Raw genomic sequence first — 162,622 nt, 5'->3', positions numbered from 1 at the left:
GCCCGCTACCGGCGCAGCGTGTCGCGCCATCTCGCGCGTGTGCAGGGCGCACGCCCAAACGCCGCGGTGCTCGCCACGCGCCAGGAGACTTCCCCATGACGAAATCCCATCTGGCCCTGCGGGGCCTGCTTGTGCTGCTGGCGGGTCTGCCGCTGGCATCGCGTGCCGGCGATCCGCTGATCGTGGTCGAAGATCGCGGTGGCACGTCGGCGCTGCCGTACTACGAGGCCCTCAACCTCCAGCCGCGCGCCGATGTCCCGGCCCGGCCGCCCATTCCGACGCCACAGGTTCCCGCCACACCCGCGGACGAGGCAGCGATGCTGCCGGTGCGCAGCACCAAACTCACGCCTGGCACCGTCGCTCGGCGCGTGATCGANGCNCCNGGCCTGCGGCCNTTCGTGGTCATCGGCGACGACGACGCCTCCCGGGCCTGGTTGCAGCGCCGCGGCGTTGCTTTGCGCGAACGCGGCGCGGTCGGCCTAGTGGTCAATGTCGAGACCGCGCAGGGCCTGGCAGGGCTGCGTGCCCTGGTGCCGGGCGTGCCGCTCGCGCCCGTAGCCGGAGACGACCTGGCCGATCGCCTAGGCCTGCGGCATTACCCGGCGCTGATCACGGCCACCGGCATCGAGCAATGAAGCCATGTCGGGGAAACAGCCGGTCGAGGTTCTGCTACGCCCAGCGGTGGAGCTATACACCGTCGCAGCGTGTGCAGGCGCCGCGTTTCTGTCCCTGGTGGCCCCGTGGTCGCTCGCGCTGAGTCCGGCCATGGGCGTCGGCAGCGCCCTGGCGTTCGGCGCCTACGGCGCGATCCGCTACCGCGACGCTCGCGTCATCCTGCGTTATAGGCGCAACATCCGCCGCCTGCCGCGTTACGTGATGACGAGCAAGGATGTGCCCGTCAGCCAGCAGCGGCTTTTCATCGGGCGCGGATTCCTGTGGGAGCAGAAGCACACCCATAGGCTCATGCAGACATACCGGCCGGAGTTTCGCCGCTACGCGGAGCCGACACCGGCCTATCGCCTGGCGCGTCGGCTGGAGGAACGGCTGGAGTTTGCGCCGTTCCCGCTGTCCCGGCTCTCCGCTCTCACGGGCTGGGACGTTCCGTTCAACCCTGTGCGCCCGCTGCCACCTGTAGGTGGCCTGCCGCGGCTGCATGGCATCGAACCCGACGAGGTGGACGTCAGCCTGCCGCTGGGTGAGCGCGTCGGACATTCGCTGGTGCTGGGCACGACGCGCGTGGGCAAGACGCGGCTGGCCGAGCTGTTTGTGACTCAGGACATCCGTCGCAAGAACGCTGCCGGCGAGCACGAGGTCGTGATCGTTATCGATCCCAAGGGCGACGCGGATCTCCTGAAGCGGATGTACGTCGAAGCCCAGCGCGCAGGCCGTGAAGGCGAGTTCTACATCTTCCACCTCGGTTGGCCGGAAATCAGCGCCCGCTACAACGCGGTAGGACGCTTCGGTCGCATCTCGGAAGTCGCCACCCGTATCGCAGGGCAACTCTCCGGTGAAGGCAACAGCGCGGCCTTCCGGGAGTTCGCGTGGCGCTTCGTCAACATCATTGCCCGCGCTTTGGTGGAACTGGGGCAGCGCCCGGACTACATGCTGATCCAGCGGCACGTCATCAACATCGACGCACTGTTTATCGAGTACGCCCAGCACTACTTCGCCAAGACCGAGCCCAAGGCCTGGGAGGTGATCGTCCAGATCGAGGCCAAGCTCAACGAGAAGAACATCCCGCGCAACATGATCGGGCGCGAGAAGCGCGTGGTCGCGCTGGAGCAGTACCTTTCCCAGGCGCGCAACTACGACCCGGTGCTCGACGGCTTGCGCTCGGCAGTTCGGTACGACAAGACCTACTTCGACAAGATCGTCGCATCGTTGCTGCCGCTGCTGGAAAAGCTCACCAGCGGCAAGATCGCCCAGCTCCTGGCCCCGAATTACTCCGACCTGACCGACCCGCGCCCGATCTTCGATTGGATGCAAGTCATCAGGAAGCGCGCCATCGTCTATGTGGGACTGGACGCGCTGTCCGACGCCGAGGTTGCCGCAGCGGTCGGCAACTCCATGTTCTCCGACCTGGTTTCGGTCGCGGGCCATATCTACAAGCACGGGATCGACGATGGCCTGCCGGGCGCATCCGCTGGCACGCGCGTGCCGATCAATGTCCATGCGGACGAATTCAATGAACTCATGGGTGACGAATTCGTGCCCCTGATCAACAAGGGCGGCGGTGCCGGGCTACAGGTCACGGCGTACACACAGACCCTCTCGGATATCGAGGCCCGCATCGGCAACCGCGCGAAAGCTGGCCAGGTGATCGGCAACTTCAACAACCTGTTCATGCTGCGCGTGCGCGAGACGGCCACCGCCGAACTGCTGACGCGGCAGTTGCCGAAGGTCGAGGTCTATACCACCACCATCGTCTCCGGGGCGACCGATAGCTCGGACATCCGTGGCGCGACGGATTTCACGTCGAACACCCAGGACCGCATCAGCATGTCCAGCGTGCCGATGATCGAGCCATCGCACGTAGTCGGCCTGCCAAAAGGCCAGTGCTTCGCGCTGCTGCAAGGCGGCCAGCTTTGGAAGGTTCGCATGCCGCTGCCGACACCAGACCCGGATGAAGTGATGCCGGCGGATCTGCAGCAACTGGCCGGATACATGCGCCAGAGCTACAGCGAGGCCACGCAGTGGTGGGATTTCACCAGCTCCCCTGCCTTGCAGGATGCGGCCTTGCCCGATGACCTGCTGGACGATGCTGCTCCAGCCGAGCCTGCTGCGGTGGCCACCGACACCGACCACAGTACCGACGAGGCCGCGCCATGAAGGACGCCGCCTCGACCGCGCAGCGGGAGCAGAACCAGCGCCAGGGTCTGATCGTCGGCACCATCACCTTGCCATTTCGCCTGCTCGGGGTATTGATTGGCTCGCTGCTGTTCTCGATCGTGGTGGAGTGCGTCGGCATGCACCTGTTCTGGAAGGATCAGGGCTGGCGCCATTCCCAGCAGATGTTGCAGTACGAGCTTGGGCACCTGTCCAGCCACTTCACGCGCAGCGTGGTCGTGCAGGAGCCAGGGCGCACGGCGCACGAGTTGGTGGATACAGGCTACGAATGGGTGTTCGTTCGCTCGGGGCTGCTGGCGCGCATGAGCCAGACCGCCGAGCGCGTCCGCGCGCCCAGCCACGAGCAGGCGCGCAACTTCCGCTACTACATCAGCCAAGTCTATGTCTGGGCCGAGAGCTACCTCATCGCCGCAGCCTTCACGACGCTGACCTTCCTAGTGCGCCTGCTGGTCCTGGTGCTCACGCTGCCACTGATCTTCACGGCCGCCTTCGTCGGTCTGATTGACGGTCTGGTGCGACGCGACGTGCGCAGGTTCGGCGCGGGCCGCGAATCCGGGTTCATCTACCACCGTGCAAAAGCCAGCCTCATGCCGCTGGCCGTGCTGCCGTGGATCACGTACCTGGCGCTGCCGATCTCGGTGCATCCATTGCTGATCCTGTTGCCGAGCGCCGCCTTGCTGGGACTGGCCGTGAGCCTGACTGCGGGCAGCTTCAAGAAGTACCTCTAGCAGATCAATCCGGTCATCTGCAGGTTCCTATTGTTTGCGGCCTGAAACAGCCCCGATCTCCACGATCTAGCCATTGCTGATCACACAGGAATGGCGCGATGTTGGCTCCGATCTGGCTGCGCGCCGCGCATCGCGGCGTGCCCACTTTTCTCGTGACGGCCCTTGTACTGGGTCAGTCCTCGATGGCGTTGGCCGAGTCCCCGGCGCAGCGTCAGGAGTTGGTCGCAGCGCTGCGCCAGCTCGACGCGCTGGAGCGCACCGTCGCCGACAGCGCTACGCATGCCCCCATCCAGCCGGGCGAGCGCTACCACTTCGATTACCCGAGGCTGCTGGCTGACCTGGCGCGCGTGCGCGCCGGCATCCAGGCCCATCTCACACCGTCGCGCGCCCAGCCGCGCGNCGCCTCCGAACTGATCGGCGACTACCGCACGGAGCGGGTCGTCCCGCCATCACCGCCGACGACCACGGAGGGCAAGCCATGAACGGCGCCCAGGTCTCGGCATTTCAAGCCAACAGCGGCATCGCGCCTTCAGCGATGGCGACCGTCCTGGTCGGCGTCGTGTTCGCGGTCCTGCTCGTCTGGGGCGTCTGGGCCATGCGAACGGCCTACGTGGGGTGGTCCGAAAGCCGCCTCAACCAGCGCCAGTTCCTCGGCGTCTGCATCCGATTCGTCGCGATGTACCTCGTCCTGACTTTCTTCCTCCTCTCCTGACCTGAAAGGCATGACCATGCAAAACTGCATCCTCACTTCCCGTCTTGCCCAGCGCGCCACCGTGGCCCTGGGCACCGCAGCGCTGCCCGCCCTGTCGTTCGCGCAGGGTCTGCCGCAGTTGGAGAACCCGACCCGCGGCACAGGCAACGGCATCATGGAAACGATCCGCAACTACGGCTACGACATCATCATGCTCGTGGCTCTGCTGGTGGTGGCGTCCATGTTCATCGGCGTGTGCTACCACGCCTACGGGACCTACGCGGAAATCCACACAGGCCGCAAGACGTGGGGCCAGTTCGGCCTCACGGTCGCCATCGGCGCCGTCTTGCTCGTGATCGGCATCTGGCTGCTCACCGAAGCCACCGGCATCCTGTAAGCGAGGCCGGTATGTCCGAGCAGCAGCACGTCCGTGCGGACGGGACGGTCACGTTCCTTCCGCACCGGCTCAATCGACATCCCGTTGTGGTGCGCGGTCTCACCGCCGACGAGTTGTGGATCTGCTGCGGCCTGTCCGGCGCCGCCGGTCTGCTGGTCGGCGCACCGCTGTCGTGGGTGTTCCGCACGATCGCGCTAGCACCCACGTTCGTCGTCCTGGGCGTGGCCTTCGGCGTGTTCATCGGCGGCGGCATTCTTCGCCGCCTCAAGCGCGGGCGTCCCGACACCTGGCTGTATCGGCAACTGCAATGGCGCATTGCCACACGCCATCCGCTGATGGCGGGCTGGGTAGGCGGCCATGTGCTGATCTCGCGCTCCGGCTTCTGGACCACCCGAAGGAGCGCACGATGAGCCGCTTCAAGAACGAGATCACCCACCTGCAGGCGCACATCAAGACGCTTCGCCTGGGTGCTGGCGCCCTGATCATCGTCGCCCTGGTCATGGGTGGCGGCTGGTGGAGCGCTCCCCGCGATCTGACCATCCACGTTCCGCCTGACCTGCGCTCCGGCAGTACCAGGAAGTGGTGGGAAGTGCCGCCCGAATCGGTCTATGCGTTCACGTTCTACGTGTTCCAGACGCTCAACCGCTGGCCGACGAATGGCGAAGAGGACTACGCGCGCAACCTCCACACGCTCTCGCCGTACCTCACCCCATCCTGCCAGGCCTTCCTGCGCGCGGACTACGACTACCGCCGCAGCACGGGCGAGTTGCGCCAGCGCGTGCGCGGCATCTACGAAATCCCCGGCCGCGGCTACGGCGACGACCCCACGGCCCGCGTGCGCGTGGTTTCCGACCGCGACTGGGTAGTGACGCTGGACATCACCGCCGACGAGTACTACGGCGCCGAGCAAGTCAAGCGCGCTCTGGTGCGCTATCCCGTGAAGGTCACGCGGGTGGACGTCGATCCTGCCCGCAACCCGTTCGGCCTGGCGCTCGACTGCTATGAGGGCGCGCCCCAGCGCATCAGCACGCCGGAGCCGACGCGCCCGGCGTCTGGTGGCCTGTCTCCGCAAGCGCCCCAAGGAGAAACCCCATGAAGCATCCTGTACTCACGCTGCTGGGGCTGTTGGCCGTGGCCGCGGCTCCTGCTGTCCAGGCGGTGGAGATCCTGCGCTGGGAACGTATGCCGTTGGCGGTGCCGCTGAAGGTCGGCCAGGAGCGTATCGTGTTCATCGACCGCAACGTCCGCGTGGGCGTACCCTCGGGCGTCGGCGAGCGCCTACGGGTGCAGAGCGCGGGCGGCGCGGTGTACCTGCGCGCCAGCGAGCCGATCGAGCCCACGCGGCTGCAATTGCAGGACGCCGACACGGGCGCGCTGATCCTGCTGGACATTGCGGCGGAGCCAGCCAAGGACGGCGAAGCCGAGCTGGAACCAGTGCGCATCGTCGAGGGCAACAGCACCCCGGCGCGCTATGGCGATCAGCCCGGCGATGACAACGAAGCTCCGGCGCGCGCCCAGGACCAGGCAGGTGCGCGGGCGGCGCGACGCGAGACCCCGGTGCCGGTTGTCCTGACGCGCTTCGCCGCGCAGAACCTCTACGCTCCGCTGCGCACTGTGGAGCCGTTGCCCGGCGTCATGCGGGTGAACCTGCGTCGTGACCTCGACCTCGGCACGCTGATGCCGACGCTGCCCGTGCGCGCGGTCGCGCTCGCGTCGTGGCGTCTGGAAGACCAGTGGGTCACTGCCGTGCGACTGACCAACAACAGCAGCGGCTGGATCACTCTCGATCCGCGCATCCTGCAAGGCGATTTCCTCACCGCCACCTTCCAACACGAGGCACTTGGCCCGCGTGGCACGCCCGAGGACACGACCGTCCTGTACCTGGTGACGCGCGGGCGCGGCCTGGCGCAATCGCTGCTACCGGCGATCAACCGCTTCGACCCGGCCGTGCATCTCCCGCAACCGGAAGACCGCAAGGAGGCCCGCCATGCGCAGTAATGGACTCCTGAAGTGGCTGATGGTCCCGGTTGCCTTGCTGGTGCTGTTCGTTGCCATCCGGCTGTTCTCGGGTGGCAGCAGTTCGGCGCCACCGGCCGCGGATGCCGGTGCCAAGCTCACGCCAGCGGAAATGAAGGCGTTGGGCATCGAGGGCGATACCCCGCGCGACACCGTGGCGACGCTCGTTGCCCAAGTGAAGCAGTTGCGCACCGAGCTTCAGACCGCGCTCTCGGACAACAAATCCCAGCGCGAAGAAAACCAGCGACTGCGCCAGCGCGAGAACTCCATTGATCAGCGCATCAATTCGGCCCTCGACTCCGAGCGTACCAACCTGCGTCGCGACCAAGAGCAGGCAGCCAGCGCGCGCCAGCAGACCGAAGGGTTGCTTGCCGACCTGCAGCGGCGTCTGGACAGTATCGGCGGACGTGGCGGCGGCCATGCCGACCTGCCGGTGGGTCTGGGGCTGCGCGACGGCGACGAGGCCGGCATGGAAGGCGGCGTGCGATGGGTCGAACCCGACGATGCGAGGAAGGCCGAGGGGCGGAACAGCAGTCGTGGCACGGGTAGCGGCATGAGCTTCCCGACGAGCTTCGGCCCCGCGCAGAGCACGTTGGAAACCACGGCGGAAACCGTGGCGAACGCGGGCGCACGCGCAGCAGGCGTCAAGAGCGCCAAGGCGGTCTATACCGTACCGACCAATTCGACGCTGATGGGGTCGGTGGCGATGACGGCGCTGATCGGCCGCGTGCCGATCGACGGAACCGTTAACGATCCATACCCCTTCAAGGTGTTGGTCGGACCGGACAACCTGACCGCCAATGGCATCGACATTCCCGACGTGGCCGGTGCCGTGTTCAGCGGCACCGCATCGGGAGATTGGACGCTCTCGTGCGTGCGCGGCCAGGTGCGCAGCATCACCTTCGTCTTCCACGACGGCACGATCCGCACCATCCCCGAAGACCGCGACGGCAACCAGCAGAACAACCAGCAGCGAGACGGCCTGGGCTGGATCAGCGACCCATACGGCATTCCCTGCGTCAGCGGGGAGCGGCGCAGCAACGCCCAGCAGTACCTCGGCTCGCAAGCCCTGATTACCGCCGCCGGTGCCGGCGTCGCTTCGCTGATCGACAGCGACAGCGGCCAGATGTCCTACGTCGGCGCCGACGGCTCCATCGGGAGCGTCGGCATCTCGGGCAATGAAGCCGTGGGCCGCATCCTGGCCGGTGGCGTGCGCGACATGGCCGACTGGGTGAACAAGCTATACGGCCAGGCCTTCGCCGCCGTCTATGTCCAGCCCGGCGCGAAGGTCGCCGTCCACCTCGAAAAGCCGCTTGCCATCGACTTCGATCCCGAAGGCCGCAAGGTCGATCACCGCGCAGGAGAAAGCCATGCTCTCGAACTTGAATAAGGGCCTGGCGCTGGCCCTCGCCGTCGCGGTGCTCGGCGGCTGTGCCACCAGCAAGGAAAAGCTGCTCCCGCACGGCGACAGCACGATGATGGACATCTGGCAGCAGAACGCCGGCGACGGCAGCGGTGGCGCCGGCCAGGTGGCGCGCAGGCAATTGCTCGATGCACGCCAGAGCCTGCGCCGGCCGCTGACCGAGGCCGACGTGGAGGCCGCGCCCGCCGAACAGATGCGCTACACGCGCACGGCGCGAAACGAGGTCTATCGCCAGTTCCACCGCCTCCCGAACCCCGATCTTGTCATGTATGTGTACCCGCACCTGGCGGGTACCGACCCCGTGCCTGTTCCGGGCTACACGACAGTCTTCCCCCTGTACCAGCGCGTGCAGTACGCCATGCCGGGCGAGCGCGTGGAGGACTACTGATGCGCTGGAAACTCCCTTGGCCGAAGCTGGCTGCATCCGATGGTGGCAATGACGAGCAGCCGGACGGCTGGCAGCGCCACGTCGAGGCGTTGCGCCAAGCCGGCATCGCCGAACCCGGAGCGACGATCCAGGGCCGCAAGCCGGCGACCGTGGCGGACGAGCAGGCGCTGTACGACGTCGCGCAGTCGTTCGCGGAGCTGCTGCCGTGGGTGGAGTTCCTGCCGCCGTCGAAGTCCATGCTGCTGGAGGACGGGCAATCGGTCGCAGCCTTCTACGAGCTGGTCCCGCTGGGCACCGAAGGTCGGGAGCCTGGCTGGCTCGCGCATGCCCGCGATGCGCTCGAAAACGCGCTCCAGGATTCGTTCGATGAGCTGGACGAGAACCCCTGGGTGCTCCAGCTCTACGCCCAGGACGAACCCAGCTTCGACCAGTACATGCAGACCCTGCGCAACTACGTGCAGCCGCGCGCTCGCGGCACAGCCTTCACCGAGTTCTATCTTCGCTTCTTCGGCCACCACCTGCGCGCGGTGGCCAAGCCCGGCGGCCTGTTCGAGGACACGGTGGTCACGCGGTTGCGCTGGCGCGGCCAGACGCGGCGCGTGCGCATGGTGGTCTATCGCCGGGCCACCGGCCAGGCGAACCGCCGTGGCCAGACACCCGAGCAAATGCTGAACATCGTCTGCGATCGCCTTTGCGGCGGCCTGGCGAACGCCGGCATCCAGGCCCGGCGCATGGTCGCGGCCGATGTTCACGACTGGTTGCTGCGGTGGTTCAACCCACGCCCAACGATGCTCGGGCCAAGCGCTGAGAATCGAGAGCGCTTCTATGCGCTGGCCCGCTATCCCGACGAGGTGGAGGAAGGCGAGATCGAGCTGGCGAGTGGTCGGGATTTCAGCCAACGGCTGTTCTTCGGTCAGCCTCGCTCCGATGCCGGGCACGGTACCTGGTACTTCGACGGCATGCCGCACCGTGTGCTGGTCACCGACCGACTACGCATGCCGCCCGGTACGGGACACCTGACTGGCGAAACCCGCAAGGGCGATGCGATCAACACGCTTTTCGATCAGATGCCCGAAGACACCACGATGTGTCTGACCATGGTGGCGACGCCCCAGGACATCCTCGAATCGCACCTGAATCACCTGGCGAAGAAGGCTGTCGGCGAAACACTGGCATCGGAGCAGACGCTCAAGGATGTGCAGGAGGCGCGCTCGCTCATCGGCAGCGCGCACAAGCTCTACCGCGGCACGCTGGCCTTCTATCTGCGCGGGCGCGACGAAGCCGAGCTTGACAGGCGCGGCCTGGACCTCGCCAACGTGATGCTCAACGCGGGGTTGCAGCCCGTGCGCGAGGACGATGAAGTTGCGCCGCTCAACAGCTACCTGCGCTGGCTACCGTGCTGCTACAACCCTGCGCAGGATCGGCGGAACTGGTTCACCCAACTGATGTTCGCCCAGCATGTGGCGAATCTCTCGCCGGCGTGGGGACGCAGCCAGGGTACGGGCCATCCGGGCAACACGTTCTTCAACCGCGGTGGCGGGCCGATCACGTTTGATCCGCTGAACCGCTTGGACAGGCAGATGAACGCCCATCTGTTCCTATTCGGCCCCACCGGCTCGGGCAAGAGCGCAACGCTCAACAACCTCTTGAATCAGGTCACGGCCATCTACCGGCCGCGGCTGTTCATCGTGGAAGCCGGCAACAGCTTCGGCTTGTTCAGCGACTTCGCCAAGCGCCTGGGTCTGACCGTAAACCGGGTCAAGCTGGCTCCTGGCTCAGGCATCAGCCTGGCGCCGTTCGCCGACGCTCGCCGGCTGATCGAAACGCCCAGCAACGTGCAGACGCTTGATGCCGATGCACTGGATGAAGAATTGCCAGCCGATTCCTCGGTCATGGAGGAGGACGAGCAGCGCGACGTGCTGGGTGAACTGGAGATCACGGCACGGCTGATGATCACAGGCGGCGAGGACAAGGAAGAAGCCCGGATGACGCGGGCCGATCGCTCGCTGATCCGCCAGTGCATCCTCGATGCCGCCGAACACTGCGTGGCCGAGAAACGCACGGTGCTCACGCGCGACGTGCGCAACGCGCTGCGCACGCGCGGCCAGGACCCGACGCTGCCCGAGATGCGGCGCGTGCGGCTGCTGGAGATGGCGGACGCGATGGACATGTTCTGCCAAGGCACGGACGGCGAGATGTTCGATCGCGATGGCACGCCGTGGCCCGAGGCCGACATCACGCTGGTGGATCTCGCGACCTATGCCCGGGAGGGCTACAACGCGCAGCTCTCCATCGCCTACATCAGCCTGATCAGCACGGTGAACAACATCGCCGAGCGCGACCAGTACCTGGGCCGTCCGATCATCAATGTGACCGACGAAGGCCACATCATCACGAAGAACCCGCTGCTCGCGCCCTACGTTGTAAAAATTACAAAAATGTGGCGCAAGCTAGGGGCCTGGTTCTGGCTGGCTACACAAAATATCGACGATCTGCCGCGTGCCGCGGAGCCCATGCTCAACATGATTGAGTGGTGGATCTGCCTGTCGATGCCGCCCGATGAGGTCGAGAAGATTGCACGCTTCCGCGAACTCTCGCCCGCGCAGAAAGCGCTGATGCTCTCGGCGCGCAAAGAAGCGGGCAAGTTCACCGAGGGCGTCATCCTTTCCAAGAGCATGGAAGTGCTGTTCCGTGCCGTGCCGCCCAGCCTGTACTTGGCGTTGGCGCAGACCGAACCCGAAGAGAAGGCCGAGCGCTACCAGCTCATGCAGCACTACGGCTGCACCGAACTGGAAGCGGCCTTCAAGGTGGCCGAGAAGATCGACCAGGCGCGCGGCATCGAGTCGCCGGCCTTGGAACTGTCGTAAGACGGAGAACGCCATGGAACAGAAACGTCCTTCCATTCCGATGCAGGTCCAGGCGTTCCGCCGCCGCAACGGGCGGCCCCGCTGGCCCTGGGCATTGGTTGCTGTGCTGGTCGCGCTGCTGCTGATCTGGCTTGTGCCGAGGTCGCCCGGCGAATCCCCGCCGCAGCCGCCCACGCCGGTCAGCATGGCACCGGTGGCCGGGCCGCCCTGGCTAATGGGCAACCCCAAAGGCCGTTTCACGCTGACGCTCTATGCCGACCTGGAGTGCCCGTTCTGCCGGGAATATTTTCCGCAGCTCAAACGGTGGGTGGGCACCAACGCCGACGTGGCGCTGCAATGGCACCACCAGCCGCTAGCCGCGCACGAGCCGGCCGCGTCGGCCGAGGCACGTCTGGCCGAATGCGCAGCCGAAGCTGGCGGGCATGCCGCGTTCTGGCAGGCGGTCGAATGGGTCTATGCCCACACGCGCAGCGACGGCCTGGGCTTGCCGGATGGCTTGCGCTACCCCGAATCGACGCCAGCCATCGAGCAGTGCATGTCAAGCGAAAGGTCCAGTGCCGCTATCCGCGCCCAGGCCGCGGAAGCCACCAAGAGCGGCGTTACCGCCACACCGTCACTGCGTCTGCTTGATCGCGAGACGGGCCAGGCCATCCTGCTGCAGGGACCAATCGAGGGCGACGCCTTGTTGTCTGCCATGGACATGCTGACGGCTGACGGTCCGACCGGCACACCCACATCCGAAATGCCTGCCGACGTCGTCGGCGACATGCCCAGGTAGCCCCGGTCTTCAAGGCTACGGCGCAGTCCGCTGCGCTGACCGCAACCCGTTCGCCTCGCATCCTGGTCGCGAACGATCGCCGCTGCCGCGGTGATGGATGCACCTTGTTCGTTCCCTAGGAGGGCTGGCCCTCCTAGGGCGCGCGCCCTCCGATCTCACCGTCTGGAGGTTCGCCATGTCTTTTGTCGTCAACGACTCCTGCCCGGAGTCGCTTTCCGTCACCGCTGCCCAACACGAGGACTGGATCATCCAGCAAGCCATCGTGCTGCTGGAGAGGCGGGTTTTCAAAGCTGGACCGTGCCTCAGCCGACCGGCCGCTGTGCGGGACTATCTGCGCGTGAAACTGGTCGCTGAACCCAACGAGATATTCGCCGCTGTGTTCCTGGACAGCATGCACCAGGTGCTGGCCTACGAGCCATTGTTCAGGGGCACGATCAACTCGACTTCTGTTTATCCACGTGTCGTCGTACAGCGTGTGCTGGAGTTGAACGCCGCCGCGGTGGTCTTCGCGCACCAGCACCCCTCGGGCATCTCCGAGCCGTCGAGCGCGGATCGTGTGCTGACCCAGCAACTGCAGGCCGCGCTGGCGCTCATCGATGTACGGGTACTGGATCACATCATCGTAGGCCAAGGTTCCCCGTTCTCCTTTGCGGAGTCAGGCCTGCTGTAACGGTCGCATTGCTTCATTGATCCCCGCGGAGGCTTCGGCCTCCGTTTTTTTATGGCGCGGGACAAGCAGGTATGCGGGCAGCCCGCGATGCGCATTGTTTGTTGGGGTGGCATCGGGTTCGCGTTTGACTATGGCCCTGATCAACTTTCGGGGCACGCGACATGCCGGCATCCTTTTCCACGTTCGCGTCGGGCTGGCGAACCCTTGGTCTCGTCGTGGCGCTGCCGGCGTCCCTGGCCGTGTTCAGCCCCGTCGCCTTCGCAGCCGACGTACTGGTCGTCACCGACAGCCACCACCCGGTCAAGACCATGGGCGGCGAGCGGCTGATCGAGCTGGACGAAGCCCGCCGGATTGAAGCGGAGCTTTCTGCGGAACTGCCCGCCGCCCCCGAACAGGCGGCGGCCACCGTCAAGCGTCGGCTGAGCCAAGGCGGCGCCGACCTACAGCGCCGCATCGCTTCCGCATACCAGGGCGTCACCGACGCATGGAGCCTGGGCATCACCAGCATCCCGGCTGTCGTGGTGGATCAGCGCTACGTGGTCTATGGCGAGCCGGATGTGGCCCGCGCTGTCGCGCGCATCGAGCAGCGTCGGAGGACCCAGCCATGACGCGACCATTCGACCTGATGCGCCGCATGCGGGCCGGCGTGGCTTCCTTGCTGCTGCTCAGCGCCACGGGTAGCTACGCCTTGAACACCACCGCCATCGTTGCCTCGGTGGCCTCGCCCGATTGCTTGGAGTACCGGGTGGTAGGTATCTGCTACTGGCTCTACTGCACCTGGGGAGGATGCACGGTGCGCACCTCTGTCAAGGTGCGCCACTACATCCCCGATGCGGTCGTCTCCAGCTACAGCAACACGGGCGAGAACCCGTGGGTCGAAGTCCGGGCGATGAGTACGGCCAATCCGTCCGCCCAAGCGGGGGGCGATGGAACGACGAACGAGGATCACGAAAACAATCTTGCGAAATTCAAGAACGCCGACGTGATCGGCCATCCCGGCGTCGAGGTGTTCAACCAGTTTGTTTCGTCCTCGGGCTACTTCTGCGAGGGCGCAGGAACGGCATTCATGCCGTATCTGCTCAGCACCTTGGACACGCTTGCCTGGCGCTACAACGTGCCCGAGATGGCCTACCCGGAGGCATTGATTCCCGGCATGCGCGAGGTCGGCGCACGCACCACGATGAACCTTTGGGGCAACGTGTATCCCCGCGGCGGCTTCCTGCACCAGACCGACGACCACAAATCGGGGGCCGTGGTGGCCCAGCGTGCGGGAGATATCGTCACTCGCCGGGGGCAGTTGCACGTGTACCAGCCGCTGCTTGCCAACGCCCGCGATGGCTACTGGCCCGCCGGCGCGCTGATGGAGGGTGATGCCTCGACTGGCAAGTGGCAGGAACTCACGCCCGTCCTGTCCTCGTCTTGCACGGTTTTCCCACGCACCGGCTTCCTGACCCAGGCCCAGCAAGGCGACTACGCCTGGGCACTGTGGCGGCCGTATGCCTGCTGCGAACGCCGTGGACAGGTGTTCCTTGGAAGCGTTGATTTCCTTTGAGGTGCCGCGATGAAGCGTTTCGACTCTATGCAGTTCTCCCCTCCGGCTCGTGGCAAGAGGATCTGTTTGGCGCTCACCGGCGCGTTGGTTCTGGCAAGCGGCGTGGCCTGGGGCCAACTGGGCTACCAGACCAGCGGCAACGTCATCGGCGATGACGTCATGTACTCCATCGGCGGCGGCAGCGCCGTTTCGATGGGTCGCGCAGCCGGCATGCGCTCGCTCGGCGTGGGTGTCGGCTGGAACAGCAATCTGATCTGCGGTGACATGAGCATCCAGACCACGTTGAAAAATCAGCTCAACGGCGTGACCAATGGCTTTCAGCAGATCATGTCCTCGGTGATCCAGAGTGCTACGAGTGCTGTGGCCTCCCTGCCGGCGTTGATCATCCAACGGGCTGATCCGGGCCTCTACAACCTGCTCACCAACGGCGTTCTGCAAGCGCGGCTGGATTTCGACCGCTCGAAGCTGACGTGCCGCGCCATGGCCGAAAAGATGGCCGAAACGGCCGGCGGCCAGCTCGGCTGGAGCCAGATGGCAGAGGGGTTGGCACTGCGCGATGCTGTTTCGAGCACGGATGCCGTCTCGGCCGTCGAGCAAGCCGAGACGCGCCGTGGCAACGACGGCGTGCCTTGGGTCGGGGGAAGCAATGCCGGCGGCTCCGGTCAGCCCGCGATCAAGGTGGTCGGCGACGTCACCCGCGCGGGCTACAACCTGGTCAATGGCCGCGGTGTGACCGACACATCGGCAATCGCACCGGCAAGTTGCGCGAGCCTGTCGTGCCAGACCTGGACCACGCCGCAAGCGGCCGTCGAGTGGGCGACGCGGGTGCTCGGCGAGAAGGAGCAGCGCACCTGCGACGCCTGCACCAAGACGGAGACGGTGCCCGGCGTCGGGCTGACGCCGCTGATCCAGGANGAGTACGANGCCAAGCTGCAGGCGCTCCAGGACCTGGTCTCCAAGGCGAAGAACACGACGCCCGAAAACCTGCGCGAGGCCGGCAGCGCGTCGCTGCCCATCACACGCGGAGTGATCGAGGCACTGCGCGACGAGCCGGACCAGCACCTGCTGTCGCAGCGCCTGGCGTCCGAGGTTGCGCTGGCGTCGGTGCTGGAGAAAGCGCTACTGCTGCAACGCACGCTGCTGACCGGCAAGAAAGAGCCCAACGTGGCGGCCAACCAGCTCGCCGTGGAAGCTGTGAACCACGAGAGCGACACGCTCGATCGCGAGATCCGCAACCTCAAGACCGAGCTGGAGCTGCGCCGGGAGCTGGCAAACAATTCGCCCATGGCGATCATCCAGCGCCACGGCACGCGCGCGGCGGGCTCGCGTGGGATCTACGAAGGCGATCCGGTGCCTGACCGCCTCGATCAGTTGCAGAAGGGCAATCCGGGAGGCCGGCCATGAGCCCGATGCGTGCGGCCTGGCTGCGCCCGCGCTGGCTGTTCAGCCGGCGCGCAGCAAAGGCGCTGCTGTGGACGGTGGTACTCGCGGCCGTCGCCGTGTGCGCCAACATCGTTGGCATCTACCTCGTCGGAAGCGTCGCAGGCTGGGAGCGTTGGCTGGCGGCAGCAGCGGGCTACTTCCTGGTCTGGCGGCTGTGCCTGTACGGCGCGACGGCCTACGGCTGGGTCTGGATGCGTCGCCGACTGCTGGCGCGCGAGGACGACGCGCAAGCGCGGCGCCGCCTGGTGCGCAGCGAGATCGCCGGCGTCGTTGCCATCGTGGCGCTTGAAGCCAGCCTGTTGATGCAGGGCTGAGGGGAGATCCGAGCCATGACGCTTTTCGCGACCGACTACCTGGAGTACTACCTGACCCTGGTTTCCTGGATCGTCAACAACGGCATCTGGGCGGTACTGGTATCCAGCGGGGTATTCGCACTGCCCTTCGTGGCGATCATCGTGCAGGAATGGCTCAAGGCCCGTGGGGAGGGTGCAGACGAAGGCAATAAGGGCGTGCTCTCGGCCGCACGCATTGAGAACCGGGTGTTCGTCGCCATCGTGGTCGTGATGTTCGCCGGCATCCCCTTCATCGACGTGGACCTCAACACCATTCAGTACGACAGCTCGCGCTCGGCTCAATGCCAGGTCAGCGTGCCGCAGCCCACGGATACCGGCTGGTCCCAGTCCTTCAGCACCATCAACAACCAGAGTGCCAAGGTGCCGGTCTGGTGGGCATTCATGCACGCGCTCTCGCGCGCCGTCACCAGTGCCTCGGTGGCAGCGATCCCGTGCGGAACAGACCTGCGACAGATGCGCATGGAGATCGACGCTACCCGCATCAACGACCCGGTGCTGGCTCAGGAAGTGGCCGATTTCACACACGACTGCTACGGGCCAGCACGCGCTAAATTGTTCATGGCGCGACCGGAGCTGGACGAAGCTCAAATGAACGACGTGACATGGATCGGTTCGAGGTTTTTCACGGACACCGGCGGCTACTACGACAGCTACCGCTCCAGCACGGCGCGCGAGTCATGGCCCTATGACGACACTCGCGACGCAGGGCTTGCGCAGGTGGCCAGTGGCGGCGGCTACCCGACTTGCAGGCAGTGGTGGGCCGATGGCAGCAACGGCCTGCGAGCACGGCTGCTGAGCCAGGTGGACCCCAGCCTGTTGAATCGCTTGGCGGGCTGGGCCGGGTTCCTCAGCCGTACCGAGGTGGACGATTCGGTGGTCCGTACCATCGCGTCACCGCGACAGCAGAAGCTCAACCAGGGTTCGGTCTATACCGACTACGGCGGCCAGATCGACAAGACCCTGCCGAACATCGTGACGCGGGCCACGGGGGACGTAGGAATGGCGGTCGGGGCACTTGCCGCATTCCCTGCCATGGACGTGGTGCGCCAGGCGCTGCCCATGGTGCTTGCCTTGCTCAAGATGGCGCTGGTCATCTGCATCCCGCTCGTGCTGGTCGTCGGCACCTATGACCTGAAGACGGTCGTCACCGTCAGCGTCGTGCAGTTCGCGCTGTTCTTCACCGATTTCTGGTTCCAACTCGCTCGCTGGATCGACAGCACCATCCTCGATGCGCTCTATGGGTGGGGCTTCGGCTGGAACCGGCCGCACACTAACTTCGATCCGCTGGTGGGGTTGAACAATGCCTTTGGCGACCTGCTCCTGATGTTCGTCATGGGCACGATGTTCCTGGTCTTGCCGGGTTTTTGGCTTGCGAGCCTTACTTGGGTTGGGATTCGGGCTGGACACGTCATCCAAGGGCTTTCGGATGGCAGCAAGAGTGCCGGCCAAGCAGGCGGTAAGGGCGCTGGGGCCCTTACCGGAGGTAAGCTGAAGTAGCGCGGCGCCGGTCAGTCGTCGGTGTACAACTCGTGCGACGTATCGTTGTACAGGTTGGGATCGTAGCCCGGCGTCTTGCGCAGTTCGGTGAGGTCGGTGAAAGGCCACTCGTCTTCATCCGAGGTATTGGCAGCAGCAGCCCATCCCGCCACCACGACTCCCAACAACACGAGTGCGAACCAGAAGGCGACGTAGAGCAGCGCGCCCAGCACAGCCAGCTTGACCGCCCACAGCAGCACTGTGGCACCAACCGAAGGCACCCCTTTGACCATCAACCAATTCGATACCCGCCGTTCGCCACGCGCATAGGCACGCCATACACGGCCAAATGCGCGGCCGATACGTTCTGCGGTGCTGGTACGAGTTGTGGTGTTCATGGTCGTCTCCTGCTACTGAGGGATGTCTATTCCAGGGTGCTCCACTTCATTCCGTTTCAGGCTTCAATGTGTTTTCTCGCTGCTTCAGGACGCTTCGTCATCCGGTTCCACCGGGCCCGGGTCGGGTTCCACGCCGATGCGGTAGGTGGCAACGAAACGCGGCCAATCCACATGGTCAACCAGATCGATGTCCTCGATGACGCTGACCTTCGCTCCCGCACGCTCGAACAGGGCGATGCTCTTGGCGGGATAGTTGTTGCGCGACGGATAGAGCACTCCGTCGAACAGAGGTTGGCCGTCGTCGCCGACCATCGCATGCACCTGAGCGGACACCTGCTGCGTGTGCGTGTAGTCGCGGCTGGCCAACTGCTCCAGGTTCAGGCCAAAGTAGCCCGCCATGACGCTCGGTGCCGTGAGATCGGCCAGAAGCACGTCGGCCACCACCCCTACAGCGCGCACCATCCTGCCCTGGACTTCTTTCAATGCGATCGAGCGCTTCGCGTCATCAAGCCACTGATGCTTGTGAAACACCGACTCCATCAACGCCGTGGGCAGGTCGCGCCCCAGGTAGAGCACGCCGTAGGCTCGGGCCGGGTCGTCGTAGCGATTGGTGCTGCTGCGACCATAGTACAGCGGGCTGCCCCGATAGACGACGCGGCTCACATGCTGGAGCAGTTCACCGGCATCGATCAGAAAAGAAGGCAGCTCGTGGTTCATGGCAGTCTCGCTTCAATGCACCTGAACGCCCAGCACGTTAAACACGGCCTCGGCCACGGCGTCGATCGTGCCATGCGTCACCGCATCCACCGGCGAGCGACCGCCCAAGCCTTCGAGCGGTTCGGACAGTGCGCGGTAGATCGTCCAGTGATCGATACCCTCGACCTCCTGAAGCACGGTTTGGGTCAACTGCTGCTTTACCGGGTCGAGCTGCCAGTCGGGCAGCTTCTGACCGCGCGGCCCCACGTTCAGCGCCAGCAGCCGACGCGCGAGGATGTCCTTGTAGATCTGCTGGCGCGACTTGTCCGCCAGCTTGGCGAACTCCGCGGGCGGCAGGTTGTGCGGCTGGTTGAAGGTTTCCAGTAGCACCGCACGGCCTCGCTGGACGTCGGTTTCATTCGGTGCCCAGCGCGTGTCGGCGCGCAGCGCGGCCGCCTTGCGTGCAAGGGCCTGCCCAACGGTCTCCCCCTGCAAGTTGGCGGGCAGTGTTACCGCTTCCACGCGCTCGTGGACGAACGCCTGCAACTCGGCCGCGAAAGCCGTGGCATCCCGGATTTCGACGGTATCCGCGAAGCGGCGTACATCTTCCACCGTGACGCGCGGCAGACGGTCGGCAATGAATTCAATGGCAGTGGGCATGGTCATCTCCCAAGTAGGTTTGAGACAGGTTTCACTCTAGTCGCCTTTGTCGCGTTTGTCAACTTTGACGCCTAGAAAGCAACCTACCCGGCGGAAGCAGCGCCTTCGCAGCATAGACCGAGGCCAGCGCCTGGTCGCCGTCCAATGCATTCGAGCGGGTTCCACATTGACGGTGGAGCCGCGATCCAGGCCCCGCTATACCGAAACGGTTAAAGGCCAAAGGGTCGAAATGGCAAGGGAATGGGGTGCAAGGGGAAAGGCCCTACCTCGAAAAGGCCAAAAGGCCTCCCGGTCGGCCCGTCATTAGGACACCTCACATGCTCTCCCTGTTCCAGCGAAAACGGCCCCCGGTCGCTGCCGCACCGACGCCATCACCCGTCACCGACCTCCCGAAAGGGCTGCTGCGTCCTGAGTCGGCCGCATCGCTGCTGGCCACCCCACGCCGGCAGAAGCTGCTGGAGCACATCTGGCAGCGCACGTCGCTCTCACACCGGCAATTCGTCACCCTGTACCGCACGCCCCTGGAACGCTACGCCGAACTGGTCCAAGCCTTTCCGGCCTCCGAAGCGCATCACCATGCCTATCCGGGCGGCATGCTCGACCACGGCCTGGAGATCGTGGCCTACAGCCTGAAACTGCGGCAGTCCCATCTGCTGCCCATCGGTGCCAGTCCCGAAGACCAGGCGGCGCAGTCCGAAGCCTGGACCGCCGCCGTCGCCTATGCTGCGCTGCTCCACGATATTGGCAAGATCGCCGTCGATCTACACGTCGAACTGGCCGACGGCAGTACTTGGCATCCGTGGCATGGCCCGCTGCACCAGGCGTACCGATTTCGCTACCGTGACGACCGCGAATACCGCCTGCACAGCGCCGCAACAGGCTTGCTCTATCGCCAACTGCTCGACCGCCACGTCCTGGACTGGCTCAGCGACTATCCGGCTCTCTGGGCACCGCTGCTCTATGTGCTGGCCGGTCAGTACGAACATGCCGGTGTACTGGGGGAACTCGTCGTGCAAGCAGACCGGGCGTCGGTGGCCCAGGAGCTGGGCGGCGATCCGGCGCGCGCCATGGCCGCGCCTAAGCACGCACTGCAACGCAAGCTGCTGGACGGGTTGCGCTACCTGCTCAAGGAACAGTTGAAGCTGAACCAGCCGGAAGCCTCCGATGGCTGGCTCACCGAGGATGGTTTGTGGCTGGTGAGCAAGACGGTCTCGGACAAACTGCGCGCACACCTCCTGTCTCAGGGGATCGATGGCATTCCTGCGAACAACACCGCCGTGTTCAACGTGCTGCAGGACCACGGCATGCTCCAGCCCACCTCGGACGGCAAAGCGGTCTGGCGCGCGACCGTCACCAGCACGACCGGCTGGTCCCATTCGTTCACCCTGTTGCGTCTCGCTCCCGCGCTGATCTGGGAGTCTGGCGAGCGACCAGCACCTTTCGCAGGCACGGTAGAGATCGACGCGACGCCCGCAGAAAACGACGCCAGCATGTCGGCTCCCGTGCCAACCGTCTCGGTGAACCCAGCGCAGGGAGGTCAAGAGCCTCCAATTTGGGAGGACGACAGCACCACCATCGTTTCACCGCCCGCGGCCCAGCCCGTGCCCGACGTCATGGAGGACTTGCTCGCGATGGTGGGCTTAGGTGAGTCGGCCGGCGTTGGACAGGATGCCGAAGAGTTCCTCCACCCTCCCGCGCCAGCAACAGCCGCGACGTCCATTCCATCACCTGTACCCGCGCCTACGCCTGGGTCATCGGCAACGAAGCCATCCACGGAACAGTTCATGGTTTGGCTGAAGCAGGGAATCACCTCACGACGGCTCATCATCAACGACGCGAAGGCGCTCGTGCATACGGTGAATGACACGGCCTACCTGGTCAGCCCGGGTGTGTTCCAACGCTATGCGCAGGAGCATCCCGAAGTGGCCGCGCTCGCCAAGCAGGAGAATCAACAGGATTGGCAGTGGGTGCAGAAGCGCTTCGAGAAGCTGCAGCTACATCGCAAGCACCCCAATGGCCTGAACATTTGGACCTGTGAAGTCACGGGCCCGAGGAAGTCCCGCCGACTGCATGGCTACCTCCTTGAAGATGGGTCCTTGGCATTCCCCGAAATACCGCCCAACAATCCCTATCTTGCTCTGACTCAGGAAGGATGACGCGATTCGGGCATTGATCGCCACCGTCGTTTGGCGACGATCAATACCCCGCGAAAGCTGGCAACATTTGGCGAACTGAGCTACTCGGCCCGCGCCAACTCCTGCGCAAGGAACGGAGCGGTTCGGCTGCCAGACGTTCGGGCCACCTGCTGAGGGGAGCCCGCCACCACGATGCTGCCGCCGGCAGCGCCTGCACCAGGCCCCACGTCGATCACCCAATCGGCCTGAGCCACCGCGCGCATATCGTGCTCGATCATCACCACGGTGTTGCCGGCATCGACCAGGCGCTGCAACTGCACCAGCAGCCGGTCGGCATCGGACGCATGCAGCCCGGTGGTTGGCTCGTCGAGCACGTACAGGCTTCGGCCGCGCTGGCTGCGCTGAAGCTCGGTCGCCAGCTTGATGCGCTGCGCCTCGCCACCGGAAAGTTCCGTGGCCGGTTGCCCCAGGCGCAGATAGCCCAATCCGATATCGCGCAGCAATTGCAGGGGCCGGGCCACGGCGTCTTCACCCGCAAAGAATTCGCTGGCTTCGTCCACGGTCATCTGCAGCACCTCGGCGATGTTGCGCCCGTTCCATTGCACCTTCAGCGTGGCCTCGTTGTAGCGTGCGCCATGGCACGTCGGACACGGGGCGTACACGCTGGGCATGAACAGCAACTCCACACTGACGAAGCCCTCGCCCTCGCAGGTCTCGCAACGCCCCTTAGCCACGTTGAACGAGAAGCGCCCGGCGTCATAGCGGCGGCGTCGCGCATCGGGCGTGGCGGCGAACAGCTTGCGCACGTGGTCGAACAGGCCGGTGTAGGTGGCCAGGTTGGACCGGGGCGTGCGCCCGATCGGCTTCTGGTCCACCTGCACCAGGCGCTGTATGGCGTCCACGTCGCCCGCCAGATGACCGCCAGTCGCTTCGATCACTGCCGGCCCTTCGCTGGTGGCGCTTTCGGCCGCGTCGTCCTCGGGCTCGTGGCCCAGGTGCAGTAGCACCAGCTCCGGCAGCGCCTGCGCGACGAGGCTGGACTTGCCCGAGCCGGAGATGCCGGTGACGGCCGTCAGCACGCCCAGCGGAATGCGTGCGTCCACGCCATGCAGGTTGTGACGATGGATGCCCTGCAGCTCCAGCCAGCCGGTCGCTTCGCGTGCCCGGCTTCCCGGCGCGGCGATTTCGTCGAACAGATAGCGGGCGGTGCGCGATTCGGCAATCTTGCGCAGGCCGTCCGGCTCGCCGCTGTAGAGCACGCGGCCGCCACGCTCCCCGGCATCCGGCCCCACATCCACCAGCCATTGCGCGCGGCGCATCAGGTCCAGGTCGTGCTCGACCACGAACACCGAGTTGCCCGCGTCACGCAGCCGGTCGAGCGCGTCGTACAGCGCCTGGCTGTCGGAGGGGTGCAACCCCGCCGAGGGCTCGTCGAGCACGTACACAACACCGAACAGCAGGGAACTCAATTGCGTGGCCAGCCGCAGGCGCTGCAACTCGCCGGCCGAAAGCGTCGGCGTGGCCCGGTCCAGCGTCAGGTAACCCAGGCCCAGCCCACGCAGTTGACGCAGGCGCGCCATCACACCGCCGGCCAGGCGCTGCGCGGCGAGGCGCTTTTCTTCCGACAGCGCGGAGGTGCGGCGCACGTCGGGCGATACCGCATGGACGGCACGGCCGGAGGCCGCGCGTTCGGCACGGTCGCGTCGGGTCGCTTCCTTGTCCGTAGCCGCCCCCGCTGCATGGGCGCGGAAATCGCCCTGGGCAATGGGTTCGAGCAAGGCCGCCAACTGGTCCAGCGGCATCTGCATGAACGCGCCGATGTCCACGCCGGCGAAGGTGACCGACAGCGCCTCGGGCTTGAGCCGCTTGCCGTGGCAGGTGGGGCACGGCTTGCCCTCCATGAACCGGGACACGCGCTTTCTCATCAGTGCGCTTTGGGTATTGGCAAAGGTGTGCAGCACATACCGCCGGGCGCCGGTGAAGGTGCCCATGTAGCTCGGCTCCATCTTGCGCTTGAGCGCCGTGCGGGTCTCGGCGGGCGTGAAGCCGGCGTACACCGGCACTGTCGGTGTTTCCTCGGTGAACAGAATCCAGTCGCGGTCCTTCTTCGGCAGGTCCTTCCACGGTCGGTCAACGTCGTAGCCCATGCTGACCAGGATGTCGCGCAGGTTCTGGCCTTGCCAGGCGGGGGGCCAGGAGGCGATCGCCCGCTCGCGGATGCTCAGGGAGGGATCGGGCACCATGATGGCCTCGGTCACCTCGTACACATGGCCCAGGCCGTGGCAGGTCGGGCACGCTCCCTGCGGCGTGTTGGGCGAAAAATCCTCGGCGTACAGCATCGGCTGGTTGGCTGGGTAGGCGCCGGCGCGCGAATACATCATCCGCACCAGGCTGGACAGGGTGGTCACACTGCCCACGGAGGAACGCGCGTTGCTGGAGCCCCGCTGCTGTTGCAACGCCACCGCCGGCGGCAGGCCGTCGATCGCATCGACGTCCGGCACGCCGGCCTGGTCGATCAGGCGCCGCGCATAGGGGGCCACCGACTCGAAGTAGCGCCGCTGCGCCTCGGCGTAGATGGTGCCGAAGGCCAGCGAGGACTTGCCGGAGCCGGAAACGCCGGAGAACACCACCAGCGCGTTACGCGGGATGGAAACGTCCACCTCTTTGAGGTTGTTCTCGCGCGCGCCGCGCACTTCCACCATGCCGCTGGCCGCAGCGGTACAAGAGGATTCACCGAAAGAATTGTTTGGCATGTTCTTATCCTGTAGTTCGTCCCGCTCAGGACGGGACTTCCTGAGTTCGGGGGCCGCGGCGACTGGCTTCGAGCGCCGCGGTGACAGTGCGGGCGTCGTAGCTGCCGCGCAGACGACGACCCTCGACGAAGAACGTCGGCGTGGCGTGCGCACCGCTGGCGACGGCACTGGCGAGGTCGCGCTCGACACGCTCGATCACCGCGGTGCTGTCGAGATCCGCGATGAACCGTTCGACGTCGAGCCCAAGCTCGGCGGCGTAGCCGATCAGATGCTCGCGCTCCAGCGCATGCTGACGGGTGAACACGAAGTCCAGCCACGGCCAGAACATCCCCTGGTTCGCCGCTGCCTCGGACGCCCGCGCGGCAATCGGCCCGTGCGGGTGGTGCGGCAGATGGCGCACCACATACCGCAGGTCGTCCCCGAAGTGGGCGCGCAGATCGTCCCACGAACCGGTGGCGTGCGCACAGTACGCGCACTCGAAGTCCACGTACTCGACGAGTGTGAGCTGGGCGTCCTCCGGCCCGCGGATGTGATCGATCTCCGGATCGACCGGTGGCTCAAGCACCATCGGCAGGTCAGCGGTCTTCTCACCCCACCGCTGGGCGGCGACCTTGAAGATCAGCCACCCGAGCAACGTGGCGAACACCATCGACACGAGCACGCCGACCGTCGCCTGGCGGCCCAAGTCGGAGGTCGTGCCGAACGCGAGCCCGATGATCAGCAGCGACACGGTGAACCCGATCCCGGACAGTGCCGCACCACCGAACACGCTGCCCACCCCGACGCCCTCGGGCAGCCGGCCCAGGCCGAGACGGACGGCGATGAGAGTGATGAGCCCGATGCCCAGGAGCTTGCCGAGCACGAGCCCTGCGATGACGCCCCACGTGACTGGCGAGCCGAAGGCCTCGGCGAGCAGCCCGCCACGCACGTCCACTCCGGCGTTCGCCAAGGCGAACACCGGCACGATCAGCAGCGCCGTCGGCAGCCGCAGGAACTCGTGCAATCGCTCGTTCACCGAGATACCCCGGGACAGCCCGCAGTCCACCGCGCGGGCCGATGCGGCACTCGGAGACTGCCAGAAGTCGCGGAACAGTTGTTTTGCCGCGACGACCTTGTGACGTTGCGTCGCGTAGGCGGGGATCAGCAGCCCCGCGGCCATCCCGGCGAGAGAGGCATGGATGCCGGAGTACACGGTTGCGAGCCACAGCACGATCACGATCAGCACATACGGCATTGCCCGCCACTGGCGGGTGCGCCCTAGCCGCCACAACGCAACGAGACTGGCGAGGGCGATCAACAACGGGACGATCCGAATCTCATCGCTATAGACGATGCCGATGATGGACACGGCGAGGAAGTCATCGACCACGGTCAGGGTGAGCAGGAACACGCGCAACTGACCGGATAGCCGCGGGCCGACGATCGCCAGGGTGCCCAGCATGAATGCCGTATCGGTGCCGACCACCGCCCCCCACCCGTGCAGGCCCTCACTTCCGGCCAGCCCCACGATCAGGACATACACCAGCGCGGGAAGCACGACACCCGCGACCCCCGCGATCAGAGCGAGACGGGCACGGCTGCGATCCCGGAGCGATCCGTGGGCGAACTCCTGACGCACCTCCAGGCCGATCAGGAAGAAGAAGACCACCATCAGGCCGTCGTTGACCCAGTGATGCAGGTCCATGTGCAGGCCCAGCGGCCCGAAGTCAAACCCGACGTCCAGGTGCCACAACTCGAAATAGGCATCGGATAGCGGCGAGTTCGCCCACGCCAGCGCCACGACCGTGACGATCACCAGCAGCACCGCAGCACCAGACTCCGTGCGCAGATAGCGGGCAACGCGTCCCCGGCTGATCTTCGCCGAGGATGCACCGAAAGAAGTGGCTGACATGTTCTTATCCTGTTCCTGTAGTTCGTGAAGTCGCGATGAGCCGGTTTCGGAGACGACCAGTCAGGCGTCCGCCTCTGGCAGCGTCCCATCATCCAGCGAGCGCAGCCAAGTAAGCCTTTCTCCCAGCCTGCGCTCAACACCTCTGTCCGTTGGCTGATACCAGCCCGGCCGCGCCACGCCCTCGGGAAAGTAGCTTTGCCCAGCGGCATAGCCGTTGGGCTCGTCATGGGCGTAGCGGTAGCCTTCGTGATACCCCATCTGCTGCATCAGCTTCGTCGGCGCATTGCGAAGATGGAGAGGCACAGGCAGGGAGCCGTTGTTCTTGACGAAGGCCTTCGCCTTGTTCCAGGCGGCATAGGCAGCGTTCGACTTGGGGGCGGCAGCAAGGTAGGTCGCCGCGTGGGCAATCGGTATTTCGCCTTCGGGGGAACCCAGCCTCTCATAAGCCAGCGCGGCATTGAGCGCCAGTTGCAGCGCCTGCGGGTCGGCATTGCCGATGTCTTCGCTGGCCACCACGATCATGCGGCGCGTCACCTGGCTGACGTCGCCGCTGCCGTCGAGGATGCGGGCCAGCCAGTACAGGGCCGCGTCGGGGTCGGAGCCCCGCAGCGACTTGTGGAAGGCGGAGAGCTGCCAGTAGAACTCGTCGCCGCCCTTGTCGAACCTGCGCAGTGATGGGCTGGTGGACAGTTTGGCAAACTCGCCATCGACCACGGCCTTGCCCGCGCCCGACGCAGCATTCGTCACCTGCTCAAGCAGATTGAGGAAGCGCCTGCCATCGCCATCGGCAAAGCCCTTGAGCAGATCCAGCGCGTCCGCGTCCAACGTGACGCCCTGGAGATGCGGCAGTGCGCGTTCGTAGAGCTGGTTCAGTTCGTCGCCGGACAGCGGTTCGAGGGTATAGACCTGCGCGCGCGAGAGCAGCGCGGAATTGACCGCCAGCCCCGGATGCTCGGTCGTCCCCCCCACCAGGGTCAGGAGCCCCGACTCGACATGGGGCAGTAGGGCATCCTGCTGCGCCTTGTTGAAGCGATGGATCTCATCGACGAAAAGCACCGTCGATCGACCATGGTTGTCCAGTTCTGCCTGGGCCTCGTCGATGGCTTGCCGGATGTCCTTCACCCCGGCAAGCACGGCCGAGATGGCGATGAATCGGCTGTCGGTCGCACTGGCGGCCAGGCGCCCCAGGGTGGTCTTGCCCACGCCTGGCGGCCCCCAGAGGATGAACGAGTGCAACTTGCCCGCCTCGAACGCGAGACGAAGCGGCTTGCCGGGGCCGAGCAAGTGCCGTTGCCCGACGAATTCATCCAGCGTCTTGGGCCGCAGGAGTTCGGCCAAGGGAGGCTTGGGCTTTGTCGTGAATAGATCGGTCAAGTTCCTCTCCCTGGCATTTCTGATAGTTGACGTTCCGATAACGTTGGCACCTCAATCCAGGGAGCCGGATTTGTCCAACGCCGCGGGCTCTTTGTCGCTAATCGCATGCATGATGATGCGAGAGCCGCGGTAGCCGATGCTGTGGTTCCATACCCAGCTCAAAGCGACGCTGAGACGATTTCGCGTACCGATCAGAAAGTAGATGTGCGCCAGCTTCCAGATCCACCACGCAAAGGCACCACGCAGCTTCACCCGCCCCATGTCAATCACCGCCAGGCTGCGGCCGATGGTGGCCAGGTTCCCCTGATGCCGGTATTTGAAAGGTCCGTCAGCGGGCTTGCCCTTCAAACGCCGTCCAATGAGGTTGGCGACGTACTTCCCTTGCTGTTTGGCGGCCGGGGCGATGCCCGGCACGGGCTTCCCATCGGCCATGGTGCACGAGGCTGTATCGCCGATGGCGAAGACCTCCGGCCGACCGGCCACCGTCAGGTCAGGGCCAACGACCACCCGACCCGCACGATCAGACGCAGCGCCCAGCCAGCGAGCCGCGGGAGACGCCTGGACTCCGGCGGCCCAGACGATGGTCTTGGCCGAAAGGGGCTTGCCACCGTACACCACGCCATCGGCCGAGCATTCGGTGACCGGCGTACCCAGCACGACCTCGACGCCGAGCTTTTCGAGCGCCTGGCGCGTATAGGCCGAAAGATCCTCTGGAAAGACGGACAACAGACGCGGGCCAGCCTCGATCAGTACAACCCGCGACGTGCTCGGGTCGATCGAGCGAAAGTCACGCGCCAGCGTGTCTCGTGCAAGCTCGGCGATGGTTCCGGCCAATTCAACCCCGGTGGGACCACCACCGATGATGACGAACGTCTGCAGCGCGGCACGCTGCTGAGGATCGCTCGTGCGCTCAGCCTCCTCGAAAGCCGCGAGGATTCGGCCCCGAATGGTCGTGGCATCTTCCAGCGTCTTCAACCCCGGCGCGAAAGCCCCCCATTCGTCGTGTCCGAAGTAGGCATGGGTAGCGCCTGTCGCGAGCACGAGCGTGTCGTAGGTTTGCCGCAATCCATTGTTGAGAATGACCTGACGCGCGTCCTGGTCGATACCTTCCACTTCCGCCATCAAGGTGTTCACTTCCGGGCGATTTCGGAAGAGATAGCGAATAGGCCAGGCGATCTCGGATGTCGAAAGTGACGCCCCTGCAACCTGGTAAAGCAAGGGTTGGAACAGGTGATGATTGCGCCGATCGATGATCGTCACATCGACCTCGGCACCAGCAAGCTGGTTGGCAACCTCGATCCCGCCGAAGCCCGCTCCGATAATGACGACGTGATGTCGGTTTTTGGAGGTCTTTGTCATGACCTGATCTCCTCTCTCTCAGCGTTTCAGCGCCGATGCGTGGTGTGCCATATGCTCGCCAATGAAACTGGCAATGAAGTAGTAGCTGTGGTCGTAGCCTGGGCGCAGATTCAACGTGAGCGGGTGCCCCGTCTCGTCGCAGGCCTTGCGCAGCAGGTCGGGCTGAAGCTGGCTCTCCAGGAACTCGTCGCCCAAGCCCTGGTCCACCAGCAACGGCAAACGCTCCTGCACGGTGCGAATCAGCTCCACGGTGTCGTACTGTTTCCACACCTCCCGATCGCTGCCCAGGTACGCCTCGAAGGCCTTGTGCCCCCAGGGAACCTGGGTGGGGGCGACGATGGGCGAGAAGGCCGAGACGCTTCGATAACGGCCCGGGTTGCGCAGGGCGATGACCAGAGCACCGTGTCCTCCCATGGAATGGCCGCTGATGCTCCGCTCCGCTGTCACGGGAAAGTGGGCCTCGATCAGCGCCGGCAGTTCCTGCACGACGTAGTCGTACATCCGATGATTCGCAGCCCAGGGTTCCTGTGTGGCATTGACGTAGAACCCCGCGCCCTGTCCGAGGTCATAGGCAGGATCGTCGGCAACGCCTTCGCCGCGAGCGCTGCTATCGGGCGCGACGACGGCAATGCCATGTTCGGCCGCGTAGCGCTGGACGGCGGACTTGGTGATGAAGTTCTGCTCGGTGCAGGTCAGGCCCGAAAGCCAGTACAGCACCGGCACTTTGCCGTGCTGCGCCTGCGGAGGCAGATAGACGCCGACCTTCATCGTGCAACCGAGCGTCGTCGATTCATGCTGATAAACGTCCTGCCAACCATCAAAGCTGGCGTGATGTTCGATGCGTTCCATGTAGTTCTCCTATGTTCAAAGGAACGGCGCAGCTCTCGCGCGCCAAGACGGCAGCTCGTCAGGAAGATTTCTCTTCCGCCACCGTGTCGCCGTGGGCATGCCTGATCCTGCGCACGATCCACCAGATCGTCAGCATCACCGCAGGCACCAGAACCGCCATCACCGGCGCCACGCTGTCGTGAACCATCGGAATGCCCTTGAGCAAGTAGCCGAGAAGACTCACGACGTAATAAGAAATTGCCGCGACCGACAGGCCTTCGACGGTCTGCTGAAGGCGCAATTGCATCTTGGCCCGGTTGTTCATCGACGCCAGCAGATCGCGGTTCTGGCGTTCAAGCTCAACGTCGATCCAGGAACGCAGCAACGCGATGGCCCGGGTCAGCTTGTCTGAGAGCTTGGCCTGGCGCTCCTTTACGGATTGGCATGTCCGCATGGCTGGAGCGATGCGGCGCTGCAGGAAATCCGCCCAGGTGCAGTACCCGGATACGGCCTCTTCCGAAAGCGCTGCCAGCCTTTCCTCGACGATCTCGTAGTAGGCACGGCTGGCACCGAAGCGATAGAGATTCGCCGCAACTCCAGCTTCCAGCTCGGCAGCCAGGCCGGTCAATTCGGACAGCAGCACGTCGCTGTCGCGCCGTTCCACCAAGCTCGTACACATCTCGTCGGTGATCGCCGCAAGGCGCGACTCCATGCGTCGCAGCTCCGACGTCATCGATCGTGTCAACGGCAGGGACAGCAACGCCAAGGTACGGTAGGTCTCGATCTCCAGCAGACGTTGAGCCAGCGCACCCGCCCGCGCCGGGGTCAAATCGCGGGCCAGGACGAGGATCTGCGTCAGGCCATCCTCATCCTGTCGGAAGTCGGTCAGAATGGCGGCAGAGCCGTTCTCCACCAGCGAGTAGCACAGGCTGGCAGGATCGAAGCGATCGGCCTCCTTCTCCGTTTCCGGCGTCCACGGAAGAAGTCTCAAACGGATGCCGGATACGACCGGGCCGGGAGGCACAAATCCATGCCTGAACGGGTTTTCGCCGCACGGCTCTCCCGTCTCGGAATCCAGCGAAGCGCACCAGAGATACGTCGAGAACTCGGTGTGCTTTTCACAGTGCAGGTCTCCTTCGTCCCATGTCACGCCGTGAAGCGGCGTAGCATGGTCGGGTTCGGCAACGCCGAAGCGATGAGACAACTCGCTCATCGCCATCTGATCCTTGGCCTGGTCGCCTTCGGTCATGAAAGCGAGCTGCAATATGCCGCGCGGGGCCTGAATCAACAGATGCGGGCGCGCATGCACTTCACCCACGGCGGCAGCACGATCGGTGTAGGCCGGCATGCCGTACACGGTGGCGGTCGGGGTGGGTTGTACGGTCGTCGTATTTATGTTGGCCGGCTCTTTCATAACGACCTCATTTCTTCTTGGTTGAAAAACACGCTTCAAAGCAAATGCCCGCAGCCATGCGTTTCGCACATGGCTGCGGGCCGATCTTCATGAGCAGACACCGCTCTACACGGTCCGTCTAATAGGCTCGCCGTGTAGAGGCTTGTGCTGGCCCTTTCAGAACGCCCTCAGCTTCCTAGCTTTCAGACGAAGGTGTACGAGCAGACCTTGTTGCCCGCCGGATCACGCAGGTAGGCCGCATAGGCACCCGGCAGGTGGCCACGCGGGCCAGGCTGGCCCTCGTCGGTGCCGCCTGCGGCAAGGCCGGCGGCGTGGAAGGCATCCACTTCGGCGGGAGTGGCGGCCGCAAAGCCGACCGTCACGCCGTTGCTCGAAGGCGCTTCACCATTGCCCGGACGGGCGATGATGAAAGCCGGCTTTTCGCGACCGAAAAGCACCCATCCGTTGCCGAAAGGACCGAGGTTCTTGATGCCGAGAGCACCCAGGGCGGCGTCGTAGAACGCGGCCGACTTCTGGACGTCGGCGGCGCCGATGAAGACGTGCGAGAAGATGCCGTCGCCGGAAATGACAGGAGTGGACATGGTTAGTTTCCTTGATGGTTGGTGTTGAATGGATAGTGGGTGATCAGTAGTGGATCACCGTGCGAATCGACTTGCCTTCATGCATCAGGTCGAAGGCGTGGTTGATCTCGTCGAGACCCATGGTGTGGGTGACGAACGGGGCGAGATCGATCTCGCCTTTCATTGCGTCTTCCACCATGCCCGGAAGTTGGGTACGCCCCTTGACCCCGCCGAAAGCAGAGCCCTTCCAAGTCCGGCCGGTGACCAACTGGAACGGACGGGTCGAGATTTCCTTGCCGGCACCGGCGACACCGATGACGATCGACTGGCCCCAGCCACGATGGGCAGCTTCCAGAGCCGAACGCATCACGTTGACGTTGCCGATGCACTCGAAGGTGTGATCGACACCCCAGCCGGTCATCTCGATGAGAACCTCGTGAATCGGCTTGTCGAAGTCCTTCGGATTGAGGCATTCGGTCGCGCCGAAGGTACGAGCCAGCTCGAACTTCGCCGGATTGGTATCGATGGCGATGATGCGGCCCGCTTTGGCCTGGCGTGCACCCTGAATCGCGGCGAGACCGATGCCGCCGAGGCCGAAGATGGCCACCGAGTCGCCCGGCTGCACTTTGGCCGTGTTGTGCACGGCGCCGATGCCGGTGGTCACGCCGCAGCCCAGCAGGCAGACGTGCTCGGGATTGGCGTCCGGGTTGATCTTGGCCAGCGAGACTTCGGCGACGACCGTGTATTCGCTGAAGGTCGAGCAGCCCATGTAGTGGTAAAGCGGCTGACCGTTGTACGAGAAGCGAGTCGTACCATCGGGCATCAGCCCCTTACCCTGGGTTGCACGAACCGCGACACACAGGTTGGTCTTGCCGGACTTGCAGAACAGGCACTCGCCGCACTCGGCGGTATAGAGGGGAATGACGTGATCGCCAGGCTTCACGCTGGTCACACCTTCACCCACCTCCACGACGATACCCGCACCTTCATGACCCAGCACGACCGGGAAGAGACCTTCGGGGTCGTCGCCCGACAGGGTGAAGGCGTCGGTATGGCAAACGCCGGTGTTCGTGATCTTGATGAGCACCTCGCCCTTGCGCGGCGGCTCGACGTCGATCTCGACGATTTCCAGCGGCTTTCCTGGCCCGAAGGCAACTGCTGCACGTGATTTCATGATGTCGCTTCCTTTACTAGCTAACTAAATTTGCCCTCACCGAGGGCACCCTGGTGCCTCTACCGCAGATAGGAGCGGACGATAGAGATGGTCTCGTCAATGGACTTGTTCTGCGAATCGCTCCTGATTTCGCTACTGGGAAACTCTTCCCGCAGATAGCTCTCCAGAACCGTTGCCATCAATCCGTTGACTGCCCCACGAACGGCCGCAAGCTGCTGAAGAATTGCAGGACATTCCGCACCTGCATCAAGCGCTTGCTCAAGAGTCGCTACCTGACCTTTGATGCGCCTGATGCGCGTCAGTGCTTGCTTCTTTTCTTCCGGGCTGTGTGGCATCGAACACCTCTCTACTTGGGTACACCGCCGCATTATACAATACTCCCCCATAGTATATGCGGCCGAACTTCGCCACAAAATCTGTGCTCTTCGAGCACGCTTACAGGCTAGTACAGATTTGTTCCCAAGAAGCGCAAAACATTCAAATTAATGAATATTTCTTGCATGTATCGACAGCATCGGGGCAAGTTCAAAACTGGTCAAACTGGAAAAATCTATGCGCAGATAGACGTGGCCTATCTAAGCCGACTCATCGAACTGAAGCTAACAAGATGAGACCGGCTAGGCGACCTGACGACCCGAATACCGAGCCTTCCGCAGTGCAGGCAACATCTGGCCGTCCCAGTCACGATCGACCGCAACCTGGGCCTGTTCCTGGTTTCGTTCGAGTGCTTCAACGTCAAGATCACCGATCGCCCATGTCTGCGTGCCGCAAGTCGTCGCGAGAATGCCATCATCCGGGAATCCACGATCCATTGGTGCATAGATCGTGGCCTCGCCAGTGTTCGTGTCCAACGCCGGACTCCAGTCAGCAGCTCCGGTCGTCACGGCCTGCGCGATGAACATTCGGTTCTCCAGCGCCCGCGCCATGCAGCCCACACGGACCCGGGTTGCACCTGCTTGGGTGTCGGTACAGCTCGGGACCAGCAGCAGGCGCACTCCCGCCTCTCTCTGGGCTCGCACGGGCAATGGAAACTCACTGTCATAGCAAACAGCGATGCCGGCACGCACACCGTTCAGGTCGAACACCTTGAGTTCGTCGCCACCTTCGATGACGCCGGTGTCCTTCTCGAACCCCGTCAACTGCAGTTTGTCCTGGTAGTCGCGTGTACCGTCAGGCGCAAACCACCAAGCTCGGTTGCGGTAGCGGTCCAAACCAACCTGGGTCAAAAACGTACCGGCCTGAATGGTCATGCACAACTCGCGCGACAGGTCGGCATACAGTGCCAGCCAAGCAGGCTGCAAGGCCTGCAGCGCGGCCAGAGAGGCGTTGAAATCACGGCGGATGCTAGGCTTGAACGTTGCAGCCAGTTCGAGGGATAGATACTCGGGCAACACGGCCAGTTCCGCTCCGCCACGGCGCGCCTCCTCCAGAACCAGTCGCTGCCGCGCAGCAAATGCCTCGAAGTCCGTCGGCTTACCCACTGCATATTTCGCAACTGCTACTTTCACTTCGCGTTCTCCAGAGAGTGCAGCCACATCGTGAGCGTCTGCTCGGTTTCGGTCGGCTCACCCACCTCCTTCCAGGGCAGCGTAACCTTCATGTCCGACTGTCGCACGTAGCCACGACGGGTCCAGAAGGCATCATTACTGCGGTAGTTGGAAGGACGCCGGGGATCGTCGTCTGCTCGATCCACCGACGCGAACGATGTCCACTGCATGCCGCCCAACGAACGGGCATGCGCTTCGCGTTCGTCAAAGAAGCGATGGCCCAGGCCAAGGCCCCGAAAGGCTGGGAGCAGGACTGATTCGCCGCAGTAAAACACTGCCTCCATCGGGATTCCTCGATCGGCGAACGGTACCTGGAAGGCCGGCTCCGTATCGCCGAGCGGCAACCCCGTGGACGCACCCACAACCACGTCATCAGCGAGCACGAGCACCAACAGGCTGTCTGCCGAACGGGCGTACATGGAAAGGTAGTGCTTCTCGTATTCGATGTCGCCCTCGTACAGGTATGGAAAGCTGCGGAAGACCTTCGCCCGCAGATGTGCCACGGTGTCGAACCATTCGGCAATGTCCGGCCCACGACGAACCAGCACCTGCACGTCGCTGGTCATTTCAGGCGTCCCCTCCGACCTGTGCGATCCAGTCGCCGAGGTTGTAGTAGTTGGTGACACGAGCGATCTTGCCATCGCGGATCTCGAAGAACGCGCCACCCGGCAGCACGTAGCGCTGGCCCTGGGCGTCCGGCAGCCCGTCGTCCGTCACCTTGTATTCGCCATGCACCACGTACTCCGCGCCTGCGCGCAGGCCGTCGGCGCTGACCATCACCACGATCCCGCGGAGTTGCTCGCCATAGCAGCGGTCCATGCGCTGCAGGAAGGCGCGGAAGGCTTCGCGACCGACCTCACGAGCGCCCTGGTTCAAATCGTGCGCGACGTCATCGGTCAACATTGACAGCATGGCCTCGCGGTCACCGCGGTTGAAGGCGTCGTAGTAGGCAGTGATGAGAGTCGCAGCGTTCATTCGCGTTCCTTGTTGGGTTGTTCGGAGCGGAGCATTCCGGGGTGCTGTCAGTCTGGGCAACCGCGCCTCCCTTGTATATGGAATTGTTGCGATTTTATAATTCCACCATCTGGAACAATTAACGAGCGGCGAAACCGACCATGAGGCGTGCGTCATGAACAAGGAAATGGAACTACTGCGCATCTTTCGGGTGGCGGCCGAAAGCAGCAGTTTTCGCGATGCAGCCGTCCGGCTGGGGACTTCTCCGCAAGGTGTCACCCGTGCCATCCAGCAACTGGAGCAACACTACGGCGAGGTGTTGTTTCATCGAAGCACGCGCCAGGTGCGCATCACCGCCTTCGGCGAAGGGCTGTTAGACCAGGTGCGCCCGGCATTGGAGCGGTTCGAGGATCTGTGGCGAACGCCTGGCTCCGACCAGCAGGCATCCCTGTCCGGTACGGTTCGCATCACCGCACCGCACAGCTTGGGCACCAGAGCGGTGCTGCCGGCACTGGAGCGCGTGGCCGCGCGTCATCCCGACATCACGCTGGATGTGCGCCTGTCCGATCGCATCAGCAATACGGTTGACGAAGGGATTGACGTCGGAATCAGGGTCGGATTCATGCGTGATAGCCGCTTCGTCGCACGCAAGGCAGCCGACATGAAACTTCCGATCGTTGCCGCTCCGCGCCTGATCAAGAAAGTGGGCGTACCTGAAAACATCGATGCGCTAAGCAGCCTGCCAGCTACCGTGGCCTTGGATATCAATACCGGCCGTCCCTGGCCTTGGCACTTCAAGGCGGGACGCCAGTGGACACCTGCCGCACCCACTCTCGTCGCCGACAATGCCGACATGGAAATGGGAGCGGCGCTGGCCGGGATCGCGTTCGCGCAACTGGCGGACTACATGGCCGCCCCCTACATTGCCAGCGGGAAGCTCGTGCGAGTGTTGGAGAGCGAAGAACCTCCGGCATGGGGGTTGTACGTCTATCGGCCTCAGCGTGGCCCCATTCCGGGAAGGGTTCGAGCGGTATTTGATGAAATGCTGGTCGCCGTTGGATCGTTGCCAGCTTTGCGCTGACACGTCGCAAGACACTGAAAGGCACACGCCCTGGAAAGCGGGGCACTGAGCCTTGGCGGCTCGCCCCTCCGGTTGAATGATGAGCCGACCGTCTGCCCGCTTGCGCCAGGTGCAGATCGGTCGGCCATGCAACCCTATGCCGGCAAACGATTAGATGTAAATGAATTGCCGGTACAAACCATCCAACTGACGACGAATATCTTCGACGCGCTGCTCGTCACCGGTATCGGTAAATTCGAGTAGCTGCTGTTCCTTGGCAGTGATCTGATCGCAAAGGTCGGACAAATTCTCGCAGAAAGCCTCGGAGTGAACGGTGGGCTCCTCCGTATTCGTCTCTTCTCCTGCTAGTTTTCGCACAGACGAGGCCGGAGAAATCCCATTTTCCTCGTTAAAGGCAATTTGAAGCTGCCTGCGCCTATTGGTTTCATCGATCGCCTGTTTCATCGCCGGAGTCACCGCGTCGGCGTACAAGATCGCCTTGCCGTTTTCATTCCGAGCGACTCGACCTATCATCTGAATGAGAGCATGGGCCGAACGCAAGAATCCTGCACGGTCTGCATCGAGAATAGCAACCAATGATGCCTCTGGAATATCCAGCCCTTCGCGCAAAAGACTAATCCCAATCAAAACATCGAACTCTCCTGCGCGCAGGCCATTGATGATCTCAACACGATCCTCCGCTTTTATGTCCGAATGCATGTAGCGCGCTCGAATCCCGTTGTCCGTCAAGAAATCCGTTAGCTCTTCTGCACTGACCTTCGTCAGCGTAGTCACGAGCACGCGATTTTTCTTCTTCACGCACTTCGATATTTCGGCAAGCAGGTCATCTATGTATCCGTCCGCTTTCCGCACCTCAACCTTGGGATCAAGCAGTCCCGTTGGTCTGATAACTTGTTCGACAACCCTGTCTTTCGACACCCTCAGCTCGTAGTCTCCCGGAGTAGCGGAAACAAAGATGGTCTGAGGCTTGACCTTCTCAAATTCACCAAAGTTCAACGGGCGATTGTTCTTAGACGAAGGCAAGCGGAACCCGTAATCTATCAACGTCTCCTTGCGCGCCTGATCCCCCCGGTACATTGCGGATATCTGTGGCACCATGACGTGGGATTCATCGACGAACAGAAGCCCATCTTTCGGCAGGTAATCCAGCAATGTGATCGGAGGCGAGGCCGGGTCCCGTTCGCTGAAGTAGCAGGAATAATTTTCCATGCCCGAACAATAGCCTACCTCGCGCATCATCTCCACGTCATGCGTGATCCGCTCGTACAGCCTGTTTGCCTCGACCAAGCGATTATTCCTGTTCAGCTCGGCAACCCGCTCTTCCATATCAGCGAGTATCTTCTTGGACGCGGAATCTATTTTATTCGTGGGCGGTGCAAAAAGCGTCTTTGGCGAAACCAAGTAATGGTCAATTGCCCCAAGCGTTTTACCTGTAACAGGGTCTAGCCATTGAACAGACGCAACAGAGTCATCCAGCAGTTCCACCCGAACTGCCCTATGCTCGGAATCAGCAGGAAAGATATCGATCACATCACCTTGAGCGCGAAACGTTGCACGTTTGAGAGTGCGCTCAGTGCGATCATATTGCAGCAGAGCCAAACGACGAATCAGCTCTCTCTGGTTTAGTTTGACCCCAGGGGACAGAGCGATCTGCAACGCTCGGTACGCCTCCGGGTCACCCAGGCCGTAGATTGAAGACACCGAAGCGACGACGATCACATCGCGGCGCTCAATCAAGGATTTGGTCGTGGACAGGCGTAGGCGCTCAAGGTGATCGTTGATGGCCGAGTCCTTTGGAATGAAACGATCGGTGCCCGGCATATAAATCTCGGGCTGAAAATAATCGTAGTAGGAAACGAAGTACTCGACAGCATTCTCAGGAAAGAAGTGCTTCATTTCACCATAAAGCTGCGCGGTCAATGTCTTGTTAGGAGCCAAGATCAACGTGGGCCGCTTCAGACGATGAATCACATTGGCCATCGTAAAGGTCTTACCAGAGCCGGTGATACCCTTCAGCGTCTGGTGTGTCGCACCTTCTTCTATGTCCGATAGCAGGCGCGCTATCGCCTCTGGCTGGTCCCCCGCCGGCGTATAGCTGGAGTGCAGAATGAACGTACCGGTTGACATTAGATATCTCCTAATTGAGCTACTTCAATTTGTCCTGATGTATCGGCTATTTCGGAAGACCTATAGCAGTACCAAACTGGGGTGTAAATGACGGCGATCCTGCCACGCCCCACCTGGGCGTAGGCGTCGCCAACATGATAGCCCAACACACGGGCGGGCTTCCCAGTGCATATCCGCCGAGCGCCACGACGTCAGCCAGCGGCCCGTCTGCCAATGCACCTGGAGCTACTCGCCTCGTTCAGCGCCGACATCGAGTCGTGGCGGGCGAGATTGCTCTGTACGCCCCATGTGTGGCGGCGGCTCCCGCCGATGCGCGCCTTTGCCTCTCTCAGCCATCAAGACGAGACGCCGGAGGCGTGGAGCTACGTCACCTGCTAAAGATGCACGATCTCAACATTCGGCCATTTGCCTGCAAGGTACTCGGCCACTAGCCTCCGATGGCAGTGATGGGGCTTGTCTTCGCTGCAAAGCAGGCAACTGTTATCAATCTTTTCTTTATCGATTGACTCAATCTTTCGGGACGACATTAAATCCAGAAACTTCCTCGCGTAGATATCCCAATCTCCCCCTTTTATTTTATATGCCTCGAACATGTCCTTGGTTGGAGCAAGTGCTGGCAGGTGCTCATATTCCATCCCACACAACGCCTCGGAAAAATACCGAAGATCCTCGCGCTTTGCGAAGCCGGCCAATTGCGAAACATTATTCAGACGAACATCGACTAGGCGTTTGGCACCAGAATCACCTAATTTGGTGAAGAAGGATCGCGCGGAGGTCTTAGTGAATCCAATCGTGAATATCTTCATCTGCCTTACTCCACTCGTTCCTTCATCCATAAATGGCTGTTATTGATCTGCCGCCAGGTACGCCCGTCAATCGCAGCCAAGGAAACGCCGGGGGCATGGCGTACTAGCTACTCCACAACGGCCACGGCAGGCTCCATTCTCTGGCCGCTTCAACGACTCGCGGCCACGACCCGAGCAGCTCAAGAGCTTAGCACCGCCTTTTGCGGTTGCGTGCTTCACCACTCCCGCTTCTTCCCTTCCAGAACGCGCCAACTGCTAAGCTACATGAGGACGACTCGCCCTACAGCGCGAAGCACCTGTGTTCGCGCTATTGGCTGTCCCGTGCGTTGTGGTGCTGGCCGCCGATGACGAGCCGAGCCTACTGAATGGGCACTGCGCACAACAGCCTTTCATGCGTGCCACCTGCGTGATCAAGGTTGAACGCAGATCGAAGCGTGCACAGGTTTTTTCATAAAAGTATAAAATTCAATCAACTCTATCAGAAGAAAATCTATGATCGTAAGAAACTTTGAATACTTGCTTGCTTTGCACCGTGAAGGCCATTTTGGCAACGCGGCAAAAAGCTGCAATGTTTCTCAGCCGACACTCTCCGCGGGCATCAAGCAATTGGAGGAAGACATGGGTGTCGAGATCGTGCGTCATGGCCGACGCTACGACGGGCTCACTTCTGAAGGAATGCGCGTACTGTCTTGGGCTCAGCAGATGTATGACGACTGCAAAGGACTGGAGCGAGAAATCTCCGCACTACGGCGGGGTATAGAGGGGAAATTCCGGCTAGGGATACTCCCAGGAACTGCCGGCGTAGCACCCACATTAAGCATCGCCCTTGCCGAAAAAACACCTTTACTTCAACAATCAATTCTGGTCTCCGGCGCTTCTTCCCTGCTGCAGGCGATTCGAGAAAACAATCTGGATATCGCACTCATGCATTTGGAGGATATTCCAGGGGAAGACTTCGATACTCACCTTCTGTACCGTGAACGCATTTTCCTTTTTCACGCCGCTAGAACACAGCAACCCCGAAGCACAACGTGGGACCATGTTCTTAATAGACAACTGTGCCTGCTGAACTCGGCAGTACCTGAATCCATTCAAGATAGACTGACGCAATGTACCGCACAGACTATTCGCACTGATTCAATTGACGTGCTATCGGCACACGTGGCGACAGGAAAATATTCGGCAGTTCTTCCGCAATCTCTCGCCGGCCAACTCGCACACATTCCGAATCTCCACGCAATCGGTATCAGTGGACCAATGTCACACTCAAATGTCGGATTCGTTGCTGGGAAAAATGCGTTCGAGGCACCGTCATCGCACGCATTGCTCGAAATGGTGCACACCCCAGAACTGGCCGCCGCTCTTCAATCCGTTATATCGATCCATCGTCGGTTCCAGCCCAAAGCAGACTCATCCCAAAGCCCCTTGAAATAGCGAGTCTCGAAGAGCAACGCTGTATTGCTTCAACCAGGCAAAGATGGCAGGCACGCCGTGTGCGCCGCTAACAGGCGCCACGTGCTGAGCAACCCATCGAAGGCCACCAGGTCTAGGGGCAACACGGGCGACAGGAGTACCTGCTGCATGCGGCCTCCTCATGTCTCGCTGGGTCAAGCTGACTATTCCTAGATCAAGCTAGGAGGCGCGATGTAGTGATGATCGTTGTCCTCTCCCAGCTAGGAGACGAGCACGGCTCGACGAGCCCGTGTAGATAGATCGTGTCTATCTGCACATAGATTATTCCAGTTTGACCACTTCTGAGCTTGATCCGATGCTGTCAAGACCGCAGAAGGAGACGCGGCCAACGGCTAGGCAGTACCACGATCGTTCTTCTTGACAGCGGTAAGTCTCGTTTCCCACTTCGATTTAGAAGATGGAAACATTAACGCACAGAGGTGACGAAATGACTCCGACCGGTAACCGAATCGTGACTTTCGAGAAGCCCTTGGAAATGAAGGTCAACACCTTCAAATTTCCAGAGCTGATAACCCCTCAAGGGAAAAGTGCACCCCACGGCGCTATCCTCAAAATAGTTACCACAAATATCTGTGGCAGCGACCTTCACATTTATCGCGGTTCGTTTGCTGTTCCCAAGGGAATGACCATGGGCCATGAAATGACCGGCGAAGTGATCGAAGTGGGATCAGACGTCGAAGTCGTGAAGAAGGGCGACATCGTTTCCGTCCCCTTCAATGTGGGTTGTGGGCGTTGCTACAACTGCAAGCATATGCGCTCCGATGTATGCGAGAACACCAACCCCGAAATCGACTGCGGAGCCTACGGGTTCAACCTCGGTGGCTGGACGGGGGGCCAAGGTGATTATCTCTTCGTACCGTATGCGGATTTCAATCTCCTGCGCTTTCCTGACAAGGATGCCGCCATGGAAAAGATCCGCGACCTGACCCTTCTCTCTGACGTACTACCCACAGCTTTCCATGGGTTCGCTGGCCCTGATTGGCCAGCCGCACCGGCCTACGTCGTCGGCGAAAACATCCTGATCTTCGGTGCCGGGCCGGTCGGCAGAGCGGGTGCCGCCTGCGCCAGACTTCTGGGTGCAGGCGCCATCATCGTTGCCGATTACATTCAAGAGCGGCTGGACCTTCTCAAGCCACACGGCGTGGAAACCATCAACCTTTCCGACGGCGTGCCGATCGAGGAACATCTCGAACGCATTACCGGGCACAGGGAGGTGGATCGCGTCATCGACTATGTTGGTGTGGACTGCCGCGGGTTTGGCGCGGAGGCTGACAAGATCGTGGAGAGCGCTGTTACCAACGCAATGCTCAAATATGTCCGCTTCGGCGGAATGACCAGCACGGTCGGTGTGTACTGCGCAAACCCGATCTCGAAAGACCCGAAAGCCAAGAAAGGCCATATGGATCTGGAATGGTCCAACGCCTGGATCAAGTCGCCGCGAATGTCGGCTGGTCAATCCCCGACGGCCAATTACAACCACGCGTTAATGCGGGCGATACTGAACGATCGCATGCCTTACCTTTCGCCGATGATGAACACTAAGTTCATCAAGCTCGAAGACGCGCCCGCCGCGTACAAAGAGTTCGACGCGGGTTCTGCATACAAGTACGTCATCGACCCGCATGGTTCAGTGCGGCAGTAAGTATCCGGCGCGGGCTACGCATCAGGATGTCTCACACTTTCTGGTGAGAGACATTCTGGCTCCTCTAGTCTCCGGCCAGCAACTGAAGCCGGCGAATATTTTCGCCGGCATTTGTCTGCTGCCCCAAGGCGTTGTGATTTTGACGGGGTGCTTGCCTTGGCTCGGGCCAGGAGCAGAACCTCAGCAATCCGCAGGTGATGATCAACCGCAGGCGTGTTCGAGCGCCTGGTTCGCAATCGGTCAAGGGTCGGACGGAGAAGATGCGCGGCATCCATTGATGTGCGTGGCTGAACATAGCCTTCGCCTGATCCTGACCACCCCACGGACTTGATCAGTCTCGCCTGGTGTTGTGCCGGCCTCGGGCCATCGCACGATCAGCCCAGCCCTGGCTCATTTAGCCAGAAGTTTCCAAAGACGTGGCCGAACTCGCCGCCGCCGAAATGGCAGTCACTTCTATAGGGAGATAGCACAGTGTTGGATAAGTCGGAACGGGAGGGTGGCCTATGGAGCTGCGCCATCTTCGCTGCTTCGTAGTTCTTGCTGAGGAGCTACATTTCACGCGGGCGGCTGAGCGCTTGCATATCGAACAACCACCGCTATCACGAGCCATCAAGGAACTTGAGGACGAGTTGGGCGTAGTGCTCTTCGACCGAAACCGACGAGGAACAGTTCTGACGGCGGCGGGTGCGGTCTTCTTGCAAGATGTACGCCGTCTATTCACTGTGCTGGAACAGGCTCGTGAAAATGCCAAGGCTGTGGCATCGGGCTTGCGCGGTAGCCTGCGCATCGCAGTATCAGATGGAGCTATCGATCCACGACTGTCGGCATTTCTGGCTCGTTGTCGCGCCGAGGAGCCGGAGATCGAAATACGCTTGTCAGAAGTGCCTCTGGCAGAGCAAGTGCGCGGTTTGCGCTCGGGCGACTTCATGATCGGGTTCGCGCACACGGCCGATGTCGGCGACGGTATCGCTGCCGAGGCAATCTGGCACGACCCGCTGGTGATTGCTGTGCCAGCTCGGCACTCATTGCTCACCTACAAGGAGGTGCCACTTCAAGAACTCCAAGGCCATCCACTTGTCCTGTGCGACCCGCAGGTATGCGAGGGTTATTGCCGCGAACTCAAGCGGCTGCTCAACACGTTGGAGCACAAGCTGAATGTTGTCGAGGAAGTATCCTCACTGGACATGATGCTCACCTTGGTCGGCGCCGGCTACGGCATCGGCTTCATGACGGCGACCAAGATTCCCATCTCTCAACGGCCGGATGTGGTGATCCGCCCCTTGGCGATGGATTCTGCCGTGATCACGACCTACCTGCTTCGGCCCGACGGCAGCAATTTATCGGCTTCGGTAGAGCGATTTGTCGTTCGCCTACGCGACTCATCGGACGGTTGACGGAGCCTGGCAAGCCAGACACTCAGGGATCGGTGTCGGCACGCAGATTGCGTTCGGTCGCCGTCATCAGGTCAGCCGCGCTTATTCCGAGTGCCGTAGAAATTTTCAGTATGAGCGGAAGCGTGGGCACGTGCTCACCACGCTCGATCTTACCCATGTGAGAACGCGAAATGCTTGCCCGAGATGCGAACTCGTCTTGCGCGACTCCTTGAGCGACGCGCGCAGCGCGCACGGCCTGTCCGAAGGCTAACGCCGACTCGGATTCATACGTCGATGTGCCAGAAGGACGGCCTGGCTGAATTGTTGATTTCTGCATTAGCAGAAGCGTCAAACAATCTGCCACAATTAACCACGTTAAAGATAACGACGTTAAACTTCACTCTTTACTGCGACGCTGGTTTGCCTTTCTGGACAGATCGCTTATTGGGGGCCCTCATGCATGACGCCACCAGCCAGTTTTCCCATTTCAGGCTTGCTATCGCACCTGGAGTGCCATCCTCTTGCCTCATAACGCTTCTTGCCCTTCAGCGCGCAGAGGAGCCTGAAGTCACCATCGCGTTCTTTGAGACCTCGGGCGACGACCTGATGACGGGCCTTGAGGAAGGCCGCTACGACGCCGGAATCTCGCTTCGGAACGCTGGTGCTCCAGCCGTGAAAAGCCAGCCGCTCTGGGTCGAGAACGTGGCCGTTGCAATGCCGCTGGGGTCCCCCTTACTTGCCCAGGCGAAGATCACGCTTGCCGAGCTTCTGGACTATCCGGTGTTTCGCTGGCCGGCGGAGGCATGCCTACTGCTCGATCAGCGACTGTCTTCCCTTCCGTTGAGCCAACAGAGCGTGCAGCATGTGACTTCGTTCGAGATGATGGCGCTTTGGGTCACCGCTGGCTACGGTGTGGGGCTCTCGGCGCAATCGCGCATGGAGCGTGCCCATGCGTGGGGGATCACTATGCGACCGCTTTCAGACGGCCCCTACGAGATCGTGACATACCTGCAGCGGCCCCACGGACGAGCCAATGCTGTTTCTGAGCGGTTCGAGCACAGGGCAATGCTGGTTGCCAGGGATAGGGCGGCTTGCTCGAATATCCCATAGCCCGCTCTCGCCGAGGCTGCGTTCGGGTAATTACCGCGGCACGCACCTGTTAGCGCGCCAGTGATAGCGCTTCCATCTTTGGCAATATGATGAATTAACATGGTCTTTGGAGGCACGAATGGTTGGAAGTGGTTGGGACCGAGTACCAATTGACTCGCAAAGCATCGATGCGCCGCTGTCGCGCGCGGCGGTGTTTCTCACGTTGACGGTCGCCGAGGGCCACGAGGCCCTTCAGGCGGTCGCCGGCATCTTGGACGGGCTGGACGACCTGATCAAAACGGTGGGCTTCCGCGATCTCAACGGCCGGCTGTCGTGCATCACTGCGCTGGGATCGGCGCTATGGGACCGTTTCCAGACCGGGAAGCGCCCGAAGGAACTACGGCCCTTCGTGCCCATCGAGGGTGCCAAGCACACCGCGCCTGCCACGCCCGGCGACCTGTTCTTTCACATCCGTGCCGAACGTGAGGATCTCTGTTTTGAATTCGAGCGCCTGCTGCTGGACCAACTGGGCAGCAGCGTGACGGTGGCCGACGAGGTGGTCGGTTTTCGCTACTTCGACTCCCGCGACCTGCTTGGCTTTGTCGATGGCACGGCCAACCCGACCGGGCACGACATCGGCGCCTCGACGCTGGTCGGCAGTGAAGATCAGGCGTTCGCCGGCGGTAGCTACTTGGTGGTGCAGAAGTATCTGCACCAAATGCAGCCGTGGGCTCGGCTCGCCAAGGACGAGCAAGAGCGGATCATCGGCCGGGAGATCGTCAGCAATGTCGAATTGCCCGACGCGACGAGCGGCCAGAAATCGCACAAGACCCTCGCCACAATCGTGGACGACGACGGCACCGAGCACGACATCCTGCGCGACAACATGCCCTTCGGCCGCCCCGGCCAGGGCGAATATGGCACCTACTTCATCGGCTACTCCAGGCATCTGTGGGTGACGCAGAAGATGCTGGAGCGCATGTTCCTCGGCGATCCGCCAGGCATGCACGACCGCCTGCTCGATTTCTCGACGGCGCACACCGGCGCCGTGTTCTTCGCTCCCGCACCGCGCACGCTGAGCGAACTCGTGGAGGCGGTGCAAGCGTAATGCAGGGGCCACAAGGCCCCTGCAAGGTTTGAGAGCCCTATGCTCCGTCTAGAACTACTGCGCTATCCACCAGCCGACGAACGCTTTGCCGCACATCCTCGGGGATGGGGTAAGGGGCAATGGCCTCGGGCATATCCGCATGGTGCTGGTAGTCGCCCATGATGACCCGGATGATCGCCGGCACGTTGGTCGGCGTGACCGCATCAATGGCCGCGCGGTCCCCCAGGTCAGGGTGCGGCTGGGTCAGCATGCGGTACAGATCCCACGAATCCGCGTGCAGGCACTGGTTCATGAGCACCTGGGCCAGCTTGTGCTTGAGCGGCACCAGTTGCCAATCGGGAACACGCTGCCCCCGATTACCCAAACTGATGGACAGCAACTTGCCCGCTTTCAGTTCGCGGTTGATCTGGTCCTTGGACTTTCCAGCCAGCTTGCCGAACAGCGGGACCGGCAAGCTGCTTGGAGACTCGTAGATGGTCAGCATTTCCTCGCGCTCGCGCTGGATCGCGGACACTTCCGGCTCTGGGGCATGCGTCGGAGGCGGCGGCACCTGAGACAGCCGCTGGAACGTGATCCCGCCGCTGCTCGGGGTTACGACAATAGGCGTGGCCACGACGGGCGGGACGCCGGGAGGAGTGGGCTCGGCCATCGTGAGGGTCGCATCCATCGTTTCCTCCACTTCTGCCATTGCCGGCACCCCGTCGATACGGATGGTCAGGTGCGCGCTCGCGGCTTCCACTTCGCCCTGTTCGAGCAGGTCGAGCCGATCGGCCCAGTCCTGCATCATCCGACGGCGCGGCTCAACGTACTTGGCGTGGTTGTAGGACGAACTCACCTTATTGGGGTCGGAATGGGAAAGCTGCGCGTCCACCCAAATCTTCGGGTAGCCAATCTCGTTGAGCGCCGTCGAGATGGTGCCGCGGATGCCGTGGCCGGTCAGGCGCCCCTCATAGCCCATGAGCTGCACGGCCTTGTTGAGGGTGTTCTCGCTGATGCGCTTCTTGAGTTCGCTGCGGTGTGACAGCAGGTACCTCTGCGCCGGCCGCATCACCCCCAGAAGATAGCGCACGATCTCGATGGCCTGCAGGGATAGCGGCACGATATAGGGGGGCACATCCTGCGGCCGCTTCCCTGCCTTGCGCATTTCATCCTGGAGCTGCTTGACGATCTGCGGCGGGATGATCCACAAGCCCCTGTCGAGGTCGAACTGTTCGGGTTCGGCCAACCGCAGTTCGCCGGTGCGCACCCCGGTCAGGAACAGCAGCCGGACGCCAAGCTGGGTCTGCCAGCCACGGGGGTTGTAGAGCCGGAGCTTCTGGAGGAACTCGGGCATCTCGGGCAGGTGCAAGTAGGGGTTGTGGGCTACCGGGGGCTTGGGTTCGGCTACCACGTCCAGGTCTGCGGCCGGGTTGACCTCCAGCCCCTCGGCGATGACCAGGGCATAACGGAACATCTGGTTGAACCAGGTGCGGACCTTTTCCGCAGTAGTGAACGCCTTGCGCTTCTCGATCGCCGCCAGGACGCCCAGAAGCTGAGGGCGGCGAATGTCATAGATCGACATCTTCCCCAGAGTGGGCAGCACGTCTTTGTTAAAGATGCGCAGGATCTGGGAAAGCGTGCTCTGACGGCCTTCCTTGAGTTCCTTACGGCGATGCTCGACCCAAGCATCGAAGACGGTCTTGAAGGTGTATTCGCCCGCCAGCTTGGCCGCGTGCCGTTTCTGGTCGCGCTCGACCTGGGGATCGATCCCCCTGGCAAGCAGGGCCTGGGCCTTGTCTCGCTCGGTCCGGGCTTCACGCAGGCTGAGGGCAGGATAGCCGCCCAGGCACAGGCGCTTTTGCTTGCCCAGCCAGTAGTAGCGGAATTGCCATGACTTGCCGCCTGCGGCTGAGACCATCAGGCCCAGGCAGTCGTTGTCGGAGAGGGTGTAGCGTTTTCCGGTGGTCTTCGCCTGCCGGACGGTCAGATCAGAGAGCGCCATTTCGAGACTCCTAAGTAATGACTTAGGCCCTATGCTCGTCATGGTTCCCGCTCAGCCCCAGCAACTATCCGGTAGCCGCCCCACCCGTATTCTTGTGCCTTATTTGGTCACTCAAAAACGGTAGCTGTGGGTGGATTTCCGTGGCACTCGCTGGAATGAAAAAAGGAGCCGAAGCTCCTTTTTTCAATGACCTACAGACCCCAGTAGAAGTCTGTGGATCAAAATTTGGAGCGGGAAACGAGTCTCGAACTCGCGACCTCAACCTTGGCAAGGTTGCGCTCTACCAACTGAGCTACTCCCGCATTTTGGTAACACCGGCGTCCGGCACCAAAGAAAAAAATTATAGCAGGAATTTTTGAGGTTGTGCAAGCTGGGCCCCCATTGCACGGGACGGGTGCATAATTCCCCCGTTTCAGATCTGACTTCATTGCTCCATGCCATACCTAGGACTTGGCCTTCATGTGGCCATCGCACTGTTTTTCGCCGTCCATGCGGTGCGTAGCCAGCAAAACACCTATTGGTTGTTCATCCTGTTTTCATTCCCCGGTCTGGGCAGCATCGTGTACTTTTTCGCGATCTATCTGCCGGAAATCCGTCATTCGCGCGGTTTTCGCACGACAGCAAAGGTGGCGTCGCGCTTGATCGATCCCAATCAGGCCATCCGCAAGGCGCGAGAGGACCTGGAGCATGCGCCGACGATCCAGCATCGCATGCGGCTGGCGGAACTGCTGCTCGAGGCAGGGCAGGCTGCCGAGGCATACAAGCAGTATCAGCAGGCCGCCAATGGCCCGTTTTCGGATGATCCCGATCTGCTGAAGGGCTTGGCACGTGCGCAATATGCCATCGGCGACGCTGCGGGCGCCAATCTGTCATTGGAAAAGCTTTTTGTCGCGCAGCCGTCCGCGAAAGAGCAGTCGGGACCCACCTTGCTCTATGCCCGGGCATTGGCGCAAACCGGTTCGGCGCAGGCGCGCCAGGCATTTGAGCAGGCCGTTACCTATGGAACGGATGCTGCGGCTCGTTGCCTGTATGCGGACTGGCTGGTCCAGCAAAATAACGAGGCGGACCGCAAACAGGCGCAAGCGCTGTACAACGATGTTTTGCAAGACGCAAAGCACGGTCCGCGATACGCTCGCCAACATAATCGCGATTGGATAGAGCGCGCCAAAACCGGTTTGGCCGAGCTGACGCAGCGATAGCGGCGGAACTAAGCTCAGCAGACTGTCATGTGTCCCATGGAATAATCAGACAAACGCCCGGCCGCCTCGCTCCAGGAAAATAAGTTTTCTCCCGGAGATTTGGCGCGGCCGTGCTGCGTGGTTTTCTATAGGAACAACATGAGTTCAGGTGATTTTCAGCTGCTTGCGACGGCGCTCGCCAGTGTTTTGATTCTGGTGGCATTGATCGTTTCGCGCATCAAGATGCATCCGTTGCTGGCGCTGCTGGTAGTGTCCATCGGGGTCGGCCTCGTGACCGGTATGCCGATTGATCACCTGGTCAAATCCATCACCAATGGCGCGGGTAAAACCTTGGGCGCGGTAGGCCTGGTGGTCGCTCTGGGCGCCATGCTGGGCAAGGTCCTGGCCGATACGGGCGTGACCGAAAGTATTTCGAATTTCATCCTGAACCGCACGTCGGTGCGGGGCCTGCCTTGGGCGATGGCGCTGGTGGCTTTCATCATTGGCATCCCGATGTTTTTCGAAGTCGGCCTGGTAGTGCTGCTGCCGCTGATTTTCAGTGTGGCGCGCAAGATCGAGGAAACGTCGACGCGACGCGGTTCGGCCTATGTGTACGTCGGCGTGCCTGTCATCGCAGCGTTGGCATCGATGCACGGCATGGTGCCTCCCCATCCTGGCCCGCTGACGGCGATCGCTACGCTCAATACCAGCGTGGGCGCGACGTTGATCTACGGTTTTATCGCCGCTATTCCGGCGATCGTGCTGTCGGGGCCGCTATATGCCGCGTTCATCGCGCCTCGGTTGACGGTGCGTCCGGACGAGTCGTTGATTGCGCAGTTTTCGCCGCAAACCGATACCGCTGCGAATGCCTCGTCTCGCCCGGGTCTGGGCTTGGGGCTGCTGGCCGCGCTATTGCCAGCCCTATTGATGTTGTGCCATGCCTTAGGTGAATTGCTGTTTCCCAAAACATCGGCCATCGCGCAGGTGACGGCGTTCTTGGGTAATCCGGTGATCGCGATGTTGATTGGCTTGTTGTTTGCCACCATTGCTCTGGTCTACGCTCGGCGTGGCGACGCGGAGCATCTGCAGAAATCATTGACTGCGAGCTTGAAGCCTATCGCCGGAGTGTTGTTGATCATCGCCGGCGGCGGGGCTTTCCAGCAAGTGCTGACCGATGCGAAAGTCGGGGATGCGATTGTGCATCTGACGCATCAGTTCGCACTGTCGCCGCTGATTCTGGGCTGGATCATTTCCATGCTGTTGTCCGTGTCCACGGGGTCTGCGACGGTTGGGATTGTCGGGGCGGCAGGGTTGTTGGCGCCACTGGCTGGCGCCGATCCTGCGTTGAATCTGCCGTTGCTGGCCTTGTCGATCGGCTGCGGTTCGTTGTTTTTCAACTATGCCAATCATGCTGGGTTCTGGCTGGTCAAAGAATCCTTTGGCATGACCATGGGCGAGGCGACCAAGACCATTTCGGTGGTGCAGTCGATTGTGGCGGTAGTGGGCCTGATCATGGTGTTGCTATTGAATCTATTGCCGCCGTTGGTGTGACGCGATCCGATGAGAGCCGAACTTCAGGATCGCTTCATCACCAGATAAATCCCCGCTGCGGCGAGCGCCATGCCAGGAATCGCCAGCGCCGGCAGCGTTTCCCGCAAGACCGCGAATGCAATGATCGCGGTCATCGGCGGTACGAGGAAAAACAGCGCGGACACGCGCGATGCCTCACCGCGCCGGATCATGGCCAGCAGCAGCGAGATCGCCAGCAGCGAGTTGCACACGACCAGATAGGCCAGCGATCCAAACAGACCGGCCGTCCACTGCACCTGCATGGGCTCCAGCCAGAATGCCAATGGAGCCGTGACGGCCAGGCCCACGCTGTACTGCACGGTGTTGGCCGTCAGCACATTGGCTTGTGTGCCAAATCGCTTTTCCCATAGCGTGCCACCCGCCAGCGTGAGCAATGCCAACAGCGCGAATCCCAATCCCAGTGTCGATGTCAGCGCGATGGACGATTTAGAGAGGATCACCACAATTGCGCCGGTGACGCCCAGGATCAGACCAATCCATCGGCGCAGCCCCACGCTTTCTTTGGCGACCCACGGGGCGAGCAGTCCGATCAGAATAGGCTGTTGCGAGGTGATCAGCGCAATCGTTCCGGCGGACGTGCCGAGCTTCAGACTGAGATACGTAAACGCAAAATAACCGGCCTGGATCAATAGGCCGGTGCCGATCAGGCTGACCCATTCGTTGGCCGTCAATCGAAAGCTCGGCCGGCGCCAACAACACGCGAGGATGAGCAATCCCACCACGCACACATAACGCAATGCCAGAAACGTCAGCGGGTCGGCATACTGCAATCCCGCCTTCAGGAAAACGAATCCGCTGGACCAGAGCAAGAGAAAAAGCGCGGGCGAGGCGATTACCCAATAGGACGTCGATGGTGTTGCGGTTTTATTTCCGGTCTGTGGCACCGTCTTGTCCCAATGTGAGTGGCTGTGTTCTCCTGCAATGAGATTAACAATCTTGCGGGGGAAAGGCCACTCACGCAGGATTGAATGCGGTAAGCAATGCCTCTTGATCTGCGGCCAATTGCTCCGGCGCGCGAAACGCCGTTCCTTGCAGCGACAGGAACTGCACGCTTTTTAACCCCACGCATCCCAGCGCTGCGGATAGATATGGCGTCAGAAAGTCCGGTTGCTTGGCGTTGTCGCCTGTGAAAATTCCACCGGATGCGATGGCGATATACACAGGGCGGTCCGGCAGCAAACCGATTTTTTCGCCGGTGGCCGATGGTGCAAAACTGCGGCCGATGCGCACGATCTGGTCTATCCAGGCTTTGAGCGCAGACGGCACCGTGAAGTTATTCATCGGCGTGCCGATGACCAGGGCATCCGCGTCTTCGATTTCCAGAATCAACTGTTCCGACAGACGGGTTGCGCCATTGGCTATGCCTATCGCCAATGCTTCGCGCGAGGCCAGTGCGGTCGCGTAATCGGGCTCGGCGTGCGGGATCGGATCGTGTCCGAGATCGCGGCGGGTGACGCGTGCATCGGAATGAGCAGCGAGCAACCGCGCCACAATCGCTGCGGACAGTCGGCGGCTGTGTGATGCGGCTCTCGGGCTGCAATCGATATGCAGAATGTTCATTGGCGCATTCCGATGGCCAGCCGATTGAATGCGCTCATCAAGGCAATCGCAAAGCATAGATCCGAGATTTCGGCATCGCTGAAGTGCGCCTTGAGCGGTTCGAAATCTGCATCGGGCGCGTGCGTCTGATCCACATGCGTGAGCGATTCCGTCCATGTCAATGCAGCGCGTTCACGCTCCGTGAACCGTTCGCTCACGCGCCATCCCGCAACGCTGTCGAGCTTGGCCGTATCGATGCCGTCGCCGCGCAGCGATTTGCTATGCATCTCCAGGCAGAATGCGCAGCCGTTGATCTGCGACATGCGCAGCCAGACCAATTCGATCAGTGATTTGCCCAGGCTGCTTTTTTCCAGGGCTTTTTTGGTGGCCATGAATCCTTGATAGGCTTCGGGGGAAAGCGTCCAATAAGGCAGGCGTAGTGTGCTCATTCATTGCTCCGATGGGTGAGAGTCAAAAAAAGGCCGTGATGACCAGAATTTACAGCTGCTGGCAGAAATGCAGCGCTTTGGCCAACAAGCCTTGGCGGAAATAAAAGCGTTGTCCCAGCGCATTCGCGAGGCCGGTATCCAGCACAAAATGCGCGCAGCCCTGTTGCCGCGCCTCGTCGCGCAGGCTATCGATCAGCGTCGCGCCCACGCGATGCCGGCGCGCGTTCTCCGTGGTGATCAGATCATCGACATAAAGAAAGCGTCCGTATATCAAGTTTTCCTGTAGACGATAGCCTGCCAGCCCTTGAATCTGCTCGCCACGCCAGGCCGCCAGCAGGCGGTAACCCTGCCCGGCTTGCCGGCGTATCTGGGCGGCAAAGGCATGGGCGTCGGTCAGATGCGGGCGTAACTCCCGCATGACTTCAAAACCGGCTTGATAATCGTGATCGCTCTCGAGATGACGCAAATGAATGTCGGACATGGGATTTCCTTGTGGTGCAGGCTCTAATTTAGGAAAATCTTGGCCTATGAGATAGGTGCAAGATTTGAATAAATTAATAGGACATGATTCATGGACATGCATGATCTGCGCCTGAGCCGGACGGACGGCTTGCCGATTTATTTGCAGCTATATCGGCGATACCGGGAGGCGATCGAGTCAGGCAAGCTGCTGCCTGGCGATCGGGTCCCGTCGGTACGCAGCCTGGCCAGCGAGTTGAACCTGGCGCGTGGAACCATCGAAACGGCGTATCAAATGCTGGTCGCCGAGGGTTATTTCGTGGCGCGAGGCGCAGCCGGTACGGTGGTGTCGCCGCGATTGGGGACACTATCGGAGCCTGTTCACATCAAGGTGTCCAGCTCTGGCATGCAGGCGTCGGCACGTCCCCCGGAGATGCTAGGGGACGATGTGCCCTTCAGGCTGGGGTTGCCTGCATTGGATGCCTTTCCACGTAAAACCTGGGCGCGCCTCGCAGGGCGCAGTCTGCGCACGCTGGAAACGGCGGCGATGATTACACCGGATCCGGCTGGATACGAGCCTCTGCGGCGCGCCATTGCGACTTACTTGGGTATTTCCCGCGGTATCGCTTGCTCGCACGAGCAGGTGTTTGTGACCGTCGGCTATCGTGGCGCGTTGGAACTGGTGTATCGCGCCCTGCTGCAAGCCGGAGATCTCGGGTGGCACGAGGAGCCGGGTTATCTCTTTGCACGGCAGTGTCTACAGCAGCTCGGTTTGCGTTTGATGCCCGTCACAGTCGATGGCGAGGGGCTGAACGTAGAGACCGGAAAACGGCGCGCGGATCAGGCGCGTTTTGTGGTGGTGACACCGACTCATCAGAGCCCCATGGGGATGGCGTTGTCGCTACCCCGTCGGCTGCAACTGCTGGAATGGGCCAGTCAGCGCCGAGCATGGATCATCGAAGACGACTACGACAGTGAGTTTCGCTATCACGGCCGTCCATTGCCGGCATTGAAAAGCCTGGATCGCGAGGGCAGGGTGCTCTATACCGGGACCTTTAGCAAAGTGCTGTTTCCCGGGTTGCGATTGGCCTATCTGGTCGTGCCGGTTGCGCAAGTGCAGAGGTTCCGGGACATCGTGGAGCACATGCCGGGCGCAGGCTCCATCCTGCCGCAGGCTATGGTCGCCGATTTCATCGAGCAGGGGCATTTTGCGCGGCATCTGCGCAGGATGCGCTCGCTTTATGCCGAAAGACGCGCCTATGTGGTCGATGCGCTGCAACGTACGCTGGGCGATCGGCTATATGTCGAGCCGCAGGCCGGAGGCATTCAAGTGATGGCGCATTTACAGGGGGCGTTTGACGACAAGCACATCGCAGCGCAGGCGCAGGCCAATGGACTGGCTGCCCAGGCATTGAGTCAATGGTGCATGCGTAAATCGCCGCTATCGGGATTGATCATGGGGTTTGCCAATTTCGCTACGCCCGAGGCAGCCCAGGCCGCAGTTCGACAATTGGCGGAACTGGTGGTCGAGCGATAGGGTTCACACGGCATCTCCGATTTCACGGCGAATCAGCTCTGCGATGGTGCGTTGGCGAGCGGCAGGCATTCGATCGAGAATGCACGAGACGCTGAGTGCCAATCGCGGGTACCCGGAACGATCGCGCAACGCGACGCCGACGCCGAGCACGCCCGATACGGCTGCATTACCGACAGTTGCCCATCCTCTATCGCGTGTAGCCTCGACCAACAATCTCATGTGCGCCACGGTCATGTTTCCGTACGAGCGCAACGCCTCACGGTTCTGCTGGATGACGGCTTCCGCCTCGTCTGGGGGTAAAGCCGCCAGCAACGCCAGCCCTGCCGCGCCGACCCCCAAAGGCTGACGGTGGCCGATGGTCACCGCCAACACCTGCACGGGGTAGCTGCCGATTTCCCGATGCAGGCACAACGAGTCGGAACCCACACGGCAGATCAGAAAAGACGAGTCGCCCGTGTGATCGCTGATGCGCCGCATGGCAGGGGCGAGCCGTGCTACGGACAGTGTCTGCTCGTCGCCCAATTGCGGCCAGAGCGATGCTGCGCGGTACAGGCCCGTTTGCGGATCGCGAACGGCATAGCCTTCTTCGACGAGGACGGAGATGTAGCGGTACACGCTGGTGCGCTGCATGGACAGCGCCCGGGCAATGCCGTTGATGTCCAGCCCCTCCGGGGCGCGCCGCAGTGCCGCCAGAATATGCAGCCCTCGTCTCAGGGTGCTGGCGCCATGGCTACTGTTTTGCGAGTCTTTGTTCATTATTCAAACACTGCATCTTTGCGAGATATCCCGGTGAGCAGATCATAGATCGCACAGGACAAACACATATTGTCCAAATAATAAACAACCCATTGGAGACTGCAATGCATTCTGTTATGAGACGTTTTGCCGGGTGCCTGGCACTCGCCCTCGCGGGCATCGGCTTTGCGACTGCCGCTCAAGCGGCGGACAACTATCCCTCGCGTCCTATCACGCTGGTCGTCGGCTACGCGGCCGGCGGCGCCACCGACATCGTGGCGCGCCTGATGGCGAAGTCTTTGTCGGATTCGCTGGGCCAAGCGGTGGTTGTCGAGAATCGTCCCGGGGCGAACAGCAACATTGGCGCCGAGGTGGTATCCCGTGCCAAGCCCGACGGCTACACCCTGTACGTCGGTTCGATCGCGAACACGATCAACCGGACGCTGTACGAAAAGCTGAACTACGATTTCAAGAAAGACTTCGCACCTGTGGCATTGCTGGCCACTATTCCGAACATCCTGGTGGTGCATCCGAGCTTGCCCATCAAGTCGGTGCAGGAATACATCGATTACGCCAAAAGCCATCCCGGCAAGTTGACCTGCGCTTCGTCGGGCAGCGGTTCGTCTATCCATCTGTCGTGCGAGCTCTTCAAAATGGCGACCGGCACGGATATTTTGCACGTGCCTTATCGAGGCAGCGGACCGGCGGTAGCCGATCTGTTGGGCGGGCAGGTGAATTCGATGTTCGACAACCTGCCGTCCTCGTTACCGCAAGTCCAGGCCGGCAAGCTGCGCGTCCTGGGGGTGACGTCGCTTGAGCGCGTGCCCTTTGTGCCCGACGTGCCGACCTTGGCGGAATCCGGGTTGTCTGGATTCTCTGTGCAGTCGTGGTTTGCGGTGGTGGCGCCTGCAGGCACACCTGCCGCCGTCGTCGAGAAACTGAATGCCGCGATCAACAAAGGCCTGTCGAGTAACGAGATGCGCAGTGCTTATGAACACGGCGGATTCGTGTTGCCTGCGCCACCCAATACGCCGGAGACCTTGCAGGCATTCATCGATAGCGAGATCGCGAAATGGGGCAAGGTTGTGACCTCGGCCGGCCTCAAAGTGCAATAACCAACTCAGGAGCTGTTTGTGTACCCGATTGATTTTTTTCTGCGGGCCGCCGCTCGCTTTCGTGATCGCATCGCATTGGATACGCCGCAAGGCGCCTGGACCTACGAGCGGCTGCGCCGCGAATCGCTGGCGCTGGCCACGGCGTTGCAAACGCTGGATCCCACACCGCAAAGCCGAGTCGCTATCTGCGCCGGCAATACGGCGCAGCATGTGGTGGCATTGCTTGCTGTGATCGCTTCGGGAAAAATCTGGGTACCGTTGAACTATCGCAGCACCAAGCAGGAGATCGTTCGCATTCTGGATGCGACTGCCCCCAGTATCGTGATAACCGACGGCACGGGCGACGCGTTGGTGGACGCGGGGCGGACTGAGCATATCCGTCTGGATGCGCAGGCCGGTGAACACGCGCTCGCCAGCCTGCTGCAGACCTACGAGGGCCGAGAACCGGTGCGGTGTGAGCCTGGCACCGACGCTACTCAAGCGATTAAATTCACGGGCGGTACGACGGGACTGCCCAAAGGTGTGATGCAACCCTATCGTGCCTGGACGGCGGTGATCGTCAATCAGATCCATGCATGGAAATTGACCAGCGATGATCGCTACGTCGTCGCTGCGCCGGTGACACATGGCACCTCGACGTATCTGTTGCCGGTGTTGGCACAAGGCGGCACGCATGTCTTTCTGGATGAGTCCTCGCCTGCCACGATTACGGCAGCGTTTCGCGAGCGTGGTGGAACCTTGTCGTTCATGCCGCCCACGCTGATCTACATGATCATGGCGCAACCTGGTGTGTCGCGCGCGGATTTTCCGAAGTTGCGTAATCTGATCTACGGCGGGGCACCGATGCCCGTCGAGAAATTTGAACAGGTCCGTGAGTTCTTCGGTCCAGTGATTGGCTCTACCTATGGCCAGACCGAGTCGCCGCAGATCGTGACGGTCATCACGCCGGAGGATTTTACGGATTCGGTCAATACGGGATCTGTGGGCTGCGCGACGTGGTTTTCAGAGTTTGCCATCATGAATGCCGAGGGCCGGATTCAACCAGCGGGTCAGCCGGGCGAGGTTGTCGTGCGTGGCGATCTCGTGATGACGGGGTATTGGCGATTGCCGGAAAAAACGGCAGAGACACTTGTCGATGGTTGGCTGCATACGGGCGACGTGGGAGTCGTCGACGAGCGTGGCTATTTATATATCAAAGACCGCTTGCGCGACGTGATCATCACGGGCGGCTTCAACGTGTATCCCATCGATGTCGAGAACGCGTTGGCGCAACATCCCGCGGTCTATGAATGCTCGGTGTTTGGCATTCCAGATGATAAGTGGGGCGAGGCCGTGCAGGCTGCTGTGCAGTTTCATCCCGGCCTCTCGGTTGATTCACAAGAACTGATGGCATTCGTCCGCGATCGGCTCGGCCCGGTGCACACGCCCAAACGCATTCATGTGATCGATAGCCTGCCACGTTCACCGGTCGGCAAGGTCCTCAAAAACATTGTTCGAGATTCCGTGCTCAAGGAGGCAGTATGAACCGTCCCGTTACCCATCTATGCGCCCATCACCTCGAGGGCATGTCGTACCGTGATGCCGATCTGGTCGAGGATTTGATTGGCAAGAAGACATTCTCCGAAGTGATGTTTTCACAAATCATGGGCCGCGATGCGCGGCCGGTGGACTTGCGCATTGTCGATGCCGTGTTGATCACGTTGATGGAACATGGGCTAACGCCCAGTGCGATCGCAACACGCGTGGTGTACATGAGCGCACCGGAAAATCTGCAAGGCGCCGTGGCTGCAGGCTTGATGGCGGTCGGCAGCAGTTTTGTCGGCACCATGGAAAACTGTTCTGTGCTGCTCGATCGGATTCTCAAGGCTGACGATGCCGAGGCCCTGGCGCGCGAGATCGTGCAGGCGCATCGAGATACTAAAAAACCCTTGCCGGGATTCGGCCACCACCTGCACAAGCCTGATGATCCGCGTGCTCTCAAGCTGCTGGCCTTGGCAAAGGCTGAGCCGGATTTGCAAGGGAAATGGGTTGCTGCATTGGAACTGCTCGCTCGCACCGTCGACGAGATCTACGGTCGGCATATCACCATCAACGCGACGGGGGCCGTGGCCGCATTGTTGGGTGAGCTGGGTATTCCCACCCAGCTGATGCGTGGTTTTGCGGTGATCTCGCGGGCAGCGGGTCTGGTATCGCATATCGCCGAAGAACAGCAGGACCCCGCCGGGCGTTTTATCTGGGAAACGATAGACCGTGAGATCCCGTATGTAGGAGCGGGCAAATCGGCGCATCATCAAACGGAGCGTTGAGCATGAATGTCATCGGCGCCATGCCGGACTCGCGGAGCGCAGCATGACCACAGATCTCGATTATCTGCAGGCGGTGCTGCCTGCCGCGAGCGCAAGACTGGCCGGTAAAGTCGCACTGGTATCGGGAGGCGGCTCCAGCGGGCCTGGGTGGAGTATAGGCAAGGCGTGTTGCGTCACCTTGGCTCGCCATGGGGCCACGGTGTGTGTACTGGATGCCAATCTCGATGCGGCCCGGGATGCATTATCTGCCCTACAGGCATTGGGCGCGCAAGGGTTGGCTTTGCAGGCCGATGTCGCCGACGCTGCTGCGATGGAGCAAGCCGTACAGGCAGTCATGTCTGCCTATGGCCGGATCGATATCCTGCAGGCGAACGCTGGCATAGGCAAAGTCGGCGGCCCCGAAGACATCGATATGACCGATTGGGAGCGCATCCAGAAAGTCAACGTCGACAGTCTGCTGATTGCCAGTCGTCTGGTGCTGCCCATTATGTCCGCGCAGGGCGGTGGCGCACTCATCACCGTGTCATCGGTGGCTGGCCTGCGCTACCTGGGCTATCCGCATCTCGCCTACAACGTCACCAAAGCCGCGATCATTCATTTTGCCCGCATGATCGCTCAGCAATACGCCGGCCAAGGCATACGTGCCAACACGGTCGTACCCGGTTTGATCGATACGCCGCGCGTGCGCAACACTGTGGCAAAAATGTTCTCGGCCGATGATTTCGAGCAAGCCAAAGCCGCGCGGGATCGTCAGGTGCCGATGGGACGGATGGGCACGCCCTGGGAAATCGCCAACGCCGTGGCGTTCCTGGCTTCGGATGAAGCCAGCTACATCACGGGGACGGAACTGGTGGTTGATGGCGGATTGATCGGAAAATATGTGTGATGCTGCTTGTGGTGCGAGTGGTTCCAGGACCGGTTTTTCGCTGCGAGTCATTTCGCAGTCCGAGTTAAACTCGGCCACCTCAGAATCCTAGAACGACTGCACGGAGAGACAAGCTCATGCGCAAACTTTTACGGGCCACCCTCATGGCGGTTTTGCCGCTGGCGGTTGTGGCGAATACCGCTCACGCGGCCGCTGATTGGCCGTCCAAGCCCCTGACGTTGATTGTGCCGTTCGGCCCGGGGTCGAGCCCGGACACCATGGCGCGGGTGATTGCCGAGCAGGTCAGCGAGACCCTGGGCCAGCCGATTGTGGTGCAAAACAAGCCGGGCGCCAGCGGTAACCTGGGCACGGCTGCCATCGCCAAGGCGAAACCGGATGGCTATACCTTCGGTGTTTCCATCACGGGGCCGCTGGTCAACAATACCGTGCTGTACAGCGACCTGCCGTATGACCCGAAAAAGGACATTGATCCGCTGACGCTGGGCGTGCATCAACACAATATCCTGGTGGTGCCTGCCAACTCGCCCATCAAGTCGTTCGATGACTTGTTGAAGGCCATGAAGTCCCAGGCAAAACCCTATAACTTCCCGTCGACCGGGGCAGGCACCGTCTCGCATCTGTCGGTTGAGCTGCTGCTCGAGCGTACGGGCGGCAAGGCCGTGCATGTGCCTTATGCGTCGTCGCCGGCGGCGGTGACCTCATTGCTATCGGGCGATACCGATTTTGCGGCATTGCCGCCCATTGCAGTGATGGCCATGATCAAAGATGGCCGTCTGCGGGCATTGGCTGCCGTTTCCAAAAAGCGTTTGAGTTTCTTGCCTGATACGCCGACGATCGAGGAACTCGGTGTCCCGGGCATCGAAGGGTCTGGCTGGATAGGTTTCGTGGCGCCTGCGGGCGTTCCCGCCGATATCGAGAAAAAGCTGGAGGATGCCTTGATGGGCGCCATCAAGACGCCCTCGGTGCAACAGCGCCTGGCCTCCCAGTACATGGAGCCCGCAGCGGATGGTCCTGACGCGTTCCGTCAATACATGGATGACGAGTTCAAGCGCTGGGAACCCTTGATCAAGCGCCTGAACCTGACCGTCAACTGATTGCGCGCATAAACGTTTCCATCTTGGTGGCCGTTTCGGCGATTTCACTATCGGGATCCGAGCCGGCCACGGTGCCCGCACCCGCGTACAGACGCAGGTTGCGGTCGCCGGTTTGCAGGGCGCAGCGCAGGGTCAGCGCCCACTCTCCGTCGCCGTTGGCGCGCTGCCAGCCCACCAGCCCTGCAAAATAGCCTCGTTCGAAGGGCTCCAGGTCACGGATATGGCCAAAAGCCACATCGGTAGGATGCCCGCAGATTGCCGGTGTGGGATGCAGTGCGCACGACAGGTCCAGCGCCGTGACTTCGGGGTCGCGCAATGTACCGGTGATGTAGGTCGACAGGTGCCACAAGGCGTCGGTGCCGATGACAGAAGGGCCGTCGGGTACGTCCAGTTCATCGCAATACGTGCGCAGAATGCGGACGATATCGTTCACGACATAGCTGTGCTCGCGCAGATCTTTTTCTGAGATTGCCAAGCGTTCCTTGCGGGCGCGATCTGTGTCCGGGTCGGAGTGGCGGCCGATAGAGCCAGCCAGCGGATTCACATGAATGCGATTGCCTTCGCGCCGGACCAGCAATTCAGGACTGGCGCCGACCATGGTGCCGCTGGGTGTGCCCGTCGGCGTGTTGTCCTGATGTGAGTCCCGGTCGCTCAATCCCCATGCGGGGATGGCAAAGGTATAGCCATGTGCGTTGCGCGCCAGCAGATCGGGTAAGAGGCGCTCATAGTCCACCGGCCGATCCAGCGTGACGTCCATCGCGCGCGACAACACGATTTTCTTGACATCGCCTTGGGCAAACAGCTTCAGGGCCTTGCGGACCATATCGCCATAGGCCTCGGGTGCGGGCACGGGTTGACGGTCGACAACCTTGGGGCGGTTAGAGACAGTCGCCGCAGTGCCAGTCTGTTGGGCGGCCGCATAGGCGTGATGAGGGGCCTCGCGCTCAGGCACTGCCGCTTGTTGATATTGCGCGGGAATCGTCAGGCTGGCGGGATTGGCGGCGTTAAACGGCACCAATCCAAACATGATCGGATCGTTGATGTGCTGCTGTTCGGCCTGTGCAAACAGTGCCTTGACGGCCGCGGACGTGGCGGGCTGATAGGCGGTCAGCGTATCGGATCCTTGGCGCGCTCTGAATTGGGTCGTCGGGGATGCGAAAAAAATATCGCCGATGCTAAAGCTGTCGAGCAGCCATTTTGAGGCTGGTTCCTTGTGCATTACTGTGTCTCACTTCCAAAAAATGCCTGCGTGCTGCAATCGCGGCTCGGCGCCCGAGGATGGGGGGCTTTGATGCGGCCCAGTGGCAAAAAACCCAGGCCGTGACGGTATCAGAAAAATGACGGTAGGGAGAGCCCCCACGCCGCTCAATCATTCCTGACAGTCTTATATAAGACCTGGCATAATACGGCACTGGCGTCCCCTCTCTTGTGTGATTTACCCAGAAGACAACTGCCGTATCCGGCGCCGTTCTTCTTTTCGACTTTATGTCTGCCCCGTCTCCCTCTAGCCGCTCTGCGCTATTTCATCAGCCCTCCGGTTTCCTGTCGTTTCTACTCGCTCGCGTATTGGCCATGGTTGCTACGCAAGTACAGGCAGTGGTGGTGGCTTGGCAGGTTTACGATTTAACGCGCGAACCTATGGCGTTGGCCTATGTGGGGTTGGCCCAGTTCCTGCCCATGCTGTTCTTGTTGCTGCCAGCAGGAGACCTCATTGATCGATTGCCGCGCAAACACATTCTGGGAGTGAGCTGGGGGGTAGGCGCAGTGTGCAGCGCCTTGCTGTGGTGGCTGTCGGATCATGGACACGAGGACGTCTCGAATATTTATGCAGTGCTGGTGTTGTTCGGCGCTTCGCGCGCGTTCTCCGGGCCGGCCATGCAAAGCTTGCTGCCCCAATTAGTCACGCGCGAACAATTGCCCCAGGCGATCGCCACGAACACCATGGTGATGCGCAGTGCAGCGATCGGTGCTCCCATGCTGGGTGGTTTGTTGTACGGCGCGGGCGGTAGCCACGCGACGTATCCCATCTGCATGGTGGCGTTTGCTGCGGGGGCATTGCTACTGCAAAAAGTGCGTGTTTTGTATTCGACGGCCGACCAGGGTAGGGCCGCTACGTCGCAGGCGGGCAGCACCAATATCTGGCAGCGTTTTGGTATCGGCATCCGCTTTATTTTCCGCCGTCCCATGATTCTGGGGACGATTTCCCTGGATCTGTTTGCCGTTCTGCTGGGTGGGGTGGTGGCGCTGTTGCCTATTTATGCTCACGAAGTTCTGCAGGTGGGGCCGCAGGGGCTGGGCCTGTTACGCAGTTCTGCTGCAGTCGGCGAGGTGGCTGCGGGTATTTGCCTCAGCATGTTCCCCTTTAACGCCAAGGTAGGCCAACGCATGTTGATCGCGGTGGCAGTGTTCGGCATTGCCAATCTGGTGTTCGCGTTATCGCACTGGATGTGGCTGTCGTGCCTGGCGTTGGCTGTCGCGGGCGCGGCCGATATGGTGAGTGTGTATGTGCGGGGTGCGCTACTTCAGTTTGCGACGCCCGATGCAATGCGGGGCCGGGTCAACGCAGTCAATATGCTGTTTATCGGTTCGTCCAATGAGTTGGGCGAGTTTCGCGCCGGCGCCAGCGCGGCCTGGATAGGCGCTGTGCCGGCGGCGATAGCGGGCGGTCTTTGTACCTTGGGCGTAGTGGGGCTGTGGAGTTATCTATTCCCGCCGTTGCGCACCGTCAATCGATTTGAGGATGCGCAAAACCGGGATTGATCCCGGCCCGGTGGATTGTCAGCGGCTGCGCTGCCGCAGATGCTGCGGCCCTAGCTCCGACGGGCTCAGCACACCCAGCAGGGCCATGTTGCGCGCCATTTCCGTAGCGAGAATGCCGATGGCATGTGTGACGCCTGCCTGCCCGGCCACGGCGCCCGCGTAATTGAATGGCCGGCCGACAAACACGAATTTTGCGCCCAGGGCCAGTGCCATGAGGACATCGCTGCCTCGACGAAAGCCGCCATCTATCATGACGGGATAATCGGGACCTAATGCACGCACTACATCGGGCAGCGCACGTAACGGAGCGATCGCACCATCGAGCTGCCTGCCGCCATGGTTCGAGACAATGATGCCGTCGGCGCCATATTGCCGTGCCATTTGTGCGTCTTCCGGGGAAAGAATGCCTTTGATGACCAGGCGGCCTTTCCAACGGTCACGTATCTGTTGGACGTGGGTCCAGTTCAGATGATCGCGGGCGCCAAATTCGCGCATGACGTTCGACGCGATGATGGGGGCGCCGCGTGTGGCGTGGGAGTTTTCGAAATGCGGCACGCCATGGCGCAGAATGGTCTTGAATGCGGTCCCCAACAGCCAACGCGGATGGGTGATGCCATCCCAGGCCAGACGCAGGCTCGGGCGCAACGGTGTAGAAAAGCGTGCGCGGATGTTGTTCTCGCGATTGCCCGAAACCGGCACGTCGGCGGTGACGACGAGCGTTTTGAATCCCGCGGCCGCGACACGGTCCACCAAGGCGTCGATACGCTCGGGCTCGCCGGGGACGTAGGCTTGAAACCACGCTTTTGGATTGGCGGCGGCGATGTCTTCGAGGCGGATGAGTGAGGATCCGCTCATGATGGCGGGAATCTGCGCTGCCGCGGCGGCCTGGGTCTGGATCAGGTCGCCCCGGTAGGCCGACAACGCGCTCACGCCCATGGGTGCGATGCCGATGGGCGCGGCCCAGCGTTCGCCGAATAGCGTCGTAGCCAGCGAGCGGCGCGAGGTGCTGATGAATACCCGGGTGACCCAATCGTAGTCCGCGAAGGCATCTTCGCTGCCGCGCAGCGCACGATCGGTCTCGCAGCCGCCGCTGACGTACGCAAAAATAGGCGAGGGCAGATGGCGCCGGGCAGCGTCCTCGAAATCCGCCAGAGACAGCACGCGTTGCAAGCGTTTAGGCACCTGCCATCCGCCTGTGGCGGATTTGCTGGGCGAGGTGTGGCTGGCGATGGGATAGTCCTGTAGGCGGAGTTCGTCTTGCATGAAAATTCCGGAATGAGCGAGTAAGGTCGTATGCTAGAGCGAAATAATCAAGTAATGGGCGATAATTCGTCGTTCCATAAGTAAGAAATTCTTGACAATGGCGCACCTGCCTCGGAAAAGGCTGCCGCCGCGCATTATGGGTAGCCTGGGGCTCGGATAACTATGAAACTGCAATACTTGGCCACGCTGTCCGCCGTCGTTGCGCACGGTAATCTCACCGCCGCTGCAGAACAGGTCAACCTGACGCGCAGCGCCGTCAGTCTGCAGATGAAGCAGTTGGAGGCCTATTTCGGGCAGTTGCTGTTCGACAGGTCCGGGCGTCATGTGCAGCCTACGGCGTTTGCTCGCGAGGTGGTGCGTACAGTGGACCGGGCCATGGCCGAGATCGAGGCGTTGCGCAGTCATGCAGCCCGTGCGCCGGGTGGCCTGGTTCGGCTGGGCATTACAGATTCTGCCCAAACCACGCTTTTGCCATTGGCGTTCGCTGATCTGTTGCGCAACGCGCCGCAGGTGGAGCTGCAAATCGAACGCGGTTCGACGCCGATTTTGCTGGACGAACTAAAAGCCGGCAGGATCGATGTGGCAGTGCTGATCCGGCCGCCTACCGGCGGATCGAGCCGGCTGTTGTGGACGGAATTGCTGAATGACGAACTGGTGCTCGTGGTGCCCAAGGGGTTGAGGGCTGCACCGCCTGCTCAGATTTTGCGTGAGCAACCCTGGCTCCGATTTGACCGCCGTATGGTCGCGGGCCGCATGGCCGGGCAGTTCGTGGAAAAGCTCGTGCCGCAGCGCCAGCCTTTAATCGATCTGCCGTCGATAGACGCGATAGTTGCCATGGTTGGCGCCGGTGTCGGCGTGTCGGTGCTGCCGCGATTACGCGTCGAGCATCTGCATGCGCACGCCGTGCGTGAAGTGAGCCTGGGGCCGAATGCGCCGGTGCGCAAGCTCGCGATGGTGCGTCGCAAAGCCGAGTCGGATCATCGGCTGCTGGATATTGTGGAGTCGTCTTTTGTGGCGGCGGCGCGGCAGTTAAAGGCGTAATAATTTTCCATCCGGCGTTGCCGTCATGGCGCGAGTATTTCACGGCCAAGATGCCGTCGAGAGCAAATCGAATGCATGATAGATAGATGTCAATCGGCCCTTTTTTGAGGGATCAATGTAATTTGTATATACGTGTTGATACGTAATGCTGTTGTGTATATACTCGTTAATACGTCACAGGAGGTTGGACATCATGGCAAAGGTCGCAAAACTTACGATTCAGCAGTGGGGGAACAGTTTGGCCGTTCGAATTCCCGCGGCGGTCGCGCGTTCGGCGCATTTCGAGGCGGGCCTTGAGGTCGAGGTGGCAACGGATGAGGTCGGTGTTACGGTGAAGCCAGTCGGGCCGCGCAAACTCACCTTGGCGGAAAAGCTTGAGAAGTTCGACCCAGCTAAACACGGTGGCGAAGCGATGGCGATTGGCCCTGTCGGTGCAGAGGTGCTTTGATGGTAAAGGTCACCTGGGTGCCAGATCGTGGCGACATTATCTGGATCGACTGCAATCCTCAGGTGGGTCGAGAGATGAAGAACATGCATCCCATGCTGGTGCTTTCGCCTATGGCATTTAATGAGAGGACAAGCATCGTGATTGGTTTGCCTATGACCACGGCCGAGTACAACGATAGCAACCCTTTTGCGATCAAGTTCAAAGGTCCAAAGGGTGTCACGAGTTATGTTTTGGCGCATCAACCCAAATCATTCGATTGGCGTGCGAGGGGCGCCAAGCCTCATCCATGGAAGCACGCGCCCAAGGATGTATTCCTGGCCGCGTGCGAACAATTAAACCAGATCATTTCGATTGGTGATTAAGGGATGCGTACGGACAGAGGGCGATCGTCTATTGCGATAGGCGCAACGACCTAATTCCGCCATTGTTGATAAGCCAAACGCGTCACGGTGGAGACCGAATCCAGTACCTTCTGATGATTCACCTGATGCCGCAGCATCAGCCGTGCATCTGCGACATTGCGCGATTTGCAGAACCAATGGCAGCTGTGTTGAAACAGATACAGCTCTGCCGAGAGGTGATACGCGCGGGTTTTGGGATCCCAGTCATCGTTGTTGTCCACGACATGACGTAAACCCGCCGCATGAATATGCAGCAGTTCGCGAAAATCTCGTGTCATGCTGGGCAGAAAGCGCTCGATATATGGGACACAGAACGACAGCATGCATACGGGAGTGTCCTGGGGGCTTTCCTGTTGCATGGCTTTGGCCAGTGACAGTACCTGCGCGGCCACGGAACGCTCGGTGGGGGCAAAGGTCTCCAGCACCTGAAGCTGGCGGGCCTCGGTGTCTGCTTTGATGGCGCGAACATACCCTTGCGTGAGCGTTTCCATGTGGCGCTCGAGCTGCAGGTTCGCTAAATGCCGTCCGAGCAAAATGATGTGCGTACGCTGATAACGCACGCGCAACACCTGCCATACTACGATCACTAACAACAACGATAATGCAATGTCCATTGCCTGTGGTCCTTCAATGTCCTACCGATACGCCGGCGGACAAGACAAAGGGCCTAAACCGAAGTCTGGCCCTCTTTCAAATTGGGTGAGAGACGAGATCTGCATTAGAACATTAAGTCGTTGTTTCCTGAATGGATACCCTGGGTGAAAAAGGCGTATGCTTTCGGCGACCTATGCGCCGCAGAGCTCTACGCCATGCCGGAAAAACCCATCAAAACCTCGCAGCGGGTGTTCGAAATACTTGAGGCCTTCGAGACCGAGCAGCGTCCTATGGCGCTAAAGGATTTCACGCAGGGTTTCGGCTATCCGCCCTCCAGCGCCTCGGCGCTGCTCAAAAGCCTCGTGACGCTGGGCTACCTGGACTACGACCGTTTCTCGCGCACCTATATGCCGACCATGCGTATGGCGTCGCTGGGTAACTGGGTGCAACGCGCGCTGTTTGGCCAGAATGAAGAGGTGCTGCGCCTGATGCAGCGATTGTCCGAGGCCTACGGGGAAACTGTCACGCTGTCCGCACAAAGTGATTTGTATGTTCAGTATGTCTACCTGATCCCATCGCGTCTGCCGATCTGGTATGCGGTGCCCATCGGCACGATCAGGCCGATCACGCGTTCGGGCAGTGGCTGGGCCATGCTGGGTGCGCGTACCGATGAAGAGATCGTCGAGCTCGTGCGGCGAGTCAATTTTCACGAGCCGGATCGAGCCAGCAAGACGTCATTGGCCGAGCTGATGCTGCACGTCGAAAAGGGGCGCCGTGACGGCTACGTATTCAACAAGCACACGCTGGAGCAGGGGGCAGGGGGGATTTGCATGGTGTTGCCCGAGCGCCGCTTTGGCCGGCTGTTCGCGTTGGCAGTTTCCGGTCCTGTGCAACGGTTGGAAGAAAAGGAAGCAGAGGTCGTTGCGGCGATGCATGCTGGCATCACTCAATTGGAAGCCGCGAAGCCTACGCAGGCGGGGTGAGTCAGCTTCGATCGCTTGAGAAACGGACGCTTATTGGGGCACAGGGGCACGACGTCAGGATTTTCACATATATGTAAATGCAGTCGGAATGCGGCTTTCCGGCCTGTTTTCCGGGGCTCGATGATAGAGTACTTGCAAGCTTTTCAAAGCGTATCGCAGTGTGCTTTTGTCCCCAGTCAGCAGGAGGGTCATCATGCGTATCGAGCGTCTGCATCCAGACTTCGGCGCCGAAATTCACGGTGTGGGTTTGATCGAGGCAATATCCGACGCGGCGGTTTTTGCCCAAGTGTCTGCCGCGTTCGAAGAGTATTCCGTATTGGTCTGGCGAGACCAGCCTATCACCGATGATGTGCAGGCTGCATTCTCGCGCGGGTTCGGCCCCTTGGAATTGGTCAAGGTCGGATCGGCCGGGCATGGCACGTTCTATTCGCGGATGAACAATATCGGTCAGGACGGAAAGATCGTGCCGCCTAGCGACAAGGCGCTGATCATCGCGCGTGCCAACCAACTCTGGCATACCGACAGCTCATTCAAGCAGGTGCCGGCCGTGGCATCCGTACTGTCGGCGCGCGTCATTCCCGAGCAGGGCGGTGAAACCGAGTTCACCTCGACTCGCGCTGCCTGGGAACGGTTGAGTCCGGCCGAGCAGGCCGCGCTGCGCGATGCCGTGGTGATCCATAGCTACGCCACATCGCGCAACAAAATCGATCGGGCCATGATGACGCCCGAAGAGCATGCCGCCTTGCCGGCTGTGCGTCGCCGTATGACTTGGCGTAATCCGGTCAATGGCCGCCGTTCACTGTACCTGGCATCGCATGCGGGCGCCGTCGAGGGGATGGGTGACCAGGACGGCGCCGATATGCTGGCCCATCTGATCGAGCGTGCCACAGAGCCTGCCTATACCTACGTGCATAGCTGGCGGCCGGGTGATGTCGTCATGTGGGATAACCGCGCCACCATGCATCGTGGCAGGCCCTGGGGGCCCGATCAATTGCGATCCATCGTGCGTACGACTATTTCGGCGACTGAACCATCCGGTCTGGATGACGTGCTGCCTGAGCGGTGGGAACAACGCGCAGCGGCCTGATGCCGCACGCCGCGGAGCCGGAAAGGCCCGCATAAAAAATACAAAGAGGAGACACTATGAAAATCAGGTCCTTGATGGCTACCTGTCTATTTGGGATGGTGGCCGCGACCCCGTTGGCGGCCATGGCCGACGACGCGGCAGACTATCCCAATCGCGCTGTGCGCATCATCGTGCCATATCCCGCTGGCGGTTCCACCGATATCCTGACCCGCTTGCTGGCGCAGGGCCTGACTCAGCGTTGGGGCCAGCCCGTGGTGGTAGAAAACCGCGGCGGTGCATCGGGCATCATTGGCAACGAGGCCGCGGCCCGTTCCGAGCCCGATGGCTACACGCTGTTGATGAATGGCAGCGGTCCGCATGTCGTGAACATCAGCCTGTTCGACAAGCTGCCATATCATCCCGTCAAGGACTTTGTGCCTATTGTGCTCGGCATGACGATTCCTTTGTTGATGGTGGCGCCGGCCGATGCCCCCTACAGCGACGTCAAGTCCTTTATCGCCTGGGCCAAGAAAAACCCGGACAAGGCCAACTACTGTTCGATTGGTCCGGGCTCGCCATCGCATTTGGCTGGTGAGTTGTTCAAGTCCATGTCGGGCCTGACTCATCTCACGCACATCCCATACAAAGGCAGCGGTCCCGCGATTATCGACACCATCGGAGGCACCTGCAACATGATGTTCGATGCCGCGTTGTCGTCAGGGCCGCAAGTCAAGAATGGCAAGATGAAACTGCTGGCGATCGGTACCGCGCAACGAGATCCATCTTGGCCGGATACACCCACCGTGGCCGAAAGCGGTCTGCCTGGCTTCAGCGCATACACCTGGAGCGGCCTGATCGCGCCCGCCGGCGTTCCGCCAGCGATTGTCAAAAAAATCCAGGACGATGCCAACGTCGTGCTGCGCAGCCCCGAGGTCAAGGACGCGCTGCAGAAACAAGGTGCCCAGGCCGGTGGCGGGACATCTGAAGAACTAGGGAAATTCGTCGACAGCGAAATCGCCAAGTGGGCCAAGGTGATCAAGGACAGCAACATCACCGTGAACTGAGTCCGGTCCATGCAACCCTGGAGGTTCGCTCTGCTCGATGGAGAGCGAACCGCTAGCAGGCCTCTTGAGATCGAGGGCCGTTCAAAGACCGATCTGTCATTGCAAATGAGTTGGGAATGAAACTAGCGATCGTTGGGTGTGGTGTGGTCGGCTCATCATGGGCATTGGTGTTTGCCCGCGCCGGGCATGAGGTCACGATTTATGATCGTTCGCCTGAGGCGGCTGAGGCAGCAGTGGCTTTCGTGGCGGCTGCGGATGCGTCGTACGCGGCGCGATGCCGGATAGCAGTCGATTTGGCGGATGCATTGGCCGGCGCCGACTATGTCCAGGAAAGTGCGCCAGAGAGACTGCCGATCAAGCAAGCGCTCTACCGGGAAATGGATGCGTTGTTGGGCGCGAACACGATTGTTGGCAGTTCGACATCGGGCTTTCCTGCCTCGAGTTTTACGACAGGGTTGGCCAATGCAGAACGATATTTGGTGGCACACCCGATCAATCCGCCTCACCTGATCCCGTTGGTAGAGCTCGTTCCTGCGCCTGCCACCGCATCAGCGACGGTGACTTTCGTCCATGATTTGATGTGCAAACTTGGCCAGAGCCCGATTCAACTGACGCGGGAAATCAACGGCTTTGTGGTCAACCGTTTGCAAAGCGCGGTGCTCGGTGAGGCCTTTCGTCTGGTGGAGGACGGTATCTGCACACCTGGCGAGGTAGATGCCGCAATGGCCGACGGACTAGGCTTGCGCTGGTGTTTCATGGGGCCGTTTGCGACCATCGATTTGAATGCGGCAAATGGCGTCGCGCAGTATTGTGAAAATCTCGGTCCGATGTACTACGGATTGGCCAAAGAGCAGGCCGACCCGCGCGAGTGGGGCCCTGCACTGATTGCCGGCATCGAAGCCCGCATGCGTGAGACCGTGCCTGCGCAAGCTTTACCGGAACGCCGCCGTTGGCGTGATCGTTTTCTGAGCCGCATCGTTGAGGCAAAGCGTGCCATTGGCAAGGAACTTGGGCGCGGTTGAGCGATAAATACATCTGCGAATGCAGGTGGAGCGATCACTGCCGTGATTCAATAATATGAATCGAGACAACGGTAGTGAGACGAAATGAGTCATGAACGAGTAGCGGCAGGCGTTCCGGCTGGCGACGTCACTATTCCGAGCAAGGTTTTGGACCTTGCCGGAACGGATTCGGTCGAGGTTGTATGGCGTAATGAATTAGGCGGCCTGACGTTTCGTTGTCACGGCGAACAGGGAGCACGCTACATCAAGTGGCAGCCTTCGGTTGGCTTGAGTCCGGCCGAGCGGGCGGATGTAAACCTCGTCATGGAGTCAGAGAAGCTACGCTGGGCGGGCCAATTCGTTGCGGTTCCCCGTGTTGTTGATTGTGGCGAGGTTGATGGCGCCGCCTGGCTGGTCACTGAGGCCATTGACGCGATACCAGCCGTCGACCCGCGGTGGCGCGATAAAGCGGAAGTCGCGGTGCGCGCCATTGCGACAGGCTTACGGCGATTCCATGATGCGTTGCCAGTGCACAGTTGCCCATATCGCAGCACATGGTTTGGGTCAACCGAGCGGGTGCCGGAGCCTGAGCGTTTGGTGGTTTGCCATGGCGATCCGTGTGTGCCGAATGCACTGCTGAATAGCGAAGGCGGATTTTCCGCTCACGTTGACCTTTCCAGGCTGGGCGTTGCAGATCGTTGGGCTGACTTGGCTATTGCTACCTATAGCATCAGTTGGGAGGTTAATTTTGGACGCAGCTACGACGAGCTTTTCTTCTCGACCTATGGCATTGAACCAGATATGACGCGGATTCAGTTTTACCGGGAGCTCTGGGACAGAGGCTGAGCGATGTGGTCAAACGAACCGCATCGGCTGCCGTGCGATGGCAGCATGCGTTGCGCATGCTGTGGAGGTGTTACAGCGCCAGTGCAGCGAATATTCAGCAGCAAAGAAAAAGCCCAAACCGAAGTTTGGGCTTTTTGAGAATCTGGAGCGGGAGACGAGTCATGCACTAGAGCGCTAAGTCTCTGTTTCCCAATCACTTTCTCCACTGTGGTGATCAGCGAAGAACTCAATTATAGCCTTGTTTTTCGCCCTCGGCAACAAAGTTCATCCAACCACTTCCACCAGCGTCCAAGGATGATCCATCCACCCGTCGTTACGCCTGATGCGTCCAGCTGCTGAGCGGGTTCGCTATCGAACTCCAACTTGCGACGATCATGACTTGCGCTCGCTCCGCAGGCAGCGCGGGGTGGTGTCGCGTGGACTGCCTGGCACCTGGACGGCTGTAGGACACAACCGCCGGCATCGGAACACCGCAAGTACTCATCTTTACATCGCTGCGGCTAACTTCGCCGGAGCGCAACGCGGCGCCAGTGTAGTGGCAGCCAGCCTCAACGAAGGCGTGCAGCAATCCGGTTCATCTGCTCGATCTCCGCGCGCTGGCCATCGGAAATCGCTTGGCATAGGTTGACGAGTTCCGGATCTGAGAGCTGCGCCTCGCGGCACATGAGGATCGCTCCCGAATGGTGCGGGACCATAGACGCGATGAACTGTCGATCGCCGATTCCGGTTTGAGCACGGGTAGCGGCAAAAGAACCGAGTGTGAGAACGGCAAACAAGCCGTACAGCACGAGATTGAGCCGCCGGTTTGGAAACATGCCGGGCATTGTCGCTAGCATGAAGATGCCCATTGGCGCCCACATAGTGACCGCCATGTAGAGCATGTTGAGATTGTTTCTGAAGTCCCTGGCGCCGTCGATCATGCTGAACATTACGAAGTACATGACGACGAGGCCCAACACCATGTTCACCCAGAACTTGGCGTATGGTCGGCCGTGCTTACCCATCTGACCGGATGTGTGATGTTGATGTTCATGGGAATGTTCAGCCATCTCCGTCTCCTATGTGCTGGGGCAACCTGGCAGGGTCACTGGTACTGCGGCAGATACTTTGTCGATATATCAGCATGTGGAGCGATGCATCACTAACCGCTGATTTCCAGTCACCAACTGGACGTAGGGGCGTCGAACGCTTCAACTCGCTGGTCTTGAACCGTCTGGATATCAGACTATACCAAATCGGTCTTGATGGGCTTTGCGCCACCTATGACGCTGGTACCGTGAGCGCCAATATCGAGCTTGCGTCCTCATCGCTCGATGGGCCGGCAACTGATCGATTCTTGCATATCAAGCAAGACAAGGCCACCTGCGGCGGACGCCAATGGCCTCCTCCGCCTTCGCTTAGGGCATCGCCTCAAGCGTCCGTCGCAGGCCATAACGACACAACAGCCCTTGGGCAAGAAAGGAGCCGGTGATGTAGCGCACCCGAAAGGAGACGAAGACATGCACAAGGACATTTCAACATCAAAGGTGTTCTATCGTCCCATCGAGGCGGCCATCCGATGGGCTGGGTTGCTGCGGTATCTCCCGATGATCCTGGCCACGATCGCGTCACCGCGTGTCCTGCCTCGGTCGCTGAACTGCCCTCGATGGAATGAGTGCCGGCTGCACTCGGAACGTATCTATGACGGCATCCTCAACGGAGAGCTGCCCTACGGCAAGAACGGGATCACGCTCAATGATCCGAAGCTGCTCAATTCTCTGGATCTGACTGTTCGCCATGTCGATCTAAAACGCTGGATGCGCACCCACTATCCCGAGCACCGGCCAGGATTTCTGTTCAGCCGTGGCGAACGCATGGCGCATCCTTTCATCACCATGGAAACAGGACAGGCGATCCTCGTGGAGCGGCTGGCCCTTCAGGCCGCGCTTGAACAAGCCCGACGTGAGATGCGAGAACTGCAGGAGCAGCACGACACGCTACTCAAGCAATCCTCGGTGCTGTTGGCATCCAAGCAATGCGAGATCAGCGAACGGGCGGAAACGACCTATCTCAACATCATTGGAGGGATGTTGACGCTGATGCTGAGCCAGTCGCCTTCAGGCGTGCCCTATTCCAGCTTCAAAACGCAGGAGGCCCTTGTCTCTGCATTGGTCGCCCACTACGGCGGCACCATGGGCATCACTGAGCGCACCTTAAACGGAAAGTTCGCCAACGCTAAGAGGTACGTTCGTAGCGCAAGCGCATGAGGTTATCCAGCTTGTATGTGCAATCGCGGAGATTGCATTTGCAATGTCTTTCCGCAGCCAGGTCTATTGAATAGAGGTCACGCCAACAAACGCCACCGAGCGTTCAGGAGTGACCGCCATGTCGCAGACCCCTGTACTCCCGCCGAACGAGCGCCGCATCCTGCGGCTCGATGAAGTCGAAGCGAAGTCCGGCTTCAAACGCGCCCACATCTACAACCTGATGAAGAAGCGCCAGTTCCCTCAGGCGCTGCGCCTGGGCGTGCGCGCTGTCGGCTGGGATTCGATCGAAATCGACCAGTGGATCGCCGAGCGCCTCAACCACCGGACCTGACCCGCTCTCCCGCGGACTTCCCATTCCCAGCCGGAGAGCGCCATGCAGGTCGTGTCCATCATTTCAACGAAGGGCGGCGTCGGCAAGACCACGACGGCCGCCAACCTGGGCGGGCTCGCCGCGGACGCGGGCCTGCGCGTGCTGCTGCTCGATCTCGACGTGCAGCCCACCTTGTCCTCCTACTACGAACTGACCCAGCGCGCGCCGGGCGGCATCTATGAGCTGTTGGCCTTCAACGAGCGCGACCTTGGCCAGCTCGTGTCCCGCACGATCATCGCGGGCCTGGACCTGGTGCTGTCCAACGACCACCGGGGCGAGCTGAACACGTTGTTGCTGCATGCGCCGGATGGCCGCCTGCGGTTGCGGCATCTGCTGCCAGCACTTGCTCCCCTCTACGACCTGGTGCTGATCGACACCCAGGGCGCGCGTTCCGTGCTGCTGGAGATGGCGGTGCTCGCCTCCGATCTCGCGCTGTCGCCCGTCACGCCGGAGATCCTCGCGGCACGCGAGCTGCGGCGCGGCACCATGCAGTTGCTCGAAGACATTGCGCCGTACCGGCACCTGGGTATCGAACCGCCGCCGCTGCACTTGCTCATCAACCGCGTCCACCCGGTGTCCGCCAACGCACGGCTGATCCAGCAGGCCCTGCGCGACCTGTTCCAGGACAGCGCCGGCATCCGCGTGCTCGCCACCGACGTGCCGGCCATAGAAGCGTATCCACGCGCCGCAACGCGCGGCCTGCCAGTGCATCGGGTCGAGCACCGCCAGCCGCCCGGCAGAGTCGCCCCTGCCGCGCTCGACACGATGCGCGCGCTCGCCAGCGAGTTGTTCCCGCAATGGCAGGACCGACTGGCTCAAGTATCCGGCCGCCCGCAGCGACCTCTTGATCCTGGGAGGCCCCATGGCGAACGCACATGAGCTGGCCCGCGGCCACAAGCGGCTGCGCGCCCTGATCGAGTTCGCGGTCGGCGAGGGCTGGCACGTCAAGCGCACGCCGGGCGGGCACCTCAAGTTCACCAAGGCCGGCTGCGCGGCGATCTACACGAGTTCGACAGCGAGTGACCACCGGGCCGAATTGAACGCCCGTGCGCAGATCCGCCGCGCCGAGCGAGAGGCCCGCATGGCGCCGGCCGGCGGTCGTGGGGACTGCGAGGCGTGCGGCCATGGCTGACATGACCTCGCAGGACATGGCAGGCAAGCTGCTCGCGGCCGGCTTCGAGCGCAGCGGCCCAGCGGCTACGGCCTTGAGCGACCCGATCGCGGACACGCCCATGGTCGTGACGCTTGACCAGTTGCGGCCCTACGACCATGACCCGCGCATGAAGCGCAACCCGGCTTACGAGGAAATCAAGGCGTCCATCCGCGAGCGCGGCCTGGACGCGGCGCCGGCTATCACGCGCCGGCCCGGCGGGGACCACTACATCATCCGCAACGGCGGCAACACGCGGCTGGCGATCCTGCGCGAACTCTGGTCGGAGACCAAGGAAGAACGCTTCTTCCGCATATCGTGTCTGTTCCGACCATGGCCGGAGCGCGGTGAAATCGTCGCGCTGACCGGGCATCTTGCCGAGAACGAACTGCGCGGTGGCCTCACGTTCATCGAGCGCGCGCTCGGCGTCGAGAAAGCACGGGAGTTCTACGAGCAGGAGAGCGGCGCCGCCCTGAGCCAGTCGGAACTGGCCCGCCGCCTGGCGGCCGATGGCTTCCCCGTCCAGCGGTCGCACATCACCCGCATGGCCGACGCGGTGCGCTACCTGCTGCCCGCCATTCCCACCGTGCTTTATGGCGGCCTTGGGCGCCACCAGGTCGAGCGGCTGTCGGTCATGCGCACGGCCTGCAAACGCACCTGGGAGCACTACGCCAAGGACCGCTCGCTGCCGCTGGACTTCGACAGCTTTTTTCAGGAGGTGCTGGCGCAGTTCGACACGCAGGGCGACGAGTTCGCGCCGCAGCGCGTGCAAGACGAGCTGATCGGCCAGATGTCCGAGCTGCTGGGCATCTGCTACGACGTGCTGGCGCTGGACCTGACCGAATCGGAAAGCCGCCACCGGGCGCTGGTCAGTGACCCGACGCCACCTGCGGCGCAGCCGGCGTTGCCTTCGCCCACCGCCGGCACGCCGACTCCGCCGGGCGCAGCATCGTCCATCGCCACGCCTGCAGCGGCGGCCGGTCCTCCACCCGCCAGCCCTCCGGCGTCCGAGCCCACCTTGCGCCACGACGACACGGCGGCTAGCGAAGCGGCCACGGGAAGCCCGGCGGCTGCACCGAGCGATCTGCTTCGTGAGCACATCGTCTCGCCGGCACCGACGACCGAACGGCTGCAGTCGATCCAGCGCATGGTCGCCGACCAGTTGGGCGATGCGCTGCCGCCCGACTTCTCGGCGAGCGTGTTGCAGTCCATCCCGGTGCAAGCCGGCGGACTCTATCCGATCTCCGATGTCTGGTACATCGACGCGGGCCTGGACACGCCCGATCGGCTGCGCATCCACATCGCGCAGTTCGCGCGCGAGATCGCCGGGGAGGCAGGCCTGGACGAGTACATCGAGGATCGCGCCGATGGCATCGGGTTTGCGTGCCGCGCCCGCGGCCAAGCCCCGTCGCCGCTCGGCCGCGCGGTGCTGACGCTCCTCACTTCCCTGACGGGTCAGCCCGTCGCCGAAGCGGGCCTGGACGGCGCGCAGCTCGCCGCCGACCTGCCGACCCTGTTGCACGGCCAGAGCCAAGGCCATGGCAGCGGCGCAAGGCGCTTGAGCGACACGGCGTTGGTCAAGCTCTTTCGGCTGCTCCGCTTGGCCCGGCGTCTGCTGGACCTGGAAGCCGGCACCACGGCGCCCGGGACGTGAGCGAGGGAGGTCGCATGTCCACATCGCATCCGCTCAACCAGGCCGTGATCGCCCAGGCGCTGTATGACCTTCGCAACGGCCAACTGCGCCGCTGCAAGGCCATGGGCTTCGGCGAGGCCGAGCTGGATGCGCTCAAGCACCCCGCGCTGATCAGCGTGCTGGCCAACGCCAGCGTCTCGTGGTGCTCGGTCACGGTCAACCGCGAAGTGCTGCAGCGCCTGCTCAACCAGGCACAGGACGTGGAGAAGGAAATCGCCACGGTCGATCGCATGCTGCGGCTGGGGGCCAGCACGGAGATGGTCAGCCGCTTCTATGGCCTGACCCATCAGGAAGTCGCCCTGCGGCGGGAGATCCTCGGCCTGCCCAAGCGCAAGGGGCGCCACCCCGTCCTGGACGAGACCCAGGACACCGAACTGTGGCGGCAATGGAAAGCCGTGACCAGCAGCAGGAACGTCGATCTGGAGGACGAGACCTCGATTCTCGATGCGGCCATGGACCTGGCCGAGGGCATGTCACTGCCGCTCTCGGTGGTCTGGGCCGCGATCAGGAACTGGGTCGATCAGGGATTGGGCTAGGCCATGGCCGTGGACGACACCGCCCCACGAGCCCCGCGTCAAGGCCCCATCGCACTCGCCGACCTGTTCGACGCTGCGCTGAAGGACCTCACGCCCAAGCCACATCCCAGCGCGCCAGCGCCCATGGCAGTGCCCACGCCTGCCGCGTCCGGCGACGCCTTCCTGTTCAGTGGCAATCGGCANGAGANCGTGCCGCGGCGGCTGTTCCTCGACCGCCGCCTGACACCGCTGGAGCGCAACGCCTGGCAGGTGTTCCGGCTGATGCTCAACGACGACGGCGTCACGGCGTTCCCGACCTATGAGCAGTTGCGCCCCTGGCTGGCGTCCATGCCCTGCGCGGGACAAGCCTCCCACGAGACCGTCGCGCGGGCGCTGACGCTGCTGCGCCTGACGCGCTGGCTGAGCCTCGTGCGACGACGGCGCGACCCCAAGACCGGCCGCATCCTCGGAAACCTCTACGTCCTGCATGACGAACCCCTGACACCGTTCGAGGCCATGCAGCTCGACGCCGACTACCTGGCCCTGGTCAGCCAGTCGCTGGGGCATTCGGCCAAGGCCGTTCAGGTGGTGGGACTCAACACCCTCCAGGAGATCGCGGACGACCCGATGTTGTCCGGACGCACCTTGCCGTCGCGGCTGCAAGTGCTCGCCGAGCGCCTGGCCGACCAGGGCATCACCGCCACCGAAAGTTATCCACAGGAGGATGCGATCCACGATTCCGAAGAAGGGCCCGCGAGCCTTCTTCGGAATGGCGAACGCCCCTCTTCGGAATCCGAAGCAGGGCCGAAACCCGCGCCAGACGGCGCTCTTCGGAATCCGAAGCAGGACCGTACAGTACGTAGTAGTCGTATTAATGAAGTACGTACTACCGCGCAGGCGCGTGCGCTGGGCGACCTGCAATGGCCCAAGCGCTTCGCGGAACTGAAAGCGGAACAGCAGGCCGGAGCCAGGATGGCGTTGCAGCAGGTGGACGCTGCCCTGGGGCAGGCCGTGCTGGACGAATGGGCCGCACGGTGCGGCAAGCATGGCATCCGCAACCCCGCCGGATATCTGTTCGGCATCATCCAGCGCGCCATGCGCGGCGAGTTCAATGCGTGGGCCAAGCAGACCGGCCCAGCACCGCCAACACCATCGGCGGCGCGAGCGCCACCATCCGAGCCGCCGCGCAACGTCGTGCCGCCCGAGGTGGCCCGGCAGCACATCGAGCGCCTGCGCGACCTGCTGCGCAAGACCTGAGCACAGGGCTCGTCAAAGCCGTGAAGTAGATCTCCATGGCGGTTGGCAGAAACGGTCCCCTGGGGACGGCTGTGCGGTGAAGCGCCGGGTGACGGCGCGACCTGCTGCGCGAAACCTGGGCAAAGCGCCTGGCAAGGCCATGAAGCAAACCTCCATGGCGCTCAGCGGAACGGTCCCCTGGGGACGGCCGTGCTGCGAAGGATGGTGTCGAACGACAGCGCGACGTGCGGTGCAGCACGCAACCCGTCGACGACCGAGGCCCGGAGCGCCAACGTGAATGCCCATCTGCGGAGCGGTCCCCAGGGGACCGTTGCGCGCTGCGCCGCCAGCGCGCACAGAACCGGGGGCCGGCTCATTTCGGTTTGTTGACTGACTGCCTTCCGCCGCATGCGGATGCTGGCGGCTCCCTGTCCACCAGCGAGCGATCACCATGGCAACCAGCAACGAACCATTGCAACTCAACCTCGGCTCCCTGCGCAGCGCAATGTCGCTGACGCTGCACACCCACCACGCCTCGCGCATCTGGCATGGCCGCGCCGCCGCCGAGGGGCGACCGGGCATCGTCGGCCTGAACGGCTACATCGCCGTCATGAACAAAATGAAGCGCGGCTCGGAGCAGGACGACCCGTACAGCGACTGGTGGATGCTGCGCATCGAGGACAAGCTCGACCAGACCAAGACCACGCTGCAGACGCTGCGCGAACAGGTGGACCAGGCCCTGGCCGGCGTGCCCGCCGCGTTGACCCTGGGCGAGAACCTCAACGTGCAGCCCGTCAAGCTGCCGCTGTTCGTCAATGCGCAGTTGGGCTTTGCCGCTGTCTATCTCCTGGCCGACTACGACGACATCGCGCGCAAGCTGATCCTCGCCCACCACACCGCGCTGATCGACCGCAGCACCTTAGAGCGCTGGCTCAACGAGGGCGCGCACGCGCTGCGCAGCCTGTTCTCGCTGGCCCAGCAGTATCGCTATTCGGGCTGCACCCGCGACGATTTCGCGGCGAAGAATGCCGCAGCGCGGGCCGCGCTGGAGAAGTTCGGCGAGTTGCCGCAGGACGTGCTCGAAGGCACGCGCCGCTCGAAGTTTGCGCCACCCATCGTGCGCCGTGGTCTGCAACAGCGCGGTGAGAGTCCTGCCGCAGCCGCTACCAGCGTCGATGGTGATGCGGCCGCTGCTGCCGACCCATCCGAAAACGCAGCCACTGCCGGCGAGGACGAATCCGCATGAGCGATCTGAACCAGCCGACCCGCTACTTCCGGGGCCTGCAACAGGGAGCCTTCATGCGCCTGGAACACGCGGCCTCTCTAAAAGGCCTTTTAAAGCCTTTTAAAGGTAAAGGGGACTTGGAGGCCTGGGCCAGCCAGTGCTTCGCCATGCGCGACGAGTTGATCGGCTTGGCGCAGCGACAAGTGCTGCAACAGGCCAGTGGGCATCCCTTCCACCTGCTGCCCGTGGAACTGGCCCAGCAGACCACTGGCGCGGGAACGACGTTCCTGCGCTGGCGCAGGCACGACCGCTCGGCCATGGGCGTGGCCCTGTGGCAGGAGCTGATGGCGAGCACCAGCACGCCGGTCAACCTGCTGGCCGACCTGCACGCGATCGAGCTGCAGCGCATCACGCTGAACATGCAGATCAGCCTGTTGCACACCCTGGGCAGGCAGGCACAGGAGTGCGCCAGCAAGGCCGCCGAGGCGGAAGACGCCTACCTGCGCCGGCTCACGTCCTTTCCCGCCGCAATGCGCGATCGGTGATTGCGCCGGGCATCCCAGCACGCGCCCGGCGCCGACCAGGTGCGGGTATTTCAACCACCAAGGAGATTGCAACATGAGCACGCATTTTTCGGGCGAAGGCAACATCGGCTCGCCCCCCGAGTACCGGGAGTTCCCCAACGGCAACGACGAACCGCGGCGCTTGTTGCGGCTGAACGTGTATTTCGACAACCCCGTTCCCACCAAGGGCGGCGACTATGAGGATCGCGGCGGCTTCTGGGCGCCGGTGGAAATCTGGCACCGCGACGCCGCGCACTGGAAGGACCTCTACCAGAAGGGCATGCGCGTGCTGGTCGTCGGCCGCATGGAGCGCGAACCCTGGACCGACAACGAGGATCAGCCACGTGAGACTTGGCAGATCAACGCGCGCAGCGTCGGCATCCTGCCGTTCCGCATCGAGTCCGTCGTCCTGAGCCCCAAATCGCAGGAGACCGCACAGGACGCGCAGCCCAAGCCCCAGGCCGCCCAGGAACCGGCTGCGCCGAAGGAGCCCAAGCGCAGGAAGTGATCCGACGGGGGGGCGGCCGCAGTACGTTGCCGCCCCCCATGTCCTCGCGAGCTATCCCCAGGGGACAGCGCCACCAGCGTCCACCGGCTTCCACGCGCTCCCGAACATCGCGGCTCCCGACTCGCACATCGCCGGCCGCACGCCATCCCCGCCTCAGCCATCCCATCTCGTGAAAGCGGTCGCTGCCGCATGCAGCTTGTTTGCTGCTGCCCCAACAGGCGCTCGGCATCCTCGATCCCAGCAACTCCATGAACAACGGGAAGCGGATGGACGGACATGCGGCTGTTTCTGTGCGAGAAGCCCTCCCAGGGCAAAGACATCGGCCGGATTCTCGGCGCCACGCAGCGCGGTGAAGGCTGCCTCAACGGCTCCAGCGTCACGGTCACCTGGTGCATCGGCCATCTCGTCGAAGCGGCAGCACCCGAGGTGTATGACGCGGCGCTCAAGCGTTGGTCGCTGGAGCAGTTGCCCATCATTCCCCAGCAGTGGCGGGTCGAGGTCAAGCCGAAGACCGCCACGCAATTCAAGGTCGTCAAAGCGCTTCTGGCGAAGGCGACCCAGCTTGTCATCGCCACCGACGCTGACCGCGAAGGCGAACTGATCGCCCGCGAGATCATCGACCTGTGCGGCTACCGCGGTCCCATCGAACGCCTGTGGCTGTCGGCGCTCAACGATGCGTCCATCCGCACCGCGCTCGCCAAGCTGCGGCCCTCGGCCGAGACGCTGCCGATGTATTACTCGGCGCTGGCGCGCTCGCGCGCCGACTGGCTTGTGGGTATGAACCTCAGCCGGCTGTTCACCGTGCTCGGGCGGCAGGCCGGCTACGAAGGCGTGCTGTCGGTGGGGCGTGTACAGACCCCGACGCTCAAACTCGTGGTGGACCGCGACCGAGAGATCGCGGCCTTCGTGTCCGTGCCGTACTGGGCCATCGACGTGTCCCTGTCCGCAGGCGGTCAGACGTTCACCGCGCAGTGGGTGGCACACGATGCCAGCACCGACGACGCCGGCCGCTGCCTGCAGCAGCCCGTCGCACAGCAGGCCGCGCAGCAGATCCGCGCCGCGGGCAGTGCCCAGGTGGTGTCGGTCGAGACCGAGCGCGTGCGCGAGGGCCCGCCGCTGCTGTTCGACCTGGGCACCCTGCAGGAGGTGTGCTCCAAGCAGCTTGGGCTGGACGTGCAGGAGACGCTGGAGATCGCTCAGGCCCTGTACGAGACGCACAAGGCCACGACGTACCCGCGCTCGGATTCCGGCTACCTGCCCGAAAGCATGTTCGCCGAGGTGCCTACGGTCCTCGGCAGCCTGCTCAACACCGATCCCTCGCTGCGCCCGATCATGGAGCAGCTCGACCGCTCCGTGCGTTCGCGCGCCTGGAACGATACGAAGGTGTCCGCGCACCACGGCATCATCCCGACGCTCGAACCTGCGAACCTGTCCGCCATGAGCGAGAAGGAACAGGCGGTGTACCGGCTGATCCGGGCGCATTACCTGGCCCAGTTCCTCCCTCATCACGAGTTCGACCGTACCGTGGCCGAGCTTTTCTGCGGCCAGCAGAAGCTGGTGGCCACGGGCAAGCAAGTCGTCGCCAAGGGCTGGCGCCTGCTGCTGGCCGAACCGCAAGCGGACGAGGACGGCGATGGTGCCGCGCGCAGCCAGGTGCTGCCTGCGCTGCGTGACGGGATGGCATGCCAGATCGCCGGGGCCGACATCAAGGCCCTCAAGACGATGCCGCCTAAGCCCTATACCCAGGGCGAACTGGTCAAGGCGATGAAGGGCGTTGCGCGTTTCGTGACCGACCCGCGCCTGAAGCAGAAGCTCAAGGACACGACGGGCATCGGCACCGAGGCGACGCGGGCCAACATCATCAGCGGGCTGATCGCCCGCGGCTACATCGTGAAGAAGGGACGCTCCATCCGCGCATCGGATGCGGCGCTCACGCTGATAGACGCCGTGCCCGCGGCGATTGCCGACCCCGGCACCACCGCCGTCTGGGAACAGGCGCTGGACATGATCGAGGCCGGACAACTCACCCTGGATGTGTTCATCGGCAAGCAGGCTGCATGGATTTCGCAGTTGATCGCGCAGTACGGCAGCACGTCCCTGTCCATCAAGGTTCCCCAAGGACCGGCTTGTCCGCAGTGCGGCGCACCCACGCGCCAGCGCACCGGCAAGAGCGGCCCGTTCTGGTCGTGCAGTCGCTACCCCGCCTGCAAAGGCACGCTGCCGGTGGCAACCGGCACGTCCAGGCGTGGTGCCTCGCGTCCACGCCGTACCAGTGGCGGTGGCTGCAAAGGCGCCTGACCGCCCCCGTTCCCCGTGAGCCATGCCCGCCATCGGCGGCGTGGCCCGTGTCCCGCATGCCCTGCGGGACGCCCCAGCGCGCAACGCCTTCTTGCTCCGTGTGCGCGTCCCGTCCGGCCGTCCCCGGCCGCGGGACCTGAAGGTGGCTTCTCCGCGAACCGCACCCCGCGCGTTCTCCTCGTCTGCATTCCTTCCGCCGCTGCGAAGGGTCCCCCGATGGCTTGCCTGTGCGAGCCATCCGGAGACCCTTCGCGGTCAGCGGTATTCGGTGCCGGTGCCCGCCGGCGCAAAAACGGGCTCCCTTTGTGCGCGGATGTGCGCCAGACGATGCCGGCCCCAGCCACGACATGGGCCGGGTGTGATTGCTTGATGAGCAGACGGTTCTAGCGACGACCGGGCCTGCCAATCAGCCCACGGGTGGTTCTTCTTTCCTCCCGAGCCGAAGGCCCCTGGGGCCTTCGGCGCCTTTCTCCTGCCTTTCAACGCCCCGGCCAGGGCGATGGCCCTGCGCCATACGAACAGGAGACCGACATGCACCCGAATCTTTGCGCACCGCCGCGCAACACGCCGCTGCTCTACGGCAGCGTCTGCAGCGGCATCGAGGCCGTGAGCCTCGCCTGGCAACCGCTCGACCTCGAAGCCGCGTGGTTCGCCGAGATCGAGCCGTTCCCGAGCGCCGTGCTCGCCCACCGTTACCCCCGCGTGCCTAACCTGGGCGACATGACCGCGATCGCCCGCCAGGTCCGCGCCGGCACCGTGCCAGCGCCCGACATCCTGGTCGGCGGCACGCCGTGCCAGTCGTTCAGCGTGGCCGGCGCGCGCCAGGGGCTGAACGACCCACGTGGTGCCTTGACCCTTGCCTATGTGGAGCTTGCAAATGCCATCGACCAAACCCGCCACCAAGACCGCCGCCCGGCGGCAACGCTCGTCTGGGAAAACGTCCCCGGCGTCCTCAGCGACCGCAGCAACGCCTTCGGGCACTTCCTGGGAGCACTGGCTGGAGAAAGCCGTGCGCTCGAACCGCCAGGGCAAAAATGGGCGCACGCAGGTTGTGTGTCTGGACCCCGGCGCCGCATCGCCTGGCGCGTGCTCGATGCTCAATATTTCAGCGTCGCCCAACGGCGCCGTCGCGTGTTTCTTGTGGCAAGTGGTGGAGGTGGCGTCGATCCCGCCGAGGTACTTTTTGAGCGCGACGGCGTGCGCGGGGATTCTTCGCCGGGCTTCGTGCCGTGGCAAGACGCTGCCGGCGCTGCTGGATCGGGCGCTGCGGCAGCAGGCGGGTACTCGGGATATGCAGGACTGAAGCAGCCCTACGGCAAGGCCACGGTGACGTTCGGATTCGGCGGGGGCAACACCGCAGGCCCCATTGACGTCGCGGCCTGCCTGACCGCGGCACCTGGCCCGAAGAACGACTTCGAGGTCGAGACCTTCGTGGCGCAGTCCATCGCGGGCAGCATCAGCCACACGCTCAGCACCGCCAACGGCGGCAAGGGCTGCAGCGAGGACGGCACCGGCAAGGGTGTGCCGATCATCGCCTTCACCGCCCAGGGCTGCGGAGCCGATGCAACGATGGCCTGGGCACCGACGCTGCGCGCGGGCGGGCATCGCCTCAGCCACGCGAATGCCGGCGTCGTGCCGGCCATCGCGTTCGCGCAGAACTCGCGCGGCGAGCTGCGGCTGGAATCCGGCCACGGCCAGCTTGCCGGGACGCTCTCCACGGGTGGCGGCAAGCCGGGCCAGGGCCGGCCGATGGTGATCGGCGTGGCGCTGCGCGGTCGCACCGAAGGCCTGGCCGCTGAACTGGGCGATGGCGTCTCGACCGCGCTGCGCACCAGCAGCGGCGGTGCCGACAAGCCCCATGTGCTGGCACCGGACTTCGAGGCACATTTCCGCTACGACTGGAACGACCCCGGCCCGGGCGACTGGTCGCAGTGGCGGGTACGTCGGCTGATGCCTGTGGAGTGCGAGCGGCTGCAAGGCATGCCCGACGACTACACGCTGGTGCCGTACCGCGGCAAGCCCGCCGCCGACGCGCCCCGCTACAAGGCGATCGGCAACTCCATGGCCGTGCCGTGTGTCGCGTGGCTGGGCCAGCGGCTGTTGCAGTGCCCGCACAAGACGGGATCGAGCGCTTCGGATTGATGCACGACGCGGCCGGCGGGCCGCGTGATCCTCCCTCCTGCATTGCCGACGCATCGGCAACAGCCAGCAGCCAGGGTGTCAAGGCTGCCGTGGGTTCCTCCCACGCCACCCGCCAGTTCGCCCCGGCATCTCTCCGGCGAACGCTGCCCACCGGGCATCGATGCCACCTTCCTCCAACCCACGGGATGTATGCCGCGTCCCGTCAGGGGCGTGTCGTCAACCCGGTCGATAACAGGACTTCCTATGGACACCATCACCCGACAAGACCGCATCACGCTCAAGAACCTCAAGGTCGCGGATTTCGCGAGCGAGGAAACGCTGTGCTTCACCGCCACCGTCATGTTCGACGGCAGGCCCATCGCCGAAGCCCGCAATGACGGACACGGCGGCTCGACGTTCGTGCGCCCGCTGCAAGGCCAGGCCGCGCTGCTGGCCCAGGCCGAGGAATTCGCCAAGAGCCTGCCGCCGGCATCGCTCGACGTCGAACGCGAGGACGACGAGCCGCTTCTCATCGACATGACGCTCGACTTCCTCGTGGACCAGTTGGCCGATGCCATGCATGCGGAGCGCAAGCTGCGCACCGCGTTCAACCGCGACATCGGCAACAAGGTGCTGTTCATCAAGGACGGCCGGCTGCTGTTCCTCAAGGGCATCAAGCTCAAGGCCATTGCCGACCGCGCGGCGTATTTCGCAAAGCTGCGCAGCCGACAGGACCAGCCCATCATCATCCTGGCCGAGCTGCCAGCGGACGAGGCATTCGCCATCTGGAAGCAGCATGTCCTGGGTGACAAGCCCCGCTGATCCAGCCTCACCGCACCGTCATGACCGCCCCGCACTCGTTGCGGGGCTTTTCTTTGTCCTGCGCACATCAATCGGGGCTGGACCAGATGCCGATTTCCAACTGACGTGGCGCGGCACCCTCACGAAGCTGTCCGCATGTCCGCTGATTCGTCAGCACATGCCAGCAGCCAGGGTTTCAGGCTGCCGCGGGGTTCTCTCCGCGCAACCCACCAGTCCGCATCGCATCCATTGCGCGGACGCGCGTTCCCAAGACGCTGATGCTTTTTTTTCAACCGCGTGCGGGAGCTGCCATCCCGTGAGGGACAGGGCCCCGCTTTTCCAAGGAGCCCATCCATGTCCCAGCAAGCCTCTTTCGGCCGATTCGGTCAATTGGCCTTGACCTACTGCGGCAAGTTCCTGCCGCTCGAAGTCCTGCACAGCGCCGCCGGCCACTACATCGGCACGCGCGATACCGAAGGTCCCGTTTCGCGGGAATCTCGTGAGTACTTCCGCAGCCATGCTGCGGCTCAACGTGCCCTCGAAAGAGGCGGCTGGTCCCAGCTCGCCATTCCCTGATCCAACTGGAGGAATCACGTCATGAACCAGCTACTGCCGCAGGAAGTCGTCGATCAGATCGTTCGGGAAGAACGGCATTTCAGCGCTGCGCCCCAAGCCTTTTTTGAGGCCTGGAAGCGTGGTGTCGAAATCGCCGGCCCGCAATGGTTTGGCGATGGCACCCGTGAAGGTCTGAACCAGGCCAAGAGCAAGTGGGATCTGCGTCCCGACATGCTGCGGCTCAACGACGCCCTCGGCGTCCTGAGCAGCGGGGAACGCATGTTCCTGTCCGCGATGGTCAGCTTCTACAACGCGCGCGAGGGCGGTGCCATGCTCAAGCGCTGCCACTTCAACGGGTTGTCGGACTTCGACGGCCTCGATCTGCCACGTCGCCAGGTGATCGCCGACCTGCTGCTGAACTACAGCGGTTGGTGAGCCGGTCCCTGGCACACCTTCATCACTGCGTTCACGGGACCCCATGAGGGACATGCGCCTCGTTCGAGGCCATGTCCCTCGCGTTTTCTCCCCGCCCAGCGCCATCCGGCATCAGGCGGTTTCCCCTGCGGATGCCATCGTCCGCAAGGGCTGGCTCCGTTCATTCATCGAAAGGAGCCTTCATGGCCAACAACTACTACGAAGCCACCGGCGTTCTCGTGCTCGACCGTGTGACGCCCGTCATCCAGGCGCTGTTCGGCGCCTTCGCGCTGGACGAGAGCCACCCCGGCAACGGGCAGGCCTACATCGCCCAGATCGCCGAGACCACCAATCCGCAATGGCCGGACGTGCTCGATGGCCTGGAAGACCTGGCCACGCAACTCGGTATTCCGATGCCGGACGACGAAGGGCTGTCGATCCCGCCGCTGCTCGAACTGCTCGCCGTGCACTTCCGTGCCGATGAGGACGAAGAGCTGGGGAACTTGATCGACCGTCATTCGTTCGAGGACACCGCCGATCTCGACGCATTGTTTCTGATCGCCACCCGGTTCGATGACGGGCACCACCTGACCGCCATCCAGTTCGAGGGCTGCTGGTACTGCAGCAAGCCGCGGCTGTTCGAGTTCGGCGGCAACGGCTGCTACCTGAGCCGCGAGGTCCGCTTCATCAGCTCCTCCTCCCAGGCCCTCCAGCTCGGCGACCAATTGCGCAAGACCATTGTGGCCGCCGACATCGAAGAGGCTTCGGCCCTGATCGCGCTGGAGACCATCAATCTGCTGGCGGGCGTCAGCGACGAGCCATTCCGCATGAATTTGCGCCGGCGCGTCGCCGAGCGATTGGCCCAAACGCCAACGATCAGCGTCACCTGACGCTGTTTCCTTTCTTTCCACCCACCGGGGTCAATTCCCGGTGGCGGGGATTTGCTCCATCATTATTCTGTTGGAGAAATCCCATGTCCCAGAATCCCAATCCCTTTCTACGCGGCTACTGGAATCTGAAAATCGTCCGCACGCTGTCCATCAGCTACGAGGACGGAAGCCCGCATGTTTGGCGAAACATCCACCCGAGCCAGCAGCACCTCTGCGACGCGGCGCTGGTTTCTTCTCCTTGCATCATCACCAGCGACTTCGCGGTGGTCAGGACTGGCACCGAACCTGTCGGCGCCGCACTGATCGCCGAATGCGACGCGGCTGAAGGGGGCAGCGGCGAAGGCATGGTGGGTGCCGTGGTGTACGCGATCCACGGCGACGACTTCGACGGCCGCCCCGTCCACATTGGCGACACCTATTCGGCCGAGGCCGCACGGGAAGTCGTGCAGCGGTTGAGCTTCGAGACCGGCTACTACAGCCGGTGCTGGGAAATCAGCAGCGCGCACATCAGCCGCGAAACCGGCCAGTACCTGGCCAACCTGGCTGACCTCGCGACGCCGGAGGCCTTTTTGTTCATCGCGTTCCGGATTCCCTACAGCCCGGCGATCGGCGTCAAGCTGATCTCCACGCCCTGGACGGACCAGCACCTGCAGGACGTCGAGGGGATCGCCGCCGAGCAGCTTCGGCAGGAGCACCGCAGCAAGGGCATGCCGGACGAGCTGGCACAGATCCTTGAACTGGCCGGCCAGGCCGACGTGCGCATCCTCATCCTCGATGCCGACGCACCCGTGTTGCCGGGCCTATCGCTGGCCGGCGAATAGCTGCCACACACATCCCCGGCCTTCCTTGTCCTCACCGCATGCCGGCCCGGTCTCCCGCCAGAGAGCCGGGCCGGCGCACTTTCACAGGAGCGATCCCATGTTCCCCGACCTCATCACACCCGCATCCGACTTCGAGCACCAACTCGGAGCCTGCGTCAACGCCATGAGCCAGGAAGATGCCATCGGCCAGATCCTGGTATTCGAGCGCATGAGCGGCACGCTGCACATGCGCCATATCGCCAGCGCCGACCTGGTGGACACCGACGTGGACGACTACGAAATGGTCGTCTTCGACGGTGGCAACACAAGCGGCGACACGTGGAAACACGTGTTCTTTCCGCGTCAGCGCGAGCACTACTTCGTGTACCAAGCCTGATTCCTCCAGCCCCTTTCGAGGGGCTTTTTCTTGCCCGCAGCACAGGAAAACGGTTGTGGTGCGGTGCCGTTTCCTGCGGGCAGGCAGACCGCCCCAGGGCCATGCTTGCCCCATGTTCGTCGGCGTTGCCGGCACATGCCCAGGCAGTCGAGACCTTCGAGGCTGCAAGCGCGGGAAACCGTGCTGGTCGTTTCTTCCTACGGACCTACCGCGTCCATCCACGCCACCCACAAGGGACCTCTCCCTTGCGGGCGGGGAATCCCTTGTTTTTCCTCAAGGAGTTTCCCCATGGATCGTTCCCTCATCAAATCCATGATGCCTTCGCTGGTCGCAGGCCATGTGCCCCGCAACGTGCGGTCGTTCAAGTACCGCGTGTTCGATGATCAGCCGCTGTCCTCAACGCTGGGCTTCGCCATCGACCCCCAACCCTTCGACGGCAAGGTGGTCGCCGCGACCGACGATGCCATCGTCGTCAAGCTCAAGCCTTCCGAGTTCGCGGTGCTCGATCCCAGCCTGGTGACCACGGTTCCTGCCGAAGGCGCCAAGGTGCATGTCCAACCCTATGCCCGTCGTCGCTTCGACGGACTGCGCGCGGACACGCCGGAGGTCATCACCGAGGAGACTTCGGACGGCACGCCGTACACCATCACGAGGCACATCCTCGGCTCGGCGCCGGCCAAGCTGCCCATTCCCACGCCGCAGTGCATGGAGTTGGGCCAGCTCATCGAGCAGTTGGAGGAGATGCCGGCCCCCGATCGCTTCCGGCGCATCACCCACATGCTGGTGGATGCCGGTGCCCGCGACTTCACCTGGGTCGATCCCACGCCCTCCAAGATCATCGAGACCCCGCCGGCGATCAGCTTCACGGTCTCGACCGCGAAGTTCGAGGGCCGGGTGACGATCCTCTACGACCGCGGCGGAGACACCTACGTGGTGGAACTGCACCGTCAGAACGGTGAATCGGTCGAACTGGTCGATCGGCACGACGAGGTGTATTTCGACATGCTCGGCGAAGTGCTGGAGAGGCTCATCGACGACGGGCGCTGGCGCCAGATCGACGTGAGCATCCTCGACGCGAAAGCGGCCCGCAAGCGCCAGGCCGTCCCGGCATGACGCCCCGCAGCGAAACCGGGCGGTCCTGCGGCTGACCCGAGGCATCCGCCACGGCGTTCCAGCCGTTCCGGCCGCGTGCACTACAGGCCCTTCATCCCATCGGATGGAGGCCTTTCTCATTCTTCCACACAGGAGATTTCATCCATGTCACTGCGATTCAAAGGCGCTGACCTGCGCCCCGTGCTGACCGAAGCCATCGCCAATCAGGGGTCGTCTCAGAAAACGGAAAAAAATCGTACGCTAAGAGCCGAAGTGGGCCCTTTAGCAGCAATGCAAAGCTGCGATCAACGGGCAGGAAACATTGCCATGGTGCGCGTTGCACTCTCTCACTAGCGTCGACAGGGCCTCTTCCATCCGCGTGAGGTCCGCCATGCGTGCGCGCACATCGGCCAGCCGGTGAGCAGCCAGTTCGGCCGCCTCGCTGCAATGGGTGCCGTCCTCCAGTTTCAGGAGCTGGCCGACTTCATCCAGGCTGAATCCCAGGCGCTGGGCTGACTTCACGAACTTCACCCGCGCCACGTCCGCCTGCCCGTAGCGGCGGATGCGACCGTAGGGCCGCTCCGGCTGGGGTAGCAAGCCCTTGAGCTGATAGAAGCGGATCGTCTCCACGTTGACCCGGGCTGCCTTGGCGAAGGCCCCGATGGTCAGATTCTCTTGAGCGTTCTCCATGGCGCTTGACTCCGTAGTTGACTACGGAAGTAACGTTACAGCATCAAGCGAAGTCCCGGAAGGAGAACCTTATGTCGGAACCCAAGAACGGCTGCGGCGCACTGGCGACCGGCGGCGTCGCGGCCGTCCTCGCCTCGGCCTGCTGCCTCGGCCCCCTTGTCCTGGTCGCGCTCGGCTTCTCTGGCGCGTGGATCGGCAACCTGACCGTGCTGGAGCCGTATCGGCCGATCTTCATCGGCGCAGCGCTCATCGCGCTGTTCTTCGCCTGGCGCAGCATCTTCCGACCAGCCCATGCCTGCAAGCCCGGCGACGTTTGCGCCGTGCCCCAAGTGCGGACTGCCTACAAGGTGATCTTCTGGATCGTGGCCGCCCTGGTTCTGGTTGCCCTCGCGTTTCCCTACGTCCTGCCGCTGTTCTACTGAAAGGAGATCACCATGAAGAAACTCACCACCCTCACCACCCTCATCGCCCTGGCCGCCGCTCTAAGCGCGCCCGCCTGGGCTGCCACCAAGACCGTCACCCTGTCGGTGCCCGGCATGACCTGCGCCGCGTGCCCGATCACGGTCAAGACGGCTCTGTCCAAGGTCGCCGGCGTCGAGAAGGCCGAAGTCAGCTTCGAGAAGCGGGAGGCCGTCGTCACCTTCGACGAGGCCAAGACCAATGCCGACGCCTTGACCAAGGCCACCGCAAACGCGGGTTACCCGTCCAGCGTCAAGCAGTGAGGGCGTAATCATGGCCGAGGCGATCACCCTCCACATCGAAGGCATGACCTGCACGTCGTGCGCCGAGCACGTCCAGCAGGCTTTGACGAACGTGCCCGGCGTGCGCGCGGCCTCGGTGTCCTATCCGCAGCGGCAGGCCGAAATCGAGGCGGATGCAGGCGTGAGCGTGGCCCCGCTGGTTGCCGCAGTGGCCACGCTCGGCTATCGCGCACGGCTTACCGACACGCCGAACAAGCCTGCCGGCCTGCTAGACAAGGCGCTGGGCTGGCTCGGTGGCGAAACGAAGCATGTTGGCGGTGAACAAGCGCTGCACGTGGCTGTGATAGGCAGCGGCGGCGCGGCGATGGCGGCTGCCTTGAAGGCCGTGGAGCAAGGCGCCCGCGTCACGCTGATCGAGCGCGGCACCATCGGCGGCACCTGCGTCAATGTCGGCTGCGTGCCGTCCAAGATCATGATCCGCGCCGCGCACATCGTCCACCTGCGCCGCGAAAGCCCGTTCGATGCTGGCCTGCCGGCCGCAGCGCCCGCTGTACTGCGCGAGCGGCTGCTGGCCCAGCAACAAGGCCGCGTCGAGGAGCTGCGCCATGCCAAGTACGAAGGCATCCTGGCAAGCACTCCGGCCATCACCGTGCTGCGCGGCGAGGCCCGGTTCAGGGACACGCGCACGCTGACCGTGGCGACCGCTGACGGCGGCACGCACGAGGTGAACTTCGACCGCTGCCTGATTGCCACCGGCGCGAGCCCGGCGCTTCCGCCAATCCCGGGCCTTGCGGACACACCCCACTGGACCTCCACCGAGGCGCTGGAAAGCAGCTCGCTCCCCGAGCGGCTGGCCGTGATTGGTTCCTCCGTGGTGGCGGTCGAGTTGGCGCAAGCCTTCGCCCGGCTGGGCAGCCAGGTCACGATCCTGGCGCGCAGCACGCTGTTCTTCCGAGAAGACCCGGCCATCGGGGAAGCCGTAACAGACGCCTTCCGCGCCGAGGGCATCGAGGTGCTGGACCACACCCAGGCGAGCCACGTTGCCTATGCGGGCGGGGAATTCGTGCTCACCACCGGGCAGGGGGAAGTGCGCGCCGACAAGCTGCTGGTCGCCACCGGTCGCGCGCCGAACACGCGCAGCCTGAACCTTGAAGCGGCAGGCGTCGAAGTCAATGCGCAGGGAGCCATCGTCATCGACCGCGCCATGCGCACGAGCGCACCGCACATCTTTGCTGCCGGCGACTGCACCGACCAGCCGCAGTTCGTCTATGTGGCGGCGGCGGCCGGCACGCGCGCCGCGATCAACATGACCGGCGGCGACGCGGCGCTGGACCTGACGGCGATGCCGGCGGTGGTGTTCACCGATCCGCAGGTGGCGACCGTGGGCTACAGCGAGGCGGAAGCGCACCACGACGGCATCGAGACCGACAGCCGGCTGCTGACGCTCGACAACGTGCCGAGGGCGCTCGCCAACTTCGACACGCGCGGCTTCATCAAGCTGGTGGCGGAAGCTGGCTCAGGGCGGCTGATCGGCGTACAGGCGGTCGCGCCGGAAGCGGGCGAACTGATCCAGACGGCCGCGCTGGCGATCCGCCACCGGATGACCGTGCAGGAGCTGGCCGACCAGTTGTTCCCCTACCTGACCATGGTCGAGGGACTGAAGCTCGCGGCGCAGACCTTCAACAAGGACGTGAAGCAACTGTCCTGTTGCGCCGGATGAGGAAAAGGGAGGTGTTCGATGAACGCCTACAGCCGCGCCAACCGCCGCATCTACGCGGCCTTGTCCGATCCCCTGTCGGCCACCCACCGGCACCGCCTCGACGATCTGCTCAAGCGCCACGACAACGGCAAGACGACCTGGCTGGCCTGGCTGCGCCAGTCGCCCGTCAAGCCGAACTCGCGCCACATACTCGAACACATCGAGCGCCTCAAAGCCTGGCAGGCGCTCGACCTGCCTTCCGGCATCGAGCGGTCGGTGCACCAGAACCGCCTGCTCAAGATCGCCCGCGAAGGCGGCCAGATGACGCCCGCCGATCTGGCCAAGTTCGAGGCACAGCGCCGCTACGCGACCCTGGTGCGCTCGCCATCGAGGGCATGGCCACCGTCACCGACGAAATCATCGACCTGCACGACCGCATCCTGGGCAAGCTGTTCAACGCTGCCAAGCACAAGCATCAGCAGCAGTTCCAGGCGTCCGGCAAGGCGATCAACGCCAAGGTGCGGCTGGCCACCTCGATCAAGCAGGGCACGGTGACGGCCTCGCTGATGCTCAGGAAACTCGGCAGCTACCCGCGCCAGAACGGCCTGGCCGTGGCGCTGCGCGAGCTGGGCCGCATCGAGCGAACGCTGTTCATCCTGGACTGGCTGCAAAGCGTCGAGCTGCGCCGCCGCGTGCATGCCGGACTGAACAAGGGCGAAGCCCGCAACGCGCTAGCCCGCGCCGTGTTCTTCAACCGGCTGGGCGAAATCCGCGACCGCAGTTTCGAGCAGCAGCGCTACCGGGCCAGCGGCCTCAACCTGGTGACGGCGGCCATAGTGTTGTGGAACACGGTCTATCTGGAACGGGCCTCAAACGCCTTACGCGGTCACGGCCAGACTGTCGATGACGCCCTGTTGCAGTACCTGTCGCCGCTGGGCTGGGAGCACATCAACCTGACCGGCGATTACCTCTGGCGCAGCAGCGCCAAGATCGGCGCGGGCAAGTTCAGGCCGCTACGACCGCTGCAACCGGCTTAGCGTACGATTTTTTCCGTTTTCTGAGACGTCCCCAATCAGTGCCGCATTGTCCTGGTCAAGGATCAGGGCGTGTACTTCCTCGCCGAGCGTGGGGAGCGTCGCCCGGATGGGCGCCAGGCACTGCTCGCCTACGCCGTCGGATGCAACCCGGACACCGACCCGTTCGATGACTGGTGGCACCTCGCCGGCCGCGAGCTGGGCGGCGATGACTTCGCGGAGTATTTCGACCCGAAGGACGGCCTGTTCACGCGCCTCCAGCACTCGGCGGACGATCTCGTGCTTTCCGCCACCGCCACGCACCTGTCCTTAGCAGTGGTGCCTCCCGCCTGACGCGGCAACCGCCTCGCAGCCCCCGCATCGGGGGCCTTCTTTTGTTCGCACCGCCGCCATCGCCGCGCGTGCGCGTTTGTCTCCAGCCGCCGAGGCACGCCCCGCCGGCCACAACGCCGGCATGCCACCGGAGACAACCGCATGAACACGCCATCGACCTCGCCGAGGCTGCACCTCCTACCGGTGTCGCTGCGCACGGCCAATGCATTCGTTCTGTCGCACCATCGCCACCACCGCCCGGTCCAGGGCGCGAAGTTCGCCCTGGCCGTCACGCTGAGCGACAGCGACCTGATCCACGGCGTGGCCATTGTCGGCCGCCCGGTCGCGCGGCACCTGGACGCTGGAAGTCACGCGGCTGTGCACCGACGGCACACCCAGCGCCTGCAGCAAGCTCTACGGCGCGGCCTGGCAGGCGGCAAGGGCGCTGGGCTACATACGCCTGCTCACCTACACCATGCCCGACGAAGGTGGCGCCAGCCTGCGCGCCGCCGGCTGGCGGCTGATCGGCGCGCGCGGTGGCGGCGCCTGGAGCCGTCCCGGCCGTCCGCGCGCCGATACCCCCGAGCACCTGCGCGGCGCCAAGTGCCTGTGACAGGCGCCGGGTGGCGCGGACAAAGGGAAGCGCCCGGGTGCCGATTGATTGCTGCCGCGCGCGCGAGGCCCCGCCATGCTGGCCCCATGCCTGCTGACGTCGTCAGCGACATGCCAGGCAACCATCGGTCTTCGAGGTTGCGGCGCAGTTCCCACTGCGTGACCGAGCCAGCTCGCACCGCATCCTTCCGCGAGCGGCCACCAGCCTCTGGTGGCGGATGCTTTCGCCTTATCAACCCACCGCGGGGTCACGCACCTTCCCCGCATGCGTGGGCCGGTGTGTCTCCGCTTCATCCCAATGGAGATTCACCATGAACACCACGTCCAACGAGAAATCGTATTTCGACCTCCACACCTCGGGCATCGGCTACATCCAGCGTGTCCGTGAAGTGCCCGTCCGGGGCGGCCGCCGTGCGCAGCCTTTCCTGGCATGCACCATCGCCGCGCTGGTCGGCCCCGCCCGGGACCCCAGCTACCGCTACTTCGACGTCAAGGTCTCGGGTGCCGAGGCCAAGAAGCTCGTTCAGCGCTACATCGGCGTTGACGATCCCAAGCAGCGCCCGCTGGTGCGCTTTCGCCTCGGTGACCTGTGGGGCGATGTGTACATCCGCGACAAGGGTGAGCAGAAGGGTCAGGCCGCCGCGTCCCTCAAGGCGCGACTGCTCAAGGCCGAACTGATCGACCGGGCCGAACTGGCTTCGATCGAGCAGCACGAGTTGATCACCCGCGGCATCGGCTATCTCAATCGTGTGAAGGACGTCACCCCAAAAGCTGGCGACTCGTTCCTCTCTTGCACCGTCGCGGCACTGGCCGGGCCTGTCGATGAACCGGAGTATCGGTACTTCGACACCATCGTCGCCACCCCGGAAGCCGAGCACCTGGTTCGCCGGTGCGTTCAGGCCGTCGAGGGTGACCGCAAGGTGCTGATCGCCTTCCGTCTGAACGACATGAAGATCGATCCGTACATCCGCACCAAGGGTGAGCACGCCGGGGAACCGGCCGCCAGCCTGGAATCGACGCTGGTCCACATCGGTCTCATCAAGATCGACGGCACCCAGGTCTATCCGACGAGCCAGGCGCAAGCCGAGGCGCCGCCGGCCGAAGACGCATCCGCGTCCGAAGCCGACGATGCCATCGACACGGCCACCGAGCCCGCCGAGCGCGAGCCCGAGGCGCAAGTCCAGGAGCAGGAGCCGGCATTGGCTGCTTCGTTCTGATCCGGCACGGCCTCTCACGGGGCCTTGTCGCTTTTCCTCCCCACGTACGCCGCGTCCCCAGGACGCGTGCTTGCGCATTTCATCCCCCGAGTTCCGCGTGGTCTCACGGCCACGCGGTTGTCGAATTTCTCAAAGGAGATCAGCCATGTCTCTGGTATCCCGCTTTGCTCCGCAATCCCCGATCCTGCGCTCTGATCGCCCACTCTCGGACGACCGCATTCGTGCCGTCGTTCCGTCGATCTTCGCCGACGCTCCACATGGGAGCCGGTCCGATCGGTATGCCTACATACCGACCTCGACCGTGCTGACCAAGCTGCGCCAGGAGGGCTTCGAGCCCTTCATGGTGTGTCAGACGCGCGTGCGCAACGAAGACCGGCGCGAGTACACGAAGCACCTCATCCGACTTCGCCATGCAAGCCAGATCAACGGCGACGAGGCGAACGAGATCATCCTGCTCAACAGCCATGACGGCACGAGCAGCTATCAGATGCTCGCCGGCATGTTCCGGTTCGTCTGCCACAACGGCCTGGTTTGCGGTGACACCACCGCAGACATCCGCGTTCCCCACAAGGGCGACGTGGCCAGCCAGGTGATCGAAGGTGCCTACGGAGTCCTCGAAGGTTTCGAGCGCGTGCAGAACGCGCGCGATGCGATGCGCACCATCACCCTCGATGAGGGCGAAGCGGAGGTCTTTGCGAACTCTGCGCTCGCACTCAAGTACGACGATCCGGCCAAGTCCACGCCTGTCACCGAGAGCCAACTGCTGGCCCCTCGGCGATGGGACGACCGCAAGAACGACCTGTGGGCCGTCTTCAACCGCGTCCAGGAGAACCTAGTCAAAGGGGGCCTGAACGGACGCACGGCCAACGGCCGCAATCAGCGCACCCGTCCGGTGCAAGGCATCGACCAGAACCTGCGCCTGAACCGGGCGTTGTGGCTGCTGGCCGAAGGCATGCGCCAGCTCAAGGCGTGATGCCACGCGGACCTCGCCCACCTCGGGCGAGGCCATTTCCTCTCATCCACCGGGTGCCGTCGGCGGCCCGTCATTCATCATCAGGAGAACCATCATGGCAACCCCATCGGCTTCCGAGAAATCTGTTGCGCCCATCGTCGTCCCCGGCCAGCTCACGCTGCGTACCATCCGCGGCAAGAACGGCCCGTTCACGGTTGGCCGCCTCGCGACGCACCTCGGTACTTTCGAGGTCAAAGACCCGGAGCTGGAGCAGTACCCCGAAGGCAAGTACGACGGGGAATTCATCATCAGGTACATCTTCCCGAAGTCCTATCCGGTCGGCGGCGGCATGCGGTTCGAGATCCGTGCCAGCCTCGACGGCATGACGCTCAACGGCATCGACAAACTCAGCCGCGACGAAGCCCGCAGCTTCGCCACCCAGGACGTCGATCCGCTCGATGAAGAGCAAGGGGCGCAGCCTGCGGCAACGCCGGCCAAGCCCACCAAAGCGTCCAGGCCCGCCAAGCCCGCACCCGTGCAGGCGTCCGCGGACCCGCTGGTCGATACCACGCCCTTCGGCGTGGATGCGCCACCGCCTGCTACGGCCGCTGCCCCCGGCAGCACCGAAGACGGTGACGCCGCGCTCTTCGGCCTGCTGTGGCCGCTGGGCGAGTCCGTGAAACTGGATTCGACCATCGACCGCCGCACCCTGCGCGCGCAGATCGCCCGCCTGGGCGAGCTGGGCTACGCGCTGGACTTCAAGACGCAGGAGTGGAGCCGCCAGGCCGAACCAAAACCTGCGTGATCGCAGACGCCGCATGCGCGGTGTTCTTCATCCACCCGCCGGGGTTCCTTTCCCATGCGGGGGAGGCCCTGGCCATTTTCTGGAGGTCTCCATCATGTCCACCATCGCTTGCGATACCCCGCGTTCAACGCTGGATGAACCCGCGTGGCGGGACCTTTGCAAAGCGGCCGCCGCACACGCCCAGCGCGGTTGCGGCTTGTCCTACGACCACTACGTGACGCTCTTCAGTTCGGCGATCGACGCACAGGCCAATCGTTTGCCGGATGAGCAACGTGCTCAGGCTCTCGAAATCGCGGCCCAGGAATGGGACTACGCAACACCTGCCGAACGGCAGGAAACCCAGGACTGGAATGCGGAGCATGGCTATTGCTCGCACGGGATCGAGTTCGGCTACTGCCCGGCCGGTTGTGATCGAGACGATGACGACTGGGATTGAGGGCGACGCATAGGTTCCTTCGCCGCAGATGCGGCATTCCATCACCCGCTGGGGGTTCTTCCCCACGGGGAGGCCTTCAGCTCAACTTTTCGAGGAGGCCTCTCATGGGCTGGTATTTCTCAAACCAATCGCGGTCCGAACTGATCGCGGAACTGATCGCACCGCAAGAGACCGAGCGCGCCAGCGTCAAGGTCATCGCTCACACCCTGCGCGGCAACGTGCTGTGGTCCGTCGCCGAAGTGACCGCCAAGGTCGAAGGCGTGCATCGTGATCTCGCACCGGGCCAGTCCCTGCGCTACATCCGCTGCGATCTGCTTGAACGAAGCGGCGGCCAGTGGGGCTACAAGTCCTTGGACGAGTCCATGCACCCGTACTACTACACGTGCCCGCTGTCCTATCTGGACCTCGCACCGGAGCAGTCCGCCGACTGGCGTGCAGGCGTTCGCGCCTACCACGCGCGGCGGCGCACCCCCACGGCATCCACGGCACCCGCCGCGGCGTCGATGGCCTGAGCCAGGAGGAACCGACATGGACCCGATCCTGGCAACGCTTCCGCCCTCGTTGCTGGCACTCGTTGAAGGGAGTTTGTCCAACGACGAAGTGTCCTCCGACGAGGAAATGCTGGCGTACTTCATCGACAACGGCCTCACCGAGGACCAGGCACGGCAGGCACTGACCTACCGCGACCAGTACCTCAACAACATCTACCTGGAAGGCTTCACGCCGATCACTTCGGCGGACGAGCCGCTTCACTTCAACCCGCACACCCGGCAGTTCGAGCCGGACTGAGCGGTTTTCTTCCACCCCCTGGGGCAGTACTTGCCCCAGCGGGCGGTGCTGTTCCCGTTCATCCGAGGACACCACCATGCCCGCAAACACTTCTTCCACGCTGTACCGCATCGACGAATGCCCGGACGTGATGGCCGACGCCTGCGTCGGCGATGACCAGGGCAACCTGATCTTCCTGTCCATCTGGGCGCGGGACACCGCCGTCCAGCAGTTCCTCGCTCGCCTGACCCTCGGGCGCGACGAGCAGGGACTGGACCAGTTCCACGTCATCACCGACCAGGGCGGCAGCGTCCCGGTATTCATCGGCAACGTCGATCGCCTGGAAAAGCGCATCACGCGCGCGTACCGGCGGACGCTGTTCGGCTCGCTGTCCAACGTGTGGCTGTTCGACCGGCGCTGCGTCAAGCCCGACAAGGCCAACGCCAGCGCATTGGCACTGCTGCCACGCGACAGCGCCCACAGGCTTGACCGCCTGTGGATGCTGGTGCGGGACACCTGCCCGTTGCCGCTGCTCGATCACTGGCGCGAGACCGTGCTGGAACTGCTGCAAACCCGCGAGATGCTGGCCCGCCTTCCGTTCGCCCTCGGGCCGCTGGAAGGCCATCGGCTCGCCATCGACGTGCCGGCGCTGACCCTGGCGCTCGGCTCCCTGATCCGCAGCGACGCGCTCACCGCCTATCCGTATCCGGCCAAGATTTGGACGCCGGAAGCGGTAGCGGCTTGACCCACCCTCGGAGGCACGCCTTGGCGTACTTCCGTGTTTCATCCCCGCCAACCAGGAGACTTCCATGGCCCTCATGTTCCCGCGGCTCGCCCGCAATTTCGTCAAGAACGGATATTTCCCGACCGACGAACCCACGCTCGAAAGAGCGCTCAACGCACTGATGCCCAGCGACGGGCCGATGTGCATCCTCGATCCCTGCGCCGGCGAAGGCGTGGCGATCGCCGAAGCCGCCCATGCCCTCGGGCGCGAGCAGGCAAAGGCGTTCGCCGTCGAGTTCGACGCGGAGCGGGCGCGCCATGCCCGCGGCCTGGTCGATCACTGCCTGCACGCGGACCTGATGGACACGATGGTCTCCAAGCAGTCCTTCGGGCTGCTCTGGCTCAACCCGCCGTATGGGGACCTGTCCAAGGACGTCAACGGCAACATCGGCTATCAGGGCCAGGGCCGTGCCCGCCTTGAAAAGCTGTTCTACCAGCGCACGCTCTCGCTGCTGCAATACGGCGGCGTGCTGGTTTTCATCGTCCCCGGCTACGTGCTCGACGCGGAGTTGGTCGGCTGGCTGACGCGCCACTACACGGACCTGCGCATCTACCGAGCGGTGGAGACGCAGTTCAAGCAGGTGGTGATCTTCGGACGCCGGGTGCGCCAGCGCGAGCAGGTGCCCGATGGCGTCAAGGCCGTGCGCAATCTGCTGTTGCAGGTAGGGCAAGGCGAAGTCGAAGCCGAGGAACTGCCGAGCGAGTGGCCGTTCCTGCCGTACATCGTCCCCGCCAGCCCGGCCGAGCCAGAGCATTTCTTCCGCGTGACGATGGAGCCCGAGCAGTTCGCCGATGAGGTTGGCAGGCTGCAAGGCTTGTGGCCATCGCAGGACACGCACCTGGGGGCTGCGCAGCAATCGCTGCGTCCACCGGCGCGGGCCTTGTCCCGCTGGCATCTCGCCCTGGCTCTGGCCGCGGGTGCGATCTCGGGGGTTGTGCGCTCCAAGACCGGGCGCGTGCTCGTCGTCAAAGGTGACACCCACAAGGACAAGACGCTCCAGCGGGAGTTCACCGAACGCGAAGACGGCTCCATCGCCGAGACCCGCATCCTCACCGACAAGTTCGTTCCCGTCATCCGCGCGTGGGACATGACACCTGGCTCCGCGACACGGGGCGAGGTGTTGACCATTCGCTGATCCACCGGACGCGCTGCCGTCCTGCTGTACCAACTCGAAGGAGAAACACCATGATCCCCAATCCGTTCAAGCGGCCTGCGCCGCACAAGCAACCGTTGTTCGCACCGAGTACGTTGAAGTTGAGCGAGAAGGTGCATTGGCTGGCCCGGCGAGGCCTGATCGACCCCTTGGCCTATGTCCAGCGCCATGTGCGCGGGGACTGGGGCGAGATCGATGAGGCCACACGCCAAGCCAACGACGTGGCGATCCAACAGGACAACCTAATGATCTCGCAGTTCAGGATCACGCCGGACCTGGCGCTGATCGTCAAGACCAGCGAGGACCACCAGACCACGGTGGTCCAGCTTCCCGAAGAGCGGGACCTGATCTGAGGCCCCACATCGTCATCCTCATCCACCTGACGGAGCCACTTCACTCCGGCAGGGGTGTCGTGGCTCAATGACTCATCAAGGAGGAGCCCATGGCATCGCATCGCATCGAAACCTACTGCCAGCGGCTGGCGTTCCCCATCGGGGCGCTCATCTTCAGCAGAGGTGTAGACCGCCTGGTCCGCGCGGGTCGCCTGGACCCGATCCCGTACTTCAGGCGCCACACCCGTGGCGACTGGGGCGACGTCAACATCCAGCAATGGCAGACGAACAGCAGCGCGCTTCAATCGGGCGCGTCGCTGGAATCGCACTACGTGATCCATCCGGGGCTCGCCATTCGCATCGTCACCGATTCGCAGCGCTGCGCAACCGTCATCGTGCTTCCGTCCGAAGACTGAGCACGGTTCACCTGCGGGCCGCCCAGGCCAGCACCTTCAACCACCCTCAGCCACGCGTCGATTCTCTTCCCACCACGGGGCATGCCATTGCCCCGCTGGGGGTGGTGCATGCCCCATTTTTCTTTGGAGCATCACCATGTCCCTCGATCTCGAAACCACTGCCGCTGAATCCGCGCCCGTACAGGGCGAACTGCTCGACGCGGAATCTTCCCCTCTGACCCTGAGCCTTCAGGATTTTGTCGGCGAGTTCGGCGACGAACTACTCGACGCCCTCAACAGCGCTAATCCGCCGGTCTATACCGGCCAACCGCAGGCGCACCGGCAACTGGTGGTCGCCAGCCTCAAGCGCAAGCTGTTCCCAGCCCAGGCCGAAGTCGTCCACGCCGCCGCCGAGCTGCTGATCGACCGTGGCGAACGTGCTGCGATCGTCAATGGCGAGATGGGCTGCGGCAAGACGACCGTCGGCATTGCCACGGCCGCCGTGCTCAACGCCGAAGGCTATCGCCGCACTCTGGTGCTGTCGCCGCCCCACCTGGTTTACAAGTGGCGGCGCGAGATCCAGGAGACGGTGGCCGGTGCCAAGGTGTGGGTACTCAACGGGCCGGATACGCTCGTCAAGCTCATCAAGCTGCGCGAGCAGTTGGGCGTGCAGCCCACGGGCCAGGAGTTCTTCGTCCTGGGGCGCGTCAGGATGCGGATGGGCTTTCACTGGAAGCCTGTCTTCACCACGCGGCGCACCCGCCACGGCGACGTGGCGGCCTGCCCGGACTGCGGCACGGTCATCACCGACCTCGACGGCGAGCCGGTCAACCCGATCGCGCTCCAAGCCGAGGAGTGCCGCAGGAAGTGCGGCCACTGCGCCGCGCCCCTGTGGACACTGATCCGCCCGCGCAGTCTGTCCGGCAGCGACCAGTCCTCGGCCGTGCTCAAAGCCTTAAAGCGCATACCGACCATCGGAGAGGTCACCGCGCAGAAGCTGATGCAAAAGTTCGGTGACGGGTTCCTGGCGTCGATGCTCGGCGACAACATCCATGAGTTCATCAACCTCATGGATGGCAACGGCGAGCTGGTGTTTTCCGACCGTCAGGCCACGCGCATGGAACGTGCGATGGCCAACATGGAGTTCGGCTTTGGCGAGGGCGGCTATCAGCCGTCCGAGTTCATCAAACGCTACCTGCCGCAAGGCACGTTCGACCTGCTCATCGCCGATGAGGCACATGAGTACAAGAACGGGGGCAGTGCCCAGGGCCAGGCCATGGGCGTGCTGGCGGCGAAGGCTCGCAAGACCTTGCTGCTGACCGGCACGTTGATGGGCGGCTACGGGGACGACCTGTTCCACCTGCTGTTCCGAGCCCTTCCGGGGCGGATGATCGAAGACGGCTACCGCCCGACCACGAGCGGCAGCATGACCTCGGCTGCGATGGCGTTCATGCGCGATCACGGGGTGTTGAAGGACATCTACTCCGAGAGCACCGGCACGGCGCACAAGACGGCCAAGGGCACCAAGGTATCGGTGCGCACGGTCAAGGCCCCGGGGTTTGGCCCCAAGGGCGTGCTGCGCTGCATCCTGCCGTTCACGATCTTTCTCAAGCTCAAGGACATCGGTGGCAACGTCCTGCCGCCGTATGACGAGGAGTTCCGTGAAGTCGCGATGGACACGGCGCAAGCCGCGGCCTACCGCGATCTGGCGGGTCGGCTGACCGCGGAGCTGAAACAGGCTCTGGCGCGACGCGATACGACCTTGCTGGGTGTGGTCCTCAACGTGCTGCTGGCCTGGCCGGATTGCTGCTTCCGGTCGGAGACCGTGGTGCATCCGCGCACGCGCAACACCTTGGCGTTTGTCCCGGCTCAGTTCAACGAGTTCGAGATCAGCCCCAAGGAGCGTGAGCTGATCGACATCTGCAAAGCGGAGAAGGCGCAGGGCCGCAAGGTTCTGGCCTACACGGTCTATACCGGCACGCGGGACACCACGTCGCGCCTGAAGGTGCTGCTGGAGCAAGAAGGCTTCAAGGTGGCGGTGCTGCGCGCAAGCGTGGATGCCAGCCGCCGCGAAGACTGGATCGCTGAGCAACTGGATCGTGGCATCGACGTGCTCATCACCAATCCCGAGCTGGTCAAGACGGGATTGGACTTGCTGGAGTTTCCGACGATCGTGTTCATGCAGTCGGGCTACAACGTGTACTCGCTCCAGCAGGCGGCACGCCGCTCCTGGCGCATCGGGCAGAAGTTGCCGGTGCGCGTGATCTACCTCGGCTACGCCGGTTCTTCGCAGATGACCTGCCTGGAACTGATGGCCAAGAAGATCATGGTCTCGCAGTCCACCTCGGGCGACGTGCCCGAATCGGGGCTGGATGTCCTGAACCAGGATGGTGATTCCGTCGAGGTCGCACTGGCCCGGCAACTGGTCGCCGCCTGAACTTCACGCAATGCCGACGGCTCTTTTTTCAGCGCCTCGCAGCGTCAAATTGCACCTTGCCGTACACGCCTGGACAGTGATTCAGCGCTTTCCTTGCGCTCGCTGTAACGATCCACCAGATACGGCGCCACGTCGCGCGTGAGCAGCGTGAACTTCATCAGTTCTTCCATCACGTCCACCACGCGGTCGTAGTAGGCCGAGGGCTTCATGCGTCCGGCCTCGTCGAACTCCTGGTACGCCTTGGCGACCGAGGACTGGTTCGGGATGGTCAGCATCCGCATCCAGCGGCCCAGCACGCGCATCTGGTTGACGGCGTTGAACGACTGCGAGCCGCCCGATACCTGCATCACCGCCAGCGTCTTGCCCTGGGTCGGGCGCACCGCGCCGACCGACAGCGGAATCCAGTCGATTTGGGTCTTCATCAGGCCGGTCATCGCGCCGTGGCGCTCCGGCGAACTCCACACCATGCCCTCGGCCCATTGCACCAGTTCGTGCAGTTCCTTGACCTTCGGGTGATCGGCCGGCGCATCGTCCACCAGAGGCAGCCCGGACGGATTGAACAATCGGGTCTCGCCGCCCAGCGCCCGCAAGATGCGTGCGGCTTCTTCGGCTGCGAGGCGGCTGAACGAGCGTTCGCGCAGCGAACCATAGAGCAGCAGGAAGCGCGGCGCGTGCGTGGCCCGTGCCGGCGCGAACAGATGTTCGGTGTCCGGTTGCTGGAACAGCGCCGTGTCGATGTTCGGCAGGTCGAGACGAGATTCAGACACGGCGGCCGTCCTGATCGACCACCGGCTCGCCGTCTTCCTTGTTGAACGCGCCGCGCTGCGGCTGCGGCAGCAGGTCGAGCACGGCTTCCGAAGGCCGGCACAGGCGCGTGCCTAGCGGCGTGACCACGATAGGCCGGTTGATGAGGATGGGATGCTGGAGCATGAAGCCGATCAGGTCGTCGTCGCTCCACTTCGGGTTGCCCAGGTCGAGGTCGGCATAGGGCGTGCCTTTCTCGCGCAGCACGTCTCGCACCGGCACGCCCATCGCCGCGATCAGCGCCTGGAGCGTGTCGCGGTCGGGCGGCGTTTTCAGGTACTCGATGATGGTCGGTTCCTCGCCGCTGTTGCGGATCAGGCCCAGCACGTTGCGCGAGGTGCCGCAGGCTGGGTTGTGGTAGATCGTGATGGTGCTCATGGATGCCTCTTGGAGGTTACGAAGTGGTCGCGCGGCGTTCGTACCAGCCGCGTGAGCGATTGACCACGCGCACCACCAGCAGCATGACCGGCACCTCGATGAGCACGCCGACCACTGTTGCGAGTGCTGCGCCGGAATGGAAGCCGAACAGGCTGATGGCGGCGGCCACGGCCAGCTCGAAGAAGTTGCTGGCACCAATCAACGCGGATGGCCCAGCGACGCAGTGCTTTTCGCCCACCTGGCGGTTGAGCCAGTACGCCAGACCGGAATTGAAGAACACCTGGATCAGGATCGGCACCGCCAGCATGGCGATCACCAGCGGCTGCCGGATGATGGCCTCGCCCTGGAAGGCGAACAGCAGCACCAGCGTCAGCAACAGCGCGGCGATGGACAATGGGCCGATGCGTTCCAGTGCCCTGTCGAACACGGCCTGCCCCTTGCGCAGCAGCGCCCGGCGCCAGAGCTGGGCCAGGATGACCGGAATGACGATGTACAAACCCACCGACACCAGCAAGGTGTCCCACGGCACCGTGATCGACGACAGGCCCAGCAGCAGGCCGACGATGGGTGCGAAGGCGAACACCATGATGGTGTCGTTCAAGGCCACTTGCGACAGCGTAAATACCGGATCACCGCCAGTCAGCCGACTCCAAACGAAAACCATTGCGGTACACGGTGCAGCAGCCAGCAGGATCAGGCCGGCGATATAGCTGTCGAGCTGATCGGCGGGCAGCCAGTCGGCAAAGACGTGGCGGATGAAGATCCACGCCAGCAACGCCATTGAGAACGGCTTGACGGCCCAATTGATGAACAGCGTGACCCCCATGCCCCGCCAATGCTGGCGCACCTGGCCAAGCGCGGCGAAGTCCACCTTCAGCAGCATGGGGATGATCATTACCCAGATCAGCAGGCCGACCGGCAGGTTGACCTTGGCAATCTCCATGCGGCCGATGGCCTGGAATGCGGCGGGCGCGAACTGGCCCAGAGCGATCCCCGCGATGATGCACACCGCCACCCATAGCGTCAGGTAACGCTCAAAGCCGCTCATGGCGGAGTTTGCTGGCGCGGGGCCGGCAGTATCGGTTGCGCTCATCGGGCGGGCCTCACTGGCGGCCGATGTCGCGCAGTTCACGCTGCAACGACATGGCATCGAGACTCTTGATCGGAAGCGACAGGAACAACTCGATACGTCGGCGCAGCGTCATGGCGGTATCGAAGAACGCCTTGCTTTGTCGTTCCAGGGTGCCTTCCACGGCTGCCGGGTCAGGCACGCCCCAATGCGCCGACACCGGCTTGCCCGGCCACAGCGGACACGCCTCGCCGGCTGCGTTGTCGCAGACGGTGAAGATGAAATCGAACACCGGCGCATCGGGCTTCACGAACTCGTCCCAGCTCTTGCTGCGGTAGCCCGTTGTCGGAAGGTGCAGCCGCTCCAGCGTGGCGAGTGCCAGCGGGTGAACTTCGCCTTTCGGATGGCTACCTGCCGACCAGGCGTGAAACCGCCCTTGGCCCATGTCGTTGAGGATGCCTTCGGCGAGGATGGAGCGGGCCGAATTGCCCGTACAGATGAACAAGGCGTTGTAAGTGGTATCGGTCATGGTCAGCAGCAGGTCTTGGATGGAGAAACCTCGCATACGCCACCTTGGCAGCAATGCTCGGTCAGGTAACCGATCAGACCGTCCATGCGGCCGTACTCGGCGCGATAAATCAGGTTGCGGCCCTGCTGCTCGATGCTGACGAGGCCAGCATGGGCCAGTTCCTTCAAGTGGAAGGACAAGGTGTTGCGGGCCACGTCGAGCTGGTCAGCTAGCGTGCTCGGCGTCAGTCCGCCCGGGCCAGCAACGACCAAGGCGCGGAACACGCGCAGGCGCTGGGTGTGAGCCAGGGCGTTTAAGGCGGAAATGGCTTGATCCTCTTTCATGATTCGATAATACAACATTTATAGAATTAATGTGCAAACCACAGTTGGATTTGCGGGTTGCGCTATGTGTTGGACTGCAAAAGCGGGCACCCCCCAGTTCGCATTTCTGACTGACCGCGCAGCCGCGCGCAGCCAAGGTATCGGCATCGCAACAGAAGAGCCGATGCCATGCCTGCAATCCATGTATCCCGGTGTCTGGTCGGTACCAGCCTCCTGGCCGCAGCCTTGGCCAGCGGCTGCGCGACCACGCCACCGCCGCTGGCCGCCAGCACCGTCGAGGACGTCCCACCCGCGCCCGAGGCTGCACCGCCCGAGTTCATTCCCGTCGTGCGCTATGGCCGCTACACCCTGGTGGAGCTGGCGCCGATGGCGGCGCAGCGCGATCTGCTGGTGCAGACCATCGACGTGTCCATGCCCGAGGAGGTCCGCGCCACGGTCGGCGACGGGCTGCGGCATGTGCTCAAACGCAGCGGCTACCAGCTTTGCGAGACCCCGCATGCGGTGATCGAGCTGTACGCGCTGCCGCTGCCGGCGGCGCACTTGCATCTCGGCCCCATGACCTTGCGCGATGCACTGCTCACCCTGGCCGGTCCGGCTTGGGAACTGCACGCCGATGACCGGACGCGGCAGGTCTGCTTCGAGCGGCCTGGTCGCGACACCGGTGCCGAGCCGGTGTCCGAGCCGCCTGCTGCCGAGGCCGTGCAGACGTTCCCCTTTGCGGGAGGCCAGCCATGAACGCGGCACAGCCGCTCCGGCGCCCGACCGCCGCCGTGGTGTTGCAAAGCCTGCTCTGGCTTTGGCTGCTGGGTCTCAGTGTCTTCGCGATCCTGGGCCACCAGACGATGACCGATCAGGCCGACCAGCAGCAGCTCGATGTCCGGTTGCAGCGCCTCGAAGCCCAGGTGACCGGGCTGGCCGAGACCACGCGGGCCTTGCAGCAGCAGCCCGCAGCCGCCACCGCCGCAGGCCTGCAAGACGCTCGGCAGGCAATGGAGGCGCGCATCGTTCAAGCCGAACAGGCGCTGGGTGGCTATGCCACCGCCGAGGACGTTCAGGCGCTGCGTACCGAAGTCGAGCAGATCAAGGTGCGCCAAGCGACTGCGCGTGCAGCGGCGCCTACCCAGCGGCGCACCCCGAGCCAACCGGCCACCGCCAAGTCCGAACCGCCGCCGCTGCCATTTCGTGTCGTCGGCGCTGAGCTGCGCGCGGGTCAGCGCAGCGTGTCCGTCGCCCCGAGTGCCGGAGATTTCACGCCCGATCAGCTCCAGGTGCTGCTGCCGGGTGATGCGCTGGGTCCGTGGCGCCTGCAGGCGATCGAGGGCAATGCCGCGGTGTTCCAGGCCGGCGACCAGACCCGTCGCGTGGCGATTCCTTGACCGGAGCCCACCACATGAAGCCGTCGATCATCCTGTACGCGTTCCTGCTGGGCTCCATGCAGTTGCCCGCCTGGGCGCAGCAGCCCGCCACGACCCCCGCCCGCAATGCGCAGAGCCAGGAGCGCCCGCTGGCCGCCCGCATCCTGGACGACCGGGTGGCAGGCGAATGGGGCCTGCAACCGCAGGAATGGGCGCGCTATCGCGACTTGATGGATGGGCCGCTGGGCATCTACTCGCCAAATCTGGACCCGCTGTCCGCCCTGGGCATCGAGGCGCGCACCGACGAAGAACGGCGGCGCTACGCAGAGCTGCAGGTGCAAGTCGAAGCGCGCCGCGTGGAGAAGCTGCTCGCGTACCAGCGCGCCTACGACGAGGCCTGGCAGCGCCTGAACCCCGGCATGCAGCGGGTGAACCTGTCTGACGAGAGGCCAGGCGCCGCCGCTGCGCGGGGCAGCGGTCGCACGGCAGTGTTCATCAAGGACGGCTGCGCGGCTTGCGGGCAACTCGTCCAACGCCTGCAATCCTCGGGTGCCGAGTTCGACCTTTACATGGTCGGCAGCCGCCAGGACGATGCGCGCATCCGCGACTGGGCCAAGCGCGCCCAGATCGACCCGGCCCGGGTGCGCAGCGGCGGCATCACGCTCAACCACGACGGCGGCCGCTGGCTGTCGCTGAGCCTGCCCGGCGATTTGCCTGCGGTTGTGCGCGAAGTGAACGGCCAATGGCAACGCCAGCCGTAACGGCGCTGCTGCGCGCACTGGCGCTCACTGCGGGCCTGTTCGCCTGCGCCGCCCATGCCCAGGAGGTTCCGCCACCGGCCTACCAGCTTGCCGCACAGCGCGCGGGCATTCCCTCGACGGTGCTCTACGCCGTGGCCTTGCAGGAGAGCGGCATGCGACGCAATGGACGCATCGTCCCATGGCCGTGGACCCTGAATGTCGCCGGCCAGTCGCGGCGCTTCGCCACCCGTGCCGATGCCTGCGCCGGTTTGCAGCAGGCGATGCGATCTACGCCACCCACGCGCATCGACGCGGGCCTGGGCCAGATCAACCTGGGCTACCACCCGCACCGCTACACCCATGCCTGCGACTTGTTGGACCCGTACCGCAATCTCGCCAGCGCCGCCGAGATCCTCAAGGAGCAGTACACCCCCGGTGAAGACTGGCTGCTGGCCATGGGCCGCTACCACCGGCCCGCGGGCGGTGAGCCTGCCGCCCGCTATCGACGCAGCGTATCCCGACACCTCGCCCGCGTGCAGGGCACGCACTCAATCGCCACGGCGCGAGCCGTGCGTCAGGAGTCGACCCCATGACGAAACCGCTCTGGACCCTGCGGGGCCTGCTCGCGCTGCTGGCGGCGCTGCCGTTGGTCGCGCATGCCGCCGAACCGCTGATCGTGGTCGAGGACCGCGGCGGCGCGTCGGCGCTGCCGTACTACGAAGCGCTTAACCTGCAGCCACGCGCCAACAGCGCGTTGCGGCCTCCCATTCCGACGCCGCAGATTCCCGCCACCCCCGCTGACGAGGCAGCGATGCTGCCGGTACGCAGCGCGAAGCTGATGCCCGGCTTCGTCGCGCGGCGCGTGATCGAGGCACCGGGCCTGCGGCCTTTCGTGGTCATCGGCGACGATGAGACCTCGCAAGCCTGGCTGCGCCGTCACGCGGCGTCGCTGCACGACCGCGGCGCGGTCGGCCTGGTGGTCAATGTCGAGACCGCGCAGGCTTTGGCGCGGTTGCGCGCACTGGCGCCTGGCGTGCCGATGGCCCCCGTGGCCGGCGATGATCTGGCCGAACGCCTGGGCCTGCGGCACTACCCGGCGCTGATCACGGCGACCGGCATCGAGCAATGAGGCCATGTCGGGGAAACAGCCCGTCGAAGTCCTGTTGCGCCCAGCGGTGGAGCTATACACCGTCGCGGCATGTGCGGGCGCCGCGTTTCTGTCCCTGGTGGCCCCGTGGTCGCTCGCGCTGAGCCCAGCCATGGGCGTCGGTGCCGCACTGGCGTTCGGCGCCTATGGCGCGATCCGCTACCGCGATGCGCGGGCGATCCTGCGCTACCGCCGCAACATCCGGCGCCTGCCGCGCTACGTGATGACGAGCAGGGACGTGCCGGTCAGCCAGCAGCGCCTGTTCGTGGGGCGCGGTTTCCTGTGGGAACAGAAGCACACCCACAGGCTGATGCAGACGTACCGGCCGGAATTTCGCCGCTACGTCGAGCCAACACCGGCATACCGGCTGGCGCGACGCCTGGAGGAGCGGCTGGAGTTCGCACCGTTTCCACTGTCTCGCCTCGTACGGCTCACGGGCTGGGATGTGTCATTCAACCCCGTGCGGCCACTGCCACCGGTAGGCGGCCTGCCGCGATTGCACGGCATCGAACCCGACGAGGTCGACGTCAGCCTGCCACTGGGTGAGCGCGTCGGCCATTCGCTGGTGCTGGGCACCACGCGCGTGGGGAAGACGCGGCTGGCCGAGTTGTTCGTCACCCAGGACATCCGTCGCACGAATGCAGACGGTGAGCATGAGGTCGTGATCGTCATCGACCCCAAGGGCGACGCGGATCTCTTGAAACGCATGTACGTCGAAGCCAAGCGAGCGGGTCGCGAGGGCGAGTTCTACGTCTTTCACCTCGGCTGGCCCGAGTTCTCTGCACGCTACAACGCGGTGGGGCGCTTCGGACGCATCAGTGAAGTCGCCACGCGCATTGCCGGGCAACTCTCCGGCGAGGGCAACAGTGCAGCGTTCCGCGAGTTCGCATGGCGCTTCGTCAACATCATTGCGCGCGCATTGGTGGAACTGGGGCAGCGCCCGGACTACATGCTGATCCAGCGGCACGTAATCAACATCGACGCGCTGTTCATGGAGTACGCCCAACACTACTTCGCCAAGACCGAGCCCAAGACCTGGGAGGTGATCGTCCAGATCGAGGCCAAGCTCAACGAGAAGAACATCCCAAGGAACATGATCGGGCGCGAGAAGCGTGTGGTGGCGCTGGAGCAATACCTCTCCCAGGCGCGCAACTACGACCCTGTGCTCGATGGCCTGCGCTCGGCGGTGCGCTACGACAAGACCTACTTCGACAAGATCGTTGCATCGCTGCTGCCGCTGCTGCCGCTGCTGGAAAAGCTCACCAGCGGCAAGATCGCCCAACTCCTGGCGCCGAATTACTCCGACCTGTCTGACGCGCGCCCGATCTTCGACTGGATGCAAGTCATCAGGAAGCGCGCCGTGGTCTATGTCGGCCTGGATGCGCTGTCGGATGCTGAAGTCGCCGCGGCGGTCGGCAACTCCATGTTCTCCGACCTGGTGTCGGTAGCCGGGCACATCTACAAGCACGGGATCGACGACGGCCTGCCGGGTGCCTCGGCTGGCACGCGCATTCCCATCAACGTCCATGCCGACGAGTTCAACGAACTGATGGGCGACGAGTTCATCCCCCTTATCAACAAGGGCGGCGGTGCCGGGCTGCAGGTGACCGCGTATACGCAGACGCTCTCGGACATCGAGGCCCGCATCGGCAACCGCGCGAAGGCCGGCCAGGTGATCGGCAACTTCAACAACCTGTTCATGCTGCGGGTTCGGGAAACCGCCACCGCGGAATTGTTGACCCGTCAATTGCCCAAGGTGGAGGTCTATACCACCACCATCGTCTCCGGCGCGACCGATGCCTCGGACATCCGCGGGACGACGGACTTCACCAGCAACACGCAAGACCGCATCAGCATGTCGAGCGTGCCGATGATCGAGCCATCCCACGTCGTCGGCCTGCCCAAAGGCCAATGCTTCGCGCTGCTGCAGGGTGGTCAGCTCTGGAAGGTCCGGATGCCACTGCCAGCGCCTGACCCCGATGAAGTGATGCCGGCGGACTTGCAGCAACTGGCTGGGTACATGCGTCAGAGCTACAGCGAGGCCACGCAATGGTGGGAGTTCACCAGTTCCCCAGCCTTGCAGGAGGCTGCCTTGCCCGACGACCTGCTGGATGACGCCGCTCCGGCCGAGCCTGACGCGGTGGCCACCGGCGCCGACGACAGCACCGGCGAGGCCGCACCATGAAGGATGCCGCCTCGACCGCGCAGCGGGAGCAGAACCAGCGCCAGGGGCTGATCGTCGGCACCATCACCTTGCCGTTCAGGCTGCTCGGGGTGCTGATCGGTTCGCTGCTGTTCTCGATCGTGGTGGAGTGCGTCGGCATGCACCTGTTCTGGAAGGACCAGGGCTGGCGCCACTCCCAGCAGATGCTGCAGTACGAACTCGGGCACCTGTCGAACCACTTCACGCGCAGCGTGGTGGTGCAGGAGCCCGGGCGCACGGCGCACGAGCTGGTGGATACCGGGTACGGGTGGGTGTTCGTGCGCTCGGGGTTGCTGGAGCGCATGAGCCAGACCGCCGAGCGCGCCCGTGCGCCCAGCCGCGAGCCGACGCGCAACTTCCGCTATTACATCAGCCAGGCCTATGTCTGGGCCGAGAGCTACCTGATCGCCGCGGCCTTCACGACGCTCACGTTCCTCGTGCGCCTGCTGGTCCTGGTGCTCACGCTGCCGCTGATCCTCACTGCGGCATTCGTCGGCCTGATCGACGGCCTGGTGCGGCGGGACGTGCGGCGGTTCGGCGCGGGCCGGGAATCCGGCTTCATCTACCACCGCGCGAAAGCGAGCCTGATGCCGCTGGCCGTGCTGCCCTGGATCACCTACCTCGCGCTGCCGATCTCGGTGCATCCGCTGCTGATCCTGCTGCCCAGCGCAGCCTTGCTGGGACTGGCCGTGAGCCTGACCGCGGGCAGCTTCAAAAAGTACCTCTAGGCCATCAATCCGGTCGCTTCCGGGTTCCTATTGTTTGCGGCCTGAAACAGCCCTGATCTCCACGATCAACCCATTGCTGATCACACAGGAATGGCGCGATGTTGGCTTCGATCTGGCTGCGCGCCGCGCATCGCGGCGTGCCCACTTTTCTCGTGACGGCCCTCGTGCTGGGCCGGTCCCCGATGGCCTTGGCCGAGTCCCCGGCGCAGCGCCAGGAGTTGGTCGCCGCGCTGCGCCAGCTCGACGCGCTGGAACGCACCGTCGCGGACAGCGCCGCGCATACCCCCATCACACCGGGCGAGCGCTACCACTTCGATTACCCGCGGCTCCAGGCTGACTTGGCGCGCGTGCGCGCCGGCATCCAATTTCACCTGACGCCATCGCGCGCTCAACCGCGCGCCCCCTCCGAACTGGCCGGCGAATACCGCACCGAACGGGCGACCGAGCCGCTGCCGGCGACGACTGCGGAGGGCAAGCAATGAACGGCGCCCAGGTCTCGGCATTTCAAGCCAACAGCGGTATCGCGCCTTCCGCGATGGCGACCGTTCTGGTCGGCGTCGTGTTCGCGGTCCTGCTCGTGTGGGGCGTCTGGGCCATCCGAACGGCCTACGTGGGGTGGTCCGAGAGCCGCCTCAACCAGCGCCAGTTCCTCGGCGTCTGCATCCGCTTCGTCGCGATGTACCTCGTCCTGAGTTTCTTCCTTCTGTCCTGACCTGAAAGGCCCGACCATGCACAACCGCAACCTCACTTCCCGTTTTGCCCAGCGCGCCGCCGTGGCCCTGGGCGCCGCCGCGCTGCCGGCGCTGTCGTTCGCGCAAGGTCTGCCGCAATTGGAGAACCCCACGCGCGGCACCGGCAACGGCATCATGGAGACGATCCGCAACTACGGCTACGACATCATCATGCTCGTGGCCCTGCTGGTGGTGGCGTCGATGTTCATCGGCGTCTGCTACCACGCCTACGGGACCTACGCGGAGATCCACACCGGCCGCAAGACGTGGGGCCAGTTCGGCCTCACGGTCGCTATCGGCGCCGTGCTGCTTGTGATCGGCATCTGGCTGCTCACCGAAGCCACCGGCATCCTGTAAGCGAGGCCGGTATGTCCGAGCAGCAGCACGTCCGTGCGGACGGAACGGTCACCTTCCTTCCGCACCGGCTCAACCGCCATCCCGTTGTGGTGCGCGGCCTCACCGCTGACGAACTCTGGATTTGCTGCGGCCTGTCCGGTGCCGCCGGCCTGCTGGTCGGCGCGCCGCTGTCCTGGGTGTTCCGCACGATCGCGCTGGCGCCGACCTTCGTCGTCCTGGGCGTGGCGCTCGGCGTCTTCATCGGCGGCGGCATCCTGCGCCGCCTCAAGCGTGGGCGTCCCGACACCTGGCTGTATCGGCAACTGCAATGGCGCATCGCCACGCGCCATCCGCTGATGGCCGGCTGGGTGGGTGGCCATGTGCTGATCTCGCGCTCGGGCTTCTGGTCCACCCGCAGGAGCATGCGATGAGCCGCTTCAAAAACGAGATCACCCACCTGCAGGCGCACATCAAGACCTTGCGGCTGGCCGCGGGCGCGCTGGTCGTCGTCGCCCTGGTCATGGGCGGCGGCTGGTGGAGCGCGCCGCGCGACCTGACCATCCACGTCCCGCCCGACCTGCGCTCTGGCAGTACCCGCAAGTGGTGGGAAGTGCCGCCCGAATCGGTCTATGCGTTCACGTTCTACGTGTTCCAGACGCTGAACCGCTGGCCAACCAATGGCGAGGAAGACTACTCGCGCAACCTCCACACGCTCTCGCCGTACCTCACCCCGTCCTGCCAGGCCTTCCTGCGGGCGGACTATGACTACCGCCGCTCCACGGGCGAGCTGCGTCAGCGCGTGCGCGGCATCTACGAGATTCCCGGCCGCGGCTATGGCGACGACCCCACGGCGCGCGTGCGCACCGTGTCCGATCGCGACTGGGTGGTGACGCTGGACATCACGGCGGACGAGTACTACGGCGCCGAGCAGGTCAAGCGCGCCCTGGTGCGCTATCCGATCAAGGTCACGCGGGTGGACGTCGATCCCGCCCGTAACCCGTTCGGCCTGGCGCTGGACTGCTACGACGGCGCGCCCCAGCGCATCAGTGCACCGGAGCCGACGCGCCCGGCGCCGAGTGGCCTGTCTCCGCAAGCGCCTCAAGGAGGAAACACCCCATGAAGCACCCTGTACTCGCGCTGCTGGGGCTACTGGCCGTGGCCGCGGCACCCGTCGCCCATGCAGTGGAAATCCTGCGCTGGGAACGCATGCCACTGGCAGTGCCGCTGAAGGTCGGTCAGGAACGCATCGTGTTCATCGACCGCAACGTGCGCGTGGGCGTGCCCGCGGGCGTGGGCGAACGCCTGCGCGTGCAGAGTGCGGGGGGCGCGGTGTACCTGCGCGCCAGCGAGCCGATCGAGCCCACGCGGTTGCAACTGCAGGACGCCGACACGGGCGCGCTGATCCTGCTGGACATCGCAGCCGAACCACCCAAGGACGGGGAAGCCGAGCTGGAGCCGGTGCGCATCGTCGAGGGTGACAGCGCACCGGGACGCTATGGCGAGCAGGCCGACAGTGCCGAGGCCCCGGCACGCGCCCAGGGCCAAGCAGGTGCGCGGACCGCGCGGCGCGAAACTCCGGTCCCTGTCGTGCTGACGCGCTTCGCCGCGCAGAACCTCTACGCACCGCTGCGCACCGTCGAGCCGCTTCCGGGCGTCATGCGGGTCAACCTGCCCCGCGACCTCGACCTGGACACACTGATGCCAACGCTGCCCGTGCGCGCGGTCGCACTCGCGTCGTGGCGCCTGGAGGACCAGTGGGTCACTGCCGTGCGCCTAACCAACGGCAGCGGCGGCTGGATCACGCTCGACCCGCGCGTGCTGCAAGGCGATTTCCTCACCGCCACCTTCCAGCACGAGGCGCTGGGCCCGCGCGGCACGCCCGAGGACACGACCGTCCTGTACCTGGTCACGCGCGGCCGCGGTCTCGCGCAGTCGCTGCTGCCGGCGATTCACCGCTTCGACCCGGCCGTGCATCTGCCGCAGCCGGACGGCGACGAGAACACCAAGGAGGCCCGCCATGCGCAGTAACGGCCTGCTCAAGTGGCTGATGATCCCTGTTGCCATCCTGGTGCTGTTCGTCGGTATCCGGCTGTTCTCGGGTGGAGGCAGCACGGCGCCACCCGCGGCGGACAACGGCGCCCAGCTCACGCCCGATGAAATGAAGGCGCTGGGCATCGAAGGCGACACCCCGCGCGACACCGTGGCGACGCTCGTTGCCCAAGTGAAGCAGTTGCGCACCGAGCTTCAGACCGCGCTCTCGGACAACAAGTCGCAGCGTGAAGAGAACCAGCGACTGCGCCAGCGCGAGAACTCCATCGACCAGCGCATCAACTCGGCGCTCGAATCCGAGCGGTCCAACCTGCGCCGCGACCAAGAGCAGGCGGCCAGCGCGCGCCAGCAGACCGAAGGGCTGCTCGCCGACCTGCAGCGGCGTCTGGACAGTATCGGCGGNCGNGGCGGCGGCCATGCNGACCTGCCCGTGGGCCTGGGGCTGCAGGGCGGCGACGAGGCAGGCATGGAGGGCGGCGTGCGGTGGGTCGAGCCGGACGACGCAAAGCCCGCCGAGGGGCGCAACGGGGGGCGTGGCGCGAGCGGCGGCATGAGCTTCCCCACGAGCTTCGGCCCGGCGCAGAGCACGCTCGAAACCACTGCGGAAACCGTGGCCAACGCGGGCGCCCGCGCCGCCGGGGTCAAGAGTGCCAAGCCGGTCTACACCGTGCCGACCAACNNCACGGTCAACGATCCCTATCCGTTCAAAGTTCTGGTCGGGCCGGACAACCTGACCGCCAATGGCATCGACATTCCCGACGTGGCCGGCGCCGTGTTCAGCGGCACCGCTTCGGGCGACTGGACGCTCTCGTGCGTGCGCGGCCAGGTGCGCAGCATCACGTTCGTCTTCCACGACGGCACGATTCGCACGATCCCCGAAGACCGCGAGGGCAACCAGCAGAACAACCAACAGCGCGATGGCTTGGGCTGGATCAGCGATCCCCACGGCATTCCTTGCGTCAGCGGCGAGCGGCGCAGCAACGCCCAGCAATACCTCGGCTCGCAGGCCCTGATCACCGCGGCCGGCGCCGGTGTGGCCTCACTCATCGAGAGCGACAGCGGCCGCATGTCCTATGTCGGCTCGGACGGCTCCATCGGCACCGTGGGCATCACCGGCCAGGAAGCGGTCGGCCAGATTCTGGCGGGCGGCGTGCGGGACATGTCGGCCTGGGTCAACAAGTTGTACGGCCAGGCGTTCGCCGCCGTCTATGTCCAGCCCGGCGCCAAGGTTGCCGTCCACCTCGAAAAGCCGCTCGCCATCGACTTCGATCCCGAAGGCCGCAAGGTCGATCACCGCGCAGGAGAAAGCCATGCACTCGAACTTGACTAACCTGGCCCGTGGCCTGGCACTGGCCCTCGCCGTCGCGGTGCTTGGCGGCTGCGCCACCAGCAAGGAAAAGCTGCTGACCCACGGTGACCGCACGATGATGGACATCTGGCAGCAGGAGGCCGGCGACGGCGGTGGCGCAGCCGGACGGAACGCCGGCCGCCAGCTGCTCGATGCGCGCCAGAGCCTGCGTCGGCCCCTGACCGACGCCGACGTGCAGGTCGCACCCGTCGAGCAGATGCGCTACACGCGCACCGCGCGCAATGAGGTCCACCGCCAGTTCCAGCGTCTGCCCAATCCCGATCTCGTCATGTACGTGTATCCGCACCTGGCGGGCACGGACCCCGTGCCGGTGCCGGGCTACACGACGGTCTTCCCGCTCAACCAGCGCATCCAGTACGCCATGCCAGGCGAGCGCGTGGAGGCCTACTGATGCGGTGGAAACTTCCCTGGCCTAAGCCGGCCGCGCCGAAGCTGGCCGCATCCGGCGCTGGTGATGATGAGCAGCCGGACGGCTGGCAGCGCCACGTCGAGGCCTTGCGGCAGGTCGGCATCCCCGAACCCGGCTCGGCAGTCCGGGGCCGCAAGCCGGCGACGGAGGCCGACGAGCAGGCGCTGTACGACGTCGCACCGTCCTTCGTGGAACTGCTGCCCTGGGTGGAGTTCTTGCCCGAGTCGAAATCGATGCTCCTGGAGGACGGCCAATCGGTGGCCGCCTTCTTCGAGCTGGTGCCGCTGGGGACCGAGGGCCGGGAACCCGGCTGGCTCGCGCACGCCCGCGACGCCTTAGAAAACGCGCTCCAGGACAGCTTCGATGAACTGGACGAGAACCCCTGGGTGTTGCAGCTCTACGCCCAGGACGAACCGAGCTTCGACCAGTACATGCAGACGTTGCGCGACTACGTGCAGCCGCGCGCCCGTGGCACGGTGTTCACGGAGTTCTACCTGCGGTTCTTTGCCCACCATCTGCGCGCGGTGGCCAAGCCCGGTGGCTTGTTCCAGGACACGGTGGTCACACGCTTGCGCTGGCGCGGCCAGACGAGGCGTGTGCGCATGGTCGTCTATCGCCGCGTGACCGGACAAGGACAGGGCCAGGCAAACCGCCGGGGCCAGACACCCGAGCAGATGCTGAACATCGTCTGCGACCGCCTGTGCGGCGGGCTGGCGAACGCCGGCATCCAGGCTCGCCGCCTGGGTGCGGCAGACGTCCATGACTGGCTGCTGCGCTGGTTCAACCCGCGTCCGACGCTGCTCGGGCCTGGGGTCGAGGACCGGGAGCGCTTCTATGCGTTCGCGCGCTACCCCGCCGACACCGAGGCTGGCGAGATCGAACTGGCGAGCGGGCGGGATTTTAGCCAGCGGCTTTTCTTCAGCCAGCCACGCTCGGACGTGGAGCATGGCACCTGGCACTTCGACGGCATACCGCACCGTGTGTTGGTCACTGACCGGCTGCGCATGCCGCCCGGAACGGGACACCTGACTGGCGAAACCCGCAAGGGCGATGCGATCAACACGCTGTTCGATCAGATGCCCGAGGACACGACGATGTGTCTGACCATGGTGGCGACGCCCCAGGACATTCTCGAATCGCACCTGAACCACCTGGCGAAGAAGGCAGTCGGCGAAACACTGGCATCGGAGCAGACGCTCAAGGACGTGCAGGAGGCGCGCTCGCTCATCGGCAGCGCGCACAAACTCTACCGCGGCACGCTGGCCTTCTATCTGCGCGGACGCGACGAAGCCGAGCTTGACCGGCGCGGTCTGGACCTCGCCAACGTGATGCTCAACGCGGGGTTGCAGCCCGTTCGCGAGGACGATGAAGTCGCGCCGCTCAACAGCTATCTGCGCTGGCTACCGTGCTGCTACAACCCCGCGCAGGATCGGCGAAACTGGTTCACCCAACTGATGTTCGCCCAGCATGTGGCGAATCTCTCGCCGGCGTGGGGTCGCAGCCAGGGTACGGGCCATCCGGGCAACACGTTCTTCAACCGCGGTGGCGGGCCGATCACGTTTGATCCGCTGAACCGCTTAGACAGGCAGATGAATGCCCATCTATTCCTGTTCGGCCCCACCGGCTCGGGCAAGAGCGCCACGCTCAACAACCTGCTGAACCAGGTCACGGCCATCTACCGGCCGCGCCTCTTCATCGTGGAAGCCGGCAACAGCTTCGGGCTGTTCAGCGACTTCGCCAGGCGCCTGGGCCTGACGGTGAACCGGGTCAAGCTGGCCCCCGGATCGGGCATCAGCCTGGCACCGTTCGCGGATGCCCGCCGGCTGATCGAAACACCCAGCGACGTGCAGACGCTCGATGCCGATGCGTTGGACGAAGACCTGCCACCGGATGCCTCGGTCATGGAGGCAGACGAACAGCGTGACGTGTTGGGCGAGTTGGAGATCACGGCACGGCTGATGATCACCGGCGGCGAGGACAAGGAGGAAGCCCGGATGACGCGGGCCGACCGTTCGCTGATCCGCCAGTGCATCCTCGACGCCGCCGAACACTGCGTGGCTGAGAAGCGCACGGTGCTCACTCGCGACGTGCGCAACGCGCTGCGCGCCCGCGGTCAGGACTCGACGCTTCCCGAGATGCGGCGCATGCGGCTGCTGGAGATGGCGGACGCGATGGACATGTTCTGCCAAGGCACCGATGGCGAGATGTTCGACCGCGATGGCACGCCGTGGCCCGAGGCCGACATCACGCTGGTGGATCTGGCGACCTATGCCCGCGAGGGCTACAACGCGCAGCTCTCCATCGCCTACATCAGCCTGATCAGCACGGTGAACAACATCGCCGAGCGCGACCAGTACCTGGGTCGTCCGATCATCAATGTGACCGACGAAGGCCACATCATCACGAAGAACCCGTTGCTCGCGCCCTACGTCGTGAAAATTACCAAGATGTGGCGCAAATTGGGCGCCTGGTTCTGGCTGGCGACCCAGAACATCGACGACCTGCCGCGTGCCGCAGAGCCCATGCTCAACATGATTGAGTGGTGGATCTGCCTGTCGATGCCGCCCGATGAGGTCGAGAAGATTGCACGCTTCCGTGAACTCTCACCAGCGCAGAAAGCGCTGATGCTTTCTGCGCGCAAGGAGGGGGGGAAATTCACCGAGGGCGTGATCCTGTCGAAGTCGATGGAAGTGTTGTTCCGCGCGGTGCCGCCGAGCCTTTACCTCGCGCTTGCGCAGACCGAACCCGAGGAGAAGGCCGAGCGCTACCAGCTCATGCAGCAATACGGCTGCACCGAGCTGGAAGCCGCCTTCAAGGTGGCCGAGAAGATCGACCAGGCACGCGGCATCGAGTCGCCCGCCTTGGAACTGTCGTAAGCCGGAGAACGCCATGGAACACAAACATCCTTCCATCCCGATGCAGGTGCAGGCGTTCCGCCGTCGGCGCTGGGGGACCCGCTGGCCGTGGGCGTTGGCTGCAGTGCTGGTTGCGCTGCTGCTGATCTGGCTCGTGTCCCGTTCGCCAGGCGGGTCCACACCTCAGACTTCGGCGCCAGTCAGCGAGACACAGGTGGCAGGGCCTCCGTGGCAGATGGGCAATCCGGAAGGTCGTTTCACACTGACGCTGTACGCGGACCTCGAATGCCCGTTCTGCCGGTCCTATTTCCCTGTGCTCAAACGTTGGGTGGCCGGCAATGCCGACGTGGCCTTGCAATGGCACCACCTGCCGTTGGCCGCACATGAACCGGCCGCTTCTGCCGAAGCGCGTCTGGCGGAATGCGCCGGCGAAGCCGGCGGGCATGCCNCNTTCTGGCANGCNGTCGAATGGGTNTATGCCCACACGCGCAGCGACGGCCAGGGCTTGCCCGAGGACCTGCGCTACCCCGACCTGACGCCAGCCATCGAGCAGTGCATCGCGAGCGAGCGGCCCGACGCGGCGATTCGTACCCAAACTGCGGAAGCCACGAACAGCGGCGTGACCGCCACGCCGTCGCTGCGGCTGCACGATCGCGAAAGCGGCAAGGCGATCCTGCTGCAGGGTCCGATCGAGGGCGATGCCTTGCTGTCAGCCATGGACATGCTCGCCGCCGGCGATCCCGCCACCACACCCACATCGGAAATGCCTGCCGACGTCGTCGGCGACATGCCCAGGTAGCCCCGGTCTTCAAGGCTACGGCGCAGTCCGCTGCGCTGACCGCAACCCGTTCGCCTCGCGTCCTGGCCGCGAACGATCACCGCTACCGCGGTGATGGATGCACCTTGTTCGTTCCCCAGGAGGGCTTGCCCTCCCAGGGCGCGCGCCCTCCGATCTCACCGTCTGGAGGTTCGCCATGTCTTTCGTCGTCAATGACTCCTACCTGGAGTCGCTTTCCGCCATCGCTACCCAACACGAGGACTGGATCATCCAGCAAGCCATCGTGCTGCTGGAGAGACGGATCTTCAAAGCTGGACCGTGCCTCAGCCGACCGGCCGCTGTGCGGGACTACCTGCGTCTGAAACTGGTCGCTGAGCCCAATGAGATATTCGCCGCTGTGTTCCTGGACAGCATGCACCAGGTGCTGGCCTACGAGCCGTTGTTCAGGGGCACGATCAACTCGACATCGGTCTATCCGCGTGTCGTCGCGCAGCGTGTGCTGGAGTTGAATGCCGCCGCGGTGGTCTTCAGCCACCAGCACCCCTCGGGCATCTCCGAACCGTCGAGCGCGGATCGCATGCTGACCCAGCAACTGCAGGTCGCGCTGGCGCTCATCGATGTGCGGGTACTGGACCACATCATCGTCGGCCAGGGTGCCCCGTTCTCCTTTGCGGAGTCCGGCCTGCTGTAAAGGTTGCACTGCTTCGTTGATCAGCGCGGAGGCTTCGGCCTCCGCTTTTTCTTCGCAGCGACGCAAGCAGGTATGCGGGGTGGCCGCGATGCGCATTGTTTGTTGGGGCCGCGTGGGGTTCGGCGTTTGACTATGGCCCTGATCAACTTCCGGGGCGCATGACATGCCAGCAGCTTTTACCCGGTTCGCACCAGGCTGGCGAACCCTTGGCCTGGCCGTGGCGCTGCCGGCATCTCTGGCCGTGTTCAGCCCGGCCACCTTCGCNGCCGACGTNNTGGTCGTCACCGACAGCCNCCACCCGGTCAAGACCGCCGGCGGCGAGCGGCTGATCGAGTTGGACGAAGCGCCCCGGATCGAGGCCGAGCTTTCCGCGGATCTGCCGGCCGACCCCGAGCGGGCAGCAGCCATCGTCCGGCAACGACTGAACCAAGGCGGCACCGATCTTCAGCGCCGCATCGGCACCGCCTACCAGGGCGTCGCCGATGCATGGAGCCTGGGCGTCGCCGCCATCCCGGCCGTCGTGGTAGATCAACGCTATGTGGTCTATGGCGAGCCGGACGTGGCCCGGGCGGTGTCCCGCATCGAGCAGTACCGGAGGACGCAGCCGTGACCCATCGCCCATTCGACTTGCTGCGCCGCCTGCGCGTCGCCGTGGCCTCGCTGCTGTTGGTCAGCGCCACCGGCAGCTACGCCCTGAACACCGCCACCATCGTGTCCTCCGTCATGTCGCCGGACTGCCTGGAATACCGGGTGGTGGGCATCTGCTACTGGCTCTACTGCACCTGGACGGGCTGCACGGTGCGCACGTCCACCAAGGTCCGGCACTACGTGCCCGATGCGGTCGTCTCCAGCTACAGCAACACCGGGGAGAACCCCTGGGTCGAAGTGCAGGCGATGAGCACGCCCAACCCATCCGCACAGGCAGGTGGGGATGGGACCACGAACGAAGACCACGAAAACAACCTCGCCAAATTCAAGAACAGCGATGTCATCGGCCATCCTGGCGGCGAGGTATTCAACCAGTTCGCATCGTCGTCGGGCTATTTCTGCCAAGGCGCGGGCACGGCCTTCATGCCGTATCTACTCAGCACGCTGGACACGCTGGCTTGGCGCTACAACGTGCCTGAAATGGCCTACCCGGAGGCGTTGATTCCGGGCATGCGCGAGGTCGGTGCGCGCACCACGATGAATCTCTGGGGCAACGTCTATCCGCGCGGCGGCTTCCTGCACCAGACCGACGACCAAAAATCCGGGGCTGTGGTGGCCCAGCGCGCGGGCGATGTCGTCACGCGCCGCGGGCAGATCCACGTGTACCAGCCGCTGCTTGCCAACGCCCGCGACGGCTACTGGCCGGCCGGCGAGCTGATGGAGGGTGATGCCTCTACGGGCAAGTGGCAGGAGCTGACGCCGCGCCTGTCCAACACCTGCGTGGTGTTCCCGCACAGCGGCACGCTGACCCAGGCCCAGCAAGGCGACTACGCCTGGGCGCTGTGGCGTCCCTATGCGTGCTGCGAACGCCGCGGTCAGGTGTTCCTGGGCAGCGTCGATTTCCTCTGAGGTGCCACGATGAAGCGTCCTGAACCGATGAACCTTTCCGCCAAGGCGTGCCGCCTGCTGCGCCCGACGGCGCTGGCCGGCACGCTCGCTCTGGTCTGCGGCATGGCGTGGGCGCAGGTCGGATACCAGAACAGCGGCCCCGTCCTCGGCGATGACGTCATGTACTCGATCGGCGGTGGCAGTGCGGTGTCCATGGGCCGCGCGGCCGGCATGCGTTCCATCGGGGTCGGCGTGGGGTGGAACAGCAACCTGATCTGCGGCGACATGAGCATCCAGACCACGCTGCGCAATCAGCTTAACGGCATCACGAACGGCTTTCAGCAGATCATGAGCAACGTGATCCAGAGCGCGACCAGCGCGGTTGCATCGCTGCCGGCGCTGATCATTCAGCGCGCCGATCCGGGCCTGTACAACCTGCTGACTAACGGCGTGCTGCAGGCGCGGCTGGACTTCGACCGCTCCAAGCTGACGTGCCGCGCCATGGCGGAGAAGATGGCCGAGACGGCGGGTGGCCAGCTTGGCTGGAGCCAGATGGCCGAAGGCATGGCCCTGCGTGACGCGGTTGGCAGCAACGATGCCGTATCGGCCGTCGAGCAGGCCGAGACGCGCCGCGGCAACGACGGCGTGCCCTGGGTGGGCGGCAGCAATGCCGGTGGCGCGGGCCAGTCCGCCATCCGGGTGGTCGGCGACGTCACCCGCGCGGGCTACAACCTGGTCAACGGTCGCGGCGTGACGGACACCTCCTCCATCGCGTCCACCAGTTGCGCGAGCCTGTCCTGCCAGACCTGGACGTCGCCGCAGCAGGCGACCGAATGGGCCACGCGCGCCCTCGGAGAGCAGGTGCAGCGCACGTGCGACTCCTGCACTAAGACCGAGACGGTGCCCGGCGTCGGGCTGACGCCGCTGATCCAGGAGGAGTACGAAGCCAAGCTGGAGGTCTTGCAGGAGCTGGTTTCCGGCACGCGTAATACCACCTTCGAGAACTTGCGCGAGGCCGGCAGCACGTCGCTGCCGATCACCCGCGGCGTGATCGAGGCGCTGCGCGACGAGCCGGACCAGGACCTGCTGGCGCGGCGCCTCGCGTCCGAAGTGGCGCTGTCATCGGTGCTGGAGAAGGCGCTCCTGCTCCAACGCACGCTGCTCACGGGCAAGAAGGAGCCCAACGTCGCAGCCAACGAACTTGCGGTGCAGGCCGTGAACCATGAGAGCGACACGCTCGACCGGGAGATCCGCAACCTGAAGACGGAATTGGAGCTGCGGCGCGAACTGGCGAACAACTCGCCGATGGCCATCATCCAGCGCCACGGCACGCGGGCGGCCGGCTCGCGCGGCATCTACGAGGGCGATCCGGTACCCGACCGCCTTGACCAGTTGCAGAAGGGCAATCCCGGAGCCAGGCCATGAACGCGGAGCGCATGGCCTGGCGCCCCTTGCGCTGGCTCTTCAGCCGNNGCGACGGCGCTGCTGTGGGCGGTGGTGCTCGTCGCCGCTGCGGTGGGTGCCAACATCGCCGGCATCTACCTGGTCGGCAGCGTGGCCGGATGGGAGCGGTGGCTCGCGGCCGCATCGGGCTACTTCTTCGTGTGGCGGCTGTGTCTGTACGGGGCCACGGTTTACGGGTGGCTCTGGATGCGCCGCCGGCTGCTGGCGCGCGAAGACCAGGACGGGGCAGATGGGCAGGCACGGCGCCGCCTGATGCGCAGCGAGATCGCGGGCGTCGTCGCCATCGTCGTGCTGGAAGCCAGCTTGTTGATGCAGGCCGCTTGAGGGGATCGAGGCCATGACGCTTTTCACGACCGACTACCTGGAGTACTACCTCACACTCGTTTCCTGGATCGTCAACAACGGCATCTGGGCGGCCCTCGTATCCAGCGGGGTATTCGCGCTGCCTTTCGTCGCCATCGTCGTGCAGGAGTGGTTGAAAGCTCGTGCTGAAGGCGCCGACGAGGGCAATAAAGGCGTGCTGAGCGCCGCCCGCATCGAGAACCGGGTCTTCGTCGCCATCGTGGTGGTGATGTTCGCCGGCATTCCGTTCATCGACGTGGACCTAAACACCATCCAGTACGACAGCTCGCGCTCGGCCCAGTGCCAGGTCAGCGTGGCGCAGCCCGCGGATACCGGCTGGTCGCAGTCCTTCAGCACCATCAACAACCAGTCGGCGAAGGTGCCGGTGTGGTGGGCGTTCATGCACGCGCTCTCGCGCGCCGTCACGGGCGCTTCGGTGGCGGCAATCCCGTGCGGCACGGACCTGCGGCAGATGCGCATGGAGATCGACGCCACGCGCATCGATGATCCGGTGCTGGCTCAGGAAGTAGCGGATTTCTCTCGGGATTGCTATGGGCCTGCACGGGCCAAATTGTTCATGCAGCGCCCTCAACTTGATGAGCAGCAGATGCACGACGTGACCTGGATCGGATCGCGGTTCTTCACCGACACGAACGGGTACTACGACACGTATCGCTCCAGCACGCCGCGCGATGACTGGCCCTATGACAGCAACCGCGACGCTGGGCTGGCCCAGGTATCCAGTGGCGGTGGCTACCCGACCTGCAGGCAATGGTGGGCTGATGGCAGCAATGGCCTGCGGGCACGGCTGCTGGGACAGGTGGACCCGAGCCTGCTCAATCGCCTGGCGGGCTGGGCTGGCTTCCTGAGCCGGGCCGAGGTGGACAATTCGGTGATCCGCGCGATCGCGTCACCGCGGCAGCAGAAGCTGAACCAAGGCAGCGTCTATACCGACTACGGCGGCCAGATCGACAAGACCTTGCCAAACATCGTGACGCGGGCTACGGGAGACGTTGGAATGGCAGTTGGCGCGATTGCCTCGTTTCCCGCGATGGACGTCGTGCGGCAGGCGCTGCCGATGGTGCTCGCCTTGCTCAAGATGGCATTGGTAATCTGCATCCCGCTCGTGCTGGTCGTGGGCACCTATGACTTGAAGACGGTCGTCACGGTCAGCGTCGTGCAGTTCGCGCTGTTCTTCACGGATTTCTGGTTTCAGCTTGCGCGCTGGATCGATTCGACGATCCTGGACGCACTTTATGGCTGGGGGTTCGGCTGGAACCGGCCGCACACCAACTTCGACCCGCTGGTGGGGCTGAACAACGCCTTCGGCGACATGCTCCTGATGTTCGTCACAGGCACGATGTTTCTGGTCCTGCCGACGTTTTGGGTCGCTGCTTTGGGGTGGGTCGGAGTTAAGGCTGGGGTGATTGCTCAGAACCTTGCTGTCGGCTCCAAGGAAGCGCGTGATAGCGCCGGGTCAGGTGTAAACAAGGTAGCCGGCAAGGTTCTGTGACAAACAGGCCAAACCTCAGTCATCGAACGGATCGTTCGGGTCGTGAGGGTCGAGCCGCTGGCCATTGGAAGAATACAGGCCAAAGCCCGCCTCGCCATTGCGCAATTCATCCTGTTGCGTCCAGCGGTCTTCATCTCTAGCCGAATTGCCAGCCATCCATACCGCCGCAACGCCCAGCAGTAGCAACACCGCCAGCCAGAAGGTGGTGTACAGCAGCACCCCGAGCGCAACCAGCTTGACCACCCACACGAGCGCGGTGGCACCGGCCGCCGCCCCCCCCTTTGACACCAACCAGCTCGATGCCCGGCGTTCGCCGCGCACGTAGGCACGCCATCCGCGACCCAAGGTGCGGCCGAGTCGTTCTGCGGTACGGATGCGTGTCGTGGTGTTCATGGTCGTCTCCTGCTATTGAGCGATGCCTATTCCAGTTTGCTCCAATCCTGCTTGCTTGCCTGTATCAGCGCATGCCAGTCGTCTGGTGGGTTCCCGCGCCCGAGCATCTTCTCGAACACGACATACGGGTCCGATTTGCTACCCGAAGACCGCAGGGTCTGTTCATCGTTGACCCAGGCGTACACGATGACCTTCGCCTTCGAGTCATACCGGAAGAACAGCCGGAACCGCCGTCCGATCTTGGCCCTTCGCCAGTGGCGGTGGGCAGGTCCCAAGGTGTTGCCCTGGCGGTACTCGTCGCGTGCCGGATCGCCTGGCACCACATCCAAGATCAACTGGCTCAAGGCCCGGAAGAGCTTGACGTTGGCATTGGACTCGAAGCCCGTCGGGTCGTTCTCCTGCGCGCGCCTCGCGGTCGCATGCAGTTTCTGCAACTGCTCGATCACGCAGTCGTGGAAGAGCAGCGTCCAGCCATGCCGTTGCATCAGAGTTCCACTTTCCCGTCGATCTCCTCGTCCAGGTCCAGACCGTGGCCAGCATGCTCCAGCATGGCGCGGGCCAGATCCTCGGGCAGGCCCTGGACGTTCCGGCCAGCTTCGATGTCGCGGGCCAGCAGGCTCAGGAATGCGCCGATGGCGGGGTCCTCATGCTCGGCATCGACGCGGGTGACGACGACTTCGCTGCCCCGCAGATCGAACGCGAGCTTGCCACCGGCATCGACGCCGAGCGCCTGCCGGATGGGCTTGGGCAGCGTGATCTGGCCTTTGGAGGTCAGCGTGGCAACTTCGTGGATGGCAGGCATGGCGGCTCTCCTGATTGCGATACCCGCATGGTAAGGAAATTTCCTTACTTTGTCAACGTGAAGCCTCACGGCGTTCTCCGAGTCCAAGAATCGGCCCATCGTAGGGCGTGAACAGCCAGCCTTCCTGCATCAATCCGGCCCTGCTGCAACCCGCATTGGCGGTGGACGGTCAGCACCCGTCGCCCTATACCCAAAGGCTGTAAAGGGTCGAAATGGCAAGGGAATGGGGTGCAAGGGGAAAGGCTCTATCCCGAAAAGGCAAAAAGGCCTCCCCGCTCGGCCCGCGACAGGACACCCGCATGCTCTCTCTGTTCCAGCGAAAACGGCCCGCGGTTGCTGCTGCTCCGACGCCACCATCGGTCACCGACCTCCCGAAAGGGTTGATGCGGCCCGAGTCGGCCGCATCGCTGCTGGCCACCCCGCGCCGGCAGAAGCTGCTGGAGCACATCTGGCAGCGCACGTCGCTCTCACGTAAGCAGTTCGCCACCTTGTACCGGGCGCCACTGGAACGCTACGCCGAGCTGGTCCAGGCTTTCCCGGCTTCCGAGGCGCATCATCACGCTTACCCCGGCGGCATGCTGGACCATGGCCTGGAAATCGTCGCCTACAGTCTGAAGCTGCGGCAGTCCCATCTGCTTCCCATCGGCGCAAGCCCCGAGGACCAGGCTGCGCAGGCTGAGGCCTGGACTGCTGCAGTCGCCTATGCCGCGTTGTTGCACGACATCGGCAAGATCGCCGTCGATCTGCACGTCGAACTGGCCGATGGCTCGCTGTGGCACCCGTGGTACGGTCCGCTGCACCAGCCGTACCGCTTCCGCTACCGCGACGATCGCGAATACCACCTGCACAGCGCGGCGACGGGCTTGCTCTACCGCCAACTGTTGGACACCCAACTCCTGGACTGGCTCAGTGGCTATCCCGACCTGTGGGGACCGCTGCTCTACGTCCTGGCCGGCCAGTACGAGCACGCCGGTGTGCTGGGCGAACTGGTCGTGCAGGCCGACCGCGCTTCCGTGGCCCAGGAACTGGGCGGCGATCCGGCGCGCGCCATGGCCGCTCCCAAGCACGCGCTGCAACGCAAGCTGCTCGACGGGCTGCGCTACCTGCTCAAGGAACAGTTGAAGCTGAACCAGCCGGAAGCCTCCGATGGCTGGCTCACCGAGGACGCGCTGTGGCTGGTGAGCAAGACGGTATCGGACAAACTGCGTGCGCACCTGCTGTCCCAAGGCGTTGACGGCATTCCTGCGAACAACACCGCGGTGTTCAACGTCCTCCAGGATCACGGCATGTTGCAGCCGACGCCCGACGGCAAGGCGATCTGGCGCGCGACCGTGACCAGTTCCACCGGCTGGTGTCACTCGTTCACGCTGTTGCGCCTCGGGCCCGCGCTGATCTGGGAGCCAAGCGAGAGGCCGGCGCTGTTCGCCGGCACAGTGGCGATCGACGCGGCGGCCACGGACAAAGGGCCCGATGTGTCAGCCACTACTCCGCCGGCCGGAGCGCAGTCAGCCTCGGAGGGCCAAGAGGTTCCGCCATGGGAGGGAGGTAACCCCTCTCGTCCAGCGAAAGGTGAACCGCTGCCCGACGCCATGGAAGACATGCTTTCGATGGTGGGCATGGTGAATTCACCCGCAACCCGGCAGGACGCTGAAGCACCTTCGGAGCCGGTGTCTGCCGCGCGTACTGAAGCGACGACCTTGACCGCACCTCAGCGTTCGTCCCCAGCGCCCAAGCCCACGACAGCGCCATCCGGAGAGCACTTCATGGCGTGGCTGAAACAAGGCATCGCTTCCCGCCGGCTCATCATCAACGACGCGAAAGCGCTCGTGCATACCGCGAGCGGCACCGCCTACCTGGTCAGCCCCGGCGTATTCCAGCGCTATGCGCAGGAGCATCCGCAAGTCAGCGCGCTGGCCAAGCAGGAGAGCCAGCAAGACTGGCAGTGGATACAAAAGCGCTTCGAGAGGCTGCAGCTGCATCGCAAGCAACCGAACGGCCTGAACATCTGGACCTGTGAAGTAACCGGGCCTAGAAAATCCCGCCGTCTGCATGGATACCTTCTGGAAGATCCGAGCCTGCTTTTCTCGGAAACGCCTCCGAGCAATCCCTATCTATCCCTGTTGGGTGAGACCAGACACTGCGAACAGACTTCAGGAAAGCAAGGGGCGTCAACATGACCTCCTCAATTTCGCCGGGGCAGTCTATTGCCGCCAAAGCGCACCTTTATTCAGACAGAGCCAAAGGCCCGATGAGCGCAGCGATGATGGAACAAGGCAGCGCCTCTCCCGTCTCTGGGCTGCACTACGCCGGCAAGAAGCATAAGGTCATCGCTCCCGACCGGGAGATTGTCTTCGAGTTCTCGCAGGACTGTCTGGACTCGGGCCGATTCGCTCCTTGACACCACAAATACAGCTAACAGGAAAGAGCATTCATGAAGTCGATCAACGTTGAAGTCGGAGGGCTTGTATCGAGCCTGAGCGGTGAGGGAGTGCGCCGCAAGCTGCTGTATCTTCACGGCGTCCATAATGCGGATGCCAACTATGTTGCGGGAAGCGCAACGATTCATCTCGACGAGCGATGCCTCAGGGTCAAGGATCTGCGCCATTGCATCTCCGAATGCGGCTATCCGGCACCGAAGCTCACCCGGACTACTGCCGCAGATGGGGCAGTGCCAAGTCAAATCTTGTGACAAGCTCGCTGGAGGTCACGGCAACAGAACCACCATGCGCCTCCGCAATCGATTTCACGATGGCAAGGCCAAGACCGGCGCCCGCCGTATTTCGTTGCCGTGCCGGATCAACTCGGTAGAATCGATTGAAGAGCTTTGGTAGATCGGGCTCAGGAATTTTCTCACCGGGATTGACCACACTGATCGTTGTCCACTGCTCATCCTGCGAGAGCAAGACCGTGATGCTCTTCCCGCGAGGAGTGTGTCGAATTGCGTTCGAGAGAAGATTGTTCAGCGCCCGGGTGAGCATTTCCCGATCCGCCGCTATGCTGCCGATCGCCCCTTTAACGCCAAGCGTAATGCCGCTATCTTCTGCCAGCGCCTCGAAATAGTCGAACAGACTCCGCACCAATTCGGACAGATCAATTGTAGACAAGCGCAAGTTGCGGGGATCATTTTCCGTTTGGGCAAGAAACAGCATGTCTCCAATCATGCGTCCCATCCGATCAAACTCTTCCAAATTTGAATAGAGGATTTCTCTGTATTCCTCGTTGCTGCGCGGCTGGCCAAGCGCTACGTGAGTCTGCGTGACCAGGTTGGTGACGGGCGTGCGCAACTCGTGCGCTATGTCTGCGGAAAAGTGTGATAGCCGGGTGAAGCCTTCCTCGATTCTCGCCAACATATCGTTGAAGGCAAATACCAGTTCCGCCAGTTCGATCGGCACATCCCGAGGATCCAACCTCACATCCAGCTTTGAAGAGCGAATCGCCCGAATCTCTTCATTGACCTTGCGAATCGGCAGATGGCCCCACTGCACCGCCAGCCAAGCCACACCGAGCGCCAGACACATGACCAAGCCGGTTGCCCACCAAAGCATGCGCTTGAACTCCGCCAGGAAGTCGAGATGAAAGCCGATGTCCATGGCGGCGACGATGCGGTAGCCGGACGCCGCTGAATCGTCAGCAGGCAGTTGTACCACCACACCTCGATATGACCTCTGATCCTCGTGCCACACGATCAAATCGTCAGCGGTGATGCGGTTCACCAACTTTTTGTTACTGTCAAGTTTCGACAGGTCAGGACCGGGCGTGGCATAGATGCTATTGCCAGACCCATCGTAGACGCCGTACGTCATCCCATGATGTCCTGCGACTGCGTTGGCCAAGTGTTGCTTCAGTTCGTCGCTTGCGATGTCACTTGCAAGCTGGTGCAAGGGCTGAGCCAAAGCGGCTGTCACTGCCTCCAGTTCGTGGGCATCCTGTTGAGCAAAGTGGTGCTCCAACGACCGGAGAATGACCCAGTTGAACACAAGAAACACCAAGGTCGTGGCGATACCAACCAGGGCCGTGACCCTCAATGCAAGCGACGCTGGACGGCTTTGCCGCGGCTTATGGCGCAGGGGCATCATCGGGCGCATCGAGCGTGTATCCCATTCCACGCACGGTGTGGATGAGCTTCGGATTGAACGCATCGTCTATCTTCGCGCGTAGGCGGCGGATGGCTACATCGATGACGTTGCTGTCGCTGTCGAAATTCATGTCCCATACCTGCGACGCGATCAGAGAACGTGGAAGGACTTCCCCCTGGCGACGGGCCAGGAGCTCAAGCAACGCGAACTCCTTGCTGGTGAGATTGATGCGTTGGCCAGCGCGCGTTGCACGTCGGCGCGCCAAGTCCAGTACCAAATCGGCAACCTGGATGCGATCAGGCTGGCTCGGAGCGCTTCCGCGTCGCAGCAGCGTCCGCACCCGCGCCAGCAACTCAGAGAAGGCGAATGGCTTGACGAGGTAGTCGTCCGCTCCCAGTTCCAATCCCTTGACACGGTCGTCCACACCGCCACGCGCCGTCAGAAAGAGTACAGGGACCTGTTTACCGGCATCTCGAAGGGCACGCACGATGCGCCAGCCATCGACATCCGGCAGCATGACATCCAAGACCACCAGATCGTATGTCTCGCCCATGGCCAGGTGGTGTCCGTCCAATCCGTTGCGCGCCAGATCCACTACGAATCCCGCCTCCATGAGACCTTGGCGGACGTAATCCGCCGTCTTGTTCTCGTCTTCAACGACCAGCAGTTTCATCGCATGTCCCATGAAATCGCTGCGGCGCAGAAAAATAGCCGCTCACGATGTACGCATTCATCCACTTCAATCAGCAATTTACTGGTTGCCAGCTTCCACGAACATGACACGAACATTACATGAATGTAATTCAAGGGTCATTCGGTGGAAAGTGCCCAACCCATAGCATGACCTGCATTGCGTCGAACTGTGCCGCTCAGGATGGGGTGGCGTTTAGAACGACTTCCGAGTCATCTATGGAGGATTTCAGGCCATGCCGCCTCGTTCACCCTTTTTTATCGTGCCCCCACAGGGCCTTTCTCGTCGGCGTTTCGTCCAAGGGTTAGCCGCCGGCGGCGTTCTCGCTGGGCTGTCCACGCCGGCGTTCAAGGCATTTGCCCAGCAAGGCTCCGCGACGCGCGGTGCCGCCCCTGTGCTAAAAGGCACCGAGTTCGACTTGGTGATCGCCGAATCGCCCGTGAACTTCACGGGCAAGCCAGGCGTGGCTACGACCATCAACGGCTCGCTGCCGGCACCGACATTGCGTTGGCGCGAGGGTGACACCGTCACAATCCGTGTGACCAACAAGCTGCGTGAAGCCACATCCATCCACTGGCACGGGATCATCCTGCCGTATCAGATGGATGGCGTGCCGGGCATTAGCTTCAAAGGCATCGCTCCCGGCGAGACCTTCACGTACCGCTTCAAGGTTCAGCAAAGCGGCTCCTACTGGTACCACTCGCACTCCGGCTTCCAGGAACTCACGGGCATGTACGGGGCGATCATCATCGACCCCGCTGGCGCCGAGACCATCCGCGCCGACCGTGACCACGTGCTGCTGTTCTCGGATTGGACCGACGAAGACCCGATGCGGGTGTTCACCAAGCTCAAGTCCCAAAGCGACTACTACAACTACAACCAACCTACCGTCTTCGACTTCTTCCGGGACGCCTCGCGCGACGGCATGGCCGCTGCGATCGACAAGCGCAAGATGTGGAACGAGATGCGGATGAATCCGACGGATCTCGCCGATCTGTCCGCCGCCACGCTGACCTATCTGGCCAACGGCGTCACCCCCGCCGGCAATTGGACGGCGTTGTTCCGACCGGGGGAGCGCGTGCGGCTGCGCATGGTCAACGGTGCGGGCAACACCTTCTACGACGTACGCATTCCCGGACTGAAACTCACGGTGGTGCACGTCGATGGTGTTGACGTGGAGCCGGTGACGGTCGATGAGTTCCGATTCGGTCCGGGCGAAACCGTCGATGTGATCGTCCAGCCACGGGATGACGCTTACACGATCTTCGCCCAGGCGATGGACCGGACAGGCTACGCGCGTGCCACGCTGGCCGTGCGTGAAGGTCTTCAAGCTCCCGTGCCTGCCCTCGATCCGGTCGAATGGCTGACCATGAACGACATGATGGGCGGCATGATGGGGGGCATGGACCATGGCGGGTCCGGCCAGGCCATGGAGATGACCGGGATGACGGGCATGACGGGCATGACGGGCATGACCGGGATGACCGGGATGACCGGGATGGGCTCGGGTTCGATGTCCGGGATGGATCATGGGGCGATGGCTGGCATGAACCACGGTGGCATGGCGATGGATCACAGCCAACACGCCGCGGCTGCGGGGGGACTGGCCGTGCCCAGCACTACTGCCCGCCACGCTCGCACCGAGTATGGTGCCAGCACGGACATGCGCGTTGACATGGCGCGCACCAACCTCGATGACCCCGGCATTGGACTGCGCAACAACGGTCGGCGCGTGTTGACCCTCGCGGATCTGCATACCCCGTCGGGGCCGCTGGACAAGAGAGGCCCTGGCCGGGAGGTCGAATTGCACCTCACGGGCAACATGGAACGCTACGCATGGTCCCTGGACGGGCTGGAGTTCGGAAAGTCCACGCCGGTGCACTTCAAACACGGCGAGCGGCTGCGGGTCATTCTGCACAACGACACCATGATGACCCATCCCATGCACCTGCACGGCATGTGGAGCGAGCTGGAAAGCCCCGACGGTCGCTTCCTTGCGCGCCGCCACACCCTGCCGGTGCAGCCGGCACAACGCATCAGCTTCCTGGTGACAGCCGACGCGCTCGGCCGCTGGGCGTGGCACTGCCACCTGATGTTCCACATGGATGCCGGCATGTTCCGCGAAGTCGTGGTGTCTTGAACCCAGCGCACAAGGAAGACCAAGAATGTCCAAAGCACTCCCCACTCGCGCACTGGCCACGACGCTACTGGCCCTGGTAAGCGTCGCCGCACAGGCACAAGCACAGAACGACCATGCTGCGCACGGCCAGGCCGACTCTCAAACGGCCGCGCCATCCACTCAGACCGTGGCTCCTGCCGCCGACCCGCACGCGGGTCACGCGGCGTCGGCGAGCGGCTCGACCGCGGCCCCGGCCATGGATCACGGCAACATGCAGATGCAGGGCGGGTCGGCGCCTCCTGACGCCCGCGATCCGCATGGCTACTCCAATGGCCTGACATTGGGATCGGGCGACTACGCCGTACCCGGTGTGCCGCGGCTGATGCTGGCCGACGAACACAGGTTCTTCTCGTTGCGCGGCGAAACCCTGGAACGCCGCTTCACGCGCAAAGGGGACGATTCCACGGCCTACGACCTCCAGGCGTGGTATGGGACGACCTACAACAAGGCCGTCGTGAAGGCCGAAGGCGATATCGCCAAAGGAAAGCTCGAAGAATCGCGTACCGAGCTTCTCTGGGGGCACGCCGTCGCACCGTACTGGGACACCCAGCTCGGCATTCGGGTGGATAACGGCGAAGGCCCGAGCCGTCAATGGTTGGCTTTCGGCATCCAGGGCCTCGCCCCCTACTGGTTCGAGCTGGAGGCGACGGGCTACGTGGGAAGTGGCGGACGTACGGCGCTGCGTGTCGAAGGCAGCTACGAGCTGCTGCTGACCCAGCGACTGATTCTGGAGCCTCGCGCCGAGTTGCAGTTCTATGGCAAGGACGACCCGGAACGCGGTATCGGCAAGGGCTTGGCCGAAGCGTCTGCTGGCTTGCGCCTGCGCTATGAATTCAGTCGCCAGTTCGCCCCCTATATCGGCGTGGAACGGGCGGGCAGCTTCGGACGCACCGCGGACTATGTGCGTGCCGAAGGCGGCCGCGCGCAGCAGACGCGCTGGGTGGCTGGCGTGCGATTCTGGTTCTAGAACCTAGCGGGTTTGATCATCTGATGAGAGGCAATCTATGAACATGCACTACGACAGAAGCCAGGGCAAAGTGCCGAGACGCCAGGCATTGATCGCTGGCTTGTTGGTGATGGCACTCGCAGGACCGAGCCTGGCGCAGAGCCGACCGATTGCCAAGGTCTGGAAGGACCCGAGCTGCGGATGCTGCAAGGACTGGGTCTCACACCTGCAAGGCGCAGGCTTCGATGTGCAGGTTCTCGACACCGGGAACACGGCAGCGCGCACGCGGCTGGGCATCCCGCAGAAGTACGGTTCGTGCCACACGGCGCAGATCGGCAGCTATGCCATCGAGGGTCATGTGCCTGCCTCGGACATTCAACGCTTGCTGCGCGAAGCCCCGCAGGCCATCGGCCTTGCGGCGCCCGGCATGCCGGTCGGTTCGCCCGGCATGGATGGTCCGGCCTATGGTGGACGCAAGGACGCCTACGACGTGCTGCTGATCGGGAAAAACGGTAGCAGCACGGTCTATCAGTCGCATCGCTGACCATCCATCAACCCTTCTCCGTGGAGATATGCCATGCAGCATCAGCACACACATACCCCCAGCGATCGTCCCCGGTTCTGGCGATCGCGCTACGGCGTGGCGTTCCTCATCATCGCCGCTGTCGCCGCGTATTTCCTGCTCAAGGAGCACACGGCACATGTTGCCGGCTATCTCCCCTTCCTGCTGCTGGCGGCTTGTCCGCTGATGCACCTGTTCATGCACCGTGGCCACGGCCACGGCGGACACGATCATGCCGCGCGTCAGGGTGAGGAAGGTGCCGCAGCCTCCAAGGAGCAGAAGCAATGAGTCGAGGCACTCGCACCGTGCGAGCACGCGACGCCGCGCTTGTCTCCTTGCGCGCGTGCGGCCTGCTGCGATCACCAGACACCAACGGTTAACGGCGGAGGGCACTTGTCACTATGAATTCACCCAGCAAGTCTTCAGGACATGAGCACGCAGGCATGGCGGCGGGTGCCACAACGTCCGGCACGCATACCCACCACCATCACGCCAGCCATGCTGGAAGTGACGATGCGGGCGGGCCCTCAAGCCACTCGCAGCCCGATGCCTCGACACGAGATCCGGTGTGTGGGATGGCGGTCACGGCGGCGTCGGAGCACCGCTCCACGCACTTGGGGAACACGTACCTGTTTTGCAGCACCGGATGCAAGGCCAAATTCGACGCCGATCCGGCGCGATATGCCAGCGGTGGCGCGGGCATAGGCACAGGCAGCGGCCATGCACCGCATCACCATGCCAGCACCGCGATTTCACCGGCCCCGGCGGCATCGCCAACCGCACCCGGAACAATCTACACCTGCCCGATGCACCCGGAGATCCGCCAGGATCATCCGGGAATCTGCCCCAAGTGCGGGATGACGCTGGAGCCTCTGCTGCCCGACCTCGACGACGACAACCCGGAGTTGCGTGACTTCTCGCGTCGCTTCTGGTGGACCTTGCCGTTGACGCTCGTGGTCCTGGCGCTGGCGATGCTGGGCGAGCGGCTACACCTGATGGACATGGCTACACAGAGCTGGGTCGAGTTGGTGCTGTCGTTGCCGATCGTGCTGTGGGCCGGCTGGCCCTTCTTCTCCCGCGGCTGGCTGTCCGTGGTCAACCGCAGCCCGAACATGTGGACACTGATCGGCCTGGGAACGGGTGCGGCATTCATCTACAGCGTCGTGGCAACCGTTGCGCCGGAAGTGTTTCCAGCTTCCTTCATGTCCATGGGACGGGTCGGCGTGTATTTCGAGGCCGCCGCCGTCATCATCTCGCTGACACTGCTCGGCCAGGTGCTGGAACTCAAGGCGCGCTCCCAGACTTCGGCGGCCATCAAGTCGCTGCTGGGGCTGGCGCCCAAGACCGCGCGGCGCATCAATGCGGACGGCAGCGAGGAAGACGTGCCGCTCAGCCATGTGCACGTCGGCGATCTGCTGCGCATCCGACCCGGCGAGAAGGTGCCGGTGGATGGCATCGTGCACGAGGGCAGCAGCTCGATTGACGAATCCATGCTGACCGGCGAACCGCTGCCCGTAAGCAAGCGCGCGGGCGACAAGGTCATCGGGGCCACACTCAACACCAGCGGCGCGCTGGTCATGCGTTCGGAGCGGATCGGCTCGGACACCGTTCTGTCGCAGATCGTCCAGATGGTCGCCCAGGCGCAGCGTTCCAAGGCGCCGATGCAACGCATGGCCGATGTCGTTGCCGGCTACTTCGTGATGGCCGTCGTTGCCATTGCGGTCACGACGCTCTTTGTATGGGGATTCTTCGGGCCGCAGCCCACCTGGGTCTATGGACTCATCAATGCGGTGGCCGTTCTGATCATCGCCTGCCCGTGCGCGCTGGGTCTGGCCACGCCGATGTCGATCATGGTCGCAACGGGCCGTGGCGCCACGCAGGGCGTGCTATTCCGCGATGCCGCGGCGATCGAGAATCTTCGCAAGGTCGATACCCTCGTCATCGACAAGACAGGAACCCTGACCGAAGGCCGACCTGCTTTCGATCAGGTCGTCGCAGCACCCGGCTTTACGAACGATGAGGTGCTGCGTCTTGCGGCCAGCCTGGACCAGGGCAGTGAACACCCCCTGGCCGACGCCATCGTGCAGGCCGCGCGTGCCCAGGGCCTCCAACTCGTGAAGCCTCAGAGCTTTGAATCGGGAACCGGCATCGGCGTGCGCGGAAAGGTTGAGCACCGGCAACTCGCGTTGGGCAACACAGTGCTGATGGAACAGTCTGGCGTATCGGTGGAACCGCTCGTACCCCAGGCCGAAGCTCTGCGCGGCGAAGGGGCAAGCGTCATGTACTTGGCTGTGGACGGGCAGCTCGCGGGCTTGCTCGCCGTATCCGATCCGGTCAAGGGCAGCACCCCCGAGGCCCTGGCCGCGTTGAAGGCTGCGGGCCTGCGGGTCATCATGGCCACCGGGGACGGGCAGACCACCGCCAAAGCCGTCGGTGCACGCCTAGGCATCGACGAGGTGCATGGTGAGGTCAAGCCGGCGGACAAGCTCATGTTGATCGAGCGGCTGCAGAAAGAAGGACGCATCGTCGCCATGGCCGGAGACGGCATCAACGACGCGCCGGCCTTGGCGAAGGCAGACGTGGGCATCGCCATGGGAACGGGGACCGACGTGGCGATGAACAGCGCCCAGGTCACGCTGGTCAAGGGCGACCTGCGTGGCATCGCTGTCGCTCGCACGCTCTCGGTGAGTACCGTGCGCAACATGAAGCAGAACCTCATGTTCGCCTTCCTCTACAACGCGCTGGGCATCCCCATCGCCGCCGGGGTTCTCTATCCCCTCACGGGCTGGCTGCTGTCGCCGCTGATCGCAGCATTGGCGATGAGCCTGAGTTCGGCGTCGGTCGTTGGCAACGCCTTGCGCCTGAGAGCGAGCCGACTGTGACCGGATTTTCTTTCTGAACCTACAGGAGCCTGCTATCGCCCAGCGAACCGTTTCTTTCGTTCCACGCCGTTGCGAAGGTGCAAGCCTTATCTCGGCACTTCGTTCTTAAACCACTCCTCACACATCAAGGTAGAAATCTCTATGACCCGTTCACATTTCATCGCCAAGCTCGTCGCGCCGATCGCTGCTGGTCTGTTCGCCACCGCCGCATTCGCGCATCCTTCGCTGGTGTCTTCAACGCCAGCCGACAAGTCGCAGGTTTCCGCGCCAGCCACCATCGAGCTGAAGTTCTCCGAAACGCTGGTGCCGCAGTTCTCCGCCGCGAGCCTTGTCATGACTGGCATGCCGGGAATGGCGAGCCATGGCCCGATGAAGATCAACGCCAGCGTCGCGGGTGCCGGCGACGGCAAGACCATGGTCATCACGCCAGCACAGGCGCTCCAGCCCGGCGACTATCGCGTCGAATGGCGTGCCGTCTCCTCGGACACGCATCCGATCACGGGTAACGTCACCTTCAAGGTGAAGTAAGCCCATGGCCGGGGATTGGTTGACCATCGTCCTGCGCCTGGCGCTTTATCTGGACCTGGCGGCGGCGTTTGGCGTCGCCATGTTCGGACTCTATGCTTTGGGCAACGACGAGCGATCCTCGACGATCTCGCGCCGCTATCGCGTCCTCATTGGCGCATCCGCTGCCATCGGCATTGCCCTGTCGATGTGGGGCATGACGGTCATGGCCAAGGCCATGTCCGGCGCCCAAAGCTACGCGGAGCTGTCAACGCACGTTTTCGACATGCTCATTACGGGCACGCACATGGGCATCGCCTGGTGCATTCGCATCCTCGCGCTGTTGGTGTGTGTGCTCGTCGCAATGTTGAAATTGAACGCTACCTTGCGATTTGCAGTGATGGCGCTCTCCACCGGCGTGGCGCTGGCGACCCTTGCGTGGGCAGGCCACGGCGCCATGGACGACGGCGTTCGCGGCTACATCCATCTTGCGTCGGATATCACCCACCTCTGGGCAGCGGGCGCTTGGGTGGGCGCATTGTTGGCGTTCTTGATGCTGGCATCCCACAAGCGGGATGTCGCGCAAGACCCGGTAGCGGTCCTCAGTCGGACGTCGAATGGCTTTGCTCGCATAGGTACAGCGATCGTGGCTGCACTCGTCGTGAGTGGAACTCTCAATTACCTGTTGATCGCCGGACCATCGTTTGATCCGCTCATCTCGACGCTGTATGGCCGGCTGCTGATGGTAAAGCTCCTGCTTTTCGCAGGCATGCTGGCGTTGGCTGCTGCCAATCGGTATCGGTTGAGCCCGAGCCTGGAGGCAGCTTTGAAGGCAGGCAATCGCGCACAGGCAGTCATCAAGCTTAGGCAGAGTCTGTTCACGGAGGCAACCTTGGCCGTTTTGGTTCTGGCGAGCGTTGCATGGCTTGGCATCTTGTCTCCCACTGGAACCTAATCCTTCATGGGCGGCAGATGACAGCGCATGAATTGAATGTAATGCACGGGTAAGCCCTCTGTAGACCGCCTGCTTCTACATTTAACGACGCGGCGCAAGTTGTCGTCGTTTTTACAAAGGAGTCGATCATGAAATCGCAAATTGTCATTGCCGCCCTGTTGAGCGCTCTCTCCGTGCCAGCCTTCGCCGGTCATGCAGCAGCCCAAGCAGCCAAGGAGATGGTTCCCTTGGCTGACGGGGGAACGCTGTACATCTTCAAGGACGGAAAGATGGCACAGGAAAGCCGCTTCGGGCGCGCCGTCTATCTCAATGTCGGGGCTTCGGTGTCGACGAAGGATGGGCGCAACATCGCGATCACCAGCAATGAAGTCGCTCGCCTCGGCTCGCTGCTACAAAAAGAGCACGGCGGATGACGCCGCGGGTGTGCGGTGCTTTTCAAAGCTTCTGCACAGTGTGACAGAGACGCGCGCCCCGATTGGGCNCNCGCGATTGGGACGCGTCACGAGCAACCACGAGCGCTCAAGATGCCAGTTTTTGCGATGTCAAGCGCATCAACTTCCCTGGAATGGATCCAGCCTCCACATCCACCGTGATTCGTCCACGGGACATCTTGCGCGAATGAGAACCTGCGAGGAGCCCGATTTATGGAGTTGCGTCATCTACGATGCTTTGTCGTCTTGGCAGAGGAGTTGCATTTCACGCGGGCGGCCGAGAGGCTGCATATAGAGCAACCCCCCTTGTCTCGCGCGATCAAGGAATTGGAAGATGAGCTTGGGGTCACGCTGTTTGACCGCGACCGCAGGGGTACACGGCTGACCGTGGCGGGGGCGGCATTCTTGCAGGACACCCGCCGACTCTTCACTGTCCTGGAGCAAGCGCGTGAGAATGCCAGAGCCATTGCCGCGGGCCTGAGGGGCAGCCTGCGCATTGCAATTTCCGATGGTGCGATGGACCCACGACTATCGGCGTTCCTAGCTCGTTGCCGCGCGGAAGAGCCCGAGGTCGAGATACGTCTCTCCGAGGTACCGCTGACCGAGCAGATACGGGGCCTACGGTCTGGCGACTTCACGATCGGATTTGCACACGCGGCGGATGTTGGCGAAGGCATCGTGGCTGAACCGATCTGGCGAGACCCGATTGTGATCGCCGTGCCAGCGCGGCACTCGCTTCTTGCGCACAAGCAAGTTCCGCTCAACGAACTTCAGGGTCACCCACTGGTTCTGTGCGACAAACTGGCCTGCGAAGGCTACTGCCGAGAACTAAATCGGCTGCTACAGGTTCTGGAACACAGGCTCAACGTTGTCGAAGAAGTGTCGTCGCTGGACATGATGCTAACGCTGGTCGGCGCAGGCTATGGGATTGGTTTCATGACAGCGACCAAGATTCCCATCAGCCAGAGGCCGGACGTGGTGATTCGCCCTCTGGCGCAGGACACGGCGGTAATCACAACCTATCTGCTTCGGCCAGAAAGCAGCAACTCATCGGTTTCGCTGGATCGCTTCATGGAACGTCTGCGAGGACCTCCGGATGACTAAAGCGTCAATGCCCATCTGAATCGTGCGCCGCAGCACGAAGATTGCGTTCGGCTGCGCTGACGAGTTCCGCAGCACTAAGCTTGAGTCCGGCGGCGATTCTTAAGATCAGAGCGAGAGTGGGCATGTGCTCCCCACGCTCTATTTTGCCCATGTGCGATCGCTCGATCCCTGCTTTCGCAGCCAGTTCTTCCTGAGCAATACCTTGCGTCAGGCGGGCGACACGAACGGCCGCTCCGAATGCCAACGCTGGCTCGGCGTCGAAAGTGGTAGTGCCTGGGGGACGGCCTCGTCGGACAGTTCGCTTCTCCATCCTTGGAAGCGTCGAACAGTCCCGACAATTTAACCACGTTAAGTTTAACTCAAACTAGCTATCATGAAGACTTTCCATCCTTGTCTTATCGCTTCTTGGGGCCTCTCATGCACGACGCCACCAGCCCACGCCCACAGCTCAGGCTCGCCATAGCGCCTGGTGTGGCCTCTTCGAACCTAGCTGCATTGCTTGCCCTGCAGCGCGCGGAGGAGCCCGAAGTTTTTATGGAATTTAATGAGGTTACGACGAGCGATCTCATTACAGGCCTCTACAAACGGCGCTTCGACGTCGGCCTTTCTCTGAAGCAGGTGAGCGATTCTTCGCTGAAGAGTCTTTCTCTTTGGTTTGAGGCGACAGCTCTTGCCACGCCGCTGGGATACCCACTGCTCCGGCAGCAGTCAATCAGAATAGACGAACTTAAGGAGCACTCCGTGTTTCGATGGAAGGCCGAATATTCTCCTTCGCTGGACCAGTACCTGTCCTCCATGTCATCAACGGAAAGGCCGAATGTCCAGCATGTCAGTTCTTTTGAGATGTTGTTGCTCTGGGTCGCAGCTGGATATGGCGTAGGGATTTCTTCGCGATCACGCATCGAAACCGCTAGCCAGTGCGGAATCTGCACGCGTCCAATAGCCGATGGCCCCTACGAGGTCATTACGCACCTGCAGCGACTCTCGGGACAGACGAATCTTGTAGCTGATCGATTTGAGCTTAGAGCCTTGCGAGTTGCCGAGGCGCGTAAAGCATGACAGCCACGTGCGGTGCCCGCCCTTGCCGGTGGATTTGCAGTGGATGCCGGTTCGGGCCAAGGCGCCGTCCAGACGCATCAATTCATCCTGGAAACTGACCTTGATCAATTCAACTCCCCACAACTTCCAATAGTATGTCCACATGATCGGCTTAAGGCGCCTTCTCGCAAGATGGAGCCGCTGGATTACCAGCGGCCTAGTCGTAACCTTGCTTTTCTCGCAGGTTGCGATGGCGATGTACGTCTGTCCCAAGCCAGACCCGAGGGCATCTGTGGAAACCACGCAAATGCGTGCCACGATCTCGATGCAGCAGGCTGACAAGTTGCCAATGTCGGATTGCACCGGCATGCCTGATTCCATGGACAGCGAAGCGCCACAGTTGTGCCACGCTCATTGCAGTGGCGATCGGGAGTCGGCGCTTTCATGGCAGGGGCTGGACATTCAGTTTCTCGCGGCGCACGTGATGTGGCTCGCCAACTCGCTGCCCGGGTTGGTTCTCGACCGGGTAGCCCTCAGGCGGCACGTTACCTACATTCCTCCCAATCCCCGCGCGGGCTTTCCGCCGATCTACCTCACGTTCCAAGTCCTGCGGAATTGATTTATGTGTCCGTGCTCGCCGCGCACCGATGCGGCAGACCACGTGATTTCGTGAACACCAATTCCGAGGACAACCATGTTTACTCCCTTTTTTGGCGCCCCCGAGGGATGCTCTGAACAATTCCTCGGCGACAATAGCGCAAGGTTCGACGGATGACGACGATGCAGCTGAGCTTCGGGGACGCGGAACACACGGGCAAGCGGAAGAAGACGCGACGCGAGATCTTCCTGGCGGAGATGGAGCAGGTTGTGCCGTGGAACGCATTGCTGGCGCTGATCGCACCGCACTACCCGAAGATGGGCCAGCGTGGCCGGCAGCCGTACGCGCTGGCGACGATGCTGCGCATCCACTTCCTGCAGCAGTGGTACGCGCTCAGTGACCCGGCCATGGAAGAGGCGCTGTACGACACGGCGGTGATGCGCCGCTTCGCCCGCCTCAGCGGGCTGGACAACATTCCGGACGAGACCACGATCTTCAGCTTCCGCCGGCTGCTGGAGACGCATGATCTGGCGCCGCAGCTCCTGGAGCGCGTGAACGCGCACCTGGCGCGCAAGGGCCAGAGCTTGAAGGCCGGCACGATCGTGGACGCCACGATCATCGCGGCGCCGAGTTCGACCAAGAACAGGGACGGCAAGCGCGATCCGGAGATGCACCAGACGAAGAAGGGCAACCAGTGGCACTTCGGGATGAAGGCGCACATTGGCGTGGACGAGGAGTCGGGCCTGGTGCACCACGTGGAGTGCACGGCGGCGAACGTCAACGACGTGACGCAGGTGCACAAGCTGCTGCACGGCAAGGAAGACACAATCTGCGGCGACAGCGGCTACACGGGCGCGGACAAGCGCGAGGAGCTGCAAGGCGTGGAGGCTGCGTTCTGGATCGCGGAGAAGCCGTCGAAGCTTCGTGCGATGAAGAACAAGCGTGATCGCAAATACGCCGAACGCTGGGAGCACTTCAAGGCCAGCCTGCGGGCGAAGGTGGAGCATCCGTTCCGAGTGGTGAAGCGGCAGTTCGGTTACACCAAGGTGCGCTATCGCGGGTTGGCGAAGAACACGGCGCAGGTGTTGACGCTGTTCGCGCTGTCGAATCTGTGGATGGCGCGGCGACGTCTGTTGCTGCCGACGGGGTAAATCCGTCTGTTGGACGGGGAAAGCCGTCGAAAAGCGTCAGAAACGGCGCAAAATCCATCATATCGAGGTCGACTTGGCGCCTTGACGCTGAAATCCAAGCATCAGAGCGCTTTGATCAGACCTTCCCGAGGGGCGCCCGTCAGCGTACGGCCGAGGCACAACGCCGGCCTCGATGCGATTGCATCGTCTGAAAGCTATCAGCATCGCGTTGGCAGGCAGTGCGCTTGTTTCGCCTGTGGCCTACGCCCTCGATTTTGCTGAGGCACGCCTTATCGCGGAGCAGCAGAGCCCGCGCATAAGCGCGCAGCAGTTGCAGGTCAACGTCGCCGAATCCGTGCAGAAGGCAGCAGGCTCGCTGCCCGACCCCAAGCTCTCGCTCGGCATCGAAAACTATCCCATCAGCGGCATGGATCGCTGGAGCATGACGCGCGAATCCATGACGATGCAGCGCCTGGCGCTCATGCAGGAAGTGCCCAACAGGGCCAAGCGCGACGCCCAGGTCGCCAGTGCGCAGGCGCGTGTGGATCGAGAGCGCGCGGCGCTGGTTTTGCAGCGATTGCAGATCCGCCAGGAACTCAGCCTGGCGTGGATCGCCGCGCAGGCGGTGGAGCAACGGGAGATACTGCTGACGGAACTGCTCGCGGAGAACCAGCGCCTGCAAGACAGTCTCCCCGCTCGCGTCGCCGGCGGCACGGCCCAGACTGGCGACCTGTTGGTCGCGCAACAGGAGGCGCTGACACTCACGGACCGCCGTGACGATCTACAGCGGGACCGGGCCAAGGCCAGGGCCGCATTGCGGCGCTGGGTGGGCTCCAGGGCCGACGAAGCACTGCAAGGCGATCCAGGCCCGCTCACTCACCCCGTCGCGCAACTGCGCACAGAACTGGCGAATCACGCGGAGCTTGAACTCTATCCGGCGATGCAAAGCATGGCCCGGGCCGAGTCCCGCGAAGCCCAATCAGAGACCCGCGGCGATTGGGCCTGGGAGATTGCCTATAGCCGGCGGGATCGCCGATGGGGCGACATGGTGTCATTCCAGGTGACATTCGATCTGCCATGGCAGAAGGATCGACGCCAAGTGCCCATGATCGAGGCAAAACGGCACGAGTTGGAGCGTCTGGACGCCGAACGCGAAGACGTGGCGCGGCGTCATTTGCAGGAGCTGGACGACAGCGCCGCCGAACTCCAAGCGTTGAACAGCCAGATCGACCGCCTGCAGACCGCAGGCTTGCAGCTGGTACGGAACCGAGCGGCGCTTGCGTTGAGCAACTACCGATCCGCCAAGGGGGACCTGAGCGCTGTGCTCAGTGCACGCGCCCAGGTACTGGAGACGCGCATGCGTCTGATCGACCTCGGAGCGCAGCGCGACAGCCTCGTCGCCCGACTGAACAGCCTGATCGCGGACTGAGTGGAGACCCTCGCCATGAACACCTCTTCGAGAAACATCCTTGCCGGCTTGACGCTGATTGCTGCCGGTATTGCCGTTGGATGGAGCGTCGCCCAATGGCGCGCCGGCCACCTCAGCGGCTCCCCCGCTGCCACCATTGCAAGTGCTCCGACCGAGCGCAAGGTGCTGTATTGGTACGACCCGATGGTGCCGGCCCAGAAGTTCGACAAGCCCGGCAAATCGCCCTACATGGACATGGCGTTGATGCCGAAGTACGCAGATGAAGACACTCAGGACAGCACGGGCCTGAGCGTGTCGGCGCAAGCGGTGCAAGCCCTGGGCCTGCGTACAACCGAAGTCGTGCAAGGCAAGATCGGCGCAGATGTGAACGTCGTGGGCACCGTGCTGCTCAACGACCGCGACGTCAGCATCGTGCAGGCGCGGACCGCTGGCTTCGTCGAGCGTGTCTACGCACGGGCTGCGGGCGACGTGATCGCAGCAGGGGCACCGCTGCCTGACCTATTGCTGCCGGAGTGGATCGCCGCACAGCGCGAGTTTCTCTCGGTTCGCGCGATGGGCGACGCACCGTTGACCGCAGCTGCCCGCCAACGGCTGCTGCTGCTCGGCATGCCGCAAGCCCTGATCGCCCAGGTGGAGCGCACAGGCGAGCCCAAGGGGCTGTACACGGTCACAACACCTCAAGGCGGCTTGGTGGCCGAACTGATGGTGCGTCAGGGCATGACGGTTTCCGCCGGGGAAAGCCTGGCCCGGGTGAATGGCTTGGCCACGGTGTGGATCGAAGCGGCTGTCCCCGAAGCACAAAGCGGGCCATTGCAGGTCGGCCAAACGGCGCAGGTCCGGCTGGCGGCGTTTCCCGGTGAAGTGCTCCAGGCGCGCATCGTGAGCATCCTGCCCGAAGCCAACCGCGACACCCGTACGGTGCGAGTGCGGCTTGAAATGGCCAATCCCGGCCAGCGCCTGAAGGCCGGCATGTCCGGCCAGATCGCGCTCAAAGGCAACGAACAGCCCGCGCTGCTTGTTCCCAGCGAGGCGGTCATCCGCACCGGCAAGCGCGCACTGGCCTATGTGGTCGATGGACCCGGCAAGTTCCATCCCGTGGAGGTCCAGGTGGGCGCGGAGGTAGGCGATCAACTGGTGGTCAACGGCGGGCTCGCGGCGGGACAGCAGGTGGTGGCCTCGGCGCAGTTCCTGATCGATTCGGAAGCCAGCCTGCGGGGCGTGCTGCCTGCAGGTGCCGCGGCGTCCGCGCCTGCATCGCCGCACAACGGGCACGGCACCTCGTCGCCACCGGCCGCGGCCACCAACGCTTTCGTGGTGCGCGGCGTGATCGAGGAGATGTCGCCCACCGAGCTGACGCTGGCGCACGAGGCCGTGCCAGCCCTCCAATGGCCGGCCATGACCATGGGCTTCAAGCTGAGCAGCCCGCAGCTCGCCGCGGGTCTTTCGGTTCGGCAGCAGGTGCGATTCACCTTCTCCAAGCAAGGTGAGGACTACGTGATCACCGCCATCGAAAAGGTGCAGCCATGATCGCCAAACTGATTCGATGGTCGGTGGCCAATCGCTTCCTGGTGCTGCTGGCCACCGCCATGCTCACGGCATGGGGCGTGTGGGGCGTTCGCAGCACGCCCGTGGATGCGCTGCCGGACTTGTCAGACGTGCAGGTCATCATTCGCACCAACTACCCAGGACAGGCGCCGCAGATCGTCGAGAACCAGGTCACCTACCCGTTGGCCACCACCATGCTGTCGGTGCCAGGGGCCAAGACCGTGCGCGGCTTCTCGTTCTTTGGCGACTCGTTCGTCTATGTCTTGTTCGAGGACGGAACCGACCTGTACTGGGCCCGCTCACGGGTACTGGAATACCTGAACCAGGTCCAGGGCCGATTGCCCGCCACGGCGAAGCCGGCCCTGGGTCCGGACGCCACAGGCGTCGGCTGGATCTTCCAGTACGCGCTCGTGGATCGCACGGGCAAGAACGATCTGGCGCAACTGCGTGCGTTGCAGGACTGGTTCCTGAAGTTCGAACTCAAGAGCCTGCCCAACGTGGCCGAAGTGGCATCGGTGGGGGGCATGGTCAAGCAGTACCAGGTCGTGCTCGACCCGATCAAGTTGGCGTCCTATGGCCTCAGTCAGGCTCAAGTCCGCGATGCCCTGATGGGGGCCAACCAGGAGACCGGCGGCTCCGTCCTGGAATTGTCAGGCGCGGAGTACATGGTCCGCGCGAGCGGATACCTCAAGACCCTGGACGAGTTCCGGGAGATCCCCTTGACGGCACGCGGCGGTGTGCCGGTGCGGCTGGGGGATGTGGCGACGCTCCAGATAGGCCCGGAGATGCGGCGTGGCATTGCCGAACTCGACGGAGAAGGCGAGGTCGCCGGCGGCGTGGTGGTGCTGCGCTCCGGCAAGAATGCCCAGGAGACGATCGCTGCCGTCAAGGCCAAGCTCGCGGAGCTGCAGGGCAGCCTGCCGCCGGGCGTCGAGATCGTCACCAGCTACGACCGCAGCGCGCTGATCGAGCGGGCCATTCGCAATCTCACGACCAAGCTGGGCGAAGAGTTTCTGGTGGTGGCGCTGGTCTGCGCACTGTTCCTTTGGCATCTTCGTTCTGCGCTGGTGGCCATCATCTCGCTACCTCTGGGCGTGATGACGGCGTTCCTGGTCATGCGCTACCAGGGCATCAACGCCAACATCATGTCGCTGGGGGGGATTGCCATCGCCGTGGGGGCGATGGTGGATGCAGCGGTGGTGATGATCGAGAACGCCCACAAGAAGCTGGAGGCTTGGCAGCACGCGCACCCGGATCAACGACTGCAGGGCAAGGAACGGTGGGACGTGATCACACAGGCCGCAGAGGAAGTCGGTCCTGCGCTCTTCTTCTCGCTGCTCATCATCACGCTCTCGTTCATCCCGGTCTTCACCCTAGAAGCGCAGGAAGGCCGGCTGTTCGGCCCGCTGGCGTTCACCAAGACCTACGCGATGGCCGCGGCCGCAGGGCTGTCAGTGACGCTGATTCCCGTACTCATGGGCTACTGGATTCGCGGGCGTATCCCGGATGAGCAGAAGAACCCCATCACCCGCATCCTGATTGCAGCCTACCGGCCAGCACTGGAGTGGGTACTGCGCCGGCCTAAGGCGACGCTGCTGATCGCCGTGCTGGCCTTGGCGACCACGGCCTGGCCCTTGGCGCGGCTCGGCGGTGAGTTTCTGCCGAGGTTGGACGAAGGGGACCTGCTCTACATGCCCTCGGCCCTGCCGGGACTCTCGGCGCAGCGCGCCACGGAGTTGCTGCAGCTGAGCAACCGCATGATCAAGACCGTACCTGAAGTGGACAAGGTGTTCGGCAAGGCAGGACGGGCCGAAACTGCGACCGATCCGGCGCCCCTTGAGATGTTCGAGACCACGGTGAAGCTCAAGCCCAGGGAACAATGGCGTCCAGGCATGACGCCCGAGAAGCTCGTGGAAGAGCTGGATCGTGCCGTGAAGATCCCGGGCCTGTCCAATATCTGGATTCCCCCTATCCGCAATCGCATCGACATGCTGGCTACCGGCATCAAGAGCCCGATCGGGGTGAAGGTGACCGGCAACGACCTGGGCGTGATCGATCGCATCGCTGCAGAGGTCGAGCAGGTCGCCAAGGGCATTCCCGGCGTGACGTCATCCCTCGCGGAGCGCTTGACGGGCGGGCGCTACGTGGATGTTCAGATCGACCGCGTAGCCGCCGGTCGCTACGGCCTGAACATCGCCGATGTCCAGGCCGTCATCGCCGGCGCGGTGGGTGGCGAAAACGTCTCGGAAACGGTCGAGGGGCTTGCCCGCTTTCCGATCAATCTGCGCTACGCGCGAGAATGGCGTGATTCACCACAACGGCTGGCAGAACTACCCATCTTCACGCCGATGGGTCAGCAGATCACGTTGGGGACCGTGGCACGCATCGCGATCACCGATGGGCCGCCCATGCTCAAGAGCGAGAACGCACGGCCCTCCGGTTGGGTCTATGTCGATGTGCGCGGCCGTGATCTAGCCTCGGTGGCCAACGAACTGCGCGATGCCATCGGGCAGCAGGTCAAGCTGGAGCCGGGTGTGAGCATCACCTACTCCGGGCAGTTCGAATACATGGAGCGGGCCAATGCACGCCTGAAGGTTGTGGTGCCTGCCACCCTGTTGATCATCTTCGTTCTGTTGTACCTGACCTTCGCGCGTGTGGACGAAGCGGGCTTGATCATGGCGACCTTGCCCTTCGCGCTCACGGGGGGCATCTGGTTCCTGTACCTGCTGAACTACAACCTGTCCATCGCCACCGGCGTGGGATTCATCGCGCTGGCAGGTGTGGCGGCGGAGTTCGGCGTGGTGATGCTCATCTATCTGAAGCAGGCCTTGGCGGAACGTTGCCCCGATGGACGCGACCCGACGCGAGAAGAACTGCTCGATGCGATCCGGGAGGGTGCCGTGCTGCGCGTGCGGCCCAAGGCGATGACCGTCGCCGTCATCCTGGCGGGCCTGGTACCCATTGTCTGGAGCAGCGGTACGGGCTCGGAGGTCATGAGCCGCATCGCAGCCCCGATGCTTGGAGGGATGGTGACCGCTCCGTTGCTGTCGCTCTTCGTGATTCCGGCTGCCTACATGCTGATGCGTAAGCCGCGCTAACGTTGCAACGCGGCAGGGTCTCATAACCAAGGCCCTGCCGTTTCCGGTGCGGCCTATCGGCACCCGAGCGAATAACCATTCGACACATGCGCTTTAGCCGGCGTAAGAACTGGCCGAAGGCGCGGAGGCACGACTAACCGCTTGGCAGTGACGAGCCATATCAGGGAACAAAACCTGACCCCGGCCGTTCAGACAGAATCGTCAGCATTTCTATGACAGCCCGAACCTTGGGCTGCAGGTAACGCGATTGCGGCCACACTGCATGGATAGGCATCTCACCACCTGCCCAGTCCGGCAGCAAGGGGATCAAGCGCCCCTGCCGTATATCTTCGGCCACCAGCCATGTCGGCATCTGCATGATGCCGCAGCCGGCCAGACCCGCCGCCAACATTGCTTCACCATCACTGAATTCATGGCGCGGATAGATTTCCTGCCGACGTACGCGCTGGTCCGATACGCGGAGCAACCAAGTGGGTCTCTGCCGTCCCCGAGGACCAGTGATGCAGTCCCGATGCCTTACCCCATTACTTCTCGGTAATTACTGCGGCGCGCTCACTAATACGACCACTACATTCTGGGACGACGTAGGGGCTGACTCAGTCCGGTTGTAGGCGCTCAGAAGGCTATGGCCTTCAGGATGGCCGCACGCCTCATCGCGCCGCGCCGTATGCGCTGCGGACTGCAAAGGCCCGCATCCTGTAGCTCACTTCCGACGGCCAAAGCATCCATCTTTGGCCGTCGGCCAGCGTCAGGCACTTTCGAGCATTGCCGCATCATTTAGCAACCGTTGAATGCGCTGGCGAATCTCCTCTGGAATACCTTGCGCAGACGAATCAGGTCCGGGCCTGTTTGGCTGCTGCTGGGTGCCCGCGATGACCCGCACGACCATGCCCAAATTTCCGGGTGTCACGATGTCGATGGCCGCGCGATCACCCAGATCCGGGTGTACGCGGGTCAGCATCCGGTACAAGTCCCACGAATCCGCGTGCGGACACTGGTTCATGAGCACCTGGGCCAGTTTGTGCTTGAGCGGCACCAGTTGCCAGTCGGGCACACGTTGCCCGCGATTGCCCAAGCTGATGGACAGCAGTTTGCCCGCCTTCAGCTCGCGGTTTATCTGGTCCTTGGACTTTCCGGCCAGCTTACCGAACAGCGGAACCGGCAAACTGCTCGGCGATTCGTAGATGGCGAGCATTTCCTCGCGCTCGCGCTGGATGGCGGATACTTCCGGCGCCGGCGCACGCGTCGGGGGCGGTGGCACCTGCGACAGCCGCTGGAAGGTGATTCCCGCGTCGTTTGGCGTCACGACAATGGGGGTGACCACCACGGGCGGAGCCGAAGCCGCAGAAGTGCCTGCAACGATGGCGTCGGGGTTGTCCTCCCCTGCGATGGCTGGCACGCCCTCGATATGGATGGTGAGGTGGGCGCTGGCCGCTTCGACCTGGCCCTGTTCGAGTAAGTCGAGGCGATCCGCCCAGTCCTGCATCATCCGACGGCGCGGCTCAACATACTTGGCGTGGTTGTAGGCCGAACTCACCTTGTTCGGGTCCGAGTGCGAAAGCTGCGCGTCCACCCAAATCTTGGGATAGCCGATCTCGTTGAGCGCCGTCGAGATGGTTCCGCGGATGCCGTGCCCGGTCAGTTGATCCTCGTAGCCCATTCGTTTCAAGGCCGCGTTGAGGGTGTTCTCGCTGATGCGCTTCTTGAGTTCGCTGCGGTGCGTGAGCAGATGGACCTGGGCCGGCTTCATCACACCCAACAGGTAGCGCACGATCTCGATGGCCTGCACGGACAACGGCACGATGTAGGGCGGAACGTCCTGCGGGCGCTTGCCGGCCTTGCGCATCTCGTCCTGGAGTTGTTTGACAATCTGCGGCGGGATGATCCACAGGCCACGGTCGAGATCGAACTGGTCCGGGGTCGCCAGCCGCAGCTCGCCGGTACGCACGCCGGTCAGGAACAGCAGCCGGATGCCGAGTTGGGTCTGCCAACCACGAGGGTTGTAGAGCCTGAGCTTGTGCAGGAACTCGGGAAGCTCCCGAAGATGCAGGTAGGGGTTGTGGTTCACCGGGGGCTTGGGCTCGGCCACCACGTCCAGGTCGGAGGCCGGATTGGCTTCCAGCCCCTCCACGATGACGAGGGCATAGCGGAACAACTGCCCCAGCCAGGTGCGGACCTTCTCGGCAGTGGTGAACGCCTTGCGCTCCTCGATCCTCGCCAGGACGCCCAGGAGTTGGGGCCGGCGAATGTCGTAGATCGACATCTGCTTGAGGCTGGGCAGCACGTCCTTGTTGAAGATCCGCAGGATCTGCGACAGCGTGCTGTTCCTGCCCTCCTTGATTTCCTTGCGGCGATGCTCGACCCACGCATCGAAGACGGCCTTGAAGGTGTAGTCGGCCGCAAGCTTGACCGCGTGTCGCTTCTGTTTGCGATCGGTATGGGGGTTGATGCCCTTTGCCAGAAGCGCCCGGGCTTCGTCGCGCAAGGTGCGCGCTTCGCGCAAACCGATCTCGGGGTAGTTCCCCAGGGAGATGCGCTTTTGCTTGCCGAGCCAGTAATAGCGCAAATGCCACGACTTGCCGCCGGTGGGGGCGACCACCAGGCCGAGGCCATCGGTGTCGGGGATGCTGTACGTTTTCTCGGCGGCCTTGGCTTGCCGCACGGTCAGATCAGAGAGTGTCATCATCAAGCTCCTAAGTCTTGGACTTAGGCCCGATGCTGCTTGTCATCCCGATCCAACCCCAGCAACAACCCGGAACCGGCACCACCCGCATTCTTTGGCCTTGTTTTTGGCCTCAAAAACGCTGGCTGTCAGTGGATTTCCGTGGCTTTCGCTGGAATGAAAAAAGGAGCCGAAGCTCCTCTTTTCAACGACTTACAGACGTCAGTGGAAGTCCGTAGATCATAACTTGGAGCGGGAGACGAGTCTCGAACTCGCGACCTCAACCTTGGCAAGGTTGCGCTCTACCAACTGAGCTACTCCCGCTTGGCTGCAAACTATGCGTCAGCAGCGAAGAAACGAGATTCTATATGGCTTTTTTGGGACGCGCAAGTCGCTTGGTGCGAGTTGGTGAAATGTCGCACGGAAACCTCCAGTTCGCCACGTCGCCTAGGGTAAAGGTTTCAGCGACTTCGACGTTTCCACCGCATATTTGATCAGTTCGGCCTGGCCCTCGATATTGAGTTTGCGCTTGATATTCAGCCGATGGGTTTCCACTGTGCGCACGGACAGATTCAAGGCCTGGGCAATTTGCTTGTTTGCATGGCCGTCGGCGATGTGGCGCAGTACGTCGCGCTCGCGCTGGGTGAGCAGCAGGGCGGGCGAACTGGTGGTAGACAGACTGACCGCCGCTGCCGCACTGAAGTACATGCGGCCGCTCATGACGGCGTGGATGGCGTTGATGATTTCCTGGGCCGGCTCGTGTTTGAGCAGGTAGCCTCGTGCGCCGGCTTTGGCGGCCTGAACGATGTACTCGCCGTTGTCGTGCATCGTCAGCACGAGGACGGCGATTTGCGGGTATTGCTCGTGTAATTGCGCAATGAGCGACAGGCCGCCCATACCGGGCATGTTCAGATCCATCAGCACTAGGTGGGGCAAGGTTGCGCCCGTCGGGTCCTGTGCCATGCAGTCTTGCAGAAACGCCAGCGCGGCCAGTGCATGTCCGGCCTCGCCGATGACGTGCAGACCCGGCACAGTTTCCAGGCGCAGCCGCAGGCCGTCGCGTACCAGAGGGTGGTCGTCGATGAGCAACAGGCGGATGGTAGGGGAGGTGTTGGGCATGTCAGGTCGCTATGTCCGCACTGTCGGGGATGAACGCTGTGGCCGGAAGCGGCAGCCACGCTTGCAGGCGGGTACCTTGGTCATCGGCGTGGCACGTTAGCGTACCCGCCAATGCCGCCATGCGTTCGCGCATGTTGCGCAGACCGATTCCGAGTTGTGGGTCTTGTTGCACGTTCGCATAATCAAAACCTACGCCATTATCCGCGATCGTCAAGCTCAGGCCCCGTTTGGCATAGTCGAGTGTGATGTCCGCGCGGCTGGCATGGGCGTGCCGCAGGACATTGGTCAAGGCCTCTTGTGTGATGCGGAACAGGGCGGTGGCATGGGCCTCGGGTAATGGACGCACGTCACCCGTGGTATGCAATCGGACCGCTAACGGCGGGGCGCCATCCTCATGTGCAACAGCAAATTCACGGCCCAGGTGTTCTAACGCAGCGGGCAGCCCCAGATCGTCGAGCACAGTCGGGCGCAGATTGTGAGAAATCCGCCGGACCTCGCCCACGGCCGTGTTCAGCCGGTCGAGCGCGCCGGACAGGGGGCGGTCGATCAGGGCCAGCGTGTGAGGGTCACCCGTTTGTGTTTGCAGGCGTTCTCGAGCCGCCTCGAGTGACAGTTTGATCGACACCAGGATCTGGCTGATGCCGTCGTGCAGTTCCCGGGATAGGCGGGCGCGCTCGTCTTCTTGTGAATGTACGACGCGCCGCGCCATGAGTTGCAGCTTGGCGTCGGATTGGCGGTGGTCGCTGATGTTCAGCGCGAGGCCGCAGGCCGTCACGCCCAGGATGGCGGCGGCTACGATACCGCCCACCCAGGCAAACATATTGCGGATATTGGCTTGGGCGGCAGCGTCGATATGGGCCAGGGTTTGTTCGACGTCGTCCAGGTAGATGCCGGTGCCCAGCATCCAGCCCCAACGCTCCATGATCACGACGTAACCCAGTTTCTCGACCGTCTGGCCGGTGGAGGGTTTTTCCCAAAGATAACGGACGGCCTGGCCATGGTTGCCGCCGTGGCGGGCAGCGGCCAGCAGGTTTTGAATAACGGGTTGGCCTCGCGTATCGCGCAGGTCCCAAAGGCTCTGCCCCACGAGCTCGGGCTGGCGCGGGTGCATCAGGTTTTTACCGTGCAGATCGTAGATGAAGAAATAACCATCATGGCCAAACTCCATCTGCTCCAGCAAGGCCAGGGCGCGCGCCTGCGTGGCCGGATCGTCGCCCGCGCTCTGCAGCGGCGCGACGGCGCTATAGGCGAGGCTGACATAGTGGCGCAGTTCGCTTTCTTTGCTGGATAGCCAGGCTTGTTCTACGACTTGCTTTTCACGTTGGGCGAGCTGCATCCCCTGCACATAAACCGCAACGGAGATGGCGGCGACGGCAATAAGCAAGGGAACAACGGCCAAGAGCAGGATTTTCAGACGGAGTTTCATAGATTGGCAAAAAACGCCATTGATGCGGTGCGGGACGTCCGCAACTCCTTGTTTAGCGGGGAATTTTCATGTGCATTTTAAGTGTTTGTCTAATGATTGTTGCGATGCGATAAGTAATAGTACGTAGTTAATTTACGTAGTTTCTCGCTTGTTGAGGGGCAGGGTAATCGAAATACTACGGCCTGCGCTGAAAGGGGCGCATGGCTGGCGTATCCGCCGGCCGCCAGACAACAACGAGTCTGCCCACCCGCAAGACATCGGCATGGCCGCGCTTTATCCAGGTGGAAGGCTAAGAGGAGCATAGTTTATGCATACCAGCAGTAGAGGACTGGGGAACCACCTGGTCTGGCTGGCGATTGCTGTGCTGGGCGCGTTTGCGCTCGGTACGGTGGCGCTTTCCCGTGGCGAAACCATCAACGCGCTGTGGATCGTGATCGCAGCCGTCTGTGTGTATCTGATCGCTTATCGTTATTACAGCCGCTTCATCGCGACCAAGGTGTTGCAGCTGGACGCCACCCGCATGACGCCGGCGTGGAAATACAACGACGGGCTCGATTTTGTGCCCACCAACAAACATGTGCTGTTTGGCCACCACTTTGCCGCGATTGCTGGTGCGGGGCCATTGGTCGGGCCTGTGTTGGCGGCGCAAATGGGATACTTGCCGGGCGTGCTGTGGCTGCTGGCTGGTGTGGTGTTTGCCGGCGCGGTGCAGGACTTCATCGTGCTGTTCATCTCGACGCGGCGTGATGGCCGGTCTCTGGGAGATCTGGTCAAGGCCGAGCTGGGCACGGTGCCGGGTGTGATTGCACTGTTTGGCGCGTTCATGATCATGGTCATCATCCTGGCCGTCTTGGCATTGATCGTGGTAAAGGCCCTCACGCATTCGCCTTGGGGCACGTTTACGGTAGCCGCGACCATTCCCATTGCCTTGTTCATGGGCGTGTATTTGCGCTATTTGCGTCCGGGCCGGATCGGCGAGGTATCGATCATCGGTTTTGTGCTGTTGATGGCCGCCATTGTGTTCGGGCAAGACGTGGCAGCGCATCCCACCTTGTCTGCGTGGTTCGATTTTGATGGCAAGGGCCTCACCTGGATTCTCATCGGCTACGGTTTTGTGGCTTCGGTGCTGCCGGTATGGTTGCTGCTGGCGCCGCGCGATTACTTGTCGACGTTCCTCAAAATCGGCACGATTGCCGGGCTGGCGATCGGTATTCTGATCGTTGCTCCCGAATTGAAAATGCCTGCGTTGACGAAGTTCGTCGACGGCACCGGTCCGGTGTGGTCGGGCAATCTGTTCCCGTTCCTGTTCATTACGATTGCTTGCGGCGCGGTATCGGGTTTTCACGCGCTGATCGCGTCGGGCACCACGCCCAAGCTGATCGAAAACGAAACGCAGGCTCGCTATATTGGCTATGGCGGCATGCTGATGGAGTCGTTCGTCGCCATCATGGCCCTGGTGGCCGCATGCGTGATCGAACCGGGCATCTACTACGCGATGAATAGCCCTGCTGCTGTGATCGGCACCACGCCTGAGCATGTCGCACAGGTAGTGTCGAGCTGGGGCTTCGTGGTCACGCCTGCCGATTTGATTCAGACGGCGAAAGACGTCGGCGAAAGCACGATCATTTCGCGCGCAGGTGGCGCGCCGACTCTGGCTGTAGGCATGGCGCACATCTTGCACCAGGTCATCGGCGGTCCGGCCATGATGGCATTCTGGTATCACTTTGCCATCCTGTTTGAAGCATTATTTATTCTGACTGCAGTCGATGCAGGGACGCGTGCAGGCCGCTTCATGTTGCAAGATCTGTTGGGCACATTTGCTCCGTCGCTCAAGCGTACAGAGTCGCTGCCCGCCAGTCTGATCGCGACAGGTCTATGCGTAGCGGCCTGGGGTTATTTCCTGTACCAGGGGGTGGTCGATCCGCTTGGCGGCATCAATACGCTATGGCCGTTGTTTGGCATTGCCAACCAGATGCTGGCGGCGATTGCATTGACGCTGGGTACGGTGGTGCTGTTCAAGATGAAGCGCGATCGCTATGCATGGGTGACGGTGGTGCCGACGTTGTGGTTGTTGGCGTGCACCTTGACCGCCGGCTGGCAGAAAATGTTTGATGCCGATCCCAGAGTGAGCTTCCTCGCGCACGCGGCAAAGTACAACGCAGCCATTGCACAAGGCCAAGTCCTGGCCCCGGCCAAGGACCTCGCTGAAATGAGCCGTGTTGTATTCAACGACTACGTGGATGCGGCGCTGTGCGGCATCTTTATGTTCGTCGTACTGAGCATCGTGATGTTTGGCATTCGTTCCGTACTGCAAGCCCGTGCCAAAGGCGCGGCCACATCCCGCGAAACGCCGTACGAGCCGCTGCCCGCGGCGGCTGGCGGACATTGATCGACGGAGGGCGCCATATGTTCACCAATTTGGGCGCCGCNGGCAAAGCCGGTCGCTACCTGGGCCAGACATTGCGCTTGATGGTCGGGGTGCCCGACTATGAAAACTACGTCGCACATATGCGGCGTACGCACCCCGACCAAACGCCGATGACCTACGAGGAGTTTTTCCGAGAGCGTCAGGATGCTCGCTATGGCGGCAAAAAGCGTCTGGGCTGCTGTTAACATGTGAGCGCCCCAGGTTTTAGCTTTCTCTTGTATTCATGCCGGATTTTCCCCAGGCGTCGTCCACCGCCACGTTAACGCCCGCGCGTCAGGATCTTACCCAACTCAATACGCTGGGTTTGTCTGCTTGGGCGGACGCCTTTGTGACTTTGCGTTCCGTGGATCAATTGAATGCCTTGTCTGATCTGGCAGATCAGTATTCCCGTTTGTTGGTCTTGGGCGGCGGCAGCAATATGGTGTTGCCTGCGCGGATCGAGAGCCTGGTCGCCCATGTCGCCGTGACCGGTGTGCGCCTGATCGAGGCGCGGCCAGAGGCCTGGATCATCGAGGCAGGGGCCGGCGAGAGCTGGCATGGTTTCGTGACTACCTGTGTGGAACAGGGCTGGGATGGACTCGAAAACCTGGCATTGATTCCAGGCACAGTGGGTGCCGCACCGGTACAGAACATCGGCGCCTATGGCGTCGAGTTGGCGGATCGTTTCCTGGGGCTGACAGCATGGAACGTCCGTCAGCGCCGTTTGATAGAGATGGCCGCGGCGGACTGTCAGTTTGCCTATCGAGATAGCATTTTCAAACACAGCGAGCCCGGCGAGTGGATCATCGTCGCGGTGCGCTTCGCGCTGCCACGCCCCTGGCAGGCCGTGCTCGAATATCCGGATTTGCAGCGTTATTTTGGACTGTCTGGTGGTGCCGGCGCCTCTGCGATTCCTGGCACACACGCGTCCAGCGCACCGACCGCGCGCGACATCTTCGACGCAGTTTGCGATATTCGCCGCCAAAAACTCCCTGACCCCGCCGTCATCGGCAACGCAGGCAGTTTCTTCAAAAATCCGCTCGTCGACGCCACCGTTCGCGATGCCTTGCAGGCGCAGCACCCAGGCCTCGTGTCCTACCCACAGCCCGACGGACGCTACAAACTCGCCGCAGGTTGGCTGATCGATCAATGTGGATGGAAAGGCAAGCAACTTGGCGCCGCAGGCGTGCATGACAGGCAAGCCTTGGTCCTAGTCAACAAAGGCAGCGCCACTGCCGCCGACATCATGGCATTAGCCGCAGCAATCCAGCACGACGTTTCAGTGCGTTATCACATCGAGCTAGAACCCGAGCCCGTCGTCTGGCAATCATAAGCAATAAGGCCGTAAGCCTTCGACGGCCCTTCCGAATCGCTTAAAGCGTCCGGACAGCGTTGGCAAGGTCGCAAGAGTTCCGATCACATCAAGCGCGGGCGCTCCTCATACCCGGACCGTTCCAGCACACCTGACTCTCTCGCAAGTCAAGCTCGAATGCGATCTGTCGGCGCGCCCGTAGGCGCCGACAGNNCNCGGCCCTGCAAGATCTTCTTTTTAACAAAGACCGGCCCTACGAAGCCCAAGCAAGAAACTCGTCCCAGCGATGCCGCGAGCTGGAGACATTGCGAGTTGATGCGGGGCAGTGGCCGCGTTGGGGCGCCTCGGCGTCGAGCGAGGGAAACCGAAGGAGCGC

At 63.1% G+C, this 162,622-nt stretch carries 163 protein-coding genes, 2 tRNA genes and 14 pseudogenes; 133 read left to right on the top strand and 46 right to left on the bottom strand.

All coding sequences use genetic code 11. The annotated features are described in order from the left end of the window. The 23 genes and pseudogenes from ACNA0J_RS09905 to ACNA0J_RS09795 all read left to right on the top strand — a co-directional run. Positions 1-99: pseudogene (locus ACNA0J_RS09905) on the top strand (lytic transglycosylase domain-containing protein); the annotation flags it as partial. Next, a pseudogene (locus ACNA0J_RS09900) lies at positions 96-376 on the top strand (DUF2859 domain-containing protein); the annotation flags it as partial. The pseudogenes ACNA0J_RS09905 and ACNA0J_RS09900, both read left to right, overlap by 4 nt. A gap of 19 nt (positions 377-395) precedes the next feature. After that, positions 396-635: integrating conjugative element protein (locus tag ACNA0J_RS09895; protein WP_415818708.1), on the top strand; the 240-nt coding region annotated here is incomplete at its 5' end. A gap of 4 nt (positions 636-639) precedes the next feature. Then, on the top strand, positions 640-2,829 hold the full coding sequence (traD, locus tag ACNA0J_RS09890) for a type IV conjugative transfer system coupling protein TraD (protein ID WP_009459677.1): 2,190 nt from the start codon (positions 640-642) through the stop codon (positions 2,827-2,829). After that, positions 2,826-3,575 carry a TIGR03747 family integrating conjugative element membrane protein gene (locus ACNA0J_RS09885; protein ID WP_009459676.1) on the top strand — a complete coding sequence of 250 codons (750 nt, stop codon included), beginning with the start codon at positions 2,826-2,828 and terminating at the stop codon, positions 3,573-3,575. The genes traD (ACNA0J_RS09890) and ACNA0J_RS09885 overlap by 4 nt, the downstream gene beginning before the upstream one ends. 98 nt (positions 3,576-3,673) lie before the next feature. Then, positions 3,674-3,974: pseudogene (locus ACNA0J_RS09880) on the top strand (integrative conjugative element protein, RAQPRD family); the annotation flags it as partial. A 1-nt stretch (position 3,975) separates the two neighbouring features. Beyond that, positions 3,976-4,057, top strand: a pseudogene (locus tag ACNA0J_RS09875) (integrative conjugative element protein, RAQPRD family); the annotation flags it as partial. Continuing rightward, positions 4,054-4,287 (top strand): TIGR03758 family integrating conjugative element protein, encoded by a 234-nt coding sequence (locus ACNA0J_RS09870; RefSeq protein WP_009459672.1) that lies wholly within the window; start codon positions 4,054-4,056, stop codon positions 4,285-4,287. The pseudogene ACNA0J_RS09875 and the gene ACNA0J_RS09870, both read left to right, overlap by 4 nt. A gap of 16 nt (positions 4,288-4,303) precedes the next feature. Then, positions 4,304-4,663 carry a TIGR03745 family integrating conjugative element membrane protein gene (locus ACNA0J_RS09865; RefSeq protein WP_009459670.1) on the top strand — a complete coding sequence of 120 codons (360 nt, stop codon included), beginning with the start codon at positions 4,304-4,306 and terminating at the stop codon, positions 4,661-4,663. An 11-nt stretch (positions 4,664-4,674) separates the two neighbouring features. Continuing rightward, the gene (locus ACNA0J_RS09860) at positions 4,675-5,073 is read left to right on the top strand and encodes a TIGR03750 family conjugal transfer protein (RefSeq protein ID WP_009459668.1); all 399 of its coding nucleotides are present in this window, start codon (positions 4,675-4,677) and stop codon (positions 5,071-5,073) included. Beyond that, a complete protein-coding gene (locus tag ACNA0J_RS09855; RefSeq protein WP_009459666.1) occupies positions 5,070-5,759 on the top strand; it encodes a PFL_4703 family integrating conjugative element protein in 690 nt (229 codons plus the stop codon). Before ACNA0J_RS09860 ends, ACNA0J_RS09855 begins: the two co-directional genes overlap by 4 nt. Beyond that, the gene (locus tag ACNA0J_RS09850; protein ID WP_009459665.1) at positions 5,756-6,661 is read left to right on the top strand and encodes a TIGR03749 family integrating conjugative element protein; all 906 of its coding nucleotides are present in this window, start codon (positions 5,756-5,758) and stop codon (positions 6,659-6,661) included. Before ACNA0J_RS09855 ends, ACNA0J_RS09850 begins: the two co-directional genes overlap by 4 nt. Continuing rightward, positions 6,651-8,069, top strand: a complete 1,419-nt coding sequence (locus tag ACNA0J_RS09845) for a TIGR03752 family integrating conjugative element protein (protein WP_009459664.1) — start codon at positions 6,651-6,653, stop codon at positions 8,067-8,069. Before ACNA0J_RS09850 ends, ACNA0J_RS09845 begins: the two co-directional genes overlap by 11 nt. Continuing rightward, positions 8,050-8,490, top strand: coding sequence for a TIGR03751 family conjugal transfer lipoprotein (locus ACNA0J_RS09840; protein ID WP_009459662.1), 441 nt, complete (start codon positions 8,050-8,052; stop codon positions 8,488-8,490). The genes ACNA0J_RS09845 and ACNA0J_RS09840 overlap by 20 nt, the downstream gene beginning before the upstream one ends. Next, complete coding sequence (locus tag ACNA0J_RS09835; RefSeq protein WP_019726341.1) at positions 8,490-11,357, top strand: conjugative transfer ATPase; 2,868 nt, start codon at positions 8,490-8,492, stop codon at positions 11,355-11,357. The genes ACNA0J_RS09840 and ACNA0J_RS09835 overlap by 1 nt, the downstream gene beginning before the upstream one ends. A 13-nt stretch (positions 11,358-11,370) precedes the next feature. Next, the gene (locus ACNA0J_RS09830) at positions 11,371-12,135 is read left to right on the top strand and encodes a DsbA family protein (protein WP_009459652.1); all 765 of its coding nucleotides are present in this window, start codon (positions 11,371-11,373) and stop codon (positions 12,133-12,135) included. 175 nt (positions 12,136-12,310) lie between these two features. Continuing rightward, a complete protein-coding gene (radC, locus tag ACNA0J_RS09825) occupies positions 12,311-12,805 on the top strand; it encodes a RadC family protein (protein WP_009459650.1) in 495 nt (164 codons plus the stop codon). Positions 12,806-12,966: 161 nt separating this feature from the next. Further along, a complete protein-coding gene (locus ACNA0J_RS09820) occupies positions 12,967-13,413 on the top strand; it encodes a TIGR03757 family integrating conjugative element protein (protein ID WP_009459649.1) in 447 nt (148 codons plus the stop codon). Further along, on the top strand, positions 13,410-14,357 hold the full coding sequence (locus tag ACNA0J_RS09815; protein WP_019726343.1) for a TIGR03756 family integrating conjugative element protein: 948 nt from the start codon (positions 13,410-13,412) through the stop codon (positions 14,355-14,357). Before ACNA0J_RS09820 ends, ACNA0J_RS09815 begins: the two co-directional genes overlap by 4 nt. Positions 14,358-14,366: 9 nt before the next feature. Further along, a partial coding sequence (locus ACNA0J_RS09810) for an integrating conjugative element protein (RefSeq protein WP_415818706.1) occupies positions 14,367-15,271 on the top strand: 905 nt, incomplete at its 3' end. A gap of 10 nt (positions 15,272-15,281) precedes the next feature. After that, positions 15,282-15,761, top strand: a pseudogene (locus ACNA0J_RS09805) (integrating conjugative element protein); the annotation flags it as partial. Then, positions 15,758-16,114, top strand: a complete 357-nt coding sequence (locus tag ACNA0J_RS09800; RefSeq protein ID WP_009459645.1) for a hypothetical protein — start codon at positions 15,758-15,760, stop codon at positions 16,112-16,114. The pseudogene ACNA0J_RS09805 and the gene ACNA0J_RS09800, both read left to right, overlap by 4 nt. A 15-nt stretch (positions 16,115-16,129) precedes the next feature. After that, positions 16,130-17,650 carry a conjugal transfer protein TraG N-terminal domain-containing protein gene (locus ACNA0J_RS09795; RefSeq protein WP_019726345.1) on the top strand — a complete coding sequence of 507 codons (1,521 nt, stop codon included), beginning with the start codon at positions 16,130-16,132 and terminating at the stop codon, positions 17,648-17,650. Positions 17,651-17,661: 11 nt separating this feature from the next. Here ACNA0J_RS09795 and ACNA0J_RS09790 read toward each other — a convergent pair whose 3' ends face one another. The 3 genes from ACNA0J_RS09790 to ACNA0J_RS09780 form a co-directional block, all read right to left on the bottom strand. After that, positions 17,662-18,027: a DUF3742 family protein gene (locus ACNA0J_RS09790; protein ID WP_009459638.1), complete on the bottom strand. Its 366-nt coding sequence runs from the start codon at positions 18,025-18,027 to the stop codon at positions 17,662-17,664. Positions 18,028-18,111: 84 nt separating this feature from the next. Then, positions 18,112-18,744 carry an RES family NAD+ phosphorylase gene (locus tag ACNA0J_RS09785; protein ID WP_009459636.1) on the bottom strand — a complete coding sequence of 211 codons (633 nt, stop codon included), beginning with the start codon at positions 18,742-18,744 and terminating at the stop codon, positions 18,112-18,114. A gap of 12 nt (positions 18,745-18,756) precedes the next feature. Next, complete coding sequence (locus tag ACNA0J_RS09780) at positions 18,757-19,383, bottom strand: hypothetical protein (protein WP_009459635.1); 627 nt, start codon at positions 19,381-19,383, stop codon at positions 18,757-18,759. A gap of 317 nt (positions 19,384-19,700) precedes the next feature. Between ACNA0J_RS09780 and mobH (ACNA0J_RS09775) the strand changes: the two genes are divergently transcribed. After that, a complete protein-coding gene (gene mobH, locus ACNA0J_RS09775) occupies positions 19,701-21,539 on the top strand; it encodes a MobH family relaxase (protein WP_019726349.1) in 1,839 nt (612 codons plus the stop codon). Positions 21,540-21,619: 80 nt separating this feature from the next. Here mobH (ACNA0J_RS09775) and ACNA0J_RS09770 read toward each other — a convergent pair whose 3' ends face one another. From ACNA0J_RS09770 to ACNA0J_RS09715, 12 genes are all read right to left on the bottom strand, one after another. Then, positions 21,620-24,271, bottom strand: coding sequence for an excinuclease ABC subunit UvrA (locus tag ACNA0J_RS09770; protein ID WP_019726350.1), 2,652 nt, complete (start codon positions 24,269-24,271; stop codon positions 21,620-21,622). A 25-nt stretch (positions 24,272-24,296) separates the two neighbouring features. Then, positions 24,297-26,162, bottom strand: a complete 1,866-nt coding sequence (gene nhaA / locus ACNA0J_RS09765) for a Na+/H+ antiporter NhaA (RefSeq protein WP_019726351.1) — start codon at positions 26,160-26,162, stop codon at positions 24,297-24,299. A gap of 60 nt (positions 26,163-26,222) precedes the next feature. Next, entirely contained in the window at positions 26,223-27,536 is a 1,314-nt protein-coding gene (locus tag ACNA0J_RS09760; RefSeq protein WP_009459628.1) for a replication-associated recombination protein A, read from the bottom strand. Positions 27,537-27,587: 51 nt separating this feature from the next. Further along, complete coding sequence (locus tag ACNA0J_RS09755) at positions 27,588-28,895, bottom strand: NAD(P)/FAD-dependent oxidoreductase (protein WP_019726352.1); 1,308 nt, start codon at positions 28,893-28,895, stop codon at positions 27,588-27,590. 18 nt (positions 28,896-28,913) lie between these two features. Next, positions 28,914-29,744, bottom strand: a complete 831-nt coding sequence (gene fghA, locus ACNA0J_RS09750) for an S-formylglutathione hydrolase (protein WP_007182551.1) — start codon at positions 29,742-29,744, stop codon at positions 28,914-28,916. 58 nt (positions 29,745-29,802) lie between these two features. Continuing rightward, complete coding sequence (locus ACNA0J_RS09745) at positions 29,803-31,137, bottom strand: DUF3422 family protein (protein WP_019726353.1); 1,335 nt, start codon at positions 31,135-31,137, stop codon at positions 29,803-29,805. Positions 31,138-31,319: 182 nt separating this feature from the next. Next, on the bottom strand, positions 31,320-31,718 hold the full coding sequence (locus tag ACNA0J_RS09740) for a VOC family protein (RefSeq protein ID WP_009459624.1): 399 nt from the start codon (positions 31,716-31,718) through the stop codon (positions 31,320-31,322). A 43-nt stretch (positions 31,719-31,761) separates the two neighbouring features. After that, positions 31,762-32,871, bottom strand: a complete 1,110-nt coding sequence (locus tag ACNA0J_RS09735; protein WP_011871467.1) for an S-(hydroxymethyl)glutathione dehydrogenase/class III alcohol dehydrogenase — start codon at positions 32,869-32,871, stop codon at positions 31,762-31,764. Between the two features lie 59 nt (positions 32,872-32,930). Continuing rightward, entirely contained in the window at positions 32,931-33,206 is a 276-nt protein-coding gene (frmR, locus tag ACNA0J_RS09730) for a formaldehyde-responsive transcriptional repressor FrmR (protein WP_007182548.1), read from the bottom strand. A gap of 282 nt (positions 33,207-33,488) precedes the next feature. Then, the gene (locus tag ACNA0J_RS09725) at positions 33,489-34,379 is read right to left on the bottom strand and encodes a carbon-nitrogen hydrolase family protein (RefSeq protein ID WP_009459621.1); all 891 of its coding nucleotides are present in this window, start codon (positions 34,377-34,379) and stop codon (positions 33,489-33,491) included. Next, positions 34,376-34,984, bottom strand: coding sequence for a GNAT family acetyltransferase (locus ACNA0J_RS09720; RefSeq protein WP_009459619.1), 609 nt, complete (start codon positions 34,982-34,984; stop codon positions 34,376-34,378). Before ACNA0J_RS09720 ends, ACNA0J_RS09725 begins: the two co-directional genes overlap by 4 nt. Position 34,985: 1 nt before the next feature. Then, positions 34,986-35,393, bottom strand: coding sequence for a ketosteroid isomerase-related protein (locus ACNA0J_RS09715; RefSeq protein WP_009459611.1), 408 nt, complete (start codon positions 35,391-35,393; stop codon positions 34,986-34,988). A gap of 154 nt (positions 35,394-35,547) precedes the next feature. Here ACNA0J_RS09715 and ACNA0J_RS09710 point away from each other — a divergent pair, with 154 nt between their 5' ends. Then, positions 35,548-36,453, top strand: a complete 906-nt coding sequence (locus ACNA0J_RS09710; protein ID WP_009459605.1) for a LysR family transcriptional regulator — start codon at positions 35,548-35,550, stop codon at positions 36,451-36,453. A gap of 150 nt (positions 36,454-36,603) precedes the next feature. Here the strand turns inward: ACNA0J_RS09710 and uvrB are convergent, their stop codons facing one another. After that, positions 36,604-38,580, bottom strand: a complete 1,977-nt coding sequence (gene uvrB, locus ACNA0J_RS09705) for an excinuclease ABC subunit UvrB (RefSeq protein ID WP_009459603.1) — start codon at positions 38,578-38,580, stop codon at positions 36,604-36,606. A gap of 374 nt (positions 38,581-38,954) precedes the next feature. Then, on the bottom strand, positions 38,955-39,386 hold the full coding sequence (locus tag ACNA0J_RS09700) for a DUF488 domain-containing protein (RefSeq protein ID WP_009459601.1): 432 nt from the start codon (positions 39,384-39,386) through the stop codon (positions 38,955-38,957). A 492-nt stretch (positions 39,387-39,878) separates the two neighbouring features. Between ACNA0J_RS09700 and ACNA0J_RS09695 the strand changes: the two genes are divergently transcribed. The 3 genes from ACNA0J_RS09695 (at position 39,879) to ACNA0J_RS09685 (ending at position 43,895) form a co-directional block, all read left to right on the top strand. Further along, the gene (locus tag ACNA0J_RS09695) at positions 39,879-40,820 is read left to right on the top strand and encodes a LysR family transcriptional regulator (RefSeq protein ID WP_009459599.1); all 942 of its coding nucleotides are present in this window, start codon (positions 39,879-39,881) and stop codon (positions 40,818-40,820) included. A gap of 466 nt (positions 40,821-41,286) precedes the next feature. Then, positions 41,287-42,501, top strand: coding sequence for a glutathione-independent formaldehyde dehydrogenase (locus ACNA0J_RS09690; protein WP_009459598.1), 1,215 nt, complete (start codon positions 41,287-41,289; stop codon positions 42,499-42,501). Positions 42,502-43,004: 503 nt separating this feature from the next. Further along, complete coding sequence (locus ACNA0J_RS09685) at positions 43,005-43,895, top strand: LysR family transcriptional regulator (RefSeq protein WP_019726376.1); 891 nt, start codon at positions 43,005-43,007, stop codon at positions 43,893-43,895. A 22-nt stretch (positions 43,896-43,917) separates the two neighbouring features. On the opposite strand, the gene ACNA0J_RS09680 is transcribed toward ACNA0J_RS09685, so the two are convergent. Then, on the bottom strand, positions 43,918-44,211 hold the full coding sequence (locus tag ACNA0J_RS09680; RefSeq protein ID WP_009459591.1) for a helix-turn-helix domain-containing protein: 294 nt from the start codon (positions 44,209-44,211) through the stop codon (positions 43,918-43,920). Here ACNA0J_RS09680 and ACNA0J_RS09675 point away from each other — a divergent pair. Both ACNA0J_RS09675 and ACNA0J_RS09670 read left to right on the top strand, forming a co-directional pair. Next, a complete protein-coding gene (locus ACNA0J_RS09675; protein WP_023095485.1) occupies positions 44,169-44,984 on the top strand; it encodes a substrate-binding domain-containing protein in 816 nt (271 codons plus the stop codon). The genes ACNA0J_RS09680 and ACNA0J_RS09675 overlap by 43 nt on opposite strands. Before the next feature lie 118 nt (positions 44,985-45,102). Next, positions 45,103-46,071 (top strand): Dyp-type peroxidase, encoded by a 969-nt coding sequence (locus ACNA0J_RS09670; RefSeq protein WP_009459580.1) that lies wholly within the window; start codon positions 45,103-45,105, stop codon positions 46,069-46,071. Between the two features lie 37 nt (positions 46,072-46,108). Here the strand turns inward: ACNA0J_RS09670 and ACNA0J_RS09665 are convergent, their stop codons facing one another. Continuing rightward, complete coding sequence (locus ACNA0J_RS09665) at positions 46,109-48,052, bottom strand: tyrosine-type recombinase/integrase (RefSeq protein WP_009459572.1); 1,944 nt, start codon at positions 48,050-48,052, stop codon at positions 46,109-46,111. A gap of 226 nt (positions 48,053-48,278) precedes the next feature. Next, positions 48,279-48,354 (bottom strand) — tRNA-Gly (locus ACNA0J_RS09660). 132 nt (positions 48,355-48,486) lie between these two features. On the opposite strand from ACNA0J_RS09660, the gene ACNA0J_RS09655 reads away from it, so the two are divergent. Together ACNA0J_RS09655 and ACNA0J_RS09650 are read left to right on the top strand one after the other, a co-directional pair. Continuing rightward, on the top strand, positions 48,487-49,251 hold the full coding sequence (locus ACNA0J_RS09655; RefSeq protein WP_415818704.1) for a hypothetical protein: 765 nt from the start codon (positions 48,487-48,489) through the stop codon (positions 49,249-49,251). 138 nt (positions 49,252-49,389) lie between these two features. After that, positions 49,390-50,781 (top strand): GntP family permease, encoded by a 1,392-nt coding sequence (locus ACNA0J_RS09650; RefSeq protein WP_415818702.1) that lies wholly within the window; start codon positions 49,390-49,392, stop codon positions 50,779-50,781. Between the two features lie 23 nt (positions 50,782-50,804). On the opposite strand, the gene ACNA0J_RS09645 is transcribed toward ACNA0J_RS09650, so the two are convergent. The 4 genes from ACNA0J_RS09645 to ACNA0J_RS09630 all read right to left on the bottom strand — a co-directional run bounded on the left by ACNA0J_RS09645 (position 50,805) and on the right by ACNA0J_RS09630 (position 53,289). Then, positions 50,805-51,704 (bottom strand): DMT family transporter, encoded by a 900-nt coding sequence (locus tag ACNA0J_RS09645; protein ID WP_415818700.1) that lies wholly within the window; start codon positions 51,702-51,704, stop codon positions 50,805-50,807. Between the two features lie 70 nt (positions 51,705-51,774). Then, positions 51,775-52,380: an FMN-dependent NADH-azoreductase gene (locus ACNA0J_RS09640; RefSeq protein WP_415818698.1), complete on the bottom strand. Its 606-nt coding sequence runs from the start codon at positions 52,378-52,380 to the stop codon at positions 51,775-51,777. After that, entirely contained in the window at positions 52,377-52,808 is a 432-nt protein-coding gene (locus ACNA0J_RS09635; protein WP_415818696.1) for a carboxymuconolactone decarboxylase family protein, read from the bottom strand. The genes ACNA0J_RS09640 and ACNA0J_RS09635 overlap by 4 nt, the downstream gene beginning before the upstream one ends. Positions 52,809-52,857: 49 nt before the next feature. Continuing rightward, positions 52,858-53,289, bottom strand: coding sequence for a GNAT family N-acetyltransferase (locus tag ACNA0J_RS09630; RefSeq protein ID WP_415818694.1), 432 nt, complete (start codon positions 53,287-53,289; stop codon positions 52,858-52,860). A 90-nt stretch (positions 53,290-53,379) separates the two neighbouring features. On the opposite strand from ACNA0J_RS09630, the gene pdxR reads away from it, so the two are divergent. Beyond that, positions 53,380-54,804: a MocR-like pyridoxine biosynthesis transcription factor PdxR gene (pdxR, locus tag ACNA0J_RS09625; protein WP_415818692.1), complete on the top strand. Its 1,425-nt coding sequence runs from the start codon at positions 53,380-53,382 to the stop codon at positions 54,802-54,804. Between the two features lie 3 nt (positions 54,805-54,807). Here the strand turns inward: pdxR and ACNA0J_RS09620 are convergent, their stop codons facing one another. Beyond that, entirely contained in the window at positions 54,808-55,560 is a 753-nt protein-coding gene (locus ACNA0J_RS09620) for an IclR family transcriptional regulator (RefSeq protein WP_415818690.1), read from the bottom strand. A gap of 104 nt (positions 55,561-55,664) precedes the next feature. Between ACNA0J_RS09620 and ACNA0J_RS09615 the strand changes: the two genes are divergently transcribed. From ACNA0J_RS09615 to ACNA0J_RS09595, 5 genes are all read left to right on the top strand, one after another. Beyond that, the gene (locus ACNA0J_RS09615) at positions 55,665-56,654 is read left to right on the top strand and encodes a Bug family tripartite tricarboxylate transporter substrate binding protein (RefSeq protein WP_415818688.1); all 990 of its coding nucleotides are present in this window, start codon (positions 55,665-55,667) and stop codon (positions 56,652-56,654) included. Positions 56,655-56,672: 18 nt separating this feature from the next. After that, positions 56,673-58,178, top strand: coding sequence for a class I adenylate-forming enzyme family protein (locus ACNA0J_RS09610; protein WP_415818687.1), 1,506 nt, complete (start codon positions 56,673-56,675; stop codon positions 58,176-58,178). Continuing rightward, positions 58,175-58,960, top strand: coding sequence for a citryl-CoA lyase (locus tag ACNA0J_RS09605; RefSeq protein ID WP_415818685.1), 786 nt, complete (start codon positions 58,175-58,177; stop codon positions 58,958-58,960). Before ACNA0J_RS09610 ends, ACNA0J_RS09605 begins: the two co-directional genes overlap by 4 nt. Before the next feature lie 43 nt (positions 58,961-59,003). Further along, positions 59,004-59,846 (top strand): SDR family NAD(P)-dependent oxidoreductase, encoded by an 843-nt coding sequence (locus ACNA0J_RS09600; RefSeq protein ID WP_415818683.1) that lies wholly within the window; start codon positions 59,004-59,006, stop codon positions 59,844-59,846. Between the two features lie 116 nt (positions 59,847-59,962). After that, positions 59,963-60,940 carry a Bug family tripartite tricarboxylate transporter substrate binding protein gene (locus ACNA0J_RS09595; RefSeq protein ID WP_415818681.1) on the top strand — a complete coding sequence of 326 codons (978 nt, stop codon included), beginning with the start codon at positions 59,963-59,965 and terminating at the stop codon, positions 60,938-60,940. On the opposite strand, the gene ACNA0J_RS09590 is transcribed toward ACNA0J_RS09595, so the two are convergent. Next, on the bottom strand, positions 60,933-62,159 hold the full coding sequence (locus ACNA0J_RS09590) for an isochorismate synthase (RefSeq protein WP_415818679.1): 1,227 nt from the start codon (positions 62,157-62,159) through the stop codon (positions 60,933-60,935). The two genes, ACNA0J_RS09595 and ACNA0J_RS09590, sit on opposite strands and share 8 nt — an antisense overlap. 266 nt (positions 62,160-62,425) lie before the next feature. Here ACNA0J_RS09590 and ACNA0J_RS09585 point away from each other — a divergent pair, with 266 nt between their 5' ends. Further along, positions 62,426-63,700 (top strand): MFS transporter, encoded by a 1,275-nt coding sequence (locus ACNA0J_RS09585; RefSeq protein ID WP_415818677.1) that lies wholly within the window; start codon positions 62,426-62,428, stop codon positions 63,698-63,700. Positions 63,701-63,718: 18 nt separating this feature from the next. Here ACNA0J_RS09585 and ACNA0J_RS09580 read toward each other — a convergent pair whose 3' ends face one another. Further along, on the bottom strand, positions 63,719-64,963 hold the full coding sequence (locus tag ACNA0J_RS09580; protein WP_415818675.1) for an alpha-hydroxy acid oxidase: 1,245 nt from the start codon (positions 64,961-64,963) through the stop codon (positions 63,719-63,721). A gap of 162 nt (positions 64,964-65,125) precedes the next feature. Between ACNA0J_RS09580 and ACNA0J_RS09575 the strand changes: the two genes are divergently transcribed. From ACNA0J_RS09575 to ACNA0J_RS09565, 3 genes are all read left to right on the top strand, one after another. Next, positions 65,126-66,004 carry a LysR family transcriptional regulator gene (locus ACNA0J_RS09575; protein WP_415818673.1) on the top strand — a complete coding sequence of 293 codons (879 nt, stop codon included), beginning with the start codon at positions 65,126-65,128 and terminating at the stop codon, positions 66,002-66,004. A gap of 193 nt (positions 66,005-66,197) precedes the next feature. Then, positions 66,198-66,452 (top strand): AbrB/MazE/SpoVT family DNA-binding domain-containing protein, encoded by a 255-nt coding sequence (locus ACNA0J_RS09570; RefSeq protein ID WP_415818671.1) that lies wholly within the window; start codon positions 66,198-66,200, stop codon positions 66,450-66,452. After that, on the top strand, positions 66,452-66,814 hold the full coding sequence (locus tag ACNA0J_RS09565) for a type II toxin-antitoxin system PemK/MazF family toxin (protein ID WP_415818669.1): 363 nt from the start codon (positions 66,452-66,454) through the stop codon (positions 66,812-66,814). Before ACNA0J_RS09570 ends, ACNA0J_RS09565 begins: the two co-directional genes overlap by 1 nt. Positions 66,815-66,864: 50 nt before the next feature. On the opposite strand, the gene ACNA0J_RS09560 is transcribed toward ACNA0J_RS09565, so the two are convergent. After that, a complete protein-coding gene (locus ACNA0J_RS09560) occupies positions 66,865-67,467 on the bottom strand; it encodes a hypothetical protein (RefSeq protein WP_415818667.1) in 603 nt (200 codons plus the stop codon). A 144-nt stretch (positions 67,468-67,611) separates the two neighbouring features. On the opposite strand from ACNA0J_RS09560, the gene ACNA0J_RS09555 reads away from it, so the two are divergent. From ACNA0J_RS09555 to ACNA0J_RS09535, 5 genes are all read left to right on the top strand, one after another. Further along, positions 67,612-68,430, top strand: a complete 819-nt coding sequence (locus ACNA0J_RS09555) for an IclR family transcriptional regulator (protein WP_415818665.1) — start codon at positions 67,612-67,614, stop codon at positions 68,428-68,430. A 193-nt stretch (positions 68,431-68,623) separates the two neighbouring features. Beyond that, positions 68,624-69,517, top strand: a complete 894-nt coding sequence (locus ACNA0J_RS09550) for a TauD/TfdA dioxygenase family protein (protein ID WP_415818663.1) — start codon at positions 68,624-68,626, stop codon at positions 69,515-69,517. Positions 69,518-69,573: 56 nt separating this feature from the next. After that, positions 69,574-70,560 carry a Bug family tripartite tricarboxylate transporter substrate binding protein gene (locus ACNA0J_RS09545; protein WP_415818661.1) on the top strand — a complete coding sequence of 329 codons (987 nt, stop codon included), beginning with the start codon at positions 69,574-69,576 and terminating at the stop codon, positions 70,558-70,560. A 116-nt stretch (positions 70,561-70,676) separates the two neighbouring features. After that, positions 70,677-71,582, top strand: a complete 906-nt coding sequence (locus ACNA0J_RS09540; RefSeq protein WP_415818659.1) for a 3-hydroxyacyl-CoA dehydrogenase — start codon at positions 70,677-70,679, stop codon at positions 71,580-71,582. An 84-nt stretch (positions 71,583-71,666) separates the two neighbouring features. After that, complete coding sequence (locus ACNA0J_RS09535; RefSeq protein ID WP_415818657.1) at positions 71,667-72,407, top strand: phosphotransferase; 741 nt, start codon at positions 71,667-71,669, stop codon at positions 72,405-72,407. 548 nt (positions 72,408-72,955) lie between these two features. Here ACNA0J_RS09535 and ACNA0J_RS09530 read toward each other — a convergent pair. Then, complete coding sequence (locus ACNA0J_RS09530; RefSeq protein WP_003098996.1) at positions 72,956-73,456, bottom strand: DUF305 domain-containing protein; 501 nt, start codon at positions 73,454-73,456, stop codon at positions 72,956-72,958. A 450-nt stretch (positions 73,457-73,906) separates the two neighbouring features. On the opposite strand from ACNA0J_RS09530, the gene ACNA0J_RS09525 reads away from it, so the two are divergent. The 20 genes and pseudogenes from ACNA0J_RS09525 (at position 73,907) to ACNA0J_RS09430 (ending at position 91,302) form a co-directional block, all read left to right on the top strand. After that, on the top strand, positions 73,907-74,653 hold the full coding sequence (locus ACNA0J_RS09525) for a hypothetical protein (protein WP_003120040.1): 747 nt from the start codon (positions 73,907-73,909) through the stop codon (positions 74,651-74,653). A 118-nt stretch (positions 74,654-74,771) separates the two neighbouring features. Beyond that, positions 74,772-74,984 carry an AlpA family transcriptional regulator gene (locus ACNA0J_RS09520; protein ID WP_003090093.1) on the top strand — a complete coding sequence of 71 codons (213 nt, stop codon included), beginning with the start codon at positions 74,772-74,774 and terminating at the stop codon, positions 74,982-74,984. A gap of 42 nt (positions 74,985-75,026) precedes the next feature. Continuing rightward, complete coding sequence (locus ACNA0J_RS09515) at positions 75,027-75,902, top strand: ParA family protein (RefSeq protein ID WP_003090095.1); 876 nt, start codon at positions 75,027-75,029, stop codon at positions 75,900-75,902. Then, a complete protein-coding gene (locus tag ACNA0J_RS09510) occupies positions 75,886-76,155 on the top strand; it encodes a hypothetical protein (RefSeq protein ID WP_415818654.1) in 270 nt (89 codons plus the stop codon). Before ACNA0J_RS09515 ends, ACNA0J_RS09510 begins: the two co-directional genes overlap by 17 nt. Continuing rightward, complete coding sequence (locus tag ACNA0J_RS09505; RefSeq protein ID WP_415818652.1) at positions 76,148-77,827, top strand: ParB family protein; 1,680 nt, start codon at positions 76,148-76,150, stop codon at positions 77,825-77,827. Before ACNA0J_RS09510 ends, ACNA0J_RS09505 begins: the two co-directional genes overlap by 8 nt. Positions 77,828-77,841: 14 nt before the next feature. Next, positions 77,842-78,402: a DUF2857 domain-containing protein gene (locus tag ACNA0J_RS09500; RefSeq protein ID WP_003090097.1), complete on the top strand. Its 561-nt coding sequence runs from the start codon at positions 77,842-77,844 to the stop codon at positions 78,400-78,402. A 3-nt stretch (positions 78,403-78,405) separates the two neighbouring features. Then, positions 78,406-78,584 (top strand): annotated as a pseudogene (locus ACNA0J_RS09495) (STY4528 family pathogenicity island replication protein); the annotation flags it as partial. A gap of 6 nt (positions 78,585-78,590) precedes the next feature. Continuing rightward, positions 78,591-79,638, top strand: a 1,048-nt coding sequence (locus ACNA0J_RS09490; protein WP_415818650.1) for an STY4528 family pathogenicity island replication protein, incomplete at its 5' end; no start/stop codon positions are given. Positions 79,639-80,068: 430 nt separating this feature from the next. Beyond that, on the top strand, positions 80,069-80,863 hold the full coding sequence (locus ACNA0J_RS09485; protein ID WP_003090099.1) for a PFL_4669 family integrating conjugative element protein: 795 nt from the start codon (positions 80,069-80,071) through the stop codon (positions 80,861-80,863). Continuing rightward, positions 80,860-81,387 (top strand): DUF3158 family protein, encoded by a 528-nt coding sequence (locus tag ACNA0J_RS09480; protein WP_057393109.1) that lies wholly within the window; start codon positions 80,860-80,862, stop codon positions 81,385-81,387. The genes ACNA0J_RS09485 and ACNA0J_RS09480 overlap by 4 nt, the downstream gene beginning before the upstream one ends. 73 nt (positions 81,388-81,460) lie before the next feature. Further along, the gene (locus ACNA0J_RS09475) at positions 81,461-81,913 is read left to right on the top strand and encodes a single-stranded DNA-binding protein (protein WP_003120036.1); all 453 of its coding nucleotides are present in this window, start codon (positions 81,461-81,463) and stop codon (positions 81,911-81,913) included. A gap of 276 nt (positions 81,914-82,189) precedes the next feature. Further along, positions 82,190-84,211: a DNA topoisomerase III gene (locus ACNA0J_RS09470; protein ID WP_415818647.1), complete on the top strand. Its 2,022-nt coding sequence runs from the start codon at positions 82,190-82,192 to the stop codon at positions 84,209-84,211. A 531-nt stretch (positions 84,212-84,742) separates the two neighbouring features. Continuing rightward, on the top strand, positions 84,743-86,353 hold the full coding sequence (locus tag ACNA0J_RS09465) for a DNA cytosine methyltransferase (protein ID WP_415818645.1): 1,611 nt from the start codon (positions 84,743-84,745) through the stop codon (positions 86,351-86,353). A gap of 243 nt (positions 86,354-86,596) precedes the next feature. Further along, positions 86,597-87,154 (top strand): hypothetical protein, encoded by a 558-nt coding sequence (locus ACNA0J_RS09460; protein ID WP_041652386.1) that lies wholly within the window; start codon positions 86,597-86,599, stop codon positions 87,152-87,154. Between the two features lie 333 nt (positions 87,155-87,487). Further along, the gene (locus ACNA0J_RS09455; protein ID WP_003120032.1) at positions 87,488-87,709 is read left to right on the top strand and encodes a hypothetical protein; all 222 of its coding nucleotides are present in this window, start codon (positions 87,488-87,490) and stop codon (positions 87,707-87,709) included. Positions 87,710-87,730: 21 nt separating this feature from the next. Continuing rightward, on the top strand, positions 87,731-88,123 hold the full coding sequence (locus ACNA0J_RS09450) for a hypothetical protein (protein ID WP_003050375.1): 393 nt from the start codon (positions 87,731-87,733) through the stop codon (positions 88,121-88,123). A 182-nt stretch (positions 88,124-88,305) separates the two neighbouring features. Further along, positions 88,306-88,992 (top strand): hypothetical protein, encoded by a 687-nt coding sequence (locus ACNA0J_RS09445; protein ID WP_003116830.1) that lies wholly within the window; start codon positions 88,306-88,308, stop codon positions 88,990-88,992. An 83-nt stretch (positions 88,993-89,075) separates the two neighbouring features. Further along, positions 89,076-89,813 carry a DUF5983 family protein gene (locus tag ACNA0J_RS09440; RefSeq protein WP_003116829.1) on the top strand — a complete coding sequence of 246 codons (738 nt, stop codon included), beginning with the start codon at positions 89,076-89,078 and terminating at the stop codon, positions 89,811-89,813. A gap of 97 nt (positions 89,814-89,910) precedes the next feature. Further along, complete coding sequence (locus tag ACNA0J_RS09435; protein WP_003116828.1) at positions 89,911-90,189, top strand: hypothetical protein; 279 nt, start codon at positions 89,911-89,913, stop codon at positions 90,187-90,189. A 288-nt stretch (positions 90,190-90,477) separates the two neighbouring features. Beyond that, the gene (locus ACNA0J_RS09430) at positions 90,478-91,302 is read left to right on the top strand and encodes a hypothetical protein (RefSeq protein ID WP_003098941.1); all 825 of its coding nucleotides are present in this window, start codon (positions 90,478-90,480) and stop codon (positions 91,300-91,302) included. Positions 91,303-91,563: 261 nt separating this feature from the next. Here the strand turns inward: ACNA0J_RS09430 and merR are convergent, their stop codons facing one another. After that, a complete protein-coding gene (gene merR, locus ACNA0J_RS09425; RefSeq protein WP_003098939.1) occupies positions 91,564-91,971 on the bottom strand; it encodes an Hg(II)-responsive transcriptional regulator in 408 nt (135 codons plus the stop codon). A 71-nt stretch (positions 91,972-92,042) separates the two neighbouring features. Between merR and merT the strand changes: the two genes are divergently transcribed. From merT to ACNA0J_RS09335, 18 genes and pseudogenes are all read left to right on the top strand, one after another. Further along, a complete protein-coding gene (gene merT / locus ACNA0J_RS09420) occupies positions 92,043-92,393 on the top strand; it encodes a mercuric ion transporter MerT (RefSeq protein ID WP_003116827.1) in 351 nt (116 codons plus the stop codon). 12 nt (positions 92,394-92,405) lie between these two features. Then, positions 92,406-92,693: a mercury resistance system periplasmic binding protein MerP gene (gene merP / locus ACNA0J_RS09415; RefSeq protein ID WP_003116826.1), complete on the top strand. Its 288-nt coding sequence runs from the start codon at positions 92,406-92,408 to the stop codon at positions 92,691-92,693. Between the two features lie 10 nt (positions 92,694-92,703). Next, the gene (gene merA / locus ACNA0J_RS09410) at positions 92,704-94,392 is read left to right on the top strand and encodes a mercury(II) reductase (protein WP_003098932.1); all 1,689 of its coding nucleotides are present in this window, start codon (positions 92,704-92,706) and stop codon (positions 94,390-94,392) included. 18 nt (positions 94,393-94,410) lie between these two features. Then, positions 94,411-94,926, top strand: coding sequence for a Tn3 family transposase (locus tag ACNA0J_RS09405; RefSeq protein WP_003098931.1), 516 nt, complete (start codon positions 94,411-94,413; stop codon positions 94,924-94,926). After that, a pseudogene (locus ACNA0J_RS09400) lies at positions 94,890-95,408 on the top strand (Tn3 family transposase); the annotation flags it as partial. The gene ACNA0J_RS09405 and the pseudogene ACNA0J_RS09400, both read left to right, overlap by 37 nt. Before the next feature lie 33 nt (positions 95,409-95,441). Next, a pseudogene (locus ACNA0J_RS09395) lies at positions 95,442-95,738 on the top strand (DUF3085 domain-containing protein); the annotation flags it as partial. 141 nt (positions 95,739-95,879) lie between these two features. Then, positions 95,880-96,330: pseudogene (locus ACNA0J_RS09390) on the top strand (XF1762 family protein). Positions 96,331-96,640: 310 nt separating this feature from the next. Next, positions 96,641-97,546, top strand: a complete 906-nt coding sequence (locus ACNA0J_RS09385; RefSeq protein ID WP_003116825.1) for a DUF3577 domain-containing protein — start codon at positions 96,641-96,643, stop codon at positions 97,544-97,546. Between the two features lie 145 nt (positions 97,547-97,691). Further along, on the top strand, positions 97,692-98,519 hold the full coding sequence (locus ACNA0J_RS09380; RefSeq protein WP_013391792.1) for a DUF932 domain-containing protein: 828 nt from the start codon (positions 97,692-97,694) through the stop codon (positions 98,517-98,519). Between the two features lie 94 nt (positions 98,520-98,613). Then, entirely contained in the window at positions 98,614-99,303 is a 690-nt protein-coding gene (locus ACNA0J_RS09375) for a DUF3275 family protein (protein ID WP_003116823.1), read from the top strand. 94 nt (positions 99,304-99,397) lie between these two features. Then, positions 99,398-99,739 (top strand): hypothetical protein, encoded by a 342-nt coding sequence (locus tag ACNA0J_RS09370; RefSeq protein WP_003116822.1) that lies wholly within the window; start codon positions 99,398-99,400, stop codon positions 99,737-99,739. A gap of 104 nt (positions 99,740-99,843) precedes the next feature. After that, positions 99,844-100,251 carry a hypothetical protein gene (locus ACNA0J_RS09365; RefSeq protein ID WP_415818642.1) on the top strand — a complete coding sequence of 136 codons (408 nt, stop codon included), beginning with the start codon at positions 99,844-99,846 and terminating at the stop codon, positions 100,249-100,251. Between the two features lie 16 nt (positions 100,252-100,267). Beyond that, a complete protein-coding gene (locus tag ACNA0J_RS09360; protein WP_003090124.1) occupies positions 100,268-100,528 on the top strand; it encodes a hypothetical protein in 261 nt (86 codons plus the stop codon). Between the two features lie 76 nt (positions 100,529-100,604). Then, entirely contained in the window at positions 100,605-101,252 is a 648-nt protein-coding gene (locus ACNA0J_RS09355; RefSeq protein ID WP_003116820.1) for a hypothetical protein, read from the top strand. A 40-nt stretch (positions 101,253-101,292) separates the two neighbouring features. Next, positions 101,293-102,426 carry a DUF6094 domain-containing protein gene (locus ACNA0J_RS09350; RefSeq protein WP_223224654.1) on the top strand — a complete coding sequence of 378 codons (1,134 nt, stop codon included), beginning with the start codon at positions 101,293-101,295 and terminating at the stop codon, positions 102,424-102,426. A gap of 50 nt (positions 102,427-102,476) precedes the next feature. Continuing rightward, positions 102,477-102,797, top strand: coding sequence for a hypothetical protein (locus ACNA0J_RS09345; RefSeq protein WP_003116818.1), 321 nt, complete (start codon positions 102,477-102,479; stop codon positions 102,795-102,797). 89 nt (positions 102,798-102,886) lie between these two features. Further along, a complete protein-coding gene (locus ACNA0J_RS09340; protein ID WP_003116817.1) occupies positions 102,887-103,192 on the top strand; it encodes a hypothetical protein in 306 nt (101 codons plus the stop codon). A 136-nt stretch (positions 103,193-103,328) separates the two neighbouring features. Continuing rightward, a complete protein-coding gene (locus ACNA0J_RS09335) occupies positions 103,329-105,608 on the top strand; it encodes a helicase-related protein (protein ID WP_013391793.1) in 2,280 nt (759 codons plus the stop codon). A gap of 44 nt (positions 105,609-105,652) precedes the next feature. Here the strand turns inward: ACNA0J_RS09335 and arsH are convergent, their stop codons facing one another. Genes arsH through ACNA0J_RS09310 form a run of 5 tightly spaced genes read right to left on the bottom strand, consistent with a single transcriptional unit; the run spans position 105,653 to position 108,711 of the window. Continuing rightward, a complete protein-coding gene (gene arsH / locus ACNA0J_RS09330) occupies positions 105,653-106,375 on the bottom strand; it encodes an arsenical resistance protein ArsH (protein WP_013391794.1) in 723 nt (240 codons plus the stop codon). Then, positions 106,368-106,790: an arsenate reductase (glutaredoxin) gene (gene arsC, locus ACNA0J_RS09325; protein WP_013391795.1), complete on the bottom strand. Its 423-nt coding sequence runs from the start codon at positions 106,788-106,790 to the stop codon at positions 106,368-106,370. The genes arsH and arsC overlap by 8 nt, the downstream gene beginning before the upstream one ends. Before the next feature lie 16 nt (positions 106,791-106,806). Further along, a complete protein-coding gene (gene arsB, locus ACNA0J_RS09320; RefSeq protein ID WP_013391796.1) occupies positions 106,807-107,883 on the bottom strand; it encodes an ACR3 family arsenite efflux transporter in 1,077 nt (358 codons plus the stop codon). A 10-nt stretch (positions 107,884-107,893) separates the two neighbouring features. After that, complete coding sequence (locus tag ACNA0J_RS09315) at positions 107,894-108,388, bottom strand: arsenate reductase ArsC (RefSeq protein WP_013391797.1); 495 nt, start codon at positions 108,386-108,388, stop codon at positions 107,894-107,896. Positions 108,389-108,390: 2 nt separating this feature from the next. Next, positions 108,391-108,711 (bottom strand): ArsR/SmtB family transcription factor, encoded by a 321-nt coding sequence (locus tag ACNA0J_RS09310; RefSeq protein WP_016445103.1) that lies wholly within the window; start codon positions 108,709-108,711, stop codon positions 108,391-108,393. Positions 108,712-108,879: 168 nt separating this feature from the next. Between ACNA0J_RS09310 and pilL2 the strand changes: the two genes are divergently transcribed. The 27 genes and pseudogenes from pilL2 to ACNA0J_RS09175 all read left to right on the top strand — a co-directional run bounded on the left by pilL2 (position 108,880) and on the right by ACNA0J_RS09175 (position 128,957). Further along, positions 108,880-109,446 (top strand): PFGI-1 class ICE element type IV pilus protein PilL2, encoded by a 567-nt coding sequence (gene pilL2, locus ACNA0J_RS09305; protein ID WP_013391799.1) that lies wholly within the window; start codon positions 108,880-108,882, stop codon positions 109,444-109,446. Next, positions 109,443-110,087, top strand: coding sequence for a hypothetical protein (locus ACNA0J_RS09300; protein ID WP_013391800.1), 645 nt, complete (start codon positions 109,443-109,445; stop codon positions 110,085-110,087). Before pilL2 ends, ACNA0J_RS09300 begins: the two co-directional genes overlap by 4 nt. A gap of 14 nt (positions 110,088-110,101) precedes the next feature. After that, the gene (locus ACNA0J_RS09295; RefSeq protein WP_013391801.1) at positions 110,102-110,827 is read left to right on the top strand and encodes a TIGR03759 family integrating conjugative element protein; all 726 of its coding nucleotides are present in this window, start codon (positions 110,102-110,104) and stop codon (positions 110,825-110,827) included. Further along, the gene (locus ACNA0J_RS09290) at positions 110,809-111,399 is read left to right on the top strand and encodes a transglycosylase SLT domain-containing protein (RefSeq protein ID WP_013391802.1); all 591 of its coding nucleotides are present in this window, start codon (positions 110,809-110,811) and stop codon (positions 111,397-111,399) included. Before ACNA0J_RS09295 ends, ACNA0J_RS09290 begins: the two co-directional genes overlap by 19 nt. Further along, entirely contained in the window at positions 111,396-111,935 is a 540-nt protein-coding gene (locus ACNA0J_RS09285) for an integrating conjugative element protein (RefSeq protein ID WP_013391803.1), read from the top strand. The genes ACNA0J_RS09290 and ACNA0J_RS09285 overlap by 4 nt, the downstream gene beginning before the upstream one ends. Before the next feature lie 4 nt (positions 111,936-111,939). After that, positions 111,940-114,138 (top strand): type IV conjugative transfer system coupling protein TraD, encoded by a 2,199-nt coding sequence (gene traD / locus ACNA0J_RS09280; RefSeq protein WP_415818636.1) that lies wholly within the window; start codon positions 111,940-111,942, stop codon positions 114,136-114,138. Next, positions 114,135-114,884 (top strand): TIGR03747 family integrating conjugative element membrane protein, encoded by a 750-nt coding sequence (locus tag ACNA0J_RS09275; RefSeq protein WP_013391805.1) that lies wholly within the window; start codon positions 114,135-114,137, stop codon positions 114,882-114,884. Before traD (ACNA0J_RS09280) ends, ACNA0J_RS09275 begins: the two co-directional genes overlap by 4 nt. Before the next feature lie 98 nt (positions 114,885-114,982). Beyond that, positions 114,983-115,366: an integrative conjugative element protein, RAQPRD family gene (locus ACNA0J_RS09270; protein ID WP_013391806.1), complete on the top strand. Its 384-nt coding sequence runs from the start codon at positions 114,983-114,985 to the stop codon at positions 115,364-115,366. Beyond that, positions 115,363-115,596, top strand: coding sequence for a TIGR03758 family integrating conjugative element protein (locus ACNA0J_RS09265; protein ID WP_003050225.1), 234 nt, complete (start codon positions 115,363-115,365; stop codon positions 115,594-115,596). Before ACNA0J_RS09270 ends, ACNA0J_RS09265 begins: the two co-directional genes overlap by 4 nt. Positions 115,597-115,612: 16 nt before the next feature. After that, complete coding sequence (locus ACNA0J_RS09260; protein ID WP_003090173.1) at positions 115,613-115,972, top strand: TIGR03745 family integrating conjugative element membrane protein; 360 nt, start codon at positions 115,613-115,615, stop codon at positions 115,970-115,972. An 11-nt stretch (positions 115,973-115,983) separates the two neighbouring features. After that, on the top strand, positions 115,984-116,382 hold the full coding sequence (locus ACNA0J_RS09255) for a TIGR03750 family conjugal transfer protein (RefSeq protein ID WP_003050133.1): 399 nt from the start codon (positions 115,984-115,986) through the stop codon (positions 116,380-116,382). Next, positions 116,379-117,071, top strand: coding sequence for a PFL_4703 family integrating conjugative element protein (locus ACNA0J_RS09250; protein WP_003116810.1), 693 nt, complete (start codon positions 116,379-116,381; stop codon positions 117,069-117,071). The genes ACNA0J_RS09255 and ACNA0J_RS09250 overlap by 4 nt, the downstream gene beginning before the upstream one ends. Next, a complete protein-coding gene (locus tag ACNA0J_RS09245) occupies positions 117,068-117,979 on the top strand; it encodes a TIGR03749 family integrating conjugative element protein (protein WP_003116809.1) in 912 nt (303 codons plus the stop codon). Before ACNA0J_RS09250 ends, ACNA0J_RS09245 begins: the two co-directional genes overlap by 4 nt. Beyond that, positions 117,969-118,402, top strand: a pseudogene (locus ACNA0J_RS09240) (TIGR03752 family integrating conjugative element protein); the annotation flags it as partial. The gene ACNA0J_RS09245 and the pseudogene ACNA0J_RS09240, both read left to right, overlap by 11 nt. A 19-nt stretch (positions 118,403-118,421) precedes the next feature. Then, a pseudogene (locus ACNA0J_RS09235) lies at positions 118,422-118,679 on the top strand (TIGR03752 family integrating conjugative element protein); the annotation flags it as partial. Between the two features lie 2 nt (positions 118,680-118,681). Next, positions 118,682-119,330, top strand: a 649-nt coding sequence (locus ACNA0J_RS09230; RefSeq protein ID WP_415818632.1) for a TIGR03752 family integrating conjugative element protein, incomplete at its 5' end; no start/stop codon positions are given. After that, positions 119,311-119,760 (top strand): TIGR03751 family conjugal transfer lipoprotein, encoded by a 450-nt coding sequence (locus ACNA0J_RS09225; RefSeq protein WP_003116807.1) that lies wholly within the window; start codon positions 119,311-119,313, stop codon positions 119,758-119,760. The genes ACNA0J_RS09230 and ACNA0J_RS09225, both read left to right, overlap by 20 nt. Beyond that, a complete protein-coding gene (locus ACNA0J_RS09220; RefSeq protein WP_013391807.1) occupies positions 119,760-122,654 on the top strand; it encodes a conjugative transfer ATPase in 2,895 nt (964 codons plus the stop codon). The genes ACNA0J_RS09225 and ACNA0J_RS09220 overlap by 1 nt, the downstream gene beginning before the upstream one ends. Before the next feature lie 13 nt (positions 122,655-122,667). Further along, positions 122,668-123,081 (top strand): annotated as a pseudogene (locus tag ACNA0J_RS09215) (DsbA family protein); the annotation flags it as partial. A 27-nt stretch (positions 123,082-123,108) separates the two neighbouring features. Beyond that, positions 123,109-123,432 (top strand): DsbA family protein (locus tag ACNA0J_RS09210; protein ID WP_415818629.1); only part of this gene is annotated, 324 nt, incomplete at its 5' end. Between the two features lie 175 nt (positions 123,433-123,607). After that, on the top strand, positions 123,608-124,102 hold the full coding sequence (locus ACNA0J_RS09205) for a JAB domain-containing protein (protein WP_003116804.1): 495 nt from the start codon (positions 123,608-123,610) through the stop codon (positions 124,100-124,102). A 163-nt stretch (positions 124,103-124,265) separates the two neighbouring features. After that, a pseudogene (locus ACNA0J_RS09200) lies at positions 124,266-124,366 on the top strand (TIGR03757 family integrating conjugative element protein); the annotation flags it as partial. Positions 124,367-124,396: 30 nt separating this feature from the next. Then, positions 124,397-124,712, top strand: a 316-nt coding sequence (locus tag ACNA0J_RS09195; RefSeq protein ID WP_415818627.1) for a TIGR03757 family integrating conjugative element protein, incomplete at its 5' end; no start/stop codon positions are given. A gap of 83 nt (positions 124,713-124,795) precedes the next feature. Then, positions 124,796-125,659 (top strand): TIGR03756 family integrating conjugative element protein, encoded by an 864-nt coding sequence (locus tag ACNA0J_RS09190; protein WP_425439547.1) that lies wholly within the window; start codon positions 124,796-124,798, stop codon positions 125,657-125,659. Between the two features lie 9 nt (positions 125,660-125,668). After that, positions 125,669-127,063, top strand: a complete 1,395-nt coding sequence (locus ACNA0J_RS09185; protein WP_013391809.1) for an integrating conjugative element protein — start codon at positions 125,669-125,671, stop codon at positions 127,061-127,063. A 48-nt stretch (positions 127,064-127,111) separates the two neighbouring features. Then, positions 127,112-127,426 (top strand): hypothetical protein (locus ACNA0J_RS09180; RefSeq protein WP_415818624.1); only part of this gene is annotated, 315 nt, incomplete at its 5' end. Between the two features lie 13 nt (positions 127,427-127,439). Further along, positions 127,440-128,957 carry a conjugal transfer protein TraG N-terminal domain-containing protein gene (locus ACNA0J_RS09175; protein WP_013391811.1) on the top strand — a complete coding sequence of 506 codons (1,518 nt, stop codon included), beginning with the start codon at positions 127,440-127,442 and terminating at the stop codon, positions 128,955-128,957. A 15-nt stretch (positions 128,958-128,972) separates the two neighbouring features. Here the strand turns inward: ACNA0J_RS09175 and ACNA0J_RS09170 are convergent, their stop codons facing one another. Genes ACNA0J_RS09170 through ACNA0J_RS09160 form a run of 3 tightly spaced genes read right to left on the bottom strand, consistent with a single transcriptional unit; the run spans position 128,973 to position 130,152 of the window. Continuing rightward, positions 128,973-129,350 carry a DUF3742 family protein gene (locus ACNA0J_RS09170; protein ID WP_013391812.1) on the bottom strand — a complete coding sequence of 126 codons (378 nt, stop codon included), beginning with the start codon at positions 129,348-129,350 and terminating at the stop codon, positions 128,973-128,975. Positions 129,351-129,376: 26 nt separating this feature from the next. Further along, entirely contained in the window at positions 129,377-129,835 is a 459-nt protein-coding gene (locus tag ACNA0J_RS09165) for a type II toxin-antitoxin system YhaV family toxin (protein WP_013391813.1), read from the bottom strand. Further along, positions 129,835-130,152, bottom strand: a complete 318-nt coding sequence (locus ACNA0J_RS09160) for a type II toxin-antitoxin system PrlF family antitoxin (RefSeq protein ID WP_013391814.1) — start codon at positions 130,150-130,152, stop codon at positions 129,835-129,837. Before ACNA0J_RS09160 ends, ACNA0J_RS09165 begins: the two co-directional genes overlap by 1 nt. A gap of 299 nt (positions 130,153-130,451) precedes the next feature. On the opposite strand from ACNA0J_RS09160, the gene mobH (ACNA0J_RS09155) reads away from it, so the two are divergent. The 3 genes from mobH (ACNA0J_RS09155) to ACNA0J_RS09145 are packed head-to-tail and all read left to right on the top strand — an operon-like array spanning position 130,452 to position 132,841. Next, positions 130,452-132,329, top strand: a complete 1,878-nt coding sequence (gene mobH / locus ACNA0J_RS09155) for a MobH family relaxase (protein ID WP_016445100.1) — start codon at positions 130,452-130,454, stop codon at positions 132,327-132,329. Then, a complete protein-coding gene (locus ACNA0J_RS09150; protein WP_034012201.1) occupies positions 132,326-132,550 on the top strand; it encodes a hypothetical protein in 225 nt (74 codons plus the stop codon). Before mobH (ACNA0J_RS09155) ends, ACNA0J_RS09150 begins: the two co-directional genes overlap by 4 nt. Positions 132,551-132,583: 33 nt before the next feature. After that, the gene (locus ACNA0J_RS09145) at positions 132,584-132,841 is read left to right on the top strand and encodes a heavy-metal-associated domain-containing protein (protein ID WP_013391817.1); all 258 of its coding nucleotides are present in this window, start codon (positions 132,584-132,586) and stop codon (positions 132,839-132,841) included. Here ACNA0J_RS09145 and ACNA0J_RS09140 read toward each other — a convergent pair. Both ACNA0J_RS09140 and ACNA0J_RS09135 read right to left on the bottom strand, forming a co-directional pair. Beyond that, the gene (locus ACNA0J_RS09140) at positions 132,801-134,225 is read right to left on the bottom strand and encodes a heavy metal sensor histidine kinase (protein WP_425460455.1); all 1,425 of its coding nucleotides are present in this window, start codon (positions 134,223-134,225) and stop codon (positions 132,801-132,803) included. The two genes, ACNA0J_RS09145 and ACNA0J_RS09140, sit on opposite strands and share 41 nt — an antisense overlap. Continuing rightward, the gene (locus tag ACNA0J_RS09135; protein WP_003097513.1) at positions 134,209-134,901 is read right to left on the bottom strand and encodes a heavy metal response regulator transcription factor; all 693 of its coding nucleotides are present in this window, start codon (positions 134,899-134,901) and stop codon (positions 134,209-134,211) included. Before ACNA0J_RS09135 ends, ACNA0J_RS09140 begins: the two co-directional genes overlap by 17 nt. Positions 134,902-135,154: 253 nt before the next feature. Between ACNA0J_RS09135 and ACNA0J_RS09130 the strand changes: the two genes are divergently transcribed. The 9 genes from ACNA0J_RS09130 (at position 135,155) to ACNA0J_RS09090 (ending at position 144,482) form a co-directional block, all read left to right on the top strand. Further along, the gene (locus tag ACNA0J_RS09130) at positions 135,155-137,059 is read left to right on the top strand and encodes a copper resistance system multicopper oxidase (protein ID WP_013391820.1); all 1,905 of its coding nucleotides are present in this window, start codon (positions 135,155-135,157) and stop codon (positions 137,057-137,059) included. A 25-nt stretch (positions 137,060-137,084) separates the two neighbouring features. Further along, positions 137,085-138,065, top strand: a complete 981-nt coding sequence (locus tag ACNA0J_RS09125; protein ID WP_013391821.1) for a copper resistance protein B — start codon at positions 137,085-137,087, stop codon at positions 138,063-138,065. 37 nt (positions 138,066-138,102) lie between these two features. Further along, a complete protein-coding gene (locus ACNA0J_RS09120; protein WP_013391822.1) occupies positions 138,103-138,588 on the top strand; it encodes a DUF411 domain-containing protein in 486 nt (161 codons plus the stop codon). Between the two features lie 33 nt (positions 138,589-138,621). Continuing rightward, a complete protein-coding gene (locus tag ACNA0J_RS09115; RefSeq protein WP_013391823.1) occupies positions 138,622-138,894 on the top strand; it encodes a DUF2933 domain-containing protein in 273 nt (90 codons plus the stop codon). A 155-nt stretch (positions 138,895-139,049) separates the two neighbouring features. Then, positions 139,050-141,488 carry a heavy metal translocating P-type ATPase gene (locus tag ACNA0J_RS09110; protein WP_425460460.1) on the top strand — a complete coding sequence of 813 codons (2,439 nt, stop codon included), beginning with the start codon at positions 139,050-139,052 and terminating at the stop codon, positions 141,486-141,488. Positions 141,489-141,629: 141 nt separating this feature from the next. Next, positions 141,630-142,016: a copper homeostasis periplasmic binding protein CopC gene (gene copC / locus ACNA0J_RS09105; protein ID WP_008063308.1), complete on the top strand. Its 387-nt coding sequence runs from the start codon at positions 141,630-141,632 to the stop codon at positions 142,014-142,016. Positions 142,017-142,020: 4 nt separating this feature from the next. Continuing rightward, positions 142,021-142,947, top strand: coding sequence for a copper homeostasis membrane protein CopD (gene copD, locus ACNA0J_RS09100; RefSeq protein WP_016445094.1), 927 nt, complete (start codon positions 142,021-142,023; stop codon positions 142,945-142,947). Between the two features lie 128 nt (positions 142,948-143,075). After that, entirely contained in the window at positions 143,076-143,360 is a 285-nt protein-coding gene (locus ACNA0J_RS09095) for a CopK family periplasmic copper-binding protein (RefSeq protein ID WP_003090336.1), read from the top strand. A gap of 231 nt (positions 143,361-143,591) precedes the next feature. Further along, positions 143,592-144,482, top strand: coding sequence for a LysR family transcriptional regulator (locus tag ACNA0J_RS09090; RefSeq protein WP_013391826.1), 891 nt, complete (start codon positions 143,592-143,594; stop codon positions 144,480-144,482). Between the two features lie 4 nt (positions 144,483-144,486). On the opposite strand, the gene ACNA0J_RS09085 is transcribed toward ACNA0J_RS09090, so the two are convergent. Next, positions 144,487-144,792 carry a helix-turn-helix domain-containing protein gene (locus ACNA0J_RS09085; RefSeq protein WP_013391827.1) on the bottom strand — a complete coding sequence of 102 codons (306 nt, stop codon included), beginning with the start codon at positions 144,790-144,792 and terminating at the stop codon, positions 144,487-144,489. A 107-nt stretch (positions 144,793-144,899) separates the two neighbouring features. Here ACNA0J_RS09085 and ACNA0J_RS09080 point away from each other — a divergent pair, with 107 nt between their 5' ends. The 6 genes from ACNA0J_RS09080 (at position 144,900) to ACNA0J_RS09055 (ending at position 153,320) form a co-directional block, all read left to right on the top strand. Next, positions 144,900-145,541, top strand: coding sequence for a LysR substrate-binding domain-containing protein (locus tag ACNA0J_RS09080; protein WP_013391828.1), 642 nt, complete (start codon positions 144,900-144,902; stop codon positions 145,539-145,541). Positions 145,542-145,827: 286 nt separating this feature from the next. Beyond that, positions 145,828-146,139 carry a hypothetical protein gene (locus ACNA0J_RS09075; RefSeq protein ID WP_006226245.1) on the top strand — a complete coding sequence of 104 codons (312 nt, stop codon included), beginning with the start codon at positions 145,828-145,830 and terminating at the stop codon, positions 146,137-146,139. 161 nt (positions 146,140-146,300) lie between these two features. Continuing rightward, a complete protein-coding gene (locus ACNA0J_RS09070) occupies positions 146,301-147,269 on the top strand; it encodes an IS5 family transposase (RefSeq protein WP_016445093.1) in 969 nt (322 codons plus the stop codon). 172 nt (positions 147,270-147,441) lie between these two features. Next, entirely contained in the window at positions 147,442-148,677 is a 1,236-nt protein-coding gene (locus tag ACNA0J_RS09065) for a TolC family protein (protein WP_013391831.1), read from the top strand. A 15-nt stretch (positions 148,678-148,692) separates the two neighbouring features. Next, the gene (locus ACNA0J_RS09060) at positions 148,693-150,204 is read left to right on the top strand and encodes an efflux RND transporter periplasmic adaptor subunit (protein ID WP_013391832.1); all 1,512 of its coding nucleotides are present in this window, start codon (positions 148,693-148,695) and stop codon (positions 150,202-150,204) included. Further along, entirely contained in the window at positions 150,201-153,320 is a 3,120-nt protein-coding gene (locus ACNA0J_RS09055; RefSeq protein ID WP_016445091.1) for an efflux RND transporter permease subunit, read from the top strand. The genes ACNA0J_RS09060 and ACNA0J_RS09055 overlap by 4 nt, the downstream gene beginning before the upstream one ends. A gap of 160 nt (positions 153,321-153,480) precedes the next feature. Here ACNA0J_RS09055 and ACNA0J_RS09050 read toward each other — a convergent pair. From ACNA0J_RS09050 to ACNA0J_RS09030, 5 genes and pseudogenes are all read right to left on the bottom strand, one after another. After that, positions 153,481-153,825 (bottom strand): annotated as a pseudogene (locus ACNA0J_RS09050) (LysR substrate-binding domain-containing protein); the annotation flags it as partial. A gap of 243 nt (positions 153,826-154,068) precedes the next feature. Beyond that, entirely contained in the window at positions 154,069-156,003 is a 1,935-nt protein-coding gene (locus ACNA0J_RS09045; RefSeq protein WP_415818756.1) for a tyrosine-type recombinase/integrase, read from the bottom strand. Positions 156,004-156,230: 227 nt separating this feature from the next. Next, positions 156,231-156,306 (bottom strand) — tRNA-Gly (locus ACNA0J_RS09040). Between the two features lie 123 nt (positions 156,307-156,429). Further along, the gene (locus ACNA0J_RS09035) at positions 156,430-157,101 is read right to left on the bottom strand and encodes a response regulator (protein ID WP_415818613.1); all 672 of its coding nucleotides are present in this window, start codon (positions 157,099-157,101) and stop codon (positions 156,430-156,432) included. A gap of 1 nt (position 157,102) precedes the next feature. Further along, on the bottom strand, positions 157,103-158,527 hold the full coding sequence (locus ACNA0J_RS09030) for a cache domain-containing protein (RefSeq protein WP_415818611.1): 1,425 nt from the start codon (positions 158,525-158,527) through the stop codon (positions 157,103-157,105). Between the two features lie 307 nt (positions 158,528-158,834). On the opposite strand from ACNA0J_RS09030, the gene ACNA0J_RS09025 reads away from it, so the two are divergent. The 3 genes from ACNA0J_RS09025 to murB all read left to right on the top strand — a co-directional run bounded on the left by ACNA0J_RS09025 (position 158,835) and on the right by murB (position 162,267). Beyond that, positions 158,835-160,916 carry a carbon starvation CstA family protein gene (locus ACNA0J_RS09025; RefSeq protein WP_415818609.1) on the top strand — a complete coding sequence of 694 codons (2,082 nt, stop codon included), beginning with the start codon at positions 158,835-158,837 and terminating at the stop codon, positions 160,914-160,916. A 41-nt stretch (positions 160,917-160,957) separates the two neighbouring features. Continuing rightward, positions 160,958-161,140 (top strand): YbdD/YjiX family protein (locus tag ACNA0J_RS09020; protein WP_415818607.1); only part of this gene is annotated, 183 nt, incomplete at its 5' end. A gap of 38 nt (positions 161,141-161,178) precedes the next feature. Then, positions 161,179-162,267 (top strand): UDP-N-acetylmuramate dehydrogenase, encoded by a 1,089-nt coding sequence (gene murB / locus ACNA0J_RS09015; protein WP_415818605.1) that lies wholly within the window; start codon positions 161,179-161,181, stop codon positions 162,265-162,267. Positions 162,268-162,622 lie beyond the last annotated feature (355 nt).

The organism is Bordetella tumbae (genome assembly GCF_965139195.1).
GTDB lineage: Bacteria > Pseudomonadota > Gammaproteobacteria > Burkholderiales > Burkholderiaceae_B > Bordetella_A > Bordetella_A tumbae.
This window is presented reverse-complemented; position numbering and strand designations above follow the sequence as displayed.

Coding starts and splice junctions, on each gene's coding strand:
- traD (WP_009459677.1), top strand. CDS start 640: ATGTCGGGGAAACAGCCGGTCGAGGTTCTGCTACGCCCAGCGGTGGAG.
- ACNA0J_RS09885 (WP_009459676.1), top strand. CDS start 2,826: ATGAAGGACGCCGCCTCGACCGCGCAGCGGGAGCAGAACCAGCGCCAG.
- ACNA0J_RS09870 (WP_009459672.1), top strand. CDS start 4,054: ATGAACGGCGCCCAGGTCTCGGCATTTCAAGCCAACAGCGGCATCGCG.
- ACNA0J_RS09865 (WP_009459670.1), top strand. CDS start 4,304: ATGCAAAACTGCATCCTCACTTCCCGTCTTGCCCAGCGCGCCACCGTG.
- ACNA0J_RS09860 (WP_009459668.1), top strand. CDS start 4,675: ATGTCCGAGCAGCAGCACGTCCGTGCGGACGGGACGGTCACGTTCCTT.
- ACNA0J_RS09855 (WP_009459666.1), top strand. CDS start 5,070: ATGAGCCGCTTCAAGAACGAGATCACCCACCTGCAGGCGCACATCAAG.
- ACNA0J_RS09850 (WP_009459665.1), top strand. CDS start 5,756: ATGAAGCATCCTGTACTCACGCTGCTGGGGCTGTTGGCCGTGGCCGCG.
- ACNA0J_RS09845 (WP_009459664.1), top strand. CDS start 6,651: ATGCGCAGTAATGGACTCCTGAAGTGGCTGATGGTCCCGGTTGCCTTG.
- ACNA0J_RS09840 (WP_009459662.1), top strand. CDS start 8,050: ATGCTCTCGAACTTGAATAAGGGCCTGGCGCTGGCCCTCGCCGTCGCG.
- ACNA0J_RS09835 (WP_019726341.1), top strand. CDS start 8,490: ATGCGCTGGAAACTCCCTTGGCCGAAGCTGGCTGCATCCGATGGTGGC.
- ACNA0J_RS09830 (WP_009459652.1), top strand. CDS start 11,371: ATGGAACAGAAACGTCCTTCCATTCCGATGCAGGTCCAGGCGTTCCGC.
- radC (WP_009459650.1), top strand. CDS start 12,311: ATGTCTTTTGTCGTCAACGACTCCTGCCCGGAGTCGCTTTCCGTCACC.
- ACNA0J_RS09820 (WP_009459649.1), top strand. CDS start 12,967: ATGCCGGCATCCTTTTCCACGTTCGCGTCGGGCTGGCGAACCCTTGGT.
- ACNA0J_RS09815 (WP_019726343.1), top strand. CDS start 13,410: ATGACGCGACCATTCGACCTGATGCGCCGCATGCGGGCCGGCGTGGCT.
- ACNA0J_RS09800 (WP_009459645.1), top strand. CDS start 15,758: ATGAGCCCGATGCGTGCGGCCTGGCTGCGCCCGCGCTGGCTGTTCAGC.
- ACNA0J_RS09795 (WP_019726345.1), top strand. CDS start 16,130: ATGACGCTTTTCGCGACCGACTACCTGGAGTACTACCTGACCCTGGTT.
- ACNA0J_RS09790 (WP_009459638.1), bottom strand. CDS start 18,027: ATGAACACCACAACTCGTACCAGCACCGCAGAACGTATCGGCCGCGCA.
- ACNA0J_RS09785 (WP_009459636.1), bottom strand. CDS start 18,744: ATGAACCACGAGCTGCCTTCTTTTCTGATCGATGCCGGTGAACTGCTC.
- ACNA0J_RS09780 (WP_009459635.1), bottom strand. CDS start 19,383: ATGCCCACTGCCATTGAATTCATTGCCGACCGTCTGCCGCGCGTCACG.
- mobH (WP_019726349.1), top strand. CDS start 19,701: ATGCTCTCCCTGTTCCAGCGAAAACGGCCCCCGGTCGCTGCCGCACCG.
- ACNA0J_RS09770 (WP_019726350.1), bottom strand. CDS start 24,271: ATGCCAAACAATTCTTTCGGTGAATCCTCTTGTACCGCTGCGGCCAGC.
- nhaA (WP_019726351.1), bottom strand. CDS start 26,162: ATGTCAGCCACTTCTTTCGGTGCATCCTCGGCGAAGATCAGCCGGGGA.
- ACNA0J_RS09755 (WP_019726352.1), bottom strand. CDS start 28,895: ATGACAAAGACCTCCAAAAACCGACATCACGTCGTCATTATCGGAGCG.
- fghA (WP_007182551.1), bottom strand. CDS start 29,744: ATGGAACGCATCGAACATCACGCCAGCTTTGATGGTTGGCAGGACGTT.
- ACNA0J_RS09745 (WP_019726353.1), bottom strand. CDS start 31,137: ATGAAAGAGCCGGCCAACATAAATACGACGACCGTACAACCCACCCCG.
- ACNA0J_RS09740 (WP_009459624.1), bottom strand. CDS start 31,718: ATGTCCACTCCTGTCATTTCCGGCGACGGCATCTTCTCGCACGTCTTC.
- ACNA0J_RS09735 (WP_011871467.1), bottom strand. CDS start 32,871: ATGAAATCACGTGCAGCAGTTGCCTTCGGGCCAGGAAAGCCGCTGGAA.
- frmR (WP_007182548.1), bottom strand. CDS start 33,206: ATGCCACACAGCCCGGAAGAAAAGAAGCAAGCACTGACGCGCATCAGG.
- ACNA0J_RS09720 (WP_009459619.1), bottom strand. CDS start 34,984: ATGACCAGCGACGTGCAGGTGCTGGTTCGTCGTGGGCCGGACATTGCC.
- ACNA0J_RS09715 (WP_009459611.1), bottom strand. CDS start 35,393: ATGAACGCTGCGACTCTCATCACTGCCTACTACGACGCCTTCAACCGC.
- ACNA0J_RS09710 (WP_009459605.1), top strand. CDS start 35,548: ATGAACAAGGAAATGGAACTACTGCGCATCTTTCGGGTGGCGGCCGAA.
- uvrB (WP_009459603.1), bottom strand. CDS start 38,580: ATGTCAACCGGTACGTTCATTCTGCACTCCAGCTATACGCCGGCGGGG.
- ACNA0J_RS09700 (WP_009459601.1), bottom strand. CDS start 39,386: ATGAAGATATTCACGATTGGATTCACTAAGACCTCCGCGCGATCCTTC.
- ACNA0J_RS09695 (WP_009459599.1), top strand. CDS start 39,879: ATGATCGTAAGAAACTTTGAATACTTGCTTGCTTTGCACCGTGAAGGC.
- ACNA0J_RS09690 (WP_009459598.1), top strand. CDS start 41,287: ATGACTCCGACCGGTAACCGAATCGTGACTTTCGAGAAGCCCTTGGAA.
- ACNA0J_RS09685 (WP_019726376.1), top strand. CDS start 43,005: ATGGAGCTGCGCCATCTTCGCTGCTTCGTAGTTCTTGCTGAGGAGCTA.
- ACNA0J_RS09675 (WP_023095485.1), top strand. CDS start 44,169: ATGTGCCAGAAGGACGGCCTGGCTGAATTGTTGATTTCTGCATTAGCA.
- ACNA0J_RS09680 (WP_009459591.1), bottom strand. CDS start 44,211: ATGCAGAAATCAACAATTCAGCCAGGCCGTCCTTCTGGCACATCGACG.
- ACNA0J_RS09670 (WP_009459580.1), top strand. CDS start 45,103: ATGGTTGGAAGTGGTTGGGACCGAGTACCAATTGACTCGCAAAGCATC.
- ACNA0J_RS09665 (WP_009459572.1), bottom strand. CDS start 48,052: ATGGCGCTCTCTGATCTGACCGTCCGGCAGGCGAAGACCACCGGAAAA.
- ACNA0J_RS09655 (WP_415818704.1), top strand. CDS start 48,487: ATGCCATACCTAGGACTTGGCCTTCATGTGGCCATCGCACTGTTTTTC.
- ACNA0J_RS09650 (WP_415818702.1), top strand. CDS start 49,390: ATGAGTTCAGGTGATTTTCAGCTGCTTGCGACGGCGCTCGCCAGTGTT.
- ACNA0J_RS09640 (WP_415818698.1), bottom strand. CDS start 52,380: ATGAACATTCTGCATATCGATTGCAGCCCGAGAGCCGCATCACACAGC.
- ACNA0J_RS09635 (WP_415818696.1), bottom strand. CDS start 52,808: ATGAGCACACTACGCCTGCCTTATTGGACGCTTTCCCCCGAAGCCTAT.
- ACNA0J_RS09630 (WP_415818694.1), bottom strand. CDS start 53,289: ATGTCCGACATTCATTTGCGTCATCTCGAGAGCGATCACGATTATCAA.
- pdxR (WP_415818692.1), top strand. CDS start 53,380: ATGGACATGCATGATCTGCGCCTGAGCCGGACGGACGGCTTGCCGATT.
- ACNA0J_RS09620 (WP_415818690.1), bottom strand. CDS start 55,560: ATGAACAAAGACTCGCAAAACAGTAGCCATGGCGCCAGCACCCTGAGA.
- ACNA0J_RS09615 (WP_415818688.1), top strand. CDS start 55,665: ATGCATTCTGTTATGAGACGTTTTGCCGGGTGCCTGGCACTCGCCCTC.
- ACNA0J_RS09605 (WP_415818685.1), top strand. CDS start 58,175: ATGAACCGTCCCGTTACCCATCTATGCGCCCATCACCTCGAGGGCATG.
- ACNA0J_RS09600 (WP_415818683.1), top strand. CDS start 59,004: ATGACCACAGATCTCGATTATCTGCAGGCGGTGCTGCCTGCCGCGAGC.
- ACNA0J_RS09595 (WP_415818681.1), top strand. CDS start 59,963: ATGCGCAAACTTTTACGGGCCACCCTCATGGCGGTTTTGCCGCTGGCG.
- ACNA0J_RS09590 (WP_415818679.1), bottom strand. CDS start 62,159: ATGCACAAGGAACCAGCCTCAAAATGGCTGCTCGACAGCTTTAGCATC.
- ACNA0J_RS09585 (WP_415818677.1), top strand. CDS start 62,426: ATGTCTGCCCCGTCTCCCTCTAGCCGCTCTGCGCTATTTCATCAGCCC.
- ACNA0J_RS09580 (WP_415818675.1), bottom strand. CDS start 64,963: ATGCAAGACGAACTCCGCCTACAGGACTATCCCATCGCCAGCCACACC.
- ACNA0J_RS09575 (WP_415818673.1), top strand. CDS start 65,126: ATGAAACTGCAATACTTGGCCACGCTGTCCGCCGTCGTTGCGCACGGT.
- ACNA0J_RS09570 (WP_415818671.1), top strand. CDS start 66,198: ATGGCAAAGGTCGCAAAACTTACGATTCAGCAGTGGGGGAACAGTTTG.
- ACNA0J_RS09565 (WP_415818669.1), top strand. CDS start 66,452: ATGGTAAAGGTCACCTGGGTGCCAGATCGTGGCGACATTATCTGGATC.
- ACNA0J_RS09560 (WP_415818667.1), bottom strand. CDS start 67,467: ATGGACATTGCATTATCGTTGTTGTTAGTGATCGTAGTATGGCAGGTG.
- ACNA0J_RS09550 (WP_415818663.1), top strand. CDS start 68,624: ATGCGTATCGAGCGTCTGCATCCAGACTTCGGCGCCGAAATTCACGGT.
- ACNA0J_RS09545 (WP_415818661.1), top strand. CDS start 69,574: ATGAAAATCAGGTCCTTGATGGCTACCTGTCTATTTGGGATGGTGGCC.
- ACNA0J_RS09540 (WP_415818659.1), top strand. CDS start 70,677: ATGAAACTAGCGATCGTTGGGTGTGGTGTGGTCGGCTCATCATGGGCA.
- ACNA0J_RS09535 (WP_415818657.1), top strand. CDS start 71,667: ATGAGTCATGAACGAGTAGCGGCAGGCGTTCCGGCTGGCGACGTCACT.
- ACNA0J_RS09530 (WP_003098996.1), bottom strand. CDS start 73,456: ATGGCTGAACATTCCCATGAACATCAACATCACACATCCGGTCAGATG.
- ACNA0J_RS09525 (WP_003120040.1), top strand. CDS start 73,907: ATGCACAAGGACATTTCAACATCAAAGGTGTTCTATCGTCCCATCGAG.
- ACNA0J_RS09520 (WP_003090093.1), top strand. CDS start 74,772: ATGTCGCAGACCCCTGTACTCCCGCCGAACGAGCGCCGCATCCTGCGG.
- ACNA0J_RS09515 (WP_003090095.1), top strand. CDS start 75,027: ATGCAGGTCGTGTCCATCATTTCAACGAAGGGCGGCGTCGGCAAGACC.
- ACNA0J_RS09510 (WP_415818654.1), top strand. CDS start 75,886: ATGGCGAACGCACATGAGCTGGCCCGCGGCCACAAGCGGCTGCGCGCC.
- ACNA0J_RS09505 (WP_415818652.1), top strand. CDS start 76,148: ATGGCTGACATGACCTCGCAGGACATGGCAGGCAAGCTGCTCGCGGCC.
- ACNA0J_RS09500 (WP_003090097.1), top strand. CDS start 77,842: ATGTCCACATCGCATCCGCTCAACCAGGCCGTGATCGCCCAGGCGCTG.
- ACNA0J_RS09485 (WP_003090099.1), top strand. CDS start 80,069: ATGGCAACCAGCAACGAACCATTGCAACTCAACCTCGGCTCCCTGCGC.
- ACNA0J_RS09480 (WP_057393109.1), top strand. CDS start 80,860: ATGAGCGATCTGAACCAGCCGACCCGCTACTTCCGGGGCCTGCAACAG.
- ACNA0J_RS09475 (WP_003120036.1), top strand. CDS start 81,461: ATGAGCACGCATTTTTCGGGCGAAGGCAACATCGGCTCGCCCCCCGAG.
- ACNA0J_RS09470 (WP_415818647.1), top strand. CDS start 82,190: ATGCGGCTGTTTCTGTGCGAGAAGCCCTCCCAGGGCAAAGACATCGGC.
- ACNA0J_RS09465 (WP_415818645.1), top strand. CDS start 84,743: ATGCACCCGAATCTTTGCGCACCGCCGCGCAACACGCCGCTGCTCTAC.
- ACNA0J_RS09460 (WP_041652386.1), top strand. CDS start 86,597: ATGGACACCATCACCCGACAAGACCGCATCACGCTCAAGAACCTCAAG.
- ACNA0J_RS09455 (WP_003120032.1), top strand. CDS start 87,488: ATGTCCCAGCAAGCCTCTTTCGGCCGATTCGGTCAATTGGCCTTGACC.
- ACNA0J_RS09450 (WP_003050375.1), top strand. CDS start 87,731: ATGAACCAGCTACTGCCGCAGGAAGTCGTCGATCAGATCGTTCGGGAA.
- ACNA0J_RS09445 (WP_003116830.1), top strand. CDS start 88,306: ATGGCCAACAACTACTACGAAGCCACCGGCGTTCTCGTGCTCGACCGT.
- ACNA0J_RS09440 (WP_003116829.1), top strand. CDS start 89,076: ATGTCCCAGAATCCCAATCCCTTTCTACGCGGCTACTGGAATCTGAAA.
- ACNA0J_RS09435 (WP_003116828.1), top strand. CDS start 89,911: ATGTTCCCCGACCTCATCACACCCGCATCCGACTTCGAGCACCAACTC.
- ACNA0J_RS09430 (WP_003098941.1), top strand. CDS start 90,478: ATGGATCGTTCCCTCATCAAATCCATGATGCCTTCGCTGGTCGCAGGC.
- merR (WP_003098939.1), bottom strand. CDS start 91,971: ATGGAGAACGCTCAAGAGAATCTGACCATCGGGGCCTTCGCCAAGGCA.
- merT (WP_003116827.1), top strand. CDS start 92,043: ATGTCGGAACCCAAGAACGGCTGCGGCGCACTGGCGACCGGCGGCGTC.
- merP (WP_003116826.1), top strand. CDS start 92,406: ATGAAGAAACTCACCACCCTCACCACCCTCATCGCCCTGGCCGCCGCT.
- merA (WP_003098932.1), top strand. CDS start 92,704: ATGGCCGAGGCGATCACCCTCCACATCGAAGGCATGACCTGCACGTCG.
- ACNA0J_RS09405 (WP_003098931.1), top strand. CDS start 94,411: ATGAACGCCTACAGCCGCGCCAACCGCCGCATCTACGCGGCCTTGTCC.
- ACNA0J_RS09385 (WP_003116825.1), top strand. CDS start 96,641: ATGAACACCACGTCCAACGAGAAATCGTATTTCGACCTCCACACCTCG.
- ACNA0J_RS09380 (WP_013391792.1), top strand. CDS start 97,692: ATGTCTCTGGTATCCCGCTTTGCTCCGCAATCCCCGATCCTGCGCTCT.
- ACNA0J_RS09375 (WP_003116823.1), top strand. CDS start 98,614: ATGGCAACCCCATCGGCTTCCGAGAAATCTGTTGCGCCCATCGTCGTC.
- ACNA0J_RS09370 (WP_003116822.1), top strand. CDS start 99,398: ATGTCCACCATCGCTTGCGATACCCCGCGTTCAACGCTGGATGAACCC.
- ACNA0J_RS09365 (WP_415818642.1), top strand. CDS start 99,844: ATGGGCTGGTATTTCTCAAACCAATCGCGGTCCGAACTGATCGCGGAA.
- ACNA0J_RS09360 (WP_003090124.1), top strand. CDS start 100,268: ATGGACCCGATCCTGGCAACGCTTCCGCCCTCGTTGCTGGCACTCGTT.
- ACNA0J_RS09355 (WP_003116820.1), top strand. CDS start 100,605: ATGCCCGCAAACACTTCTTCCACGCTGTACCGCATCGACGAATGCCCG.
- ACNA0J_RS09345 (WP_003116818.1), top strand. CDS start 102,477: ATGATCCCCAATCCGTTCAAGCGGCCTGCGCCGCACAAGCAACCGTTG.
- ACNA0J_RS09340 (WP_003116817.1), top strand. CDS start 102,887: ATGGCATCGCATCGCATCGAAACCTACTGCCAGCGGCTGGCGTTCCCC.
- ACNA0J_RS09335 (WP_013391793.1), top strand. CDS start 103,329: ATGTCCCTCGATCTCGAAACCACTGCCGCTGAATCCGCGCCCGTACAG.
- arsC (WP_013391795.1), bottom strand. CDS start 106,790: ATGAGCACCATCACGATCTACCACAACCCAGCCTGCGGCACCTCGCGC.
- arsB (WP_013391796.1), bottom strand. CDS start 107,883: ATGAGCGCAACCGATACTGCCGGCCCCGCGCCAGCAAACTCCGCCATG.
- ACNA0J_RS09315 (WP_013391797.1), bottom strand. CDS start 108,388: ATGACCGATACCACTTACAACGCCTTGTTCATCTGTACGGGCAATTCG.
- ACNA0J_RS09310 (WP_016445103.1), bottom strand. CDS start 108,711: ATGAAAGAGGATCAAGCCATTTCCGCCTTAAACGCCCTGGCTCACACC.
- pilL2 (WP_013391799.1), top strand. CDS start 108,880: ATGCCTGCAATCCATGTATCCCGGTGTCTGGTCGGTACCAGCCTCCTG.
- ACNA0J_RS09300 (WP_013391800.1), top strand. CDS start 109,443: ATGAACGCGGCACAGCCGCTCCGGCGCCCGACCGCCGCCGTGGTGTTG.
- ACNA0J_RS09295 (WP_013391801.1), top strand. CDS start 110,102: ATGAAGCCGTCGATCATCCTGTACGCGTTCCTGCTGGGCTCCATGCAG.
- ACNA0J_RS09290 (WP_013391802.1), top strand. CDS start 110,809: ATGGCAACGCCAGCCGTAACGGCGCTGCTGCGCGCACTGGCGCTCACT.
- ACNA0J_RS09285 (WP_013391803.1), top strand. CDS start 111,396: ATGACGAAACCGCTCTGGACCCTGCGGGGCCTGCTCGCGCTGCTGGCG.
- traD (WP_415818636.1), top strand. CDS start 111,940: ATGTCGGGGAAACAGCCCGTCGAAGTCCTGTTGCGCCCAGCGGTGGAG.
- ACNA0J_RS09275 (WP_013391805.1), top strand. CDS start 114,135: ATGAAGGATGCCGCCTCGACCGCGCAGCGGGAGCAGAACCAGCGCCAG.
- ACNA0J_RS09270 (WP_013391806.1), top strand. CDS start 114,983: ATGTTGGCTTCGATCTGGCTGCGCGCCGCGCATCGCGGCGTGCCCACT.
- ACNA0J_RS09265 (WP_003050225.1), top strand. CDS start 115,363: ATGAACGGCGCCCAGGTCTCGGCATTTCAAGCCAACAGCGGTATCGCG.
- ACNA0J_RS09260 (WP_003090173.1), top strand. CDS start 115,613: ATGCACAACCGCAACCTCACTTCCCGTTTTGCCCAGCGCGCCGCCGTG.
- ACNA0J_RS09255 (WP_003050133.1), top strand. CDS start 115,984: ATGTCCGAGCAGCAGCACGTCCGTGCGGACGGAACGGTCACCTTCCTT.
- ACNA0J_RS09250 (WP_003116810.1), top strand. CDS start 116,379: ATGAGCCGCTTCAAAAACGAGATCACCCACCTGCAGGCGCACATCAAG.
- ACNA0J_RS09245 (WP_003116809.1), top strand. CDS start 117,068: ATGAAGCACCCTGTACTCGCGCTGCTGGGGCTACTGGCCGTGGCCGCG.
- ACNA0J_RS09225 (WP_003116807.1), top strand. CDS start 119,311: ATGCACTCGAACTTGACTAACCTGGCCCGTGGCCTGGCACTGGCCCTC.
- ACNA0J_RS09220 (WP_013391807.1), top strand. CDS start 119,760: ATGCGGTGGAAACTTCCCTGGCCTAAGCCGGCCGCGCCGAAGCTGGCC.
- ACNA0J_RS09205 (WP_003116804.1), top strand. CDS start 123,608: ATGTCTTTCGTCGTCAATGACTCCTACCTGGAGTCGCTTTCCGCCATC.
- ACNA0J_RS09185 (WP_013391809.1), top strand. CDS start 125,669: ATGAAGCGTCCTGAACCGATGAACCTTTCCGCCAAGGCGTGCCGCCTG.
- ACNA0J_RS09175 (WP_013391811.1), top strand. CDS start 127,440: ATGACGCTTTTCACGACCGACTACCTGGAGTACTACCTCACACTCGTT.
- ACNA0J_RS09170 (WP_013391812.1), bottom strand. CDS start 129,350: ATGAACACCACGACACGCATCCGTACCGCAGAACGACTCGGCCGCACC.
- ACNA0J_RS09165 (WP_013391813.1), bottom strand. CDS start 129,835: ATGCAACGGCATGGCTGGACGCTGCTCTTCCACGACTGCGTGATCGAG.
- ACNA0J_RS09160 (WP_013391814.1), bottom strand. CDS start 130,152: ATGCCTGCCATCCACGAAGTTGCCACGCTGACCTCCAAAGGCCAGATC.
- mobH (WP_016445100.1), top strand. CDS start 130,452: ATGCTCTCTCTGTTCCAGCGAAAACGGCCCGCGGTTGCTGCTGCTCCG.
- ACNA0J_RS09150 (WP_034012201.1), top strand. CDS start 132,326: ATGACCTCCTCAATTTCGCCGGGGCAGTCTATTGCCGCCAAAGCGCAC.
- ACNA0J_RS09145 (WP_013391817.1), top strand. CDS start 132,584: ATGAAGTCGATCAACGTTGAAGTCGGAGGGCTTGTATCGAGCCTGAGC.
- ACNA0J_RS09140 (WP_425460455.1), bottom strand. CDS start 134,225: ATGCCCCTGCGCCATAAGCCGCGGCAAAGCCGTCCAGCGTCGCTTGCA.
- ACNA0J_RS09135 (WP_003097513.1), bottom strand. CDS start 134,901: ATGAAACTGCTGGTCGTTGAAGACGAGAACAAGACGGCGGATTACGTC.
- ACNA0J_RS09130 (WP_013391820.1), top strand. CDS start 135,155: ATGCCGCCTCGTTCACCCTTTTTTATCGTGCCCCCACAGGGCCTTTCT.
- ACNA0J_RS09125 (WP_013391821.1), top strand. CDS start 137,085: ATGTCCAAAGCACTCCCCACTCGCGCACTGGCCACGACGCTACTGGCC.
- ACNA0J_RS09120 (WP_013391822.1), top strand. CDS start 138,103: ATGAACATGCACTACGACAGAAGCCAGGGCAAAGTGCCGAGACGCCAG.
- ACNA0J_RS09115 (WP_013391823.1), top strand. CDS start 138,622: ATGCAGCATCAGCACACACATACCCCCAGCGATCGTCCCCGGTTCTGG.
- ACNA0J_RS09110 (WP_425460460.1), top strand. CDS start 139,050: ATGGCGGCGGGTGCCACAACGTCCGGCACGCATACCCACCACCATCAC.
- copC (WP_008063308.1), top strand. CDS start 141,630: ATGACCCGTTCACATTTCATCGCCAAGCTCGTCGCGCCGATCGCTGCT.
- copD (WP_016445094.1), top strand. CDS start 142,021: ATGGCCGGGGATTGGTTGACCATCGTCCTGCGCCTGGCGCTTTATCTG.
- ACNA0J_RS09095 (WP_003090336.1), top strand. CDS start 143,076: ATGAAATCGCAAATTGTCATTGCCGCCCTGTTGAGCGCTCTCTCCGTG.
- ACNA0J_RS09090 (WP_013391826.1), top strand. CDS start 143,592: ATGGAGTTGCGTCATCTACGATGCTTTGTCGTCTTGGCAGAGGAGTTG.
- ACNA0J_RS09085 (WP_013391827.1), bottom strand. CDS start 144,792: ATGGAGAAGCGAACTGTCCGACGAGGCCGTCCCCCAGGCACTACCACT.
- ACNA0J_RS09080 (WP_013391828.1), top strand. CDS start 144,900: ATGCACGACGCCACCAGCCCACGCCCACAGCTCAGGCTCGCCATAGCG.
- ACNA0J_RS09075 (WP_006226245.1), top strand. CDS start 145,828: ATGCGTGCCACGATCTCGATGCAGCAGGCTGACAAGTTGCCAATGTCG.
- ACNA0J_RS09070 (WP_016445093.1), top strand. CDS start 146,301: ATGCAGCTGAGCTTCGGGGACGCGGAACACACGGGCAAGCGGAAGAAG.
- ACNA0J_RS09065 (WP_013391831.1), top strand. CDS start 147,442: ATGCGATTGCATCGTCTGAAAGCTATCAGCATCGCGTTGGCAGGCAGT.
- ACNA0J_RS09060 (WP_013391832.1), top strand. CDS start 148,693: ATGAACACCTCTTCGAGAAACATCCTTGCCGGCTTGACGCTGATTGCT.
- ACNA0J_RS09055 (WP_016445091.1), top strand. CDS start 150,201: ATGATCGCCAAACTGATTCGATGGTCGGTGGCCAATCGCTTCCTGGTG.
- ACNA0J_RS09045 (WP_415818756.1), bottom strand. CDS start 156,003: ATGACACTCTCTGATCTGACCGTGCGGCAAGCCAAGGCCGCCGAGAAA.
- ACNA0J_RS09035 (WP_415818613.1), bottom strand. CDS start 157,101: ATGCCCAACACCTCCCCTACCATCCGCCTGTTGCTCATCGACGACCAC.
- ACNA0J_RS09030 (WP_415818611.1), bottom strand. CDS start 158,527: ATGAAACTCCGTCTGAAAATCCTGCTCTTGGCCGTTGTTCCCTTGCTT.
- ACNA0J_RS09025 (WP_415818609.1), top strand. CDS start 158,835: ATGCATACCAGCAGTAGAGGACTGGGGAACCACCTGGTCTGGCTGGCG.
- murB (WP_415818605.1), top strand. CDS start 161,179: ATGCCGGATTTTCCCCAGGCGTCGTCCACCGCCACGTTAACGCCCGCG.